Origin of the sequence: Streptococcus sanguinis (assembly GCF_900475275.1) — a bacterium.
GTDB classification, from domain to species: domain Bacteria; phylum Bacillota; class Bacilli; order Lactobacillales; family Streptococcaceae; genus Streptococcus; species Streptococcus sanguinis_N.
The window spans coordinates 1902005-2132690 of the sequence record NZ_LS483364.1 but is presented as its reverse complement, the minus strand read 5'-3'; the positions used below and the strand labels follow the sequence as shown (position 1 = coordinate 2132690).

Below are 230686 nucleotides of genomic sequence, written 5' to 3'. Positions count from 1 at the left end.
AGGGAATGCAGTTTGACCGTGGCTACTTGTCTCAGTATATGGTAACTGACAATGAAAAAATGGTAGCCGAACTGGACAATCCTTACATCTTGATTACTGACAAGAAAATTTCTAACATTCAGGAGATTCTGCCATTATTGGAAAACATCTTGAAAACCAATCGTCCGCTCTTGATTGTTGCAGATGATGTGGACGGTGAAGCTCTGCCAACACTTGTTCTTAACAAGATTCGCGGGACCTTTAATGTCGTAGCTGTTAAGGCACCAGGCTTTGGTGATCGTCGTAAGGCTATGTTGGAAGACATCGCTATTTTGACAGGCGGTACAGTGATTACAGATGATCTTGGCCTAGAGCTCAAAGACGCTACGATTGAAGCACTTGGACAAGCTTCTAAAGTCACTGTTGATAAAGACAGCACTGTGATTGTAGAAGGTTCTGGTAATCCTGAAGCCATTGCTAACCGTGTGGCAGTCATTAAATCACAGATTGAAAGCAGCACTTCTGAGTTTGACCGTGAAAAACTGCAAGAACGTCTGGCTAAATTGTCCGGTGGTGTAGCTGTGATTAAGGTCGGAGCTGCAACCGAAACAGAACTTAAAGAAATGAAACTCCGCATAGAAGATGCCCTTAACGCAACCCGTGCAGCGGTAGAAGAAGGAATCGTCTCAGGTGGTGGTACGGCCTATATCAACGTACTGGACGCTGTTGCAGGTCTTGAGTTGGCAGGGGATGAAGGGACTGGACGTAACATTGTTCTTCGCGCCTTGGAAGAGCCTGTTCGTCAAATCGCTCTGAATGCAGGCTTTGAAGGTTCAATCGTCATTGACCGTCTGAAAAACTCTGAAGTTGGTACAGGCTTTAATGCCGCGACTGGCGAATGGGTTAACATGATTGAGGCTGGCATCATTGACCCAGTTAAGGTGACTCGTTCAGCCTTGCAAAATGCCGCTTCTGTTGCCAGTCTTATCTTGACAACCGAAGCAGTTGTGGCTAATCAACCAGAACCAGCAAGCCCAGCTCCAGCTATGGATCCAGGCATGATGGGCGGTATGATGTAGGAAATAACGGGATTATATATTTCTATAAATTAGGTATAATCTTTGTCTTATATTAATCAATTAGAAAACTGAGCAGATTTGTTCAGTTTTTTATTGTGACTAGTTATGTAGCAAGCCTTAATAATTATGCTTATTTTTAAAAACAAATTTATATATATATGAATATTTATGATCATATAATTCATATTTGTTCATTTATTATGTGGCTAAATATTACATTTTTGTTTCAAGAAAATACAAGAAGATGACGGAGGAAACGGTTTTCAATTCTTATATGACAAGGTTTTGGGAGAAATAAACTGGTTTACACATTGTCGACAAAAGCTGAACTGGTAAAGGTAAATAGTTGACTTATAGTCAATCGTATGCTAGTCTAATATATGTAGTATATTGGAAATGTAAAGGAATTTTAATATTTTTACATGTTCGATAAAAAGGAAAAAAGGAAAAAAACGGAGGGATTATTTATGAAAAGAATATCTCAGACTATTGCGCGCTTTTTCTCAGTAGCCTTTGTGCTCCTCTTTAGCCTGTTCTCTAGCAGTCAATCTGCCAGAGCTAACACGGTAGACGATGTTATCACGTCAGTAAATGTTTACAATCAAAAGGGTGAAGAACTGACTGACGACCTTTCCCCTTGGGAAAAATTCCAAATTGACGCAAACTTTGCCTTTAATTATGGCAAGGTTCAGCCAGGAGATACTACGACCATTGGACTTCCTGCTGAATTTGCCTTGGAGGGAGCTGATTTTGAAGTCAAAGATGATGACGGCAATCTCGTAGCGACAGCTGTGGTTGATGCAAGCTCTAAACAGCTTACACTGACCTATACAGACTATGTCCTGACTCGCTCTCATATTGAAGGGAAAGTCCATCTCTTAGCTCGCGTTGATCATACAGTAGCCAGAGATAAAGGCTCTATTCCTCTGAAACTTATCGTTGGCAAGAAGATTGTTGAGTATGGGAAAATTGACTACAAAGGTCTTCCTGGCCAAGCAACTCCTTATACTTTCATAAAATATGGCTGGAATAATGCGGATAATATCAAGAGCATTACTTACAGCCTGAATATCAACCAACAAAATCAAGAATTGGATAATGTTGTTATTTCAGATACTCTGGGCTTTAATACCGGAGAAATTGATCTCAACAGCTTCCAAATTCTTAAAGGCTCATGGGTTGTTGACCCGGCTGATAACTCTTACCGACTAAGCCAGCAACGCGAGGATGTGACAGCAAATTATACGATTAATCTTGCTGCTGACAAGCGTTCCTTTACCATTAACATGGGGCATATTGGTGCCAATGAAGGCTTCTATGTTCGCTATCGTGTCAACTTCCCTACAGTTCCGACTGATGGAACAGTCTTCCCGAACGAAGCAATCATGCGAGCAGATAATATCGAAGAGCAAAAATCTTCAGTTGCTGTCCGCTACCAACGTGCAAACGGCTATGCACATGGGGATGTCTACGGTGTGCAGGTGACTAAAAAAGACGAAGCTGGTAAAGCCCTAGCAGGTGCTGAATTCACATTATACGATGAAGATGGTGTGACAATTGTTCAAAAAGCAACCAGTGATGCTAACGGGATTGCTTCTTTCAGCAACTTGATTAAGGAGCATTATCTGATTAAGGAAACCAAGGCACCAGAAGGTTACCAACTGTCAGATGAAGAGATTCAGGTTAATGCCGCTCAGCTCAAAAATTATGGTTCTGGTATTATTTACAAAGACTTTACCAACCGTAAGGCATTGATTACCGCTTCAGGTACCAAGACTTGGAATGATGACAACGATAAAGATGGCAAACGTCCAGACAAGATTACCGTTCGTCTCTATGCAAATGGCACTGAAGTTGCTCATAAAGAAGTTGGTCCGAATGATAAGGGTGAGTGGAAGTATGAGTTCACTGACTTGCCAGCGACTGGTGAAGATGGAAAAGATATTGTCTACTCAGTTACTGAAGACCGTGTTTATGGTTATACAGCTACTGTTGATGGTATGAACATTACCAATACACCAGTTCCAGGAGTTCCGCAACCGCCGAAACCTAGCTCGGACAATAGCTCTAAGAGCAGCAGTAGTAGTTCTAGCTCTAGCTCTAGCTCAAGTAGCAGTAGCACGACTTCTAGCTCAAGCAGCACTACAGGAAGCACTGTTGTGATTATCGAATCAGACAATGGTACTGGCGGAGAAAATGCCTCTAATGTTGGAACCAAGAAAGTTCTCCCTAAAGCGGGTGAGAATGCTAGCTGGATCATGATTGCTGCTGGGGTAGCTCTAGTAGGCTTGGTAGGCTTCATTGTCTTCCGTGCGAAGAAGAAATAAATTTCATCTCTGTTCCCTTAAGGGACAGAGATTTTTTACTCCAACTCCGAATTAGCAGTGGTCGCTTTTTAGAAAGCAGAATTAAGAATGTTTTTTACAATCAGTCACTATCTTGTATCCTTTTGTTAATCAAGACTGTGATGTTCCGTAATATAGTTGTTTTAAAATAAAAAGCAACTAAGATGTTTCCTAGAACAAATTAGTTGCTCAGAACTACGGGGAAGACCGCTTTGATGTGCAAGCGTGAGGTACATCAAAACTTGATATATATAATCTTTCTTAATTCCTAAAACAAAAAAATTATAAGACATCCTTAGGAATATGCTCGGTGTGTAACCATCTTTATCAGGTTTTCGTCAAACATATTTTGCTTCAGTCTTCTCTCGTAGTTTTTTCTATGCGATGCCCCTCCTTTCTTGTGTCTAAAGGAAGGGGATTTTTTGTTGAAAATCTACTTTGAATTTAAGGAGATGATTGAGCTGAAAAAAAGCGGGATTAAATAAGCAAAAAAGCCTTTTAAATCAAGGCTTTTTCTCTATATTTCTATGCCCCCTGCAGTCGCTCAGACGTTAAAATAAGTAGAAATAAGTAACAAAAACGCTGATAAATCAAGGTTTTACCATTTACTGAGTAGGAAGGGATTTTAAATTTTTGAACAAATTTTGAACAAGCATACTGCAAAGTCCGAATTGGTCATTAAGGAATAATAAGTTGGGAGCTTGCATTTATTCTTTAAAATGATACAATAGAAATGGAAAAAGGAGTTGCGTCAACAACTCCCTACAGACCCGTTTAAGACGGTGGCTGGTGAAAACAACTAAGAAATAGTCGTCGACCTAACCAAAGTGAGGACGGCTATTTCTTTTTGTTGTTCATGAGCATTACAATGAGAGTGGCAAAGCCGATCATCAAAGATAATGCTTCATAAACTGTCAAAAGTCTTGCTCCTCCTTTCCACTAGATTTGAGCACAGTATGGACGTTCTTGTGTCCATCGCACCACCTCCAGTCATAAAGTAAGAGCCACCGTCTTTACTTGTCTGTGAATCTATTATAATATCTATTTTTGGATTGTAAAACAGTTCATGTATAAAAACTCCGCCATTATGGGCGGAGTTTTACGCTATTAACGGTGTATCGCATAGAACGGAGAATTTCCCTTATAATCACTAATATCGTTGCCGTTATTCTCAACTATATATTGGTTTTTTAACTCTTTTCTAATTAAAAGTTGGGTATTTTCAAGTTGATACCAAGCAACTCCCTTAGCTATTTCGTCTTCCAATGTTTCTTGTTGAAATTTTTCAGGAACAGAAAATTGACTATCAAATGTATCATTTGAAAACTTGCCTGAGCTATGAATATCGGTTTTTAGAGCGACATCTGAGTGAGGCAGTAATAGTATAATTTGCTTCGCTTTATCGTATAATTTTGAAGAAGTTGCTGTAAAAACTACCCTACCATCATGGGTAAGAGCATGTTCATAATGTGCTTTTAGAACTTGTTCAGCGGAGATGTTGATCCCCCCGTCTGCATCTTGCGGAATCAATCGATAAACTACAATTTTCTCATCGCTCATTTATTCTTCCTCTTCCTCTTTCTTTTTCAGTCCCATCATGCCGACCCCTGCGAGGGCTAGACAGATCATAGGAAGCATGGCGTTTTCTGCTGTTCCTGTAGATGGGAGTTGGCTTTCAGCTGACTTGTAAACGGATAAGCCTCGGTAGACAACAGGTGTAGAGAGTTTCTTAGGTGCTGATTGAGGAAAAATCCCCTTATACTCAACTACCTTACCAGACTCGTCACGTACCTCAACGGCAGTACCCCCACGGCGCTCAATCTCAGCCTTCTGACGAGCCAAGGTTTCCTTACGAACAACCTCGTCGTACTCAGCCTTAACCTTGTTGTAACGAGCTGTAGCTTTAGCAGAGGTGGCTTTTAGTGGTTTAAGGTCAGCTAGCTGTTGAGCTAGGGTTTCTTTCAACTCCGCAAGCTTAGCAGAATACCCCTTGATAGCCGTCTGCAACTTAGGAAGCTCTACAGCCTTCTCTACTAAGAGTTTAGCCAAACGGTCAGCCTCAGCCACCTTTATAAGCTAGAGAACAAGCGTCTCAATGCTCGCTTAGATACTATCGATAAATTGATAGAGGCGCTAGATGCCAGCCCTGCCGCATTTTTTAATTTCCCACCCTCGGATTCCAGAAATCCTGAGCTTTATGAGTTGATGGAAGAAATCGAAGAATTACCAGCGGCGCAAAAGGAATTGTTCATAAAAGGCGTGAGGATACTGCTGCAATCCCTAAAATAGAAAAGACAAGCTAAAATAAAATAGCTTGTCTTTTTGTTTTATAGATTTATACCAAATTGTTGGGAAATCTTATGCGCCTCTTCGTCGATTGTTTCCCATTTTTCTGCTTCATGAATAAGTCTAAATTGTTCCAATCTATCTGCTACGTTGCAAAAAATTTCTAATGCTTCTTCTGACTGGAATATTGTTTCTAGTAGCGGTAAATAAGTCATAATGTTTTTCAGCATATCTTGATTGGAAAGCAGTCTAAAGAAATCAATATTTTCATCTTCAGATAGTTTATTAGCTTCCTGTGATAAATAGATTAGGAGTAATTCATTTCTTGTGAGGCGGCGCTTATCTCCTTTTCTTAGCTTTGTTAACGCTACTTCTAAGAAATCCACTTCAATCTCTCTAACATTATCTAATAACGCTCGTTTTTCTAAATTTTCAATTAAGTCTGTAACTTCTTTCAATGTGTGAGGATTTTCAGCAGTAATTTCTTCAGAAAGTGTCCTAGCCAATTCCTCTAGCTGCTTGTTCTGGAATATCGCCTCGTAGGTATCATTTGAAACCTTTTTTCCCATCAATAGATTATCTATAGTATCTACACCTATATACGATAGTCCACTTAAAATTTTTTTACGATTATCCCAAGTATCCTTTTCATACTGGGTCTGGTAGTCTTCTAGTCGTCCCACCATATTGGCAGTAATCATTGCTAAAAACGTCTTATCAGAAATATCTAATTTCATACAAGTTGCCTCCTGTTTTTGCTAATCATCTTACTAGATTTCTTTGAAGAAATCAATACTCTAAAAAATATTTAGGGTAAAACAAAATAAGGCAAAAGAACCCCATAAACACGCCTTGTCACAGAATAGGGTGATTAAGTTCTTGCTAAAAGCTACAATAGAAGCATGAGGTTGAGCTCAATAAATGTCCTCATACCCCTCTATCAATGACACGATAGAGAGAAGTCCTAGAAAGGAGGTAAGAGCCGTGAAAGTTGCTGAACTAATCTTGAGAGGCGTCCTATTACTAGGAGCAAGCACCTTGAAGAACTATGACAACAATAGTATCGAGGGAGTTGCCTTAGACATCGGTTACCGTTCCGACGGTAAATTTCAGTTAGTACGTGTGAAGGTGCTTGGTGCAAGTGTTGAGGATTACCTATCATCGATTGATGAGCAAGTGGAATTGACCCTGACCAATGTCACAATCACTTCATACATGAGCGGAAATCGTGCCGCCTTGTCTGTAAAAGCAGGCGCTGCAGTCATCACCGCTTAATGGTTCTACAGAGGGGAGTCTCTTCGATCCCCCCTCTGTACTTTTTAACAAAAAGGAGAATAAAATGGTTAAAAAATTTTTACAGCTTTCCTTAAAAGCAAAAGTAATTCTTAGTGCCTTGGGTATTACTGGGCTTGTATTACTGGCAATTATCGCCAACTACTTATTCCCATTTGTAGCTGTAGCGGTAATACTTGCCGCAATAGCTGCTGAAGGGGACTTCTCAAAGCTATTTCCTCGTGCTCAACCTTTCATCTATGATGGAGGAGCACTCGGAGCTTGCTTTAGCAGTTTAGTTCGCGAGCTCGGACAGCACACAACTTTACCAGACCTCAACTATTGGGGATATCGCCAAATTACAATTACGAGAGATAAGCGTGCAGTTGCTATTGAACTTTATGCTCTCATAGAATCTAACGACAACCCTATTCGTAAAGAGTATATGGAGAGATTGGTCGCACTGCATTTAAACGAACAGTTGTCTCGTAACGGGTTGAGTATCTTTCCAAGTGGGTATACTTTTAAGGTGCATTCCGTAACTGAAATGCCTGACGCATTAGGTGTAGAGTTCCTTGTCATTCGGGTTATCTTTGGATTTGATAATGAGAGCGTGCTTTCATTGGAAAATCAGCTACAATTTCAGCCTGTCACACTTCCTGTTGAGAAGGAGGCTGTTGACGATGATTTCTAGGAAAAGACGGCACTCCGACGGGATTGAGGCATTTCTCAGCAAAAAGGCTTTGGATTTGGGGATTCATTCCCCTGTCCCTTTGCCGTTGATTTCTCCACCACACTTGGCTTGCTTCGGTACGTCTGGGTCGGGAAAGACTTATGCAAGTAAGTTGTTGTTGGCTAAAATTTCAAAGCATTTTAACACATGCTGCGTCATCTCTGACTATAAAAGCGACATTGACTTTGAATTTTTGAAAGATGAAGACTTTTGTTTTCGATACCGAGAGGTAGGGAGATGGTTTGATTTAGGTATGCAGCTACTTTCTAATAGGCAATTAGGAGTTGATCAGTTGCGTATCCCGATTGTGCTCTTTCAGGACGAAATGGCTGCTTACTTTACTAGCTTAACCAAAAAAGAGCGTGATGAACGGATTCATCAACTTTCTCAGTTACTAATGCTAGGACGCTCATTTAATATTTTTGTTTGGATATCTCAGCAAAGACCTGATACAGAATATTTTGGTAAATCTCGGGACAATATTGGTAGCAAGATTGTACTTGGGAAAATAAGCAAAGAAGTCTTAAATATGGTCTTTCCTGATGATAAGGAAGAGGTTACAGTCCAAAATCCACGAGGTATAGGATATGTGACCATCGACGGGCGAGGCACAGAGCAGATTGTCTGTCCTAAGTATAACGTAGCTAAAGCTGAACAAGCTATATTACAGGCTGTCCGACGAACGGCAAAGTACTACTCTTTGCAGGCGCTGCTTGGCGAGGAAGACGGAGCGGGCGAAGCCTAGCGAACGTCGAACCTCGACCAAGTAGCCTAGATGGGGGTACTGTAAAGACCCCCGTTCCACTCCCTGTTATATTTTAAATTTTACATATTCCACTTTAGGGAAAAACTTATTCTACAGTTAAAATACTGTTAAATCAAGTTTTTCTGACAACATTTAATTTAGGGTGCTTTTCCCTTGCTACTGTAGGAGAATAGAAGCATAAGAAGCCCGCCGCATTAACTTCTTTTAGGCGGATAGAAAGGATTAAAACATGGCATGTAAAAACGAAATTGAAACTTATCTTGATAATAACAGCGAACACAACCCAGTCATTATGACAAGTGTAGATGAGGTAACGTTTGTTATCAAACCTACAGAAGATACTGTAGGAGAGTACCCAGATAATTGGTATCAAATTGCGTTATCACTCGCTGAAGCGGTAGCGGAAAAACTATCTTTACCCGTTTTATTTGGAGATTATCTCCCACTGGAAAGACCACCGGCAGGATATACAGACGGTTTTACCTTTCAGCGCTTTCCTTATTACTTTGCGATTGCGTGGCATAAAATCAACTTTACTATGGGGATTGTCATAAAATTTTCTGCTTCAGCCTTGTCTCACTATAAAGCTACCTATCAAGATCACTATAGTGAGGCTGTTGATGTTCATAATATTGCACAGCTGCTGGACGATGATTATTATGAGTTACGCCTTTCGCGCATTGACCTCGCTGTTGATTACTTTAACTACTCGATGTCTGTGAATGATCTTTACCAAGGTCTGAAAGATAAACGGTACATTATTACTAATCATAAGGCGCATAAGAATCTGTCAAAGGTTAGCGCTCAAGAAGTAAATGGTCAAGCGCAAACCATTTATATCGGTAGTAAGAAAAAGAACGTTAATGCTTTATTGCGTATTTACAACAAATATCAGGAGCAATTAGATAACCACCAAGCCCGCTATAAGCACTTGACCAGATATTGTGATTCTTGGCTTCGTATGGAAGTTTCTTATAAAGGGACATATAGCAATCAGATTCTTGCTTTATTGTTGACGATTGATACTCCTCAAGATTTAAGTAAGCTCATTGCCAATAAGATGATTGATAAGTATTGTTTTTACGATACCGATACTGGAGCTGATCTTCCATTTACCAGTGATCTACTCAGAGGTCTCGGTAGATTCCCAGCTCTAGATTCTCTAAACTCTCGCAACAATGACCTTGTAGCAACTATTTCTTACTTAATGAAAGGGAGCGGACTCTTCCCTCTCCTTAAGAAAATAGAAGAGATTTGGGGGACTCAGGCTCGAAATCATTTCATTATTAGGCTAGTCCAAGAATATGAAATCAATTACACGCCCAATCCAGATGTTCGGTTGTGGTTAACGAAATTTGGCAGCGAACTATCCAAGCTCAATTTCAAAGACTTCCTTGAAGACGCTTTCCAAATTTTTTATCAAAAAAACAACATCACTCCGAAAGATTCCGCCAAGAAGCAAGAGAGCGATGTTGCAGATGGAGATAAGCGGTAGCCTATCCTGCTGCCTATTATCTCATAACGAGAAAGGAAAATCCAGTTATGATGGAAGAAATTAAAGTTGATATTTCAGATATTACTATTAAACTCCCCGATACCTACTGTATCGTCTCCCAGCATGAGTATGATGAGCTTATCAAACAAAGTAGTAAAGGTCGCTATTTAAGTCTTTCAGATGTTTTAGAGCTGCTTTCAGTATCTCGACCTTGGTTACTTGAAAATGTCCTCTATAAACCTGCTATACGCTCTAAGATTGATATTGAGCAGAATCCAAATGGTGGATTTGTCAAATATCCGTCCAATCAAGGGGAGCGCTACCTCTTCTTAGCTAGTAAGACAAAAGATTTCTTTGAGAAAAATTTTTATGAAATTATGGTACAATAATCTTGGTAAAACCTTGATTATCGCTTTTAGAAAGAGGTAATCAATTATGTCAATTTCCTGTTCACAACGTGGAAAAAATAAAACTTGGTCATACCGTGTCTTTGACACCAAAGGGAAGTTACTTGCAACCGCAAGTGGCTTTTCTACTAAAAAAGAAGCTGAACTTGAGGCTATGCAAATAGAGCTAAAGGCTTCTAATCATCTAACCGTTAATTCATCTGCTTCACTCTATGAGCTGTGGCAAGAATGGCTTGATGTTAGTGTTCGTCCTTTAGATAAGAGTGAAGCGACCTTATCCAAACACCAGAGGCGCGGGGATTTGCTATTACAGATGTTTGGGGATTTACCTGCCACTCAGATAAAGTTCAGCCAGTATCAGCGTGAACTCAATAAATACGCTGAACGAGTGACCAAAGACACCGTAAGAAGACTGAATGCTGAAGTGCGGAAAGTTATCCAATTTGCCCAACGGGATCATTTGGATATAACGGACTTTACAGAGGGGGCTATTATCACTGGTAAGCGTGCTAGTAAAGCAGCACATGAAAAGTATATCAGTAATATAGCTGATTATTACAAACTTCTGTCTGAATTGAAAGGACGCATGGACTATCAGAGATCCGTGACACCGTACTTGCTCTTTATAGAGGCAAAAACAGGCTTGCGCTTTGGTGAAGCCGTTGGTCTGACTTGGGATTGCATTGACTGGGAAGACAAGACTATTCATACCTACAGACGTTATGACAGTGTCACTTATCAATGGAAACCACCCAAAACAGAAACCTCTGTCCGCCATGTTCCGATTGATGATGAAACTATTACTGTATTGAAAAAACTTCAGTATGAGCAAGCTAGGACGCTATTTCACCATGGAATAAAGAATGAGAAAAACTTTCTGTTCTATGATGTGGTTTATGGTGTTCCAACCAATACAGGTGTAAATAAGTATTTGCGGTTGGTGTTAAAGAAGCAGCAAATAAAGCCGTACAATCTGACGGCTACAGGTCTTCGCCACACTTACGCAAGTATTCTATTAGCTAAAGGTGTTGACATTTGGGTAGTAGCTACTGTTCTGGGACATAAGGACATCAAGCAGGTAACCGAAACTTATGGACACCTACTTAAAGAAAAGAAAGATAAGGAATACAACCTGATTAGAAGTCTTCTACAAGTATCATAGTATTCTTTGAACAAATTTTGAACAAAAATGAAAAAAGCCCTATAAATAAGGCTTTTTCGGCACTAAAAAATGCCCCCTGCAGGGATCGAACCTGCGACCCACGGATTAAGAGTCCGCTGCTCTGCCAGCTGAGCTAAGGAGGCAATAGAAAAAGCTGTATTGGTGCCGGACCTTCACGATTTGTATTGAACCCGCGCAATTAAGCAGGTGGGCAACTCGCTCTAACTGAAGCTGCTTCCGCGTGACACGGCTTGCATGCTGTTAGAAGTCTTTTGTTTCCCTAATAATACAAAAAATAGTCGGTCAACACTTAAGTGTGAAGTCGTACACCACAGCGTTTCTATAATTATAATACCATAAATTTTGAAAAATTCAAGAGAAAAATGTGATTTTTTGCAAACGATGTCATCATTTTTTTAAGTCGTCAATCTTATCCTTAGTCATCCCAAGGGCTCGCTCGTATTTGCCATTCTCATTAGGCGTGAAGTAATTGGCATCTTTTATCTTGTCGGGCAGATAGTCCTGCTTGACCCAATTGCCAGGATAGGAGTGAGGGTAGAGATAGTCCTGTGCGTTGCCCAGTTCCTTGCTGCCAGTATAGTGGCCGTCTCGTAAGTGGCGGGGAATAGGCAGGTTTCCATTCTTTCTTAGGTCTGATAGGGCCTTGTCCATGGCCAGATAGGCTGAGTTGGACTTGGGCGATAGAGCTAGATCGATGACAATATTGGCAATAAGGATGCGGGCTTCAGGAAAACCGATCCGTTGCGCCGCTTCCAGAGCTGTAACGGTATGGACTTGGGCGTCTGGATTTGCCAGGCCGATATCCTCGTAAGCGATAACGGTCAAGCGTCTAGCTAGGCTAGGGAGATCTCCTGCCTCAACGAGGCGAGCTGCGTAGTGGAGGCTGGCATTGACATCAGAGCCACGGATGGACTTCTGTAGGGCAGAGAGGACATCGTAATGGCCGTCCCCGTCCTTATCCATGGTGATATAGCTCTTTTGCAGGCTGTTTTCCATGACATCAAGTGTGATATGGCGGATGCCCTTGTCATCTTCTGGGGTAGAGAGTACGGCTAAATCCAGTGAATTATAAGCAGAGCGCAGGTCTCCGTTGGTAGAGATGGCAATGAAATCCAGAGCTTCTTTGTCTAGCTCCACTGGAAAATCAAATCCTCGCTCCTTATCCGTCAAGGCTAGCTGAATGGCTGTCCGGATGTCGTCGTTGCTGAGGGGCTCTAGCTCAAATATCTGAACCCGACTTCGGATAGCAGGAGTGACAGAAAAGAAAGGATTTTCTGTCGTCGCTCCAATCATGATGACTAGACCGCTTTCTAATAGCGGTAGAAGAAAGTCTTGCTTGGTCTTGTCCAAACGGTGAATCTCGTCAAGTAGGAGCACCAGTCCGCCGGAAAATTTAGCTTCCTCGGCGATTTCTTGCAGGCGCTTCTTGCTATCTACGGTGGCATTAAAGGTCCGGAAAGCATATTTAGTTGTGCCGGCGATAGCCGAGGCGATAGAGGTTTTGCCAATGCCGGGTGGCCCGTAGAGAATCATCGAGGACAGGCGGTTGGCTTCAACCATGCGACGGATGATTTTCCCGGATCCGACCAGATGTTGCTGGCCGATAATCTGATCAATATCGGTCGGCCGCAAGCGCAGGGCGAGGTTTTCTGGCATAAGATTTCCTTTCTGCAGGTGTTTTTCTTGGCTTTTTGTGTTACTATTGTAGATAGTAATATTTTATCACAATGAAAAGAGGAAATCATGGCTAAGTACGGTTTTTTGGAGATATTGGACGAGGAAATGGGGAAGAGCTTTCCTTTTGACTATGAGATAAACTGGGACAAGAAGAATCACGCAGTCGAGCTTGCCTTTCTCCTTGAGGTTCAAAATCCAGGCGGTATTGAGACGGTTGATGCTGAGGGCAATGTCTCGGCTGAGGATATTTACTTTGAGGAAGCCGTACTTTTCTACAATCCGACCAAGTCTCGTTTTGAGGCAGAGAACTATCTGGCTGCCCTGCCCTATGAGCCGAAGAAGGGGCTGTCACTGGAGTTTCTGGCTTATTTCGTGGATTTCCTAACCCAAACGGCTGAGTCTGGTCTCGATGCACTCATGGACTTCTTAGCAGATCCAGAGGCGGCAGAGTTTGAGATGGCTTGGAATGCTGAGGCTTTTGAAAATGGCAGAGCTGAGTTGACTGAGACGAACTTTTATCCCTATCCGAGGTATTAGGAGGTGCTGATGACAGATGAAGAAGGACTAGATTTGCTGCACAAACAGATGGAGTTTTCTGGCTGCAAGATTGCCTTGCTCCGTGATGATAAGCTACTGACTATCTTACGAGATGATATTTCAACCATTCCTTGGCCCAATATGTGGGAGCTGCCGGGCGGTGGCCGCGAGGGCGAGGAGACACCTTTTGAATGCGTCCAAAGAGAGGTTTTTGAAGAACTTGGTTTGAAGCTTGAAGAAACGGCTATTGTCTGGGCCAAGGAATATCAAGGAATGCTTGATCCAGACGAAACTTCTATTTTTATGGTGGGAACCATCACTCAGGAAGATTTTGCCAGTATCGTCTTTGGTGATGAGGGCCAGGCTTATCAGATGATGGATGTGAGCCAGTTTTTAGCAGCTGCCAAGGTTATTCCGCAGCTGCAGAGCAGGTTGAGAGATTATTTGGAGGTGCAAGCATGATTCATATTGAGCGGGCGGGAGCTGAGGATTTAGAGACCATTATTGCCATTCAGCGAGCGAGTTTTAAGGCCGTTTATGAGAAATATCAGGATCAATACGACCCCTATCTGGAGGAGCGAGAGCGGATTCGCTGGAAGCTGGTTGAGCGACCCAATAGTTTTTATTATTTTGTCAAAGACGACGAGAAGATTCTGGGCTTTATTCGATTGAATACAAATGACGAACAGACAGCAGGCTGGATTGGGACAGTAGCGATTTTGCCAGAGCACCAGAATAAAGGATATGGTTCTGAGGGGCTTGGTCTGATTGAGGAGGCATTCTCCACCATTACGCAATGGGATTTGTGTACGGTTTTCCAGGATAAAGGTATGGTCGCTTTTTATGAGAAAAATGGATACCGTCAGACCCATACGGAGCCCGAAAAAGAGGGCATGGATATGGTCTATATGACGAAGACAATGAATTAAACAAAGAAAGGATTGTTCAGTTAAATTTCTAAACTGAACCCGCCCTAAACACAGTGGCAAAAAGATAAGGTTATCTTAGACATAAGACTTGTCAGAGAATTTCCTATTTTGGCTTTGTGTTTTACGGGCTTGGTATTTTAATGATGGACACTTGGCAGGAATTAACGATTGAAGTGAAGCGTGAGGCGGAGGAAGCAGCCTCTAATATTCTGATTGAGCTGGGCAGTCAGGGTGTGGCTATCGATGATAGCGCAGATTATCTGGGGCAGGTTGACCAGTACGGTGAGCTTTTTCCAGAAGTTGAGCAGAGCGATCGGGTCCGGATTACTGGTTATTATCCGGATTCGGTGGATATAGAGGCCATTGCGGCCCAGGCCAATGAGCGTCTGGCTGAGCTGGATGGCTTTGGATTGGAGACGGGAGATATTCAGCTGACTCGGCAGGAACTGGCTGAGGAAGACTGGGCGGACAACTGGAAGAAATACTTTGAGCCGGCTCGTATCACGCATGACTTGACCATTGTGCCGTCATGGACGGACTATGAGGCGACAGCTAGTGAGAAGATTATCAAGCTGGATCCTGGTATGGCCTTTGGTACAGGCACTCATCCGACGACCAAGATGAGCCTTTTTGCGCTGGAGCAGGTCTTGCGGGGCGGAGAAACGGTGCTGGATGTAGGCACAGGCAGTGGCGTCCTCTCCATTTCCAGCTCTCTCTTAGGCGCTAAGGACATCTACGCTTATGACTTAGACGAGGTGGCGGTGCGCGTGGCACAGGAAAATATTGAGCTCAATCCAGGTATGGAGAACATTCATGTGGCGCCAGGTGATCTTCTCCGAGGTGTAGAAATCGAAGCAGATGTTATCGTTGCCAATATCCTAGCTGATATTCTCATCCATTTGACTGAGGATGCTTATCGTCTGGTCAAAGATGAGGGTTATCTGATTATGAGTGGGATTATTTCTGAAAAATGGGAAATGGTGCGCGAGTCAGCAGAAGCAGCAGGATTTTTCCTAGAAACGCATATGATTCAGGGCGAATGGAATGCCTGTGTCTTCAAGAAAACGCAGGACATTTCAGGCGTGATAGGTGGTTAGATGCAGCAGTATTTTATAAAAGGAAACCCTCAGTCTCCTTTGGTGGTCACGGATAAGGACACAGCCAAACACATGTTTTCGGTCATGCGACTCAAAGAGGGCGACCAAATCACGCTGGTTTTTGATGACGGTGTGAAATGGCTGGCTCAGGTATTGGATCCCAGTCAGCAGAGCTTGGAAATCTTGGAGGAGCTGGCAGACAATACCGAGCTGCCGATCCAAGTGACCATTGCTTCAGGCTTTCCAAAGGGTGATAAGTTAGAGTTTATCACTCAGAAGGCAACAGAGCTGGGGGCGTTTGCTATTTGGGCTTTCCCAGCGGACTGGTCGGTGGCCAAGTGGGATGGCAAAAAACTGGCTAAAAAGAGTGAAAAGCTAGAGAAAATTGCTCAGGGAGCAGCTGAGCAGAGCAAGCGCAATCTGATTCCTGAGATTCGGCTCTTTGATAAAAAGGCAGATTTTCTAGCGGCCTTAGCAGATTTTGATCGCATCATTGTGGCCTATGAAGAATCGGCCAAAGAGGGAGAATCTGCAGCTCTAGTCCGAGCTCTGTCGGGCTTGGCAACTGGAGCAAAAGTTCTCTTTATCTTCGGACCAGAGGGAGGTCTATCGCCAGATGAAATAGATGCCTTTGGCCAAGCAGGGGCTATCTCCGCTGGTCTAGGTCCACGTATCCTGCGGGCTGAAACCGCTCCGCTTTATACCTTGACTGCAATCAGTGTTTTGCTGGAATTGAGCAATGACAGTCTTTAAAAAGTAAAATCAGCAGCTATTTTGGCTGCTGATTTTTTAATCATTATTGTCTTTTCCGTTTTTTGAAGGTGAAGATTCCTGCAAGTCCGGTCATGGCAAGTCCCAAGAGTCCAAGTGAGGATGTTTTTTCTCCGGTTGCTGGGAGGCTTTCTGCTCCTGCCTGTCTGTGAGACGTTTGCTTGTTTGTGCTAGGGTCAACAGCAGTCAAGACAGGGAAGTCTACTTTACTATGCTGCAGGTTGGCTGCTTCGACTGCGATAGTTGGACGGCTTGGCTGCTCGATAGGCACCGCTTCTGTTTTCGGCGCGACGTAGACGAATTTGTATTCGCCGAATCCTTCTTGGGCAGATGCCGCTAGATAGACGATGTCTCCGTCAGTACCAATCAAGTTCTTGGCCTTATCAGCTGTCAGGAAGCGCAGGTCCAGTCCCTTGATGGTATCAGCGAAATGCCAGTTCTGATCTGCACTTGGATTGATATTTTTGACAGCCAAGATATAGTTAATGATAGCTTGGCGGTTTTCCAGATTGAGCAGACGGTTGAGGCTGGCTTCTCGAACACCAGGGAAGTTGCCGTTAGACCGGTAGTTGTTGGTCACGACGATAAATTCCTGATTGGGGTCAATCTCTTTGCCTTGGTATTTCAGGTTACGGACCCGGCTGGCATTTGGGTTGGCCAGTTTGCCTTCGCGGTCGTATTTGTTAGGCTGGGTAATATCAAACTCATAGGTAACACCGTCAATAACATCAAAGTTATAAGTCCGGTAGTCAGTATTGACCAGATTTTGCGGTTGGCTATTATTTGGGTCAATGGTGTTGAATTGGCCAGCTGACATTTCCAACCATTCTTTGAGCTGGGCACCGTTGACCTTGAGGATAGCAGTTACATTGTCGTAGAGATAGAGGTCTGCTACGTTCTTGATGGCAATAGGACCAGCTGGAATGTCTGTGTAAGCCGTTGCATCCCCACGAGTTCCTGCCTTGAAAGGCGCTGCTGCAGACAGAATAGGAAGGTTAGCTTCAGGCGTGCCAGCCAGCTCTTGCTTAGCATACCAAAGCTGGGCATTGTTGACGATTTGCACAGATGAATCGTCTTTGACCAGAGCGAAGTAGCTGGTAATCGGTGCAGTCGTGGTGCCGACTTGCTGGCGGACATAGTTGATAGTTCCTTGGTGGGATTCTTTGGCAATGTCAACGACGCGCTGATCTGCTACATTAGACTTGGTATCTACCTTGCGGATGGAGCCTTTGCTGTCAGTGACTTTCCATTTGCCGTCGGTATAGTTGAGCTTGAGGTCGATGACGCCCAGATGGTCGCCGTATTTACCAGCCATGGTTACTGGAGTGCCATTGATTTTACCGTTGACACCGTCTACGCCAGGATATTTTTCGTAGAAACCAGTTCCGTTTCCGCTTGGAAATTCTGCGTGGGAGTGGCCCGTTACGACAGCATCCACACCTGGCAGGCTGGCGATTTGATAACCTTCATTTTCCTCGCCTTTTTCATACTTGTCGTCTCCGATACCAGAGTGAGAAAGTACCAAAGTGATGTCTGCACCGGCCTTGCGCATCTCAGGAATAATATCTCGAATAGCTTCAACAGAATCGCGAACGACCACTTTTCCTTCTAGGTTTGCCTTATCCCAGTTGAGAATCTGCGGCGGTACAATTCCGGTCACACCAATCTTGACAGTCGTCAAGCGGCCCTGAGTATCCGTAAAGGTCTTTTCGATGATTTTGTAAGGCTGATAGATGAATTTACCAGTCGCTGGATCCAGCACATTGGCATTGACAAGAGGCATGCCTGCTGTCTCAATCACACGGTTCAGATAGTCCAAACCGTAGTTGAACTCATGGTTCCCTAGCGTACCAGCTTCAAAGCCCAGAGCTTGCAGAGCAGCGTACATAGGATGCTGCTCGCCCTTCTCCACAGGATCCACAATGGCCTTATAGGTTCCAAGCGGCGTTCCTTGAATGGTATCGCCATTGTCGACCAAGAGGACGTTTGGATTTTCTTTCTTGGCCTTCTCGATCAGAACGGCTGTTTTAGCCAGTCCCAAGGTCTCTACTGGCTTGTCCTGATAGTAGTCGTAGTTGACCAAGTTGGTATGGAGGTCGGTCGTTGCCAAGATACGAATATCGACAGTCTGTCCCTCCACGGGTTTAGTATCCTCAGTAGCTGCGACATTGCGAGCCATAGCTATCAGAGCATCAGCGTTCCCACTGGCATTTTCTGGAGAAATAGCAGAGCTAGGCTCCGTGCTCTCTGGTGTCGCAGTAGCTTCAGTAGGACTTGCAGCAGTCGTTGGTTTTGCTTCCGCTGCGTTGCTTTCTACTGGAGCAGGATTAGTAGTGACTGCTGGAGTATTCTCATCAGCTTGAACAGCATTTACAGCTGCTGCAAGAGCCGCTGCGCTCAAAAGTACAACCGTTTTTTGAAGGGATGATTTAGACATAATATCTCCTTTGTTAAAATGAATTTCAGACTTTTATTATACTATATTAAAACGCTATCATCAAGTTTTTAGAAAACTATATAAGTAATAAGAAGTGTTCAAAAATAGAATATAGCCTTTATTTATATAAGCACATAATAAAAATCTATTGTAAAATACTTGACAATCATTAACAAAAAAGTTAAAATCGTTAACATAAGATGTTCTATTAAGAACAATTAAATTATAAATAAGGAGTCCAATTATGGCAGAAATTTCATTATCCCCAGAACAGCTCACCTCACAAGCTGCAGTTTATTCTAATGCTCGCGATCAAATCGAAGCAGCTATTCAGACAGTAAATACTGCTAACGGTGAAATGCAAGCTCACTGGAAAGGTAGTGCCTTCCAATCTTATCTTGAACAATATCAACAATTGCATGGTGATGTGGTTAAATTCCAAGAATTGTTGAGCTCTATCAATCAACAATTGGTTAGTTATGCTAATACTGTATCAGAACGTGATACAGCGGATGCAAATAGCTTTGGTTTCAAAGGATAAAAAAACTCTGGAATGGAGGGATGGGATTGCTTCCTATCTCTCTTTATTTTAGTCAGAATTTAGAAATAGGAGAATGGAAATGTCAGATGCATCTTATTACCAAGGATTAGCTAATCAAGAATCTCAAAATCATGATGATGCAATTTCTCAAAAAGCTGCCGTAGATGCAAAGATTTCTCGCTTAGAAACTGCCAAATCGGACTTATCCACTCAGATAAATAATTTTCAGACAGGTATTATAGATGCCTTAACGAAAATAAAAGGGGAAGATGAATCCAGTTTTAAAGGGGATCGGAAGAATAAATATGCAGAGAAGTACGATTCTGCTAATACTGCTGCTACAACTAATAAAACGAGTCACGACACAAATTTGAGTAGTATAGATGCTAAGATTGGGGAGCTTCAAGCAGAGTCGGCCAGCTTACAGACAGCAGCAGATACGGCCTATAATAACATGCTTAATTATCAGTCTTTGGCAAATTCAGCTAGTTCAGAATAGAGGATGGAAAGATAAATGGCAAATACAGGAACGGATTATGGTGTTTGGACCGGACTGACCAATTCAGTTAGTACAAGCATCTCTGGCATTTCAGATATGGCAGAGTTAACTTTTTCAGCAACAACAATGACTCCTTTTACATCTTTTAATGACGAGATTAAGTCATTTAATACAGCGATTAGCAGTCTCAAGACTTTCACGACAACGGATGTAACTCGTATGAATCAAGCAGCTGAAAATAAAGTGACTGATGACCAAAATCAAGCAAATGCTAAATAGGTAAGTTAGCAGAAAGGAACGAGATAGATGAATGAGATAAGTGACCTTTATCAAAATTCCTTACTTCAATTAGGAATTGATGAGGGTGAGAGAGCCATTTTGGAGCAAGTGGGTCAATCCTTAATTAGTCAAGGAGATGCATTTCGTAGGCTTCAGTTAGCAATTGTCAAGAAAGAGTCCTTTTATAGCTACAGTAGCTTGCTTGGCACATCTGTTACGATGGAGTTTGATTGGGAAAGAGAAAAAGCAACTCTGGCTTATTTAGGCTCGGAGCTCGTTTTGTCTATGAAAGACTTTAGAATTTGGTTATCTTGCACTGATTTACTGTTGGCTCCAATCCTCCCCTTGGGCAGTTTGGTAGAGTTAGATCGTGAGTTGCTTCCAGAGGAATTGGTATCCGAGATGGAGAAAGCTAAAGTTCCCCTTATGGCGATGGTTACGGGGCGTAGGTTAATCTCTGAACCAGATGATCGGGAATACATAGATTATCTAGCTAGCATCTATCCCTATGGTATGAGGCCAGATATTGAACCTTTGTTTATCCCAAGCTATTTGATTTCTCAGGTTATCCAAGAAGGTTACAGTGATAATTTGGATCAATCTTATGTAGATCAGCAGTATCGTAGGGATTATTTTCGACAGAGGATTTTTTCCATGACACATAGTATTGAAGGAGAAGATAGATGAAAATAGATATGACAGAGGTTCATAACCAGAAGACGGCATTGTCTAACTCACAAACCTCGATTACAACTCAGCTTGAGACAGCTAAGACCTCTTTTGTGAATTTGGTAAGTTCGGAAAGCCTCAAAGGAGATGTCAAGGAAGCTATTGATGCCAAGATTAGTAATCATCAGGTTCCCTTATTGACGAATTTTTCTAATGCTTTAGCGGTGCTCTCTGCTCAATATGATAAGACTATTGACCAGTTTAAATCAACAGTTTCAGAGACAGCGGCAGATGCAATTATTGATACGGATTATTTACAAGGGCTTTTAGATGGCTTTTCGAGTATAGAGACCAATATTAGTACGGTAAATCAAGCAACGGCAAATATTTATAGTTCCATCTCTGATATTCTCAGTCTGACGAATCCAGATGCCAGCGCAATTACCACTCCTTTGTCAGAAGGAAAGACCATTTTGACTGATACTAAAACCAATATGGCCAGCTTCAATGGTTGGAAGCGGGGAGATGAATATAGTAAGGTACTGCAGTCGCAAACTCAAACTTTAGCAAGTCTTTCTACTATGGCGGGTCTTTCATTTACTGATGCAGAAGCCAAGGCGTTCTATACTAGCCAAGATTTCTTAAAGGCAGTTAAGAAAATTTCCTCCAAAGCAAATGGCTCAACACCAGTAGAACTGTTAGGATTGGTTTCTAAGACGATTAATAAAGATTTGGGGAAATGGAAGAGGTGGAATGAATATGACCGCTTTGTAGCCTTTATGGGTAGGGATGAAGTGAAGCGCATTACACAAATTCTAGGGCTTACTCCTGCAAGATTAACTAAGGCACTCCTTAAGTCGGATGGTATTTGGGAGATTTTAGACGCGCTAGAAAAGAAAGGTCCTAAAGCCTATAAGTTTGTCTCAAAGATTCTGGATGGAATGGCAAAGTACGAGTCGTTGGGTAAATTTGGTGGCAAATTGGGAAAAGCGATGGGTACAGGATATGATTGGTTGCAAAAGGCAGCTAGTCCTTTAAAATCATTTGCTAAATGGGGCTTGCAGAAAGTTTCTAACTTCAAATCTTTAGAAGAAGCAATTAAAACTGGTAGAAATTTTGTTGGTGATGCTAAGTTTTTGGGCAAAGGTATAAAGTTTATAGGGAAATTAGGAACTGTTGCAACATTCGCAGATCTGGGCTTCACTGCTATTTCTAGTGGTATTAATGAGTATTCTAAATCGGGTGATTTGGGTAAAGCAGTTGGCCGAGGTGCTCTTGATGCTGTTGCCAGTGTTGGTCCGTTGGAGGGTGCTACTATTGGAGGTGCGATAGGTGGTCCCGTTGGAGCAGGGGTCGGATTCCTTGCTGGAGCAGCTATTCAAGGAATTAAGTGGCTTGAACCTAAATTCTTTGATGACCCAGTAAAAGGAACCAAAAATATTGTTAACAAGGTTGGAAATGGAATCAAAGGAGTTGCGAATGCAGTTTCCAACGGAATAGGTGGAATAGGTAAGGCACTAGGATTTGGGTGAAAAGTATGAAGAAAAGATCTATTTTTAACGCAAGTTTTGAAGAAAGTCTTAATCTAGAAGATGATGGATTCCGAAAGTTACAACAGGATCAACATGATAAAATTGGTAAATATTTTAAGAAAGGCCAGGCATCGCTTTGGTTTCGAATTCGAAGTTTTATTTTAGGTCTAATTTTTCCTGTTGGATTTAACTTTATGTTGCTTGTTGTATCTATGGAATTTCATGATAGTGAGACTTTGACTCTTCCGATAGCGGAGCACGTGTCGTTGACGGTAAATGTTTTTTTGATTTTTCTTATACTTTGGCTACTATTCGTAGTGATTGGGAAATTTATTAAACGAACTTATCTTTTGCCTTATCGCTATCAGTTTCATGCTTTTACATTTATGCTTTGGTTTTTATTAGAAATAGATCTGATAGTTATTGACATTCTATTAGCAAATTTGGCATTTTGGGAAATTATTGTTATATATGGAGTAATAATGATCTTCACTTACATGATGTTTAGTATGGAGTTAACAGGATTAAGAAAGCTTATGTATGATGAGGATAGACAAGTGACTTTTCGTGATAAGATTGCTAAAATGATTTCTATTTACGGCATGGGGATTTTAGGGATTGGTATTGTTATAAAATATATTTTCGGAAGCTTTACTGTAGATATTTCAAATTCCATGAAAGCATTTGGTTTTTTACTTCTATGGGTCTTTGCTAATATTATGGTGATTGCAATAATTGTTTTTATAGGTTTACCATATTTTCTCCAAGCCTATTACAAATGGAAATACCCAGAAGAATATCGTCAGTGGGAAGGTAAGACTGTAGAGGAATGGTATGGGAAAAAATATTTAAAAAAACATAAGGAGTTATTAGAAAATGAGTAAATCAAAAGAATTATTACCGTTAGGTAGTATTGTTTATTTGGAAGAAGGAACCCAGAAATTAGTTATTGTTGGTCGTGGAGTTATTTTTGATGATCCTGATACTGGAAAACAAGTATTTACGGATTATATGGGAGTTCTTTATCCCCAAGGCTTACAACCAGATTCAACAATTTTTTTCCAGCATGAAAATATAGATAAAATAATTTTTGAGGGATATAGAGATGAGGAAGAATCTCGCTTTTTGGAAATTTATCATGGCTGGGAATCAGAATTGACTATTCCAAGAAAGGAAATTGTCAAATAAAAAGGTAGTGTAGGTGGGTATTCTATCGCATAGAATCAGTTTTATGATTCTTAATAGAACTAGAAAATCGCTTCATTGTATTGAAGCGATTTTCTAGTTCTCGGCTATTGAAACTGTGGTATAATGGAAAGAGAATGATTCCCGATAGTGTCTGGACCATTATAATGGATATATTAAAGAGGTTCATAACCAGAAGACAGCATTGTCTAACTCACAAACCTCGATTACAACTCAGCTTGAGACAGCTAAGACCTCTTTTGTGAATTTGGTAAGTTCGGAAAGTCTCAAAGGAGATGTTAAGGGAGCAATTGATTCCAAGATTAGCAATCATCAGGTTCCCTTATTGACGAATTTTTCTAATGCTTTAGCCGTTCTTTCTGCTCAATACGATAAGACCATCGAACAATTTAAATCAACAGTTTCAGAGACAGCAGCAGATGCGATTATTGATACGGATTATTTGCAGGGACTTTTGGATGGCTTTTCGAGCATAGAAACCAATATTAGTACGGTGAATCAAGCAACGGCAAATATTTATAGCTCCATCTCTGATATTATCAGTCTGACGAATCCAGATGCCAGCGCAATTACCACTCCTTTGTCAGAAGGAAAGACCATTTTGACTGATACTAAAACCAATATGGCCAGCTTCAACGGTTGGAAGCGGGGAGATGAGTATAGCAAGCTGTTACAAGTTCAGGCGACTGCTCTGAAGGGACTGGAAGGAGCAGGTAAGAGTTCCTTTACTTCAAAAGAAGCACAGGCATTTTATAAAGGCACTGCCTTTATGGATGGAGTTGAGGAAGTTACCAATTCTGTTTTAAATTCGACACCTATAAAGGTGTTAGACTATATTGTAGAAGAACTAAAATCTATTGCGCAATCTTTAGGAATAGAAGGCTTTAAAGCAGCTTCAACTAAGGCTGGAGCAATGGTAAATTCCTTAATTAGGAAATCGGTAGGTCGTAAATTGCTTCAATACGGTGTTAGAGGAGCTAATTTTGTTATGATTAATTCTGGCACTCGTACTGGGACTCAAGCTCTTGCACGAGCAGCTAAATCTCTTGCAAAAGGGGAGAAGATTGCTGGTTGGGCTACTAAATTTGGTAAATTCATCGGAGGCCATGTAGATGATGTGCGTGTTGTAAAAGATTCTCTAGGGAAACTTAATAAAGCATTTCTTAAAGAAGATGTATTAAGAAATATGAAATCTGCTGTTTCTCAAAAAGGCTTCGGAGCAGTAAAGCAAGTAGGCGCTATTGGCACAGTATTAGCGTTGAAAGATGGTTGGGATACATTCCAACAGAATAGGGGCAAATATGGGGATGCTCATGCACTAGCTGATGGAGTCGCCCATGCAGCAGGTAGCTTTAGTGGCGCGGTAGTCGGAGCTCAAGTCGGAGCAGTTATTGGCTCTGCTATTCCAATCCCTGTAGTAGGAACGGTAATAGGAACAGTAGCAGGGACGATTATCGGAGATGCAGTTGGAAAAGGGATCAATCATGTATGGGATAAGTTTTCACACGGAGAGTGGAAGCTACCCAAGCTGTGGTAACGGGAATCCGATAAATATTAGAAAGAGGCTAGAATGTTTTTTATAAGACGTCGTATGTTTTTTAATCAATATGGCGATAAAGCTATTTATTTTGATTGTAAGACCCACGAACTTTTAGAGGCACCGAAGAGTAAACTATTAGATACAGAGAAATCAAGCAGGATGAATCGGCATATACCTCTTTTAGTTGTCCTGTTTTTGTCTAGTGGAGGAGGAATAATTTCTTTCTTTAGATTATTCTTGCATGGAACATATACCATAACAACTTTTTGGAGTGTTATTCTTATATGGATAGCAGAGTTTGCTTTCATTACTATCCTTGTAGAACGTGCCTTGTATCGAAATGTCAATAGAGCAGAAGTTACCTCTCAAACAATTAGTTTGGTTATTATGGAGACATTGGACGAAGAACAAAAGGTGGAGAAGGATTTGAGCAAGAAAGAGAATAGAAATGGTACGCGCTTGATAAAAGGATTGATTTTTCTAGTCCCCTTGGTTGGATTCTTCTATGCCTATGATTTTATTTTTAATTATAAAGACTTGTTAGGTAATCCTATTGGAGGAGAGATATTTAAAATTGTTGCAACTGGACTTTTGCTAGGTGTTTCTTTTGTATTATATAATCAAAATAATCTTACCAAGAGTTTTGATATATTGGATTTATTCTATGGTGGAAAACTGAGTGTAGTATGTAAAGCTGACGATAATCCTGATGTATATTTAGAAATGAGTGTCGGACCGGATGGAGCTATCGTGACAAAAGAATTACATAAGTAAAGAAGAAAGTTTTGAGCTGCTTTAAGATATCTTAAAATATGGAGATTAATTTTTGTTTTAAAGTCAAGGGATGCAATAGTGATTTTTTGATTTCTAAGAATATTGTTGAACTTTATTGCGCTAAGCAATGTAGAAAAATTGGAAAAACAAGGAGAATAAAATGACAGATAAAATTTTACCTTTGGGTTCAGTTGTAACCCTCAAAAATGGTGATGGTAGTGAAGTGATGATTGTTTCACGAGCTAGTGTAATCGAAGTGGAAGATGGTCAAGGAGGGACTAAGAGTGTCTATTTTGACTACGGTTCAGTAGTTATTCCGAACGGGATGCAGACACCAGACAATTTGTTCTTTTTCAATAGAGAAAATGTCAAAGAAGTTTTATTTGAGGGATATAGAAACGAAGATGAGAAGGCTTTTGAAGAGCATTACGATACTTGGATGAAGTCAGCAGAAGTTCCAAAAGGTTCTATTTAAATAATGATATGAGAAGAATCGCTATATTAGAGCGATTTTTTTCTTGAGATTACTTCGTTTGTGATATAATCGCAGTCGAAATGTCCTTTCTGATGAAAAGATTATGGGAAAGATATTTAGAGATGTTTTGAGTAGCGCAAGTTAGAAAAAAATATCGTTAAATAAAGGTAATAGATAATACTCTGAGCAATAATATTTGAATATTAATCGGTGATAAATCAGAAGTACCTTAGGGAAGTAAGAACTACTGCAATTAAATCGGGACGGTATATTTAGATTTAGAATTATATATCATAGCATCTAAAATAATTTAGGTGTTATTTTTTGTCACAACAGCATAATCTGCTTGTGAATAACTGTTTGAAAGTTTGAATATTAATACAATTCGTGATAAAATAAGACTAATCTTTGAATGAGACTAGTCAATATAAAATTTATTACAGATTTTTATGATAGGTAAATGTTGTTTAGGAATATTTATAACGTACTTATGGATGCTGAATATTTTTCTTAGTCTTTTAAGCTAGAAAGCAGAGATGAAATGTTGAAAAAATCAAGTCGAGTTTTAGTGATATTTTTATTGTTATTGTTTACTGGAAGTACTGTTTATGCTAAGGACGGCGAATTAGATTTAAAAACAGATTCGATAACACAAAAAAAGCAGCGTTCCCAAGGTAATGAAATTGAGCATATTTATGCACCTAATTTATTTATGGATAGAATAGAGCAAGAAGCGACGAAATCTAAAACTGATGCTCAGGAAATGCTTAAGACTGCAAACCAAGCTAATTTCAGTAAGAAAGAAGTTCGGAGTGGTGATGGACTCGACCTCCAAGTTTATCGACATGCTCTTTTTCAGAACTATCAGGTTTCTGACAGTATTATTGTAGACACAGAGGAATCAGGGGCCACAATGATATGGTCAATTCTTGGTGCAGTATTATTTATTGTAGCAATGATTTTAATTGGAATTTATTTAGGAAGGATTTTTCATGGGGGAAAAATATTTAAACGCAACAATTAGATATGAAGATAAGGAAATAGATATTCGGTTTTCTAAACTATTATCTTTACAGGGAGTAAAGATGTTAATGTGTTCAAACAATCTAGATAAAACATTATCTATTCATCAAAATAATTGGCATTTAGAGGTTCGAGGAAAACTTCTAAGAATAGAACAGCATAGAGCTTTAAAGGAATATCCATTAGGGGATGGAGATGTATTGGAGGTAATTATAAATGAGTGATAAAATTGAAATTAAATACAGTAAGGAAAAGGTCAAGGTTATTCTGCCAGCCAGCCATTTTTCTCGTCAAAAGTTATCTACAATTGAAAATTATGTGGATGCTGCCGTGACATTAGAAGATAATGGTTTTTTATCACTAATTTATGATAAGCCAAAATATTCTTATAGTCTTAAAGATCTTATTGCGGAAGAGATGACAGAAGTAAAGCGTTTGGAGTTGGCTCAGAAAATGGAGTCTTTGACATTCTCTGAGCATAATTTTAAGGTTTCTTATATCCATCCGAAAAATATATTTCTACAAGGAAGTGTTGTTAAGATTCTACATTTTGGTTTAGAAGGAATTATGAGTCCTATACCTTATACTTCAGAAACGTTTCTAATGAGCTACAAGGCTTTGGTTGTCTCTATTCTGCGACCAAAACTTGATTTTGAATTACTAATAGATGGTATAGCTGCAATAAGAGATTCATTGGTACAGGATATAGCTGCATGTAAGACATATGAAGAAGTAATAAAATATGTTAATGAAGCTTACGACAAAGCTTATCAGGAAGAAAAGAAAAAAAAGATAGTGGTTTCAAAACGGAGTTGGCGTATTTTTTCTATTGGAATGGGAATTTTTAGCGTTACAACTGTTGCTTTAGGAGCTTTTGCAGCATATTTTTATTTTTGGTCTATCCCTGTTCAGCGTGCGACAGTGGATGCACAGAGCCATTTTATTTCTAAGCATTATGACGATGTTGCCGACGATTTACAAAAATTTCAAGTAAATCGCTTAGGTAAAGAAGCAAAATATGTTTTAGCGTCTTCTTATGTTCATTTAGATAACTTGTCTGAGGAGCAGAAATCAAGCGTTTTAAACACAATCACTCCATCCAGCGAGGAAAATCTTTTAGATTATTGGATTTATCTTGGAAGGGGAGACTATAAAAAATCTCTAGATTTAGCTCAGAATATTGGGGATGATCAGTTGACCCTGCACGCTTATACTAATTTATATGAACAAACCCGTGAAGATAAGAATATGAAGGGTGCTAATAAACAAAAAAAATTAAGTGAATATCGCAAGGAAATAGAGGAGCTTTCTAAAAAACTAGGTGTAAAAGTAGGTGAAGAAAAAGATGAGTAGGGAAGACAAAAAATTTTTTCACAATACAGAAAAAGAACTGATTTCTAATAAAATTTCTGAGCAAATCAAAGTGGTTATATTTGGCAATCGACTTTCTTTACTCACTTTTATGGAAGGCGACAGTGCTGAAGTGCAAGGACTTTTTTTCAACGTGACTGATAGTAAGGTCTACTCTAATGGAAAAGAATTAACCAGAGGAAAAAATACTATTGAAAATAAGACTGTTTTTGTCCTTGAAGAAGAGAGTGACATTTCTGTTAGTTACATTTCTCCTCCAAATCAAGATTTTATTATTTCAAAAGAAAAAGAAGCAGATCTCCTTATTCACTCGAAAGCTTATGTTTTGTTTTCCAATGGTAAAGTTTATCTCTATCCAAATGGCAGTGTCTTCTATTTGAACGAGCAATTGATTTCTTCTGATATTATTTCTGAATTTAAAAAAGGAGATAGTATTTTTGTAGAGAACTATTTTATAGAGTTTTTAGAAAATCAATGGCAAATTTCATCGTTCTTTGAGAAAGCAAATTTCAATAGTCAAAGTGTCCTGTTGGAAGAGAAAAAGTCAATTTATCAATCTAATTTCCCAGTTTATCGTCGTAGTCCTCGAGTACTCCCCACGATATACGATAAACGTCAGAGAATAGAAAAACCTAAAAATCCCCCAACAAAACCTAAAAATGCTATTTGGCGAGCAATTGTTCCGCCTTTAGGTATGGTTGCTCTTTCTGGCTTGGTAGTTGTTCTAATGGGACGAAATGCCATTATGATGTTGAGTATGGGGGGCATGAGTGTTCTTACAGCTGCATTTTCAATTACGAGTTATTTTACTGATAAAAAAGAGTATAAACAAAAGAAGATAACAAGGGTAGAAGATTACGAGGCGTATTTATTAAAACAATTATCCACTCTACATAAGCATTATGCAGAGGAAAAGAATATTCTATTTTATCAGCAACCGAATATCAATACGTTAATTGATATGATTATGCGTTATGATGAACGTCTCTATGAACGCTTACCTTTTAATGAGGATTTTATGACTGTCTCGCTTGGCTTGGGAGATATTGATAGTCAGCTTCAAATTGATTATCAAACAGACTTTTTAACCAAAGACAAGCTAACAATTTTTTCTCAAGATTTGTTAAAGACTTATGAGAAACAAAAAGATGTTCCTGTTACAACAACACTTGCTCAGAATATTGTTGGGCTGGTTGCTCAACATGACATAGGTCAGTTGTTTATCCAGCAACTTTTATTGCAAGTTGCAGCTTTTCATTCTTATCACGATGTAATATTTGTTAATTTGACTTCGCAGGAAGATTATGATCAAATTTGGAAGAAATGGCGGTTTTTACCTCATTTTCTGTTACCAATGATTAATGTTCGTGGTTTTGTACATGATGATCGTACGAAAGATGCTGTACTTACAAGTCTTTATCAAGTATTACAGTCTCGCATTCAAGACAAGGAACAGAAGGAAAGAACCTTTTTACCTCAGATTGTGATAGTCATTTCAGATGATCGCTTGTTGTCTGGTCATGCTATCAACGAAAGTCTTTCACGAGCAGATTTGGCTTCTTTTGGAGTAACTGTTATTTGGGTAAAAGAAAGTCGTCGTCAATTACCTGAAACGGTAACCACGCTTATTGATTTAAAGAATGGAGATACAGCTACTTTAATCAATAATAGAGGAATATATGTAAACCAAGTTTTTACTCCGTATCCGTTGATAGATGATTATGAAGGTGCTGTTCGTAGTTTAAGTAATCTAGTTCATGAGGAAACTCAAAAAAATGCACTTCCTGATGCAATTACATTCTTAGAATTGTATAATGTGGAACAGGTTGGAGACTTGAATATTTCTAGCCGATGGGCTCGAGGAGATACATCGAAGAGCCTTGCTGTTCCACTTGGGGTTCGAGGGAAAGATGATATTGTCTACTTGAACTTACATGAGCGCGCTCATGGTCCCCACGGTCTTGTTGCCGGGACAACAGGATCGGGTAAGTCGGAGATATTACAATCTTACATTTTATCGCTAGCATTAAACTTTAGTCCAGAAGATATTGGTTTTCTCCCAATAGACTTTAAAGGTGGAGGGATGGCAAATTTATTTAAAGATTTGCCACATTTGATGGGCGTTATCACAAACTTAGATGGAGCAGGAATCCAACGCGCGTTAGCTTCCATTAGAGCAGAGTTGCAAAAGCGTCAACGCCTATTTGGTAGATTTGGGGTCAATCATATTAATGGATATACAAAATTATACAAGGAAGGTCGCTCTGGAATAGAGGGAGATTTCCCTACTGAGCCGCTTCCACATCTATTTTTGATCTCGGATGAGTTTGCTGAGTTGAAGCAAAATGAACCTGAGTTTATGACAGAACTTGTAACAACAGCGCGTATTGGACGTTCCCTAGGGATTCATTTGATTCTAGCTACTCAAAAGCCTTCAGGAGTTGTTAATGATCAAATTTGGTCTAATTCTCGATTTAAGTTGGCACTCAAAGTGGCGGAAAAAGCGGATTCAAATGAGATTATAAAAACACCAGATGCTGCAAGTATTACTCAGCCAGGTCGTGCCTATTTACAAGTTGGGAATAATGAAATATATGAACTCTTTCAATCAGCATGGAGTGGAGCACGATATGCACCAACAGTGAAAGCTCGTAGTGAAGAAGTTGACAATCGGCTTTGGATAATCAATGAGCTGGGGCAGTATGAACTCGCTACTACAGATTTGTCTTACTTGGAAGAGACGGTCAGCACAGATGCTAATACTGATGAGACTGAACTAGATGCTGTTGTGGAATATATTGCTCAACACGCAAAGAATGTAGACCTTTGTATACCAGCTAAGCCATGGTTACCTCCGCTTGATGAAGATATTACGTCACCGGTTTTAACTACGAAATGGACAGAGAAGAAACTTCACAAAGCTCCTTTTGCTCTAATGGATATTCCTTCAGAGCAGGATCAGCGGATGCTAGAGTTTGATTTAGAAGAGTTTAGTCACAGTATCATTTATGCTTCCCCAGGGTTTGGGAAATCTCAAGCACTTCAGACGCTAGTTATGAATTTTGCTCGGCTTAATAGACCAGATCAAATGCAATTTAACCTGTTTGATTTTGGAACGAATGGACTGTTTCCTCTGAAAGGTTTACCGCATGTGGCAGATATTGCTACTCTAGATGATGCCGAAAAGCTATTGAAGCTCCTTAAGAGTTTACAAAAAGAAATACAAAAACGCCGTGATTTATTGGCGGAATATGGAGTTACTTCTATTGAACAGTATGAGCAGAAGACAGGTCAGTATTTACCATTCATTTTAAATATTGTTGACTCTTATGATACTGTACGTGATCATCCACTCGAAAGTTCTGTTGAATCCGCTTTTCATCAGGTGTTACGTGAGGGCGCAAGCTTAGGTATCTATTTGATAGCAACAGTTCTTCGGAACACTACTATGAAGTTAAGTATGCGAAGTAATTTTGCTACACAGTTTGTTTTGTATTTGGTCGACAAGGATTCTAAAAAAGATCTTATTGGTTTTGATGCTCTAGCTGATCAAGTAATTCCTGGTCGTGGTCAGATTAGATTTGAAGAACCTATTCGTTTTCAAGTATACCTTGCAACAGAAGGAAGTTCCAATCTTGAAAGACTGCAGAGTTTAGAAAACGCTATTGAGGTAATGGATAAGTTATGGGATGGCCCTAGACCAGAAGCTGTTCCAATGCTGGCTAATGAAATTACTTTTGAGCAATTTGAAAATGATGTAGCTGTCCAAGAGGAACGGCAAAAATACAATATTCCAATTGGATATGATAAGGAAACAACGTTGGTTCGCTCTATCGAACCAATGAACTATGAATTTATTCTTCTCATGGATGATACTCCTTCTCAAACATATAGTATTGAGCGTACGATATTATCTGCTTTTTCAGAGTTTTCTGGGAAAGTTGATCGCGTAGTGGTTGATACTGATGGACGTTTTGTTGGTATGAATGAACACTTTGATACTAGAATTGAGGAGGCGAATATTAGCCAATTCCTTGGTGAACTATTAGGCATTATTCAGTCTGGTAAGCGTAGAGAGCAACCAATGTTTGTTTATCTTCCAGATATAAACTTAGCTGGTGATAAGATTGTACTGATGGATAAAGATGTAAATACTTTGTTCACAAAATCTTCGTCGGTCAACATTCATTTGATTTTCCATGGTTATCAAAGTGGCATAGTTAGCAAATTCACACCGTTCTTCAAACGGCTTCGCCAAAATGTTCCAATGGGAACGTTTGGTACCATCTTTAACGAACAGAAAGTTGTGCCTGGTCGTACTCAATACAATGAACCATTGGTTGAACTTAATGAAACACAGTTCTTCGTTGGTAGAAGTGTTCATCGTTTGAGAATTCCGCAAGAAAAATAGGTACATAAAGCTTCCATAATAATTTCTGAATATGCTATAATAGAAGAAATCCTACTATTTGTAATAATTATAATGATTGTAGGATGTATATTATCATGAATAAATTATAAATATTTTGATGATAATGTTAAAATCAATTTAGGAGAAAAATCCATAATGGGTATAAAAAAAGGAAAAAATCACTTGCTTAGGAAAGTCTTGGCTATTTTATGTATAGTAATTACTGCAGGACTTCTTATCTATATGGGACAGTCAGATAGCCTTTCTTTTGTTCTAGGGACTAAAGAGAAGACGCATCTTCGTATTGGGATTGTAAATCAAGACGAAGGCGAACAGTTAAATAGCGCTCAATATAATTTTGGAGATGATTTTACAAAATTACTAGCGAAAGATGAGAGAAAAAAGGCAAGTTGGAAAGTCATGTCTAGGGATCAGGCGGAGAGTCAGTACAAAGACAATTCCCTTGAAGCTATCATTTACATTCCTAAAGATTTTTCACACAATATATTGCAGTTATCTAGTTTTAATCCTGAAAAGGCTAAAATTACATATAAAGTAAAAGATTCTGTAAAAAAAGAACAGTCGCTTGAGATGGCTCAGCAGGTTGGAGATTATGTTAATAGCTTGAATCAGAAAACAATTCGCCTGTACTTTACAAGTGTCATTAATAACCTTGATGATGCAAAACTTCAGATGAATACAATCGTTGGTGATGAGTCGGATATCTACGATTCTTTGTCTACTTCAATTGTTCAACCCGCTGATAGGAGTATCAAATCAATAGATTCGATCCCTTCAATTGCAGAGAGTGTTCAGTCCTCTAATAGATCATTTGAGCAAGCAACATCAAATTTCAAAACTTCAACTTCTGATTTATTAAAAAGAAATGCTGAATCTTTAATGGGTCAAACAGATCCAATTTTAAAGTATAAGCAAGTTCAATCACAAGTTGCTAACCATAATGCTCAGGTGGCAGGAAACTCCGTTAAGAATCAATATGATAAAGATAACAAATTATATCTTGACCTTTATAAAAATTCAATAAGTTATTTACATCTTTTTGGGAATACAGAAGCACCTACTGAGCCAAATGAACCAGATTCTTATTTGCTTCGTTTAGCTAAGCACATAGAAAGTTATAATGATAAAATAAATCATTCTCAAGAGCAGATTGAGCAATCTCAAAAGGAACTGGAGTCTATTAAAAACTCACTTGAGGGTTCTCGTGACCAAATTTCTCAGAATTATTTTAACGGGGTGCAGGTTGATACAAGTTCTTTGGGAGAAGATAAAGATGCGATTTTAAAAGCTGTTAGTGATGGTGTGGATAAAGATAATGTGAGGCAGGCGCTGGCCAAACAGGTTGTTAATACTTTATCAGATTCAGATGAGTTGCCTGGAGATTATACTAATTATGTAAATAGTACAATTGCTTCTATTAGTGTTAATTCTGGGGATTACGCGACCTTATTTAATAAACTAAAAGAGTTTGGGGCTTTAACAGATGACCAAATTGCTTCTTATTATGCAAAATTAAACTTGTTAGCTAGCTATGCTAGTGTTAAAGGTGCTACTACTGGCTCAATGCCAGGCTATACTTTTATAACGGTAGCCAATGATTCTTTGCCGTCAACAGATGCAAAAACAGTTACAATGGAGCATGTTTACCCTGAGATGACTTCTGAAGGAAATGGGGGTAATAAATATACTGCAACTACTATCCGTGTGACGAATATACAGGTTCAAGGGGCTCAGGGAGCTACGGTAGTTCCAAGTGTTGATAGTATTTCTGAACCTACTAGTCTCCAACTGCAAATTCAGCTTTCTCCTAATTATGGTCTCAATACGGTTGCATTTGAGCTTGAGATTGGTAGTGAGAGAATACCTTTACAATACAGTTTCTTTTATGATAACAATAAGGGAAATGATGCATTAATTAAGACAGATTTGTCTAATATTTTTGAACAACTATCTAGAATTGATACCGCGGCAGCTACGATTAAGAACCTATATGGAAGCCCATCTTCGTCCTACGATATTGATATTGCTAATCCAGCAAGTAACTCAGTTGCAAAGATGTATGGGAATATTTCGCCATCGTCTGTAGCGGATAAACTACAACCAGAAGATGTGGACCAATATCGACAGTCAGGGATTGAATTATATGTTAAGTTAAGTGCAGAGATAAATCGACTTCAGAAAAATACTGCTTCTCTTCCACAACTGACAAAAGAAGAATTACCGAATGATTATTTTGCTGCAATTGTTGGAGAACTATCTGATTGGCATCAACAAGCTGTTGACGATCTAAATAAACAATATGAAGAGTGGAAGAAAAATAGTCCAGAACTTCTGGAAGTTTCTCCAACAAGTTCTAGTGATAGTTTATCTAATAATAGACTTTATACAACTGATGATAGTAGTAATGGCCTGCTAGATATTGTTACAAAGCTTGCATCTAGTACTCGAAATACATCTGATACAATCGCCTCTAATGGAAATGCAATCGGATCTATGGATACGCAATTTAACACTTTAGCAGAGCAAGCTAAAAGGGTCCAAGGAGAAGTGAAGGAAGTTCACCAACAAACAGAGTCGCTTATTAAGAATCAGGCCAAAAATATTGAAGATAGTACTGATTTTAATAAGAACTTTCAAGGAGTATTATCGAATGCTCGTTCAAACGGAACGGATAACCAAGCTGTTTTGAATTTCTTATCCAATCCTGTTGTAACTGAAAAAACAAGCCAATCTGGTGTTTTATCAAATACTCCAATATGGGTTTACTTACTCGTAATCTTACTTTTAACCAACATTGCTACGGGTCTGACAATTAGAGAGTATGCTCATAGAAAGAAAGAGAAGACGGTTGAAAAAGAAGAAGAGGAACAATTTGAATAGGTAGAATCTTAGCAATAGAAATGCTACTGGAAGTTGTAGAAAGCAATGATGAAACCAGTTTTAATATTGTGTATATCATCTATACTTAGCTTCGTTTATTCTAATAGATCTTAAATTATTGGATAAGGCTGTGATAGAAATGTCACAGCCTTATTTTGAATAGATAAGTAAAAGTATAGAAACCTAATCTCAAGATTAAAGCGACAACATAAAAAATGAGAATTGAGGCTCAAATAGCTGTTTTTAATGATTTCTCAAACAATTTTAATAAATTTTTAAACAGACTGCTGCTTGAAATATTAACTAGGTGGACTAAATAAATATTTCTTATAGATTTTATAAAGAATGCTGTTTACCTTTCAAATTTTGAGATCAACTTCCCTTTTTGCTTCAAGAATTGAAGAGGTGCTATTCAGCTATTATCCATTTCAAAATTTTAGGGTGGAGTAGTTTTGGGCTCTATGTTTCTTTGCTTGGGTTTTGCTCAACAATTAGTATAAAATATAGCTGTTTTTTTAGTTTTAGGAGGCTAACTTCAGTTTAGATCTTACTACCTATTATTGATTCCACTTTTTTGTACTAAAACAAACACAGAACCGTCTTCTAGGTTTTCATATTGGGCTAAAAGTGATAAAATAGTAGGCAGGAATTGGAGAGACGAGATGCCAAAAGAAGTGAATTTGACGGGCGATCAGGTATTGGCCCTTACTAGAAAATATCTGGCTGCGGAGGATGTGGTCTTTATACAGAAAGCTTTGATCTATGCGATTGACTGTCACAGTGGGCAGTTTCGGAGGTCAGGTGAGCCTTATATTGTGCATCCTATTCAGGTGGCAGGGATTTTGGCCACGCTCAAGCTAGATGCGGTAACGGTCGCCTGCGGCTTCCTGCATGATGTGGTCGAGGATACCCGTGCGACGCTGGATGATTTGGAAAGAGAGTTTGGGACGGATGTACGCGTGATCGTAGATGGGGTTACCAAGCTGGGTAAGGTCAAGTACAAATCCCACGAGGAGCAGCTGGCAGAAAATCACCGTAAGATGCTGATGGCCATGTCGGAGGATATCCGGGTTATTTTGGTCAAGCTGGCAGACCGTCTCCACAATATGCGGACGCTCAAGCATCTGCGCAAGGATAAGCAGGAGCGGATTTCCCGAGAAACAATGGAAATCTACGCCCCCTTGGCTCACCGCCTGGGGATTTCCAGTGTCAAGTGGGAGCTGGAAGATTTGTCCTTCCGTTATCTCAATGAAGTGGAATTTTACAAAATTTCCCACATGATGAAGGAGAAGCGTCGGGAGCGTGAAGAACTGGTAGAAGAGGTGGTTCAGAAGATTGAGACCTATGCTGGCGAGCGCAATCTGCACGGCAAGATTTATGGCCGGCCCAAGCATATCTACTCGATCTATCGCAAGATGCAGGACAAGAAGAAGCGTTTTGATGAGATTTATGATCTGATCGCCATTCGCTGTATCTTGGATACTCAAAGTGATGTTTATGCTATGCTGGGCTACATTCATGAGCTTTGGCGGCCGATGCCGGGGCGGTTCAAGGATTATATTGCTAACCGCAAGGCCAATGGCTACCAGTCTATCCATACGACCGTTTATGGACCCAAAGGTCCGATTGAGTTTCAGATTCGGACCAAGGAAATGCATGAGGTCGCTGAGTATGGGGTTGCAGCCCACTGGGCTTACAAGAAAGGTGTCAAGGGTCAGGTAGACAGCAAAGAATCAGCCATCGGGATGAACTGGATCAAGGAGCTGATGGAGCTGCAAGACCAGTCTAACAATGCCAAGGATTTCGTTGACTCGGTCAAGGAGAGCTATCTAGCTGAGGAAATCTACGTCTTCACACCGGATGGAGCAGTGCGTTCTCTGCCTAAGGACTCGGGTCCCATTGACTTTGCCTATGAGATCCATACTAAGGTCGGTGAGAAAGCCACAGGAGCCAAGGTCAATGGCCGCATGGTTCCTCTGACAACCAAGCTCAGGACAGGTGATCAGGTGGAAATCATCACCAACGCTAACTCCTTCGGACCGAGCCGCGACTGGCTCAATATTGTCAAGACCAGCAAGGCCAGAAATAAAATCCGTCAGTTCTTTAAAAATCAAGACAAGGAGCTGTCTATCTCCAAAGGGCGGGAGCTCTTGCAGGCTCAATTCCAGGAGCATGGCTATGTAGCTAATAAGTACATGGACAAGAAGCACATGGAAGAAGTGCTGCAGAAGACAAGTTATAAGACTGAAGAGGCGCTTTTTGCGGCGATTGGCTTCGGTGAGATTGGTGCCATTAGTATTTTCAACCGTTTGACAGAAAAAGAGCGTCGTGAGGAAGAGCGGGCCAAGGCCAGAGCAGAAGCGGAGGAATTGGTCAAGGGCGGCGAAGTCAAGGTCGAAAACAAAAAAGACACTCTCAAGGTTAAGCACGAAGGTGGTGTAGTCATTCAGGGGGCGTCTGGTCTCCTCATCCGGATTGCCAAGTGCTGTAATCCTGTACCGGGTGATGATATTGTCGGCTATATTACCAAAGGGCGCGGTGTAGCCATTCACCGGCAGGACTGCATGAATCTCAAGGCCCAGGAAAATTACGAGCAGCGGCTGATTGATGTGGAATGGGAAGACAACAATACGACCAAAGAGTACACGGCTCACATTGATATTTACGGTCTCAACCGGTCTGGCCTCCTCAACGATGTGTTGCAGGTTCTGTCTAATACCACCAAAAACATTTCAACAGTTAATGCTCAACCGACCAAGGATATGAAATTTGCTAATATCCACGTTTCTTTTGGTATTGCTAATCTGTCCATGCTGACGACGGTGGTGGATAAGATCAAGAGCGTGCCAGAAGTCTACTCGGTCAAGCGGACCAATGGTTGATCCATTTCGGAAATCATTATCGAGCTGTAAGTTACCCTTGGTGACTTGCTTAAATCAAAGGAAAAGATATGAAAATAGTGATTCAGCGCGTGAAACGTGCTCAGGTCAGCATTGACCAGCAGCTGCGCAGCAGTATTGGACAAGGTCTCCTGCTCCTAGTAGGCGTAGGGCCTGACGATAGTCAAGAGGATATGGATTATGCAGTCAGGAAGATTGTCAATATGCGGATTTTTTCCGATGCTGAGGGCAAGATGAACTTGTCTATCAAGGACATTGGCGGAGAAGTTTTGTCGATTTCTCAATTCACTCTGCATGCAGATACCAAAAAGGGTAATCGGCCAGCCTTTGTCAAGGCTGCTCCGCCAGAGATGGCTAGTAATTTTTATGATGCCTTTAATCTTGCCTTGCAGCAGGAGGTGCCAACTCGGACGGGGATTTTTGGGGCAGACATGCAGGTAGAACTAGTTAATGATGGTCCAGTAACCATTATCTTGGATACGAAGAATCGCTGAGAAGAAGTATGAAAAGGAGTTTGAACACTAGTGTTCAAACTCCTAATTTTTTTGCTTCTGTAGCAATGAATGTATAATTTCCTACAACATTTCTAAAAACCATCAATCATTTCTTGAGGAATGATTTCTTTGATGGTCGTCACTAGCTGATTGATAAGCTTTATGGCTTCAGCGGGCTCAGTGTAGAGTTTTTGAAAATAGGTCTGTATATGTTCTTCGAAATGCTGAGGTAATAGTAGGCAGTTGGTTTTTGCAAACTCCAGCATTCTCTTTTCTCCAGGGTGAGTCTGTTCGTTTAGGGCGAAGAGCAAGTCAAAATAGGAAGCAAAAAATTCACTGCTGCGGTGATTGATGCTGAGCAGATCCTGACGCTTGAGCGCTTTTTCTATTTGTTTGGAGAAAGCTGGCATGGCTTGATCGAGTAAGAGGAGCTGCTTCTTGATAATATTCTTTTTCAGCTCAGCTGGATAAGGTCGTCTGTACTTGTTCTGAAGTGCCTCATAGCGACCATTTCGGTCGTAGATGATTTTACTGTGAAGCAGATTGTGCCACATACAGGTGGTATAGGCATTCTGGGCTTGGTGGTCTAGGACTACAGTCTGGAGGTCTTTATCAAAGCTATCCAGTGTACGGTAAATGAGCTCAATTTCGATCTTGCTCTTTAGCACACAGTCATCCTCTAGTTCCCAAAACTGATTGCCGATTTCCATGTAAGAGCAGTACTTGCTGAGGATATCGCGTCGAGTCAGGGGAGCAATGGAATCTGTCAAGTAGATATAAACATCATAGTCTGAGTCTTTGTCAAAATGCTGTCCAGCACGAGAGCCACCGAGAACAATAGCTTCCACTTGATCTAGCTGGGCAAATTCTTTAAAAAGTTGTTGTGGCATAATTTATCCTCGCTGATTTTTGACATCATTGTAGCAAAATGTAAGCGGGTTGGCAAGAAGGAAAAAACAGCTTTTGGCATGGTACTGAGTTTGAAAAATTGAGACTCCGAGGGGGATGAAGTGGATAAGCAGGAGCTGGGAGTATTTGACTAAAAAGAAAATTATCTAGGATAGATAGGCTGAAAATTTGACTTTGTGTTATAAAGTTTTAGGTTTTTTCCTTCCTTGAACTCATCGCCTTATTTTTATCTGCAACTTTTCTTAGATTTTGAGATAGGCCTTTAAAGAGTTTTTTGACATCATTTAGTCCAAAAATGAGAAGCATAGTAAGCAAGTGGAAGTGGCAATAATCTTTGATTGTTTATGTTTATGATTTCTTTCATTCTTTAGAAATATTTTAGAATTACTTTATAAATTCTTGAAGTTTGTCTTGTATAATCATATTAAAGAAAAGAAAGGAGTCTCTTATCATGGAAAATCTAGTTCAACAGATGCTGAATGCTCTGATTCAAATTGCTTTGTTTGCTTTTCTTCCTTTTGTTTGGTGGTTGATAAGTGCTAGAAGAAAAAGTCCATTTTTAGAATGGCTTGGCTTAAAACCACTAAAAGATGCTGGCAGCCGAAAGATCTGGCTGTGGATTTTGTTGGGTTCGCTATCTTTCTTGCTTCTTTCATTTTTGCTAGTATATCCTGCTGTAAAAAATCTGGATACAGCGACTTCGAATTTCTCAGGCCTAGGCTTCCAAGCCTTGCCAGCTGTTCTGATTTATGGTATTTTTCAAACTTCTCTGTCGGAAGAACTGCTATTCAGAGGTTTTCTTTTAAAGAGATTGGCTAGTCGCTTATCCTTTGTGGTAGCCAACACCATACAAGCTGCTCTTTTTGGTCTGCTCCATGGCTTAATGTCTATAACAGTGCTCTCTTGGCAGCAAACCCTGCTCATCATTTTGTGTACGGGTGGCATCGCGGCTTATATGGGCTTTGTCAATGAAAAGAAATCCGATGGCTCCATTTTAGCTAGCTGGATTATACATGCTTTAGTAAATGTGATTACGGGTAGTTTATTTGCTTTTATGCTGATTTGATAAATCGATAATTTCACTTCAAATCAAAAAGTTCCGATTTTCCTTGAGAATCGGAACTTTAGATTTAATGACAGGTGAGTAAAGGTTTAGGTGTAAGTCAAACGAAGCTGCTTTTACTGATTTGCATGGCTGGCCAGTTTCATTTGCTCAAAAACATAAAGGAAAAAGTCTTTCGAAACTTCGAAATGTCCGTATCTTATCTGAGAAGCATATTGGCGCCACTGAGGATGTTGTCGGACTTGCTCAATGGGGCAGTCTTTGACAGGCTGGTAGTAGCTGACATCTCGCCGAAATGGGACAAAGCCTTCAAACATCTCTACTTGGTAGGCAGTGTCATCTAGAATCTTGCCAACTGCTGTAAAGGCCTGCAGCTTTTCCTGACCATTCAGCTGATACTTGGGGCTGTAGTACAGAAGATAGTCCCCCTTTTTCATTCGGTTCAGCGGTGCTTTCTTACCATGGCAGACTTGGCAAAATCCACCTTCTACACCTCTTAGTACATGTTCTTTTGATACGACACCAATCCAAAATCTAGTCATTTTCTGCCTCCAGTTTGATTAAGAGTTGGTTTAATGTTTCTGTATTATTTTCTAATTTTCCAAAGAACGCCTGATCAATGCCCTCTACTAGAGGGAGGGCTTGGTTGACCTTTTGCAGCCCCGTATCCGTTAGAAGTATGATGTTGGCACGGCTGTCCTTGGGATGGACTTCCCGCATTATCAATTCTTTCTTGACCAAGAGGCGGATGATTTGGGATACGGTCATAACATCCATGTCAGAAAATTGTGCAATATGGGTCTGACTCACCCATTCTTGCTGACGCAGGAGTGCAGCAAGAGTGGTCAGAACGACAAACTGAGGATGGGTCAAATCAATCGTTCTCAGTTTGTTTTTTATCAGCCCATGCCACTTGTGGTAGGCACGGATAAAGAGCAGACCGGTTGATTTTTTGTATTCATCTTTGTAGATGGAGTTAAACTGCGATTTTTCCATTAGCTTTCCCTCTGGATTTTTATAAGTATACTTATTATATTCTGACATCTTATTTTTGTCAATAAAAACCCAGTTTAGACTAAAAAGTCCGAACTGGGTTCTGTTTATAGTTTTTCCACATAAATCTGCTGGGCAATCATAGGATTGATTTGGATTTCTTGGGTTTCTGTCTTGAGGAGATAAGCCTGAGCGAAAGAATCGTATTGGATGAAGGTGATGGTTTGGCCGATTTGCAGGTTATATTTTTCCAAGTATTTGAGCAAGTCAAAGTCGTCGTGTACGCGTTTGATGATATAGTCACCAGGGGCAGAAGCCTCTTCCAGAGTCAGTTGGTTTTCTTCGTCCAGAAGCTCTCCCTTGGCTGGGATGGTGCCTCCGTGAGGACAGGTCTTGGGGTACTGGAGCATGGCATCCAGACGCTCAACGAAACGCTCAGAAACAGTGTGCTCTAGGACTTCGGCTTCCTCATGGATTTCATCAGTCGAGTAGCCGAGATGGTTGACCAGAAAGACTTCAATCAGTCGGTGCTTACGGTAGAGGTCAGAAACTAGCCTTAGCCCCAAATCAGTCAGCAGGTAGCCGGCTTTTTTATCCTTGACCAGAAGTTCTTCCGCCAGCATTTTTTTCATCATTTCCGTCACAGCTGGAGGTGAAACCTGCATGAGCTGGGCGATTTCTTTATTGGTGATTTTTTTGTGGCGGCTGCCAATCTCATAGATACACTTGAGATAGTCTTCTTTATTTGGGGTCATCTTGCATCCTCGCTGAACTTTCTATCATTAGTATAACAAAAATCGCTGCAAGAATACAGTGTCTAAGCCTTTCTTTGATGTTTAGATTTTCTTCATTGTGATGGTCGCTGGGGCGGCAGGAAGTATGGTCCTTACAGCATGGATGCGACAGGATGTGTGACGACAACGCTAGCCATGGTTATTTCTGGGATTACTGGGACAGAAGTGCTTCCGACAACTGTTGCGGATTACCTATACAATAATACCAATGAATTTAATAAAGATGGATTTGGCACCAGCAGCCGTGGTATTGTCCGAGCTGCCCAGCACTGGGATCTGACGACTAAGACCCTGTTTACAGCTTCTGCAGTCAAAGAAGCGCTTTCGCAGGGGCATCATGTCCTAGGTGCCGTTGGTACTAGCATCTTTGCCCATTATCCAGTAACTCATGAGCTGGTTCTTAAAGGCTATGACAATGGAAAAACCTATGTCCGTGACCCTTATAATGCAGCTAATAATGGCTGGTATCCAGTAGACTATCTCTTTGGAGTCAAGAGTGTAGATCCGACGGATAATACTGAGGGCTCTCCCTTCATTGCCATCAAAGGATAAGAAATTCGTGAATAAGAAGACCGCTCGTTGCTTGACGGGCGGTTTTCTGCTTTCTATGACTAGTATGTTTATAATCGGTTAAGACTTTATCATTGGCAAGGTCAGTAAGCGTAAAATTCATTATACAATTATAGCTAGAGACACAGTTTTTTTGGAAGCGATGGAGATGAGATTCTATTTTTGGACATATTTGCGATAAATGTTCTCAAAAAAACATGTAAATAGTTTGACAAACAAAGCTTTTCTCATTATACTATTAACATATCAGGAGGAAAACCATGAAAAAAATCCAAAAACATGTCATTCTAGGTGCAGCAGTTCTTGCTAGTACTGGCTTTGCTCACACTGTAGCTGCAGATACAACTCCAGTGGATGCAAAGGCCCCTGCAAACCAAGATAAGGCTCTATCTGCAAGTCCAGAAGCTCTTAAACAGCAGACTGAGCAGGTTAATCAAGCGAAAGCATCTGTTGACCAAGCCAAAGAACAGGTTGCGACTGCTGAGACTAAGGTTGAAACAGCCAAGAAAGATAATGCTGATACAAGTGTACAAAAAATTGCGGAAGCTCAGGCAGCTGTGACAGCAGCTGAGAAAAAAGTTGCCCCAGCGGAAAACGCAGCCAAGCAAGCCCAAGCAGATCTTGATACAGCTAAAACTGCGGAAAACACACAGGCAGCTGTAGCTCAAGATGCTCAAGCTCAAGCAGCTAAGGCAAAAACTGAAACCCAAGCTGCTCAGGATGCTGTGAATGCAGCCCAAAAAGCTGTGGATAGTAAACTGGTGAGTGAAAAGGTAACGAAGGCAAAGGATGAGCTTGACAAGGCACAAAAGAACCTGGATTCTTACCAAGACCAGTTGAAGACAGCTGAAGCTGAAGATGCGAAACGACAAGCGTCGATTGATCAAGCCCAGGCAGATATCAAAGCAGCCCAAGCAGAAATCAAGGAAAAAGAAGCGAAACTTTCGTCTCAAGATCAGGTTCACAATACTTTTACCCTATCGCAAGCTTATATAAATGCAATTAAAAGTAACAATATCAACGGTACAGCAAAGTTAACATCTGAGGCACAAGAAACACTTGCTAAAGAAGCAGCTACCCTAAAATCGAGCAACAATTATATTGGTAGTCCAAAAGATGCGCAACGAATGGTTAACATCAATGCTATTCCAAATGATGTTCTGATGGAATTGAACTATTATGCACAAGATTTGATTAATCAAATCCGTAAGCAAGCAGGAACAGCACCAGTAACATTAACACAAAATAGTATTGACTATGCAGCAGCTCTAAGCCAAGCAGCCCGTGAACAAAAATATAAATACCAATCAAAAGAACCTATAACTTCACAAGTAGATGTTCCAAGAAGTGTGGTTGCTAAATTTGGACTGGATCAGTTTGGTCATAGAGTATCAGGAACTAACGAGCTCGGCCCTTATCCTATTCTTGCTAGCCAAGAGAATGTCTCTGTTGACTATTTAAAAAAGGCAATTTACGATGATATCAAATTCCAACTGTTTGATTTAGGAGATAGCAGTGCGTATAGGGAGAGAGGGACTATCTATGCCCAAAAGGTAGTGGGGCATCTTGATAATCAGAAGAAAGGTGCATATGTTGCTGTTAACTTTAGCAACAACGGCATTATTAACCGAATTAACTTCCTTCTTTTCCCAAATAATGACGGTGATATTAAAGATCCTTCCAAAATAACACCAGCCTTAATCAATCCAAATGCCAATAATCAAGAGGCAGATGCTGCTCGTAAAGACTTGGCGGTTTCGCAAGCTAAGTTGGATGCTGCTCAACGGACGTTGACAAATGCTCAGAATAAGCAGGAGACAGCACCATTACTGCGTGAGGTTGTGAAAACTGCTAAGGACAAGTTAGCCAAGGCGGAAAGTACTTACCAAGCTGAACTCGAAAATAGCAAGAAGTCGGCTTCTGAAGAAACCAAGGCTAAACTGGCAGTTTTAGCTAAAGCTCAAGCAGACTTGAAAGAAAAAGAAGCAGCCCAAACAACTGCGCAAAAAACAGCTGAGGAAGCTAATGCCAAACTTGAGGCTTTGAAAGCAGCTACAGCGACCGCTCAAGAAAAGGCAACTGCTGCGGCTACAGCTCTGGAAGAGGCTCAACGCGCTGTTCAAGCTGCTAAAGACTATGTTACTCGCTTGCAAAACGCCCCTGCTCTTCTAAAAGAAGCAGAAGCGTCTCTCAATGATGCTAAAGCAAACTTGGCAAGTAAGGAAGAAACCTATAGAGTCGAAAATGCCAAACTTGAAGCTTTGAAAGCAGCTCTTGCAGCCCTTGAGACAGACGACCCAACCAACCTCGTTTCTAAGAATGAGCGAAAGGTTCTGAAAGTCACTACAACAGGAGTGAAGAACGGAAAGAAACCAGTTCAGACCTATCAGGCTCCAGCAGCTCTTCCAAAAACAGGATCTGCTGAATCTTCTCTAGCGCTTGCAGGATTGGGATTGCTCTCTATGCTGGGACTGGCTTTTGCAAAACGTCGTAAAGCTTAAGAGCATTTATTGATAAAATCGAATTCTAGATGAATTGTAGCAAAATCAAAGTTGGAACAGCTCATTTAAACAAAACTCATACTGAGAGAGGACCAGTTTGGTCTTCTCTTTATTTATTGAGTAATTTGTTAAGAACATCTTTATTGTTAGCACTCCAAGGGTTCATATTTTGTTCTTTGCTATCATGTGAGTTTGTGATAAAATCTAATTGTTCTATGTAGATTAGATTTTTTATTATAATCCCTACAGTTTTGAACTATTAGAGCTAACAGAAAGGAGGGAAGCCATGTATCCGAAAGAAGGGAAAGAACATCTCTTTCAGCAATTGCAATCAATCGGCTGGTCTCAGGTAGCACTGGAACAAGTTTTTGCAGAGATTAGTGTGCAAGGGAAAACAGTGCCAGAAGAAGGATATTACCTGCAGGAGGCTCAGCTTTTTGGCAGTCCCTTTTTTCAAGATCTTTGGCTGGCTGAGGATGCTCAGAACAGCAGGTTAGGAGCTCAGGAGCTGCTGGTTCTGGCTATGAATCTTGTTAATATGCCTGAGGAGCTGAGTGGAGATAAGGCAGAGACGGATCTTTTACTGGCTCGGATTGCTCCAAACCTAACACCTCATGATGGCTTTTGGAAAATTTTCTCAAGGACCTTGCGCCAGGCTTTTCCAGCAGATGATTTCAGCCAAAGGGATGGCAATCAAAAGCTTAAAAGACAGCTACATCAGTTTCGCTATGTCATTTCCTGCCAGCAGGCCCAGTGGGTCAGAGATCACTACCGTCAGACTGGTATGACAGATGCAGAAGCCTTGGCCTCCTATCTAAAGGATTGGTCTGCGCTGCCTTATAGCTTTCAAGAATCCTCTCGCTTGCACAATAAAGCCCATATTGATAAGAGGTCAGAGCAAGCTATCTATCCGGATGGTCAAGCAAGTCAGGCTAATATAAAAATCCTGATTGATTTTCATACAGAGTTTATTTTGGATCAGACAGGTCGTTTTCTCAATATTATCGATCCAGAGAGGGCTAGCCAAAATGGTATTGTGAATGGCGCCAGCTTTAACTATGGTGAGCATAACCGGCCGGGCAATCAGGCTTCTCATACTCGCTATGATGTCAAAACGCCTGCAGTTTGGGATCCTCGCTTTCGCAGGCTTGGCATTGAAAATGGTGGCCGCAAGTTCAAATCACCTCAGAATAATCGTGGTCCGCTGGGCTATCGTTCGGCTAAGAGCCCTTATGCTCGAAAGGGGCGGAGTGCTTATAAACAGGTAAAGGCAGAGATTGCTCGGTTCAAGAAATTACTGAATCGACCATCCTTTCTCTTGCGTTCTTGGGCTTGGTTCCGTCAGTTTTGGCAGAAGTTTTTTGTACAAAAAAATACGGACTAGCAAATCCGTATTTTTATCTCTTACAAGCTCTTAACTGCGGCGATAGCTGCTTCGAAGTCAGGCTCGGTATTGATATTGTCGACATATTCAGCGTAGGTCACAGTGTTATTTTCATCCAGAACTAGAACTGCGCGAGCCAAAAGGTGCCATTCATTGATGAGGACAGCATAGTCACGGCCGAAAGAATGGTCGAAGTAGTCAGAGAGCATGACAGCATTCTCAATGCCTTCAGCAGCACACCACTTGCCTTGAGCAAAAGGCAAATCAACTGAAACCGTGATAACAACGGTATTGTCCAAGTCAGAGAGTTCTTGGTTAAAACGACGAGTCTGAGTCGAGCAGACACCAGTATCGATAGATGGGATGATGCTCAGGACTTTCTTTTTGCCAGCAAAATCAGCCAGAGTTTTCTTTGAAAGGTCAGTTGCTGTCAGGCTAAAATCGTGTGCGGTGTCGCCGACTTGCAGTTGCTTTCCAGTAAAGGTTACAGGATTTCCGAGAAAAGTTGTCATAAGGAGTCTCCATTCATATTTGATAGCTTCATTGTACAGCGAATAGTGATTTTTTTCGAATAATTTGACTGGAAATTTGAAATTGACTCCATGTGAAGCTCCTTCTCCAAAAATAAAGAGGTTAGGATTTTGTCTTCCTAACCTTTTATCATTATTTGGCCAAGCCTTCAGAAATTTTATCTAGATTGTATTTCATCATGCTGTAGTAGCTGTCGCCTTCTTCACCTTCGTCAGCGATTGAGTCGGTAAAGATTTTGGCATAGATTGGGATGTTGGTGTCCTTAGAAACGGTCTTCATCGGACGGTCGTCCACACTTGATTCGACAAAGAGAGATGGCACTTTGGTCTTGCGTAGTTTTTCAACTAAGCTTTTGATTTGGTCTGGAGTTCCTTCTTCTTCGGTGTTGATTTCCCAGATGTAGGCTGATGGCACATTGTAGGCCTTAGAGAAGTACTTGAAGCAGCCTTCGCTGGTCACAATCATTTTCTTTTCTTCTGGGATGTTGTTGAATTTCTCCTTGGCCTCCTTATCCAAAGCGGTTAGCTTTTCCACATAGGCTTTGAGATTTTTCTCGTAAGTGGCCTTATTGTCAGGGTCTTTTTCAATCAAACGTTTGGCAATGTTTTGCGCATAGATAATGCCGTTTTCCAAATTGAGCCAAGCATGAGGGTCTTCCTTACCCTTTTCACTTTGCCCTTCAAGGTAAATGACGTCAATGCCATCGCTGACAGCATAGTAGTCCTTGTTTTCTTCCTTATTGGCATTTTTGACCAACTTAGTAAACCAAGCATTGCCGCCGGTTTCTAGGTTGATACCATTGTAGAAGATGAGATCCGCTTGAGAAGTCTTTTTGACATCTTCAGGCAGGGGCTCGTATTCGTGGGGGTCTTTGCCGACTGGTACAATGCTGTGCAGGTCAATCTTATCGCCAGCTATATTTTTGGTAATATCAGCGATAATTGAGTTTGTCGCAACAACCTTGAGCTTGGACGAGTCACTGGACGCCTTCTTCTGACCGGAGCAGGCAAAGAGAGTGCAGACTGCTAGCAAAAGCAGGGATAAAAAACCTAATTTTTTCATGGGACTCCTCCATTAAATTTTATTTTAGTTTAGGTCGGTTTTTAAGTTTTAAATAGCGTTGCTTAGGGGCAATAAAGAAAGAGATGAGAAAGATGAGGGCCGAGGTCAGGACAATGCTGGATCCTGCAGCGACATTAAAGCTATAGCCGATAAAGAGTCCCAGTACAGAAGCTAGAGCGCCCAGCCCTGAGGACAGCAGAATCATAGTTTTCAGACTGTTGGCATAGAGGTAGGCCGTTGCTGCTGGCGTTATCAAGAGAGCGACAATCAGAATGGTTCCCACGCTCTGCATGGCTGTCACAGAGACCAAGGTCAAGAGAATCATCAGCAGATAGTGATAGAAGCTGACTGGCATGCCCATGGCCTGAGCCAGCAGTGGGTCAAAGGAAGTAATCAATAGCTGCTTGAAAAAGAGGGTGATGATTAAGAGCACAGCTATTCCGACTCCAATACTAATCCACATATCAATATCCTGCACGGCCAAGATATTCCCGAAGAGAATATGAAAGAGATCAGTGGAGCTATTGGCAACGCCGATCAGGATTACACCCAGAGCTAGGAAGGAAGAAAAGGTAATCCCAATGGCCGTATCGCTTTTGATAATGGAATTGCCCTTGATGTAGGTGATAATAATCGAGGCCAAAAGTCCGAAGGTGATGGCTCCGATAAAGAAATTGATCCCTAAAATGTAGGACAGGGCCACACCGGGCAGAACCGCATGAGAGATAGCGTCTCCCATAAGCGACATGCCGCGCAGAATGATAAAGCAGCCGACAGCTCCAGCAACAATCCCAATGACGATGGCTGTGATGAGGGCGTTTTGCAGAAAGTGAAAGTCCCGCAACCCTTGGAAAAATTCTAAAATCATCCTAGGCACCTCCATTCATAAAGATCTGGGAGCCGTAAGTCTTTTTCATATTGTCCTTGGTAAAGCTGGTCTCGGTAGGACCAAAGGCAATCAGCTTACGATTGAGCAGGATAATTTGGTCGAAATAATCAACAACCTTGCTCAGGTCATGATGGACAATCAGGATGATCTTGCCTGCGGCTTTGAGACTGCGCAGCGTAGACATGATAATCTCTTCGCTGACAGAGTCAATCCCGACGAAGGGCTCGTCCAAAAAGATACAATCCGCCTCTTGAACCAAGCAGCGAGCAATCAAGACTCGCTGGAATTGGCCGCCGGACAGCTGGCTAATCTGACGCTCTGCCAAGTTCTCTAAACCGACAATTTTCAATGCCTCAGCCACCTTGTTCCAATGGGAACTCTTTAGCCCCTGAAAAAGCTTGAGCTGAGGGTAAAGCCCCAAAGAGACACACTCTTTGACTTTGATAGGAAAATGATAATCAATATTGATCTTTTGCTCCACATAGGCAACCCGTTGGAGAGAGTTCTGCAGTGGCTTTTGCTCCAGCAGAGTCTGGCCTTGGTGGTCAATAATCCCTAGCATACCCTTGAGCAGGGTGGATTTTCCGGCTCCGTTAGGACCAATAATCCCGGTAATGGTTGGCTCCTTAATGGTTAATGAAAGGGGCTCAAGAGCCAGCGTATCCTGATAGCTGACAGTCAAATCTTTAATCGTAATCATCTCATACACCTCTATGATCTTAATATACATTAAAACAAAAATTAAGTCAAGTTAATTTTTAGTAAATTTTTAAAATTAATATAAGAAATGTTTGAAAAAACAAGTGGATTTTGATAAGGTTATATCAAAAGCATGAAAGTGAGAAGAAGATGACACGACTACAAGATGATTTCTATGATGCGGTTAATGGCGAGTGGGCTAAGACGGCGGCTATTCCTGATGATAAGCCAGTGACGGGCGGCTTCATGGATCTGGCTGATGAGATTGAAGATCTTATGCTTGCCACGACAGACAAATGGCTGGCTGGCGATGGAGTGCCAGAAGATGCTATTTTGCAGAACTTTGTTGCTTACCATCGCCTAGCAGCGGATTATGACAAAAGGGAAGCGGCAGGGATTGAGCCTGCGCGTGCTTACATTGATGAAATTCGCAATCTAGCGTCTTTTGAAGACTATGCTTCTAAGATTGCTGATTTTGAGCTGGCTGGCAAGCCGACTTATTTCCCCTTTGGTGTGGCACCTGACTTTATGGACGCCCGTATCAATGTCCTCTGGGCAGACGGACCGGGAACAATTTTGCCAGATACGACCTACTATGCGGAGGAGCATCCGCAGAAGGCGGATCTTCTTGCAAAATGGCGCAAGGCTCAGGAAGATTTGCTGGCCAAATTTGATTTTGCTGAGGAGGAAATTAAGGATCTTTTGGATAAAGTCTTGGAGTTGGATGCTGTTTTTGCCCAGTATGTTCTCTCTAATGAGGAGAGTTCTGAGTATGCTAAGCTCTACCATCCTTATAAGTGGGACGATTTCAAAGCCTTGGTACCAGAGTTGCCTTTGGCGGATATTTTTACCAAGTTAATCGGTCAAGAACCCGACCAAGTTATTGTTCCTGAGGAACGCTTCTGGAAAGCAGCTAAGGATATCTATACAGCCGCTAACTGGGACAAACTCCATGCTCTGCTGATTCTCTCTGCGGTCCGCAATACAACCCCTTATCTAACGGATGATATCCGTGTCTTGGCAGGAGCTTATCATCGTGCTCTATCAGGGACTCCTCAGGCTCAGGACAAGAAAAAAGCAGCCTTTTACCTGGCCCAAGGTCCCTTTAATCAAGCTGTCGGTCTTTGGTATGCTGGTCAAAAGTTCTCACCAGAAGCCAAGGCTGATGTGGAGCAGAAAGTGGCGACGATGATTGAAGTTTACAAAAACCGCCTGGCCCAGAATGACTGGCTGACACCAGAAACTCGGGACAAAGCTATTGTCAAACTCAATGCCATCAAGCCTTATATTGGCTATCCTGATGAGCTTCCTGAGCGTTACTCTCGAAAGGTTGTAGATGAAAAGCTGACTCTCTTTGAAAATGCTCAGAAGTTAAGCCAGATTGATATTGCTTATAGCTGGAGCAAGTGGAATCAACCAGTGGACTACAAGGAATGGGGTATGCCAGCCCACATGGTCAATGCCTACTATAATCCGCAGAAAAACCTGATTGTCTTTCCAGCGGCTATCCTGCAGGCGCCTTTCTATGACTTGCACCAGTCCTCATCAGCCAATTACGGTGGTATCGGAGCGGTCATTGCCCATGAGATTTCTCATGCTTTCGATACCAATGGAGCTTCCTTTGATGAAAATGGCAGTCTTAATAATTGGTGGACGGAGCATGACTACCAAGCCTTTACCGAACGGACTAAAAAGGTCATTGACCAGTTCGAAGGACAGGATTCCTATGGTGCTAAGGTCAATGGCAAGCTGACCGTTTCAGAAAACGTGGCTGATCTGGGCGGCATTGCAGCAGCCCTAAAAGCAGCCAAGAAAGAAGCTGATTTCTCTGCAGAGGAATTCTTTACCAACTTTGCCCGCATCTGGCGGATGAAGGGTCGGGAGGAATATATGAAACTCTTGGCGAGCGTCGATGTCCATGCTCCAGCCAAGCTTCGGACCAATGTTCAGCTGCCAAACTTTGACGACTTCTTTACAACCTTTGATGTGAAAGAGGGAGATGGCATGTGGCGGAGCCCAGAAGAGCGGGTGGTCATCTGGTGATGCAGAGATAAGAATACTTATCAAATCTTGCTCAAATCAAAAATAATCGAGTGCATTTCAATAGTCTGCTTTTGGTTTTGAAAGCAGGCTATTTTGTCAAAGAAATTATAAAGCGTTTACATTTTTATAGTCTTGTGCTATACTGTAGTTGATAACAAAAAACAAACAAAATATCCAAATAGAATAGATTTCAAAGTGTTTATTAATGAATAATAAAGAAAAGAGATGTTCTTATGGTAAAACGATTCATTAGTTCAAATGCTTCAGAAATTTTAAGTATGACTGCGCCGGAGCTGAAACAGAGTATCAAGGCCAGTGAGGGCCGCGTTATCCTGTCTGAAAACGTGGCTTTTAAAGAATCTTATATCGGTGATGTGACCAATGCAGAGATTGCTCGGTCTTTTGGTGCTGACTTGATTTTGCTGAATGGGATTGATATCTTCCAGCCTTTTGTAGCTGGTCTGGACGCCAAAGAAGATTTTATTGAGGAACTACACCGCTTAGTGGGCCGTCCTATCGGTATCAATCTAGAGCCGGTGGACAGTCAGGCCCAGATGGCAGGAGAACGCCTGGTTATCAATGAGGGGCGTCAGGCTAGTCTAGCGACCATTCAGCGAGCAGAAGAGTTGGGCGTTGACTTTATCTGCCTGACGGGTAATCCGGGGACTGGTGTCACCAATCAAGCCATTATTGACACCATTCGAGTGGTCAAGGAGAATTTTTCAGGCCTGCTGATTGCGGGTAAAATGCATGCTTCAGGTGTGGATGAGCCGGTAGCAGACTTAGAAGCAATCGCTCAATTTATCGAAGCTGGTGTTGATATTGTCCTAGCACCAGCAGTCGGCAGTGTGCCAGGCTTTGATGAGCAGGACTTGAAGCAGATTGTCCGACTGGCCCATCAAAAAGGTGCTCTGGTTATGAGTGCGATCGGTACCAGTCAGGAGAGTGCTGATGAGGATATTGTCAAGCAAATGGCTATCCGCAACAAAATCTGCGGTGTAGATATCCAGCATATCGGAGATTCAGGCTACGGCTGTCTGGCTCCGGTTGAAAATATCTTTGCCATGAGTAAGGCTCTCAGAGGGCAGCGCCACACCATTTCCATGATTTCACGTTCGATTAATAGATAGTAAAATGAGACAGACTTTTAGGGGGCTAGCGCCTAGAAAGCCTGTCTCTTTTTTTGTAAAAAAAAGACCGAGATTGATGTCTCGGCCTTTATAGGTTTCCTTTTTTATCTAAAAATTCATGATAGACACAGAGGCTGACTGCAGAGCGGGCAATGCTGTATTTAGAGTAGGGGATAATGACAATCTCTGCTTGTTTTTGCTTTGGAAAGAGAGGCACTTCCTGCTCTAACTGAGCCAGGACCTGCTCGGCAATCACCGGATAGGAAAAGAGCTGGCCGTCTAGATAAATCCTTTCGCTATCAATAAGCTGGCAGAGGTTGGAAATGGAAATGGCCAGGTAGCGACAGGCAGTATGAATCAACTCAATGCTGCCTAAGTCTCCTAAGCGATAGGCAGTCATCAAACTTGTCAAATCAATGTCATTAGCATCCTCTACAAGGGTCTTTAAGAGCGAGGTCTGGGAAGCCCGATACAGGATAGCTGCTTTATCAATCAGAGCACTCTCGCTGGCATAAACCTGCAGGCAGCCGTGCTTGCCGCAAGGACAGCGCTCGCCTTCAGGATTGATGACGGTATGCCCCACCTCCCCGATAAGATAATTTTCCTGACTGTAAATACTGCCCTTGTACATGTAGGAGCAATGAATACCTCTAGCGACATGATAGACGATAAAATTACTGTCTATAGGATGATAGCTAAAGAGGCGTTCAGCCATTGTCAAACAGTGGGACTTATTGGCAAAGTAGACAGGAAGGTCAAAGGCTTCTTGAATAGTCTGCAGGTTAATCTGTCCCCAGTGGGGATTTTTAGAAATGATAAAATCACTTTCAGAGAGATTCACATGTCCCGGTAGTCCGAGGGCAATCGCTGAGATGGAGTATTGGCTATTCTTTTTCAGAAAATCTTGAATCAGCCGGATAATTTCCTGGTCAGACGGACCGCCTGTCACCTCGACCTGATAAATCCGAATGCTGCTTTCTACAATCTCACCGGTATTGTCAGCGATGACTATGGCCAGCTGCTTTTCAGAAATCTCAAAGCCTAGATAGTAGCGGCTACGAGGCGCAATATCCAGCAGGGTTTTCTTGCGGCCTACGCTCTCATCATTGAGCTCACCCAGCTCCAGTACCAAGCCTTCCTTGATCAGTTCATTGATGATACTGCCGGTCGTGGCTGGTGTGATTTGAGTTTCTTTTGAAATATCAATCCGAGAAATCGGTCGTTTGGCATAGAGCTGATCCAGGACAGTTGCTCTTAGCTCGTTTTGTTTTCTAGTTCGTGTCATCTTGTTTCCTCTGCTGCTATACTATCAAAAAAAGCTATAAATCTCAAATGTAAGCGTTGACATAGTACAAAAAAATAGTTATAATGTTTATAGAATATTAATAACATAGTGAAAAATATTCTGTTTTCGGATTTTTGTTTATATATTGAAAATAAATAGCAAGCGTCGTTGCAGGCTAGGTCAGATTCATAAAGGAGGATGCTGATGGAAACAAAACAAATTATGTTAGTCTGTGCGGCTGGGATGAGCACCAGTCTCATGGTCAATAAAATGCAGAAAGCTGCAGAGGAGCGCGGCTTGGCTGCGACGATATTTGCGGTGCCAGTGTCAGAAGCAGAAGACTATCTAAGCGAGAAAAAGGTTGATGTCCTGTTGCTGGGACCTCAGGTCCGCTATCTGTTGGAGGATTTACAGGAAAAATTAGCTTCAAAAGGCATTCCGGTCGATGTCATTCCTATGACGGACTACGGCATGATGAAGGGGGATAAGGTCCTGGATCTGGCAGAGTCGCTCATGAAGTAGGTACTCCTATGGAAAATAAAGATTCCTTAGAGGTCGCTATGACCCTCATTATGTATGGCGGAGAGGCCAAGTCTTGTGCTATTGAAGCCATTGCAGCAGCTAAAAAGCAGGACTTTGACCGAGCTCAGGAGAGGCTGAGTCAGGCTCAGAAGGCCCTGCTGCAAGCCCATCACGCTCAAGCTGAAATGCTGACCAAGGAGGCACAAGGAGAAAAGACAGAACTTAGTTTATTTATGGTACATGGGCAGGATCATCTCATGACCAGTATCGCCTTTGTTGATTTGGCAAAGGAGATTGTTGATTTGCATAAAAAATTTGATGAATAGGAGAAATGCAGATGAGTAGTTTGGTTGATAAATGGCAAGCGCGTCTCATGCCTATTGCCAATAAAATCGGCAACCAAAAATTTCTGGTTGCCCTGCGGGATTCCTTTATTGGGACCATGCCTGTGATTATGACGGGCTCTTTCGCCCTCATGGTCAACGCCTTTCTATCTGATTTGCCAGGACAGTTCGGCTGGACCTGGATTTCCTCTACCTTCCAGTGGCTGATTGATATTAACTGGCTGGTATTTAAGGGCAGTATTCCTATCGTTACCCTTTTGTTCCTCTTTACCTTTGGGGTCAATATCGCTAAGATTTACAATACTGATAAGGTGTCTGCTGGTCTGGTAGCTGTTGCTTCCTATATTATTACCATTGGTGGATCAGTTACTAAAACCTTTGAGTTGGCTGGCAAAACACCAGGGCTGAGCAAGGCGATTTCAAAACTTCCGGAGCTAAAACTTGACGGCAGTAATCTGTCTGTGACGATTAACAGTGTCATTCCAGGTGACCAAATCAGTGCGCGTGGTTACTTTACTGCTATTCTGATTGGTTTTGTATCTGTCATCATCTTCTGTAAGGTCATGAATCGTAACTGGACTATCAAACTTCCAGATTCTGTTCCGCCAGCTATCATGAAGCCCTTCCTGTCTATCATTCCGGCTGCGATTGCCATGTATGTCGTGGGGATTGCAACCTACCTCTTTAATCTGGTGACAGGCGAGCTGTTGATTGACTGGATTTACAAGATTCTTCAGGCACCGCTTCTCAGCTTGTCTCAAAGTTTCTGGGCTGTGCTGCTCATTGTCTTTCTCAATAAGATTTTCTGGTTCTTCGGACTGCACGGCGGTAATGTGCTGGCGCCAGTTATGGCTAGTCTATTTGGTGTGACCATGCTGGCCAATCTGGAAGCTTATCAGGCTGGGCATGCGATTCCTTACATGTGGACGGATAATTCTTTCGGTGCTTTTGTCTGGTTTGATGCGATTGGCGTTGCCATTGCCATTCTCTGGCAATCTCGGAACAAGCACTATCGTGAAGTGGCCAAGTTGGGAATTTTCCCAATGGTCTTCAACATCGGTGAGCCGGTCATGTACGGTCTGCCAATCGTTTTGAATCCAATTATGTTTATTCCATACGTCCTGACGCCAATGGTCATGGTAACAGTAGCCTACTTTGCAACCTCTATGGGCTTGGTTGCGCCGGTTACTCAAAACGTCACCTGGGTCATGCCACCGATTCTCTACGGTTTCTTTGCGACAGCCTTCGACTGGCGGGCAATTATTCTTTCGCTGGTTAATATCGCTATTTCAACCGCTATATATCTGCCCTTTGTCAAGATGGCAGATAAACAGGAGGAGCTTGGATAGATGGCAAAATTTGAAATTAAAGAAGAATTTTACTTGGATGGCAAGCCTTTTAAGATTTTATCGGGAGCTATTCAGTATTTCCGGCTTCATCCAGACCAGTGGCGAGATACCCTTTACAATCTCAAAGCTCTAGGCTTTAATACGGTAGAAACCTATATTCCTTGGGCATTGCATGAGCCTCAGGAAGGACAGTTTCAGGCAGAGGGCATGCTGGATTTTGAAGCATACTTCAAGTTGGTTGAGGAGATGGGGCTTTATCTCATTGTCCGGCCGACGCCTTACATCTGTGCAGAGTTTGACTTTGGCGGCCTGCCGGCTTGGCTCTTGAGATATCCTTCGATGCGCCTGCGGGTCAATCATCCGCTTTTTCTGGAAAAGGTCAGTCATTTTTATGACTGGCTCTTTCCCAAGCTTCTGCCCTATCAGAGTGATCAAGGCGGCCCTATCCTCATGATGCAGGTGGAAAATGAATACGGTTCTTACGCCGAGGACAAGGCCTACATGCGCAGCATTGCGCAGATGATGAAGGTTCGTGGCGTTACGGTTCCCCTCTTTACTTCTGATGGGACATGGATAGAGGCTTTGGAATCTGGAACCTTGATTGAGGATGATATTTTTGTGACGGGGAATTTTGGCTCTCAGCCCAAGGAAAATACAGACAATCTACGAGCTTTCATGGAGCGCTATGGCAAGAAATGGCCTCTTATGTGTACTGAGTTTTGGGACGGCTGGTTCAGCCGCTGGAGCGAGGAAATCGTTCGGCGAGAGGCAGAAGATTTGGCCCAGGATGTCAAAGAAATGCTGCAGTTGGGCAGTATGAACCTCTTTCTACTGAGAGGGGGGACCAATTTTGGTTTTATCAGCGGCTGTTCGGCCCGCAAGACCAAGGATTTGCCGCAGATTACCTCCTATGATTTTGACGCTCCTATTACTGAGTGGGGACAGCCGACCGAGAAATACTACGCTGTTCAGCGGGTGACCCACGAGGTCTTTCCCGAGCTTGAGCAGATGGAGCCGATTAGCCGACAAGCCAAGGCCTATGGCAGTTTTCCACTGCTTGGTACTGCAAATCTGCTGGATGTGGCAGCGGATATCACAGAGGAAATTCTGCTGGATTATCCGCAGCCTATGGAGCAGATTGGGCAGAATCATGGCTATATTCTCTACCGTTCTGATATCAAAAATCAATACCATGAGGAAAGGCTCAAGGCATTGGAGACTCATGACCGCTGCCATTTCTATGTCAATCAGGAGCACCTAGCTACCCAGTATCGGGAAGAAATCGGTGATGAGATGCTCTTCTCAGCTGATACCGAGCGGATTCAGATTGATGTTATGGTGGAAAATATGGGGCGGGTTAACTATGGTTACAAGCTGGGTGCACCCAGTCAATCCAAGGGAGTCAAGGGTGGTATCATGATTAACCACCAGTTCCGCAAGGGCTGGAAGCATTATGCGCTCAAGTTTGACCAGGAAATGCTGGCCAAGCTAGACTGCTACTCAGCTCCACCTGAAAGTGTCAAAGCACCGACCTTCTATCGCTTTGAAGCAGAGTTGGATGATATCGCTGACACCTTCATTGACTGCTCTAAGTATGGGAAGGGCTGTATTTCGGTCAACGGCTTCAACCTAGGCCGCTACTGGAATGAAGGGCCGATTCACTATCTCTATGTGCCGTCTGGCCTGCTTAAGGAAAAGAATGAATTTATCGTCTTTGAAACTGAAAATGTCAAGATTGAAGAGTTGACTTTGCTTGACCATCCAGTCTATAAGAAATGAGGTGTTGCGATGAAATATATGACAGTCGGAAATGAACTGGAAGGAGCCAGTCAGCTGATTTTGGGTTGCATGCGACTGGCAGAACATGATCCTAAAGAGGTCGTTTCCGTTCTTGAAACAGCATTAGAAGTGGGAATTAATTTCTTTGACCACTCAGATGTCTATGCTGGCGGCCAGTCTGAAGCTAAGTTTGCGCAGGCTCTTAGCTCAGCTAAGATTCCCCGGGACCGAGTTCTCATCCAGTCCAAGTGCGGACTGCGGGATGTTCATACCAACTACCATTTTGACTTTTCTAAGGATTATATCATCAGCTCGGTTGAAGGCAGCTTGAAGCGTTTGCAGACAGACTATCTGGATGTGCTCCTCCTGCACCGGCCAGATGCTCTTGTGGAACCGGAAGATGTGGCTGAAGCTTTTTCACAGCTGCACCAAGCTGGGAAGGTCCGCTATTTCGGAGTCAGCAATCAAAATCCTTATCAGATTGAGCTGCTGCAGAAGAGTGTGGAGCAGCCCTTAATTGCCAACCAACTACAGTTTGGTCCAGCCCATACTCCGATGCTGGACGCTGGGCTCAATGCCAATATGCTCAATCCTTTAGCAATCGTTCGGGATGGTAGTGTACTGGACTATTGTCGATTGCATCATATCACGATTCAGCCTTGGTCACCATTTCAGGTTGACTTGAACCAGGGACTTTTTATGGAGCATCCTAAATATACTCAGCTTACAGAAACTCTGCATGCCTTTGCGTCAGACTATCAAGTTTCTTTTGAAGCCTTAGTTCTCGCCTGGATTTTGCGTCATCCAGCACAAATGCAGCCGATTGTTGGCTCCATGAATCCACAGCGAATTCGCTCAATGGTGGCTGCTTTTGATATTGAGCTCTCTCGAGCTGACTGGTATAAGATTTATAAGAGCGCGGGAAATCCTCTGCCCTAAGCTTGTTTTTGCAGGGAGATTATTTGTTATTCAGAATCAATGAAGGCTAAGATCAGCGAATCGGTCTGCATATTTCATTGATTAGGCTCGACTCTGTACCTTATGAAAGGAGAATGATATGAATAATAAGTTTTCTTGGCAAGTCCTAGCAAAATCTGCTTCTGCTGCCAAGTATGGAAGTGGCTTGCTGCTATGTGTTTCCCTCTTGTCCTTAGCAGCTTTGACAGCTGTATCAAGAGTTGAAGCAGAAGATGTTGCGCCTGCCCCTGCCGCAGTGGCTGAAAGGCCGGCTTCTCCAGCACCGCAAGCAAGTCCTGAGGCTGAAAATCCAGCTGTGGCTGAACCCCAAGCAGCTCCTGCAAATCAGGTCGAATCGGCTACAGCCGCTAGCGAGTTGCCAGCCAATCAGGTCATGTCCGATGAGCAGAAGCAGCGCGCCATTGCTCAGATGGGAGCCAATCAAGGGGATGTCTGGGTTTGGTCGGAGGAAAATGTCGTTGAAGAAAATGGGGAGCGTCAAAAGCGCGGTCCTAATGGTGGCCCCGGCCAATTTAATGGCGGAGCCGTCGTGTTAGGCGGCCGTCCGACTTATGACCCAGCGGCTGATTGGTACTACCTAGCTTATAAAGGCGAAGGGATGACCGACGAAGAAGCACAGGCTGTCTTTGACAAGGAACGTGGCAAATGGATGAATGAATTTGATCCTTGGGGCGTTGTGATGGAAATGACGGACAATAAGGCCAGCAATGCATGGGCGGATATTCGTAACATGCAGGCTTTTGTGCTCCGGAAGGATTCCAATGTCTGGGAGAAAATTGTGGATCACCCTCAAGGAGTTCAATGGGTTTCTCAATTCAAGGGGAATATGTCCAGCAACGTAGGAGATGCCCGGCAGGAAGCCTTGGCTGGCGGGGGTACAGCTATTGAGGTATTACCTAAGCAGGATCGAGTTGCCCACTGGGGCTCTGATCAAGCCCGTGATATTCCAAGTCCTCAAACTATTCGGGCTGTTTTAGTTTCTGTAGAAGCTCGTATTTCTGAAAAATCTGACCCGGATGCCAAGCTTGGTATTCAAGTTGGCGGTGACTGGAAGTTTGCTGAAGAAGTGAGTAAGCCGCTCTGGTATCCAGGAGCTGGTCTGGCTGGTATTCAGCGACTGACCAAGGATTGGGCGCGTTACTATTTTGTCAGTCTCACTGGTATTCAAGATGCAGTCGAAGAAAGGGCCATTTCACAGGATGTATTTATGAAGAGTATCGTGCCGCTGGCCGATATGGAGCAAGCCACCCAAAATCAAGCTCAGCAGCCAACCCCTGCAAAGCCTAATCCAAAGGGTAGCCAAGCAGAAAATCTTACCTACAAAGCAAGCGGCCAGACGGATCCTCAAGAAGCGTCCCAAGAGTCAACTCTTCAACAAGCTTCTTCCAAACAACTGCCTAAGACCGGCAGCCAAAGCAGTCTATTGACCAATCTGCTTGGACTCGGGCTCTTAGGGCTGGGAGCTGGCTTCCTTGGCCTGAAGAAAAAATCTTAGTTTTGCAAGCTAGAGGGAAAATAATCTACAAAAAAGCAACAGCAGATTCTAGCTGTTGCTTTGTGTTTGGTTTAGGTTTTGCACGACAGGCTGTCCAAAATTAGGTGCTTGCGCAACCTGATCGGCAAGCGGACTGCAGACAGGCTCTTGGTATTTTTGAGTAAAGCGGCATCTTGGGAAGTTGGAGCAGCCCCAAAATTGCTGACCGGCCTTAGAACCTTTGGCTGCTGTACGGAGCACCAATCCATGCTGGCAGCGAGGACAGATCTTTTCTGCTTCTCTACGCTGCTTATTCTGAGCAATGTGGTTAATATGGCGCTCTTTGACGACCTGCTTTCGCTTGGTCAAAGGTAGCAGCATACGATAGAGGTCGTCAATCTGCTCAGACGACAGGTAGACTGGACTTTGGCAGGCCTGCCGGTCAATTGCTCCTATCACTTGCCAGGTCTGAATAACCTTATGTCTGTCACTGTTCAGATGGATTTCCTTAAGCTGACAGTCATTGCCAAAGACGATATAGGAATATAGATTTGGCGTGTATTGGTTGAGATAGTAGCTGAGCCATTTGAGATGGACTTTATTTTGAATAATGGGATTGAAAAAAGAATTCTTGTAGGATTTTCCTCGGCCTCTGGAAAGAACCTGAGTCCAGTATTGCTGATTTTCTGAGCCGAAAATCCAGCCCTTGTAGTTTTTGGACTCAAAAATGTAAATCCCAGATGGATGAATCAGCAAGGCATCAATCTCAGTGGTAGTGCCATCTTCTTTGAAGATATAGAGATTGTACAAGATCTTTTTATAGCCATAGAGCTGGTTCAAGACCTGACCAAGCTGGTATTCTCCCTGTTTTCCCTTGTTATATTTGAGTTCCCAAGGGGCAGTCTGGGTTTGCTGGAAATAGTCAGGTTCTTGACTTTGGCTGGACGGCCAATCCGAGTCCCTATCTTCCCTGTCTTCGAGCAGCTTATAACTGATAAAAAAGACGATGCCAAAGACAGCCACAAATGCAACGAAAAAGAATCCAAACATTTCCTAATCTCCCTTAAAATCCCTAATTCGAGTATAGCACAAAATAAAGGACGGAAGATTTTTATAAGTGTAAAAACACAGCGATTGAACAATAGATTAAAATATGTCTAAAAAACGGAAACTACCCTTTAAAAACTTATTTTCCAAAAACACCTCACAAACCTAAAAAATCATGTATAATAAAAAGACAGGAAAAGAATAGGAGTTATCATGTCTCAGGAATTAATCAGTGTTATCATCCCTGTTTACAATGTTGAGCAGTATTTAGCAGAATGTGTGAACAGCGTCTGTCGTCAGACCTATCAAAATCTGGAAATTATTCTAGTCAATGATGGTTCAACAGATGCTTCTGGTCAGATTTGCCAAGAGCTGGCTGACCAGGATGCGAGGATTCGTCTTATTCATCAGGACAATCAAGGCTTGTCCGGTGCCCGCAACACAGGGATTGAGCACTCTAGTGCAGACTATTTGATTTTTGTGGATTCGGATGACTGGCTGCCTGAGCAGCATGTTGCCCGCCTCTATGAAAAGCTGAAAGAGTACGATGCGGACATTGCCATTGGTCACCACTGTAGCTTTCGTGCAGAGGATTCAGCCTTCCTCTACTATTCGACAGAGCATTTTGAAACCCTCTATACGCGAGAAGAGATAATCGAGGAGTACCCTAGACGGCGCATGCTAGACGGTGTCTTTCTTTGTGCCTGGGCCAAGCTCTATAAACGTAAGCTCTTTGATACAGTGCGCTATCCAGTCGGCCGAGTGGCCGAAGATGCTTTTACGACTTATAAGCTGTACCTTCAGTCAGAAAAGATTATCTACCTCAATGAACCGCTCTATTACTATCGCTTGCGTCCAAATAGCATCTCCATGACTTGGAATGAGCAGTGGTTCCGAGACTTGATTATAGGTTTTGAGGAGCAGCTAGCCATTTTGGGGAAGCTGGGCTATGACCTGAGCTTCTACTACAAATACTACACTTTCCTGCTCCAGTATTGTCGCGATAGCGCTGCAGCCGTCGGTATGCAGTCCAGTTTGGTCTATCAGGAAATTGAAAGCAAACTCAAACTATTTGGAGAATAAATAAAACAAGCCACCTTTCAACCGCAGGGCTGAGAGCGTGGCTTGTTTTTTTAGTGTTTGAAAAATTAAAGACTAAAAGTAGCAATTAATGTCATGCTTCAAAAAGACATCTTGGTATTCAAATAAGTCTTCGGGGTGCAAGGCCTTGACATCTTCCATGGCATACTTTCGGCCTAGTAATTTGTATTTATTTTCGCCAAATTGATGGAAAGGCAGCAGCTGGACTTGATCGATGGATAGTTCATTAAACAAAGTCGCAAACCGCTCTGCATCTTCTAAAGAGTCATTAAAATCTGGAATGACAGGAATGCGCAGAACAATCGTCTTTTGATGAGTGAAGGCGTAGTGGATATTCTGAACAATTAATTCGTTTTTTACTCCAGTCACCTTGCGGTGGTTGACAGAGTTATAATGTTTCAGGTCTGTATAGATAAAATCAACGTACTGGATGAGATCCACGAATTTTTCATGTTCTACAAAGGCAGTTGTTTCAATAGCGGTATGAATCCCTTTTTCCTTAGCGGCTTTGAGAATGGTCTTGGCAAATTCAAACTGGGCGAAAATCTCTCCGCCAGATAAGGTTAGGCCGCCGCCAGATTCTTCATAAAAATCTCTGTCTTTTAGGACTTCGTTGATAATCTCCTCGACACTTCTTTCCTCCCCCATAGTGATGCTTTTTTTGGTAGTAGCATCCAGCATAGGCTCGGGTCTGAATTGCTGTGATTCTGGATTGGAGCACCAAGGGCAGCGTAGAGGACAGCCCTTGAGGAAAACCGTTGTACGAATCCCTGGTCCATCATGAATACTGAAATGTTGGATGTTGAAAATAATTCCTTTTGTTGTTTCCATACTCAGGCCTCCTTTGGATACAATCATTATAACTTATTTTAGAAAGAAAAACAATTACGAATGAAAGTTATTTTTATTTTATTTTTAAGACGTCTTTTGTTACAATAATAGCAGAGGTGATAGAATGGAACGTTTAGATGAAATTGTTAAATTAGTATCTGAATTTGAACGAATTGATGTCAATACTTTATCTGACCGCTTAAAAGTGTCCAAAGTAACGATTCGCAAAGACTTGGATAAGCTAGAAACCAAAGGTCTGCTACGCAGAGAGCATGGCTATGCTGTTTTAAATAGCGGCGATGATCTGAATGTCAGGCTTTCCTTTCATTATGATACCAAGCGCCGAATTGCCCAGGAAGCAGCAAAAATCGTTCAGGATAATGAAACCATTATGATTGAATCTGGATCGACCTGTGCCTTGCTAGCTGAGGAAATCTGCCGAACGAAGAAGAATGTCAAGATTATTACCAATTCTTATTTTATTGCGGATTATATAAAACAAACTGATTCTTGTAAAATTATCTTACTGGGCGGAGAATTTCAGAAAGATTCTCAAGTGACAGTAGGGCCTCTTCTCAAGGAAATGATCCGCTTTTTCCACGTAGAACATGCTTTTGTCGGAACAGATGGCTATGATGAAAATCTAGGCTTTACCGGCAAGGATCTGATGCGAAGTGAGGTTGTACAGTATATGTCAGAGGCATCTGACCGGATGATTGTCTTGACGGACTCAAGCAAGTTCACCAGAAAAGGGACGGTTAAGAGATTTGGCTTTAAGCAGATTGCCCAAGTGGTGACTGACAAGGCGATTCCTAAAGAGGCTGTTGAGCGCTTGAAAGCTGCCGATATCAAACTGACTCTGATCTAGCAGAGAAGGAGATAAGATGAAAAATGAAAGAAAAAAACTATTGGCAAAAATTGCTTATCTCTACTACATAGAAGAAAGAAGCCAGTCTGACATTGCGGCTGAGACAGGGATTTATCGCACCACTATCAGCCGAATGCTGGCAGAAGCTAAAAAAGAAGGCATTGTGAAGATTGAGATCGAAGATTTCGATACCCGCTTGTTCCATTTGGAAAACTATGTAAAAGAAAAATACGGGCTCAAGGGAATCGAAATTGTCAGTAACTTAGTGGATGAATCTCCAGCAGACCTGGAAGAGAGGTTGGCTCAAGCTGCTGCAGGTATGCTACGCAGCCTGATTAAAGACAATGATAAAGTGGGATTTTCTTGGGGAAAGAGCTTGAGCCTTTTAGTAGAGCACTCTAGCAGCAAGCATTTGACAAATGTCCATTTCTTTCCTTTGGCAGGTGGACCGAGTCATATCCATGCACGCTACCATGTGAATACCCTCATCTATAGCATGGCTGGAAAATACCATGGAGACTGCCGTTTTATGAATTCTACGATTATTCAGGAGAATGAGCAACTGACAAATGGAATATTGGCTTCTAAATATTTTGAAGATCTGAAAAGCAGCTGGCAGGAGCTGGATGTGGCTGTGGTTGGTATTGGAGGGCAGGTTGACACGAGAAATCGTCAATGGCTGGACATGCTGACCTCGGAGGATTTTCTTTCTCTAGAGAGTCAGGATGCTGTCGGAGAAATCTGCTGTCGCTTCTTTAATAAAAAAGGGGAGATGGTCTACCAGCATTTGCAAAATCGAACGATTGCCATCTCTTTGGAAAATTTGAAAAAGGTGCCGCTTAGTTTGGCTTTTGCCTATGGCAGTCAAAAATCTGCTGCTATCTTAGCGGTGTTGCGAGCTGGCTATGTCAATCATTTGGTTACGGATGAAGCGACGATTCTAAAAATGCTTGACTTGGACGGAGATAGGAGTTTCTTCACTTCTTAATGTCAGTGGAATCTCATGTGCAAGAGATTTCCAAGACGTAATTTAGGATCCCATTTTTAATAGTGGATTAGCAGCTATGTATGGAGGTGGATTGTTGAATTGAAAAAGCCGATGAAACAAAAATTGGTTAGTTTAGCCACAGGAGAGCTAGTCGCTGTACTAGTATTTTGGCTGAATTTTTTCCTGCTCAAAAGATGGATTCTTACTACTGGAGCTTTGATTTCTATTTCTTTCTCCTTGTTTTTACTGAGTTTTATTCTGATACAGGGCTCTGTTTTTTGGTGGCTTTTGATAAAAAGTATTTCCAATCCAAGATTTGCTGAAAGATATACAGGCAAGATTTACAGGGTACTAAAGATTTTAGACCTTATTTTACTGGGTGTGGGAACCCTGATAATCATTTTTAATTCCAGTGATTTTTCCACCTTCATAATCTCTGTAGCAATTTGGTTTTTTGCTGTCATCGAGTGGATTAATTATTTTAAATGGCAATTATCCTACAGTCTGAATCCTGCTGTTTTATTGAAATACATCCTCCAGAGGAAATTGCGGAAAAGTAAAATAGCAAAGGAAATTGAGAAGGCCGTATAAAAAGATAAGTTTCGGTTTCTTAAAATAGCATATATGAGGAAGTAGAAGCAAATAGCTGCTGCTTCTTTTTTGTGCCGAATCTGCTTATCGTTCTTATCTAATAGAGTGCCTTTGAATCGCAGATGAATACAGCTGTACAGAACTGTCCTTTATGGGGGGAGTTTTTATCCTGCACAAATGTGCAAAATAATTTAAATAAGCTAATTTGTTCTATAATATATTGACGGACTGAGATAAAGGTGATACATTCTAGTTACAAACAAAAATAAATCACTTTCAAACAAAAGAACAAGTTTTTGTTAATCATAAAGATAGGAGCGATTGTAACATATGGAAATGATTGTAGCAGATCAAATTATCATGGGTCTTATCTTAGACGCTGGTGATGCCAAGCAGCATATTTATCAAGCTTTATCACTAGCTAAAGATGGTAAGTTTTCAGAATGCGATGAGCAGATTGAGCTTGCAGATAAGGCGCTGTTAGAGGCCCATAACTTGCAGACCAAGTTCCTAGCTCAGGAAGCTGGAGGAACGAAAACAGAGATTACAGCACTGTTTGTTCATTCTCAAGATCATTTGATGACTAGCATTACAGAGATTAACCTCATCAAAGAAATCATCGACTTGAGAAGAGAATTACAAGGGGAAAAATAAATCATCAGGAGGATGAAAAGATGGTTAAGATTGGTTTGTTTTGCGCGGCAGGTTTTTCAACAGGAATGTTGGTCAACAATATGAAAATAGCTGCAACTGAAAAAGGGCTGGAAGCTGAGATTGAAGCCTACTCTCAGGCTAAGTTGGCTGATTATGCAGCGGATCTGGATGTCGCTTTATTGGGCCCGCAGGTAGCTTATACACTAGACAAATCTACAGCTATTTGCGACAGTTGCCATACTCCGATTGCAGTTATTCCGATGGCTGATTACGGTATGCTAGATGGCGAAAAAGTGTTAAACCTCGCTTTGAGTTTGTTGGATAAACATTAAAATCAAGGAGCTTCGTTATGTCTAAAGTGGATACTCAAAAAATCATTGCGCCGATTATGAAGTTTGTCAATATGCGCGGGATTATCGCCTTAAAAGACGGTATGTTGGCAATTTTGCCCCTTACAGTTGTGGGAAGTCTATTCTTGATTGTAGGGCAATTGCCGTTTGAAGGTCTAAATCAAGCCATTGCTGGTGTGTTTGGAGCAGACTGGACAGAACCGTTTATGCAGGTTTATTCAGGTACCTTTGCCATTATGGGGCTGATTTCCTGTTTTTCAATTGGTTATTCTTATGCCAAGAACAGCGGTGTAGAGCCTCTGCCGGCAGGGGTGTTGTCTCTTTCTTCTTTCTTTATCCTTTTGAAATCCTCCTACATACCAGAAAAGGGTGAGGCGATTGCAGATGCGATTGCCAAGGTCTGGTTTGGCGGACAAGGAATCATTGGGGCCATTCTCATTGGTCTGGCAGTTGGCAGTATCTATACGATTTTCATTCAAAAGCATATTGTCATCAAAATGCCAGAGCAGGTTCCTCAAGCGATTGCCAAGCAGTTTGAAGCCATGATTCCTGCTTTCGTTATTTTCTTGCTGTCAATGCTTGTTTATATTATTGCCAAAATAGCGACTGGTGGGGGTACCTTTATTGAGATGATTTACGATGTCATTCAGGTGCCTCTGCAAGGTCTGACTGGCTCTCTGTATGGAGCTATCGGTATTGCTTTCTTCATTTCTTTTCTGTGGTGGTTTGGTGTTCATGGGCAATCCGTTGTCAATGGCGTCGTAACAGCCTTACTATTGTCTAACCTGGATGCAAATAAGGCTTTACTTGCTGCAGATAAGCTGTCTGTCAGCCAAGGCGCTCATATTGTGACCCAGCAATTTTTGGATAGCTTCCTTATCTTGTCGGGCTCCGGTATCACTTTTGGAGTGGTCGTAGCCATGCTCTTTGTTGCCAAGTCCAAGCAGTACAAAGCACTGGGGAAAGTTGCTGCCTTCCCTGCAATCTTTAATGTCAATGAGCCAGTTGTCTTTGGCTTTCCGATTGTGATGAATCCGGTCATGTTCCTGCCCTTTGTTTTGGTTCCGGTTCTGGCTGCTTTTATTGTCTACATGGCGATTGCAGTCGGCTTTATGCAACCATTCTCAGGTGTGACTTTGCCTTGGAGTACACCGGCTATCATTTCTGGATTTATGGTCGCTGGCTGGCAAGGGGCAGTCATTCAAATTGTCATCTTAGCCATGTCCGCCTTTGTCTATTTCCCATTTGTGAAGTTTCAGGATAAGATTGCCTACAATAACGAGTTGAAAAATGAAGAATAATCTGATTTTGATGGATAAAAACACAAAAGTTTCTTGGCTCAGATGGCACAAATGTGCAAAAAATCTTTAATTCAGTAATCGCCTATAAATGATTGAATTCTAGGATTTTGCATGTTACAATAGTTACGAAAGAAATAAATTAAATTTCATAAGAAAGGTCGTGACCAAATGATCCAAGTAAAAGAAGTAGAAAAAACAACAATAAAAACAGACTATTTTGGCAGCTTAACAGAACGTATGAATAAATATCGGGAAGATGTTTTAAATAAAAAGCCCTATATTGATGCAGAGCGTGCTGTCTTAGCTACCAAGGCTTATGATAAGCATAAGGAAAAACCAAATGTGTTGAAACGTGCTTACATGCTCAAAGAGATTTTGGAAAATATGACGCTTTATATCGAAGATGAAACGATGATTGTCGGTAATCAGGCTTCATCTAATAAAGATGCGCCTATCTTCCCAGAGTATACTTTAGAGTTTGTACTCAATGAACTAGAGCTTTTTGAGAAGCGGGACGGAGACGTCTTTTACATCACAGAGGAAACCAAAGAGCAGCTCCGCAGCATCGCTCCTTTCTGGGAAAACAATAACCTCCGTGCTCGAGCAGGGGCCCTACTTCCAGAAGAAGTTCAGGTTTATATGGAAACTGGCTTCTTTGGCATGGAAGGAAAGATGAACTCTGGGGACGCCCATTTGGCGGTCAACTATCAAAAACTCTTGGCCTATGGGCTGAAAGGTTTTGAAGAGAAAGCGCGTGCAGCTAAGGAAGCCTTGGATTTGACCGATCCGGCTAGTATTGACAAATACCACTTCTATGATTCCATTTTCATCGTTGTGGATGCTGTGAAAGCTTATGCGGAGCGTTTTGTTGCTTTGGCCAATCAGCTGGCTGAAAAAGCAGAGCCTAAGCGCCGTCAGGAGCTCTTAGAAATCGCTAGAATTTGTTCTAAAGTGCCGTATGAGCCAGCATCAACCTTTGCTGAAGCTGTTCAGTCTGTTTGGTTTATCCAGTGTATCCTTCAGATCGAGTCCAACGGACATTCGCTCTCTTATGGCCGCTTTGACCAGTACATGTATCCTTATGTCAAGGCAGATTTGGAAGCTGGACGTGAGACAGAAGCTAGCATTGTAGAACGCTTAACCAATCTCTGGATTAAGACGATTACCATTAATAAAGTGCGCAGTCAGGCCCACACATTCTCATCTGCAGGCAGTCCCCTTTATCAAAATGTGACAATCGGGGGCCAAACGAGAGATAAGAGAGATGCAGTCAACCCACTTTCCTACCTTGTCTTGAAATCTGTAGCTCAAACTCATCTTCCTCAGCCGAATCTGACCGTTCGTTATCATGCAGGCTTAGATGCTCGCTTTATGAATGAGTGTATCGAAGTCATGAAGCTTGGCTTCGGTATGCCGGCCTTCAATAATGATGAAATCATCATTCCGTCCTTTATTGCTAAAGGCGTTTTGGAAGAAGATGCATACGATTACAGTGCTATCGGCTGTGTGGAAACTGCTGTGCCTGGTAAATGGGGCTACCGTTGTACAGGCATGAGCTACATGAACTTCCCTAAGGTACTCCTGATTACTATGAACGATGGAATTGATCCAGCATCTGGCAAGCGCTTTGCACCAAGCTTCGGTCATTTTAAAGATATGAAGAGCTTTGCTGAGCTGCAAACGGCTTGGGACAAGACCTTGCGCCATTTGACCCGCATGAGTGTCATCGTGGAAAATTCTATTGACCTGTCTCTTGAAAGAGAAGTGCCGGATATCCTCTGCTCAGCTTTGACAGATGACTGTATCGGACGCGGTAAGCATTTGAAAGAGGGCGGAGCTGTCTATGACTATATTTCCGGTCTTCAAGTCGGTATTGCCAATCTATCAGACTCATTGGCGGCTATCAAAAAGCTGGTCTTTGAGGAAGGCAGGCTGACTCCAGCTGAACTCTGGCATGCACTTGAAACGGACTATGCAGGTGAGCGTGGTAAAGAAATTCAAGAAATGCTGATTCATGATGCACCGAAATATGGTAATGATGATGATTACGCAGATAAGCTAGTGACAGATGCTTATGATATTTATGTGGATGAAATCGCTAAATATCCAAATACCCGTTATGGCCGTGGTCCAATTGGCGGTATCCGCTACTCTGGAACATCTTCTATTTCAGCCAATGTAGGTCAAGGTCGCGGTACCTTGGCGACACCAGATGGCCGCAATGCCGGAACACCGCTCGCTGAAGGCTGCTCTCCATCCCACAATATGGACAAGAACGGCCCGACCTCTGTATTAAAATCTGTTTCCAAATTACCGACAGACGAAATCGTAGGTGGCGTTCTGCTCAATCAAAAAGTCAATCCTCAGACCCTGTCTAAGGAAGAAGATAAAGTGAAACTTATTGCCTTGCTTCGTACATTCTTTAACCGTCTGCATGGCTATCATATCCAATACAATGTCGTTTCTCGGGAAACCTTGATTGATGCTCAGAAGCATCCTGATAAACACCGCGATTTGATTGTTCGTGTTGCAGGCTACTCTGCTTTCTTCAATGTGCTTTCCAAGGCGACACAAGATGATATTATCGGACGTACGGAGCACACATTGTAAAAGAGGTCCAATTTATGGAATTCATGCTTGATACCTTAAATTTAGAGGAGATAAAAAAATGGTCGGAAGTCCTCCCCTTGGCGGGAGTGACTTCTAATCCGACCATCGCAAAAAAAGAAGGAAAAATAGACTTCTTCGAACGGATTCGCGCTGTTCGGGAAATCATAGGAGAAGGTCCATCTATCCATGTGCAGGTTGTTGCCAAGGATTATGAGGGAATCTTGAAAGATGCTGCTGAAATTCGAAAAAAATGCGGCGATGCTGTCTACATTAAAGTTCCGGTTACACCGGCTGGGCTGGCAGCTATCAAAACTCTTAAAGCAGAAGGTTACAAGATTACAGCAACAGCCATTTATACAACCTTTCAAGGTCTATTAGCTATTGAAGCGGGGGCTGACTATCTTGCTCCTTACTATAACCGCATGGAAAATCTCAATATTGATTCAGATGCTGTCATCAGCCAGCTTGCTCAGGCGATTGAGCGGGATCATTCCGCCAGCAAAATATTGGCAGCTTCCTTTAAAAATGTTGGCCAAATCAATCGTGCTTTTGCTGATGGGGCCCAAGCCATTACAGCAGGACCAGATATCTTTGCAGCAGCCTTTGCCATGCCGTCTATCGCTAAGGCAGTGGATGACTTTGCTGCAGACTGGTCAGCAATTCACAATCAGGAATACATTTAAAAGGCATATTTAAAGCTCTATTTATGAATAAATGAAAGAGGTGTTCTATGAGAATTTTTGCAAGCCCGTCTCGTTATATTCAGGGAGAAGATGCTCTGTTTGAAAATGCAAAACAGATTCTTCAGTTAGGCAGCCATCCAGTCTTGCTTTGTGATGATGTGGTTTACCAGATTGTTGGGGAAAAATTCAATGACTACCTTACCCGTTATGGTTTTCATGTGCTGCATGTCGCTTTTAATGGAGAAGCTTCTGACGCTGAAATTGATCGGGTCGTTGCTCTGGCTGAAAAAGACGGAGCAGACTTAGTTATTGGCCTAGGTGGTGGAAAAACCATTGACAGTGCGAAGGCGATTGCAGACATACTAGGACGTCCTGTGGTTATTGCGCCAACCATTGCCTCTACAGATGCCCCAACGTCAGCACTTTCTGTTATCTATACAGAAGACGGCGCCTTTGAAAAGTATATTTTCTATAGTAAAAATCCTGAACTCGTCTTGGTGGATACGAAAGTGATTGCTGGAGCGCCAAAACGACTTCTGGCTTCTGGGATTGCAGATGGTTTAGCGACTTGGGTAGAGGCGCGTGCTGTCCAGCAAAAAAATGGCACTACCATGCTGGGACAAAGACAGAGTCTAGCTGGTGTAGCAATTGCGAAGAAGTGTGAAGAAACACTGTTTGCAGATGGCCTGCAAGCTATTGCAGCCTGTGAAGCGAAAGTCGTGACTCCAGCTCTGGAAAATATCATTGAAGCCAATACCCTTCTCAGCGGCGTCGGCTTTGAGAGCGGAGGTTTAGCAGCAGCTCATGCTATCCACAACGGCTTTACAGCTCTCACAGGAGATATTCATCACCTGACCCATGGCGAAAAAGTTGCCTATGGAACCTTGACCCAGCTCTTCTTAGAAAACCGACCTAAAGAAGAATTGGAAAAATATATTCGCTTCTATCAAAAAATTGGTATGCCGACAACTCTGAAAGAAATGCATTTAGAAAATACCAGCTATGAAGATTTGCTCAAAGTTGGTCAGCAAGCGACGATTGAGGGTGAAACCATTCATCAGATGCCATTTGAGATTTCAGCTTCTGATATTGCAGGTGCTATCCTAGCAGTCGACCAATATGTCAGGGATTTGGATAAATAAAAGTAAAATACAAAACAAGCTACCTTTCAACTGTAGGACTGACAGGGTGGCTTGTTTTTTGGTGGGATTACCAGATGTAAGGAAAAACTCGGTATCTAACCTTTTGGCAATAAGCTTCGTAATTTTTCCCAAAGTGATTGCTTAAAGCTTTTTCTTCTACTCTAAGTCGAATGCTATATCCTACCACGAGTAAAATAAGACTGATAATGATTGTAAGAGGATTTAGTGATGTAATCGATAGACCAAGGATAGACAAGATACTGCCAGTATAGGCAGGATTTCTTACAATAGAATAAGGGCCATGGTCTACTAATTGTTGACTATCGGTTGTTTGAACGGCCAGTGTGAAGTTTTTTCCGAGATAATTGACTGCATAGACCCGCAATGCGAACCCTGCTAGGGAGATGAGGATTCCAAGATAGATAGTGAGGCTGGGTAAGTGGGAGACAAAGTCGAGAAATTGTCCGTTTATCAAAAATAAGCAGCAGATAACACTGCCAATAATGATGTAGCGGCTCCCTTTATCTGCAGAGTCGTTTACATTGTTTGACTTAGTTTTATTTTTAATCCACATTTCTGTGCTAATAAAAATAACAAAGAAAACATAAGTGAAAATAGTTTGTAAATTCATGATTATTCCTCCGGTCAGAATTATACAACTTTTAATTTTAGAGGTCAATCAGAGACTAACGCTTTAGAGATGAGTTATAGTTTTTGTCAGTGAAAACTGGATTCCGTCTTTCAAAATCCCTTGAAAATGGTATAATAGAAACAGTACAAAAAATGGAGAAAAGAATGGCTTATTATAATCACAAAGAAATCGAGCCCAAGTGGCAGAAATACTGGGCAGAGCATCATACATTTAAGACCGGTACGGATAAGGACAAGCCTAACTTTTATGCGCTGGATATGTTTCCTTACCCATCAGGAGCGGGGCTCCATGTAGGGCATCCGGAGGGCTACACGGCGACAGATATCCTCAGCCGCTACAAGCGGGCTCGGGGCTATAATGTCCTTCATCCTATGGGCTGGGATGCCTTTGGCCTGCCGGCTGAGCAATACGCCATGGATACAGGGAATGACCCAGCTGATTTTACAGCGGAAAACATTGCCAACTTCAAGCGTCAAATCAATGCTCTAGGATTTTCGTATGACTGGGACCGAGAAATCAATACAACTGACCCTAATTACTACAAGTGGACCCAGTGGATTTTCACCAAGCTTTACGAAAAAGGCCTGGCTTATGAAGCTGAAGTGCCAGTAAACTGGGTAGAAGAGCTGGGAACGGCTATCGCTAATGAGGAAGTTCTGCCAGACGGTACATCTGAGCGCGGTGGCTATCCAGTTGTCCGCAAACCCATGCGTCAGTGGATGCTGAAAATCACAGCCTATGCAGAACGTCTGCTCAATGACTTGGAGGAATTGGACTGGCCAGAATCTATCAAGGATATGCAGCGCAACTGGATTGGCAAGTCAACTGGTGCCAATGTAACCTTCAAGATTAAGGACACAGATAAGGACTTCACCGTCTTTACGACTCGTCCGGACACCCTTTTTGGTGCGACCTATGCTGTTTTGGCTCCAGAGCATGCTCTCGTTGATGCCATTACAAGTGCAGAACAAGCCCAAGCAGTAGCAGACTACAAACACGCAGCCAGCCTCAAATCCGACCTGGCTCGGACTGATTTGGCTAAGGAGAAGACTGGTGTCTGGACAGGAGCTTATGCTATCAATCCTGTCAACGGCAAGGAAATCCCAATCTGGATTGCTGACTATGTGCTTGCTAGCTACGGAACAGGAGCCATCATGGCTGTTCCAGCGCATGACGAGCGCGACTGGGAGTTTGCTAAGCAGTTTGACTTGGAGATTATTCCGGTTCTAGAGGGTGGGAATGTTGCTGACGCTGCTTATACAGAAGACGGTCCGCATATTAACTCTGGCTTCCTAGATGGCTTAGACAAGGCTGCCGCTATCGAAAAGATGGTTGCTTGGCTGGAAGCAGAAGGTGTCGGAAATGAAAAAGTCACCTATCGTCTGCGCGACTGGCTCTTTAGCCGTCAGCGTTACTGGGGTGAGCCGATTCCAATCATTCATTGGGAAGACGGGACTTCAACAGCTGTCCCTGAAAATGAATTGCCACTTGTCTTGCCTGTAACCAAGGATATACGCCCTTCTGGTACCGGTGAAAGCCCTCTGGCCAATCTGACTGACTGGCTGGAAGTGACTCGGGAGGATGGTGTCAAAGGACGCCGCGAAACCAACACCATGCCTCAATGGGCTGGTTCTAGCTGGTATTACCTGCGTTACATTGACCCGCACAACAATGAGAAATTAGCAGATGAAGAGCTGCTCCAGGCTTGGCTGCCAGTTGATATTTATATCGGTGGTGCAGAGCATGCCGTGCTCCATCTTCTCTACGCTCGCTTCTGGCACAAGTTCCTCTATGATATCGGAGTAGTGCCAACTAAAGAGCCTTTCCAAAAACTCTTTAACCAAGGGATGATTCTGGGGACTAGCTACCGTGATAGTCGAGGTGCCCTAGTGGCGACAGACAAGGTGGAAAAACGCGATGGTTCTTTCTTCAATATCGAAACTGGAGAAGAACTGGAGCAAGCGCCTGCTAAGATGTCTAAGTCTCTGAAGAATGTAGTCAACCCAGACGATGTAGTGGAGCAATATGGTGCCGATACACTGCGTGTCTATGAAATGTTCATGGGGCCGCTGGATGCGTCTATCGCTTGGAGCGAGGAAGGGTTAGAAGGCAGCCGCAAGTTCCTGGATCGGGTTTATCGTCTCCTTAACTCTAAGGAATTGGTCACTGAAAATAGCGGAGCATTGGACAAGGTCTACAATGAAACAGTCAAGTCTGTCACAGAGCAGATTGAGGAGCTCAAGTTTAACACAGCCATTGCCCAGCTCATGATCTTTGTCAATGCAGCCAACAAGGAAGAAAAGCTCTATGTCGAATATGCCAAAGGCTTTATTCAATTGCTGGCGCCTTTTGCACCGCATTTGGCTGAAGAACTCTGGCAGGCAGTCGCTCAAACTGGTGAGAGCATTTCCTATGTAACTTGGCCAACTTATGACGAAAGCAAACTGGTCGAAGCAGAGGTCGAAATCGTTGTTCAAATCAAGGGTAAAGTTCGTGCTAAGCTAGTCGTAACTAAGGACTTGAGCCGTGAGGAACTGCAGGAAATCGCTCTGTCAGATGAAAAAATCAAGTCTGAAATCGCCGACAAAGAAGTTGTAAAAGTCATTAGCGTACCAAATAAACTTGTTAATATCGTTGTGAAATAATTAGTTTGTTTATTGCATTTGCAGGAGATTTCAATCAAGTCTGCATCAGACAATAAAATGCTATTGTTATCAAATACAAAGAAGACCTTGAGTAAATTTGTACTGACCCCAAAAAGTTAGACAATTTATTTACCCAAAGGATTTAGTTCTGTATTGTACAGGGCTAGGTCCTTTTAGTTTGACTTTGATTCGTTTGTTATTGTAGTAATCAATGTAGTCTACAATAGCTTGTTTCAATTAATCAAGTGACTGAAACGTCTTCTCATATTTCAAAGATTTTAATTTCTCAAATTACTAATAAAATGCCATATAACAAAAATATACATAATAGGCATTAAAGATTCGAATCATAAAAAAAATAGGATTCCTTCTAGTTTGTAGGAATCCCAATTTTATCAGTATTTTTACTATATTTTTTCTACAAAAAACACTAGCTAGTCACTGTATTTATGGAACTACATTGGCACAAAGAATGGAGGCTGTGATTAATTCAGTAGTTTTTCGAAGAATTGGATGACCTCCGGTTTAAGATTGCTTTCTCTTGGTTCAACTAGTGAAATATAAAAGCTGATCAGTTCGTCTTTGGCCATAGGAATCGCGATCAGTTCATCTTCACTGTCTGTTAGTGCAAGATCGGCTAGCAAACTAATTCCTACTTCTTTACGAAGGAGTTGTTTTAGAAGCTGAATATCATCTGTCTGAAAAAAAGGAGTAGCTTCATGGTGATAGCGCTCATTCAATTGTTCAAAAGCCTTTAAATGAACAAAGTGTTCATCTGGAATGATAAAATCTTCATTGATAACATCTGAGAAATGCAATAGCTTTTTAGTAGCGAGTGGATGATTGCGATGAAGGATATAGAAGAGATTTCGTTTGCCCATTTCTTGCACCTGGAAACGATGATCTCTAATAGGCTCCAAACTCCCCAAAAAACTAGCATCTAGTTCCCCTTTGGAAAGCATTTCTAAAAGTTCAACAGATCCTTCTTGGACAGGATGGATACTTTGAAGGGCCGCAACATTATTGATAAAGGCAGGTTGTTTTCGGACAAGATAGTCAATGATAATTGGCGGAAAACCGATAGTATTAAACTGAGAAAGACTCCGTAGAATCTCTTTTTTTGCTCCTTGAATTTCAGGCAAGACCTTTTGAATATGTCGCAACAGGATCTCTCCTTGAAGCGTTAATTTGAAGGTGCGAGGAGAAGGATCATGTGCGATTAATGGGCAGTGAAATTCCTTTTCTAGTCGTTTAATCGCATAAGAAACGGATGGTTGACTGATCCCGTGCTTTTGGGCAACTCCGGTATAGGATTGCAGTTGACTAAGATCGTAAAAATAATAAAAGTCCTTAAAATTCATCAGGCTCTCCCTTTTAATGTACAGACATGGATAAGTAAATCTTATCCGTGATAGCGAATTTGACTATATAATTTTTTGTTTGTTACAATTTGAGGTGAGTCAGAGGACCATTAAAGGCTATCTAATATATCTTCGAAAATCGTTAGGATCTTTTCCCTTTTTACAACTGGAAGTTGCTTAATTTTCATATTTACTCTCTTAAGTGAAAGGCTGTCGTTAGGGTCTAAAGAAGCTTCGAGTGAATCAAAATTGAAGAATTCTTCTGGAGTCAACTCAAGGGCAGCAATCACTTTTTCAAGACTGTGAATGGTCAGATTCACGTTTTGATTTTCCAATTGATTGATATACTTTAATCCAAGATCAGCTCGTTCCGATAGCTCCTCTTGACTCATGTTTTGTTTTTTTCGCAAATATTTGACCTTTTGCGCTATATACCGTTGTAAATAATGTTTTGTTTTCATGTAACCAGAATACAAGTTTTAAATGACAAAAATAACACCCTGAACAAAACAAAGTATCCTATAACGAACATATCTTGGATTTATTATCGATGGCTTTCATAGAGCTGGCTCATCCTACGGAGTAGAAAACATTCCTTCAAGAAGTAGATTTTTTGATGAGCATAATCGTCTAAAAACGTGAAAAAATCTCGCTTTTTAAAAAGATGACCCTGACGATTTGGAAGTAATGGATAATGAAAATATTTTGTTATTTATTGAAATCACATTATTTTAGGTTGGATCGTCTGTTTTCTTATTGATATTGTATCATATACAGAACAAAGTGTCATTTAATGCCTGAAAGTGTTATAATAGAATAAACAAAATAAGGAGGTCACATGATGACTGCACATGATATTTTAAACAACCCTTTTCTGAACAAGGGAACTGCCTTTACCTTGGAAGAACGTCAGAAACTAGGCCTTATTGGCCTCCTACCACCTTACGTCCAAACTATTGAGGAACAAGCGGCGCAGACCTATGCGCAAATGCAAAGAAAGGTCAACGATTTGGAAAAACGGTTGTTCTTAATGGAAATTTTTAACACCAACCGTACCCTTTTCTATTACCTGTTTGCCCAACATTTGGAAGAATTTAATCCGATTGTCTATGACCCAACCATTGCTGATACCATTGAAGGCTATAGCGACCTCTTTGTAGACCCACAATATGCCGCATATCTTGACATCAATCACCCTGAAAATATTGAAGCGACTTTGAAAAATGCAGCGGGAGACCGTGAGATTCGTCTCATTGTCGTAACGGATGCAGAAGGTATTCTTGGTATTGGAGACTGGGGTACAAATGGTGTCGATATTTCTGTTGGGAAATTGATGGTTTATACTGGCGCAGCAGGAATTGATCCTTCAATGGTCCTTCCTTTAGTCATTGACGCTGGTACCAACCGTGAAGAATTGCGTAACAACCCTAATTATTTGGGAAATCGTCACGAACGTGTGCGTGGTGATCGTTATTATGATTTTATCGATCAATTTGTCCAAACTTCAGAACGTCTTTTCCCTAAACTCTACCTTCACTGGGAAGATTTCGGTCGCTTAAATGCTGCCAACATCCTTGAAAAATACCGGAAGCAAATTCCAACCTTTAATGATGATATCCAAGGAACTGGTATCGTAACCCTTGGAGGTATCTTTGGTTCATTGGATATTACAGGTGAAAAATTAACGGATCAAGTTTACCTCTGCTATGGTGGTGGGACTGCTGGTGCAGGGATTGCCTCTCGTGTGCTTCGCGAAATGGTTAGTGAAGGTCTTCCTGAAGAAGAAGCCTATAAACGCTTCTTTATGGTGGATAAACAAGGTCTTCTCTTTGATGATATGGATGACTTAACTCCGGAACAAAAACCATTTGCTAAGAAACGTTCTGATTTTGCCAATGCGGATAAGTTGACGGACCTTCTTGAAGTAGTGAAGACTGTTAAGCCGACGATTCTTGTGGGAACTTCGACTCAGCCAAATACCTTCACCAAAGAAATTGTAGAAGCTATGTGTGAAAATACAGAACGCCCAATGATCTTCCCATTGTCCAATCCTACAAAGCTCGCAGAAGCAAGTGCCAAAGATTTGATCGAGTGGTCAGATGGAAAAGCGTTTGTTGCAACAGGAATTCCAGCTGGTACAGTTTCCTATAAAGGTGTGGACTACGTGATTGGTCAAGCTAACAATGCTTTGATTTATCCAGGTCTTGGACTTGGTATGTTAGCCTCTGAAGCGAGTCTTTTGACGGATGAAATGATTGGAGCTGCCGCACATTCATTGAGTGGTATTGTCAATCCAGGTCAACCAGGAGCGCCTGTCTTACCACCATTCAAGTATGTTGCTGATGTTTCCATCAAAGTAGCAGAAGCAGTTGCTAAAAAAGCGCAAGAACAAGGTCTAGCGCGTGCCCAAGAAACTGATATGGCGAAAGCGGTCTGTGATTTGAAATGGTATCCAACTTACCAATAATTTAAAATAGACAACACTCGGATGAAGTGTACGAGAGCTAGCTTCTATCTGGCCTCGTACACTTTTTTTAATAATGAAAGAAAGGATTCTTATGGAGATTTTATTAACTTCTATTGAGAGTATTATTCCAATCATTGTGATTATCGTACTTGGATATATCTTACAAGTCCGTGGTTGGTTTCAGGAGAGTTTTGGAAATGACTTATCTAAACTCATTATGAATGTGGCCATGCCGGTTGCAATTTTTACCTCTGTTCTTAAATATTTAACTTTGGATAAGCTGATTAGTTTATCTGGCGGTTTATTCTATACGTTTATCGCCTTCATTCTGGGTTACCTAGCGGCCTTTGTCGCAGTGAAACTTTTTAGAGTGCGCCCAGGTCGTCGAGGAACCATGATTAATACCTTTGTCAATGCCAACACCATTTTCATTGGTTTGCCTTTAAATATCGCTCTATTTGGCAATCAAGCCCTACCGTACTTCTTGGTGTATTATATTACGAATACAGTCTCTACTTGGACATTAGGTGTTTATCTGATGACTTCTGATAGCAAAGAAGGGGCTTCAAAACAGGCTCAAAAATTTAATTGGAAGAAGCTCTTCCCTGCGCCTTTATTAGGTTTTCTCGTAGCCCTCGCCTTTTTAGTGCTCCGTCTTCCTGTTCCAAGTTTTGCGGAAAGTACCTTGACCTATATTGGTAGTTTAACAACGCCATTATCACTTGTCTATATTGGTATCGTTCTAGCGAAGGCAGGACTTAAGACGATTCGCTTTGATAAGGATACCATTATCACACTGGTTGGTCGTTTTATCCTTGCACCGGTCATCATGCTCCTGGTTCTGAAGTTCTTCTCTCCAAATATGGTAGCACCAGAATTTAGAACCTTTATGATTCAATCAGCAACACCTGCTTTAGCGGTTCTTCCTATCCTTGCCAATCAAGGAAAAGGCGATGTTGAGTTTTCAACGAATGTGGTCACTCTTAGTACGGTTTTATTTGTGATTGTGATTCCGATTTTACAGACACTATTAGGATAAAAGGAGTAGAGTTTGCAAATGTTTTTAAATTGGGTTAAAAAATGGCAAACACTTATCAAACTCGTTTTATTTCTATCTATTGCTAGTCTAGTTATTGTAGAGATAACTAGACATTTTAAGACGATTTCGTTTGATAATGTTGAAGAAATACTAGGGGCGTCTCTCCAATAAAAGTGATCTGTTTAGCATATTTTGATTTGATGGCTTTTGCTCCTATGATATTCTAGGATAGATTTCTAAACAAAGAACCTAATCAGAAAAAAATTATCTTACTTACTAGAAACAAGTTGAACCATAAATTGCTTGAATAAAAGTAATGGCTTTCCCGTTATTGGTCGATTTGATTCGCATAGGTACAGGAGAAAATATCATTCCAGTACATGTGGGCGCTCCTTATACTTATGAAGAAGCGAGTCTTACGGTGTTTGGCTGTCACGTGGAAATAATGGAAGGCAATGAACTGGTCTTTAAAATGGCGGACTTGGAGAAACCCTTCTTGACTGCCAATAATGTCATGTTGGACTATCTAGAACCTCAACTCAAAGAGCGCTTGGCAAAAGCCGTGACCAGTGAAAGTTTTACCGGTATCGTTCAGCAAAAAACTCTACCAGGCCATCCCAAGTGGTGCCTTTAGTATCGAAGATATCGCAGCGACTCTCGGCATTAGCAGCCGAACCTTGCAACGAAACCTGACGGCAGAAGGGACCAAGTTTAACCAGGAATTGCAAAGTGTGCAGAAGATTCTAGCCTTTGGTTACTTCGAAAATCCTGACATGACAACGGATGATGTAGCCTATTTGCTGGGCTATTCAGAAGTATCTTCCTTCTCACGAGCCTTTAAAAAGTGGACAGGAAAGACGATATCGGAGTATCGAGAAGAGATTCAGAAGCAATCCTAAAATCAGAGATATTTTTTATAAGCATCAGATAGTAGAAATCTGGTGCCTTTCTTCTCTTAAATAGTAGAACTTTTCTCATTTTTCGATTTTCTCTTGTATTAGTTTTGAGTTTTATTTATAATCATTATAAATAAAAAGAAAGAGAAAATTAAAATAGTGGAAGAACATAAAATTGATACGAACTTTAGTGGGCGGCTGAATATATTGCGGGCAGGGGTTTTAGGAGCCAATGATGGTATTATTTCCATAGCAGGTGTGGTTATTGGGGTAGCTAGTGCGACGGACGATGTCTGGATTATCTTTCTGTCTGGTTTGGCGGCAGTCTTTGCGGGCGCCTTTTCTATGGCTGGCGGAGAGTATGTATCAGTTTCTACTCAAAAGGATACAGAGGAAGCTGCTGTTGCCAGAGAGCGGGAGCTTTTAGAGAAAAATCCAGATATCGCTAGGCAGTCTCTCTATGCTGCTTATGTTCAAAATGGTGAGTGTGAGACTTCTGCCCAGCTCATGACCAATCGGGCTTTTCTCCAGGAGCCGTTGGAGGCTTTGGTACAGGAAAAATATGGCATTGAGATTGAGGAGTTCACTAATCCTTGGCATGCGGCTATCTCTAGCTTTTTAGCTTTTGCTGTTGGTGCACTTTTTCCTATGATTACCATTATCCTGCTTCCTGCCAGCGTCCGTATCTGGGCAACCGTTCTAATCGTGGCCTTGGCCCTTTTGGGAACAGGTTACACCAGCGCTAGATTGGGCAAGGCACCGCTCAAAAATGCTATGATTCGCAACCTCGTGATCGGACTTTTAACCATGGCGGTCACCTATGCAGTAGGACAAGTATTTGCAATTTAACAATGGAAAGCATTGAAGTCATTAGTTTTACTGGCTTTTTGAGTTGTCAAACTTAGAGAAAAATACAGCTTTCACTATTGTCTGAATGAGTTCAGAGTCCTTTCCCCATTCTCTAATTCCAAAGTTCGAGAGAAAGAAGTGCTATGCGCTTCTTTTTTGTGAAAATTTTCTTTATATCAAGAAAACTTTTGGAAAATATGATATAATAGTTGCGTATAAAATATGAAAAGGAGTTTTTGTAACATGGCAAAACTTACTGTTAAAGACGTTGATTTGAAAGGTAAAAAAGTCCTCGTTCGTGTAGACTTTAACGTACCATTGAAAGACGGAGTGATTACGAATGACAACCGTATCACTGCTGCTCTTCCAACTATTAAATACATCATCGAGCAAGGCGGTCGCGCAATTCTCTTCTCTCACCTTGGACGTGTCAAAGAAGAAGCAGATAAAGAAGGTAAATCTCTTGCGCCAGTAGCTGCAGACTTGGCTGCTAAATTGGGTCAAGACGTTGTTTTCCCAGGTGTCACTCGTGGTGCTGAATTGGAAGCAGCTATCAATGCTCTTGAAGATGGACAAGTTCTTTTGGTTGAAAACACTCGTTTTGAAGATGTGGACGGCAAGAAAGAATCTAAAAACGATCCAGAACTTGGTAAATACTGGGCATCTCTTGGAGATGGTATCTTTGTAAATGATGCATTTGGTACAGCTCACCGTGCACACGCATCTAACGTCGGTATCTCAGGCAACGTTGAAAAAGCAGTTGCTGGCTTCCTTCTTGAAAACGAAATTGCCTACATCCAAGAAGCAGTTGAAACTCCAGAACGTCCATTCGTAGCAATCCTTGGTGGTTCAAAAGTATCTGACAAGATCGGTGTTATCGAAAACTTGCTTGAAAAAGCTGATAAAGTCCTTATCGGTGGTGGTATGACTTACACATTCTACAAAGCACAGGGTATCGAAATCGGTAACTCACTTGTAGAAGAAGACAAATTGGATGTTGCCAAAGCTCTTCTTGAAAAAGCAAACGGCAAATTGGTTCTGCCAGTTGACTCAAAAGAAGCAAATGCTTTTGCGGATTATACTGAAGTGAAAGATACTGAAGGTGAAGCAGTGGATCCAGGCTTCCTTGGTTTGGACATCGGTCCTAAATCTATCGCTAAATTTGATGAAGCCTTGACTGGTGCAAAAACTGTTGTCTGGAATGGCCCTATGGGTGTATTTGAAAACCCAGACTTCCAAGCTGGTACAATCGGTGTTATGGACGCTATCGTGAAACAACCTGGCGTAAAATCAATCATCGGTGGTGGTGACTCAGCTGCTGCAGCTATCAACCTTGGCCGTGCAGACAAGTTCTCATGGATTTCTACTGGTGGTGGTGCATCAATGGAACTCCTTGAAGGTAAAGTATTACCAGGACTTGCAGCACTGACTGAAAAATAAGCAGTAAGTTTAGAATCTTTGATCTTGTAGAGAACAAGTACAAAACTGTAATAAGGAAAGACTAGCAAGAGCTGGTCTTTTCTTGTATTCTCATTGTTCATTTGAAGGAAGAGAGAGCAAAGAAGAACAAAATGGACAATTTATAGATATGTGTCTATCTTTGTTTCGGGGTAAATAAAAGGAGCAAAAAATGCTTGCAAAACGAGGCAAAACTTGTTAGGATTAAGATACATATATATTCTGATGCTTAAAGAGAGTTAAATTAAAATGGAGCTTCTGACAGGAGGTTCCCATTACTTTTTGATTTTCTGAAGGCATGGGAAAACTGCTGACTGTAGAAGTTAGCAGAGGGAGGAGAAAAATGAAGAAAAAAGAAGTTTTTGGTTTTCGGAAAAATAAGGCTGTTAAAACTTTATGCGGTGCTGTTCTGGGTGCGGCTTTTTTAACGTCAACGATGCAAGCAAGAGCAGATGAAGTAGTAACTGAGACCAATAGTCCTGTCAATACTGAAATGGTGGGCACTGGAAATGCAGCGACCAATCTGCCTCAAGCTCAAGGACCAGCCAGTCAGGCATCTAAAGAGAGTCAGGCGCGAGCAGGTCAGGCAGATGGCGGTGTGACAGTGACTGTTTCAACAGCTGATTTAGATGAAAGCGCTAAAAAAGCTCAAGAAGCTGGGCTGACAGTTGTTAAAGACCCAGCTGTTGATAAAGGAGCAGTCCAGACTGCTCAAGAAATAGCAGACAAAAAAGCGGAGATTGCAGCAGATTATCAGGCTCAAGTAACCGAGATTGATGCCAAGGTCAAGGAGTACAAAGAAAAAGTATCAGTCTACGAGGCGGAAGTGGCTCGGGTTACAGCAGAAAACAAAGCTACAGCGGAGCAATACGCTAAAGATTTGGCTGCTCATCAAGCAGAAGTAGCTCGGATCACAGCAGAAAATGCTCAGCTGAAGGCAGCTTATGAAGCTGCCCTTAGTAAATATAAAACAGATTTAGCAATGGTTCAAAAGACCAATGCTGATAATGCGGCAGCTTACCAAGTGGCTAAAGCAGCCTATGATGCAGAATTGGCCCGTATCCAAAAGGAAAATCAAGATAAAAAAGCTCAATATGAAGCAGATTTAGCAGCTTATGAAGCTAAAAAGGCTCAAATTGAAGCAGAAAATGCAGCAGCTCAAAAAGAATATGAGCAAAAGCTGGCTAAGAATGCCACTATAGCAGCTGAAAATGAAGAAATAAAGAAGCGTAATGCCCAAGCCCAAGCAAACTATCAAGCTCAGCTAGCCCAGTATAATGCAGATTTGGCTGTTTATAACACAAAATTAGCCAAGTATCAGCAAGATAAGGCTAAATACGATGCTGAGCAGGCCAAGATTAAGGCTGGTCTGGCTATCGCAGAAACAAAGAAGACTGAAGATGGTCATTTGAGCCGGCCAATTGCGCAAAGTCTGGTTTTCAAATCAGAACCTAATGCTAATTTGTCATTGACTACAACAGGTGAGTTTGTCAGCTATGCTGGCATGGAAGCCGCTGTGAAGAATACTGCAGAGTTTTCTAAGAAACTCTTCCAGCTGGATAACTTCAAAGTAACAGATATTCAAAATGCTAACTATCAGACCAACCAGCAGGAAAGCTTTGGTACAGTTGGCAAGTATGCGGGCTATAGTTCTAACGTAACAAGTGGTAAAGGACCGACTGAATGGTCTTCTGTTTTGTTGAGCCGCGGTCAGTCTGCAACAGCAACCTATACAAATCTTCAGGGAACTTATTATCGAGGGAAAAAGGTTTCTAAAATCGTCTATACTTATACTCTTGATCCAAGTTCCCGATTCCGCAATGATAAGGCTTGGTTAGGTATTTTTAAAGATCCGACCATGGGAGTTTTTGCTTCTGCTTATACAGGAAAACTTGAAGATGCGACCTCTCTCTTTGTGAAGACGGAATTTGTCTTTTATGATGATAAAGGCCAACCTATTAATTTTGATCAGGCTTTGATGTCCGTGGCTTCCCTCAACCGTGAAGCTAATTCTATCGAAATGGCCAAAGATTATACCGGAACTTTCAACAAGATTTCGGGTTCATCTATTGGTGAAAAGAACGGCCAAATCTATGCGACCGAGTCTGAAAACTTCCGAGAAGGAGAGGGCGGTTCTCGTTTTACAATGTATACACGCCGCGGTGTGCCTGGCTGGGACACTACAGATGCTCCTAACTCATGGTATGGAGCAGGAGCGGTAGAAATTTCTGGTACAACCAACAGCATGACGATTGGAACGATTTCCTCTTCTGAAGTGCTAGGCCAGCCAGCAGCAACTGATCCACGTAGGACTGATAAGTTAGCTCCTAAGAAACCAAATATTTGGTTTGCGATTAATGGTGATGTCCGAGCGAATGATCTGCCAATTATTACAGTAGAAGAACCGGAAGTGCCAGTAGCTCCTACGGCTCCTGTAGTGCCAAGTGAAGAAGCGCTTAAGCCTTTGGATCCAGCTCCAACTGCACCAACACCGAAGGATCTTCCAACACCTCCGGTAGCACCGACTTATGATAAGGAGCCGGAAGCGCCAACTCGTACACCAGAAACACCGGAGCCTAATAAGCCGGTAGAACCAACTTATAGCTCGCTACCAACCTCACCAGCAGAGCCTGTTTATCAAAAAGAGCCAGCAGCGCCCGTAGCTCCGACTGTGCACTATCATTATCATCTCTTGCAATCTCAGCCGCAGATTCATAAAGAGATTCAAAATGACCAAGGCGCCAATATTGATAAGATTCTAGTGGCTAAGCAGTCCGTCGTTCAGTTTGCTCTAAAGACAGAAGCTCTTCCAGCCGGACGCAGTGAGACGACATCTTTTGTCATTGTTGATCCATTACCAAGTGGTTATGAAGTTGACTTAGAAGCAACAAAAGCTGCTAGCGCAGGTTTTGACGTCAGATATGATGAGGCTAGCCACACAGTGACATTTAAGGCAACTACTGCAACCTTAGCTGCTTATAACGCTGATAGGACCAAGGAAGTTGCTACGCTCTTTCCAACGGTAGTCGGCCGAGTGCTCAATGATGGCGCAACTTATACTAATAATTTCACCCTGACCGTCAATGATGCCTATGGTATCCGTTCAAACGTTGTTCGCGTGACCACGCCAGGCAAGCCTAATGATTCAGACAATCCTAGCAATAATTACATCAAGCCAACCAAGGTCAATAAAAACAAGGCAGGATTGGTGATTGATGGCAAGGAAGTCTTAGCTGGGTCGACCAATTACTACGAGCTGACTTGGGATTTGGATCAGTATAAGGGTGACAAGTCATCTAAGAGCACGATTCAAAAAGGTTTCTACTATGTAGATGACTATCCGGAAGAAGCACTTGAACTTCGTCCGGAATTAGTCAAGCTAGTAGATGCAGATGGCAAGGCTGTGGCAGGTGTGACAGTGACCCACTACGAGAGCCTTGAAAAAGCCCCTGCAGCAGTTCGAGAGCTCCTTCAAAAGGCGAATGTCACTGTTAAAGGTTCTTTCCAACTCTTTGCAGCAGACGATGCCCAAGCCTTTTATGACCAATATGTCGTAACAGGTAAGTCTTTGACGATAACAAGTCCTATGGCAGTCAAAGAAGGAATGGGCCGCACAGGTGGTAAATTCGAAAACCGGGCTTATCAAATTGACTTTGGAAATGGTTATGCGACAGACGTAGTCGTCAATAATGTTCCTAAAATCAGTCCTGAAAAAGATATTACCCTAAGCCTTGATCCAGCAAGTGCAGAAAACTTGGATGGCAAGGAACTGACTTTGGGACGGCATTTTAACTATCGTCTCATCGGAAGCTTGATCCCTGCTAACCACTCTGAAGATTTGACAGACTATAGCTTTGTGGATGATTATGACCAACAAGGAGATGAGTACACGGGTGTTTACAAAACCTTTGCCAAAGTGGACATCACGCTCAAAGATGGTAAGGTGATAAAGGCTGGTACAGATTTGACTGAGTATACAGCTGCGAATCTTGATCTTGAGAAAGGCTTGATTTCTATTCGTTTCAAGGAAGAATTCTTAGAGACCATTTCTCTGGATTCAGCTTTTCAGGCTGAAACCTATCTACAGATGAAGCGGATTGCTGCGGGTACTTTTGAAAATACCTACATCAATACTGTCAATCGTGTGGTCTATGCTTCAAATACAGTTACAACAGTCACTCCTAAGGCACAGCATCTTCTTGTTTCGGATATAAACGATCCAAGAAGAGCTAATCCAACTTCAGTGGCTAAAAAGATTCCTGTTTCTCTTCTTCCAGAAACGGGAGCCAAAGATACAGTCTATCTGCCATATCTAGGTTTAGCAGCCATTATTGGTGCTTTAGGTCTAGGAAAATTGAAAGGTAAAGAAGACTGATAATAGATGAGGCTAGGGAATCCCTAGCCTTTTATCTTTAAGAATACTGCAAAATCTCATGTAGCAAAAGTCTAAATCATTTGTAACATGACAAAAACATAACTCTAAAAAAACTGACATGTAAATATTGTATGATTTTTTTATCATCAAATTTTACGGAGAAATACATTTATGAAAAAAACATTTGCTAAAGCGACTCTTGGTTTAACTTCCACAGCTTTTTTGGCGACAATCGGCGCTCAAGCTGTTCATGCAGATTCTTATGTTGTCCAGCAAGGGGACTCTTTTTTTGCCATTGCTAGTGCCAATGGAATGAATCCTTACGAACTTGCTGCCAATAATGGAAAATCAATTTTTGATACAATTAATCCAGGGGATGTGTTGCAAGTAAATGGCACTGCTTTGGCTCAGACATACAATCCTTACAGCGCTCCAGTTTATGAAGCGACAAGTGATGCTGCTTTGGTATCCGATACAGAAGATGTTGTCTTAAATACACCAACTGACTATGGCAATTCTTACCCAATTGGTCAATGTACATGGGGTGTGAAAGAAATGGCGCCTTGGGCAAGTAACTGGTGGGGCAACGCTAATACTTGGGCAATCAATGCTGGTGCTCAGGGTTATGCAACAGGAAATGTTCCAGTACCAGGCGCTATTGCAGTTTGGGATGGTGGCGAATACGGACATGTTGCTTATGTGACAGATGTGCAAAGCGATAGCTCAATTCAAGTTCTAGAAGCGAACTACAATCACCAAAAGCAAATTAACAACTATCGTGGCTACTTTAATCCGAATGAATTTATGGGTGGCGTTACCTACATTTATCCAAACTAAAGATAATAAAAACGCGGCTGGGACAGATAATGTCTCAGCTTTTAAATAGTCGATAGCTCTTGATGCGGTAGCTGATAGGGCTTTTTCTTTGTGTGGGAAAAGTCCTGAGCAGAAAGAGTTTTTTTGAGACGAAATATGTTAAAATGAAGAGAGGGAGGATTTCCTGGAAGGAGACTAATGAGTTATTTCAATAAGTACAAGTTTGATAAATCGAAATTTCGTCTGGGCATGCGTACCTTTAAAACCGGTCTGGCTGTTTTCATCATTCTACTGCTCTTTGGCCTTTTTGGTTGGAAAGGGCTGCAAATCGGTGCTTTGACGGCAGTCTTTAGTCTTCGTGAGGATTTTGATAAGAGTGTCCACTTCGGGACATCGCGAATCTTAGGAAACAGCATCGGTGGTTTTTACGCTCTGCTATTTTTCATTGCCAATAGTGTCTTTAAGGAGCAGTATTGGGTCACCCTCCTTTTGGTACCAGTCTGTACTATGCTGACAATCATGACCAATGTCGCTATGAACAACAAGGCGGGAGTCATTGGCGGAGTATCTGCTATGCTGATTATTACCCTGTCTATTCGGCCGGAAGATACCATCTTGTATGTCTTTGCCAGAATCTTTGAAACCTTTATGGGAGTCTTTGTTGCAATTCTGGTAAATTCTGATATAGATCGGCTGCGAACCATCTTTGAAAAGAAAAAATAAAATCCGTGTAAGAAAATCTGACATTATTTCTTGACATAAGATTTATTTCGTCCTATAATAGTGCGTAGAGAGGAATTTGAATGAAGGAAAAAGAGTTTCGCCGAAACATGGCAGTCTTTCCCATCGGCAGTGTTATGAAACTGACGGACCTATCTGCTCGTCAGATCCGTTATTATGAAGACCAGAATCTGATTACCCCTGCTCGAAATGAGGGCAATCGTCGGATGTATTCTTTGAATGATATGGACCGTCTTTTAGAAATTAAGGATTATATTTCGGAAGGTTATAATATCGCTGCAATTAAGAGGAAATATGCTGAGCGTGAAGCCAAGTCCCACAAGACCATTAGTGAAAAAGATGTCCGCCGTGCTTTGCATCATGACATCTTGCAGCAAGGCCGTTTTGCTTCTTCTCTGCCAACCTTTGGTCAGATGCGTCGACCATAGCTATTTTGTTTGAATTACAAGGAGAAATTTAATGTCTATTACAGCAGCTGATATCCGTCGCGAAGTAAAAGAGAAAAATGTTACCTTTATTCGTCTTATGTTCTCTGATATTTTAGGGACTATGAAGAATGTGGAAATTCCTGCCACGGATGAACAGCTTGACAAGGTCTTATCCAATAAAGCCATGTTTGATGGTTCTTCCATCGAAGGTTTTGTCCGTATCAATGAATCAGATATGTATCTTTATCCTGATTTGGATACTTGGACAGTCTTTCCCTGGGGAGATGAAAACGGCAGTGTAGCGGGTTTGATTTGCGATGTTTATACGACAGATCATGTACCGTTTCTAGGGGATCCTCGCAGCAACCTCAAGCGCGCCCTCAAGCATATGGAAGAGCTAGGATTCAAGTCCTTTAATCTCGGACCAGAGCCAGAGTTCTTCCTCTTTAAGCTGGATGAAAATGGTGATCCGACGCTGGAAGTCAATGACAAGGGTGGCTATTTTGACTTGGCGCCGACAGACTTGGCAGACAATACCCGTCGGGAAATCGTCAATGTCCTGACCAAGATGGGCTTTGAAGTAGAAGCTAGCCACCATGAGGTCGCAGTCGGCCAGCACGAGATTGACTTTAAGTATGACGAAGTGCTTCGTGCTTGTGATAAAATTCAGATTTTTAAGCTGGTTGTGAAAACTATTGCTCGTAAGCACGGCCTTTATGCGACCTTTATGGCTAAGCCGAAGTTTGGCATTGCGGGATCTGGTATGCACTGTAACATGTCCCTCTTTGATCAAGATGGCAATAATGCCTTCTTCGATCCAGAAGATCCAAAAGGTATGCAGCTGTCAGAAACAGCCTACCATTTCTTGGGTGGTTTGATTAACCATGCTTATAACTATACAGCTATCATGAATCCAACGGTTAACTCATACAAACGTCTGGTTCCTGGCTATGAAGCGCCAGTTTATATCGCTTGGGCAGGACGCAATCGCTCGCCATTGGTGCGTGTGCCAGCTTCTCGTGGTATGGGTACTCGCTTGGAGTTGCGCTCCGTTGACCCGATGGCCAATCCATATATTGCTATGGCTGTTCTCTTGGAAGTTGGACTGCACGGTGTTGAAAATAAAATCGAAGCTCCAGCCCCAATCGAAGAGAATATCTACATCATGACTCCTGAGGAGCGTAAGGAAGCAGGAATTACAGACCTGCCATCAACTCTTCACAATGCCTTGAAGGCCTTAACAGAGGATGAAGTCGTTAAAGCAGCACTTGGCGAGCATATCTATACGAGCTTTTTAGAAGCCAAGCGCATCGAGTGGGCTAGCTATGCAACCTTTGTCTCCCAATGGGAAGTAGATAATTATCTAGATTTATACTAAACTTAGAGCAGGAGGATTGGCATATCCCCTGCTTTTTCGTGGAGGAGAAAGATGGAAAAATTTCATGATTTTATAAAGCGGGTTTTTGATGAGCAATATGAGGCTTGTTTTGGTTCAGGTATGCTTGAAAAACTTGAACCTCAAGATTATTATCTAAGGCGGGAGGAAGATGGCCAGTTAATTGCCTTGCTCCATGCCCAACAGGTGTTGGCAAACATTCATATCAAGGCTTTGGTGGTGGATAAAGAACATCAGAAAAAAGGTTTGGGAGCCAGTCTGCTGGCAGAATTAGAAGAAAAGGCTGCAGAAGTTGGAGCTACTAGTATAACCTTGTCCACTAAATCTTATCAGGCCAAGGATTTTTACATCAAGCAAGGCTATGAAATCTACGCCAGTCTATCAGATGTCCCGCAAAAGGGCATTACCAAATATCATTTTATCAAGCGATTAAATGAAGCCATTCTCAAATAGACGGAAGCCAATTTGGCTTCTGTTTTTTAAATATTTATTTGCATACATTCAGTATGTATGTTAAAATAAAGTTTAAGAAAAGGAGAACAAATGATTACCAGTTTATACCCCGTTTTAATGAGCGAAGATGTCCATCAAGCGGCACAATTTTTCATTGAGCATTTCCAATTTCAGGAAACCTTCCGTTCAGATTGGTATATTAGTTTAAAGAATATCGAGAGTGATTTTGAGCTTGCTTTTATTGATAGTAAGCATGGGACAGTGCCACAAGCCTACCAGTCTGAGACGAGTGGTCTAATCATCAATATCGAAGTTGACAATGTGGATTGTCTTTATGAAGAATTGCGTCAGCAAGGAGAAAAGGAGTTCCTTCTTCCCATTAAGAGTGAAGATTTTGGTCAGCGCCATTTCATTGTGAAAGCGCCGGGTTCTGTTTTGGTTGATGTGATTCAAGTAATTCCACCTAGCGCTGAGTTTGCGGCAAATTATTTGGAGAGTGAAGATGAATAAAAAACAGCAGGCTTCTCTAGAGACAAGCAAGAAAATATTAGCTATCGCCCGGAAACATTTTTCTTTAAAGGGTTATGCAGAAACTTCCTTGGAAGAAATTGTAGATGAGTTGGGAATGACAAGAGGCGCACTTTATCACCATTTCGGGAATAAGAAAACTTTATTTACCGCCGTACTAGCACAAATTCAATCCGAACTGGGATCTTATGTAGAAAAAAACGCCCTGGAAGCACACGATTCTTGGGAGCAGTTGGTGGAAGGCTGTGTTGCTTTTGTTCGTTTTGCGACCTTGACTAAAAATAAACGTATTCTCCTGCTTGATGGTCCCAATGTCATTGAGTGGAAAGAGTGGCGTCGTCAGGACGAGGCTAATTCTTTCTTTCATTCGAGTAAGCAATTAGACATTTTATCTAAAGAAGGAAGACTTATCTCTATTGATTTGGATATGGCAGCTCATATGATTTCAGGCGCCTTGAATGAGTTGTCTCTTTTTCTAGCTGAGAAAGAGGGAGAAGCAGAAGTCAGAGAAGCAGTGAGAAGTCTGTTAAGGGGATTTAAAAATCATGGCGAAAAAGGTTAAAGATTATTATGATTTGATTTATGCGGGGGATTTGAGTAGTCGCTTGCAAGAAGTCACAGATAAATTTGATGCTCAGCATTTTATGTCTCTAGTTGAAAGCGACTTAGAGGCTTTGGAATTTACTCAGCGTCAAGAGTTGCTGGCAAAGAGTATCAAAGAATGCTTGCCGCTTTCTTATGCTGATTCTCTGAAGGTTTTTGAGCAGATACTTGGTCCGGAGTTAGAGGGCGGCCTGGGGATGTTCTCAGAGGGGTATTGGTTGTGGCCGATTGGCAAATACGTAGAACTTTACGGAAGTCAGGAATTCGAGCTGAGTGCAGCCTTCAGTAAGGAATTAACCAAGCGATTTACTGGAGAATTTTCCATGCGCCCCTTACTGGCTAATTATCCTAAAGCTACGATGGATTTACTGCTAGAGTGGAGCCGAGATGAGAATATGCGAGTCCGCAGGTTAGCCAGCGAGTGTATGCGTATCCGATTGCCCTGGGCTAAGAAGCAGACTGTGGTTTTAGATTATTTTGATGAATTTACCGCTATTTTAAGGAATCTAAAGGATGATAGGGATAAATCAATCCAAAAAAGTGTCGCTAATAATCTGAATGATTTATATAAAGAAGCTCCTGAAAAGTTTGAGTGTATCATTCAAGCTTGGCAAAAGGAAGAACTGAGTCCGAGCTGCGCTTGGATTATCAAGCATGCTTCTCGAACAAAAAATAAAGCAGAAAATAAGCCTTGCTAAATCTAGCAAAGCTTATTTTTTAGTTGTCTTCGTCTGGTGTAAGCACCATCGGAATAATAATAGGTTCACGCTCGGTACTTTCGTAGAGGAAAGGACGCAAGGCGTTGACGATAGCGCCGCTGACAGATTGAACGCTGGCATCTTTATTCTTGAGTGCAATGCGAATAGCATTGAAGAGGATGCGCTGGCTTTGGCGAATGAGGTCACCTGATTCGCGCATGTAGATAAAGCCGCGGCTGAGAATATCTGGACCGGCTAAAATCATCTTGGACTCAAAGTCAACCGTCGCAACAGCCAGAACCACACCGTCCTCTGACAGGTCTTTACGGTCGCGCAGGACTGCAGCTCCGATTTCACCAATGCGGTTCCCATCAACATAAATATCCTGAGCGTTGAAGCTGCCGGCAATACGAGCTGAGTCAGCTGTCAGAGCCAGCACATCACCATTGCTCATGATGAAGATATTGTCTTTTGGTACTCCAGTATCAACGGCTAGACCTGCATGGACTTTCTGCATACGGTATTCACCATGGACTGGCATGAAATATTTAGGCTTGATCAAGCGAAGCATGAGTTTCTGCTCTTGCTGGCCACCGTGTCCAGAGGTGTGGATGTTGTTAATCTTACCGTGAATCACTTCTACACCAGCCTCGGAAATGATGTTAATCAACTTGTTAACGCTGGTCGTATTTCCAGGGATAGGACTGGATGAGAAGATGACTGTATCTCCAGGTTGCAGCTGAACCTGACGGTGAGTACCATTGGCAATCCGAGACAGGGCTGCCATCGGCTCACCCTGACTTCCGGTACACATAATCAGCACTTCGCCAGCTGGATAGTCCTTGAGTTCATTTGGCTCGATGAAGGTATCTTTAGGAACCTTGATATAGCCCAGCTCAATCCCGTTGACAATAGCCTTTTCCATGGATCTGCCAAAGACCGCAATCTTACGACCGGTCTTGACAGCAGCATCTGCTGCCTGCTGGAGTCGGAAGATGTTTGAAGCAAAGGAGGCGAAAATAATCCGTCCGTGGATGCCTTCGATAATCTTCATGATAGACTGTCCGACCACTTTTTCGGAATTGGTAAAGGTCGGAACTTCAGCATTGGTCGAATCAGATAGGAGACAGAGAACGCCTTCCTCACCCAGAGCAGCCATACGGTGCAAGTCTGCCGGCTCACCGACTGGAGTAAAGTCAAACTTGAAGTCACCGGTACAGACAATCTTACCCTGCGGCGTATGAATGACAATTCCCAAGGGTTCTGGAATAGAGTGGGTTGTCCGGAAGAAAGTAGCTTTCAGATGCTTGAACTGCAGTTCTGTGTTTTGATTGATTTCATAAAGCTTAGCATCGCGCAACAGTCCATGCTCTTCTAGCTTGCCGCGAATGAGGGCCAGAGCTAGAGGACCCGCATAGATAGGAACATTGGCTTGCTTGAGCAGGAAAGGGATACCGCCGATATGGTCCTCGTGCCCGTGGGTGATGAGGACAGCTTTTACGCGGTCAATATTTTCCACGATATAAGAGTAGTCAGGAATGACATAGTCAATTCCTAGCAGGTCGTCTTCTGGGAACTTGATGCCGGCATCCACGATGATGATTTCATTTTGGTATTCAATCCCGTAGGTGTTTTTACCGATTTCGCCTAACCCACCAATCGCAAAAACGCCAACTTCTTTGGGTTTTAAGGTATATGCCATGGGTTAGAACTCCGTCAATTCAAAAGTGCCTGACTCTTTTTCGTATTCGAGGTGTTTGTCAGACAAGAGCTCGATAAATTCAATATTGTAAGGGGTATTTTCTTCGATGAGCTTACGAGCCTGAATACGGCCTTCCAATTCATTAGCTGCTTCAATCTCTAAATAAAGGGCACGTGTCTTTTCACGGCGCGGGCTGCGCTCTTTTGTTTCCTGATAAAAAACTTTGTAAATCATAAGATTCCTTTCTGTGATAAGGTCTAAAAAATAAAAGAAGGCAGGCGTTAGCGCATTTCTTCACATGATAAATTAAAAATGATAAATGGAAAGTGAGCGATTGCTGTGACTTCTGATAGGGCTTACTCAAATGAAGAGGCTAAAATGCTGTTTTAGCCTTGTATCTTATGGAAAAGTAAGAGTAATGAAATTGACCTGATGTTTAATTATTATTGTAATTATACCATAGAATGAGCTTAGGAAGCAAGTCGGGACGGTGAATTTCAGAGACGGTTTTTCAGCCAAAGCGGCTTGACAAAAAGAAAAATCAAGCGATGAACATTTGGTCACTTGATTTTGAGGGCTGCTTATTTGGCGAAATAGCCGTGCTTGCGGTACCAATCTACCACGTCAGCTAAGCTTTCTTCGAGAGGGCGATGCTGTCCGCCTAGCTCGCTCTCGGTTTTGGCAAAGCTAAAATTACTTTTGAGATATTCTTCGGCCATGAGATGAGCGAGCTCATTGGTAACCAAAATTGGTTTTTTGGTGAGCCGGTGGTAGAGCTCACTTGCTTGGGCATAGATTTTGACGAAAAGAGGGGAGATCTTGCGCTTGGGGGCGGGAACGCCAGTGATTTTTTCCAGTATTTGGTACAATTCTGTCATGGTCACTTGCCGTCCAACTGCCAGATAGCGCTCCTTTGAGCGTCCGTATTTCATGGCGCGGAGATGAATATCTGCTACATCTCTAGCATCCACCATATTATAGCTAGCCTTTAAGATACCTGGAAGTTTTTGCTCTACAAAATTGATAATCAGCTGCCCACTGGAGGTCGGACCAAGGTCTCTAGGACCCAACATTACACTCGGCAAGATAAAGCAACCGAAAACATCTGAATGCTTGTCCAAGAAATCACGAACGGCCTCTTCACTCAAAATCTTGCTGCGATAGTAATCAAAAGGAGTATCTTTTGAGCGAGACATGCTTTCATCGATTAGCTGATTGGCCTCACCTTCCAGTACGACACAGGAGGAAGTATGGACAAATTGGCGGATACCAGCCTCGTAAGCAGCTTCTAGGAGGTTATTTGTGCCTATAATATTAGTGTCGTAGAGCTCCTGCCAGTGCTTGCCGCCTTTATAATTATCGCGGAAAAAAGCAGCGGTATGAAAGAGGCTGTCGCAGCCTGCTAGATAGTCACGATAGCTTTCGGGCTCTAAAATATCCCCCTTGACAATCTGGATAGGCAGGTCGGCAAATTGTTTGCGCGCTTTTTCCTCGGAGCGAACGAGAGCGGTCACTTGAATGTTTTCTTTTAGCAGAGCACGCACGAGATTATTTCCTAAAAGACCGGTCGCACCAGTCACAAAAGCGTGGGTCATTGTTCTAGCTGGTTTTTGATTTGTAGGGTTTGGGGTCATCCGTTTTTCCTCCTTTTGCAAATAGATGATATATCATCTATTTAAGATTTTATATTTTTTAACTAAAATTGTCAACAATTTACCTAATCTAGTGTAAAATAGTATAGAAGTGATTTTTGAAAGGAGAGCAGCGTGGTAGCAGAAGGAATTCGATTTGGCTATTTGTTTAGAAGTGCAGAGAGCTTAGCGACGAGAGAATATGGGAAGTTGCTAGAGCCTTTGGGAATTACGCCCAATCAAAGCGAGGTCTTGCTCGTTTTGGGCGAACATGCTCCGCTGTCTCTCAAGGGCTTGGGGGAATCCCTGATTTGTGAGGAAAAAAGCCCTAGTCGCTTGGTGCAGGCTTTGATTAAAAAAGGCTTGGTCAAGAAGGAAATTTCTAGCAAGGACAAGCGCAGTTCTCGCTTGAGCTTGACTGCTGCTGGAGCGGATTTGCTGCCCAAGATTGCTGAGCAAGAAGCGATTTTTGGAAAACACTTGGCGCAGCAAGTGCCTAATTTGGAGGCTTTTAGCCAGATTTTAGAGGAATTTTTGGTAGATAGTTTCTACGAAGACAAATTAAAACGCCGCTCACTTTGGCGGCAAGAGGAAAAATAGAGGATAAGCATGAAGATTGCAGCTTTTGATACGTCAAGTAAGGCGCTGACGCTCGCGATTTTAGAGGACGAGACCTTGCTGGCGCAGATGACTTTAAATATAAAGAAAAACCACAGCATTACCCTGATGCCGGCTATTGATTTTCTGATGAATAGTCTGGACATGAAGCCGACGGATTTGGATCGTATCGTAGTTGCTCAGGGTCCGGGCAGCTACACAGGTCTGCGAATGGCGGTGGCGACAGCCAAGACTCTGGCTCATACCCTCAAGATTGAGCTGGTCGGTGTGTCTAGTTTGCTGGCTTTAGTCCCAGAGCAGGTGGAAGGTTTGGTCATTCCTGTCATGGATGCCCGCCGCAATAATGTCTATGCTGGCTTTTATCAGTCTGGTCAGTCTGTACGGCCGGAGGCTCATCTGCCATTGGCAGAGGTTTTGGAAATAGCTGGCGTTGCTGATCAGCCAGTCACCTTTGTCGGAGAGACTGCAGTGTTTGCGGAGCAAATTGAAGCTGCTCTTCCTGGGGTATCGGTTCAGCCGACTTTACCAGATGCGGCAGCTATTGGTCGTCTCGGTTTAGACCTGCCAGCCCAGTCTATTCATGACTTTGTTCCTAACTATCTCAAGCGGGTAGAAGCCGAGGAAAATTGGCTCAAGACCCACCAGGAATCCAGTAATTCTTACATTCAGCGCCTATGATTAAGTTGAGAAAATGGAGCGACAGCTCGGATGTGGACGTGGCAGTTCTAGCAGAAGAGCTGGAACAGCTCTTACTTGCAGTCTATGCGGTCAGCCCTTGGACTGTGGGTCAATTGGAAGAGGTCCTGCTCTCGAATGTGAATAGATGTGCGCTAGCAGAAGATGGGAGTCAGCTTGTCGGCTTTTTAGTCTGGCAGGATACAGACTTTGAAGCAGAAGTTCTGCAGATTGCTGTATTGCCTAACTATCAGGGACAGAAAATCGCGACAGCCTTGTTTGACTTTTTGCCAGCAGACAAAGAAATTTTCCTCGAAGTGAGGGAGTCCAACAAGCCAGCTCTGCTATTTTACAAAAAAGAAAAATTTGAAAAAATCGTTCGGCGGAAGGCCTACTACCATGCTCCGGTGGAAGATGCGATTGTCATGAAAAGAGAGAAGCATGAAAGATAGATATATTTTAGCTTTTGAGACGTCTTGTGACGAGACTAGTGTGGCGGTTCTAAAGAATGAAACCGAGCTTTTGAGCAATGTCATTGCCAGTCAGATTGAGAGCCACAAGCGTTTTGGCGGAGTGGTACCGGAAGTGGCCAGCCGTCATCATGTAGAGGTCATTACGGTTTGCATTGAGGAGGCCTTGGCAGAAGCAGGGATTAGCGAGGAGCAGGTCACAGCAGTGGCCGTTACCTATGGTCCTGGTCTAGTCGGGGCGCTTCTGGTCGGCTTGGCAGCGGCCAAGTCCTTTGCTTGGGCTCATGATATTCCCTTGATTCCGGTCAATCATATGGCTGGACACCTGATGGCAGCCGAGAGCGTGGAGCCCTTGGAATTTCCCTTGCTGGCTCTCTTGGTCAGTGGCGGCCATACTGAGCTGGTCTATGTCAGTCAGGCTGGTGACTATAAGATTGTGGGGGAAACTCGCGATGATGCGGTCGGTGAAGCCTATGACAAAGTCGGTCGCGTTATGGGCCTGACCTATCCAGCAGGTCGGGAGATTGATCAGCTGGCTCATCAAGGACAGGATATTTATGATTTTCCGCGAGCAATGATCAAGGAAGACAATCTGGAATTTTCTTTTTCCGGTCTCAAGTCAGCCTTTATCAATCTGCACCACAATGCCCAACAAAAAGGAGAGTACTTGTCTAATCAAGACTTGTCAGAAAGCTTTCAGGCAGCGGTCATGGATATTCTCATGGCCAAGACTAAAAAAGCGCTGGAAAAATATCCAGTCCAGACTCTGGTCATAGCGGGCGGTGTTGCGGCCAATCAAGGCCTGAGAGAACGTTTGGCAGCTGAGATTCAGGATGTTAAGGTGATCATTCCGCCTCTGCGGCTCTGCGGTGACAATGCTGGTATGATTGCCTATGCCAGTGTCAGTGAGTGGAATAAGAAGAATTTTGCCAGTTTGGACCTCAATGCTAAGCCAAGTCTGGCTTTTGAAACGATGGAGTAAAGGAGAAGAATGCGCGGGCAGACATTTAAACAGGGGGCACAGGCGGCAGTGCCAACGGCTCTGGGCTATATTGGGATTGGCCTAGCCTGTGGCATCATGGCGGCACCCTATATGAATCCCTTGGAGATGGGGCTGATGAGTATTTTGGTTTATGCCGGCAGTGCCCAGTTTGCCATGATTGGTTTATTTACCCAGCAGGCGCCGGTCTTAGCCATTGCACTGACTGTTTTTCTCATCAATATTCGGCATCTTCTGCTCTGTCTGCATGCATCAACTCTTTTTCGTAAGTCTAGCTTGATGCAGAACATTGTCATTGGGTCTTTTTTAACAGATGAATCTTATGGAGTCTTGATGGGGGAGCAGGTGCATACAAAAGAGATTGCTGCCAGCTGGATGATGGGTAACAATTTCATGGGTTATACTGCTTGGATCTTGGGATCTGTTTTGGGAACAGCCCTTGGTGCCCTTCTGCCCAATCCTGAGAGCTTTGGCCTGGACTTTGCCCTAGTCGCCATGTTTATTGGCATTTTCTCTTCTCAGTTTACAATCATGCTGCGACGAGTCAAGATAAAGAAGCTCTTTTTGGTCTTAGGTGTGGTGGGTCTTGCCTACTTAGTCCTAACTATGCTGCTTCAAAATTCGCTGGCGGTGCTTTTTGCAACCTTGCTAGGCTGTACAGTGGGGGTGATTTTGGATGATAAGTAAATATATTTTGCTGGTTATTCTTTTGTCAGCTCTAGTCACTTGGATTCCACGGGTTTTGCCCTTTATCCTAGTCAAGTACAAGGGGCTTCCGCCTATGGTAGAGCGTTTCCTCAAATATTTGCCAGTTTCCATTATCTTTGCCCTTATCCTGTCTAGTGTCACCAATGCTAAAACAGGTCAGCTGCCGAGTTTTAAATGGCTGGATTTAATGGCTGTTTTTCCGACTAGCTATGTGGCTTTTAAGTATAAGAACTTAATTGCAACTGTTGTATTTGGTGTAGTCTTGGTGGCCTTGCTGCGCTATCTGGCTGGATTTCTTGGGCTGTAAAGAGATACAAGACAGATTGAATCGGTCTGTTTTTTTGTTAAATTCTAAGAATTATCTGAAAATATAATATTTTATGCTATAATGGAAGCAATAAAAATCATGGAGGTTCGGAAATGGCAGAAGCAGGTCATAAATTTTTAGCAAAATTAGGAAAGAAACGCCTTCGTCCCGGTGGCAAGCTGGCAACGGACTGGCTGATTGAGCAGGGGCATTTTTCCAGCGATAAGAAAGTTCTAGAGGTTGCCTGTAATATGGGGACCACAACAATCGAGCTAGCTAAAAAATATGGCTGCCAAATTACTGCAGTTGATTTGGATAAGGCTGCGCTGGCTCAGGCTAAGCTTAATGGAGACAAGGCTGGTGTGAGTGAACTCGTCACATTTGAGCAGGCTAATGCTATGAAGCTGCCTTATGATGACAATTCTTTTGATATTGTTATCAATGAAGCCATGCTGACCATGCAGACGGATAAGGGGAAGGCCAAATGTATGGATGAGTACTACCGGGTGCTGAAGCCAGGTGGAGTGCTCCTCACCCACGACGTCATGCTCAAGCAAAAAGATGAGAATGTCCGGGAAGAGCTATCTCGTGCGATTAATGTCAATGTGGGGCCTCTAACCGAGGGATCTTGGATTCAGCTGGCACGTTCTCATGCTTTTGACCGTGTGGACACCTTTGTCGGTGAAATGACCTTGATGAGCCTTCGAGGGATGATATATGACGAAGGACTAGGCGGCACTCTGAAAATTTGCTTCAATGCCCTTAAAAAAGAAAACTACAGTCAATTTATGAAGATGTTTAAGATGTTCCAAAAGAATCAGGAAAAACTGGGCTTTATTGCTATGGTTTCTCGCAAATAAATACTAGCCGCTTTGGAAACTCTAAGGCGGTTAAAAAAATTTCTAAAAAAGCTTGACCCTGACCTTAGGTCAGGGCTTATACTATAGTGGTAAGGAGGTCTATCATGTACCATATCAAAGAAGCTGCGCAGCTTTCGGGAGTCTCTGTCAAAACCCTGCATCATTACGACAAAATCGGACTTTTAGTCCCTGACAAATTAGAAAATGGCTATCGGATATACAGCCAAGCTGATTTAGAGAGGCTGCAGGTCATCCTTTACTATAAGTATCTGGGGTTTTCTTTGGAGAAAATAGCAGAGCTGCTGAGTCAGGATGAACAGACTTTATTGCCGCATCTGGTTAGGCAATTAGAGTATTTGAAGCAGGAAAGAGACCGCTTGGATACCTTGATTTCCACCTTGCAAAAAACCATCCAAGATGAAAAGGGAGAAAGAAAGATGACAATGAAAGAAAAATTCGCAGGTTTTACCTACGAAGACAATCAAAAATACCATCAAGAAGCTGTCAAAGAATACGGGCAAGAAGTCATGGCAGAAGCATTGACTCGTCAAAATGGACGGGAAGAAGAATCTGCCGCAGCCTTCAATCAAGTTTTTCAAAGTCTGGCAGAGAATATGCAACAAGGCTTGCCAGTTGAAGCAGCGGAAAATCAAGAGCAGGCTACACGTCTCTTACAAGCCATTCGCACTTTTGGCTTTGACTGCTCACTGCAAGTCTTTGCCCACATCGGTCAGGGCTATGTCCACAATCCAGAATTCAAGAAGAATATCGATCAATTCGGACTAGGAACTGCCCAGTACACAGCAGATGTGATTGCGGCTTATGTTCGGACAAATGCAGAATAAAAAGTGGTCGAGAGTGTACCTCGACCACTTTTTTTAATTACTTTTAAATATTTTCCCAATCACTCATAATGCAAGCTTCCTGCTACCCAGCCGGTGCAGAGGGCAGATGTGATGTTGAAGCCGCCTGTGTGGGCATTGATGTCTAGGACCTCTCCAGCAAAGTGGAGGCCGGGAACAAGCTTGCTTTCCAGAGTTTTGGGATTAATTTCTTTGAGGCTGACGCCGCCTTTGGTTACAAAGGACTTGGCCAGGGACATTTTGCCAGTGACAGGGATGGGCAATTCTTTGATTTGTTTGATGAGAGCCTCTTTTTCACTGAGATTGAGTTGTTTGACTTTCTCGGGAAAGGGTTGGGCAAAAAAGTCTGCCATTCGCTCGGGCAGGAGAATTTTCAGGCAGTTCTTCAGCGATTTTTCCCGATGTTCTTCTAAAAATTCTGCCAAATCCTGCTGACTCATCTGTGGCAGAAGATCCAGATAGATGGTTTCGCCACCCTTGACAAAGCTAGACAAGCGCAGGGCTGCCGGACCTGATAGGCCAAAGTGGGTAAAGAGCAGGTCGTGGGTAATGACATGCTTTCCGTAGCTCAGGGTCACATCGTCCAGCGAAATCCCCTGAAGCGCTTTGTGAGGAAAGTCAGTCATAAGAGGACTTTCAGCAGCCTCTAGGTCGGTTACTGTATGCTTGAAGTGTCGGGCAATATCGTGGCCAAATCCTGTCGAGCCAGTTGAAGGGTAGGACTTGCCGCCAGTCGTCACAATCAATTTCTGGCAGGTCCAAGTCTGGTCGCTGGCTCTGACAGTAAAAAGGCTATCGGATTTTTTGACGGAGACAATTTCGGTATTGGTGATGACAGTACCACCCAGCTCTGCAATTTTCTTTTCCAAAGCTTCGATAATGGTGCGGGACTTGTCTGTCGCTGGGAAAACTCGGCCGTGGTCTTCGACCTTGAGTTTGACGCCGTTCTCAGTAAAAAAGTTGATAATGTCATGGTTGTCAAACTGGGAAAAGACGCTGTAAAGAAAGCGACCGTTACCGGGAATGCCAGCCATGAGGTCATCCAGGTTTCCGTTATTGGTCACATTGCAGCGGCCGCCGCCTGTACCAGCTAGTTTCTTTCCCAATCGTTTATTTTTCTCAAGGAGCAAGGTCTTCTGTCCGTAGAAAGAACTGGAAATGGCAGCCATCATGCCAGCCGGTCCTCCTCCGATGATGATTGTGTCGAAATACTTCATTGGTCTTTTCCTTTCGTGGAAAGTGGTTTTTATCTGTTGGTTGGAAGTCTGGTATATCCTTACGGATGCCTTTTTGCTATCTTGCAGTTCCTCTTGGAAGGCTGTAGCTGAACATCTCTAGGTTTCTAAATTCATTATATTTTTTTATTTCTCTTACTAGACTAATCTGTCTCATTGTATCATAAAAAAGGGCTAAAAAGATAGGAGTCAGGCTCAAAAAATATTGTGAAATTTGACAGTTAAGGCTTGATATGATAAGATTTAGGTATCTACAAACTAGAAAAAGTTTTTGAGGAAATTATGGCAATTGAAAAGACAGTCAGCGAGTTAGCCGAGATTCTTGGAGTTAGCCGCCAGGCGATTAACAATCGTGTCAAGGCACTGCCGCCAGAAGATACGGAAAAGAATGAAAAAGGAGTCACGGTGGTGACCCGCAGCGGCTTGATTAAGCTGGAAGAGATTTATAAGAAAACTATTTTTGAAGATGAACCTGTTAGCGAAGATGTGAAGCAACGCGAGCTGATGGAAATCTTGGTGGATGAAAAAAATGCTGAGATTGTGCGTCTCTATGAGCAGCTTAAGGCCAAGGACAGCCAACTGGCTAAGAAAGATGAGCAGCTGCGCATAAAGGATGTTCAGATTGCTGAAAAGGACAAGCAGCTGGACCAACAGCAGCAGCTGACAGCTAAGGCTATGAATGAGCGTGAAACCTTGCTGTTGGAGTTGGATGAAGCCAAGGAAAAGGTGCAGGAGCAAGAAAGAAAGGGCTTCTGGGCACGTCTATTTGGAAAATAAAAATAAGGTTGGGACATCTGTCTCAACCTTGTTTTAAATAAGAATCGCTTTTTAGCAAGTTTTGTATTATTCACAACATAAAGGAAGAAAATGAAATCACAAAGACTGGGACTTTTACGTCTCTATCGTAATCTTGATAAAATTCTGTTGCTCTTTTTCACAGTCTTTATGCTCATGGAGCTGGCCTGGGTGCCTTTCAACTCCTTTGCAGCAGAAGCTCTGCTCAAGCAGACAGGCTACCTCTTCTTATCTTATACAAATGCCCTGAAGGTTCTGACTTCAAATGTCTGGGTTGGCTTAGCCTTTCTAGCGCTTTTTGCGGTCAATCTCTTTATCGCTTATTTTCAGATTGGACTGATATTTATGGGGCTCCGCAATCTTCTGGACGAGGAAGAACGCAGCGCCTTTCAGTTTATTAAGAAAAGTTTCAAAGACAGCGGTTCGCTGATTCGCTATGCCCGGCCCAGTAAGGTCCTCTTCATTGCACTGTATATGGGCTTTATCTTTCCCTTTCTGCGGCAAATTCTCAAAATCTACTACTTGAATAAAATTCTGATTCCAGAATTTATCGTGACCTATCTCAAGACGGCCTTATGGATGAAATTATCAATCTATGCTTTAGGTTTTCTGCTTTTTTTGATAGCTGTCCGCCTGATGTTTGCCCTGCCCAAGCTCTTTTTTGAGCATTTCCGCCTACGAGATGCGATTAGGTATAGTTTGGAGAAGACCAAGGGGCACTTGATTCGCTATACTTGGCAGCTCTTTTGGATACTGGCCAAGAGCTTTCTCTTCTTTCTTTTATGCAGCATTCCGATTTTGATGTTGCAGCAGTATGCGGATGGCCAGTCCAATCAGATAGCCTTGATAGCAGCGGTTGTCAATTACTGCCTCATCAAGCTTGCTTATTACTTCATGGTAGCCTACTTTCTGATTAAGTTTGTGGCTTTTCTGACAGACAGCAAGCTGTCTGAGTACCGCTACAGGAAAGGCCTGCCTCTCATGCGCTGGTTTATCCTTTTGGTCACTAGCTCTGTCTTTGCCCTTGAAGGATTTGTCTATCTCAATCTGCCCTTGGAAAATGTCCCTCTGACCATCTCACACCGTGGAGTTTCGCAGGGAAATGGTGTCCAGAATACGGTTGAGTCGCTTGAGAAGACAGTTCTGCTCAAGCCGGATTATATCGAAATGGATGTACAGGAGACCAAGGATGGCCAGTTTGTCATGATGCACGATGCCAATCTAAAAGCCTTGGCCGGCGTTGATGCTAAACCGCAAGAGCTGACTCTGCAAGAGCTGACGGCTTTAGATATTTCAGAAAATGGACACACTGCCAAAATTTCAAGCTTTGATGCTTATCTCAAACGAGCCAATCAAATGGGCCAGCGACTCTTGATAGAAATCAAGACCAGCAGCTTGGATTCAGACGATATGATGGACCGTTTCCTGAGCCAATACGGAGCCAATATCAAGGTTTATGGCCACCAGATTCAGTCCTTGGACTACCAGGTTATTGACAAGACAGTCCAGTATGATGAGAGCATACCGACCTTCTTTATCCTGCCCTACAATACTATTTTCCCACGAACACAGGCTTCCGGCTATACGATGGAGTACTCAACCCTCGATGAAAACTTTGTCGATAAGCTATGGACGACGGATAAGAAGCTTTATGACTGGACCATCAACGATGCAGACAGCATTGGCAAATCCTTCCGTCTGGGTGTTGACGGCATGATTACCGATGATTTAGAGCTGGTGCAAAGCTCTATCAAGGAACTGCAGAACAATCCTGACTATGCCCTGCTTTTGATGAGTAAGGCAGCGGATTTGCTTAATTTTGTGTAGTGGACTGATGAGGGAACAACTATAAATCAAAAAAGACTGAGATTCTTCAGTCTTTTTTGCTGGTTCGAGTATTGCTTGACTTATGTTTAGTCAAGTTGGAAGGTTATTTATCTTGCTTAAAATGGCAATTTGCCTGCGAAAGCGCCCATTTTCTTCTGAGTAGCATCATCAATCTGAGCCAGCGCGTGATTCAGGGCCTGCGCAGTCATCTCTGACAGAGTTTCCAAATCTTCAGGATCCACAACGGCTGGATTGAAGTCAATGCTGACTACCTTTTTATCGCCTGTCAGTTTAGCGACGACTAAATCTTGGGCTGATTTGCCGGTGAATTCTGTTGCAGCTAGTTCTGCCTGTCCTTTTTCCATTTGTTTTTGAAGCTTTTGTGCTTGCTTCATCATGCTTTGCATGTTCATCATAAGATTTTCTTTCCTTTCTCTCACAAGGGCTAAGCCCTTGGTAATCTTCACTCTTCAAATTATATCATTTTTTGGAAAAGTGGCAAGAAGAAGATTTCTAAGAGGTTTGACAAAAATTTAGCCTTTATAGTAGAATGGTCATGAATCTATATACCAAGGAGAAGACAACTTGAAAAACAAGAAGATAAAAGCTTTGCTGTTAGTAGTGCTCTCATCCCTCTTCATCCTAATTGGCTGCAGTGGCAGTCCCAAAATTCAGGGAAAATGGAATGTACAGGATGCTAGCGGTGAACAAAAGACCATTGAAATAAAAGACAAGACCATTATTGTCAACGAAGAAGAGTATGAGTATACTCAAAATGCAGTTGGTTTTAAGAATGGAGTGAGTTATTACGGCCTGACTCGGAAAGATAATGGCGGAACATTTTCTATCGTCTTTCCTGAGAAAGATAAAAATATTGCTATTATGCTAATTCCTGACTCAGATGATGACTATCTCACAGGCAGTATGCTCTTTGCTATGAACCGCAAGGAAAAGCCGGATTATAAAAAATATGCAGAGGAATATCTCAATCTACGATAAAAGAAAAGGCGCTGAATTTCAGCGCCTTTTTCTTTTATTAATGTGATGTCATGGTTGGCAAATCCAGACTAGATTGCTTCAAATCTACAGTCAGCTTATAGTCGGTCTTATCACGAACGGTATGTTCAAAGTCTGTAGTGTAGAGGACGAGGCGCAGTTGGTCTCCTTTTTTCATCTTATAGATAGTTGGTTGCAGTTCAAAGGAAAATTCCAGCCATTGGTCAGGAGTGACTTCTTCGACTGTCAGTAGATTGGTTCGATTTTGCAGATTGAGAAAACCTTTGGTGATGACGCGATGAGGCGTTTCAGTATGGGGGAGTTCAACCAGATTGTCCAGCATATAGTAGCGGCCGTTGTCCATGACTCTAGGCTCAATAGGCGTAGGAATCGGTGTGAGGCGTTTAGCTGGTCCGAAGTCCAGCAATTGAGCAGAAAGTAGTCCCTTATCGGTGCTGGATTTGAGGCGAAGATTGAGCTGGCTCGCTCCGTTGAGAAAGAGGTCCTTTTCCAAGGTCCAGTCCAGAGTAATCTGGTTGACCTTACCTTCAAAAAGCTCAGTCTTGAAGCTTTGGTAATTTTTTGCAAAACGATTATAGTCTTCTTCTGGGTATTGATTTTTGATAGATTGGCAGTTTTGGCCTAGTTGGAGCTGAAGTTTCTGCTCTTGTCCGCCGAAGTCTTCCAAGGTCAGCCAGTTTTGAGCTTGGCTGTTTTCCTGCCAAATGACTGCTGGCAGTTCGAAGTCTGATTCATATCCCAGCAGTTTATTGCTCAGCAGAGCATTGATAGACTCACGGAAGTCGATGGACTGCCAGTTGTTCATGTAAACATGGGCACCGTTATGGAAGAAAAGATGCTTTTTGATGTGAGCTGGCAGAGCTCGGAACATATTATAGACATGGAAGGGCTTGACATTCCAGTCTTGAGATCCATGGGTGAAGACGACTTCGGCCTTGACCTTATCTGCATGGAGTAGGTAGTTGCGGTCATGCCAAAATTGATTGTAATCTCCGGTTTGCCGGTCTAGGTCCTTACGCTGTTGCTCTAGGCTTTGCTGATAAGCATCATTATGACGCAGGTAGTCACCAGCCCTCAGGTTGCGGGAGTAAGTTAATTCGGTCAAGGATTCAAAATCCTCTCCTGGGTAACCTCCGGGACTAGTGACGAGACCGTTTTCGCGGTAGTAGTTGTACCAAGAAGAAATTCCAGCTTCAGCGATGATGACTTCCAGTCCATCTACTCCAGTTGTAGCCAGCCCGTTGGACATGGTGCCTAGATAGGAGATACCGGTCGTAGCCACTTTTCCGTTGGACCAAGTGGCCTTGATTTCCCGCTGGCGTGTGTGGTCGGTGAAGGCTCTGCAGCGGCCATTGAGCCAATCAATAACATTCTTATAGGCTTCGATCTGCTGATAGTCACCGCTGGTCATCAGGCCTTCAGAGTCTTTGGTTCCTACGCCAGACACATAGAGATTGGCAAAGCCGCGGGGCAGCAAGTAATCATTGAGCGTGTAGGTGCCGATATGACCCAATTTTTCCTCGGCTTCAGAGACTTCTTGGGCAGGAGACAGCGAATCCAGCTGGAGCAATTTGAGCTCAGGATCTTGTACTGTGATTTGATGAGGCTCTTTTTTTACTAAGTCCACATTCATGTCGTGGAGAGCCTTGTCGCTGGCAGGATCATTGGTTCCTTGATGATAAGGAGAAGCGGTCATGACAGCAGGGATTTTTCCTTGATAGCGGGGCCGGATAATGCTGACTTTGATGAGATCCGGACGACCGTCTTGATCAGTATCCACGCGTGATTCCACGTAAACCACCTCTCGGATAGCATCATGGCTGGAAAAGGTTGCCAGGCTCTTGCCGTTGAAGTAGTGGTGGGTATTGTCCTCAGGAATCAATCCCTCACTGATTAGTTTATCAACTAAGAGGTTACCATTTTTTGTCCGAGTGTTGAGCAGCTGGTAGAGATTTTCCAACAAGTCTCCAAATGTAATGGGAAAGCCCGTTTCTTTGCGAAAGGCCTCAACATCTGTAAAATCAATAAAGGGCGAGAACTCAAGTAGCTGAAAGGCTACAGTGTAAAAGACAGACGCCGTCAGTTCTCTGTCAGACTGGAAAAAGCTCAACAGGTCTGTTTGGCTGTCAGCAGCCCAGGATTTCAAGGGATAATCTGTATTTTTATAAGTGAAAAAGCTGGTGCGGAGAAAATCTTCAAGATTTTCCTTATCAGAGCGATTGCTGTCATAAAAAAAGCCTAATTCAGCTAATTCTATCAACATATTTTCCCGTTTCGTTTTTGCATAACTATACTGATTAAAACGCATATTCTTCCCTCTTTTTCTTATTTTTATAAAAAATGACCTTTACATTATCCATTATACTTGATAAAATAGACTTTGTCTAAAAAATATTTAAGGAGTATCACTAAATGGATTTCGAATGGGTCGTTAAATACGCCACAGAATTTTTAGGAACAGCTATCCTCATTGTCTTGGGGAACGGAGCTGTTGCCAACGTTGAATTAAAAGGAACTAAGGGACATCAGAGCGGTTGGTTAGTCATCGCTGTCGGTTACGGTATGGGGGTTATGATTCCAGCTTTGATGTTTGGTAATGTGTCCGGTAACCATATCAACCCTGCCTTTACTTTGGGACTTGCTGTCAGTGGTTATTTCCCTTGGGCACAGGTTGCACCATACATTGCAGCCCAGCTTTTAGGAGCTATTTTCGGACAGGCCTTGGTCGTTGCGACTCATCGCCCTTACTATTTGGGAACAGAAAATCCTAATAATATTTTGGGTACTTTCTCTACCATCTCTAGTCTAGACCATGGCACGCCTGAATCACGTAAAGCAGCCTTGTTCAATGGTTTTATCAATGAATTTGTTGGTTCTTTTGTTCTTTTCTTTGCTGCTATGGGCTTGACCAAGAACTTCTTTGGAGCAGAATTGTTGAGCAAAGCTGAAGCAACTATCAATTCGCAAGCTGCTCAGATGGCAGCACAAGGGACTTCAGTTCCTAAAGAACAGATTGCTGCTGCAATATCTCAGGCTAAAGATCAAGTTGCACCATTCCAAGTTGGTAGCCTTTCAGTCGCTCACTTGGCACTTGGTTTCTTGGTAATGGCTTTGGTAACCTCTCTGGGAGGCCCTACTGGACCTGGGCTGAACCCAGCTCGTGACCTCGGACCTCGTATCCTCCACTTCATCCTGCCAGAATCTGTTTTGGGTAAACACAAGGGTGATTCAAAATGGTGGTATTCTTGGGTTCCAGTTGTGGCACCGATTCTTGCAGGTATCACAGCAGTCCTCTTGTTTAAAACAATCTACGGATAAGCACATAAGATCAGAGTTGGGGGATTTCCCCAGCTCTTTTTTCGAACGATAGAGAAGGTAAAGATGGAGATGCAAGTATCAAAATATCATAAGATCAGTGGCCGCAGAACCTTACTCTTTGGCTTTTTAGCCCTTGTTTTTGGCCTGATTATCATTGTCAATGGCTTCAGATTTACCAAGCTGGCCTTCGATTTTATTTCGTTTTATCTGACGGTTGTTGGCTTGGTAAATATTGTTCTTCATGTTTTTACGCGCAAGAAAGAAGGGGCTGTCTGGCATAGTCTGCTTCAGATTGCAGTCGCTATGGGTATCAGCTGGCTCAACCGAATCAGTGATGTGCCTGTCAATATTGTGATTATCAGTTTGGGTAGCTACCAGCTCTTGACTGCCGGTATTTACGGAGTGACCTATCTCCTTTATCGGCAAAATCATGTCAAGGGCGGCTTGCGCTATCTATTTGATACCGTTCTCTATGGTGGAATTGGGCTGACCAGTATTCTTTCGCCTGCGACTGACGGACACTTGCAGTTTTTGATTTTGGGAATCTATTTGATGATGCTGGGAATGTCCAATATCCGGGATGGCCTCTTTTTTGATAATGACCGTGAAAAACATCGGCTGCGTAGGCAAATTCGTATTAACCTACCTATTATTTTTGCAGCCTTTATTCCGGTAGAAAATCTGGAACACTTTAATCGACTGATTCAGGGAGATGTAGCTTCTGATCGTAAAAATGTTTATAGTCTTGTTAAGAATAGAGAGAAAAAGGCGGACTTGGAGGTCTTGGTCCATACTTCAAAGACAAGTTTATTAGGGGGCATTGGTCATGTAGATATTTGTTATCAGGGACAAGTGATTTCTTATGGCAGCTATGATGTTTTTTCTGAGCGATGCAAGGGCATGATTGGAGACGGTGTTCTCTTCAAGGTTCCTAAAGACGTCTATATTGAGCTTTGCAAAAAAGAAAGCAAGAAAACACTCTTTGGTTATTCTCTGGCTTTGACAGATAAGGAGAAGGAGGCGGTTGAGAAGCGCCTGGCTGAAATTGATCAGCTATTAGTAGAATGGGAGCCGCCAGCAGAACTGAAAAATGGCCAGCCAACATACTCCTACAAGTTGAAGCATGGACTAGGAGCGCAGCTATATAAGTTTAAAACCAGTCGTTTCAAGACGTATTTTGTCCTGTCGACCAACTGTTGCCTGCTAGCAGATTCGATTATTGGGCAGGCTGGGACAGATATTCTGGATATTCGTGGTATTATCGCACCTGGTACCTACCAGTCCTATCTGCAGTACGAGTTTGAGTCCGCTAGGGGTTTGGTCATTGCTCAGACCATTTACCAATAAATCCAAGGCCTTCTTGTTTTAAAAATTGTTTATTTGCGCATAATTTCTTGTCAAAAAGATGAAAATCCATTACAATAAAATGGTTTGGAGGAATTATGAGCGCGAATCATATTATTAGAATTATCCCTGTATTAAAAATCAATAATCGTCATTTAAATCAAGAATTTTTCGTAAATCAGCTGGGCATGAAGGCCCTTTTAGAGGAGGCTGCTTTTCTGTCCTTGGGTGATCAGACTAAGACTGAGAAACTGCAACTGGAAGAATCGCCCAGTATGCGGTCGCGGCGAGTCAAAGGCCCTAAAAAATTAGCCAGAATCGTTGTCAAGGTTGCAGATGCTAAAGAAATCGAGTCTCTATTGGCCCAAAAGCCTGCTTGGACTAAGCTGTATCAAGGAGAGAAAGGCTATGCTTTTGAAGCTCTGTCACCAGAGGGTGACCTAGTTCTCCTGCATGCAGAAGAGAATAGAACAAATCTTCAAGAAGTGGCGGAGGCGCCTGAATTTGAAAAGCAAGAGGACTTCATCGGTCTTAGTCAATTTAAGATAGAGACGGTAGAAATTCGTGTGCCTGATGCCAATGCAGCCCAAGAATTTTACAGCAAGATTGAAAATGCGCTGGATTTCCTGACCTTTACAGAAGCAGAGGGACAAGACTTGCAGGCAGATAATGCACTAACTTGGGACTTGACTATGCTCAAAGCTCAAGTCAATCGTTTAGAAACCGTTGCCCTGCGTCCTGTCTTTGAAGGGCACGAAATCTTTGTACCCAAGTCAGATAAGTTCCTGCTGAGTCAGGATTCTAGCAAGATTGAATTGTGGTTTGAAGCATGACTCTAGAAAAAATTATCAATAAAATCAAAGAACAGCTGAAAGATGGTATCTATCCCGGTGCTAGTCTGGCCTTGTACCAAGCTGGCCGGTGGCAGGAATTCTACTTTGGTCTAGCTGATCCGCAAGAAGGAAAGGCCACTCAAGTGGGTTTGGTCTATGACTTGGCTAGCGTCAGCAAGGTGGTCGGAGTTGGTACTCTGGCAGCCTTTTTGTATGAGCAGGGCAAGCTGGAACTGGATTTGCCCTTACAGCATTATTATCCGGCCTTTCATCAAGAAGATGTGACCTTGCGTCAGCTCTTGACCCACACATCAGGACTAGATCCCTTTATTCCTAATCGTGATCAGCTGACAGCTCCCGAGTTGAAAGAAGCACTCAATCATTTGACAGTGCTTGAAGATAAGACCTTTCGCTATACGGATGTGAATTTTCTGCTCTTGGGCTTTATGTTGGAAGAGATCTACGGTCAGGCCTTGGATCAGATTTTTCAAAGTCAGATTTTCCAGCCTTGGGGTTTGACTGAGACAGGTTTTGGGCCAGTTCCAGGAGCTGTGCCGACCGTTTGCGGTGTCAAGGATGGTCAGGTTCATGATCCCAAGGCGCGTGTACTGGGTGTCCATGCTGGCAGCGCTGGCTTATTTTCAACTATCAAGGATTTGGAAATATTTCTGGAACATTATCTGCAGGATGACTTTGCGGCCAATCTGACCCAGAATTTTTCCAAGGAGCCTGGCAAAAGACGTAGTCTAGCCTGGAATCTAGAGGGCTGCTGGCTGGAACACACTGGCTACACGGGAACCTTTATTATGTATAATCGCAAGGAGCAAAAGGCGGCTATTTTCCTGTCCAACCGGACCTATGAAAAAGACGAGCGGGCTCAATGGATCTTAGATCGTAACCAGCTGATGGACCTGATAAGAAGAGAACTTTAAAAGACTCCGGCTGCAAGCCCCGGAGTTTTATCGTGTCTGCTTATATAAATATCGGTCTCTAGCCCCAGTGATTTTCTCTTAATAAAAATCGCTTTTTTTGCCAAAGTATATTAAAATAAGATAGAGAGAATCTACAGACAAGAGAAGAATATGACAAAAGAAATCGGTGTCGGCAAGGCACATAGTAAAATTATTTTAATGGGAGAGCATTCGGTGGTCTACGGCTATCCGGCCATTTCCCTGCCTCTTAATCGTATTGAAGTGACCTGTCAGGTCTTTCCGTCTGAGCGGGCCTGGACCCTCTACGCCGAGGATACGCTATCTATGGCTGTTTTTGCCTGTCTAGAACATCTAGGTCGGCAGGGAGCTAAGATTCGCTGTCAAGTAGAGTCCATGGTTCCTGAGAAGAGGGGAATGGGATCTTCAGCCGCGGTTAGTATTGCAGCTATTCGAGCGGTCTTCGACTACTTTGAGGAAGAACTGGATGACCAGACACTGGAGATTCTAGCCAATCGGGCAGAGATGATTGCCCATATGAATCCCAGCGGTCTTGATGCCAAGACCTGCCTTAGCGATGTAGCTATCAAATTCATCCGCAATTTTGGTTTCAGCGAGATTGAGCTGGATTTGGATGCCTTTTTAGTGATTGCAGATACGGGTATTCACGGTCATACCCGCGAAGCTATCCGTGCTGTAGAAAGTCAGGGTCAAAAGGCTCTGCCCTTGCTTCAGGAATTGGGGAATTTAACGAAAATTCTTGAGAAAGCCATTTCTATCAAGGACCTGATGACAATGGGACAAGCTATGACCAAGGCTCATGAGAAACTAGCCAAGCTAGGAGTGTCTTGCCAGAAAGCAGATGAGCTGGTAGCGGCAGCTCTTGAAAACGGAGCTTTGGGAGCTAAGATGAGCGGCGGCGGTCTGGGTGGCTGTGTCATTGCTCTTGTAGGAGAAAAAAGTCAGGCGGAGGCCTTAGCCGCCTTATTGAGAGAGAAAGGGGCCATTAACACATGGATCGAAAGCCTGTAAGTGTCAAATCCTATGCCAATATTGCAATTGTCAAATATTGGGGGAAGAAAGATGCAGAAAAGATGATTCCGTCTACCAGCAGTATCTCGCTGACACTGGAAAATATGTATACTGAGACCCAGCTGAGTCCTTTGCCGGGCACAGCAACTGGAGATGAGTTTTATATTGACGGTCAGCTGCAAAGTCCGGCAGAACATGCCAAAATCAGTAAGATTATTGACCGCTTCCGCTCTCCAGAAGATGGTTTTGTCCGCGTTGATACCAGCAATAATATGCCAACAGCAGCGGGTCTGTCTTCCAGCTCCAGCGGTCTATCTGCCCTAGTCAAGGCCTGCAATGCTTATTTTCAGACGGGCTATCAGACGCAAGAGCTGGCCCAGCTGGCTAAGTTTGCTTCTGGGTCATCAGCTCGGTCTTTCTTTGGTCCGCTAGCGGCCTGGGATAAGGACAGTGGGGCCATTTATCCAGTCAAGACGGATTTGAAGCTAGCCATGATTATGTTGGTTCTGCACGATGAGAAAAAGCCCATTTCCAGCCGTGACGGTATGGAGCTCTGTGCTAAAACTTCCACCATTTTCCCAGATTGGATTGCCCAGTCTGCCTTGGATTATAAAGCTATGTTAAGCTATTTGCAGGACAATGATTTTGCTAAGGTAGGTCAGCTGACGGAAGAAAATGCTCTCCGGATGCATGCTACGACAGAAAAAGCTTATCCGCCGTTTTCTTATCTGACAGAGGAGTCTTACCAGGCTATGGATGCTGTCAGAAAGCTGCGGGAGCAGGGCGAACGTTGCTACTTTACCATGGACGCAGGACCAAATGTCAAGGTGCTCTGCTTGGAGGAAGACCTAGACCATCTGGTTGCTATATTTGAGAAGGACTACCGGCTTATCGTCTCCAAAACAAAGGACTTGTCAGATGAAGACTAGTGCAAGAGTTCAAACCTGCGGCAAGCTCTATCTGGCGGGTGAATATGCAGTGCTGACGGCCGGTCAGCCGGCCATTATCAAGGCCATTCCTATCTATATGACGGGAGAAATCCAGGCAGCGCCTGACTATCGCTTGACATCAGATATGTTCGAACACAGTGCTAACCTAGAGACAGACCCTGATTATGCCTTGATTCAGGGGACGATAGCAGTTATGAACACTTATTTGCTAGCCTTAGGCTACCAACTTCAGCCTTTTTCTCTGAATATTAGTGGCAAGATGGAGAGAGAAGGCAAGAAGTTTGGGATTGGCTCCAGTGGTAGTGTTGTTATTCTGACCATCAAGGCTATGGCAGTACTTTATGAGCTGGACTTAGAGCCAGAGCTACTCTTTAAGCTGGCTTCTTACGTTCTCCTCAAGCGCGGAGACAATGGCTCCATGGGAGATCTAGCCTGCATTGTCTATGAAGACCTGATTTACTACCGATCTTTTGATAGAGAGCTGGTCCGTAAGCGCCTGGACAAAGTTGATTTGCCACAGCTGTTAGCAGAGGATTGGAGTTTTGAAATTCGTAGTATTAAGCCTTGCTTAGCCATGGATTTTCTAGTTGGCTGGACCAAGCAGCCAGCGATTTCTAAGGACTTGGTCAATCAGGTCAAGTCAGCTATTTCAGAGTCCTTTTTGACAGGCAGTAGGACACAGGTTGATGCTTTGGGGAGAGCTTTATTAGCAGGAGAGAAGTTCGCTATTCAGTCTAGTCTGGAAAAGGCTAGCCAGCTCTTAGAAAGGCTCAGCCCAGTTATCTACACAGACAGGCTGAAAGTCCTAAAAGAAGCGGCAGAGGGACTGAACTGTGTGGCTAAGAGCAGTGGTGCCGGCGGTGGCGACTGCGGGATTGCTCTCAGCTTTGATGCCGCATCTAGCAAGCAACTGATTCAAGCCTGGCAAGAAGCTGGCATTGAGCTATTATACAGAGAAAGGATGGGCCATGATGAGCCAGAATCGTAAGGACGACCATATCAAATACGCCTTAGAGCAGCGTCCGGGTTACAACAGTTTTGATGAAATGGAGCTGATTCACCGTTCTCTGCCCAAGTACGATTTGGCAGAGATTGACCTATCTACTCACTTTGCTGGCCGTGACTGGGCGTTTCCCTTTTACATCAATGCCATGACTGGCGGCAGCCACAAAGGCGGTCAAATCAATGAGAAACTGGCTCAAGTAGCTGAAAGTTGTGGCCTTCTTTTTGTAACTGGCTCTTACAGCGCAGCCTTGAAGAATCCTTCTGATCCTTCCTATCGGGTGGCGGATGGTAGGCCTAATTTATTGCTGGCTACCAATATCGGATTGGACAAGCCTTATCAAGCCGCCCAGCAGGCGATAGCTGATTTGCAGCCTCTCTTTTTGCAGGTTCATGTCAATCTCATGCAGGAATTGCTGATGCCAGAGGGCGAGCGGGAGTTTCGTTCTTGGCGCCAGCACTTGACGGATTATAGTCAGCGACTGGATCTTCCCCTAATTCTTAAAGAAGTTGGCTTTGGCATGGATCGCTCTACTGTCGAAGAAGCGCGCTCCTTGGGCATTCAGACTTTTGATATTTCTGGCCGGGGCGGCACTAGCTTTGCCTATATTGAAAATCAGCGGGGTGGCAATCGTGATTACCTTAATGATTGGGGGCAATCTACTCTGCAGAGCCTGCTAGCTCTTCAACCACTTCGCGACGAGGTCGATCTCTTGGCTAGTGGAGGTGTCCGTCATCCTTTGGATATGATCAAATCCCTTGTTTTAGGAGCCAAGGCGGTTGGTCTCTCTCGTACCATGCTAGACTTGGTGGAAAATCACTCAGTAGAAGAGGTTATTGATATTGTAGAAGGCTGGAAATCGGATCTGCGCCTCATCATGTGCGCCCTGTCGTGCCGAAATTTGCAAGAATTAAAGAGTGTACCCTATCTACTCTACGGTCGGCTAAAAGAAGCTCATGAACAGATTCAATAAATAGCATAAAGTCATACAAAAAAGGCCATCAATGGCCTTTTTACTTGTCCTGTTTTCGTAAGTCAGCTAGGATTTCTTGAGCAGTAGCGAGGTTGAAAGTCTTCTTGGCTGTTAAGCGATTGGCTACAGCAGCGATTTCTTCGCCTTGGGCTCCAGCTTGCAATGCTAAAGATTTGGCTTGCAATTTCATATGACCGGCTTGGATGCCAGTGCTGACTAGGGCTTTGAGGGCGGCGAAGTTTTGTGCCAATCCGACTGAAACGATGAGGGAAGCCAATTCCTTGGCCTGAGGCTGCCCCAGCAAGTCAAAGCTGGCTGCCACTGCGGGATTGAGGCCAATGGAACCTCCTTTAGTTGCAATGGGCATGGGCAGGGTCATCTGACCATGAAGCTGGCGTTTGTCTGGGTCTGCCGTCCAAGTAGAGAGGCCACGGTAGCTTCCTTCTCGGCTGGCATAGGCATGGGCACCGGCTTCTACAGCCCTCCAGTCATTTCCAGTAGCCAGTACCAAAGCATCAATACCATTAAAGATACCTTTATTGTGGGTAGCTGCCCGGTAAGGGTCAACCTGGGCTAATTTGCTGGCCATCTGCATTTTATCCGCAAGAAGTTCCGCCTCGGCCGTATCCCGGCTGAGAAAGCGATAGCCGATGACACAGCGGGCTGTTACGAGACTATCTGTTGCATAGTTTGACAGGATAGCCATCAGACTCTTACCGCCAGTCAGATCTTTCAGAGGAAGGGTGAGGGCCTCCAGCATGGTGTTGAGCATATTGGCTCCCATAGCTTCCTGCGTATCCACAGATAGATAGAAAATGAGGAAGTCTTCCTTTGGCTCCAGCCAGAGATCTCTAGCTCCGCCCCCACGGGCAACGATCGATGGATAGGCTTGGTTGGCCTGCTCCAGCAACTCTTTCTTTTTCCTGAGAACATCTTTAATGGCTTGGTCAATCTTTTCAACCTGATAAAGGGCAATCTGTCCAATCATCTGGCGTTTGTGAACCTCGGTCTCAAATCCGCCTGAACGTTTGATAATCTTAGCCGCAAAGCTAGCCGCTGCTACAACAGATGGCTCTTCTGTCACAAATGGAACTTGATAGGTCTTACCATCCACCAGAAAGTCTGGCACCAGAGAGTAGGGCAGGGCCAGAGTGGCCAGTACATTTTCACTCATCTGGTTGGCTGTTTCCAGAGGCAAAGTCTGCTGACTGTCTAGCAGCTGCCAATGTTCATCTTGTAAAAGTCCCTTTTCTTTCAACATCTGCAGCCGTTCAGCAGGAGTTTTTTTGGAAAATCCAGTCCAGTTTACTTTCATGATGATTTCTCAACTTTGATGTACTTACGCTGGTGCTCTGCAATTTCTGCCAGAGCAAAGCTTTGGTCTTCATAGCCAGAGAAGCTGGCATTGCCCTCCGCATCAAGCTCAGCTTCTTCAAAAAAGATGCGCTCATAATCCGGGATGGAAAGAGCCTGACGCTGGTCTAATTCCTCTAGACGTGTCTGGGATAGATGCTTTTCATAGCCTTCTACCAAATTGGCACTGAAGATTTCAGAGACAGCCCCGCTGCCATAGCCGAAAAGAGCAATCCGATCGCCAGCCTTGAGGTTGTCAGAGTTTTCTAAAAGAGACAGGAGGCCTAGGAAGAGGGAGCCTGTATAAATATTTCCAACTTTTTGGCTGTAGAGAATAGAGGCTTCAAAGTTCTTTCTGAGCTGGTCTTGCTGCTCTTGGGGCAGGCTTTTATCCATGATTTTATTGAGGCCTTTAAGGGCCAATTTTGGATAAGGCAGGTGGAAGCAGTAGGCCGCAAAATCTTTGAGAGCCAGCTTGTGGCGTTTTTGGTACTCCGTCCAAGTTGTTTTTAAGCTATCCAGATACTGCTGGGTTGAATAGAGCCCGTTGACATAAGGCGTTGTCGAGTAATTTGGGCGCCAAAAATCCATGACATCGCGTGTCTGAGCTACATTATCATCATTGAAAGCAAGAATACGGGGATTGCTGCTAATCAGCATAGAAATAGCTCCCGCTCCCTGAGTTGGCTCGCCAGGTGTGTTAATGCCATACTTGGCAATGTCGCTAGCTAGCACCAAAACTTTGCTGTCTGGATGTTTTTCGATATGGAGCTTGGCATAGTCCAGTGCAGCAGTAGCTCCATAGCAGGCTTCCTTGATTTCAAAGCTGCGGGCAAAAGGCTGGATGCCCAAAAGGCCGTGGACAAAAACGGCTGCCGCCTTGCTCTGGTCGATCCCTGACTCAGTAGCCACGATGACCATATCAATCTTTTCTTTGTCCTCTATTGTCAGGATGGGTTCTGCTGCCGCCGCTCCCAAGGTAACAATATCCTCAGTCAGAGGAACAATGCTTAGTTCCTTGAGCAAGAGCCCCTTGCTAAGCTTGTCTGGGTCAGTCCCACGGGCTGCCGCTAAATCATTTAATTTTAAGACATAATTACTGGTCGCAAAACCGATTTTGTCGATTCCGATTGTCATTATAAGACCTCTTTAAATCCTTTTATTCTAGTATATTCCGAAAACTATTTTACCATACTTAGGAATAAAACTCTTACAAAAACATCTAATCTCAGCTAAATCAGGCTTAAGATGTATTTTCCAAAAGAAAAACAGCAGATAGTTCTACTGTTTATTTACTGTGAGTTTGCTTTGGCGCTTTTTTAAATAGTGATAGAGCTTGAGTACGACAGTGCCGCTGGCCATGCCAATTGAGATGACCAAGGCCAGAATGACTACCAGAGTGGCGTGAATCATAGCCTGGCTGTAGTCACCAGTGACAAAGAAGGCAGTCGTCCGATAGGAAATGTAGCCTGGGACCAGAGGCGCTAGAATAGCCAAAATAAAAACAACAGCGGGCGTTTTATAGATGATGCTGAGAATTTGGCTGACGCAGGAACCGACTATAGCAGCCACAAAGGTTGCTATGATGACGTTGGTCGGTCCTTTGAGCAGGAGATAGAGTAGCCAAATAGCCATGCCCAGCACTCCGCCAGGAATCAGCATACTACGCTGGACGTTTAGAACGATTAAAAAAGTAATGATAGCCAGCAGGCTAGCAACTGCTTGCAGTAAGAAAGTCAAGATTGTCATAGGCTTATTTCATAATAAGGAGGGCAACAGAGGTACCTGCACCGAGAGCAAGGGTAATGAGGAGCGATTCAAAGAGCTTGCTCATCCCAGAGTTGATATGGTTGGTCATGATGTCACGCACAGAGTTGGTCAGAGCAATGCCGGGCACAAAAGGCATGACAGAACCTGCAATAATCAAATCATCTGTGGAGTTAAAACCGGAATAGCGCGTCCATACATGAGCCAGTAGTCCGAAGACGAAGGCTCCAGCAAAAGCTGTCACAAAAGGAATGCGGATATATTTGTCAACATACAAAGAGAAAGCAAAGCCAAAGAAGGTGGCAATAGCAGCCCCCAAAGCATCGTAGAAGTTTCCGCCAAACATGATGGAGAAGAAGGGAGCACTGAGCGTTGCGGCAGCAATCAGTTGCTTGTTGTTATAGGGCAGCTCCTTAACTTTGAGGCAATTCAGCTCATCAAAAGCCTCTTGAAGGCTGATTTCTCCTGTTACCAACTGACGGGAGACCTGATTGACGTCGCAGACCTTCTCGATATTGTAGTTGGTCTTGAGATTGCGCTTCATCCGTGAGACATTTGTATTTTCAATCGAAAAGAAAATAGCTACTGGCATTGCTAAGGCATTGCAGTCGATAATCCCTTGCGAATGAGCGATACGAATCATGGTGTCTTCCACCCGATAAGTCTCGGATCCGCTCTGCAGCAGCAGTGTCCCAGCCAGCATGATGACATCTACCGCCAGATTGAAATCTTTGGCTTCTTCCCTGATACCTTTCTCTGTCATTTCCCCAGTCCTTTTCCTAGTATAGCAATAGAACCATTATACCATAAAGCCTCTAAAAAATATCATCAAGTTGGCAGTCACTCGAAGTCTGAAATACAAAAAAGAAGATTGGAGATTTCCAATCTTCTTTCAAATGGTTTGTAAGTCTTTAGTTGTTTATTAGCTCAAAGCATCGTCCATAGAGAGTACTTCGTGGAAGACACGTTGAGTCAATTCAGTCTTTTGCTCTGGAGTCAAGTACTTAGTATTTACACAGTAACCTGAGATACGAACGATAACATCTTCGCCAGACATAATCTTGTCGTAAACATCCTTCAAGTCCATAACGTTCAAGTTAACGTGCTGACCACCGTTTTCGAAGTAGCCATCCAGGATAGTAACCAAGTTGTCTACTTGTTCGTCGTGAGTCTTACCAAGCGCACGAGGTGATACTTGAGTTGTCAATGAGATACCGTCAGCTGCGTAACTGAAGTCCAAGCTAGCAAGTGAGTTCAAGTTTTGCAACCAGCCACCTTTTGCCTTGTTAGATGGGTTGGCACCTGGTGAGAAGAATTCCAATTTAGACAAGTTTACGCTACCATCTTCGTTGAGGTAAACTCCTTTGTGGACTGGTGAGTTACCAGTTTGTTTAGAGTAAGCAACGTTAGATGTGATAGTCAAGAGTGATACTGTTGCTTCAGCGTTCTTGTAAAGTTTGTGGCTGCGCAGACGAGTTGTGTAAGCTTCAACCAACCATTCAGCCAGTTCATTTGAGCGAGGGTCATCTTCACCCCAACGTGGGTATTCTCCGATTGTTTCATAGTCGTAGATATAGCCGTTTTCGTCGCGGATTGGTTTAACAGTTGCGTACTTGATAGCAGACAAGGTATCAACAGTGTTGGCAAATCCACAGATACCGAATCCCATGTTAGCGCGTTGGTAAGTTGGCAAGAAGGCCATTTGAACAGCTTCGTAGTTGTACTTGTCAGTCATGTAGTGGATGATGTTCAAGGCATCTACGTAAGTGTCAGTCAACCAGTCAAGTGATTTTTCAAAGTTCGCTTTAACTGATTCGAATTCAAGAACTTCGTCACGGATAGGCTCGATGTCAAATACCTTGTAGTCTTTATGAACATCGTCGTAACCGCCATTGAGACCTGTCAGAAGGGCTTTCAGCACGTTTACACGGGCACCAAAGTATTGGATGTTGTGGCGTTGTTCTTCGTTTTCAGGGTCAAGTGGAGACACACAGCAAGAGATACAGCTCATTTCACCGTAGCCGTCTTTAGCCATTGTTGTTACACCTTCGTATTGGATAGAAGAGTGCTTGTGGCTCATGTGCATACAGTAGCGACGGAATGAGTATGGAAGTTTATCAGTCCAGAGAACGGTTAAGTTTGGCTCTGGAGAGTTACCAATGTTGTCAAGTGTGTTAAGGAAACGGTAGTCCATCTTTGTAACACGGTGACGGCCGTCGTTACCCATACCTGCCATAGAAGTAGTGATGAAGGTTGGGTCACCAGAGTAAAGTTGGTCATAAGCTTTCGTACGAGCAAACTTCACTGTACGAAGTTTCATAACGAAATCATCAACAAATTCTTGGATTTCTGATTCAGTGTAAGTACCACGAGCCAAGTCACGTTCAGCATAGATGTCAAGAACGATAGGCACACGTCCTAGAGAAGTAGCAGCACCGTTGATGACACGGCAGACAGCCATGAAGGCGATGTTAGTCCATTGGATAGCTTCTTTAACGTCGAAAGCAGGACGGCGAACATCTACTCCGTAAAGGTCACCAAGTTTTACAACTTCACCAAGTGCTTGGTATTGCAGGTTGATTTCTTCGCGCAGACGGATTGTTTCTTCGTCAATATCAGTCAAACCATTCCAGTCGCGAACTTTTTCAGCCATGAGGTAGTCAGCTCCATAAAGAGCAAGACGTGCGTAAACCCCGATGATACGTCCACGTGAGTAAGCATCTGGAAGACCAGTTACAGTGTGGGCGTGACGAGCACGGCGGATGTTAGAAGTGTAAGCACGGAAGATACCGTCATTTACTGTAGTAACATATTTAGTAAAGATTTCATGAACAGCAGGATCTGGTTCGTATCCATTTTCTTTCAAAGTAGTTTCAGCCATGCGGATACCGCCTTTTGGCATGAAGTTCAATTTGAAGAGTTCGTCGTTTTGGATACCGTAAATCAGTTCGTTGTCCTTGTCAATGTAACCAGCGTCAATATCAGCGATAGATGCTGGACGAGTGTCCATTGGGAAACGAGTTTCTTCGTAGTGAGCTTTTGTTTCTTCTACGATTTTCTTGATGTGGAGTGAGCGCTCAGTAGGACCTGCCAAGAAGCTTTCATCTCCATCATAAGGTGTGTAGTTAGCTTGAACGAAGCGAGAAACACTTGCTTTCTCTTTCCAGTCTTCACCTTTGAAGCCTTCCCAAGCTTTGTCAAAAATATCTTGAGCTTCAACAACTGTTTTTACAACCATTTGATTTTCCTCTTTATTCTAGCAACATAAACTGTTACATTTATAAGTAAAGTATATCATACGGTAATCGGTTTCACAAACCATTTTCGGCAGAAAGAAAGACTTTCTTTTATAATACAGAAAGTAAAAAGTCTCGGATGTGTACTATAGATTTGAAAAACATAACTCTTTTCAAATATTTTGGAAAAATGGGTAAAAAAGTTATAATAAAAGTAATTAAAATGTCATACAAAAATTGCTGACGAAGAATCTTACGTTTAAAATACTTTTTGTCAGAACGAAAAACTGTTTCAGATTTATTTGAGCAAAAAGGGCCGACTTTGTGAAAGCCTGTAAGCTGAGATTGATGGCAGGAGAAAGGAGGAGGGCATGCTGATTTTTCCACTGATTAACGATACATCTCGGAAGATTATCCACATTGATATGGATGCTTTTTTCGCTTCGGTGGAAGAGCGGGATAACCCTAAGCTAAAGGGGCATCCGGTCATCATCGGCAGCGACCCACGCTTGACTGGCGGTCGTGGTGTCGTCTCTACCTGCAATTATGAGGCCAGAAAGTTCGGAGTTCATTCGGCTATGAGCTCCAAGGAAGCCTATGAGCGTTGCCCTCAAGGAATTTTTATCTCGGGGAATTACGAAAAATATCAGGCGGTCGGCTTGCAGATCCGAGAAATTTTCAAACGCTATACGGACTTGATTGAGCCAATGAGCATCGACGAGGCTTATCTGGATGTAACGGAAAACAAGCTTGGGATTAAATCCGCAGTCAAAATAGCCAAGCTGATTCAGTACGATATCTGGAATGAACTCCATCTGACAGCTTCGGCAGGCGTTTCTTATAATAAGTTTCTGGCCAAGATTGCCAGTGATTATGAGAAGCCTCATGGTCTGACTGTTATTCTACCCGAAGAGGCTGAGGTCTTTCTGGCGTCAATGGATATTGCCAAGTTTCATGGAGTTGGTAAGAAAAGCGTTGAAAAACTGCATGAAATGGGAGTTTATACTGGTGGAGATCTGCTCAAGATACCAGAAATGACCTTGATTGATAAGTTTGGTCGCTTTGGTTTCGATCTCTACCGGAAAGCGCGTGGCATCAGTAATAGTCCAGTCAAGTCCAATCGTATCCGTAAGTCGATTGGGAAGGAGCGAACCTATGCCAAACTGCTCTATAGTGAGGAGGACATCAAGAAAGAGCTGACCTTGTTGGCTCAGAAGGTAGAAAATAGCCTGACTAAGCATGATAAGAAAGGACGAACCATCGTTCTGAAAATTCGTTATGCCGATTTCTCCACCTTGACTAAAAGGAAAAGTTTGAATCTAGCCACTCGAGACAAGGAGCAAATCGAGCGAACTGCGCATGAGATATACGATAGCTTGGAAGAACAACCACGAGGTATTCGTCTGCTAGGACTGACAGTGACGGGGTTTGAATAAAGATAAAGGCTTGGTTCATTACCGGGCTTTTTTAGATATAGTTTTTAGTATGAGAGAGTTGCTTGTGACGAGTTTCTAAGTTGTCTGATAATTTTCATTGACTAAAAATAATCTTTTTTGAAAAAATACTGGACAAAGTTTTCTGTGTCTGTTATACTGAGTTTATAAAATAAAAAACCGTCTGGTCGGTTTTTAAAAAGAAAGGAGCAGAAATGAAGAAATCTGTAGTAGAAAAAACAAGCGAGCACATCCTTAAGTTTAATCAGGAGCTGGATCGGCAGCGGGAAGGTCAGAAAGAGTTTTTGCAGCAGCAGGCAGAAAAACGTAAGGTGCAGCTGGAAAAGATAACACAGGGTGAGAATCTCATACGCTATTCTAAGTGGGGAGTCAAAGCTGGATATGCTGTCCTTGCTGGTGGCTTGCTGACTTCTGTCTTTAGCCCTTGGCGAGGACTGGGTATTATGGCAGTAGGGGGTCTGAGCCTTGCCTCCAATCTCTGGCAAATTCGGCGATTGAAAAATCAAGAAAGGAGCAAGTAGCAGAGAAATGGCCTGTCTTAAGCATCAGAGTCAGGACAACTTAGAAACTAAAAGCAGCAGGCAGTAGCTAAACGGTGCTGACATAGCTTTTAGCATTATTTAGTCTATCTTTGCTTTTTATTTTAAGCAAGGACTAAAAGACTACGTTTTCTATTTGGCGCAGGTCTTTATTTTTTATAACAAAACAAACCGAATGGTCGGATTTTAAAAATCTGCGTTTCAAAACAGGCAATCATCTGAAAGACTGAAAGTAAAGGATGCCTTTGTCCAGTTTTCGGATGACTTTTCACTATTCTACATTTGATAAGGAGTTATCGTATGAACACACAAACACATGTAGAGCCAGAGACAAGGCATATCCTGCCCTTTCTGGCCTGGACTTTTGGCATTAGCTGGTCTGCCTGGCTGATTCTGTATATTTTAACCGCCCTGAAGCTGACCAGCGGAGCCCAGCCTTTGGGCTTTGCTCTCAATTTCATCGGGGGCTTCGGACCGACCTTGGGAACTTTTATCAGCCTCAAAATTTCTCATCCTAAGAAGATGCTGGACTTTATCTTCTCCCATGCCAAAGGCTGGTGGATTTACATGCTGGTCTTCTGTCTGGTTCGGGTTTTGACCCTTTTTATCGCTAATCCAGCCTTGCCGCCCCTGAATGCCATTCTGATGTTTCCCCTGGGCTGGACCTTTGTCACCTTTGCTGGAGGCGGCAATGAAGAGATTGGCTGGCGGGGCCTCCTGCAGCCGGCTCTGGAGAAAAAATTCTCCTTCCCTCTGGCAACTGTCATCACGGCTCTGGTCTGGGTGGCCTGGCATCTGCCCCTCTGGCTGATTCCGGGAACGAGTCAAGGTCAGGTTTCTTTGCTCTTCTATCTCTCCTTTGGTATCTTGCTCTGTTTCTGTCTGGCGGTTCTCTACAAGCAGACGGCCTCTGTCTTTGCCTGCATGGTCTTTCACGGCTGCATTAACTTTGCTCAGGCGACGATTGTCGGCAGTGCTACAAATGGCGGAAGGTATCTCAGCTTCCAGGCTGCTAATCTGATCATGACCGCTCTGCTGGTCGGCTGGTGGTATTGGAAGGGCAACCGGAAAGGAGTTCAGAAAGATGCAGGCTAAAAATCTTGGCAATCGCTCTTCTTCCAAAGAAAAAGGAGTAATCATATGAAAACACAAACACATGTAGAGCCAGAGACAAGGCATATCCTGCCCTTTCTGGCCTGGACTTTTGGCATCAGCTGGTCTGCTTGGCTGGCTTCGGCTTTCCTGAGGATTCCCGTTATTTCCCAGGTTCTAACCATCGCTGGTGTTTTTGGCCCGGCCATTGGAGCCAAACTGGTTTTAGGAAAATCGTTCAAGGAGCTCTTGGTTTCTATCGGATCGGCCCGAAAAAGGACTTGGGTCCATCTCTTGATTTTGACAATTCTTTATACCCTTTCCATAGTCTTTTGGAGCCCGTTTCTGGCTGGCGGCTCTTTACAAGGTCAGTCAGTCCATCCTTTACTGTGTTCTTTTCCACGGGGCCATCAATACCATTGGTGAAGGCATTTTCCTGGGGAAGGGGACGGAAAATCCGCTCTTTTTCCTAGGCTATATCTTGATGGCGGCTTACAGTATCTATCTTTGGTATCAAAGGGATCAGCAAGACAAGGATTAAAGATATTTTTATGGTTTTGTATTTCCCCGGCTTTTTTGGTAGAATAAAGCTATATTAGAAACAAAGGGGAACAGAATGGCGCAACGAAAAGACAAATCCCAGGCCATGAGAGAAAAAATTTTAAATACAGCGACCCAGCTCTTTATCCAAAAGGGGCCCGAAAAGACCAGTATGCAGGACATCGCCCAGACGGCAGGCATTTCCAAGGGGGCTATCTACCATCATTTCAAGTCAAAAGATGAGATTGTCCTGGCGGTGATGAGTAGCCGGCAGGAGCTGATGGAAGAAGAGATGAAGCAGTGGCTCAAGGCTACGGAAAATCTGACTGGCAGAGAGCAGCTGCAAACCATCCTCAAGTCCAATCTGGAAAGTCAGACAGCCCGGGCCATAGATGGCATCATTTTGGGTGAGTATGAGAAGGACGCGGGCTTTATTTTGACCATGATGCGGGACAATCTGCGGATAGGCGCCTCTGTGGTCAGTGACATTATCAAAAAAGGCATGGCAGATGGCTCCCTTCAGACCGAGTATCCGGACCAGGCTGCAGAAGTTTTTCTGCTGCTGGTGAATTTTTGGATGCATGGGACCGTTTTTGAAAGCGATCCTGAAAAACTGCCAGAACGCTTCCATTTTCTGCAGTTTATGATGACCTCGATCGGCATGGATATCTTTGATGATGAGCTCATGCAGCTCTTTAGCCAGAGAAATAAGGCATAAAAAAAGGCTGGGACAGAACTAAAAAATTTAATTCTGTCCCAGCCTTTTTATTTATGTGCTGAATATACTGTGGATATCTTCCTCGGTCAGGCCGATTAGGGGGTCGATTTTCAGAGAAAAGTTTTGAAAAGCAGGCTGAGCGTCTCCTCTTTATGCTGGAATCCATTGGCATTGATATTCTTAGTGACGAGCTGATGGAGCAGACTTTGACATACTTAAAACGAAGCTAAGCGATGATTGGCACACCGAATTTTCCAACTTCAATTGTAGAAAGTTAATATAAAGAGGACAGCAAACTGTCCTCTTTATAATTCAATACTTGGAAATTTGTCATGGATTTGATTTTTTAAACGAGTTAAAGCAAGATCTGTTTTAGAAACGTTTTGATGTCTTAGAGGCAGTTTCTCTTCGTTGCCATCAGAAAGGACAATCCGAATCTCATTTTTTCTGATGATTGGAAAGATAGAAATCATCAATGAATAGCTATGATGATAAATTGTTAGCGCATCATGTATGTCACATGTTTTAAAGCTAGATTTGTAACTGACCAGATGATTCTTGTAAAAGAAGATACGAATATCTGGGTCAACATAACCACCATTGTTTTCAATCTGATCCAGCGTTTCATTCAACTCGGGATAGAGTTTGAAAAAATCATTCAATCTTTTATGGTTTAAGTAATAACGGATGAACCCGATCAAAATGCAGAATATAGCAATATAGGTGAAGAAAGTGAAGGAAGTTGTTCCACCTTTTTGGAATTCTTTGTCATCAGAGAGAGTGATGTAGTATTTCAGTTGTTGGTTATTTTCATCATTAAATAGATACGAGTTCATGATTTTAGCGTAATCAGGAATATCTGAAGCTGAGTGTACTGAGGCAATCAACCATTTTGGCTCTCCTCCTAAAGTATTCGCTTTTTCTAGTTCATCTACGAAGCGGCTAGTTGAAGAATCATTGCGCAGGCCAATATCGCTTTCCCTACCATTTTTATCTATATAAGATACTTTGTAGAAATAGGTTGAGTCATGCTCTTCTTTTAACTCAGCAACCGGTCCATCAATATGAGTAATTTGTATTGCTTGGCTGTAGGAGGTATCAGAGATTTTTGCAGAAAGAATTTTTCCTTCTTTTCGCAAGGTTTCCACACTGATATCCTTAATTCTTGTTGATGAACGGGTACCCAATAAAATGAGACAGCATCCTACAAGCACCCATTTTATTAGAGAGGCATATTTATTGTATTTCATTAATATCTCCTTTGAAGAAAGTTAATTGTTGTTTTGTCTGGTCGTATAGCCACATTTTAGCATTATACACAGAGCAAAGAAGGGAGTCAAGGCTTACTTAAAGATTCCCTTTATATCTTCTTCTCTTATCCCAATCATAGGGTCGATTTTCAGGAAATTTTTTTCGGTCAGAATATAGTTTTCCACAGCTTTTTCCACAATATCTACAGGACTGTGGGCAAGTTCTGGAGGGGACTGAAGGTCGCCAAAACGCTCTCTCAGATAGGTTTTGCGGGCGGTACCGGTGTTTTTGACGGCATAGTCAAAGGCTACTTTTTCCCCAAGTAAGATCAACTTGCTCTTGGCGCGGGTGATAGCAGTGTAGATGAGGTTGCGCTGCAGCATCCGGTGACTGCTCTTGGTGATGGGCAAGATGACCACGGGAAATTCACTGCCCTGAGACTTGTGGATGCTCATGGCGTAGGCTAGGCGGATCTTATACCATTCGCTGCGCGGGTAGATGATTTCATTGCCGTCAAAGTTGATGGTCAGCTCGTCCTGCTTGGAGTCGGTGTACTTAGCAGGCAGCAGATCGCTGATATAGCCTAAGTCACCGTTGAAGACATTGCTTTCAGCATCATTGACCAAGTGGATAACCCTATCTCCTTGGCGATACTGACAGTCGGGAGCTTCAAAGGTCAATTCATCTTTCTCTACAGGATTGATGAGATTTTGCATAAGATTGTTAATCTGGTCAATGCCGGCTGGCCCCCGATACATAGGAGCCAATACCTGAACATCTTGAGCTGGGATACCGCTGCGAATGGCTGCGCTAGCGATTTTCTCAATCATAGGCGGGATATGCTCATTTCTAGCTTCAAAATATGAGCGGTCCGCTTTTTTCTCTGTAAAATCTGCTGGTAAAATACCCTTCTGAATCTGGCTAGCCAGTGTAACGATTGTAGACTCTTCGCTCTGCCGATAGATGGTTTCCAGCTTGGTCTGTGGAATAGTCGGTATCTGCAGCAAATCTGCCAGAACCTGACCCGGACTGACAGAGGGCAGCTGGTCAGCATCTCCGACAATCAAGAGTTTGGTCTGAGAGGAGATATTGCTGAGGAGTTGATTAGCCAACCAAGTATCCACCATGGAAAATTCATCCACAATGATAAAATCAGCATCCAGATAATCATCCAAATGACTGGTATCATCATCTCCGGTCATCCCCAAATGCCGGTGGATAGTAGCGCTAGGAAGACCAGTCAATTCGTTCATGCGCCGAGCAGCACGTCCGGTGGGAGCTGCAAGCAGAATAGGTAATTCATTAACTTTTCGCAGATCCAAGCCGCGAAGCTGGGCGTAGACTGCGATGATGCAGTTGATAACGGTAGTTTTTCCAGTACCCGGTCCGCCGGTTAGGATAAAGACCTTCTGATTGATAGCCTGACAGATAGCTTCTTTTTGGATACTGTCATAGGAGATACCAGAGCTTTCTTCCACTTGCTGGATAGCCGCAGTAATGTTATCTGCGTCAAAGCAGTCTTGCTCTCCTTTTTCCAGCAGACGGAGCAGATTACTTTTTATTCCTTCTTCAGCAAAAAATAGGCTGTTTTCAAAAATCTTGGTCTCTATATTTTGGACTTTATCTTCCTCGATCAGATGAGCCAGCTCATCAGCGACTAGACTAGGGTCCAGCTCCACTTGGCGTGAGCTTTCTAAGAGCTCGATGGTATGCTCAAGTAAATCACGAGCTTCAACATAGGTATCTCCCCGCTTCATAGACTGGGTCAGCAAGGTGTGGACAAGGCCAGCCCGAAAACGCTCGGGGGCATCACTTTGGATACCCAGCTCTTCTGCCAAGTGGTCAGCGATTTTAAATCCAATCCCCTGAATATCCTCTACCAGCTGATAAGGATATTTTTCGACAATATCCAGCGTTTCTTCCTTGTAGGTATCCTGGATTTGAAAAGCCAGCTTATTGGGAATGCCGTAGGCTGCCAGCTTGGCTAGTACCATCTCCGTTCCGTAGTTGAGTCTGAGCTTGGCAACGAAGGCCTCGCGGTTCTTAGCTGCTAAGCCGTTTATCTGGGTCAGCTTTTCCGGCTCTGCTAAAATCTTGTCAATGGTGTCCTCGGTATCTTCTCCGTAGAGTTGGACGATTTTTTGAGCAGTCTTGACTCCGATGCCCTTGAAATGATCGCTGGAGAAGTATTTTACTAGGCCTTTGCTGCTGGGTTTGGCTCGCTCATAGCGGGAGATTTTCAGCTGCTGGCCATATTTGGGGTGCTGGACGAGACTGCCCCAGAAGGTGTAGTCTTCGCCTTCCATGACATCTGCCATGGAGCCGGTGACAATGATTTCAAAATCTTCAAAATCCTCGGCATCTGTATCCTCAATATCTAAGAGCAGGATGCGGAAAAAGTTGCTGGGATTTTCAAAAATAATGCGTTCAATCGTTCCTGAAAAATAAAATTCCATAGTTTATAGGTTCTTCTTTTAAAACGAACCCAGCTGAAGTTCAGCTGAGTTCGGTATGCTTAATAGGTCTTAAAAGGCAGCAGCGGCCAGAAGCGGAACTTGGCTTCGCCGTGGATTTGTTCTTTTTGGAAGGTGCCGACTTGGCGGCTATCCTTGGAAACAATTCGGTCGTCACCCAGAAGCAGGTATTCATCATCCAGAAGCTTGATGGTGAAGACAGGGCTGCCTTCACTATCAACAGTGAAAGCTTGAGCCTGAGCAGCGAGTTTTCTGAAAAACACACCATTGTCATCATAATCATCCCCAGTATAAGTGGATTGAAGCTTGTCTTCTTTGAATTTTTTGATGTAGTCCGTCAGGTAAGGCTCGTCTGTTTTTTTGCCGTTGATGTAAAGAGTATCATTTTCATACTGAATAGTATCACCCGGCATACCGATAACCCGCTTGACAATCTCCTTGGTCGTTCCATCTTTATCTGTTTCAGTGGCAACAACGATATCAAATCGGTCAATAGACTGATATTTAAGCACAAGCAGGTATTCCCCATTAGCCAGCGTAGGGTCCATAGAGTGGCCATCTACCTTTACAGGGGACCAGAGATAGAGCCGTGATAGGATAATGACAGAGATAAAGATGATAAAGAGTCCCCATTCTTTGAGAATGACAACGGCAGTATTTGATTTTTTCATAGGTTACCTTTCTAGAATTTTTTGAGCTTTTTCAGTATTTTTAAAGTGGAGTTTAGCAGAATGCTGCAGACCGGCCATTCCATAGGTTTGAAGAATCTGGCTGGCAACTTGGTCGCTCTTGCTTCCGGCTCCGCTAGGCAGGGTATAGCCTAACTCTTGACTGAGATTTTCTAGATTCTCCAGAAAGAGGTCGCGAGCGATAATAGAGCTGACTGCAACAGCTAGGAACTTTCCTTCAGCCTTTTCAATCAGACTTACCGGATTTGGAAAGTGATTTTTTTCCTGCTTTAGGTATTTATTGTAGTTTTGCTGGCTGGTAAAGGCATCGATGACGATTTTTTCGGGATTGATGCCTTTCTGCAGCAGTAGGTAGATAGCTTGATTGTGCAGAGCTACCTTGACAGAGACGGCATTGTAGCCAGAAGCGATGACTTCATTGTACTTCTCTGGCGATAAGAGCAGAGCTTGATGGGCAATCTTTTCTTTCAAGACCGTCGCCAGTTGGCGAATCTTTCTATCGTTCAAGGTTTTAGAATCACCAACGCCCAGTTTTCTCAGAAAGTCGTGCTGGTCTGGAGTAACGAAAGAAGCTACGACGGCTAGACCTCCAAAGTAGGAGCCGTTTCCGACCTCATCTGTCCCAATGAGGGCAAAATTCTGAGAAGCAGGACTAGAACTGGTCTTAGTCACTTGATGGCCAAAAAAGCCAGCGTAGTGAACAGCTTTTGCCCCTTGAAAGAGAACTTTTCCAGAGCTGAAGACACTGACCGTCGCCTGATCCAGCCGGAAGAAATATTGAATATGTGGGTTCTTGTTAGGAGCCAGCTGGCTCTGATATTTCTCAACAAAAGCCTGAATTTCTTGCTGTTTTGGACTGAGGGTGATAGTTTCCATACCCCCTATTGTACCATAAAAAGGAAAAGTCTAAAGTCATAAGATTGAAAATCCTACAAAAATTTTGCAGGAGTGTATCGCTATTTGCTATGTCAAAAATGATGAAAAAGAAAGTCCCAGTCTAGTTCCAAGTGTTTTAATAACTGACAAAGGGCTTCTTTTTTGATATAATACAATGAGGTGATTTTATGGCAAATTTGAATCGATATAAATTTACATTTGGAAACAAGACCTTAACTCTAACAACAGAACACGATAATCTCTTTATGGAAGAAGTGGAACGGGTAGCAAAGGAAAAATACAAGGCTATCAAAGAGCAGATGCCTGCGGCAGATGATGAAGTCCTGGCGATTTTGCTGGCGGTCAATAGCCTGTCTACCCAGCTCAGCCGCGAGATTGAGTTTGACGACAAGGAAAAAGAACTAGAAGACTTTCGTCACAAAATGCTCAGTGATTTGAGAGAAAAGTCGGGTAAATAGAGGAGAAATAATGTTTTCTATTATTATTTTACTAATATTGGCCTGGAGCTTTTATATTGGCTACTCGCGTGGTATTGTTCTGCAGGGCTATTATGCTGCTGCAACCATGGTTTCTATGCTGGTGGCTGGAGCTTTTTATAAGAGCTTGGCTAAGTTTATCAGCCTTTGGGTGCCTTATGCCAGTGCGACTCAGGGCTCTTCGACCTATTTTTTCCCTAGCTCCCAGCTCTTTCAGTTGGATCAGGTTTTTTATGCTGGTTTGGCCTATCTCATTATTTTTACGGCTGTCTACATCCTTGGGCGCTTTTTTGGGATTTTTGCGAATCTGATTCCCTACCCCAATAAGCTGGATACCAAATGGTACAATGTGACCAGCGGAGCCATCGCTGTTTGCATCTCTATTTTTGTTTTGGGAATGTGTCTGACTATTTTAGCGACGGTGCCGATGGAGATGGTTCAGGAGCGGCTCAACAGCAGCTTTATGATTCGCTTTATTGTCAAGTATACCCCTATCACATCCAATATCCTCAAAGATCTCTGGGTGAATCAAGTTATCGGATAAAAGACGACTCAGTTGGCCTGCTAGCTGGGTTCTTTTTTACTAGAAAAGAAAATTATGAACACAAAAATTTTAGAAACCTTAGAATTTAACAAGATTAAAGAACTTTTTGCTCCCTATCTTTTGACTGAACAGGGGCAGCTGGAGCTGGGTCTGCTTTTGCCTACCAGCAAGAAGGAGACGGTGGCCTCAGCTTTTCTGGAAATGACAGATATGCAGCAGATTTTTGTGCAGCATCCCCACTTTAGTCTGGCTGCGACTCAGGATATCACTGCCTTGACCAAGCGTTTGGAGCTGGAAAGCGACTTGAATATTGAGGAGTTTTTGGCTCTCAAGCGCGTCTTGGCTGTGACTCAGGAGCTCAAGTCTTTTTATGATGACTTGGAAAATGTGCACTTGGAAAAGCTGGATCGTCTGTTTGAGAACCTAGTTATTTTCCCTAAGCTGCAAGGAAGTCTGCAGGCTGTGAATGATGGCGGCTTTATCGAAAGCTTTGCCAGCGAAAGTTTGAGCCGCATCCGTCGGAAAATTCAAGAAAATGAAAACCAGGTGCGGGAAATTCTGCAAGAGATTCTCAAAAACAAGGGAGAGATGCTGGCGGATCAGGTAGTAGCCAGCCGGAATGGCCGCAATGTGCTGCCCGTGAAAAATACCTACCGCAACCGCATTTCTGGTGTGGTTCACGATATTTCTGCCAGCGGCAATACCGTCTATATCGAGCCTAGAGCAGTTGTCAATCTCAACGAAGAAATTGCCAGCAGTCGGGCGGACGAGCGTTATGAAATTCAGCGGATTTTGCAGGAATTATCAGACCTCTTCCGTCCCCATGCAGCTGAAATTGCCAACAATGCTTGGATTATCGGACATCTGGATCTGGTGCGTGCTAAGGTCCGCTTCATGCAGGAGACGGGAGCGGTGGTGCCAGACCTGTCGGAGGAGCAGGATATCCAACTGCTCAGTGTCCGCCATCCCCTGATTGAAAATGCAGTGGCTAATGATTTGCATTTCGGGCCAGACTTGACAGAGATTGTCATTACTGGGCCTAATACGGGTGGTAAGACCATCATGATGAAGACCTTGGGCTTAGCTCAGATCATGGCTCAGTCAGGTCTGCCGATTCTGGCGGACAAGGGGAGCCGCGTCGGGATTTTCAGTCAGATTTTTGCAGACATTGGTGATGAGCAGTCCATTGAGCAGAGCCTGTCGACTTTCTCTAGCCACATGACCAATATCGTCTCTATTTTAGAGCAGGTTGATAGCGAGAGCTTGGTTCTTCTGGATGAGCTGGGAGCTGGGACTGACCCGCAGGAGGGTGCAGCTCTGGCGATTGCTATCTTGGAAGATTTGCGGCTAAGGCAGATTAAAACTATGGCGACAACCCACTATCCTGAGCTCAAAGCCTATGGGATTGAGACGGACTGGGTAGAGAATGCCAGCATGGAATTTGATACAGATAGTTTGCGGCCGACCTATCGCTTTATGCAGGGAGTACCTGGCCGCTCCAATGCCTTTGAAATCGCTCGGCGTTTGGGCTTGTCGGAAGTTATCGTTGGCCATGCCCAAGAGCAGACTGACACGGACAGTGATGTCAATCGAATCATTGAGCGCCTGGAGGAGCAGACGCTGGAAAGTCGCAAGCGTTTAGATAATATCAGTGAGGTGGAGCAGGAAAATCTCAAATTTAACCGAGCCCTCAAAAAACTTTACAATGAATTTAACCGAGAAAAGGAAACCGAGCTCAATAAGGCGCGATTGGAAGCTCAGGAAATCGTTGATTTGGCTTTGTCAGAGAGTGAGAGCATTCTCAAAAATCTCCATGATAAGTCCAGTCTCAAACCGCATGAGATTATTGAAGCCAAGGCTCAGCTTAAAAAGTTGGCACCAGAAACGGTTGATTTATCGAAGAATAAGGTGCTCAAGCAGGCCAAGAAAAATCGGGCACCCAAGGTGGGAGATGATATCCTAGTCACCAGCTATGGTCAGCGGGGAACCTTGGTCAAGCAGCTCAAGGACGGCCGCTGGGAAGCTCAGGTCGGTCTTATCAAGATGACTCTAGAAGAGCAGGAGTTTAACTTACTCAAGGCTGAAAAAGAGCAGCAGCCTAAGCGCAAGCAGGTCAATGTGGTCAAGCGGGCCAATACTGCTGGACCGAAAGCTAGACTGGATCTGCGAGGTAAACGCTACGAAGAGGCCATGGAAGATTTGGATGCCTTTATCGATCAGGCTCTCCTCAATAATATGGCTCAGGTGGATATTATTCACGGTATCGGGACCGGCGTCATCCGTGAAGGAGTGACAAAATACCTCCGCCGCAACAAGCACGTCAAGTCCTTCGGCTATGCTCCGCAAAATGCTGGGGGGAGCGGCGCAACGATTGTAATCTTTAAGTAAGAGGACGGAAATGAAAATACAAACCTATGACTCGACTTATGAGAAAAGTTGGGTTTATACAAAAGCTTTGAGTTATCTCTTTTCGCCTTTCTTTGATGATATGAGCCGTCGCAAGGATGAGTTTACTGAAGAGCCTTACCAAGATTCAGTTGAACTTATAGCAGTGGAAGATGATCAGGTTGTGGGGCTTCTAGATATTGGGATTTACACCGAAGAAGCAAGTCATTCTTATCCATATTATCCAGGAAAAAAGATAGCTTACTTCGCTAATCTGGCTGTCCATCCTGATTTTCAGAATCAAGGGATAGCCAGTCAACTCTTTCAAACTGCTTGGGAGCGGCTGCATGAAAAGAAAGTTGAGGCCTTGATCATCTTTACCAGAGACGGAGAACAAGCAAATCATCTCTATCAGAAGTGGGGCGGCAAGCTGATTTGTCAAGATTATTTAGTTGTCGGGCGACCCAAAGGTCAAATACCGTTTTCTTTCAGCGTTGATACTAAGCAGCAGACAATCTGTCTGACAGATAAGTCAGGAAATTCCTTAGGCTATTATCAAAGAGAAGGACATTATATTGTCTCAAGGAAAGAAGATTTGGAGCATTTTGAGATTGATGAACTTTACAAAGAACATACCTATGTCTTGAAAATCGAATAGGGTATTGGAAGTTTCAGAGAGAGATAACAGCGGGTCCTTTTATGAGGGCCTGCTTTTTGCTATAATGTAAGCAGCATAAAGAGTATCGGAGGGAAAATAATGAGATTAAAACATGCATCAGATTCCTGCACGACTATTTTGGTGGGGAAGAAGGCCAGTTACGACGGTTCAACCATTGTGGCTCGTACGGAGGATTCACAAAATGGGGTCTTTACACCCAAGAAATTTATCGTAGTGGAGCCACAAGACCAGCCCCGTCATTATCAGTCAGTTTTGACATCCTTTGAGATGGAGTTGCCGGACAATCCAGTCCGCTATACGGCAGTGCCAGATGCAGTTCCCAAAGATGGGATTTGGGGAGCTGCTGGAATTAACAGCTACAATGTTGCTGTCAGCGCAACGGAAACGATTACGACCAACAGCCGCGTACTGGGGGCTGACCCTTTGGTAGAGTCAGGTATCAGCGAGGAAGATATCCTTACGCTGGTCTTGCCCTATATCAAAACAGCTCGAGAAGGGGTTCTACGCTTAGGGAAAATCCTAGAGGAGTACGGTACTTATGAATCCAATGGGATTGCTATTTCGGATGTCAACGAAATCTGGTGGCTGGAAACCATTGGCGGTCACCATTGGATGGCGCGACGCGTACCGGATGATGCCTATGTGACCAATCCAAATCAGCTGGGCAGTGATTATTTTGAATTTGACAATCCTGAGCATTTCCTCTGTCATCCAAATCTTAAAAACTTTATCGAGGAAAACCATCTCAATCTGAATTTATCAGATGAGGGCTTCAATCCGCGTTATGCTTTTGGCAGTCAGAAGGATAAGGACCGCCATTACAATACACCGCGTGCTTGGGATATCCAGCGTTTTCTCAATCCAAAAGTGGAGCAAGATCCAAGGAGCTTCTTCATCCCATGGTGCCGCAAGCCATACCGCAAGATTACGATCGAAGATGTCAAGTATGTCCTGAGCAGTCACTATCAGGATTCACCTTATGATCCTTACGGAGCAGAGGGGGACCACCACAGCAGACGGGCCTTTCGGACTATTGGGATCAATCGGACCAGTCAGACAGCCATCTTGCAGCTGCGTCCTAATCAACCGCAGGAAACGACTGGTATCCAATGGCTATCCTACGGCTCCATGCCTTACAATACAGCCGTTCCTTTCTTTACTCAAGTCTCGACAACGCCAGACTACTTTGCCAATACGACGGACAAGGTTTCTACGGATTCTTTCTACTGGGCCAATCGCTTGATTGCTGGGCTGGCTGATGCTCATTTTAGCAGTCATGTCGGAGACTTGGATGATTATCAGGAAAAGTCCATGGCTTGGGGCCATGAAATGATTGGTCGGGTAGATAGAGCTCTGGCCAAAGGCGAGGCTGTGGACTTTGAAGCTGAAAATCAAGCCATGAGCGACAAGGTGCAAGAAGCGACAGACCAGCTCTTGGAGAAAGTACTCTTGGATGCCAGCAATCTCATGACCAACCATTTCTCACTGAGTGACTAAGGTCCTATCCGTAGCAAATATTTTTCTTTCTCTTGCTTTTGGTGTAAAATGTTATCAAAAGTAAGCTATTCAAAGGAGAAGATTTATGGTAGCAGCAGTTACAGATGCAACATTCGCAGAAGAAACAAAAGACGGACTGGTTCTGATTGACTTTTGGGCAACTTGGTGCGGACCATGCCGTATGCAGGCGCCTATTTTGGAGCAGTTGGCAGGAGAAGTTCATGAGGACGAACTGAAAATCCTTAAAATGGATGTGGATGAAAATCCAAATACTGCCCGTGAATTTGGTATTATGTCCATTCCGACCCTTCTGTTCAAGAAAGACGGTCAAGTCGTTAAGCAAGTCGCAGGTGTTCACACCAAAGACCAGCTCAAGGCTATTATTGCCGAATTAAGCTAAGTAAGAAGCCTCTGGGCTTCTTTTTTGCATCAAAAAACGTTTACATACTCAAAAATTTTCACAAAATATTGACAAAAGGCGAATGTTCTTTTAGAATAATAGAAAATTAATAATCAACACCGAACGAAGTTTTTCAGAAAGAGGCGGGGGCCTCTGACTGTGAAATGGACGGAACTCTGGAGAGACCATGAATGGCACCGAAGGGGCAAGGCGGTTTAGAACCGCTCAAACTCTCAGGTAAAAGGACAGAGCGAAGAGGCAGGGATTTCCCTACTCCAGCACATCCAGAGTACATGTTTTGCATGTGCTCTTTCTTTTTTTCGGTGTGAAAAGGAGCTTATATCATGTTGGAAATATTGAATCGTCTAGATTCTTTTGTTTGGGGTCCGCCCCTGCTCATTTTGCTGGTTGGTACCGGTATCTATCTCAGTTTACGTCTAGGTTTGCTGCAGATTTTTCGTCTTCCGCGTGCCTTTCGGCTAATCTTTGTATCAGACGAGGAGCATCAGGGCGATGTCTCTAGCTTTGCGGCTCTCTGTACAGCTCTAGCTGCGACTGTGGGAACGGGAAATATCATCGGAGTGGCAACTGCCATTAAAACCGGTGGACCAGGCGCCCTCTTCTGGATGTGGGTGGCTGCTTTCTTTGGAATGGCGACGAAGTATGCCGAGGGCCTCTTAGCTATCAAGTACCGCCGCAAGGATGCTCATGGTGCTATGGCGGGCGGTCCCATGCACTATATCTTACTAGGGATGGGCGATAAGTGGCGCCCGCTGGCTATCTTTTTTGCGATAGCTGGTATCTTGGTGGCTCTCTTGGGGATTGGGACCTTTACGCAGGTCAATTCCATCACAGAGGCCATGCAGAATACCATTCAGCTGCCTCCAGCTGTGACAGCTTCTATCTTGGCTATTTTGGTGGCTCTGGTTATTTTCAGCGGCATCCAGTCTATTGCCCGAGTATCGACCAAGGTTGTGCCCTTTATGGCAGCGATTTATATTTTGGGAACTGTGACTGTCTTAGCGGTTAATCTCTATCGTCTGCTGCCGACTCTCCAGCTGGTCTTTAGCTCAGCATTTAGCCAGACGGCTGCTGTCGGTGGCTTTGCCGGTGCGACCATCCAGATGGCAATTCAAAATGGGGTCGCGCGTGGAGTTTTCTCCAATGAATCTGGTTTGGGATCGGCGCCCATTGCAGCGGCGGCAGCTCGGACCAAGGAACCGGTAGAACAGGGCTTGATTTCTATGACTGGAACCTTTATCGACACCCTGATTATCTGTAGCCTGACAGGATTGACGATTTTAATCACAGGAGTCTGGGATGGCAATCTCAATGGTGTGTCTCTTACCCAAGCAGCCTTTGCGAGTGTTTTTGCTAATTTTGGTCCGGTCCTGCTTTCAGTCTTTCTAGTTCTGTTTGCCTTTACGACTATCTTGGGCTGGAACTACTATGGTGAGCGCTGTTTTGAATTTCTCTTTGGGGTGCGCTATATCCGCGTTTATCGCCTGCTATTTGTTCTTATGATTGTTCTCGGTGGCTTTGTGGGTCTAGAGGCGGTCTGGATTCTTGCAGATATTGTCAATGCTCTCATGGCCTTGCCAAACTTAATCGCTCTTCTGGTGCTTTCTCCTATTGTCATCAGTGAAACGAAGAAATATTTTGACAAGCGTCGAAAGAACTAACTTTCGCACATAAAAAACCTCTAGTTTTCCGTAATGATGGAAGTCTAGAGGTTTTTTGTCGAATTAATAGCGTTTTTCTTTTGGCCAGTTGCTCATCTCGGCCACAGCTGTAAAGAGAGCGTCAGTAGAAGAGTTGAGAGCTGTCTCGCAGGAGTCCTGAATGACACCGATAACGAAGCCGACGCTGACTACCTGCATGGCCAAATCATTGGAAATACCAAAGAGGCTGCAGGCGACTGGAATGAGCAGAAGAGAACCGCCAGCTACACCGGAAGCCCCGCAGGCAGAAATTGCCGCTACGATACTGAGAACTAGAGCCGTGCCAAAATCAACTCTGATGCCCAGCGTATTGACAGCAGCCAAGGTCAGGGTATTGATAGTAATAGCAGCCCCTGCCATATTGATAGTGGCCCCCAGAGGAATAGAGACTGAGTAGGTCTCTGGGTTGAGCCCCAGATCCCGACAGAGTTTCATATTGACGGGGATGTTTGCCGCTGAGCTGCGCGTGAAAAAGGCAGTCACACCACTGACTCGCAAACAGCGCCAGACCAAGGGATAAGGATTTTTCCGCAGCATGATGAAGCTAATCAAAGGATTGATAATCAGAGCGACAATCAGCATGCTGGCTATCAAGACCAGCAGTAGGATACCATAGCTTTTTAGAGCTTGGAAGCCTTTCCCGGAAATGGTCGTGTAGACCAGGCCTAAAATGCCGAGAGGGGCTAGATTGATAATCCACTCGACAATCTTAGAAGTGATATCTGCCAAGGTCTGCAGCAGTTCCTTGCTGTGGTGGCTAGCTTCTCGCATGGCAATTCCAAAGATGACAGCCCAGGACAGTATACCAATGTAGTTAGCGGTGATGAGGGCGTTGACGGGATTGTCCACCAGCTGAAGCAGAAGATTGCTGAGGACTTGTCCGATTCCGTCTGGCGGAGAAACCTTTTGGGAGGACGAAGCCAACTCTATACTAATGGGAAAGAAAAAGTTGACCAGAACCGCTACCAAGGCCGCCGCAAAGGTTCCCAGAAGATAGAGCAAGATGACTGTCTTCATATTGCTCTTTTGCCCTTTCTGCTGTTGAGACAGGGCGTTTGCCACCAGAGCGAAGACTAGGAGCGGAGCGATGGCCTTGAGGCCGCCAACGAAGATTTGGCTCAGAAGTCCAATGGCCTGTGCTTGGGGGAAGATGACAGCCAGCAGGACACCAATGCCAATACCAATGGAAATCCGCTTGATTAGATTGGTTTTATTCCAAATAGTGATGAAGCGATGGACCATGTAAGTTCCTTTCTTGTCTTAGATACTTATTTTATTATACGATAGAAAGGGAGTGAAAGCAATGCTAGGTCATGCTAACCATTCTATGTCCATGCAGATTGGTCTTTGTGGTATAATGGTAGTAATCTTTTTGGAGGTAGCCTATGTCTAAGACCGGAAATGTCTTTTCCCGTTATATCCAGCAGTTTGACTGGAGCAAGATTGCAGATGACCTTTTTTCCAAGCTGGTCTCTTTACTTCTGCTTTTTATCTTATTTTACATCGTTAAGAAAATCCTGCATTTGTCAGTGACCAAGATCATTGCTCCCTCTCTCAAGCTATCCAAGCAGGATGTAGCCAGACAGAAAACCATTACTCGGCTGATTGAGAATCTGCTTAATTATGTCTTGTATTTCCTCTTGATTTACTGGGTTTTATCTATCTTGGGACTGCCAGTTTCCAGCCTTTTGGCTGGTGCAGGGATTGCCGGCGTGGCTATCGGGATGGGTGCTCAGGGCTTCTTATCGGATCTAGTCAATGGTTTCTTTATTCTTCTCGAGCGCCAGTTAGATGTTGGTGACAATGTACGCCTGACTAACGGCCCTATCAACATCGCTGGAACAGTAATCAGTGTCGGGATTCGGACGACGCAGGTACGGGACGCGGACGGAACGCTTCATTTTGTGCCAAACCGCAATATCATGGTCGTCAGCAATCTTTCCCGTGGAGATATGCGGGTTCTGATTGACATTCCGCTTTATGCCCAGACGGATTTGGACGAGATTTACCGCATCATTTCCAAGGTCAATGAAGAAGCTGTTCCAGAACATCCAGAGATTCTTAAAGAGCCGAATATCTTGGGGCCGCAGATGGCTTCAAATGGGCAGTTCAACTTCCGTATTAGCATGATAGTGCAGGGAGGCATGCAGATTTCTATTTACCATATCTTCTACCGTCTTTACCATGAGGCGCTTTTGCGAGAAGGGATTGAGCTTCCGACGCTTGGACCTCTTTCAAAAGGCAAGTAATTATTGATTAGAAAGGTCCATATGAATCAGCGAATTCAGCAGGAGATTGTCAGTGAGGACAATCTTGTTTACCGTTTAAAACGTCCTCTCCACAAGCAGGGGCTCTTTTGGGCGGCTCTGGTGTCTGGTATTATCATCTTTCTTCTGGCCTTGCTCAGCATTCTCCTCGTCATCACTACGATTGGCCTTATGGAGGAAAATGACCATCTCAAATCTCTCACAGGCTACCATAACTCGCCTTTAGAGTCCTATAACAGCCATGCTTTTGAAAAAACAGTTGAATTTTCCAGTGGACTTAAGGTGACAGTTCATTCGGCAGTGGAAGACAGCAAGAAAGTCATGAGCGATGAGTCGACAGGTGTAGCTGTCGTTGCGACAATCACGGTTGAAAATACTTCTAAAAAGCCCATTCTGGTTAGTCCTTATGACTTTGGACTCTATGACAAGAAGGAGAATGTCTACATTTTGGATGGTTCAACTTTTGACAATACACAAATCGGCACCAATCTGGCGCCGGGCAAGTCTATCCGCTTTGATTTAGTATTTGACGGGGAAGGCGGCGATGAGGATACCTATACTGTGACCTACGAAAATGCTAAGTGGCAAAAGGAGAAAAACAAGACAAAGCAAGAGAAAAAGAAGGAGCAATAGGGAAAATTATCCTATTACCCTAATGCCTTTGCTACTTTCCGTACTAGATTTGAAAATGGAGGCAGCAAATTGAATAGATAAAAGAAGATTTGAGGCGAAAGTTTCAAATCTTTTTCTTGACTCTGACCTTAGAGGAGGGTGTATACTGGTGAAAATTAGAAAAGGAGATTACCATTCAAGTCAATATCATTCGTTCTGATAAAGTTTATCAAGAGATGCTCGAGCTACCTTTAGAAAAGAGAGAAGGCTGTTTTCGAGCTAAGATTTTAGCACCTTTTGCAACAAAATATCAAACTCAACACATTCCTCTGAAAGCGAAGTATCCCGGAGGATTTGATGCTCTTTTCCTGCTTGGCTTTATGAATCAGCTACCCGGCACTCTGTCAGAAAAGGATAGACCGGCTATCGATGCTCTGAGTTCTGATCAGCTCTGGCAAAATTGTCAAGATACCATCAAGAGGAGTATCGGTCTTTTTGAGCAGGCTGGCTATGATTTAGAGGTTGAGGATTACTATTTTACTATTTTGTTAGGCAATCCAGAAAAGCCCATGCTACAGCTCAATAAGGGTTACAGCGGAGATGGAGGAATTCCAGGCTACCTCATGCTTAGTCTGCTGCCAAATGACTATACTTTACCACGTGTACAGGCAGCTCTGGCCCACGAGTGCAACCATAATGTCCGCTTCCAATTTATCAAATGGAACCAGCAGACGACACTAGCAGACTGGGTAGTTAGTGAAGGATTGGCAGAGTCTTTTGCTGCTGAGCTCTATGGCAAAGATCTCATTGGGCCTTGGGTTACTTCAACCAGTCCAGAGCAGTTAGAAGAGATTAAGCCTATCATCTCCAGTCAGCTTCAGCTAACGGGGATGGCGGAAATGGCTCCTTATCTCTACGGTGATGAAATCGCTGAGATTCAAGGTCAAATACCAGTCGGTATGCCTTATGCTGCGGGCTATGCTTATGGCTATCATCTGATACAAGCCTATCTAAAAAAGACGGGTAAGAATATTATTGAAGCGACAGTGACGCCTACAGAAGAGATTTTAGAAGCAACTAAAGACTTTTGGAAATGACACATTTTTGCTTGAAAATCTACCAGAACCTGATATAATGTAGGTGATTTCTGGAGGTATCAGTATGCATTATAAAAGAGTTGAATTGAAAGTCACAAATCAAGGTATCCATGAGCGCAAGATTTTTCAAGGTGTTAAAATTTTCAGCCGCAGTAAGCTGTCCAAAGATCAGAAAAGCATTCTGACGCAGAAGCTTTACCTGACTCCGAAGCAAAACATTGTTTACTATCAACGGACAGATGTCAACTATGACCAGAACTGGCATCATAAGAAGAATTATTATGAACTAGCTTATGGCCAGTTGGACAGAGAGACTGTTTTTAAGGTTTGCCAAGATTTTGACGAACTAAGTTCTTTCCTGGAGAATGAACTGTTAGAGAAGCTAAAAGAAAAGCAGGCAGCAGGAAAATTTTTTGAAAAATTAGATATATAAAAATCCGACTGCTTTTATAAGCAGTCGGATTTCTTAGAATTTTAGTTTGATAGTGCTTATACCACACCCACACCTTGGGCAATCATAGCTTTGGCTACGTTTTCGAAGGCAGCGATATTAGCACCAGCCAGGTAGTCTTTGCCAAGTCAGTCAGCTTCTGCAGTAGTTTTAGCTGTGTTGAGGATGTTGGTCATGATGTTCTTGAGACAGCCAGAGTATACTGACATCTATTCATCTGATAAGAGGGATTTTATCATCCAGATATTCATAGCTGGGTGTCCGGCAGCGTTAGAAAGTGGTTGTTGCAGTGATGTAAAACCATAGTGCTGATAGATGGCCACGGCCGTAGCCAGTTCAGTAGTGGTTTCTAGATAAAGCTGTTCATAACCTGCTAGGCGGGCTTCTTGGAAAATCTGCTTTATCAGCCGACTGGAATAACCTTTGCCACGACAGTTTTTAGTGACATACAGTTTTTGTAATTCAGCAATCTTATCAGACACAGGTGCAAAGCCACCACAGCCAACGAGATGGCCTTCATCTTCCAGAATAAAGTAAGCCGCCCTCTCTTGATGTTGATAATAGTCGGCCAAATGATCTAGATGAGAATCAAAGTAGACAGTTCCTGGTTTATCAAGCCCGAATTCTTCTAGGCTGGCTCGAATGAGCTGCGCTACAGCTGGATTGTCTCTCACTTCCATTGGCCGCAAGTTCATGATTTGTCCTCCGATAGGATGTATCGATTAGTTAAACAATACCTTGCGCAATCATAGCATTGGCTACGTTTTCGAAGGCAGCAATGTTAGCACCAGCCAGATAGTCTTTGCCAAGTCCGTAAGTTTCAGCGGTAGTCTTAGCTGTGTTGAAGATATTTGTCATAATGTCTTTGAGGCGGCCGTCAACTTCTTCGCGAGTCCATGACAGACGAAGGCTGTTTTGGCTCATTTCCAGAGCAGATACAGCTACACCACCAGCATTGGCAGCTTTAGCAGGTCCGTAGAAGATACCATTCTCTTTGTAGACTGCGATAGCATCCAGGTCACTTGGCATGTTGGCACCTTCAGATACACAGATAACGCCTTGAGCAACCAAACGTTTAGCTGCGTCACCATTGATTTCATTTTGTGTCGCACATGGCAGAGCGATGTCATAGTTCCCAGCGTAAGTCCAGACAGAACCTTCATGGTAAGTAGCAGTTGCTTTTTCAGCAGCATATTCTGTCAAGCGAGCGCGGCGTTTTTCTTTGACATCAACCAAAAGATCAAAGTCAATACCGTTTTCATCGATCACATAACCGTTTGAGTCAGATACAGAGATAACAGTTGCTCCCAGCTCAGTTGCTTTTTGAAGAGCGTATTGGGCTACGTTACCAGAACCGGAAATTACCACCTTCTTGCCAGCAAAGCTTTGGCCGTTAGCCTTGAGCATTTCTTCTGTGTAGTAAACCAAACCGTAGCCAGTTGCTTCTGGGCGAATCAAGCTACCACCAAATCCAAGGGGTTTACCAGTTAAGACACCAGCATCGAATTGGTTAAGGCGTTTGTATTGGCCATAGAGGTAGCCGATTTCACGTCCGCCGACACCGATATCACCAGCTGGAACGTCAAGAGATGGACCGATGTGTTTTTGCAATTCTGTCATAAAGCTTTGGCAGAAGCGCATCACTTCAGCATCAGTCTTACCTTTTGGATCAAAGTCAGATCCGCCTTTACCACCGCCGATTGGCAGGCCAGTCAAGACGTTTTTAAAGATTTGCTCAAATCCGAGGAATTTCAAGATCCCTTGGTTTACAGTTGGGTGGAAACGAAGTCCGCCTTTATAAGGGCCAACTGCTGAGTTGAATTGTACGCGGTAACCGCGGTTGACTTGTACGTTACCTTCGCGGTCTACCCAGGGAACGCGGAAGCTGATTACACGCTCAGGCTCAGTAATACGCGCTAGGATGTTTTCTTCGATGTATTCTGGATGTTTTTCAAAAACAGGCTCCAGAGTATTGAGAAACTCTTCAACAGCTTGGAGGAATTCTGCCTCGTGTCCGTTGCGGGCTTTTACGGTCTCGAAAGTGCTTTGGATATATTCTTTAGCAGTTGTCATCTGTCATTCTCCTTTAAATAAAATAGTAAACCATCCTGTCAAAAGCTGCTTGCAGCTTGTGTGACGAGGATGTGTTTAAATTTTTAAAACAGACATCTTTTAGATGTCATATTTTATTACATGGAACATTATAGCAGACTTTTTTTCTCTTGTAAAGAAAAAAGTTGAATTTTCTAAAAATTTCCACAATTTGTTTTCTGAAATATTCCAGAAAATAGCTGAGCGAACTGGATGTTTTCCGAACGTTAGTCAGGAATTGCCGGTTTAAAAAATGAAAAAGTGGAGTTTGGTGATATAATAGAGGAAATGAGCTAAAGGCACTCGCCTTCAGAAGAAAAAGGAGCGTTTTACTATGGTTTCGACATCTACACAGATTGCTGGTTTTGCATTTGACAACTGCCTGATGAATGCAGCTGGGGTTGCCTGCATGACAAAAGAGGAACTGGCGGAAGTCAAAGGTTCTGCTGCGGGAACGTTTGTGACTAAGACGGCGACACTGGAATTTCGTCAGGGGAATCCAGAGCCTCGCTATCAGGATGTCCCACTGGGCTCTATCAACTCCATGGGCCTGCCTAATAATGGTTTAGATTATTATCTTGACTACTTGCTGGAGCTGCAAGAAAGCGAACCAAATCGCACTTTCTTCCTCTCTTTGGTCGGTATGTCGCCAGAAGAAACCCATACCATTCTTAAGAAAGTGCAGGTAAGTGACTTTAAAGGTATTACTGAGCTCAATCTTTCCTGTCCCAATGTCCCTGGCAAACCGCAGATTGCCTATGACTTTGAAACGACGGAAAAAATCTTGTCAGAAGTTTTTGCTTATTTCACCAAGCCCCTAGGCATCAAACTGCCTCCTTATTTTGACATCGTGCATTTTGACCAGGCCGCTGCGATTTTTAACAAATATCCGATCAAGTTTGTCAATTGTGTAAACTCTATCGGAAATGGCCTTTATATAGAAGATGAGTCAGTGGTTATTCGTCCGAAAAATGGTTTTGGAGGTATCGGAGGTCAGTACATCAAGCCGACAGCTTTGGCCAATGTCCATGCTTTTTACCAACGCCTTAAACCAGAAATCCAAATCATTGGAACTGGTGGTGTCCTGACGGGGCGCGATGCCTTTGAGCATATCCTCTGTGGTGCCAGTATGGTGCAAGTAGGAACAACTCTTCATAAAGAAGGAGTGGCAGCCTTCGAGCGCATTACCACAGAACTCAAGACTATTATGGAAGAAAAAGGCTATGAAAGCTTAGAAGATTTTCGAGGAAAATTGAAGTATATTGAGGAGTAATCTTCTATACAAGAGTTGTAGTGATTTGAAATGAAGAACATGGCTGGGTTGATTGTCATTAAGACCCAGCTTTTCATATCAATTTGAAGAAAGTTCCAATCAAATTGCTATAATTTCAACTTCTTTTATGAGAAAATAGACGCAAAGAAATGAGGTGTTTTTATGGCAGAAATTTATTTAGCAGGCGGATGCTTCTGGGGCTTGGAAGAGTACTTTTCTCGCATTGAGGGTGTGGCGGAAACGACAGTGGGCTACGCCAATGGGCAGGTGGAATCAACTAACTACCAGCTGATTCATCAGACGGATCATGCAGAGACAGTTCATCTAGTCTATGACGAAAAGCGGGTCAGCCTACGGGAAATCCTGCTCTATTTTTTCCGAGTCATTGATCCTCTGTCGGTCAATAAGCAGGGAAATGATGTAGGACGTCAGTATCGGACGGGCGTTTACTATACCAATCAAGCCGATAAGGCGGTCATTGAGCAGGTCTTTGCTGAGCAGGAAAAGCAGTTGGGACAAAAGATTGCTGTTGAGCTAGAACCTTTGCGCCACTATGTCCTAGCTGAGGACTATCATCAGGATTATCTCAAGAAAAATCCTGGTGGCTACTGTCATATCAATGTCAATGATGCCTATCAGCCCTTGGTCGATCCAGGACAGTACGAGAAGCCTACGGATGTAGAACTAAAAGAGCAGTTGACGGAAGAGCAGTATCAGGTGACCCAGCATAGTGCGACAGAGCGTCCTTTCCATAACGCCTACAATGCCACTTTTGAAGAAGGGATTTATGTTGATGTGACGACTGGTGAGCCCCTCTTTTTTGCCGGAGATAAGTTTGAGTCTGGCTGCGGCTGGCCTAGCTTTAGCCGGCCCATTGCCAGAGAAGTTCTGAGACACTATGAAGACAAGAGCCATGGCATGGAGCGTATCGAAGTGCGCAGCCGTTCTGGAAACGCCCATCTTGGGCATGTCTTCACTGACGGTCCAGAAGCAGCAGGCGGCTTGCGCTACTGTATCAACTCAGCAGCTCTGCGATTTATTCCAAAAGAGAAAATGGAAGCAGAAGGATATGGTTATCTGCTTACCTTCATGCAGTAAAAGGGCGTAAAATCAACTCAAATGCTTCAATCGGTCATATAAATTTTTTATCACGGCGATAAATTATTTATATAAGCCAAGTTCTCTTTAACATGGTAAAATGAGAAGTAATCTTATAAAATAGAAGATTTAGAATTTTGTCCATTAAAGGAGAATAAATGATGAATTTGAAAAAAATCTTTTCAATCGGCTTAGTCGGCCTTGCAGCCTTGGGTTTGGCAGCTTGCGGAGGTTCTTCTAGTAAGGAGAGCAAATCAGCAGACGGACCTGTAACCATCAAGGTTGGGGTAATGAGCCTGAGTGATACAGAAGAAGCGCGCTGGAACAAGGTTCAAGAGATTCTTGACAAAGAAAATGCAGGCGTTAAATTAGAGTATACACAGTTTACCGACTACTCTCAGCCTAACCAAGCTCTGCTTGACGGTGATGTGGATATCAACGCTTTCCAACATTACAACTTCCTTGAAAACTGGAATAAAGAGAAGGGAGCAGACCTTGTGTCTGTTGCGGATACTTATATCGCACCTATTCGTCTCTACTCTGGTACAAAGGACGGCAAAAATAAATACACAGATGTGAAAGACATCCCAGAAAATGGTACGATTGCCGTTCCAAATGATGCGACAAATGAGAGTCGTGCTCTTTATCTTCTCGAATCAGCTGGTTTGATCAAGCTTGATGTTAAAGGTAAGGAACTTGCGACTGTTGCCAGCATCAAAGAAAACAAGAAGAATCTGACAATTTCTGAGTTGGATGCTTCTCAAACACCAGCTTCTCTGACTTCAGCAGATGCTGCAGTTGTCAATAATACTTTCGTCCGCGAAGCAGGTATTGACTACAAGAAGGCCCTCTTCAAAGAAGAAGCCAATGAAAACTCAAAACAATGGTATAACCTGATTGCAGCGAAACCAGATTGGAAGAAATCAGACAAGGCTGACGCAATTGAAAAAATTATCAAGGCTTACCACACTGATGAAGTGAAAAAAGTTATCGAAGAATCATCAGATGGCATGGATCAACCAGTTTGGTAATTTTTTACCGGCAGAAGGTCATTGTATTGAATAAATGAAATGATTAAGAAGGGCGGAGATTAGCTTCTCCAGCCCTTTGTCTGCTATTAGGGTCATTTAGTTTGAACAGTATCTAGCTTTGAGCTAGGTTGGTACAGATTGCAACTTATGATTTTACATTTCCCTAGTCGAGCTACAGACGGAAATCAAACTAAAAGGCTACAGAGGATACATCACATATTGGACAAATCAAGGAGTGAATCGGAAATTATGGGCAAAGAAATTATCAAATTGGATCACATTGATGTCGTTTTTAATCAAAAAAAGCAAAACATTAAGGCCGTAGAAGATGTGACCATTCATATTAATCAGGGAGATATTTATGGAATTGTAGGTTATTCTGGTGCCGGAAAATCTACTCTGGTTCGTGTCATTAACTTGCTGCAGGTGCCGTCTGCCGGTAAGATTACGGTGGATGATACGGTTTTCTATGATCATCATCAGGTTCAGCTTACTGCGGCTCAGCTACGTCAAAAGCGTAAGGATATCGGGATGATTTTCCAGCATTTTAACCTCATGGCTCAGATGACAGCCAAGGAAAATGTTGCTTTTGCGCTTAAGCATTCACCTTTATCAGCTGCTGAAAAAGAGAAGAAAGTTCACACTCTTTTGGACTTGGTAGGCTTAGCAGATCGGGCGGACAATTATCCTGCCCAGCTGTCTGGCGGTCAGAAGCAGCGGGTGGCCATTGCACGGGCCTTAGCCAATGATCCCAAAATCCTAATCTCGGACGAGTCCACATCCGCTCTGGATCCTAAGACCACCAAGCAGATTCTGGCTCTATTGCAGGATTTGAATCAAAAATTGGGTTTGACTATTGTCCTCATTACCCACGAAATGCAGATTGTCAAGGACATTGCCAACCGGGTAGCAGTCATGCAGAATGGTCGGCTGATTGAGGAAGGTTCAGTTCTGGATATTTTCTCTAATCCCAAGAATGAGCTGACCCAAGACTTCATTACGACTGCAACGGGTATCAACGAGGCCATGATCAAAATCAATCAGCAAAAGATTGTGCAAAACCTGCCGGAAAATTCCATTCTGGCCCACCTGAAATACTCAGGTGTGGTGACGGACACAGCCATTATAAACGATATTTACAAGCAGTATCACATATCTGCCAATATTCTTCACGCCAATATTGAGATTTTAGACCATGTACCAGTCGGAGAAATGGTCGTTATCTTATCTGGAGAGACCAAGCAACTGGCGGCGGTGCAGGAAAGTCTGCGCGAAGCAGGAGTAGAGCTGCATGTTTTGAAAGAAGGGAGTAACTAATGCTACAGCTGATTCAACAATTTATGCCCAATGTTTATAGAATGGGCTGGTCTGGGCAGGCTGGCTGGGGAACAGCTATTTACCTGACTCTGTATATGACTATCATTCCTTTCTTTATTGGAGGGATTCTAGGCTTTATCGCTGGTCTCTTGCTCGTCTTGACAGGGCCGAGAGGTATTTTGGAAAATAGACTTGTCTTTTTCGTCTTGGACAAGGTTACCTCAATCTTCCGAGCGATTCCTTTCATCATTCTCCTAGCCCTTATCAATCCCTTTACTCGGATTATTGTGGGAACTGGGATTGGACCGACTGCTGCCTTGGTGCCTCTTTCACTGGCTGTTTTTCCTTTCTTTGCCCGTCAGGTTCAGGTGGTCTTATCCGAACTGGATCGAGGAGTGATTGAAGCGGCGCAGGCTAGTGGAGCAACTTTCTGGGACATTGTCGGTGTTTACCTGCGGGAAGGTCTGCCGGACTTGATTCGAGTGACGACTGTTACGCTCATCTCTCTGGTTGGGGAGACCGCTATGGCAGGGGCGATTGGTGCTGGCGGACTGGGAAATGTTGCCCTGACTTATGGTTATCAGCGTTTCAACCATGATGTGACCATTCTTGCGACTATTCTTATTTTGCTGCTTATCTTCTTTATTCAGTTTGTTGGGGATTTCCTGACACGGAAGATTAGTCATAGATAATGATTGACAACTAGGGCCTCAGCTGGGGCTCTTTTTTATGCCATAATTGTATTAAAAGACTTGCACAATTAGATTAGGCTTGTTATAATAGCTAAAATCTCTTGAAGCCAAGTGTTGGGAAAGTGAGGATATGGCGGATGAAAGCTTATACAAATGTCAATCTGGTGACCTGTGACAGCCAATTTCATGTTTACCGGGAAGGGCTATTGGTGGTTGAGGATGACCGCATTGCCTACTGTGGTCCCTATGATCAAGCCTGGCTAGGGAAATGCAGTGAAACAGTGGATTATGAAGGGGCTTGGATCATGCCAGGACTGGTCAACTGCCATACTCACTCGGCCATGACTTTGCTGCGCGGGATTCGTGATGACAGCAATCTGCATGAGTGGTTGGAGGACTATATCTGGCCAGCAGAAAGCCAGTTCACAGCGGATCTAACGACCGAGGCTGTCCAGCTGGCTCTGGCTGAAATGCTGCTGTCAGGGACAACGACTTTTAACGACATGTATAATCCTCAGGGAGTGGAGATTGACCGGATTTATCAGGCTGTGCATCAGTCTGGTATGCGATGCTATTTCTCACCAACACTCTTTAGCTCAGAGTCGGAAACAGCAGAAGAGACTCTGGCACGTACTCGGGCCATTATTGAGAAAATCCTCTCCTATGACGATGAAGATTTTCAGGTTATGGTGGCGCCTCATTCGCCTTATGCCTGTGACGAAGAGTTGCTCAAGGGCAGTCTTGAGCTAGCGCGTGAGCTGGATTTGAAGCTTCATATCCATGTGGCTGAGACACAGGATGAAAATAAAATCATCCTGAAGCGCTATGGTAAACGGTCACTGGCTTTCTTGAAGGGTTTGGGTTACTTGGAGCAGTCAGCCATTTTTGCTCACGGAGTTGAACTAAATCCGTCAGAGATTGCAGATTTGACGGCTTCTCCAGTCAGCATCGCCCACAATCCTATCAGTAACCTCAAGCTGGCTTCTGGTGTAGCTCCAGTGACAGACTTACTAGCCGCTGGGGTGACCGTTGGCTTAGCGACGGACTCTGTCGCTTCCAATAATAATCTGGACATGTTTGAAGAAGGTCGGACAGCTGCTCTCCTTCAGAAGATGCGGGCAGGCGATGCGACCCAGTTTACGATTGAGCAGGCCTTGAAAGCTTTGACCATTGAAGGAGCCAAAGCTCTGGGCTTAGAGAAGAAAATCGGCAGTCTGGAAGCGGGCAAGCAAGCCGATTTCATTGTCATTCAGCCTAAGGGACGACTTCATCTCTATCCTTTGGAAAATATGCTATCGCACCTAGTATATGCAGTCAAAGGCAGCGATGTTCAGGATGTCTACATTGCAGGGCAGCAGGTTGTCCGAAACGGCCAAGTGCTGACTGTTGATCTAGGGAGTTTTGTGTAAGTGTAAAAGCTTAAAATGGAAGTGAGGAACAAGCCTTGCTTCCATTTGTTTTTATAAAATTCGACAAATTATTCGGAAAACGCTTGCATTTTCTCTGACTTCTGATATAATGGACTTATGGATTGTTACTGGTCAAGCAGGCAAAACCTAAGCAAATACAAGATATAAAGCAGTTTCTTGCTTTCTATTTGGTGTGTGTTTAGGTTTTTTTCGTGCCCTATTTTCCGGGAATAGGAAGAAACTGCCAACCTAAAAAATACAAGGAGGATCCATTATGGCTAAAGACTATACAGAATTAGCTCAGGATATTATTGCCCATGTAGGTGGCAAGGACAACATCACCAAACTGGTACACTGCGTGACACGCTTGCGCTTTTCTCTGAAGGATGAATCAAAAGCAGATACAGACTATCTGATGAAGCGCGACGGAGTTGTAACGGTTGTCAAGGCCGGTGGTCAATATCAAGTTGTTATTGGTAATCATGTGCCAGATGTTTATGAAACGGTGCTCAAGGTTGCTGGAATTGCTGGTGAAGGCAGTGTTGATGCAGATGATGATGCTGTAGAAGGAAATCTGTTTGACCGCTTCATTGCTCTCGTATCTGGCCTCTTCCAGCCGATGCTCGGTACCTTGTCTGCAGCAGGTATGATCAAAGGTGTGGTAGCTATTATGGCAGCCTTAGGCGTTGCCAAAACAGATGGTGCTTATGTTGTTCTCAATGCAGCAGGAGATGGTCTTTTCCAATTCCTTCCTTTGATTTTGGCTATTACAGCTGCTAAACGTTTCAAGATGAATCAGTTCACGGCTTTGGCTATCGGCTTTGCTTTGGTTTATCCAAATATCGCAGCTAGCTTTACGGCGGAAAAACCGCTTTATACACTATTTGCTGGTACACCAATCGAGTCTCCGATTTTCTCGACTTTCTTCGGTCTTCCTATTATCTTCCCTGCATCTAGCTACCTATCAACAGTCCTTCCAGTGATTACAGCTGTTTGGGTTGGGGCCAAGATTGAAAAAGGCTTTAAAAAGATCATTCCCGATGTTGTCAAAGTCTTTATCGTACCATTCTTTACCCTTTTAATTACAGTGCCACTGGCCTTTCTGGTTATCGGTCCAGTTATGAGCTGGGCTTCTGATTTGGTTGGTGCTCTCTTTACAGGTATCTATGACTTTAGTCCGGTGCTGTATGGTATCGTCCTAGGGGCTGCTTGGCAGGTTCTGGTCATGTTTGGTCTTCACTGGGGCTTGGTACCGCTAGCAATCTTGGAGCTCCAAAAGGGTCCGGGGGTCATACTTGTTGCCACTATTGCGATCTGTTTTGCTCAGGCAGGTGCCCTGATCAATATCATGATGCGCACCAAAGAAGATAAAGTTCGTCAGCTTTCGATTCCGGCCTTTATATCAGCTCTTTTTGGTGTGACGGAGCCGGCTATTTACGGTATCACCCTCCCTATGCGTTCACCGTTTATCATAACCTGTATTTCTGGGGCACTGACTGGTGCTTATCTGGCTTTCTTTGATGTCAAAATGCAGGTTATGGGTGGTTTGGGACTCTTTGCCATTCCATCCTTTATCGAAGCTGGCAATAGCATGACTTTGATTCACTTCCTCATTGCCATTGTGGCAAACTTTGTGCTAGGTTTTGGCCTGACTCAGCTAGTCAAGATTCCAAATCTTTTCGGTGGCCCGTCAGAAAAAGATGCTGCCGAGTCTTTAGATTCTGAAAAAGAAAAAGTCTCAGCGGGAATTACAGAGCAAGTCGTAACCAGTCCATTAGCTGGCGAGATAATCGCTCTTGAGGACACTCCGGACGCAGTCTTTGCCAGCGGAGCTATGGGCAAAGGAGTTGCCATTGAGCCTAGTGTGGGTGAAGTAGTAGCGCCTGCTGATGGGGTCATTCGCCTGCTCTTCCCTACCAACCATGCTATTGGTTTGGCTACGGATGATGGAGCAGAATTGCTGATTCACGTCGGTATGGATACAGTAGCCCTTGACGGAAAAGGCTTTACAGCCCATGTTGTCCAAGGCTCTAAAGTCAAGAAAGGCCAGCTTTTGCTTAGCTTTGATATCGATACTATCAAGGAGGCTGGTTATCCAGTGACAACTCCAATCATTGTTACTAACACAGCTAATTATAAGCAGATTGAAGTCCTTGCAAAAGGAGAAATTCAGCTCGGTGATCGGCTCTTAGATTTGAAAAAATAGAAAATGAAGCTGGAGAATGGAAGAGATTGCCACAATTTGAAGATTGTAGCATGCTTCTCCCAGCTCCTGCTTTTTGCTTTCCGTTCCTTTTCTTTTGGCAGTAAAAATAGTACAATATAGTAAATGTTGATGCACTATTATCAAGCAAGAAAAGCGGAGAGATGTGATGGATAAAAAATTTCTTTGGGAGAAGATTCAGACTTTTTTTCAGGAACTTTGGAAGAAGATATCTGATTTTGCTGCGGAGCATAGTCTGCTGGCAGATGCTTACCATGCTTGGCGGGACTGGTTTAAGGGACTTCCATTTCCTCGTCCCAAAATCTTTCAAAAACAGCTTAGCAATCGCCAGTTTGTCGGAGTGCTTTTGACCGTAGTAGGGCTGTCAGCCAGCTTAATCCTCCTGTCAGAACATTTGCAGGATTTTACCTTTCTGTCTCCTAGTAAGAAAGAGCAGCAGTCAGATTCCTCTCAGAATCAGACGGTTCGCATCATGGCAACTGGGGATTTGCTTTATCACGATGGCCTTTATCTGAGCGCTCAGAAAGAAGACGGCACTTATGATTTTTCTGAGAATTTCCAATATGCTAAGGAATGGCTTCAGCAGGGAGATTTGGTCTTAGGGGACTTTGAAGGCACGATTCGGCCGGACTATCCCTTGAATGGCTATCCGCTTTTTAATGCTCCAGAAGCCGTAGTTCCAGCAATCAAGGATGCTGGCTATCAGGTGATGGACCTGGCTCATAATCACATTTTAGACTCTGGCTTGGAGGGAGTTTTCACTACAGCTCAGGCTTTTGAAAAAGAGGGAATCACTCCCATTGGTGTTTATCCGCATGAAAGCCGCAGTCGGGCACCGCTCTTGATAAAGGAAGTCAAAGGCATTAAGATTGCACTGCTGGCTTACTCCTATGGTTACAATGGTATGGAGGGGCTGCTCAGTCAGGAAGACTATGATAATCGTCTGTCCGATCTGGATGAAGAAAAGATGCGGGCCGAGATTGAGCGGGCAGAAAAGGAAGCAGATATTACAATCGTCATGCCTCAGATGGGGATAGAGTACCAGCTGGAGCCGACAGAGGAGCAGATGACACTCTACCATAAAATGGTTGACTGGGGAGCAGATATCGTCTTTGGAGGGCATCCGCATGTGGTTGAGCCGGCAGAGATTTTAGAGAAAGATGGTCAGAAGAAGCTGATCATGTATTCCATGGGGAATTTCATTTCCAATCAGCGCATCGAAACCATGGAGGAAATTGAAAATGCTCATTGGACCGAACGCGGAGTGCTGATGGATGTTACCATTGAAAAGACATCAAAGGGCACACAGATAAAAAGTGCCCAGGCTCATCCGAGCTGGGTCAGTCGAGTGGAAAAAGGTACTATTTCGGCAGACGGTCTACCTTTATACACTTATCAGACCTGGATTTTGGATGACTTTATCGAAGGTGGCAAGTATCGAGACAAACTGGATCAAGAAACCAGAGCACGGATTGATACCGCCTATCAGGAAATGAATTCTCATGTTGGACTGAATTGGCCGGGGCAATAAATTGCTTGATATGATTGTTAGCCAGATTGGATTTGCCAATCTGGTTTTTGCTGTTTTAAAAATGAGGACTTTGTTATAATTAAAAAGGTTTATAGAGCTGTTAATGAATGAAACTGACCGCTTTTGAGCTCATCTATCATTTTGATTTATTTTATTAGAAAGAAAATGAAATGCAATTTGGTTTGTGGCTACTTTTGTATGTTATACCCATGTTTATCTTGTTTTTGTTGCTAGTGTGCTCTCTGGTCTTGCTGGTTTTCTGCCTGTTTTTGCGGAGAAATTTCTTCAAAGAAAAGCAGGGGCGCAATTTGCTGCTAGCTATCTTTTGGCTGGGGCTCTTCAATCTTCTGCTGAACTTGCTAGTATAGAAATGATGAGTTCGTAAGGAGAACAGTCCAAATGAAATGATAGGGACTAGCTTTATCCTTGTTTGTTGAAACTAAATATTGATTGAGAATTAAAGAAAGACGAAATATGCATTTTTTTGAACAACTTTTCCTTTTAATAGACTTTTTAATTCACTTTTTACCACTCTTGTTTATCTTTGTTGTTTTTATCGTTTCATGGATAGTTTATATCTGTATAAAGAAACCTTTCTACAAAAGCATTTATGGGAAATTGATTAGTCTACTCTTTTTGGGAACCTTGATTTGGAATCTGGTTTATTTTGTCGAAGAAGATCATGGCGGCTCCTATCAATTAGTCAAATTAAAGCCAGGCGAAGCTGTTTATGTAAAGATTAAAAAGCCTTATCTTGACCTAATAAAGGGTTCAGGAGTCAGTGTTTTAAAATTTAAAGATAAAACAGATGGGAAAATTAGAATTTATGATTCTTATTTGAGAGAGCAGATAGATGAAAATGAGTATATCTACGATGCAGAAAAAAAGTCTGTTCACTACTATAATGAAAAGGATGGGGGGATAACAATCCCAAACGAACAGGCTTTATCCGATTTAGGTGTTGAGTTTAACGAAAACTATAGCATTGATGTCAACTTTACCCAAAATAGAACGTTTGTTTTTAGTGTAAGCGACAGTGATCAAGATATCACTGTCCAAAACGAATCAGATAAACCCATATCTTTTTATGTCAAAGCCTATCACAGAGTCTATGGCTCAGAAGGCAGGGACCGAGATCTAGAATAATATCTTACAAAACATGTTGCTGCTTCTATACTTCTTATAATATTAGCATTACAAAAAACGAATACCTCCTAGCATATTTTGTCAGCAGGCATTCGTTTTTTTATTTTCCATTTTAGAGCTTCATTTCTTCCGATACTGGCTTGGTGTCATTTGGTAGTATTTTTTGAACTGGCGGTTGAAGTTGGATAGGTTATTAAATCCTGCTTGGCTGGAGATTTCCAGTACAGAGAGATTGGAGTGCTGCAGGAGTTCGGCTGCTTTGCGCAAGCGAAATTGGATTAGGTACTCAATGCAGGAAACGCCCAGATGCTTCTTGAAGAAGTTCATGAAATGGGTGGAGCTGTAGCCACAGATGCCAGCCAGTTGGTCAATATTCAGGTCTTCTTGGTAGTGGGCATTGATGTAGTCGATAATGGAGCGAATCTTTTCTTCCTTGCGATAGCCTTCGGGTGACAGGTCTTTGGAAATGACATAGCCATTCTCAAAGAGCAGGTAGAAGAGCTGGTTGAGCTGGGCTTTGAGCTGAAATTCGTAGTGAGATTTGCGGAAATAGCCTGTTTCCATAGCTGCTAAGAGGCACTGGCGAATCTCGGCATAGGCTGTATCCGTAGGCTTGATAACATGAGTCAAGTCCAACTGGCCATTGTAGAGGGGCTGCAGATAGTTGATGCTGGCTTGATCCATGGCAGAATAGCCCATCAGATCCAGATGGAAATTAATAGCGTCCATATAATGGCGCTCGTCGTTGATGGGGTGGATGGAGTGCAGGGCATTGGGGCGAATCAGGATAATATCACCTTTTTCGCTGTTAAAGTAGTCGTCGTCAATATGAAATTGTGCTTTTCCTTCGTGGACATAAATCATTTCAACATCGGTATGCCAGTGGAAAAGAATATCTGGATGACCATTTTCAGTGATGGTGCGGGTCAGAGAATAAGGGGTTCCTTGGTTTTTAAAAACGGTATTTTTATGTAGTTGGCCTAAATCAATCATGAGGACACTCTTTCATAGAATAGTACAATTTATTAAGATAATTGTGTTAGAAAATATGTTTGACAACTATTATAATATAAATATAAAAAAAACGAAAGCGAGAAAATGCAAATGGGTAAATTTCCGCAGAATTTCCTCTGGGGCGGTGCAACTGCAGCCAACCAGTATGAAGGCGCCTATAATCTGGATGGAAAAGGCCTGTCTGTTCAGGATGTGACTCCAAAAGGCGGTGTGCCAGCTACGCCAGGTGATTGCAATCCTTTGATTACCGAGGAGCCGACACCAGATAATCTCAAGCTGAAAGGAATTGATTTCTACCATCGCTATAAGGAGGACGTTGCCCTCTTTGCGGAGATGGGCTTCAAGGTCTACCGAACTTCCATTGCCTGGTCTCGGATTTTTCCAAATGGAGACGAGCTGGAGCCCAATGAAGCTGGTCTGCAATTCTACGACAATCTCTTTGACGAGCTGGCCAAATATGGCATTGAGCCGCTGATTACCCTGTCTCACTATGAAACGCCCCTGCATTTAGCGCGTCAGTACAATGGCTGGGCCAACCGTGATTTGATTGGCTTCTACGAGCGCTATGTTCGCACGGTTTTTACCCGCTATAAGGACAAGGTCAAGTATTGGCTGACCTTTAATGAAATCAACTCTGTTCTCCATGCGCCCTTTATGAGCGGTGGCATTGCCACGCCAGCTGAAGAGTTATCCAAGCAGGACCTCTATCAAGCAGTCCATCATGAGCTGGTGGCTTCTGCCTTGGCAACGAAGATTGGTCATGAGATCAATCCTGATTTTAAGATTGGTTGTATGGTTCTGGCTATGCCAGCCTATCCTATGACGCCTAAGCCAGAAGATGTGCTGGCAGCTCGGGAATTTGAAAATCAAAACTATCTCTTCTCTGATATCCATGCGCGTGGGAAATACCCTGCCTATATCAATCGTTTCTTCAAGGAGAATGGGATTGAGATTGAGTTTGCGCCGGGCGACAAAGAGCTTTTGGCTGAAAATACTGTAGACTTTATTTCCTTCTCCTACTACATGAGTGTGGTTGCGGCTCATGATCCGGAAAATTATTCTTCCGGCCAAGGCAATCTTCTAGGTGGCATCCTAAATCCTCATCTGGCTAGCTCAGAATGGGGCTGGCAGATTGACCCAGTCGGCTTGCGCTTGGTGCTAAATAGCTTTTATGACCGCTATCAGCTGCCTCTCTTCATCGTGGAAAATGGTCTCGGTGCCAAGGATGTCTTGGTGGATGGATCAACTGGCCCAACGGTTGAAGATGACTACCGCATTGATTATCTCAAACAGCATTTGCAACAGGTAGGAGAAGCGCTGGAAGATGGCGTAGAATTGCTAGGTTACACAACTTGGGGCTGTATTGACCTGGTTTCAGCCAGCACGGCAGAACTTAGCAAACGTTATGGCTTTATCTACGTTGACCGCAACGATGACGGTAGCGGAACTCTAGCCCGCTACAAGAAAAAATCTTTTGATTGGTACAAAGAAGTCATTGCGACGAATGGAGACAGTCTCTATCAGGATTGAATGACTTAAACAAAATAGAATGGCTCCTTATAAAATAAACCAAGTTCTATCTGGCTTGGTTTTTTCTATGTTTTAAGGAGGTAATTGGCTGAAGCCTCTTGATTTTAAAAGCAAGAGGAGAAAATGCAGTAGTTTGAGGGAAGCTGTCTCTATAAAAAAATTAAGAGTTTATTCGCAAAATTGCAGATATTTGAATCCGTTTACAAAAAACAAAGACACCTCAAATAAAATATGGTATAATATATTAAGAATATTTACTTCAGGAGGGGAAATCATGAGTAGGAAAATCCGTTTCATTTCTCTGCTTACTCTGTTGATTTGTTTTCTGATGGGCTGCAGTCTTTTTCAAAAGAACGGTGGAGGTCCGGGAGAGCAAGGTAGCCAATTTTCGGAAAGTGTTCGTAAGCTGAGAGAAAAATACAGCAAAAATACTCCTTATGATGTCCAAGAAAAGGTCATTCAGATCAAGGAAAATGAGCCTATTACATTTCCGACAGAGGTACAAAAGCCTAACGATTTTGAGACACTGCCACATGAAGGACAGACCGAGTTGATTTCTTCCTTTGAAATTTATGGGGACAGCAACTTACGAGCTATTTTAGGGGGTGACTTTAAGATGAATGATAAGCGGCAGATAGTGATTGAGCCAGCTTATCATTTCTCTGCGACTAGAGTGGAGGCAAATGGAGAGCATACGGAATATGGTCTAGCCAAGCAAGGTGAGAGCTGGGGTGTTTTTGATACGCTCTATTTGCTGCAACGGGATGATGAGCGCACAGGTAAAAAACTTAAAAAGCCAAAACTTTGGATCGTTAAGATAGATAAGAAAGGGCGTGACAAGCTAGCTCTGAAAACTAAGAGCAGCCTGCTCGGAGATGGTCGCTTGCAGCTGGAATGGACGGAAGTACCGGGAGCGGACTCTTATTCCATTATAAAAAGAGAGTATGTGACCATGCCTGGCAGTGATACGAAGACAGGCCTTTATAACTATAAAGAGGTCGATCGGGTCACTTCGACAGTGTATCGGACAGATTTACCTACCCACTATGATAGCCGCAACGGCGGCCGTTCTGGTGATGATCCAATTCTTGCCAGACAACGGTTGCTGCAGGCTTACGACCAGGATTACAGTAAGAAAACGGTTGAGAAAAAGCCTTATGAACTCCTTGTTGTTCCCCTTAAAGACAAAGAAGCTTTAGGAACTATCAGCAATCCTATCTCATCTGATAGCTTTGCGAAACTGATGCCGAATCAAATCGATTTTCGGACTTTTTCTGACCAGGTTTCTGCCCTGCGGCAGAAAGGAAATATTCCTGAAGAAGCACCGCTGCAGATGATGGATGGCCAGATTCAGAACTTTCCAATCGTCTATGAAAAAATTGAAAAAGAAGGCCGGGATGTCAGATGTCTGGTCTCTATCAAGGGCATGCCTACTGTCAAAACGGACTTTTTCATTGAACAGGCCAGTGTTGAAGAAGTGCAGCCTGTTGTAGATAGACATAATGAAAAGGTCAATAAAGAGGAAAGCAAGTCGGGTGTTTCAGAGAAATATATCAGCGTAGAGCAGGCTGACTTGGATCTCAAGGGTAAAACAGTCGTTCATGATGTTAGTGATATTGAGGAAAGAGTGGCAGCCAGAAGTGCAGCGCAGGAATATTTTGCCAAGGCTCTTCTGTCAGATGCTGAATATGTTGATTACAGTGAGTTTCCAGAGCTGAGTGAAGGAGATGTCAGTGAATTGCTTCACGATGTTTTAGAGCAGAATCCAGTCATTCAGCAGGGAGTGGTTCCTGCCATTGATGCTAAGCAACATGTGGTAAGTTTTAAATACGATGCTGATGAAACTGCCAAATATAAGAAGGCCCGAAAAAAAGTCAAAGAGATTGTCAAAGACATCATCAAAGACCAGATGAGCGACCGAGAAAAGATTGAGGCAATTAATCAGTATATGATTGAGCATATTAGCTATGATAAGGCTGCTTACCAAGGCTTTTTGAATTACAAAACATCTATTGAGAATAAAGAATCAGAAGAGGCTATTTCAAAAGCGTTTAAAGATATGCAAGACGGTATTCGCAAGTATGAATCTAGTTTTGATATTACTGGTCCGCTATTTGAGGGTAAGGGAGTCTGTCAGGCTTATGCTGTAACCTTCCAGGCCCTCGCTCAGGAAGCTGGTCTCGAAACCATGTATGTGAGTGGAAATACAGATGATTTTGACCCGCATGCTTGGAACTTCGCAAAAGTAGATGGTCAGTGGCTGGCTTTAGATGTTACCTGGAATGACTCTGATGGAGATAGCGCTAAAAAAGAAAATGAATACTTGCTATTGGCCATGGATAATCCACTCTACGCACAGAGCCACTATGCCTTTGACAGATACGAAGATGCTATTAAAGAATGATGATCCAAATAGAAGCAATCTTTAAAAGATGCCTAAGCCTTGTAAGGCAAGGAAGAAGCCAATCAAAACCCCTGGGATAACAGTATCTCAGGGGTTTTCTATGCTTTTATTTCTTCCAGCTTTCGACTTCTTTCTGGTGGTTTTTGATCCACTCTTTGGCTGCAGCTTCTGGTGAGCTGCCTTCGTTAATCTTAAGCATGACTTCTTCCATATCCTTTTGAGTCCAGTTGAAGTTATCCAGGACCTTATTGACTTCTGGTAAGTCCTTGTCTAGATTTTTCCGAGTCATAGTGTGGATAGCTTCCTTACCACCCATGGTTCCTTTAGGATCCTTGAGGTACTTGAGGTCATATTTGGAGAACATCCAGTGAGGTGACCAGCCGGTTACGATGATATCTTCTTTATTCTTAATAGCCTGATCCAGAGCAGTGGTCATGGCTCCTGTTGAGGAAGAAGAAAGATTCCAGCCATTGAGATTGCTGTATTCTTGCATAGTCTTCTCAGTCGCGGTCATGATACCAGCGCCGGGCTCAATACCTGTGATAGTTTTCTTGGCTTGGTCTGACAGGTCTTCGATAGAGTCAGCATCCATATAGCTTGGTACGACTAGCCCTGTCTTAACGCCCTCAAGGTTTGGCCCCAAGTCCACTAGCTTGTCCTTGTACTCCTCATAGAGAGCAGCATGGGTGGTCGGCAACCAGGCGGAAACCATGGCATCGGCTTCGCCATTAGCAACGGACTTCCACATAACGGCATTGTCCAGCGGTGTGATGGTGACATCGTAGCCCATTTCCTTGAGAGCTTCCGCTATGACATTGGTTGAGGCAACTTCGGAGTCCCATTCAACATAGGCAAGGTTGACCTTTTCTTTTTTGCTTTGCTGAAGCTTGGTTACTTGATTTCCGACAAAGGCTGTCAGGATGACAGCAGCCAGAGCAGACCAGAGCATAATCTTGTTGCGTTTTTCCTTGGCAGTGACCGGTGATTTTTTAGCCAGAGGCTGGTTGAGCTTCTGGGTCAGGCGGTCAATGATAATGGCCAAGATAACCAGAGATACCCCATTGACAAATCCAGAACCGATGTCGGCATGCTGCAGGGCAGAGAGAACGCCGCGGCCCAGTCCTGGCGCCCCAATCATAGAGGCGGTAACGACCATTGAAAGAGCCAGCATGATGGTCTGATTAACCCCAGCTAGGATGGTATTTTTAGCCAGGGGCAGCTCGACTTTGAAGAGTTTCTGCTTGCCAGTGCCCCCGAAGGAGTCTGACGCTTCAATCAGCTCGGTCGGAATCTGACGAATGGCTAGATTAGTAAAGCGGACAGTCGGTGGCAGGGCAAAGATGACAGAGGCAAAGACCCCAGGCACCATACCGATACCAAAGAAGGCTACGGCCGGTATCAGGTAGACAAAGGCTGGCATGGTCTGCATAAAGTCCAGCAAGGGCTTGATAATTGCTTCGACACGATTGCTCTTAGCCATCCAAATCCCCAGTGGAATACCGATGATAATGGAAATGGCACTGGAGACGATGACCAAGGTCACAGTGTTCATGAGATTTTCCCAGAGGCCTTGGTTGTAAACAAAGAGCAGGCCTAGGAAGGTGAGCAGGGGCAGTCCCAGCTTACGCTTGGAAATCAAATAGGTAAAGATAGTAATGACTGCGATAAAGAGCAGGGGCGGAATGAAAAGCAGGGTGTCTGTCATCCCATTCATGATGGCATTTCCGATAGCCTGAAGGACCGAGAAAAGCCCGGAGAAGGTATCTGTTACCCAGTTAGTAAAGGACTCAACCCATTGAGAAACGGGGATTGGCTGTTGTAAAATATTCAAAATGCGAACCTCCCTTATTCTTCAGATTCAGTAGTATTGGCCAAGGCTTCAATGACTCGACCTTTGATAATAACGCCGACTAACTTGTCCTTATCATCTACAACGGCCAGAGGCGCTGGTGAATCGTAAATCAGCGGGAAAATATCAGTAATCAGGGTTTCCTGAGTGACCTTGCGGACGTTCTTATCAATCACTTCAGCCAGTGCTTGATGTTGCTTACGGGCATCGCGGGCAGCTTCGGCAGTCAGACTGCCCTTGAGATGCCGCTTCCTATCCACAGCCAGCAGCATACTGACCTCTTCTTTTTTCATCCGATTAAGAGCCACGGTTGGTCCGTCAATGTCAATGTTAGTAGTCAGTGGCGTTGTCATGATATTCTGGGCAGTCAAGACCTTGGAGCGGTCCACATCTTCAACGAACTCTCGAACGAAGTCGTTGGCTGGATTGGTCAGGATTTCCTCACCGGTGCCAATCTGCATAATCTGACCGTCAGCCATGATGGCAATGCGGTCACCAATACGCAGGGCTTCATTGAGATCGTGGGTGATAAAAATAATGGTACGCTCATGCTCTGCCTGCAGATCTAGTAACTCATCCTGCATTTCTCGGCGGATGAGGGGGTCTAAAGCTGAGAAGGCTTCGTCCATGAGCAGAATATCAGGATTGTTGGCCAAAGCTCGAGCCAGACCGACCCGCTGCTGCATCCCACCGGAGAGCTGATCGGGGTATTGGTCCTTGAAGGACAGGAGACCGGCATTGTCCAGAGCTTGTTCAGCTAGGTGCGTGCGCTCCTCCTTATCAACACCTCGGACTTCCAGACCGAACTCAGTATTTTCCAGAATGGTCCGATGCGGGAAGAGTCCAAAGTTTTGGAAGACCATATTGAGCTTATGGCGGCGAACGTCACGCAGCTCTTCTTCGTTCATCTTAGCCACATCCTGACCGTCGATGTAAATGTCGCCTGATGTCGGGTCAATCAATCGGTTGAGCAGGCGGATAAGGGTAGACTTCCCACTACCGGACAGTCCCATGATGACAAAAATTTCTCCCGTCTGGACCTCAAAGTTTACATCGTAAACTCCGACAGTAGCACCGGTTTTTTCTAAAATTTCCGTTTTGCTTTTGGCTTGCTGCACCATTTCCAGTGCCTGCTTTTGCCTTTTGCCGAAAATTTTAGTCAAATGTTTTACTTCTAGTTTATTCAACGTATTTCTCCTTTTGCAGAAGTGACTACATGTTTGTTTTATAAAGTTGTCACTTAAAAGACCATCACAGTATAACATCGTGTGGTCACTTTGTCAAACCCAAAAGACTGTCAGACCGGCCTTTTTCGGCTATTATAAAATAGGGAGAGTGATTTTCTGGAATATTTCTGAAAGTCACAAAAACCTTGTCAGACCGCTGATTCGCCTGTCTATTCTGTTTTTTTGATAAAGAAAAAACAAGCGCTGTTTCACTTGTTTGTTTCAATTTCATTAAAAAATAAATTATGCATCAAACCGACCGATAATTCGTTGCCAACAAAGTAGATGGTATTGCCGGCTTCCAGCTTGGTATAAGGACCAGGCGAGATTAGGAGTTGGTCTCCCTGCTGGACTGCGACAATGGTAGCGCCAGTCGAGTGCCAGATATTGAGCTCATTGATAGATTTTCCTAGGTTGATGGCGTCTGCTGAGAGCTGGAGCTCGTAGGGATTAAAAGGGAAGCGCTGCTGGACATCTTTGGTCCGACTGAGAAGCTGATTGAGCAGCTGGGAAAAGTTGGCAAATTCTTCCTCTTGGCGTTGGATGCTCTGGTGGAGCTTGCTTTTGAGGTCCTGCAGAGAGTTGACATCTTTATAGGTCTCAAGAAACTGCTGAGCTTTTTCCTTGGAGGAGATGAAAGCTCCACTACCGTGACGGACTTCCATGATTTCCAGATCTACCAGCACATTGATAGCCTTGCGGGCTGTCTCAGGGGAGACATTGAAGTTACTAGCTAGGGTAGAGCGGGCATAGATTTTGCTGCCGATGGGATATTTGCCATCAACAATTCGCTCGGCAATGGCGACGGCAATCTGCTGGTAGCGTGGGAATGCGACTTCTTTTTTGCTCATGAGGACCTCCAATTTTACGACAGGAATATAGCTATGATTATAATATAAAACTGGAAGATTGAAAAGTGTCCTTCGTAAAATCGACTGTCTTATTCGCCTCTTCTCGCCTTTCTTTTTACTTTTTTAAGTAGTATAATATGTCTAAAAGTTAGAGGTCTTCTGGAAAAGGAACAGTAAAAACCAGATGATAAAGATAGAAATGGATAAAAAGATGACTGTAAAGATGATAGCGACAGACATGGATGGAACCTTGCTGGATGGACAGGGACAGCTGGATTTGCCTCGTCTGACTACTATTTTAGATGAGCTGGAGAAGAGAGACATTCGCTTTGTGGTGGCTACTGGCAATGAAATTCCACGGATGCGACTGCTATTGGGAGATTTGGTAGAACGCATGACCTTGGTAGTCGCCAACGGAGCGAGGATTTTTGAAAAGAACCAGCTAAGCATGAGCAGTTTCTGGGAACCTGGATTGATTAGGGATGCGCTGGCTTACTTTGCTGGGCGTGAAAGGGAGCTTCAGCTGGTTGTGACCTCTGAAAGAGGCGGCTTTGTCCAAGAGGGGACAGAGTTTCCCTTGATTGAAAAAGTCATGACCAAGGAAATGGCCCAGCTTTTCCATAAGCGGATGAACTTTGTGCCAAGCCTTCAGGATTATCCCCTTGACAAGGTCTTGAAAATGAGTATGATGGTAGAAGAGGCTGCAGCAGCAGAGCATGCTCGTCTGATTAATCAGCATTTTGCAGGCCGATTGAGCGCGGTTGCTAGTGGTTATGGAGCCATTGACATTCTCCAAGATGGGATGCACAAGGCTTGGGGCTTGCAGCAGCTGATGGCTAAGTGGCAGATTCAAAGCTCGGAAATCATGGCTTTTGGGGATAGTGAAAATGATATAGAAATGCTTGAATTAGCTGGTATTTCTTACGCTATGGAAAATGGCGATGAGCGAGTCAAAAAGGTAGCAGATTACCTAGCGCCGGCCAATACAGAAGCCGGTGTTCTACAAGTGATTGAGCAATACTTAGAAGAGGAAAAGGGATAATGGCAGTACAATTATTAGAAGAATGGCTTCTCAATGAGCAGGCAAAATTGCAGCAAAACTACAGAGAGCTCAATCAACTCTCCGTCAAGGAGCCAGACATCATCTTTATCGGAGACTCCATTGTGGAATACTATCCTCTCTATGAACTCCTGCAGACGGATAAAAGGCTGCTCAACCGCGGCATTCGGGGCTATAAGACTGATTTGCTTTTAGAAAACCTAGATGCCCATCTCTTTGGTCAGGCTTTGGATAAGGTCTTTATCCTGATAGGTACCAACGATATTGGCAAGGAGATGCCTCAGACAGAAACGCTGGCCAATTTAGAAGCCATTATTCAGGAGATTTCTCGTGATTATCCTCTGGCTCAGATCCAGTTGCTGTCTGTCCTTCCCGTCAATGAAACTCCAGCCTACAAGAGCACGGTCTATGTCCGCAGCAATGAAAAGATTCAGGCCCTTAATCAAGCCTATCGCCAGCTGGCTAGCGCCTACATGAATGTCCAGTTTATTGATCTCTACGATGCTTTTCTGGACGAGGGAGGCCAGCTGCGCCCAGACTACACAAGGGACGGCCTCCATCTGACCATTGCTGGCTATGCAGCCCTGTCCAAGGCTTTGCAGGAGACGTTATAGAGATAAAAATAGGGAGCGAAAAAAGCCCAACCAGACAAATCTTCAAAGGAAGATTTTTTTTAAAAACTTTTGGTTGACAAATGTAAATCTTAGAGGTAAAATAGGATTATAAGATTTACAAATGTAGATTTAGAAAGGAGAGGTCATGCAAATTTCCAATGCGGAATGGCGCATCATGAAGATTATCTGGATGGAAGGCAAGCAGACCAGCACGGATTTGATCGCCGTCTTGTCCGAGCGCTTTGACTGGTCGAAGTCGACGGTCAAGACTCTCTTGACCCGCTTGGTGGAGAAAGGATGTTTGACTAGAGAAAAATCAGGCAAAGCCTTTGTTTACTCGGCTTTGTTGAAGCAGGACCAGAGTTTAGACTTGGTCGTTGAGGATGTGAAAGACAAGGTTTGCTCCAAAAGGATTGTCCAGGTGCTTGAAAACTTGATTCAGGCGAGTGACTTTACGCTTGCAGATCTTAATCAGCTGCAGCAGGTCCTGGAAGAAAAGAAAGCAGAGGCTGTCGAAACAGTCCCTTGCAATTGTATGTAATAGAAAGAAGGAAATTCCATGTTTGGATTGTTGATTAGTATTGTTTGTTTACTTGTGGTTGCTTTTATTGCTTGGTGGTTCTTTGCAGAGCATGAAAAGGTAAGCGACCACGCTCGTCAGAAATCAGGTTATCAAGAAATTGAAGTCGAAGTCATGGGGGGCTATTCGCCTGAAACCATTGTCCTGAAAAAGAATGTTCCAGCCCGGATCATCTTTAATCGCAAGGATCCATCTTCATGTCTGGCTCAAGTGATCTTTCCAGATTTTGGCGTTCATGAAGATTTGCCTTTAGGTGAAAAACATGTCATTGAAATTACGCCAGAAAAAGCGGGCGAATATGGGTATTCATGTGGAATGAACATGATGCATGGTCACATGATTGTGGAATAAAGGAGTAGGTATGGTAGAAAAACAAAAAGCAGTTGTGGAAAACGGAGTGCAAAAGATCCGTATTACAGCAGAAAAAGGCTATAGTCCAAAGGAATTTCAACTTCAAAAAGGGATCCCTGCTGAAATCACCTTCCATCGGGTCAATCCTTCCGGCTGTTACAAGGAAATTTTGTTTGAAGATCAGGGGATTTTAGAGCCTTTGGAAGTCGGTGTGGATAAGGTGATATCCTTTACTCCGACAGAAACAGGGGACTTCGAGTTTTCATGTGGAATGAAGATGCAAAAGGGTTCCTACACGGTTGTGGAAAAACGCCGTCGTGTCTTAAGTTTACGGGGTCGCTTTTGGATTACTAGTATCTTTACTCTTCCCTTATTGATCTTGATGATCGGGATGATGGCAGGATTTGTATCCCATCCAGTCAGTCGCTGGGGGACTTTTCTAGCGACAACGCCGATCATGTTGGTAGCAGGAGTTCCTTTTATCAAGAGTGCCTGGGCCTCATTTAAGAAGCACCATTCCAATATGGATACCTTGGTAGCTCTTGGAACCCTGGTAGCCTATGTCTATAGTGTATTTGCCCTTTTTACTGGTCAGCCAGTATACTTTGAGGCTGCGGGTTTTATCATCTTCTTTGTCCTCTTAGGGCAAATCTTTGAAGAACGGATGCGTAACAATGCCTCCGAGGCTGTGGAAAAGTTGTTGGATTTGCAGGCAAAAACGGCTCAAGTTCTCCGTGATGGGAACTATGTCGAGGTGGCGGCAGAAGATATCCAAATTGATGACTTGATTCGGGTCCGTCCTGGGGAAAAGATCGCGGTTGATGGGACGATTGTAGAAGGAAGTACGACCATTGATGAGTCGATGGTGACAGGTGAAAGCTTGCCTGTGGAAAAATCAGTTGGTGATGCAGTTATCGGCTCCACTATCAACAGCAATGGGACCATTCTCTTTAAGGCTGAAAAAGTCGGTAGTGAGACCCTCTTATCTCAAATTGTGGACTTTGTCAAAATGGCCCAATCCAGTCGTGCTCCTATTCAAGATTTGACGGATAAGATTTCAGGTATCTTTGTTCCAGTGGTGACGATTTTGGCCATTGCGACTTTCTGGGTTTGGTCCGTGCTTTTGGGCGCGTCGCTTCAAGAGGCCATGCTCTATGCAGTCTCTGTCCTCATTATTGCCTGTCCTTGTGCCCTTGGTTTAGCAACCCCAACAGCCCTGATGGTCGGAACCGGCCGTAGTGCCAAGATGGGCGTTCTGATTAAAAATGGAACAGTTCTTCAAGAAGTGCAAAAGATTCAAACCGTTGTGTTTGATAAGACAGGGACTATTACCATTGGCCAACCACTTGTAACCGATGTTGTAGGAGATGAAGCGCGTGTCTTGACACTGGCTGCTAGTCTTGAAACTTTTTCAGAACATCCACTAGCCCAAGCGGTGTTATCCCAAGCAGAAGAAAAAGGTTTGGTGTTATCCCCTGTGGAAAACTTCCAAGCGATTGAAGGAAAAGGGGTCCAAGGTCAGATCGACCAGCAGTTGGTGACCTTGGGAAATGGCAAACTTCATGACGGGACAGCGATGGATCCGGAGCTTGAAAAACGGATGGTAGAGTTGCAAGAGCAGGCCAAAACAGTGATCAGTTTGTCTGTGGATGGGCAAGTGATTGGCTTGATTGCCATTCAAGATGCTCCGAAGGCCAGCTCAAAAGAAGCGATCAAAAAGCTCAAAGAACGGGGCTTGAAAACGGTCATGTTAACGGGGGATAATGAACGGGTGGCCCAAGCTATTGCTAAGCAAGTGGGAATTGACACCGTCATTGCTGATGTCCTTCCTCAAGAAAAAGCTAGCGCCATCCAAAAACTGCAAGAAGCTAGCAAGGTCGCCTTTGTTGGAGATGGGATCAATGATGCTCCAGCTCTCTCGATCGCGGATGTGGGGATCGCTATGGGATCTGGAACGGATATTGCGATCGAGTCCGGTGGCATCGTGCTCACGCAAAATGATTTACTTGGCGTTGTGCGCGCCTTTGACATGAGTCAAAAGACCTTCCGCAGGATCTTACTCAATCTCTTCTGGGCCTCTATCTACAATATCCTTGGGATTCCAATTGCTGCTGGAGTCTTTGCAGGACTGGGATTGACCCTCAATCCAGAACTAGCAGGTCTTGCCATGGCCTTAAGTTCTGTGTCTGTTTTGACTAGCTCGCTGCTTCTCAATGTTGCGAAAATTGATTAAATGAAATAAAAAGAGAGTGGGGCAGAAATCGGTAATTCGTTAGAATTCGATTTCGTCGTCTCACCTCCGCACAGTTGAGTAGGGCTGTAAAAGCTAATGAAATCAATGTAGTAGAGCCCACTCAACCACTGCGTCTTGCTCAACAATCCAAAAACAATTAAGAGGCTAGGACTTTTGTCCCAGTCTCTTTTTGTTCGATTTCCTACAGCTACAAGTCTTAGAGGTGCATGCAAATTATAATAAAATATCCTATTCTAATATAGTTTGTGAAATTTTCTCAAAAAAAGAGCATTGTGTTATGTAATAGTTCTATATCATCTATGAGCATATTCTTATACAAGAGCGAAAAAACATGATAAATTGGTAGAGTAAAGTTTCTTGAAGCGTTTTCATTCACAAATGGAAATATTTTCAACAACTGAAAATTTATTTTATTGAAGGGGAGTTATTATGACTCAAGGAAAAATTACTGCATCTGCAGCAATGCTCAACGTATTGAAGACATGGGGCGTAGACACCATCTACGGTATCCCATCAGGAACACTCAGCTCACTCATGGATGCTTTGGCTGAAGACAAAGATATCCGCTTCTTGCAAGTTCGCCACGAAGAAACAGGTGCTCTTGCAGCGGTGATGCAAGCTAAATTCGGCGGCTCAATCGGGGTTGCAGTTGGTTCAGGTGGTCCAGGTGCGACTCACTTGATTAACGGTGTTTACGATGCAGCTATGGACAACACTCCATTCCTTGCTATCCTTGGATCACGTCCAGTTAACGAACTCAACATGGATGCCTTCCAAGAGCTTAACCAAAACCCAATGTACAACGGTATCGCTGTATACAACAAACGTGTAGCTTACGCTGAGCAATTGCCAAAAGTGATTGACGAAGCTTGCCGTGCTGCTGTTTCTAAAAAAGGTCCAGCTGTTGTTGAAATCCCAGTAAACTTCGGTTTCCAAGAAATCGACGAAAACTCATACTATGGATCAGGTTCATATGAGCGTTCATTCATCGCTCCTGCCTTGAACGAAACTGAAATCGACAAAGCGGTTGAAATCTTGAACAAGGCTGAGCGCCCGGTTATCTATGCTGGATTTGGTGGTGTTAAAGCTGGTGAAGTGATCACTGAATTGTCACGTAAAATCAAAGCCCCAATCATCACAACTGGTAAAAACTTTGAAGCCTTTGAATGGAACTACGAAGGTTTGACAGGTTCTGCTTACCGTGTTGGTTGGAAACCAGCCAACGAAGTGGTCTTTGAAGCAGACACCGTTCTTTTCCTTGGTTCAAACTTCCCATTTGCTGAAGTTTACGAAGCATTCAAGAACACTGAAAAATTCATCCAAGTAGATATCGACCCTTACAAACTTGGTAAACGCCATGCCCTTGACGCTTCTATCCTTGGTGATGCAGGTCAAGCGGCGAAAGCAATCCTTGACAAAGTAAACCCAGTTGAGTCTACTCCATGGTGGCGTGCAAATGTGAAGAACAACCAAAACTGGCGTGATTACATGAACAAACTCGAAGGTAAAACTGAGGGTGAATTGCAATTGTACCAAGTTTACAATGCCATTAACAAACATGCTGATCAGGACGCTATCTACTCAATCGACGTAGGTAACACTACTCAAACGTCGACTCGTCACCTTCACATGACACCTAAGAACATGTGGCGTACATCTCCACTTTTTGCGACAATGGGTATTGCCCTTCCTGGTGGTATCGCTGCTAAGAAAGACAATCCAGATCGCCAAGTATGGAACATCATGGGTGATGGTGCATTCAACATGTGCTATCCAGACGTGATCACAAACGTTCAATACGACCTTCCAGTTATCAACCTTGTCTTCTCAAATGCTGAGTACGGCTTCATCAAGAACAAATACGAAGATACAAACAAACACTTGTTTGGTGTTGACTTCACAAACGCTGACTATGCTAAAATCGCAGAAGCTCAAGGTGCAGTTGGATTTACAGTAGACCGTATCGAAGACATCGATGCAGTTGTTGCTGAAGCTGTGAAGCTCAACAAAGAAGGCAAGACAGTTGTTATCGATGCCCGCATCACTCAACACCGTCCACTTCCAGTAGAAGTACTTGAACTCGATCCAAAAATTCACTCAGAAGAGGCTATTAAAGCCTTTAAGGAAAAATACGAAGCAGAAGAACTCGTACCATTCCGTCTCTTCTTGGAAGAAGAAGGGTTGCAATCACGCGCAATTAAATAATTCCTCTCGCCGAAAATCAAATGTAAATTTTGTAGACTTTGTTCTATGATTTTCTGAGAGCAGAACTTGAAAAGATCGGAGCAATCCGGTCTTTTGTGGAGGATAACAAATGAATTTAAATCAATTAGATATTATCGTTTCAGATGTTCCCCAAGTCTGTGCTGACTTGGAGCGTATTTTGGATAAAAAGGCAGACTATGTTGACGACAGTTTTGCTCAGTTCACGATTGGCAGTCATTGTCTCATGTTGTCCCAAAATCATTTGATTCCTTTGGAAAATTTCCAGTCAGGAATCATTCTTCATGTCGAGGTTGAGGATGTAGAGCAGAACTACCAACGGTTGAAAGAGCTTGGTGCCGAGATTTTACACGGCCCAGTTGTAACTGATTGGGGCACGGAATCTCTGCTAGTTAAAGGTCCTGCTGGTCTAGTAATTGATTTTTATCGAATGAAATAGGTCTGTTAAAATAGAAAAAACGCATAAAATCAACTGATTACAAAAGTGTTGATTTTATGCGTTTTTATGTGAACTGTTCTTATATTTCGGATAGAAATTGAGTTTTTCCAACTTCTTGCTCTATATCAGCAGGTTTATTTAACTTCCCCGCCTTCAACAACTAGGTCGTCAGCCTTAGCAGCTTCGCCGTATGTTGGATGGAGAGTTTCTTCATAGGCCTTGTGGAAGAAGTTTTCTTTGCCGAGTTTATTGATTTCGTCGTTGATATAGTTGAGTAGCTCGGTATTGCCTTTCTGCACAGCTGGGGCAATGGTATCTGGATCACCTAGCGAAGTGATGCCGACTTCAAAGCCTTTGTTTTCCAGCGCCCAGGCTAGGACTTCAGTATTGTCTGTAGAAAAGGCGTCGCCGCGGCCGTCCAGCAGGGCTTGGTAAGCATCGCTGTACTGATCATACTTTTGCAGCTTGATATTTGGATAGTTCTTTTCAAAGTAGGTTTCAGCTGTGGTTCCCTTGGTGATGATCAGGGTCTTGCCTTCCAACTGCTCAGGCTTGGTGATAACTGAGCCCTTTGGTGATACGACTCCGAGAGATACTTTCATATAGGGCAGGGCGAAGTCAACTTGTTTTTTCCGCTCGTCTGTGACAGTGAAGTTGGCTAGGGTAATATCGACCTTGTTGGAGATTAAGTATTCGGCCCGGTTGGCAGCATCTACAGGCACATACTCTGGCTTAACCCCTAAATCTTTGGCTAGTTGGTCGCCCAGATAAATGTCATAGCCTTGATATTTGCCGTTGTTATCTACATAGCCGAACGGTTTCTTGTCGCTGAAAACCGCAATGCGGAGCTTACCACTCTTTTTAATTTCCTCTAGGCTGCGGGCCTTGACCGTTTTGCTGGAAGCTGCGTCTTTGTTACCAGCATCTTTCTTGCTGGAACTGCCGCAAGCGACAAGGAAGAAAGCCAGAGTAAGGGTTGTTAAAGCAAAGATTGTTTTAGATAATTTCATAGGAGACTCCTTTATAAGATATGGGAATGGGAAGAAAACACAGAGCTACCAAAGAGCAGCCACATCAGTGGTGGGGTAGGCATAACTGTCAGCCTAGATGGCTGAAGTCAAAGACATTGAGAAATTCCTGGGCTCGCTGGGTTTTGGGTTGGGTGAAGAACTGCTGGGCGGTATTTTCCTCGAGGATACCACCTTGGTCCATGAAGATGATCCGATCGGCAATGGCACGGGCGAACTGCATTTCGTGGGTCACAATCAACATGGTCCGGCCTTCCTCAGCCAGGTCATTAATGAGCTCTAGCACTTCGCGGACCATCTCGGGATCCAGCGAAGCAGTCACCTCATCAAAAAGGATGATTTCTGGGTGCATGAGGAGCGAACGGACGATTGCTACCCGTTGCTTTTGGCCGCCAGACAGTTGGCGAGCAAAGCTGTGCTTTTTATCAGCCAGGCCGACCCGCTCTAGCAGGCTTTCAGCTTCCTTGATGACCTCGTCCTTCTTGCGCCCTTGAGCTTTTATGGGACCAAGAATTAGATTTTGCAGGACATCCAGATGGGGGAAGAGCTCATAGCTTTGAAAGACCATGCCAATCTTCTGACGAACGAGATGGAAGTCCTTTTTTTGACTGAGGATGGATTGGCCGTCTAGCAAAATATCGCCAGACTGGATGCTTTCAAGGCCGTTGATGCAGCGAAGCAGGGTCGACTTGCCGCAGCCAGATGATCCTAGGATGACCACGACCTCTCCTTTTTGGACAGAGAGAGACAGGCCTTTAAGGATGGCATTACTGCCGAAAGACTTGCGAATGTCCCGTAATTCTAAAATGATTTCCGACATGATGTCCGTTACTCCTTCCAGATGGTTTCCAAATAAGAGGATAGTTTAGAAATGGGAAAGCAGACTGCGAAGTAAAGCAGCAGAATGCAGCCATAAATCCAAAAAGCAGCAGAAGGGATAGACAGACGATTGCTGTCAATGATCTGCTGGCCGACCTTGACGACCTCGATGACTCCGATAAGGACGATGAGTGAGGTTGTCTTAATCATCCGCGTGATTAGATTAATCGCCTGCGGCAAAAGCCGTCGCAGTACCTGTGGGATGATAATGTAGACATAGAGCTGGCGCTGCGACAGTCCCAGTGCCTGACCGCTCTCAAACTGATGCTTGGGCAGGGAAGTGATGGCCCCCCGTACCAAGTCACCCATCTCCGCCGTTCCCCAAAGAGAGAAGACTATAATGGCTGAAAGCTCACCAGAGATATTGATGTCGAAATTTCTGGCTAAGCCAAAGTAAACCAGAAAGAGCAGAACCAGCTGGGGCATGACGCGGATAAACTCTAGATAGGCTCTGGACAGAAAGCGCACGACTTTTGACTGCGAGGTCATGATGATGCCAAAAATAGTCCCTAAGATAAGGGAGATGATGACCGAGAGGATGGAAATACCAATGGTAACGCCCAACCCCTGTAAGATACGTAAGAAATTATTCCCCTGAAAGAGAACTTGAATGCCCGAATCCTGCACGCCGCAGCCTCCTTTCTATCCAGCTAAAGCCAAGTGAAATTGGCAGCAAAATAATCAGATAAGCGATGACCAACATGAGCAGAGCCGTATCTGTCTCGTAGTAAAGGCCAATCAAGTCCTTAGCTACAAACATTAGGTCTGCCAAGGCAACAGCTGAAAATACTGAGGTTTCCTTGATTAAAAAGATGACATTGGCACTAAAGGAAGGCAGGGCAATAGCTGCAGCCTGAGGCAGGATGACATAGTAGAAGACTTGTACTGGTCGCAGGCCGATAGAGAGTCCGACCTCCCTCTGCGTTTGGCTGACTGCTTCAAGGCCGCTTCGGAAAGACTCAGCCATATAGGAACCACCCAGAAAGATTAGCCCAATCGTCGCACAAGCCTCAGAGGACAGAACGAGTCCAACACGAGGCAGGCCGAAGTAGAGAAAGAAAAGCTGCAGCAACAGCGGCGTATTGCGGGAAAACTCGATATAGGCGGTTGCTAGCGACTTCAAAATTGGAATCTTGTAAAAGCGAATCAGACTGACTAAGAATCCGACAGCAATTGATCCCAAAATTCCCCAAAAGGCTATGAACATGGTTAAAAGAAAGGCCTCTTGATAGAGGGGATAGTAATCACTGACGACGTCCCAGTTCACGGCTCTCACTCCTTAAACACTTGATGTTCCTAGTTTAGCATAGATAACAGACCTTTAGTAATATGTATTTTTTATCGCACTGATAAGGAAAATCTATCACTGGTCTGAAGAGAAATGCTAGGTTGGGGGTTTGTTATTTCAGCTGTGAAATCAATCGGTCATAGAATAATATTATTATTCGACATTATGTTATAAGTTTTTTAGATTTTACTTTGTTATACTATAAAGTATAGAAAATCTTTTATCTTACTAAGGAGGCAAAAAGATGACCAAAAAACTGACTTTTCCAGATGGTTTCTTGTGGGGCGGAGCGACAGCTGCCAACCAGTGCGAGGGCGCTTATGATGCGGATGGTCGCGGGCTGGCCAATGTAGATGTGGTGCCGATTGGTGAGGATCGTCTGGCCATCATCACGGGTAAGAAAAAGATGTTTGACTTTGAGGAAGGCTATTTCTACCCAGCCAAGGAAGCTATTGACATGTACCATCGCTTTAAGGAGGACATTGCCCTCTTTGGTGAGATGGGCTTTAAGACCTATCGTCTGTCCATTGCTTGGAGCCGGATTTTCCCTAAGGGGGATGAGCTGGAGCCCAATGAAGCTGGCCTGAAATTTTACGAAGACCTCTTTAAGGAATGCCACAAGTACGGTATTGAGCCCTTGGTGACCATTACTCACTTTGACTGTCCCATGCACTTGATTGAGCAATATGGCGGTTGGCGGAGCCGTCGCATGTTGGAATTTTACGAGCGTCTCTGCCGCACTCTCTTTACCCGCTACAAGGGATTGGTCAAGTACTGGCTGACCTTCAATGAAATTAATATGATTCTGCATGCACCATTTATGGGGGCGGGGCTCTGCTTTGAAGAAGGCGAAAATGAGGAGCAGGTCAAATATCAAGCAGCCCATCATGAGCTGGTCGCGTCAGCTATTGCCACCAAGCTGGCTCATGAGATTGACCCGGAAAACAAGGTCGGCTGTATGCTAGCGGCGGGTCCATACTATCCCAATACAGCTCATCCAGCTGACTATTGGGCGGCCATGCAGGAAGATAGAGAAAACTATTTCTTCATTGACGTGCAGGCGCGTGGCGAATATCCTAATTATGCCAAGAAAGCTTGGGAGCGCGAGGGCATCACTGTCGAAATGACAGAAGAAGACCTGCAGTTGCTCAAGGAGCATACGGTGGACTTCATTTCCTTCTCTTACTACTCTAGCCGGGTAGCTTCGGGCGACCCTAAGGTCAATGAGCTGACCGAGGGTAATATCTTTGCTTCTCTCAAGAACCCTTATTTGGAAGCTTCTGAGTGGGGCTGGCAGATTGATCCTCTGGGCTTGCGCATTACACTAAATACCATCTGGGATCGTTATCAAAAGCCTATGTTTATCGTGGAAAATGGTCTGGGCGCAGTGGACACTCCGGATGAAAATGGCTATGTGGCTGATGACTACCGGATTGACTACTTGGCGGCCCATGTCAAGGCCATGCGGGAAGCCATCAATGAGGACGGCGTGGTGCTTTGGGGCTACACGACCTGGGGCTGTATCGACCTGGTATCAGCCGGCACTGGCGAGATGAAGAAGCGCTATGGCTTTATCTACGTGGACCGGGACAATGAAGGTAATGGAACACTCAAGCGCTCCAAGAAAAAATCCTTTGACTGGTACAAGGAAGTCATCGCGACTAACGGAGCATCTGTGAAATAGGAAAAAGGCTGAGATATGAATGTCTCAGCCTTTTTCAAGTATGTATGTTTTATAGGAATTTTAGTCTAACTGAATTTTAAATTCTTTTCAAGATTCATTATTTCAAGAATTCCTTTATTTGCTGGGCGATTTCCTTTGGCTTTTCGTCATGGATATAGTGGGAGCCTTCTAATGTTACAAGTTTGGCTTGGGCATTCTGCGCGACAAACTCTTCCTCTAGCTTGGGAGCTTCTCCGCCTTTCTGGACAGCCGCAAAGATAAGAGTCGGAATCTGCGGCACGGGTTCTTTGTTAATCGTTTCAACATTTTTCTTCCGATTCTTGACTTCGTTCATGACCGCCTGGGTGATTGATCGCTGGTGGAACAAGGCTTTAAAGACAGCTTTTTCCTGATCATTGAGAGCCCCAGACTTTATGGCTGGGCTACTATTTTCATCAAAGAAAATCGGCAGGCGAGCCAAGCCTAGCATTCTCCCCAGCTGGATAGTCTGATAAGAACCATAAAATTTCTGCTGGTCGGCCACCTCTGTATGAGGCATGGTCATATCCAGCCCGATAATAGCTTCTACTTCTTCTGGGTAATGATTGGCCCAGTGAATCGTTTCTAAACCGGCAATCGAATGCGGAACCAAAACATAAGGACCGGATATCTTAGCAGCTTTGAGGGCCTTACGTGTCTGCTCCACTTGTCTATCCAATGAGCGTTCATCGTTTCCATCATCGCTGTAACCATAGCCTAGACGTTCTACCACGACGATGCGATAATCCTCCTCTAGCTTGGAATAAAGAGCCTTGAAATCCAGCACCGGAGCATTGGTGCCCAGTCCCGCTAGGAAAACCAAAGTCTTCTTGCCCTTGCCGGCAGTGTAGACATTAAGCTTCTTACCCTCTACCTCGACTAGCTGACCAATCGGCTTCTCAATGAGTTTGCTTTCCTGAGCTATTTGAAAGCGGTGATAGAGAAAGATAGCCAATAAGGCCAGAGCTAAGAGTCCTACCAGCCAAGTGATTGTTTTAAGGACAAATATAAAGATTCTTTTCAACATAGGGATTCCTTTCTGTTCATCATATTTTAGACTCGCATACTTTTATTGATAATCTTTACTTCAAGCGGTCATATCGTGATTTACACTAAAAGCGAATAGAAGTTTAATCAGGTAAAGTGATAAAAGAGCTGTCATACTGATTGGCAATTTACTGTAACTAATAAGAAGAATGCAACCCCACCATAGAAGTACCAGTTAATGCTTGAACCCTGCAATCTTTCAGTAGTTCTCTAACAATTATTAGATATGTCTGATTGAGTCGCAAGGCCAAACTTAAAATAGCAGAATAAAACTAGGTCACTTTTTGATTTTCGGTGAGTATTAGTCGATTAGTTATGCCTTTGACTTCTCATAGAATTTTTGAAGAAGATTATGAAATAGGGAAGGGAATTCAGTTTTTTTCTCTTGCAATATATTTTTCATAATAACGATTGCTATCAAAAGGATAAGGGGTCTCTTTTGATTTGAACAGTTGCTCAGGGATAAGAACGACACTGCTTACAAGAACTGTTCCACTGATAATGGCTAAAATGATTATTGGCAAACCGGGGAGATTTTTAGGATACTGGTTCAGAACATAGTAGAGAGCATGAAGCGTAAAGACAACCGCTGTCGCAAAACCTGGGTTATAAATGGTTCTTTTTCCTACTGTACGAAAACGTCGGTACATACTGAACCCAAAAATCAGGTGGCCAATCATTTCAAAAAAGCAAAAGATAAGATTCCAGATGACAATGATCTGATTGACACCGTAGAAAAGACAGACAATACCAATTAATTCAGCTAACATAATAGTCAGCATATCAGAAAATTGATTCATAGGATAGCGATCGGGCTGTTGAGAGCGCCGAAGCATGTTGTAGTTATAATGAAAACCGCCAGGAAATCTCCATTCTTCTAGACAGTGCAAAGGGAGCATGACATAGATTATAGCGACAAATCTGCTTCCAGCATCTAGTGTAGTCCAATGTGTGATAAGATATAAGAGAATACCGATTCCCATAGCAAAGAGAATGGGAATCCAGATTTTTAACCAAGCAGAAATCAGTTTGAACATAAGAATACCTCATTTATCAAAGCACCCACCACTGGTAAAGAGACCAGTAAAGGATGTTAGCGACCACTGCCAAAGCAGATAGACTGGTCATTGCCGTCAGGAAGAGGCGACCTTTGCTGAACTTTTCTCTGGATTTTCTGAAGAGCGGCAGCAGAGCAGCAGTGGTTAGCAGGAGTCCCAAGGCAGCAAAGAGCATGTAGCGCCAGGGAGCTAGAGAATCTAGGTCATCTGACATCAAAGGTATCATAATCATTAGTAGGTTTAGGAGAACAGCCAGAATACCAAGAGAAGTCAGTAGATTCCAGACCTTCCAAGTGCGGTCTGAGTGCTCAACCGTTTTTCGGGAAATCAAGCGATAAGCTCCTAATAAAAGGCTGATGATGAGCGTTCCAAAACTGTAGACAATTCCAAGGATGCCTAATCCTAAGATGATATAGTCCTTATAGAAGTCAAAAGCAGAGATTTTCTCATAGTCTACCACAGCGACGGGAATTGTAATCTTTCCCTTGCTCTTATAGATGGTCCAAAAATTGGTACTCAAGATTCGGTTCTGAGCAGGATTGTCAATCTTCTCTATTGAGGGCATCATGAGTCTAAGAAAGGATAAGGGACCATGGAGATAGGTGCGCGGAGAACGGTAGTAGCCTGGTGTAAACTGCTTTTGGGTATCTTCGTCAGCTGTTTTACGTTTTCCGAAAACCAGTTCAGGCATTTGGTAGTTGTAATTCTCTTCCATGCTTTGATTGGTCATGACTATGTAGCCGATGCCACTTTCCAAGTCTAGCATAAGCCGGGAGCTGAAACCATCAGTATTGCCGCCGTGGCCAATGATGCTGACTCCGTATTCATTAATCCAGAAACCGTGGGCATTGCGGGCGATGTCTGTACCTGGATAGGTCGAAGTGGGATTGTAGAGAGTATTCCAAGTTTCTGGACGGTCAAAGAGAGTCTTGCGCCCCAGCAGAGCCTGAGCAAATTTCTGTAAATCCTCCAAGGTACCGGCTGCTTGGCCAATTGAGTAGAGACCATATTCATAAAAAGCTGTCCCTAGTGAATTTCCCTTTGTATCATAGGCCTTAGATTCTTGCCGTTTTTTCTGAACATAGGGATTATCAGATAAGTCCGGTAGGAGAGCTGTCTTGTCCATACCAAGCGGCTGGAAGATATGCTCGTGGGTATAGTCAGCAAAGGTCTGGCCGGAAATCCGCTCGACAATCAGAGAAGCGAGCCCAGCACCATAGTTGGAATAAGAGGTTACTGTTCCAGGTTCAAAGGACTGGACAGGCTGGAGCATGCGTAGATTTTCCTCTATATTTTTATCACCTTTTGTGTAAGACAGAGATTCATCAAATCCTGTCTGATGATTCATGAGATCCAGCATCGTGATAGCTTTGTCGAAGTGCAGATTTTTAAGAAAATTCTCTGGCAGGTAGGTCTTGATATCTTCCTCTAGGTCAATCTTTCCTTGTTCCCAGAGTTGCATGACAGCTATCCAGACGGTTAGCTTGGTCACAGAGCCCCAATCAAAGACGCTGCTGTTGTCAGCTTTGATGCCTTTTTCTTTATCCATATAACCGAAGTTGCCTTGGTAAATGGTGCTATCCTTGTCAAAGACTGCTGTTTCCATAGCGGCAGTCGTCTTTTCATGCTCCTTGACATAGTCTTCGATTTTCTGGCCGATCTGGTTCCGTTCGATACCAGATGGGAGTTTCTGTTCTTCAGCCAGTGCGGTAATTGGTCGAAAGAGTCCTATAGTCAACAGAGTTAAAAGGATTAGGGGAAATGTTTTTTTCATAGCTGGCTCCTTTCATGTTAGAATACCCACCACTGATAGAGGGACCAATAGAGGATATTAGCGGCCACTGCTAAAGCAGATAGGCTGGTCACGGCTGTTAGGAAGCGGCGTCCTTTACTGAGCTTTTCTCTGAACTTTCTGAAGAGAGGTAACAGAGCGGATACGGTTAGCAGGCGTCCCAAGGCAGCAAAGAGCATGTAGCGCCACTGAGCGATTTCGCTGAAATCTCCCGAAGTTGCTGACATGAATAGCAGAAAGAGATTGATTGGGACAGCCAAAATACCAACAGCTGTTAGAAGGTTCCAGACCTTCCAAGTGCGGTCTGGCTGGTCTTGTTTCTTGCGAAAGATAAGCCGATAGACTCCTAGAAGAGGGCTGATGAGGAGCAGGCCGAGGGCGTAGATGATACCAAGTCCGGCCAAGCCTAGAACAACATAGTCTTTAAAGAAATCAAAGTCAGAGACTTTCTCATAGTCTGCAACAGCTACTGCGATATGGGTCTTGCCTTGGCTCTGATAAATGGTCCAGAAGTTGTTTGGCAATCGCTGATCGTCAGATGGTTCCTGCAAGTAGTCTGCGGAGGCTGGAATCATTTTAAAGATAGCTAGAGGGCCTTGATTAAAGTTGCGCAGAGTGCGATAATAGCCAGGACTGAATTGCTCTTGGGTTTCCTTGCTGGCTGTTTTACGTGGCCCAAAGACGAGCTCTGGCATTTGGAAATTATAATTTTGCTCTGTACCTTGATTGGTCATGACGACATAGCCGATACCGTGCTCCAAGTCCAATATTATCCGTGAAGTAGAGCCAGCTGTATTTCCGCCGTGGCCCAACACAGTAGTACCGTATTCGTTGGCCCAGAAACCGTGAGCATTGCGGATGATATCCGTGTCAGGGTAGGTGGAACTGACAGTATAGAGGGTGTTCCAAGTCTCTGGGCGCTCAAAGAGCGTTTTGCGAGCCAGCAGGGCTTGGGCGAACTTCTCCAAGTCTTTAAAGGTGCCAGTAGCCGCTCCGGTAGGATAGATGCTAGTGATGAAATGGTCCTTGCTCAGCAAGTTTCCTTTAGTGTCGTAACCCTTGGTTTCTTGACGCTTTTTCTGAACGTAGGAATTGTCTGATAGGTCCGGCAAAATAGCCGTTTTATCCATGCCCAGTGGTTGGAAAATATGCTCATGGGCATAGTTGGCAAAGGTCTGACCGGAGATCCGCTCGACAATCAGAGCAGCTAAGCCGGCACCGTAATTTGAATAAGCTGTGACTGTACCGGGTTCAAAAGACTGGATAGGTTGTTGTTCTTTAAGGATTTCTTCGATACTTTTGTCACTTCGCATGTAGAAGGTAGTCTCGTCAAATCCTGCCTGATGATTCATGAGATCCAGCATGGTGATAGGTTTGTCATAGCGGAGATTTTTGAGGAAGCCCTCTGGCAGATAGGTGCGAATGTCTTCTTCTAGGCTAATCTTACCTTGCTCCCAGAGCTGCATAACAGAGAGCCAGACGGTCAGCTTGGTTACAGAGCCCCATTCAAAGACGCTATCATCATCGGCCTTGATGTCTTTTTCCTTATCCATGTATCCAAAGTTGCCTTGATAAATGGTACCGTCCTTGTCAAAGACTGCCGTTGCCATGCCGGCTGTTGTTTTTTCATGTTCCTTGACATAGTCTTGGATTTTTTGGCCGATCTGGTCCCGTTCTATACCAGATGGTAGCTTTTGAGCCACCTCAGCCAGCGCAGTAGCTGGCTGGAAGAGCCCCAGAGTTATAATCGTTAGAAGCGTTAGAATAAATGATTTCTTCATGCGAGTCTCCTTTTTTCCTTAGCCCTCAAGGGCGAAAGTAATACTTCTAAAAACGATTTTGCAAAAAATTTTAAACATTCTGAGTCTCCTTTTTATAGCACATACATTTCTTATTTCTTTCTATTTTAAAGTTCAATTCTCAAATATCCTTCAAGTAATTCTAAAATATTTCTAAAGTTTTTCGAATAGTCCATCTTTTATTGACTTAGCCTCTTATCCTTGCTACACTAGTGATAGGAAATTTCTGGAGGCGAGTGTTTATGGCTCATATTTTACTCATCGAAGACAACAGTGATATTCATGAAATTCTAAAAGATCTTTTTCAGAAGGAACACACGGTTTATTCCGCCTATTCGGGGACAGAGGGCATTTCGCTGTTTGAGCGGGAGGAGATTGATTTGGTCCTTCTGGACATCATGCTGCCGGGTAAGAATGGCGATGAAGTGTTGAAGGAAATTCGCAGCAGCAATGCTACGGTGCCAGTGGTTATGCTGACGGCTCTTGGGGAGAAAGCGCTGGTTAGCCAGTACCTGCTGAATGGTGCTAATGATTATATCGTCAAACCCTTCAATCTGGATGAAGTTTTTGCCCGTATCACCGTGCAGCTGCGCAGCCAGCAGGCTTTGACTGGCGATGAAGAAGGCCAGTCCTTTAAAAATATCCGTCTGCTCAAGGCTACCTTTGAGGCGGTCTGCGGTGAGAAAAGCGTCCGTTTGAGCAAGAAAGAATATCATATCCTCCAGCTCTTGCTCCGTCATCCCAAGAAGATCTACACTAAGGAAGAGCTCTTTGAGCAGGTCTGGGAAGAGAGCTATCTGCCTGGGGATAATACCCTGAATACTCACCTCAGCAATCTACGTAAGAAACTGGCTCAGTTGGATCCAACAGAGGAATACATAGAGACTGTTTGGGGACTAGGTGTCCGGCTCAAGGAGGACTGATATGTTGGTGTTAGTCATTTTATTTGCCCTTATCAGTCTGTTTCTGGCCATTGGTTTAATACGCTATCATTTGGCGGTCAAGGATGTGGCTCAGCAGATTCGTCGGAAGCGGCAGACAGGGAGCCAGAATCGTCTGGCTCCTGCTGCTCATGCCCCCAGTATTTTGGAGCTGACAGAGGAAGCAGAGCTACTCTTTGGGGAGCTAGACAAGACGACCTTTGTAGTCCAGCAGGAAAAAAAGACGCTGGATATGGCTATCAGTAATATCGCCCATGATATCCGCACCCCTCTGACCATTGCCAGTGGCTATACGCAGCAGCTGCTGAAGGATGATAGTCAGGAAAGTCAGCAGCTAATCAAAATTGCAGATAGTCTGGGAATGGTGTCCAAACGGCTGGAAGCCTTGATGGAGTACCGCCGGCTGATGGAGGGAGCTATACGGGCCAATGTCCAGCCGACAGATATATCCCAGCTAGTAACCCAGCAGCTTTTTACTTATTATGATGCTTTTCAGAAAGCCCAGATTGACCTGCAGGTAGAGTTAGCTGAAGGTCTCGAGCTAGAGACAGACCCAGAAATTTTAGAGCGCATTGTCCAAAATATGATAAGCAATGTCCTCAAGCACGGCCGTAAGGCCGCCAGCATTTCTCTGAAAAAAGAGGGCGAGCATTGTATCTTTACCGTCAAAAATATCGTCCAGCAGCCTATCCAATATCTGGATAAGCTGACTAATCGCTTTTACTCAGAAAATCTATCCAGCAGTGAGGAGTCTTCAGGGCTAGGGCTCTACATCACTCAGCAGTTAGTCGAAATCCTAGGCGGGGACTTGACAATGAAAGCCGAGGACGACTGGTTTGAACTGGTTGTGACTTTGTAGAGGATAGTGTATGATAAGGGAAAATGTTTTTTTAAAGGAGTAAAATGCAACCGAATTATCGTATTACAGAGAAGATATTAAACCTAGTTCAGAGAATTTCTGAACTGACGACTCAACTTTCGATTGAAAAACGTAAGCTGTATTTGCGTAAGGAAAACCGAATCCGATCTATTCAATCATCACTTGCTATTGAGAATAATAGCTTATCACTAGAACAGGTAACGGACATCATTGAAGGCAGGCGTGTACTTGGTCCGTTAAAAGATATTCATGAGGTGCAAAATGCCTATGAAGCCTATGAGCGAGTGTTCAGGCTCAACCCTTATAGTCTAGATGATTTTCTCCTGGCACATGGCTTGCTGACTAAGGATTTAGTCAAGCGGTCGGGACAGTTTCGGCTAGGGGATGTTGGAGTCTATGATGGCGAGGGGAGAGTAGTTCATGTTGGGGCTAGACCACAGTTTGTCCCCAATTTGGTCAAGGATTTATTCAAATGGGCAGAGCAAAGCGAGGTCTCGGCCATTGTCAAGTCCTGTATCGTTCACTTTGAGTTAGAGATTATTCACCCTTTTGAAGATGGTAATGGGCGAATGGGACGTCTATGGCAGAGTCTGATTCTCAGTCAATGGAATCCAATTTTTGAATGGCTACCAGTAGAATCAGTTATTTATGCTCATCAGCAGGGTTATTATGATGCCTTGACCATCAGCAATGATACCAATGACTCTACAGTATTTACCGAGTTTATGTTGCAGGCCATACTAGAAACACTAGAAGAATACCAAGAAAAAGCAGATGAAGATGCAGACAGGATACTTCACAAGACATTAAAGCCAAGAGAGTTAGAAATTTATCAGCTGATAAAAGCTTACTTGGAGGAACATTCACAAATAGCTAATGCAAAAGTACAAGAGATTACAGGATTAAGCGAGGCTACAACCCGTAGATATTTGAATATATTTGTAGAATTCGGTCTTCTGAAAACAAGTGGAACAACGCGGGATCGGGTCTATCAGTTAGCTTAAAAATCCGCTCAAAATCCGCTCAAATCCGCTCAAAATCCGCTCATAAACCTCAGTTAATTTTCGAATTGGCTGAGGTTTATTTTTAGATTAAGTCGAAGAAAGGCATGATAAAGATGCCTTTTTGTTTTGTGATTTTAAAAGCAAGTCATATCAACGAGGTCATTTTTCCGGCCAAAGTGAAAAATCAGCCAACTACTCTAAACCCTTGATATAACTGACTTGCAACTGACAGTTGACAATGATTCCAAGTTCAATCACCCAAAAAGCAACTAGATTTTTTCTTTATTCCAAGTCCAGTCGCTAGAAAGGCAACTGGCTTTTTTGTTAATCTGAAAGCAGAAGCCAAGTTTTTGATTTCGGAATGAACGAGTCGCTGTCTTTGAAGATTTGGATTAAAAACTTGAGTTTAATTATATTATAAGGAGGTATTCTCATGAATACAGAAACAACTATCAAACCACAACCAAAACTAATTTTGCCGTTCCTAGCTTGGAACTTCGGCTGGACATGGGGATTCTGGCTGCTGGACATTATCCTCAAAAACCTTTGGCCAGACAGCCCACCTACAGCCTATCTTGCTCTTGAAGCTATTCTAAATGGTATTGCTATGTTTGGGCCTATGCTGGCCAGCCTGATCGTACTGAAAAAGAAAGGCTTCAAGGCCATTTGCTCCTATCTCTTTTCAGGCAAGAAAGAGACCTGGCTCTACTTGCTAATCTATGGTGGCGGTCTGACCACCTTCTATGCCCTAGCTTCTGGCGGCAAGCTGGTAGACGGCGCTTTAGTAAGATTTCCTTGGTTTTTTATCTATTGTATTGTCCTATCGGGCGGGATTGAAGAATTCGGCTGGCGTGGCTTCCTACAGCCGGCCTTAGAGAAAAAGTTTTCTTTCTTTGTCTCTACCTTGATGACCGGTATTATTTGGGCCATCTGGCATATTCCTCTCTGGTTTTACGATCGCTTTTATGATCGAAGCCATGATCTTTTCTCAGTTTTTATCATTTTCAGTATCCTTCTCTCTTTCTGGCTTGCTGCACTTTATAAGAAGACCCAGTCTGTTCTTGCTTGTAACATCTTTCATGCGCTCTCCAACACCCTTATCCCGACTTTTGTTGGCATAGCTCAAGCTAACAATCAATTGGATTTCTCTCAAGTCAATCCCTTCTTTTACTTTGGAGGTGTGATTCTCCTGACACTTTATAGTATCTATCTCTGGTATCGGACGGATAGGGAGGAAAAAGCACTTCCATCTAAAGAAGAAATCTAGCATTGTATGAAGAGATGACAATCAGACTTTGTAGTCTATCCGCCTTGTGCTATAATAAGTTTCAATGAAAGAAAGTATAAAAAATAAGAAAGAATAGGTAAAACAATCCATGAATCTATCAGACAGAATCCAGTACCTGCGGAAAGCGCGGGGCATTTCTCAGGAGGGGCTAGCCGACCAACTCGGTGTGTCTAGACAGGCCGTTTCCAAGTGGGAGAGTGAGCAGAGTATGCCTGATTTGGATAAGATCATTTCCATGAGTGACTATTTTGAGGTGACCACAGACTATCTGCTCAAGGGAATTGAGCCTGTAGTACAGAAAGAGGAAGAGCAGTCAATCAAGCACAGGAGAATAGCCAGCAATATTTGCTATCAGCTCTCTCTTGGCTTTATCGGTCTGGGCATCATCCTCTCCATTATCCTAGCTGATTTTCTCAAGATCAGTATCTTGCTAACGCCGGTGCTGATCGTTCAGGGAGTAGGGCTGCTGGTGTGGGGAATGGGCCGCAATCTATCCGAGGTAAGACCTTCTTTTCAGGTTAAGCTAGCCTTGATTTTATTCTTGCTCTTTGTTCCCCTCGGATTTCTATCTAATGTTCTTTTTCCTCTGGGCAAGATCTTTCCATATCCGACCAGTCTGGCAGCCAGTCTTACCTTTGTCACTTTCTACCTTATCCTAGGAGTCTGCATCAGTCTGTTCTTGAAAAAGCAAGATTGGAAGCAGTGAAAGAAAGCCGATAAAGAGGGCTAGACCAGAAAGGGTGAAATCCGCTCATAATCCAATCAAAATCCGCTCAAAAAAACTCAGCTAATTTAGTGATTAGCTGAGTTTTTATTTTACAAATCTCTCTTTTTCAGTGTAGCCAGTCCTGCTATTGTAAAGACCGTGATCAGACTGAGAGCAAAGATAGCTGTTTTGATGATGACACCTGGTATTGAAGCGTCTCCGTAGACGAACTCCATCTTGATAGCCTTGAACCATTCATTATTGGCATCAACCATTTGACTAGGGAGGCCGAGTAAGATGTAGGTCATGATATAGGTGATAAAGACGACACTATAGTTTCGAGTCAAGTAGAGGACAAAGCTGGTAATGCAGTACCAAGCATAGGTACAGATGACCTGCATGACAAAGAGTATTGCGAATTGTCCCCAGAAATTAGCTGGCAGGGTTCCCATATTACCACCGGTTCGGACAAATTCGATGACAATACCAAAAATGTAGAGTAGTATGAACTGCATAGGAAGTAAGCTAGCGATAGTCAGTGATTTAGAGAAGTAATACTGGGTCCGAGTCTTGCCTGTAGTCAGGTTATTGTGATAAAGTTTGTCATTGAGATCAACACCGAGAAGCAAGCTAGTCATGACATTGCAGGCAATAAAGAGCATGCCGCTGTTGTAGGAGACGACATCTATGGCAAAAAAGATACCGTTGTCGGAACTGACAACTTTGGAAGTGAAAATGCCGAGGAGAATTCCAAAGATGCAGAAAGCCTGCACTCCCCAGAATCCTACGGAGCGGAAGAGACGGTAGTAATCCGCCTTGATACTATTAAACATGAGTGTTTCCTCCTTGTTGGTTGATTAAGTCTGTAAAGTATTTTTCTAAGTCTTTGTGGGCGTAGTAGATTTCCCCGATTGGGATGTCGGCTAGGACTAGTTCCTTGGCAATCTTGCGAATTTCTTGTACTTGGCCGGAAATATGCAGCTCATCTTCCTTGTTGGTTGGTCTGAGCTGGTAGCCTAGCTTGTCTTGCACTAAATGAGCAGCTTGCTTGATATTATCCGTTTTGAGGATGATATAGTCGCCGCTTTCTCGGTCAAATTCTTCCTTAGACAGCTCCTTGATGAAATGCCCTTGATTGATAAAGCCAAAGCGAGTTGCGACTAGATAAAGCTCGGACAGGATATGGCTGGAAATGATGATGGTGATGCCTAATTCTTGATTGAGGCGCTTGACCATTTCTCTAAATTCCTGAATCCCAACGGGGTCTAAACCATTGATGGGCTCGTCCAGAATGAGCAAGTCGGGACGCCCCAAAATGGCAATGGCAATGCCCAACCGCTGTTTCATCCCTAGAGAGAAATTGCGGAATTTTTTCTTTCCAGTATCGGTCAGGCCGACATATTGCAGGGTTTCTTTGATGACTTTGTCAGCATTTGGAATGCCCCGGTCGGTACAGTAGTAGCGCAGATTTTCATAGGCCGACATGTGGGCATGAGCTACAGGGGTCTCGATAACAGATCCAGTATGGCTGAGGGCCTTGGTCCATTCTTGTTGGTTCTGAGAGCCCAGGACAGACACGGACCCTCCGCTAGGATAGATGACTTGAGTGATGATTTTGATCAGTGTGGTCTTACCAGCACCGTTTTTTCCGATGAGACCGTAGATCTCTCCTTTCTTGATGGAAAGACTGACGTCTTTCAGAGCATATTGATCACCGTATTTTTTAGTGAGTCCTTTCACTTCTAAAACATTTTGCATGATGTTTCTCCTTTAATTACTTTGTTTATACTTTTAGTATACAAACTAATTATCAAATATTTCTCAAGAAATTCTAAAATATTTCTAAAGAAATTTAAAATTGAAAAGATTAAAATGAGCCAGTTTTTGACTAGCTCATTCTCTACTATAAATCCTTTTTGTGGAAAGTATAAAGACTTGCTGCAGTAAAGACTGTTCCTAAAAATAAGGCGATTAGAACAATTCTTAAGGTTACACCGTTGCTTTGAAGCGTCTCAAAATCAAAGCTCATGGTGAAATGCTGCAACCATAATGATTTGGGATAAAATTGAGCCAGAGCTCCGGTTAAGGATGCGCAGAAAAGGTAACCTCCCAGAGCAGCAATCATAGATTTACTCAGATAAAGAATAAAGGAAATAACGGCTGTCCAAGCAATAACAGTCAGGCACTGCACAAAGAATAGAAGAATAAACTGAAGCAGGAAGGTGGCGGATAAATCACCAATACCGTTTAGGATGGCTGCTAGGATAAAGTTGATGCTATAATAGAGAGCCAACTGCAGGAACGTTACGCAGACCATGACTAGGGCTTTAGAGACGAAGAAACTGGTACGGGAAACGCCGCTGGTTAAAGTATTCTTGTAAAGCTGCTTGTTCAGATCTGTCCCGATGACGACCATAGAGAGGATAATGATGATAAATGTATTATTACCGATAGCGTTGGACACCGCTTGTATAAGCTGGACGGCATTTAATTTGCCAAAGACTGCGCTCAAGGTCGTCAGTAGAAAGATGAATTCGGTAATCCAAACAGCCTTGGAACGAAAGAAGCGGTAAAAATCTGCTTGAAAAGTATGTAACATGGTTTTTTCTCCTTACTGGACTAAATCTGTAAAGTATTTTTCTAAATCTTTGTGAGCTGCATAGATACCATTGACATGAATGTTGGATAGGACCAACTCCCTGTTGATGTCATTTAGTTCCTGCTCTTGGGCGACAATGTGCAGTTCGTCAGATTTATCAGCGTCCTTGAGCTGATAGTGGAGCTTGCCTTGGATGAGATTGGCAGCCTGTTCTTTATCGCTAGTCTTGAGGACGATATAATCTTCGCTGGCTCGGTCAAAATCGTCTTTGGTGAATTCTGCGACAAGCCGTCCTTGGTCAATCACTCCAAACTTGGTGGCTACCAGATAAAGCTCGGACAAGATGTGGCTGGAAATGATAAAAGTGATTCCCAATTCTTGATTGAGTCGCTGAATCATCAGTCGAAATTCCTTGATGCCAAGAGGATCTAGGCCGTTGATGGGCTCGTCTAAAATCATGAGTTCAGGCTTACTGATAAGTGCAATAGCGATTCCTAGACGCTGCTTCATTCCTAGCGAAAAGTTGCGGAATTTCTTTTTACCAGTATTGCTCAATCCGACATAGGCCAAGGTTTCCTTGATGAGTTGGTCGGGTTGGGCAATCTGGTGGACCTTGCAGTAGTAGTTGAGGTTTTGATAAGCAGTCATTTGATTGTAAGCAACTGGTGTTTCGATGACGGTTCCTATCTTGCGCAGGGTTTCATTCCATTCCTTAGAGTTCTGCGAACCAAAGACAGACACGGTTCCGCTGTTAGCATGAATGAGCCGGCTAATGGTCTTGAGAAGAGTGGTTTTGCCAGCCCCATTCTTGCCGATTAAACCGTAAATTTCGCCCTTCTGGATTGAAAGACTCACATGGTCAAGGGCATATTGCTGGCCATATTGTTTGGTAACTTGCTTTACTTCTAAAACAGTTTGCATGGTATATTCTCGCTTTCTTAGGTTTGATTTTAGTATACAAGCTAGATTTCAAATATTTCTCAAGAAATTCTAAAATATTTCTAAAGAAATGCAGAACCAATCCAAAAGCAATAAAAAAGCAGCCAAAGGGCTGACTGCTTAAATTTATAAGTCCCTGTGCTGGAAGGCTTGGTAACCACCTAAGAGAGAACCAGCTAGAATAAGGAATAAGAATAGTTCAGAATTTATCTGAGGGAAAACGATGACGAGGCTAGACTGAAGCATAATCAGGGCGAAAAAGACGAGATAGCTGGCTAGGGTGGAGCGGGTCAGGTAGAGGAGACAGGTAACTACAGAACTGCAGGTCATAATAAAGAGAAAGGAGCGAAAGAAAGACAAGGAAAATCTCCAGAAAAAGTTCTTTGGCATAGTTCCAAGTCCGTGGAAGAGGCTTCCAAAGATAAAGACTACAGCAAAGGCTGTTACTAGTTGAAAGATGATAATTGTGACAAGAACAGCTATTTTGGATAAGTAAAATTCTTTCCGAGAAACCCCGCTGGTTAATATATTGTTGTATAATTTTCTAGTCAGGTCACGACCTAACAGAAAGATAACGAGCACAAGGACAGTAATCATGACAAAGGGCAGGAAATCTTTAGCAAGCTCCCCGAGAGCTTCAAATCCTGTCCAACCTTGGATGACTATTTCTTCTGGATCAGAAGATGTAGAGATATAAAAATTAAAGTTTCTTTCACCAAGAGAGCTGATGAAAATGAGAAAAAAGAGCAGCCCTTCTATTAGCCAAAAAGGTTTGGAGCGGACAAGCTGGTATAGCTCCGCCTGAATGCTATGTAACATGAAATCTCCTCTGAATGATTAAGATTGTTCCTACTTTTTATAAATTTTTCTTTTTGAAAACCATCAGCCCGCCACCCATAAAGAGCAAGGTGACCGTTACCACTGTCAGGATAGCTTTGATAACAGCTCCGCTATCTGCTGCCATATCTGTGTTAAAACGCATGGTCAGATAGAGCAGCCATTCATTGTCAGGGTAAAAGATGAGGGGAATAGTCAGTAAGGTACCGCCAAGGAAATAGGTCAGAAAGCTAGATACAATCGAGTGGCTGGCATAGAGTATAAAAGAAATGATGGCAATCCATGCAACCGTGCTGAGAAATTGAATGAAGAGAGCAGCTCCCAACTGAGGCAAAAAAGAGCTGGGGGCACTTCCAATTCCGTTGGACAGACTAGCAGTCACAAAGGAGATAGATAAAATCAGCAGGAAGTGAAAGGCTGCGATGCTAACACAAACAAAGAACTTAGAAAAATAATAGCTGAGCTTAGAGATGCCGTAGCTCAGGCAGTTTTTATACAGTTTCCGAGACAGATCTACTCCAAGGACCATACTGAGACCAATGATGGTGAAAAAGAGTAGACTGTCTGTATTGCCTGCAAAATAGTCCAGAGCTTGAAGGCCGGTTAGTTTTCCTAGAGATTGACTAGCAGCCGCATTGCTGGAGATATTTGCTCCAAAATGAATATTTGCATGGAAGAAGGTTGTTGAGATAATCGCACAGAATAATAAAAACTCAGTAATCCAAAAGCCTTTTGAGCGCATGAGCCGGTATAAATCGGCTCGAATGAAATCCATCATGATAAGCCTCCCTTTTTCATTTGACCAAGTCTGTAAAGAAGTTTTCTAGGTTTTGTCGTGCATAGTAAATCTCCTGCACCGGTATATCTGCGACCGCAAGTTCCTTGACAATCTTGCTAATCTCATGCGAATGGGTAAAGATATGAATCTCGTCAGAGGCATTGACCACCTTGATACGATGCATGAGCTGGTCGTGAATCAGCCGGCTGGCTTCTTCCAACTGCGACGTTTTAAGCACGATATAGTCTTCGCTCTGTTCTTCAAACTCCGCCTTGGAAATCTCGCGAATCAGTCGTCCTTCCTCGATAATGCCGAACCGGTTACCCACCAAGTAGAGTTCAGACAGGATATGGCTGGAGATGATAAAGGTCATGCCCAACTCTTCGTTTAGTCGCTGCACCAGCTGGCGGAATTCCTTGATGCCGACCGGATCCAGGCCATTGATAGGCTCGTCTAGTATCATCAGGTCAGGTCTGGTAAGAAGCGCGATAGCCAGACCCAGCCGTTGTTTCATCCCGAGTGAGAAGTCGCGGAATTTTTTCTTGCCGGTATCCGTCAAGTCCACGTATTCCAAGGTTTCACGGATGACTTTGTCCGCATGGGGAATATGGCGGAGCTTGCAGTAGTAGCTGAGATTTTCATAGGCTGTCAGGTGGTTGTGAGCAACCGGAGTTTCGATAACTGATCCGACCCGTTTGAGGCTCTGCGTCCATTCTTGATAGTTCTGAGAGCCAAAGAGGGAGACATTGCCACTGCTTGCTTCCAAGAGTTGGGTGATGACCTTGATCAGAGTGGTCTTTCCGGCCCCGTTCTTGCCAATCAAACCGTAAATATCTCCTTTTTTTATCGTCAGACTCACATCGGTCAGAGCGTACTGCCGGCCGAATTTCTTGCTGACTTGCTGTAAAACCAAAACATTTTCCATGATCAAGTCTCCTTTTCATGATGTTAGGAGAGAAAACTCCTCTTCTTATTAATTAGTATAGCGCCAAACCTTCAAATATTTATAAAGAATTTCTCAAATATTTCTAAAGTTTTTGGTTTGTCTTGTAAAAGGGTCAGAACTCATGTAGGAACTTCTCTATTATTTGAGCAAATGTTTCTGGCATTTGGATATTTAGAGTATGGCCGCCATTTTCTATAATGCAAAGCTGAGAATCTTTCAGCAGCTTGTTAAGCTCATAGGCATCTTTTAGATTGGGTTTGTCTTTGCTGCCGTAAACAAGCAGGCTGGGAAGCTTGATTTTCTTTACTTTATCAGTGAGATTTACCTTACGTAGCTCGGTCAAAATCCGTATCATCTGGCTTTTATCGGCTCCTTGCTTGGTGAAGATGCTTTTAGGCATCAGTTTAAAGACGAGAATCTGCAGTCTGTAGAGAAAATTATCTGCTAAATTGTATTGAGTTCCGGATAAAATCAAGCCCTTTAGATGAGGAAGGGCTTGGTCAGCCAGGTCCAGCGCCAGCAGGCCACCGAGTGATAAACCGACTAAGATGAAAGGTTGATTTTGGGCCTGAAGGTGCTGCAGGGTTGCTTGTCGAATGTCTTGGTAGCTTTCATTGCCCCTTGGAAAAAGAGCCAGCGACTCCGTTGGGATATCAGCAAGGGCTTCTTGAACTTCTTTCCAAGAATACTCATCTTGCCCCAGTCCGTGCAGAAAGATAACTTTAATATCAGAGCTCTCCTTTATTAATCTCCAGCTCGTACAGTCCTCTGACTGCATTGCAGGCGTAGATTTTCTCTGCTTGAGCCAGATCAGCTAGCGTTAAAACTTTCTCAGTAGCCTGTCCCTTATCCAGTAACTGCAGGCGGTAGATACCCTTGAGCAAGCCTAGTTCAGCTGGCGGGGTGTAGAGTTTGCCGTCTAGCTCCAGCAGCAGATTGCCGATAGAAGTTTCCAACAGCTGGCCTTGAGCATTGTAGTAAATCTGTTCTTGCTGCTCCAAGGTCAGATGTGGCCGATGGCTGGTTTTGAAATAGGTAAAAGGCTGGGCTAGATTGGCTGTTTGCTCGACCAGTTTTGCCTTTCTGAAAGTCTCTGTTAATGGTAGTAGAGGAGTCGTTTCTAGTTCAATCCTGCCGTCTTTTTTTAGAGCTATACGTAGCCTATAATCTTTTTCTTTGTCTAGCTGAGTGCAGGTTTCTTCTAGCTCTTGCTTCAGTTTGTCTTGGTCAAAAGGATAGGCGAAGTAGCCGGCTGCTTCTGTCAGTCTTTGCAGGTGTTGGTCTTGCAAGGTCAGCTGTCCGTCCGTTACTTTTCCAGTAGAAATCAGGTCGAATCGCGGATTTTTCCGATAGAGGACGGCAGATTTTTGCTGGGTTTCGGTGTATTCGGATTTCCATGTGCTGTCCCAAGTGATGCCGCCGCCAACGCCATAGATGGCTTTCCTTCCCTCTAGCTGAATAGTGCGGATGGCGACGTTGAAAATCCGTCTCTGGTCTGGTAGGCAGATGCCGACTGTACCGCAGTAGACCCCGCGGGCAGCTTTTTCTGTCGCCTTGATGATAGCCATGGTCGAAATCTTAGGCGCGCCTGTGATGGATCCGCAAGGAAAGAGCGCCTTGAAAATCTCTGCCAGCCCGACTCTCTCCTGCAGCTGGCTTTTGATAGTAGAGGTCATCTGCCAGACCGTAGAGTATTGCTCGACACTGCAGAGACGCTCAACTCGCTCACTGCCCGTCTGAGAAATGCGGTTCATGTCATTACGCAGCAGATCGACAATCATCATATTTTCTGCTCGGTTTTTGGCATCCTGGGCCAGCCATGCAGCCTGCTCTCTATCCTGCTCTAAGGTCAGTCCCCGATTAGTGGTCCCTTTCATCGGACGAGTGATCAGTTGGCCTCGGTGCTCCTCGAAAAAGAGCTCAGGGCTTATGGACAAGATGGCGGTCTCGTCATGCTCTACATAAGCATTGTAGGCCGCATTTTGCTCAACGACCAGCCTGTTGTAAATAGCCAAGCTATCCTCAGGATTGAGCTCCGCGCACAGCTGCACCGTGTAGTTAACCTGATAAGTGTCGCCCTGGCGGATATGATTATGGATAGTCTCGATAGCCTTCTGGTACTCTTGCTCAGAAGTCAGCTCCTGCCAAACTGCTGGCATTTCCACTTCCTCATAGGTCAAGGGAATGGAAGCCTCCTCAGCCTTATCGTGGATAGTAAAGTAGAGGAGGTATTCTTTCTGGAGCGGAGCCGAATGAACTTGGAACTTTTCCTCGAAGGCTGGAGCTGCTTCATAGCTGACATAGCCGACAGCATAGTATCCTTTCTCCTGCCAGCCCTCAATCTCTGTCAAAAGTTCCTCCACTTGATCAAGACGGCGAGTCTTTAGCTCCTTGATGGGATTCGTAAAAATCAGGCGTTGACCCAACTGCTTAAAATCAATAATCGTTTTCTTGTGCATAAAGTTATTTTATCATAAGATAATTTGAATGAAAACGGATTTATCGGATGAAACAGTCATTCTTTTATAATGGTTGACAGATTAGAAAGTAGCTAGGTATACTATGTTTAAAAAAGAAAGAATGAGATTGCTATGAAATCAAATAAATTGTTATTAGTAAATGGAATTACTGGAATTTTAGGAGGCCTCATCATCCTTTACGCTTCTTCTCAGAGATGGCACTGGGAAATAGTTGCTTTAATTCCCAAGATGGTCGAAAAGTCTGACTGGGGCGTCCTGATCATACTGATCAGCTTGCTGTTTCTTTGCCTTTCCCTAGCTGGAATGGCTCATTATAGTGAAGAGCCAAGAGTCAATAAGATGAGCCATAAGCTTCTCTTTTTCGCCTTTCTTGCAGGAATCATTCCATTTTTGGGGAACTTGGCTGGCGTTCTAGCTATCATATCGGGGATTTTTTATCTTCAAGATGTACCCAAATTCAAGAGCGATGACAAAGCTGACTAACCCATGCTTCCTCCTGCTCGAAAGCCCTCGAAAATTATGATAAAATAAGGAAATGACAAAACCTTAAAAGGAAGCCTTATGAAAAAAATAAATGAATCTTATAAACTAATCGTCTTTGCGGCGCTTGCTCTGGCTCTGGTTCTCTATATCGGGAACATCTGGTCTGGTCTGCAGAGTCTGACTTCGGTTTTTTCACCCATTATATTGGGTGGAGTCCTAGCCTTCATCTTTAATGTCCCGATGAAAAAGCTGGAAGACCTCTTGGACAAATGCCGAGTCCCTCAGAAGTTGCAGCGCGGTTTGGCCTTAGTTTTAGAGGTGCTGATTTTAGTTCTCATTATGACAGGAATTGTTTCTATCGTCGTGCCAACTCTGACCACAGCGGTCAATCAGCTGAGCGCAACAATCGGTAAGGTAGCGCCTCAGGTAGCCAAGTGGCTGCAGCAGTCTGGCTTGCTTTCCTCTAGCCAGCTGAAAGATTTGACCAAGCAGCTGCAAAACAGCGACATTGTCAACCGAGCCATCTCTCTTCTGGGCAGTCTGACAGGCAATATCTCTGCCATCTTTGGCAACTTCTTCTCTGTCATCATGTCTATCTTTCTTATGTTTGCTTTCTTGAGCAGCAAGGAGCATTTGCAGACAATCACTAGCCGTCTCTTGCAAGTCCTGCTTCCTGGGAAGGCTGTGAAACGCCTATCCTATGTCGGTTCTGTCATTGTTGAGACCTATGATAAGTTTCTGATGGGGCAGATGATAGAGGCCGTCATTGTTGGGATTTTAGTCTTTATAGCCTACTCTCTGACAGGCCTGCCTTATGCTGCCCTGACTGGGGTTTTAGCTGGAGTGCTCTCTTTCATTCCCTACATTGGGCCATTCTCAGCCTGTGCTTTGGGAGCTATCTTTATCTTTACCGACAGCCCTTGGAAAGCCCTCCTTTCAATTGCAGTCTTTCAGGGAGTGCAGCTGATTGAGGGCAATGTCATCTATCCGCGCGTGGTCGGCCAATCCGTTGGTCTCCCAACTCTCTTTACCCTAGCCGCCGCCCTGATTGGGGGGAACCTCTTTGGCTTGGTCGGCATGATTTTCTTCACGCCTATCTTTGCAGTTATCTACCGCTTGGTTAGAGAGTTTGTTGTGGAGAAGGAGGAGAGAAATGAGAATGGAGAAGTTGCCTAATTACTTAGACGATAAATTTGCAAAAATAGGAGCTTAATTATGAAATGGACTAAAACACAAACAGTTATTACCTTGGGAGTAGTATTACTATCATCTTTACTGGCTTGGACTCTCTATCTCTACTGCAATAAACAATATTACGGACAATTTCATAAGTATACGGGTAAAGCAAAGATTGATGATTATGAAATGATTGCGGATGGTGCGGGCGCTATTGTCCATTGGGTTTCAACAACCCCAGAAGAAGACAAAAAGATGGCTGAGTTCGGTAGTTATGCTTCTTACAAAATTGACCAAAACAGTTCTCGCTATATTCTGCGGCAGAATGTTAAACTGAAAGAGCTCCCCTTTCGTTTGATGGAAAGACCATCTGACGGTGCCTATTGGACTCTTAGTGTCTATCATATCAATGACAAAAAACTTAAAGAAGAAAAGGAGATAGATCTCTACAAAGTTGTAGAGAATTACAATTCTAATTATTTACCAGCAGAACTAGGAGGAATTTACACTTGGCAAGGTCAAGACTATTTATGGATAGAAATACGAGATTTAGAGAATCCTCAGGAAACAAGGCCGCTTTTCCTCAATTTAAAGAATCGAAAAATGGAAGAAAATGAGATCTTAGCTCAAGACTACGTGAGAAAACCTTTCATAAAGAAAGCGACTAATTGGGACCAAAAATCAAGTGGGATTTATACCACTACTCCTGGTGGAGAAGTTTGGGTAGATAAATCCGTTTTAGGCCAGACTCAATTTGATAGTAGTTCGAAGGCTTACAAGCTTCTAGAAAAAAAAGGAACAACAGTGTATTTATTACACTCGCAGAACAGTGCAGAAGGTTTTAGTAGGGAGGCAGCTGTCTACAGTCTACTTATGCCGGATACTGTGAATGTATATGAAGCTGTGACCATTCCTCAAGAGGTGTCTGTCGACAGTCAGGAGCATATCGTCAACTCTAAAGAAGAGTTTGACAGATACTATGATATTGAAAAGGCTAAAAAGCTGTATCATGAAACAGAGTAAGTAATACAAGATATTATAGAAACCAACGAGATTTTATTCTCGCTGGTTTTTCTTTTTCCAGGGTCATAATTTCTACCTATAGCAAACAATAATTTTAGTCAATAGTATTGCTAGAATGGGGATTTTGGATTGGTTGATGAGGTTGGTTATAGTTTTAGGCTATATCAAACTCTGGGAAATTCCAATTATACAGAGGGGAGATTTTCTGATAAGATAAAATCAAGAAAAATTTTGGAGGACGTTTATGTCAACGACTATCATTGGTTTCCCACGTTTGGGCGAATTCCGCGAATTGAAATTTACAACTGAAAAATACTTTAGACATGAAATCTCAGCAGAAGAGCTTCTGGCTGCGGCCAAAGAGCTACGAGCTAAGCACTGGAATATTGTTAAGGAAAAAGGAATTTCAGAGATTCCGTCAAATGATTTTTCTCACTATGACAATGTACTGGATGCGGCCTTTCTCTTTAACGTGGTACCGTCATCTGTGCAAGGCTTGGAGTTGACTGACTTGGAGCAGTATTTTGCCTTGGCTCGTGGTTATCAGGGCGAAAAAGGAGATGTCCGCGCTCTTCCGATGAAGAAATGGTTCAACACCAACTACCACTATATTGTTCCTAAATTTGAAAAAGAAACCCAAGTCAAGCTTGCAGGTCATAAGATTTTTGATGAATTTGCAGAAGCTAAAGAGTTGGGCTTGGTAACCCGTCCAGTTGTGGTTGGTCCATTCACTCTCCTGCAAGTATCTGACTTTGAAGACGGTGTGGCTCCGGCTGACTTTGTAGATGCACTAGCTGCAGCTTATCAAGAAGTTTTTGCAAAATTAGCAGAGCTGGGCGCAGAGCGTATCCAGCTGGATGAGCCAAGTCTGGTCAAGGATCTGTCAGCAGAAGAAAAAGCTCTCTTCTTGGACCTTTATAAGAAGCTTCTGGCAGACAAGAAAGGTCTTGAAGTCTTGGTTCAAACCTACTTTGGTGATGTTCGTGACATCTATACAGACCTTGTAGACTTGCCAGTAGATGCGATTGGTTTGGACTTTGTCGAAGGCAAGAAAACACTTGAACTTGTCAAAGGTGGTTTCCCAGCTGACAAGACTCTTTATGCGGGTATCGTCAACGGTAAAAACATCTGGCGCAACAACTACGAAAAGAGCTTGGCAGTGCTTGAGCAAATCCCGGCTGAAAATATTGTGTTGACAAGCTCATGTTCACTGCTCCATGTGCCATTTACAACGGCTAACGAAGAATTTGAACCAGCAATCTTGAACCACTTTGCCTTTGCGGTGGAAAAATTGGATGAAATCCGTGACTTGGATGCTATCCGCAATGGCGGCGGTGCAGAAGCACTTGCTGCCAACAAAGAACTCTTTGCGACTGAACGTGTTGGTGAAAATGCCGAACTTCGTGCGCGTATCGCTGGCTTGACAGATGCTGACTACACTCGTTTGCCAGCCTTTGCAGAGCGTGAGGAAATTCAGCACAAGACACTCAATCTGCCACCGTTACCAACTACGACAATTGGCTCCTTCCCTCAAACCAAGGAAGTCCGTGCCAAACGATTGGCCTTCCGCAAGGGCGAATTGTCAGCAGAAGACTATGACAAGTTCTTGGCTGAGCAAATCGATGACTGGATCAAGTGGCAAGAAGAAGTCGGCTTTGACGTGCTGGTGCACGGTGAGTTCGAGCGTAATGACATGGTTGAGTACTTCGGTCAAAACCTGTCAGGTTACCTCTTCTCTAAGAACGGTTGGGTACAATCATACGGTATGCGTGGGGTGAAACCACCAATCATCTGGGGTGATGTTACTCGTCTCAACCCAATCACTGTCAAATGGTCTAGCTATGCGCAAAGCCGTACTGACAAACCTGTTAAGGGTATGCTGACTGGACCTGTTACCATCCTCAACTGGTCATTCCCGCGTGAAGACATCTCTATCAAGGATTCAACTCTTCAAATCGCTCTTGCTATCAAAGATGAAGTACTTGACCTTGAAGCTGCTGGTGTGAAGATTATTCAAATTGACGAGGCTGCTCTTCGTGAGAAATTGCCACTCCGTCGCAGCGACTGGTACGAAGACTACCTTGACTGGGCAATTCCAGCCTTCCGCTTGGTACACTCTACAGTAGCGCCAGATACACAAATCCACACTCACATGTGTTACTCAGAATTTACCGATATCATCCCAGCTATTGACAACATGGATGCGGACGTGATTTCCTTTGAAGCTAGTCGCTCTAACTTGGAAATACTGGATGAGCTTAAGGCTAAGAACTTCCAGACAGAAGTGGGGCCTGGAGTTTACGATATCCACTCACCGCGCGTGCCAAATGAAGGAGAAATTGACCATACGATTGAGGCTATCTTGGCTAAGGTGCCAAGCAGCAAGGTCTGGATCAACCCTGACTGTGGTCTTAAAACTCGTGGTATCCCAGAAACCAAGGCTAGCTTGGTGCGCTTAGTAGAAGCAGCCAAAGCAGCTAGACAACACCTGAAATAATCCTCCTCGAACCTCAAAAATTGATCTTGATGGAGGAACATACTAAAATTGAAGCAGAGCTGACAATCCTGCAGAAGTTGTTCTTCTAGGATTGTCCTCAGCTATCACTACCATCATTGAAAGGAACTTTTTGTTATATGGTTCGTCGTCATACACCTAGTCTCTCATTTGAAGTATTTCCTCCCAATCCGGCAGTAGGCAATGATAAGATTTTTCAGGCGTTGAGAGAGATGCAAGATCTGGCCCCTCACTTTATTAGTGTGACAGCCAGCAATAATAAGTTTGACATTGAGGAGACGACGGTTCGTTTGACTGAGTTCATCGCCAACGACCTCAAGATTCCGACGATTGCTCACTTACCCGCGGTTTATCTGACCAAGGACATGGTGTCCAACATTTTGCAGTCTCTAGATCGGGTTGGTGTCCATCAGATTTTAGCTTTGCGAGGGGATATTTTTCCAGATGTAGCCCCTAAGGATGATTTTACCTATGCGACTGACTTGATCGAATACATCAAGACAGAAGCACCGCATTTTGACATCATCGGAGCCTGCTATCCGGAGGGCCATCCAGATTCGCCAAATCAGATTTCGGATATTCAAAATCTGAAGAAAAAGGTGGATGCTGGCTGTTCTAGCCTGGTGACCCAGCTTTTCTTTGACAATGAGCGCTTTTATGATTTTCAGGACAAGTGTATTTTAGCGGGTATTGAAGTGCCTATCCATGCTGGGATTATGCCGATTCTCAATCGCAATCAGGCTCTGCGCCTGCTCAAGACCTGCGAGAATATCAAGCTTCCGAGAAAATTCCGGGCTATTCTGGATAAGTACGAACATGACCCAGAGTCTCTGAGAGCAGCAGGTTTGGCTTATGCTGTGGATCAAATTGTTGACTTGGTGACTCAGGATGTGGCGGGCATACACCTTTATACTATGAATAACGCTGCAACAGCCTACCATATCTATAAGGCTACCCATGCTCTCTTTAATCATAACCCATCCGTTCAATCTTTTTAAGATGAATGAAGAAACCACTAATCAGATTCAGTTGCTGTTTAGTGGTTTTTTTTTTATAATAAGGATAAAAAAATTATCCAAATCTAAGGAGGAGCTGATGGAGCATTCGCTGACCTTGGTTAAGTCTATGCAGTTTGGGCAAGAAGATTGTTTTTTTGCCTTCTGCGGTTATTCAAAAACGGAAGCCCATCATAGCTTTGGGCCGGCTGTTCGGGATGTTCATGTCATTCATATCGTACTGGAGGGGCGGGGGACTTACTCAGTTGGCAATCAACGCTATGATTTGCAGGAAGGGCAGGGCTTTGTGGTGCCGCCGGGTCAGTCGGTCTTTTATCAGGCTGATGGAGAAGAACCTTGGTCTTATGTCTGGATGGGACTGGGGGGGCGCCTCTTGCCTCCTTATCTGCAGGCTCTGGGCTTACAGTCGGGCCAGTGGTCTTTTGAACTGACTTCTTTGCAGGAATTTAAGGCCTTGGTCTTTGAAAGTCTGGCCTATGAGGGCAGCGGAATAACAGCTGAACTAGCTCTGCAAAGGCAAGTTTATCGCTTCTTAGAACTCTTGTCCCAACGTCTTAAGCAGACATCCTTAATCACGGAAAGCCGTCGGGTCAATCCTTATGTCCAGCAGGTTTTGGAACTGCTGAGCAGTCATCTGCCAGAAAATTTATCTGTGCAGGCGTTGGCGCAGAAATTGGCTCTGCACCCTTCCTACCTATCTCGGCTTTTCAAGGATGAAGTAGGCAAGGGGATTAAGGAGTACAGCAATGACTTGCGACTCAATATGGCCGCTGATCTACTGACGAGCAGTCAGCTTTCGGTGGAAGAGATTGCCAGTAAGACAGGTTTTGCCGGAATACAGAGCTTTTCAAAAGCCTTCAAGAAGGCGCGTGGCCAGTCGCCTTTGAATTTTCGCAAGGCTAGCTCTCATCTGGGGCAGGAGCTGTAAAAAGTCACATTTGGATAAATAATACTAGAAAGAAAGGCTTACCAAAAGGGGTGGCCTTTTTTATAATGAAAGGAGAAGTATGATTAGAGACAGCGAAAGGAGAAGGTCATGAATAAGGCGAATATTTTGTTTAAGGAAGAATGCCGGCAATTTCATCTGACTAATGGCGAGATTTCTTATATCTTTCGGGTTTATGAGGATGGTAAACTCTTGCAGCTTTACTACGGAGTGGTGGTACCAGAGCGGGATTATTCTTATTTGGTGGAGCTGCAGCATCGGCCCATGACGACCTATCGGAAAGAAGGAGATTTACGCTATTCTTTGGAGCATGTGCGGCAGGAATTTCCAGAATACGGCACGACAGATTTTCGTCATCCCGCTATCTGTCTGCGGCAGGAAAATGGCTTGCGTATTACTGATTTTGTCTATGTCAGTCATCAGATAGTAGATGGTAAGCCTGCTTTAGAGGGGCTGCCCGCTACTTATACAGAGACTCAAACGGAGGCTAAGACTCTTATTCTAACCCTACGAGATGAGGTGACAGAAGTAGAAGTTCAGCTGTTTTATACGATTTTTGCTGATTGGCCGGTTATCACTCGCTCCAGCAAAGTGATTAATCAAGGCAGGGAAACTTGCTACTTGGAATCCCTAGCTAGTCTGTCGCTTGATCTGCCAGATGCTGATTATGACTGGCTGCAGTTATCAGGGGCATGGGCCCGGGAACGCCATATCAAGGAGCGCCCGCTTCAGCAGGGGATTCAGTCTATTGAGTCAACCCGCGGCATTTCCAGTCCCCACCACAATCCTTTTGTGGCTCTTAAGCGACCGGAAACGACTGAATTTTCAGGTCCAGTACTAGGAACGGCCTTGGTGTATTCAGGTAATTTTCTCATTCAGGCTGAGGTGGATACCTATGATGTGACCCGGTTGCAGCTAGCCATCAATCCTTTTGGTTTTGAGTGGAAGCTGGCTGCAGGCCAGTCCTTTACCAGTCCAGAAGCTCTGCTAGTATATTCTGAGCGGGGCCTCAACGGCATGAGTCAAGTCTTTCATCAGCTATTTCGTCGACGCCTAGCTAGGGGCTACTGGCGCGAGCGAGCGCGTCCTGTTCTCATCAATAACTGGGAAGCTACCTATTTTGACTTTAGTGAGAATCAGCTGCTGGAGCTTGCTGAAAAGGCTCAAGATGTAGGAGTGGAGCTCTTTGTGCTAGATGACGGATGGTTTGGCCAGCGGACTAACGATCGCGCTGGGCTGGGGGATTGGTTTGTCAATCCAGAAAGGCTGCCGAAGGGGCTGGGCTCGCTAGCAGAGCGTATTCACGGTTTGGGCATGCAGTTTGGTCTTTGGTTTGAGCCGGAAATGGTCAATAAGGACAGCCAACTCTACCGAACTCATCCTGACTGGCTGCTGGCAGTGCCAGATAGACAGCCCCACCATGGTCGGAACCAGTTTGTTTTGGACTATTCTCGGCCGGAAGTAGTGGATGAGATTTTTGAGCGTCTATCAGCGGTTATCGAGGAAGCGCAGCTGGATTATATCAAATGGGATATGAATCGCCCTCTGACGGATGTCTTCTCAGCTGCCTGGCCAGCCGATCAGCAAGGAGAGATTTTTCACCGCTATGTCTTGGGTGTTTATGACTTGTATGAGCGTTTAATCAGTCGGTATCCGAGACTGTTATTTGAGTCCTGCTCTTCAGGTGGAGGCCGCTTTGATCCAGGTATGCTCTATTATGCTCCTCAGGCTTGGACTAGTGATGATTCGGATGCTATCGAGCGCTTGAAAATCCAGTACGGGACTAGCCTTCTCTATCCGCTTTCGTCTATGGGGGCTCATGTCTCCATCGTGCCCAATCACCAGACCAACCGTCTGACTCCGTTGAAGACGCGGGGCAATGTCGCCTTTTTCGGTTCCTTTGGCTATGAGCTGGATCTTAATCAGCTAAGCCCAGAGGAATTGGCTGAAGTCAGGGAACAGATAGCTTTTTACAAGCGCCATCGAGATCTGATTCATAATGGAACTTTTTATCGACTGCGGTCGCCATTTAAGGGAGATGGACAGACAGCTTGGATGGTTGTCAGTCAGGATCAGAACACTGCACTTTTAGGCACTTTCAAGGCCCTCAATCAAGTCAATCGCTCTCATCAGCGTTTGCAACTGAAAGGACTGGCTGCGGATAAGGTCTATCGGCTAGAGGGGCGTGCCTATACGGGGGCTGAGCTTATGCGAGTTGGGCTGGTCACCACGGACGCTTCCAGCGGTCAGCTTCTGGAGGATTCTGAGCAAAAGCCGAGCTATGACTTTGATTCTAAACTCTGGCTATTTGAAGCAGAAGATGAGTAGATAAGATGGGGAATAAAAAGAGCAGAAGGAACAAGCTGATTAAAAGCTGTCCTTCTTGCTTTTTCCTCTGAGAAAAAAAGGATAGTACCATTATCTCTGATAATTCTATAGGAAAAGGCTTTCAAAAAGGTATATAATAGGGTGAAGCTTTTATAAAATAAAGCTGGGTCATAATGGGAGAATTTGTAATAATTGAAGAAAGCATTCAGCAAATGCGAGGAAGAGGAAGTTTTATGACGAGAAAAATCATCTTTCTGGATGTGGATGGGACCCTCATCGACTATGATAATCATATACCGGAGTCTGCTGTGGTTGCCATTCGACGGGCGCGGGAAAAGGGACATCTGGTCTATGTCTGCACAGGTCGCAGCAAGGCTGAGATGCCGCCGGAAATTTGGGATATTGGCTTTGATGGCATGATTGGTGGCAACGGTTCTTATGTGGAGCATAAGGGTCAGGTTATTCTGCACCAGCTGATTCCGCGAGATGTCGCTAAAAGGCTAGTTGACTGGCTTCAAGAGCGGGGGCTAGAGTTTTACCTAGAGAGTAATAACGGCCTCTTTGCAAGCAGGGGCTTCCGTGAAGCGGCACGACCAGTGCTTCGGACCTATGTACTTGGAAAAGGTGCCAAGCCAGAAGAAGTAGTAAATATGGAGGCCGAAGAAGCTCTTCACGGCTTGGTCTATGGAGGAGAGCTCTATCGGGACGACCTGAACAAAGTCAGCTTTATTCTCAGAAGCTACCAAGACCATCTGGACTCTAAGGTAGCTTTTCCTGAGCTCAAGGCGGGTACTTGGGGAGGCAAGGGTGAGCATGCTCTCTTTGGTGATTTAGGAGTCAAAGATATTACCAAGGCGCATGCCATTGAGGTTCTCCTGAAGCATCTTCATGCTGACAGAGCAGATACTCTGGCTTTTGGCGATGCCAAGGTTGATATTCCTATGCTGAACTATTGTCAGGTCGGGGTTGCTATGGGAAATGGCGGAGCGGAAATCAAGGCCATGGCCGATATGGTGACAGATTCGGTCAGTCAGGACGGTCTCTACAAGGCCTTTGAAAAGTTAGAACTCATCTAAAGGAGATATGAATGATGGCAAAAACTCTTTATCTGATGCGGCATGGCCAAACGCTTTTCAACCTACGCCATAAGGTGCAGGGCTGGTGTGATGCTCCTCTGACCGATTTTGGCATCTATCAGGCCAAGGTGGCAGGGCAATATTTTAAGGATGCAGGAATTACTTTTGACGATGCTTATAGCTCTACTCAAGAGCGAGCCTGTGATACCTTGGAATTGGTAACAGACGGTAAGATTCCCTATAAACGTGTCAAGGGACTCAAGGAGTGGAACTTCGGCACCTTTGAAGGGGAAAGCGAAGACCTCAATCCACCCCTGCCTTATGGAGATTTCTTTGTTACCTATGGGGGTGAATCACAAGATCAAGTGCAGGAGCGTATGGCAACGACCATTCTTCAGCTCATGCAGGAGACGGATGGTCAGTCTGTGCTCATGGTCTCCCATGGCGGAGCTATGGCCAATTTTGCCAGAGCTTGGCAGAAAAACTGGCGTCTGGATGATTTGGGTCACATGACCAACTGTGGTATCTTGAAGTTTACTTTTGAAGATGACCAATTTTACCTAGAAGAGGCCATTGGCCACGATTTTAGCGATTGGGAGGGAAAATGAAAGATTTATATTTAATGCGGCACGGCCAGACTTTTTTCAACCAAGAAGGCTTGGTGCAGGGAGCTTGCGATTCTCCTTTGACAGAACTGGGGCAGGAACAGGCCCGGCAGGCAGGAGCTTATTTGAAAGAGCGGTGCATTCGTTTTGGTCAGCTCTACTCGTCCACCCAGGAGCGAGCTTCTGATACCTTGGAACTTGTCTCCGGCCGGTCCGACTATACTCGCCTTAAGGGCATTAAAGAATGGAACTTTGGTCTCTTTGAAGCCCAGCCTGAACGCCTGCAGCCGAAATTTCGACCAGGAGCCACCTCATTTGAAGACCTATTCGTCCCTTACGGTGGAGAAGGTGTGGACCAAGTCGGTGAGCGTGTGCTAATCACTCTGACTGAGGTTATGGAGAAGGCAGGAGCAGAGCCAGTCTTAGCTGTTAGCCACGGCGGTGCCATGTGGGCCTTCTATCTCAAGATTGCAGCCCAAGCTCTGGATCCTAAGGTGCGCTTTGGCAACTGCGCCATCTGCCATTACCAATATGAGCAGGGACACTTTAAGCTGGCAGAAGTCATTGATCCGCTGACGGGTAGTGTGTATGAGTGTGAATGAAGAAGCAGAGTATTCATCATAATGAGAGTTCAGAAAGATTATCACTACATTAAAAACCTCAGGTTTTCTGAGGTTTTTTGGTTTATACTTGACTGTAGGTTTCACGACGACTTAGTCTTGTATCTTCTTTTTTGCTGGATATTGGCTGTGCCTGGATTTCTTTATTCCATTCACTTCGAGTAAAGACCATGGAGAGTAGTGCCAGAGCCGCAAAGGCTGCTCCTACGTACCAGTAGGGCATATCCAGCGTCGTGGATCGGCCAGATAGATTGACGATGCCACGAAAGAGCATGCCGGCTGTCATAATGGCTACAGCTGAGTTCCAGAGATTGAGGCTGAGCCGAGAGAGATTAGGGATGACCTTCATAAAGAGCAGGAGGAGAATGCCGCCTGCTAGAGGAATGGCAAAGAGGTAGTGCATGTGGCTAGATGTTTCGCCGAAGCTGAAAGATTCATAGATTCTGCTGAAAGCAAAGAAGAAAATAGTTAATAGTGTGTAGATAAGGGCTGTTTTTCTAAAACGTTTTTTGCTGGGATTAGTAACCGATGTAGACAATATCACTCACCGACCTTTCTGAGATAGTATTTCCGTTGGTTGTAGGTTTGTTAATGACCTGACCGTTAAAGTAAAGTGTAGAGGACCCCCCGCCGTCGAGGTTGTATGCGGTCTTAACACCATAAGATTTCATGATTTCTGCCATCTGGTAGAGGGAAAGCCCCTCGCTTTCTGAGGTGCGTCCGTCTGAAACGATGATGATGTAGTGGTTTTCATCAATGATACCGATAGCTGTCCGAGGATTGGAAGACATGGACTGGCCGACTTCGGAGTTGGTATCAACGACAATCTCACCATTTTCTACAAGAGATGGGCCGAAGGCCAAGAGATTGACCACGCCGTCTTTGACCAGTTGATCAGCAGAGACTTGGTCTTCATAGATAATCTTGAAGGAGCCGTCTTTGTAAATAGCCAAATCACCATTGCTGGAGTCTTCTCGGACGGTATCGCGGTAGACGACGCCATTGCGGATGACATAGCCAGTTGTGTTGGCTCCATAGTAGTCGCCATTGACAGCTAGGATGGCATTGTTGTTGGCGGCCGTTTCTGAGGTCTTGGCGGTGACATTGTTTCCGTAAGTGTTTTGGGCAAAGGCCGTTTTTAGGTATTCTGATGAGCTAACGGTCACATCAGCGATGTAGACTTGGGTGTTGCTGACGGTCTTTTTAGTTAGCGTAACCGAGATGTTGTCGTCTGAATAGCTGGTATCCGTCACAGTCGCTGTTTCGGCAGCCTTGCTGGCAGCCTTGGCATTGGACGACGAACTCGTACTTGAAACCGTGGAAATGGTCTCTGCGATGACAAAGGTTTTCAGCATGGAGTAGCTGAAGGAAGCTGTCAGAAGCAGCCCGAAAATGGAGGCGTAGGCATAGCGTTTCTTTAAAAATTTCATGATGCGGTGTGTGTCCTTTCCTTAAAAATAAATCTCTTTTGGACCATCCAGGAGACGGTGAAGAGTAAGATGCCGACGATGATTTTGACAATCAGAAGATTGAGACCAAAGACAGCATAGAAGAGGCGAATCAGCAGTGTGTCTAGGATAAAGAGCACTACAGCTAGGCTGAAATAGCCAGTTCCTGTCTTGAGTATACTATCGTCGTTCTTAAAGACCAGCTTTTTATTAGTCGAATAGTTAAAGATTGAGCTGGTCACACGAGCAATCTCATTTGCGAGAAGAATTCTCAGGCTGGTCGGCACAGCAGCTAAAAACAAGAGAGCCAGTGCGTAGACAATGTAGTCCACGACGAAGCTGCTGAGAGAAGTCAGGGCAAATTTGAATATATTTTTATAAATCATGAGCCCATCCCGAATCGGCCGGAAGTGCGAGCCTTGATTGTCATTGATATAGACCGTCTCAATAGGCACTTCCAAAATGGGATATTCCTTGCTGGCTTCTAAGAGCATGTTCATTTCATACTCATAGCGCTGCCCCTCTACCTTTAGCATAAATGGAATCATGTTGGTCGTAAAGGCTCGCAAGCCTGTCTGAGTATCGGAGACACCCACGCCAGTCTGAAGCTTGAAGAGAGCCCGAGTCAGACTATTACCGAAGCGGCTGCGTAGGGGCACCTTGCCAGTAAAGGCGCGTGCTCCCAGAATCAGCTGATTGGGATTTTCAGAAGCCTTGGTCGCTACACGGAAAATATCCCAGGCCTTGTGCTGGCCATCCGCATCTGCTGTTACAACCGTTCCATAGTTCTTCAGTGTCTGGATAAAGGTAAAAGCAGTTTTCAGCGCTTGCCCTTTGCCTTGATTGACCTGATGACGGAGCACGGTCGCGTATTGCTCTGCCTGCTCAAAGACTATCTGGCATTTGGAAGAGCTGCCGTCATCGATAACAATGATATGAAAATCACTTTTATGGTGAATTTTTTTTATCAGCTTAATAAGATTATAATCAGGCTCATAGGCCGGAATCACTAGATAATCCATATCCATACCTCTTTCTTAGATGATTTGTAGAAAGTATACAGACTGCGGCTTAAAAATTCCTAATATAAGTTAGTTTTAAGAAAATGTTAACATTTCTTTAAGGAAAGAGCAGAGAAAGAAGAGGATGGAAGATGTTGGTGGGGAGAGGATTAGAGGTGTTTTTTGTGAAATGGATGATAGAGTATAGCAAAGTGGTTATGTAGATATCTCTAAAAATAGGTCATAACTATTTTCGCAATTGCTTGGTATGTCTTAAATGTAGAATGTTAAGAAAATATATTCCTGAATACCCCAAAAAAACGACCCTAACGGTCGTTTTTTTGCATTATTCCACTTCCAATTCTTCTTGATCAATTTTATGGGCTGTTCGGTAGGCTTGGTAAAAGATAAAGACAGCTAGAGCCGTCATAGCCGGTACGATGATTGGGATATCTGTTTCGATAGCAGTCAGCGGTGAGTTCCAGAAGAAGTGGAGAACGAAGGCTGCTAGGAAGTAGAAGAGCCCCACTCGGAAATAATTTTTCTGAGTTTTGGCATAGCGTAGCATGAGAGCTAGACCGAGAGTGGTTAGGGCGGTGTAGAGCCAGTGAGAGGCGACGCCACCAGTGATGCGGCCTAGAATACCAGAGATAGTGAAGGAGAAGCCTTCGGGCAGGTCAGAGAGGATATAAGAGAAGTCCTCACTAATCTGAAAGCCCATGCCAGCCGTAATACCCAGCATCAAGAAAGATTTGAGCTTTTTGACTGGGACTAGATAGACAGCGAAGGCAACTGCCAACAGCTTGAGGGGTTCTTCAACCAGCGGAGCTGCGATGGCATTTTCTAGGTCGCTGAGCAAGGTGTTTGGGAAGCTGGTGCTGACCCATTCGTGGATATAGGTGTTGGCCAAGCCAGAGGTCCAGCCAGAAATGAAAAGGCCACCTAGCAGAGCTACCCCAAGGCTAAGTCCAGGAGTCTGCCATTTTTTACCCAGTTGGCGAATCAAGAGCAGGGCAGGAATGATATAGAGTAAGGCCAAGAGGGCTGATAGTCCGACAATCCCATAGGAAGCGCCTGACATACTGCCAGTTGTATAGGCTTGTGTCTCGTATTCTAAGCCAATCGCGCTCAGAAGGAGAAAAATGAAAAGAACAATATTTTTCTTCATAAGTAACTTTCTAAAATTTTATTTTCATCCTAGTATAACAAAAAAATCCTAAATAAAACCAATTTAAAAACTGGAAATTAAGGGCTAGTATAATACTTTACTTGCCAAACTGTCTCTTTTTGTTTATATTAGTTCTATAAGGTTTCTTGGAGGCGTTTGCATGACGAAAAATCAGTTGAGGTTGAAATTGCTGGGAAGTCCGAGTGTCTTTCTCAATCAGGAGGAAGTCTTTTTTCCTTTTGCCAAAATCAATGCTCTGCTTTACTATCTTTACATCAATGGAGCAGTCAATCGGGAGGAGATTGCAGGAATCCTCTGGGAAAACAAGGATAATCAGACCGCCAAAAAGAATTTGCGCAATACCATTTATCAAGCTAACAAGTTACTAGGTGGGGAATGGATTGTCGCTCCCAACCGGACTGTGCTGTCGCTTAATCCCGAGTGTATGATTGAAAGTGATGTAGAACGCTTCACGGATCATCCTGCGGAGCATCTGTCGCTCTATCAGGGGGATTTTCTGCAGGGCTTCTATCTCAAGGACAGTGAGGCCTTTGATTACTGGGTGTCTAAGATGCGGACGCGATATGAGCAGCTTTATATCCAAGCCTGCTACCAACAGCTGGAAACAGAAAAAGACCAGCTGGATTTGGAAGAGGCTGAGCGGAATTTGCGCCGCTTGATCAGCATTGATGAGTTTGATGAGAAGAACTACCATCTGCTCATGAAGCTCTATCAGGATAATGATCGGCCTGGTAAGGTGATTGAGACTTATTATAAATTGGTCAATATTTTGGATAAGGAACTGGGCATTAGTCCTACGGAACCTATCCAGCAACTATATCATGAGGTGCTTGCCAAGGACCGGAGCGAGCGCAAGACTAAGCAGTTTCTGCGCAATACGGACCACTTTTTCGGGCGGGTTGATGAAATCAAGCGCTTGGAATCTTACTTTTCTAAGGTGATAGAGACTCAGGAGGCGCGTGCTCTTGTCCTAGTCGGTGGTACTGGTATCGGAAAGCGGACAGTGACTCGTCAAGTACTGGCCAATCAGACCAAGTATTTCCAGATTGTCATGGCTGAGTGCTTTAAGGAAGAGATGAAGGCAGAGCTGCAGCCTTGGCGTGGCTTGCTGGACGGCCTGGGCGACTTGGTTATTCAGCACCAGATTCTTTCTATCAGCCAGTGGCAGGTCATTTTGGAGAGTTATTTTCCTATTTTGACAGGCGGCACTTCTGGTCGTCAGTTGGATGCGGACAAGCTGGCTCAGTTTGTGGTGGATATTCTGCAGAAGATTTCTAAGAAAAAAGCTTTGATAATCTTAATTGAGGACTGTCACTGGATGGATGAGGCCAGCGTTGCTGTCTTGGAGCAAGTTATGAATCATTTGACCGGCTATCCTGTGGCCTTTGTGCTGACCAAGCATCTGAGCACCCCTTCTTATTTGGAACATTTTTTCAATCACCTGCTGGTTCGCAATAAGCTAGGCTTTATTGAGCTGCAGCCGCTGAATTTTAAGGATAGTGCAGCTTACTTGCAAGCCCAGACAGGTCAGTTAGCCATACCTGAAGAAGGCTTTGAGGATATTTATCGGGTCAGTCAAGGCATCCCTTTCTTCCTATCGGAATACGCTGAGCAGCTCCTGCGAGGCGAGAAGTTTCATCCGCTGACCCCGGCCATCAAGGCTAAGCTGTCTCTGAAGCTGGATTACCTGAGCAGTCAAGAGGAGGAGTTGGTGGACTGTCTGGCTTGCTTTAGGGGTCCTGCATCGGTTTCGCTCTTAGCCAGGCTATTAGGCCTGCCGATGGAAGAAGTGGTCGAAATCACTGAGGAGTTTGGACAGAAGGAGCTCTTGATAGAAGAGGAGCAGGGCGAGGAATTGGTAGTGTGGTTCAGCCAGGAGCTTCTGAGAATCTACGCCTATGAGCGTTTATCGCTTGCCAAGAAGCGAATGCTGCATCACCAGATTGCCCAAGGTATGGAAGACCAGCTGGGAGACTCTCTCTATCATGCCCAGCTGCTCAATGAAATCGCCTATCACTACAAGCTGTCCAAGCAGCCGATTAAGTCTCTGGAGTACGAGCTGCATTATCTCGAGGCTACTCTGAAGTTTCATCACGAGCTCTTTCCGATTTACTCGCGGGAGTTTGGCTTTATTGAAAAGACGGATGATAGCAATCAGTCAGCGGTTTTAGACCAGTTTGACCGTATCCGTCGGGAGATAGAGGGCTTAGAGAGAAAACACCAGAATCACAAGGATTTTCAGCTATTGGTTCTCCGCTTTCTCTATCTAGAAGGGCGCTATGCTATCCGGACAGGGGATTACCAGCAGGGGATGGACAATATCCAGCAGGTGATTGCTTCGGCCAAGGAGCTGCAGCAGATGGATTTTCTCCTAGAAGGCTATCGGCAGATGATTTACTACTGTATCCAGACGGAGAATATCCCTGAGATGCGCTACTATACGGAGCTGGCTCTGGATGCTTCGGTCCAGGCCAACAATCACGAGGCCATTGCTATCAACCTCCGACTCAAGGGGCTCTATCATCTCATGATTGGAGATGAGGAGCAGTCGCTTCACCATCTCTACCAGTCTATTGATTGTTTCAGCTTGACGGCTTCGCTGCGTTCCAAGTACTCGATTCAGATTGCAGCGGCTCTAGACTACTTGGCGGAGATTGAGCAGATTCGCGGGAATTTCACGGCATCTCTGGCTCATCAAAAAGAGGCCATTAAGCTGACGGAAAATAAAACAGCAGAGCCTTCGATTTTTGCTTTCTACATCGGCTTGGGTATGACTTACTATCAGCTGAAAGATTATGAACAGGCGGAGCGGATTTTCCTCAAGGCGAAAACAGCTCTGAAGTCCCTTAGCTTTCCTTGGAAAGAGACCCAGTTAGAAGTTTATTTGGCCTTGATTGGCTGTGAGAAGAGAGATTATCAACCGGTGCTTGATCTTCTGCGGAAAAAGGATGGACTCATCAGTCGCTACGGAAATCCACGGGACAAGGGGCTGATTTACTATCTGATGGCTATGATTAAGTATCGCCTGCTGACTGGCAGCTTGCAGGAAGCAGACTTTGAAGACTTGCTGAATCAGGACTTTGAGACCTACTATGAAACGGCCAAAAGCCAGCTCAATCCCTACCGGGATCGTCATCAGCTAAAAGAATTAGAAAACTTACGCCTGAGTTTATCTCAGGCATTAAACACAAAATAAGAGAGGATGAACATAGAGTTCATCCTCTTTTGATGTTTGTAATGAAGTTTTTAGATGCCCATCAGTCATGTGCTTGTGCCCAGACTTGGGTCAGGTAAAAGACAAAGCTGGCTGCCAGATTGGCCGTATGGTTGTCTATATCGTGAGGCGGAGAGACTTCGACGATGTCAAAGCCGATCAGTTTGCCTGAGGCAGCAATGTGCTGGAAGACCAGAACCGCTAGATTGGGATCCACACCGAGCGACTGAATGGCACTGACACCAGGAGCGGCACCAGCTGCAAAGCAGTCAATATCAATGGTCAAATAGACCTGCTCCTTGTCGGCCAAAAAGGTATCGACCACCTTACAGACTTCCTTGTAACCCATTTGGTAAATATCCATACCAGTCAGAAATTGGATAGCCTTGGATTTTGCCACAAAGTCAAAGAGAAAGAGATTGTTATTATGCTCCTGAATCCCTAGGATAAGGTAGTTAAAGGCCTGCTTCTGAGCTAGAGTGTCATCGAACATCTGGCGAAAACCGGTACCGGAGTTAGGACCAGTCTGGTCATAGGGACGCAAATCAAAGTGGGCATCCATATTGATAACGGCCAAGTCTTGGTCAGGTGCTAGTGAAGACTTGAGGCCCAGATAGTGGCCGTAGGCGGTTTCGTGGCCGCCACCTAGGACAATGGGCCGGAGATTGAGCTCTCGCAGGCGTTTGACTGCTCGAGCCAAGCTTTGTTGCAGCTGCTCCAGAGAGCGGTTAGGCCCGTCAATATCGCCAACATCAAAGACGCGGACGTTTCTGCCAAGATGCCAAGGAAGCTTGGCCAGCTGAGTTCGGATAGCTTGTGGTCCTTCGACAGCCCCCACTCGGCCGTGGTTGATATAGACCCCTTTATCACTCTTGAAGCCAATCAAGGCAAAGTTGACGCCGTCAAAGGGTTTTAAGTTAGGGTCATTTAAGTCCAAAAACTCAATAACCATACCCCATTTGGCAGCATATAAATCATCATCCAGTCTCTTATGATAATAGCTGTTATCTAGCTGATAGTAATCTTCTAACATGATTTTGTCCTTTTCCATAACGATACTTGCGACTTTATTATAAGAGTTTCCGCTAAGCCTGTCAATGGCTTTTGGCGGGAAAAGAAGCCCAGCTGAACGAGAGCGGGCTTCTTAGGTTAGCTTTTTTACAGAGTCATCAGCTTTAGAACTGAATGCTCAAGTCTACAGCCTTTTCAACGGCTGCTAGGAATTCTTCGTTTTCAATCAGCTCAGAAGCTTTGTTGAGCTCTTCATAGATTTCGATGTCCTTGTCAAACTCGATAAAGCGGACATGCTGACGGAAGAGGTCGTAGGCTGGCTTGGTTCCTTTACCAAGTTCATGGTTTTCTGGTTTCAGATCCAGAGCTTGGCAGGCTGCCATGATTTCTGTTGCCACGATGCGGCGAGAATTCTTGAGAATTTCAGCTGCCTTACGTGCTGCAGTAGTTCCCATGCTGACAAAGTCTTCTTGGTTTTCACAAGATGGGATAGAGTCTACGCTGGCTGGATGAGACAAGACCTTGTTCTCAGAAGCAAGCGAAGCACAAGCGTACTGGGTAATCATAAAGCCAGAGTTGAGTCCTGGGTGTTTGACCAAGAATGATGGAAGCTTGCTCAGTTGGCTGTTGACCAGACGTTCTACACGACGCTCGGATACATTTCCGATTTCAGAAATAGCGATGCCGAGGAAGTCGAATGGCTGTGCCATTGGTTCGCCGTGAAAGTTACCACCTGAGATAACATGGCCTTCCTTGGTGATGATAGGGTTGTCTGTGACGGAGTTGATCTCAACCTCAACCTTGGTCTTGACATAAGCGATAGAGTCCTTGCTGGCACCATGAATTTGCGGAATACAACGCAGGGTGTATGGGTCTTGGACCCGTTGTTGAGTGGCTACGGTTGTGTTGCCACTGCCTTCCAGAAGGTTGCGGATATTGCGGGCTGTAGCCAGCTGTCCGCTTTGAGGTCGAATGGTATGTAAGTCTTCTTCGAAAGGACTGGTAATACCATTGTGGACTTCCATGGAAAGAGCGCCAGCGACATCTGACAGCTTAAGTAGCTGGATGGCATCGTAGGTAGCCAGAGCTCCGATACCTGTCAGGACAGTCGTTCCGTTAATCAGCGCCAGCCCTTCCTTGGCTGCTAGATCGATTTTTTCGATGCCGGCCTTGTCCAAAGCTTCTTGCCCAGAGAGCAATTCACCTTGATAGTAAGCGCGACCTAGTCCTAACATAGGCAGAACCATGTGTGCCAGTGGTGCTAAGTCACCAGAGGCACCGAGAGAGCCCTTTTCTGGAATGTAAGGGACAACGCCTTTATTGAGCAATTCCAGGAGCTTTTCGACAGTAGAGAGACGAATACCAGAATAACCTTTGACCAAGGAATTAATCCGGATTAGCATAATCGCACGGACTGCATCTTCAGGCAGGGGATCGCCGTAGCCTGAAGAGTGTGTACGGATTAGGTTTTCTTGCAGTTGAGTCGTATCTTCTGGTGAGATGCTGACATTGCAGAGAGAGCCAAAGCCAGTTGTAACACCGTATACGACCCGCTTTTCGCGGACGATATCATCCACGATTTTGCGGGAAGCTTCTACAGCTTTCTTAGCTTCTTGGTCGATTTCGCAAGTGGCTCCATGACGAGCTACTGCGATGACGTCTTCTAAAGTAAGGTGTTCGCCATCCAAATTGATTACATGTGTCATAAGATTCATTCTCCTTCTTGTTCAAGAACTTTATTTTTACAAATCAGTACTATATAGATAAAGTATACTGCACTGGCGATAAGGACACCGATGAGGCCGTAGACATAGTTCATTGGGTTTTCACCCCAAATCATGACGAGACTGACTAGAACCGCCAAAATTGGAATTACTGGACCAAATGGAACGCGGAAGACCACTTTCTTATCTGGATATTTCTTTCTTAATACTAGTACAGCTAGAGCAGTTGGGATGTATTGGAAGAAGCGGAAGACCACACTGAGAGCTGCTAATTCTTCAAATTTACCAGAGAAGAGCAGGACGATAGCCAGAATTCCTGAAATAATAATGGCAACTATAGGGGCATTTTTAGAGTTGGTTTCTGCAATTTTCTTAGGAAGCAGACCTTCATTTGCGATAGCTGCACCATAACGTGGAACCATGATAGATTCCCCGATGTTAAGTCCAGCAATAGAAATCAGCGCTCCGATAGAAACAATCCATGCTCCAACAGGGCCAATCATTTCGACAAAGGCGTCTTGTACAGAAGCATCTGTTTGCAGGATACGGCTGCCTAACATGGCGATAGTTCCTGCGATAATCAGCATATAGAGAACAGAGACAATACTGATAGAGCCCAAAATAGCTCGAGGTACATTCTTTTCCGGATTGCGCATTTCACCAGCAACGATAGACATGGTTTCAAATCCGATAAATCCGTAGAAGATATAAATGGCTGTACTAGAGATAGCTTTCATGATATCTACGCCAGGTTCTAGCTGAAGAAACGGAGTGAAGTTTCCTTTGTCAATTCCTCCTTTGATGAAGAAAATCGCACATAGACTGAAAGCGACAATTGGGATGAGCTTTGCTACGGTTGCGGTCAAGGTGAACATTTTGGAAGTCTTAAGACCTGATATATTCATTAGACTGAGCAAAATAATCAGGCTCACACTGAGCAGAAGTTCATAGGGGGCAAAGGATTTAAAAGTAATGACAAAAAGTCTCGCAAATCCTGCTGCCATAGCAGACCAAGCGATGATGGTAACTGCCCAGCCTAGGAAGCCAACATTAAATCCGACAAAGTCTCCAAAGGCTGCTTTGGAATATTGGAAGGCTCCGCCATTTTTATTAAAATAACCAGCAGTTTCTGCCAAGCAGACGGCTAGGAGAATAACGAGAAGGGCAGTTCCAAGCATGACAGCTAGAGAGGCAGGACCAAGTCCTTTATAAATCTTTTGCGGTAGGAGGAAAATCCCTGATCCGATAACGGCATTGATACCGTAGAGAGTTGCACCGGAAAAGCTGAATTTCGCTTTTTCCTGTTCTTGTTCTTGTGCAGTGAGTTTAGTTGCATCCATAATAATGTTTCTCCTTTAGAGATATGGGATCCTTTCCAAGTAAAGATAGAATGGTGACAAGGCATCATGGTATCTTTACTTAGTAGGGATGTGGGTCAAACCAGCCCATATAGCAAGGGGCGTTCCCTTTGGCTGGTTACTCGAAAACATTATATGCAGCTCAGTTTCCTGAGTCTCTTTTTCCACTATCAGAAGCTGCTCTGCCTCTAGGTTAAGCACTGGCAGGTTTGTTCCCGTCACCGTCAGGTCCTCTAAGGCATAGATAAATTGAATTTCTTCATCTCGGCTAAGCTCTTGCCCATTTGAGATGGCAATCATCTGTCCCTGATAATGGTCGCTGTAGATTAAATTAAAGTCGGTACAAGTCCCCCGACTTGTGATAGAATCACTCCCTTCAAAGACATAGGGAGTAAAGGGAGCTAGAACCGTTTCCTCCTGCCGGCTGGCATTGTGGAGATGAAGTGTGTGGTCCAGGCTCATGAGAATGCGGTGAAAGCCGCTGAGGTCAGAAAACTGACTTTCAGCTAACTCCACAGTCGCTGTCGAGAGCCGATAGTCAAATTCCCGCTTGCCATAGTGGCCAGTTTGCGGGGAAAGATAAAGCTGTTTTGTCTTTCCCCCCGACCAATCGGAAACTTGAAAATCGTTTGCTCTTAAAAGGCTTATATTTGTCATTTTTGGTATTTATTAGAACAAACCGCTGATATTGCCGTCTTTGTCAACATCAATCTTTTCGCTGGCTGGTACCTTAGGCAATCCTGGCATGGTCATGATCGCACCAGTCAGAGCAACGATGAAGCCTGCACCAGCAGAAACTTTGAGCTGGCTAATAGTCACAACAAAGTCTTTAGGTGCGCCCAGTTTCTTAGCATCGTCTGAGAAGGAGTACTGAGTCTTTGCCATACAGATAGGATAGTTGGAGAAGCCCAACTCTTCCAGTTGTTTGAGCTCGCGTTTAGCAGCAGGAGTCAGGCGAACGCCCTTGCCTCCATAGACCTTAGTAACAATTTTGTTCAATTTGGTCTCAATGGAGTCCTCTTCATTATATACAAATTGGAAGTGATTGTCTCCTTCGGCCAGTTCAACGACTTTTTCAGCCAACTCTTTACCGCCGGCTCCGCCATTTGCCCAAACGTCGGAAATCACTACGTCAACGCCGCGTTTTTGGCAGGCGTCATAAACTGCTTGCAATTCTGCTTCGGTATCTAGCGGGAATTTATTGATGGCAACAACTGCTGGCAGGCCATAAACATCTTGAATGTTTTCCAGATGTTTTTCCAAGTTTGGCAGACCATCTATAACGGCTTGGACATTTTCTTCAGCTAGGTCGCTTTTAGCCACGCCACCATGCATCTTGAGAGCGCGGATGGTAGCAACTAGAACTACAGCCGATGGACGAAGTCCAGATGTACGACACTTGATATCGATGAATTTTTCAGCACCGAGGTCAGCACCGAAACCAGCTTCTGTGACTGCATAGTCGGCATATTTGAGAGCCAGCTTGGTAGCTAGGACACTGTTACAGCCATGGGCAATGTTGGCAAAAGGTCCACCGTGAATCAAGGCTGGCGTATGTTCCAGAGTTTGAACCAAGTTTGGATGGATGGCGTCTTTGAGCACTGCGGCCATAGCGCCACCAGCTTTCAAGTCCTTAGCAGTTATTGGCTTACCTTCAAAGCTGTAGCCAATGATGATCTTTTCTAAACGGTTCTTGAGGTCAGTGATATTTTCTGACAGACAGAGAATAGCCATAACCTCAGAAGCAACTGTAATGTCAAAACCATCTTCACGCGGAACACCATTGACTTTGCCTTGCAAGCCGTCTACGATGTGGCGCAGTTGCCGGTCATTCATATCCACTGCCCGCTTCCAAGTGATGCGGCGAGAGTCGATGCCTAAGGCATTGCCATGGTGAATGTGGTTATCAATGAGGGCCGCTAGCAGGTTGTTGGCAACGCCGATGGCATGAAAGTCACCAGTGAAGTGGAGGTTGATGTCCTCCATGGGTACCACCTGAGCGTGACCACCGCCAGCAGCTCCGCCCTTGATACCAAAGACAGGTCCGAGTGAAGGCTCCCGCAGAGCGATAACAGCTTTTTTACCGATAGCAGATAGAGCATCGACCAATCCGACAGAAGTCGTGGTCTTGCCTTCTCCGGCTGGTGTCGGAGAAATAGCTGTCACGAGAATCAGTTTGCCGTCTGGCTTGTCTTTTAAGGCTTCCAGTTGGCTGGCACTGATTTTTGCCTTGTAATTTCCATAAAGAGACAAAGCGTCTTCAGCAATTCCAAGCTTTTTTGCAACCTCTTTGATGGGCTTCATTTGAACCGAATTCGCAATTTCAATATCTGATAAAACCATATTGTTACCTCTTGAGAAAAGAAAGTCCATTCATGGGAAAGAGCGAACTTCTCTTCCGTTTATCTATTAGACAACTTTCAAAATTTCTTGATAAATTTCATCTGCTAGGGCGCAGCCTTTTTGCAGGAGGTCTTCACCCTTGTTGCGGTAGTCTGCGACAAATGCTTCATCCTTGACACCTGACAGGTTGATGAGGACATTGAGCCAAGCTCCTTGCAGGCCAGCCTTAAGGTTGAGAGCTGCGACTCCCAGGTCGCTGGCAGCATTGGTATTGGACTTGCCAACAGCCTTTTGAGTTGTTTGCAGGGCAGTCAAGATGTCTTCCATCATGCCATAAGGTGACTTGGTCGCTTCCTTGAGGGCTTGCTGCATAGCTTCCCGACGGGCAGCCTTGTCTTCCTCTGTTTCCTTAGGCATATCAAAGACGGCTGAGACTAGATTGAAGGCTTCAGTGTCCTTGTCAATAGCTGCGAGCAAGCTTTCTTGCAGGCGGGCGCTTTCTGCATGCACTTGAGCAATTTCTGCTTCAAATTCTGCGTATTTTTTCTTGCCAAGAGTCAATTCACAGACCATCTTAGTCAGGGAAATACCGTTGGCTGCGGAAAGAGCAGCGGCAGAGCCGCCTCCTGGTGCAGGAGCATCTGAGCCTAGGACTTGGGCAAATTCTGTCAAGCTTAAATCTACTAATTTCATAGGTTTCTGTCCTCCTAGCCCAGCAAATGGTTTTCCAGAACTTGCTTGCCATAGTCAAAGTCTTCGATTTGCAGATAGTATTCTGCAGCGTCAATCAAAGCCTTGGCTGGTGCCAAACCGATGACTTCTGAGCCGAGGATTCCAACTCCGTAGCGCTTGGCTTCAAAGCGAACAGTTTCAAAAACACGATAGAGTGGGAATTTTTCCAGATTGACCATGTTGATAGAAACCTGAGCAATGTTGCGGTCTTCCAGCATAACGCCAATCGCTTTACAGTATTTGTAGCCACCGCTTGATCCACGGATGATTTTGGCAATATTGTTGGCAATTTCCAGATTGTCTGTATCCAAGTTGATATTGTAGGCGATGAGTGGCATTCTGGCACCAACAGCAGTAACACCAGCAGTTGGGTGAATCTTTCTTTCACCATAGTCAGGAGCCCAGTCAGGTTCCAAGAGTTTTTCAGGCATGCCTTCAAATTGTCCTTTACGAACCTTAGCCAAGTTCTTACGCTCTGGACGAGTCGCTGCATCTTCATAGAGGAAGATAGGGATACCGAGTTCACGGTTGATCCGCTCAGATACGGTCTTCGCAATTTCGACGCATTCCTCACTTGTGATGTCCTTGATAGGTACAAAAGGCAGGACATCAGTTGCGCCCATACGAGGGTGTTCACCCTGGTGCTTGGTCAAGTCAATATTTTCAGAAGCGTATTTGACCAAACGGAAGGCAACTTCCTGAATGTTTTGGTCATCACCGACCAAGGTAAAGACGCTGCGGTTGTGGCTGGCATCAGAAGAGTGGTCCAAAAGTGTTACGCCTGGCACACTCTTAGCTACTTCCACTAGACCGTCAATAACCGCTTGATTGCGGCCTTCAGAAAAGTTAGGAATACATTCAACAATTTTTGCCATAAGATATTACCTCGTGTTATATGTTATTAAAATTACAAAGTGAATAAAGTGGAACTTCCAGCTGAGCTAGGTGTGAGGCCCAGCTCAGGTCGGAAGTCGGGGGACAAGTTTTTCCTATTCGAACAATTTCTTAACAGATTCTTTGACCAAATCTTCGTCAGTTAAGTACGGAATGGTGATGTGGTCTGTTCCTTGGTGGAGACGATTGTACTCGATAGCTGTCTCAATAGCATGCTCATTACGTGCCCAGTTACGACGTGCAACTCCGCCGATGGTATCCCAAGCGATAGCAGATTTGATGATTTCATCAATGCGTTCGCTGCCGTCCAGTACCAAGCCAAAGCCACCGTTGATTGCTTTACCGATACCAGTTCCGCCACCGTTGTGGAGAGCTACCAGACTCATACCGCGAGCTGCATTACCGGCATAACATTGCACAGCCATGTCGCAGGTAACATTAGAACCGTCCTTGATATTAGAAGTTTCACGGAATGGAGAGTCAGTACCAGATACGTCGTGGTGGTCACGGCCGATCATGACAGGACCAATCTTGCCTTCGCGTACTAATTCATTGAACTTGAGGGCGATATTGACACGGCCCATACAGTCTTGGTAGAGAATGCGAGCCTGAGTTCCAACAACCAACTGGTTCTTTTCTGCATCGCGGATCCAGTTGTAGTTATCACGGTCTTGGTAGCGGCGGTTAGGGTCGATTACTTCCATAGCTGCATGGTCAGTAGCGACTAGGTCTTCGTGCTTGCCGCTCAGACATACCCAACGGAAAGGACCATAACCATAGTCAAAGAGCATTGGGCCCATGATATCTTCTACATAAGATGGCCAGATGAAGCCGTCTTTGTCATCAAAGCCATTCTTAGAAATTTCCTTGATGCCAGAGTCATAGACTGCCTTCATAAAGGCATTACCGTAGTCAAAGAAGTAGGTACCGTTGCTAGTCAGGGTCTTGATAGCCTTGAAGTGACGTTCCAAGGTTTCGTCAACCAAATTAGCAAAGGTTTCCTTGTCTTCAGCTAGGAGGCGAGTCCGTTCTTCAAAGCTGATACCAGCCGGACAGTAGCCACCGTCGTAGACATTGTGACAAGAAGTTTGATCAGATAGTAGATCTACATGGATATTGTTCTCGTTGACGTATTCCAAGAGGTCTACGATGTTACCATGATAGGCAATGGAAGTTGATTCACCAGCTTCCAGAGCTTTCTGAGCTAGCTCGATTGCTTCTTTCGGACTTTCAGCCAATTGGCTAATCCAGCCTTGGGAGTGGCGAGTTTCAATCCGAGATTGGTCTACTTCAGCTACGATTGCCACAGCTTTAGCAATTTCGGCCGCTTTCCCTTGAGCTCCACTCATGCCGCCCAGACCAGAAGAGATGAAGAGTTTGCCAGTCAGGTCGCCATCATCAGCTACACCCAGTTTCAAGCGCCCAGCATTGAGGAGGGTGTTGAAAGTACCATGGACGATACCTTGAGGGCCGATGTACATCCAGCCGCCAGCTGTCATTTGACCATAGTTGGTCACGCCCATTTCTTCCGCAATTTCCCAGTCCTTCATATTGTCATATTCACCGACCAAGAGGCCGTTGGTGATGATAACACGAGGTGCTTCTGGTTTGGACTTGAAGAGTCCGAGTGGGTGGCCAGATTCTACGACCAAGGTTTGATGGTCGGTCATGATTTCCAAGTATTTCTTGATCAGGTTGTACTGCATCCAGTTAGCGCAGACAGATCCAGTTTCTCCGTAGGTAACCAATTCATAAGGATAAAGAGCGATTTCAAAGCTCAGGTTATTGTCAATCATAACCTGCATAGCTTTGGCCGCAGTACAGTTCCCTTTATACTCGTCAATTGGTTTACCATAGATGCGTTCTTTTGGACGCCAGCGGTAGCCATAAATCCGTCCGCGAGTTTTCAACTCTTCTAAGAATTCTGGAATTACTTCCTCATGGAATCTCTTTGGAATATAGCGAAGGGCATTTTTAAGAGCAATTTCGGTTTGAGCTTGAGTCAAACGGAAGCCCCGGTCAGGTGCTCGGCGGATGCCTTCTTGGAAAACTGTTTTTTCAGGCAGTACATCGTCTAAT

Annotated in this window: 207 protein-coding genes, 1 tRNA gene, 4 pseudogenes and 1 riboswitch (2 of these 213 cut by a window edge); of the genes and pseudogenes, 138 read left to right on the top strand and 74 right to left on the bottom strand. The window is 43.8% G+C overall.

The annotated features are described in order from the left end of the window. Both groL and DQM55_RS10565 read left to right on the top strand, forming a co-directional pair. Positions 1-1058 carry the 3' portion of a chaperonin GroEL gene (gene groL / locus DQM55_RS10570; RefSeq protein WP_002914472.1) on the top strand. The gene continues 565 nt to the left of window position 1, outside the view, so 1058 of the gene's 1623 nt are visible here — the last part of the coding sequence; its start codon lies beyond the left edge, outside the window; it ends in the stop codon at positions 1056-1058. 467 nt (positions 1059-1525) lie between these two features. Next, complete coding sequence (locus DQM55_RS10565; protein WP_111676699.1) at positions 1526-3385, top strand: Cna B-type domain-containing protein; 1860 nt, start codon at positions 1526-1528, stop codon at positions 3383-3385. An 855-nt stretch (positions 3386-4240) separates the two neighbouring features. Here the strand turns inward: DQM55_RS10565 and DQM55_RS11845 are convergent. The 4 genes from DQM55_RS11845 to DQM55_RS10550 form a co-directional block, all read right to left on the bottom strand. Continuing rightward, the gene (locus DQM55_RS11845) at positions 4241-4321 is read right to left on the bottom strand and encodes a putative holin-like toxin (RefSeq protein WP_376739449.1); all 81 of its coding nucleotides are present in this window, start codon (positions 4319-4321) and stop codon (positions 4241-4243) included. Between the two features lie 189 nt (positions 4322-4510). Continuing rightward, entirely contained in the window at positions 4511-4963 is a 453-nt protein-coding gene (locus DQM55_RS10560) for a hypothetical protein (protein WP_111676697.1), read from the bottom strand. Then, the gene (locus tag DQM55_RS10555) at positions 4964-5452 is read right to left on the bottom strand and encodes an LPXTG cell wall anchor domain-containing protein (protein WP_172454769.1); all 489 of its coding nucleotides are present in this window, start codon (positions 5450-5452) and stop codon (positions 4964-4966) included. Positions 5453-5730: 278 nt separating this feature from the next. Further along, entirely contained in the window at positions 5731-6426 is a 696-nt protein-coding gene (locus DQM55_RS10550) for a hypothetical protein (RefSeq protein WP_111676693.1), read from the bottom strand. 184 nt (positions 6427-6610) lie between these two features. On the opposite strand from DQM55_RS10550, the gene DQM55_RS10545 reads away from it, so the two are divergent. From DQM55_RS10545 to DQM55_RS10520, 6 genes are all read left to right on the top strand, one after another. Beyond that, on the top strand, positions 6611-6964 hold the full coding sequence (locus tag DQM55_RS10545; RefSeq protein WP_145980190.1) for a hypothetical protein: 354 nt from the start codon (positions 6611-6613) through the stop codon (positions 6962-6964). 64 nt (positions 6965-7028) lie between these two features. Continuing rightward, positions 7029-7655, top strand: a complete 627-nt coding sequence (locus tag DQM55_RS10540) for a hypothetical protein (RefSeq protein WP_111676689.1) — start codon at positions 7029-7031, stop codon at positions 7653-7655. Further along, complete coding sequence (locus DQM55_RS10535) at positions 7645-8439, top strand: type IV secretory system conjugative DNA transfer family protein (protein WP_111676687.1); 795 nt, start codon at positions 7645-7647, stop codon at positions 8437-8439. The genes DQM55_RS10540 and DQM55_RS10535 overlap by 11 nt, the downstream gene beginning before the upstream one ends. A gap of 250 nt (positions 8440-8689) precedes the next feature. Beyond that, entirely contained in the window at positions 8690-9955 is a 1266-nt protein-coding gene (locus tag DQM55_RS10530) for a replication initiation factor domain-containing protein (RefSeq protein WP_111676685.1), read from the top strand. Positions 9956-10005: 50 nt separating this feature from the next. Continuing rightward, positions 10006-10344 carry a DUF771 domain-containing protein gene (locus DQM55_RS10525; RefSeq protein ID WP_111676965.1) on the top strand — a complete coding sequence of 113 codons (339 nt, stop codon included), beginning with the start codon at positions 10006-10008 and terminating at the stop codon, positions 10342-10344. A gap of 46 nt (positions 10345-10390) precedes the next feature. After that, positions 10391-11524 (top strand): site-specific integrase, encoded by a 1134-nt coding sequence (locus DQM55_RS10520; RefSeq protein ID WP_111676683.1) that lies wholly within the window; start codon positions 10391-10393, stop codon positions 11522-11524. Positions 11525-11594: 70 nt separating this feature from the next. Here the strand turns inward: DQM55_RS10520 and DQM55_RS10515 are convergent. Both DQM55_RS10515 and DQM55_RS10510 read right to left on the bottom strand, forming a co-directional pair. Beyond that, positions 11595-11667, bottom strand: a tRNA-Lys gene (locus DQM55_RS10515). Positions 11668-11932: 265 nt separating this feature from the next. Continuing rightward, positions 11933-13201 (bottom strand): replication-associated recombination protein A, encoded by a 1269-nt coding sequence (locus tag DQM55_RS10510; RefSeq protein ID WP_111676681.1) that lies wholly within the window; start codon positions 13199-13201, stop codon positions 11933-11935. A gap of 87 nt (positions 13202-13288) precedes the next feature. Between DQM55_RS10510 and DQM55_RS10505 the strand changes: the two genes are divergently transcribed. The 5 genes from DQM55_RS10505 to DQM55_RS11775 all read left to right on the top strand — a co-directional run bounded on the left by DQM55_RS10505 (position 13289) and on the right by DQM55_RS11775 (position 16538). Beyond that, positions 13289-13759 carry a DUF3013 family protein gene (locus DQM55_RS10505; protein ID WP_004188996.1) on the top strand — a complete coding sequence of 157 codons (471 nt, stop codon included), beginning with the start codon at positions 13289-13291 and terminating at the stop codon, positions 13757-13759. Positions 13760-13768: 9 nt separating this feature from the next. Then, positions 13769-14221: an NUDIX hydrolase gene (locus DQM55_RS10500; protein WP_004188994.1), complete on the top strand. Its 453-nt coding sequence runs from the start codon at positions 13769-13771 to the stop codon at positions 14219-14221. Beyond that, positions 14218-14688, top strand: coding sequence for a GNAT family N-acetyltransferase (locus DQM55_RS10495; RefSeq protein ID WP_004188991.1), 471 nt, complete (start codon positions 14218-14220; stop codon positions 14686-14688). Before DQM55_RS10500 ends, DQM55_RS10495 begins: the two co-directional genes overlap by 4 nt. A 143-nt stretch (positions 14689-14831) precedes the next feature. Continuing rightward, positions 14832-15785: a 50S ribosomal protein L11 methyltransferase gene (prmA, locus tag DQM55_RS11780; RefSeq protein WP_331813036.1), complete on the top strand. Its 954-nt coding sequence runs from the start codon at positions 14832-14834 to the stop codon at positions 15783-15785. Then, positions 15786-16538 (top strand): 16S rRNA (uracil(1498)-N(3))-methyltransferase, encoded by a 753-nt coding sequence (locus DQM55_RS11775; protein WP_111676677.1) that lies wholly within the window; start codon positions 15786-15788, stop codon positions 16536-16538. Between the two features lie 43 nt (positions 16539-16581). On the opposite strand, the gene DQM55_RS10480 is transcribed toward DQM55_RS11775, so the two are convergent. Beyond that, positions 16582-18993, bottom strand: a complete 2412-nt coding sequence (locus tag DQM55_RS10480; protein WP_111676675.1) for a bifunctional 2',3'-cyclic-nucleotide 2'-phosphodiesterase/3'-nucleotidase — start codon at positions 18991-18993, stop codon at positions 16582-16584. Between the two features lie 244 nt (positions 18994-19237). On the opposite strand from DQM55_RS10480, the gene DQM55_RS10475 reads away from it, so the two are divergent. From DQM55_RS10475 to dtd, 17 genes are all read left to right on the top strand, one after another. Next, a complete protein-coding gene (locus DQM55_RS10475; RefSeq protein WP_111676673.1) occupies positions 19238-19534 on the top strand; it encodes a WXG100 family type VII secretion target in 297 nt (98 codons plus the stop codon). A 79-nt stretch (positions 19535-19613) separates the two neighbouring features. Further along, the gene (locus DQM55_RS10470) at positions 19614-20033 is read left to right on the top strand and encodes a DUF5082 family protein (protein WP_111676671.1); all 420 of its coding nucleotides are present in this window, start codon (positions 19614-19616) and stop codon (positions 20031-20033) included. Positions 20034-20048: 15 nt separating this feature from the next. Further along, entirely contained in the window at positions 20049-20312 is a 264-nt protein-coding gene (locus DQM55_RS10465) for a hypothetical protein (RefSeq protein WP_002916165.1), read from the top strand. 27 nt (positions 20313-20339) lie between these two features. Beyond that, positions 20340-20999 carry a DUF4176 domain-containing protein gene (locus DQM55_RS10460; RefSeq protein WP_111676669.1) on the top strand — a complete coding sequence of 220 codons (660 nt, stop codon included), beginning with the start codon at positions 20340-20342 and terminating at the stop codon, positions 20997-20999. Next, complete coding sequence (locus DQM55_RS10455; RefSeq protein ID WP_111676667.1) at positions 20996-22513, top strand: T7SS effector LXG polymorphic toxin; 1518 nt, start codon at positions 20996-20998, stop codon at positions 22511-22513. Before DQM55_RS10460 ends, DQM55_RS10455 begins: the two co-directional genes overlap by 4 nt. Positions 22514-22518: 5 nt before the next feature. Then, positions 22519-23397 (top strand): hypothetical protein, encoded by an 879-nt coding sequence (locus DQM55_RS10450; RefSeq protein ID WP_111676665.1) that lies wholly within the window; start codon positions 22519-22521, stop codon positions 23395-23397. Continuing rightward, a complete protein-coding gene (locus tag DQM55_RS10445; protein ID WP_111676663.1) occupies positions 23390-23701 on the top strand; it encodes a DUF4176 domain-containing protein in 312 nt (103 codons plus the stop codon). Before DQM55_RS10450 ends, DQM55_RS10445 begins: the two co-directional genes overlap by 8 nt. A gap of 202 nt (positions 23702-23903) precedes the next feature. Continuing rightward, positions 23904-25256, top strand: a complete 1353-nt coding sequence (locus DQM55_RS10440) for a T7SS effector LXG polymorphic toxin (protein ID WP_231909441.1) — start codon at positions 23904-23906, stop codon at positions 25254-25256. Positions 25257-25310: 54 nt separating this feature from the next. Then, entirely contained in the window at positions 25311-26033 is a 723-nt protein-coding gene (locus DQM55_RS10435) for a hypothetical protein (RefSeq protein ID WP_111676964.1), read from the top strand. A gap of 160 nt (positions 26034-26193) precedes the next feature. Beyond that, the gene (locus DQM55_RS10430; protein ID WP_032909781.1) at positions 26194-26508 is read left to right on the top strand and encodes a DUF4176 domain-containing protein; all 315 of its coding nucleotides are present in this window, start codon (positions 26194-26196) and stop codon (positions 26506-26508) included. A 541-nt stretch (positions 26509-27049) separates the two neighbouring features. Further along, positions 27050-27532 carry a type VII secretion EssA family protein gene (locus DQM55_RS10425; protein WP_002916155.1) on the top strand — a complete coding sequence of 161 codons (483 nt, stop codon included), beginning with the start codon at positions 27050-27052 and terminating at the stop codon, positions 27530-27532. Continuing rightward, positions 27501-27755 (top strand): hypothetical protein, encoded by a 255-nt coding sequence (locus tag DQM55_RS10420; protein ID WP_002916152.1) that lies wholly within the window; start codon positions 27501-27503, stop codon positions 27753-27755. Before DQM55_RS10425 ends, DQM55_RS10420 begins: the two co-directional genes overlap by 32 nt. After that, positions 27748-28884: a type VII secretion protein EssB gene (gene essB, locus DQM55_RS10415; protein ID WP_002916150.1), complete on the top strand. Its 1137-nt coding sequence runs from the start codon at positions 27748-27750 to the stop codon at positions 28882-28884. The genes DQM55_RS10420 and essB overlap by 8 nt, the downstream gene beginning before the upstream one ends. Beyond that, positions 28877-33313 carry a type VII secretion protein EssC gene (gene essC / locus DQM55_RS10410; protein ID WP_111676659.1) on the top strand — a complete coding sequence of 1479 codons (4437 nt, stop codon included), beginning with the start codon at positions 28877-28879 and terminating at the stop codon, positions 33311-33313. The genes essB and essC overlap by 8 nt, the downstream gene beginning before the upstream one ends. Before the next feature lie 156 nt (positions 33314-33469). Next, a complete protein-coding gene (esaA, locus tag DQM55_RS10405; protein ID WP_111676657.1) occupies positions 33470-36214 on the top strand; it encodes a type VII secretion protein EsaA in 2745 nt (914 codons plus the stop codon). A gap of 662 nt (positions 36215-36876) precedes the next feature. Next, positions 36877-39096 carry a RelA/SpoT family protein gene (locus DQM55_RS10400; RefSeq protein ID WP_111676655.1) on the top strand — a complete coding sequence of 740 codons (2220 nt, stop codon included), beginning with the start codon at positions 36877-36879 and terminating at the stop codon, positions 39094-39096. A gap of 68 nt (positions 39097-39164) precedes the next feature. Then, positions 39165-39608: a D-aminoacyl-tRNA deacylase gene (dtd, locus tag DQM55_RS10395; RefSeq protein WP_111676653.1), complete on the top strand. Its 444-nt coding sequence runs from the start codon at positions 39165-39167 to the stop codon at positions 39606-39608. Positions 39609-39700: 92 nt separating this feature from the next. Here dtd and DQM55_RS10390 read toward each other — a convergent pair whose 3' ends face one another. Next, on the bottom strand, positions 39701-40498 hold the full coding sequence (locus DQM55_RS10390; RefSeq protein WP_111676651.1) for a DUF4037 domain-containing protein: 798 nt from the start codon (positions 40496-40498) through the stop codon (positions 39701-39703). Positions 40499-40968: 470 nt separating this feature from the next. Here DQM55_RS10390 and DQM55_RS10380 point away from each other — a divergent pair, with 470 nt between their 5' ends. Further along, positions 40969-41583, top strand: coding sequence for a CPBP family intramembrane glutamic endopeptidase (locus DQM55_RS10380; protein WP_002911124.1), 615 nt, complete (start codon positions 40969-40971; stop codon positions 41581-41583). 113 nt (positions 41584-41696) lie between these two features. On the opposite strand, the gene DQM55_RS10375 is transcribed toward DQM55_RS10380, so the two are convergent. The 3 genes from DQM55_RS10375 to DQM55_RS10365 form a co-directional block, all read right to left on the bottom strand. Continuing rightward, positions 41697-42122: an EVE domain-containing protein gene (locus tag DQM55_RS10375; RefSeq protein ID WP_111676649.1), complete on the bottom strand. Its 426-nt coding sequence runs from the start codon at positions 42120-42122 to the stop codon at positions 41697-41699. Continuing rightward, entirely contained in the window at positions 42115-42576 is a 462-nt protein-coding gene (locus DQM55_RS10370; RefSeq protein WP_111676963.1) for a MarR family winged helix-turn-helix transcriptional regulator, read from the bottom strand. Before DQM55_RS10370 ends, DQM55_RS10375 begins: the two co-directional genes overlap by 8 nt. A 104-nt stretch (positions 42577-42680) precedes the next feature. Then, positions 42681-43328: a metal-dependent transcriptional regulator gene (locus DQM55_RS10365; protein WP_002896686.1), complete on the bottom strand. Its 648-nt coding sequence runs from the start codon at positions 43326-43328 to the stop codon at positions 42681-42683. A gap of 138 nt (positions 43329-43466) precedes the next feature. Here DQM55_RS10365 and DQM55_RS10360 point away from each other — a divergent pair, with 138 nt between their 5' ends. From DQM55_RS10360 to DQM55_RS10350, 3 genes are all read left to right on the top strand, one after another. Continuing rightward, entirely contained in the window at positions 43467-43919 is a 453-nt protein-coding gene (locus DQM55_RS10360; protein WP_111676647.1) for a C39 family peptidase, read from the top strand. Positions 43920-44197: 278 nt separating this feature from the next. Beyond that, a complete protein-coding gene (locus tag DQM55_RS10355) occupies positions 44198-46438 on the top strand; it encodes an SEC10/PgrA surface exclusion domain-containing protein (protein ID WP_111676645.1) in 2241 nt (746 codons plus the stop codon). A 286-nt stretch (positions 46439-46724) separates the two neighbouring features. Then, a complete protein-coding gene (locus tag DQM55_RS10350; protein ID WP_002907383.1) occupies positions 46725-47822 on the top strand; it encodes a DUF3114 domain-containing protein in 1098 nt (365 codons plus the stop codon). Between the two features lie 20 nt (positions 47823-47842). Here the strand turns inward: DQM55_RS10350 and tpx are convergent, their stop codons facing one another. From tpx to DQM55_RS10330, 4 genes are all read right to left on the bottom strand, one after another. After that, on the bottom strand, positions 47843-48334 hold the full coding sequence (gene tpx / locus DQM55_RS10345; RefSeq protein ID WP_002896683.1) for a thiol peroxidase: 492 nt from the start codon (positions 48332-48334) through the stop codon (positions 47843-47845). Between the two features lie 151 nt (positions 48335-48485). Beyond that, entirely contained in the window at positions 48486-49415 is a 930-nt protein-coding gene (gene ssaB / locus DQM55_RS10340) for a metal ABC transporter substrate-binding lipoprotein/adhesin SsaB (protein WP_111676643.1), read from the bottom strand. Positions 49416-49434: 19 nt separating this feature from the next. Further along, positions 49435-50283 carry a metal ABC transporter permease gene (locus DQM55_RS10335; protein ID WP_032909779.1) on the bottom strand — a complete coding sequence of 283 codons (849 nt, stop codon included), beginning with the start codon at positions 50281-50283 and terminating at the stop codon, positions 49435-49437. A gap of 1 nt (position 50284) precedes the next feature. Next, positions 50285-51004, bottom strand: a complete 720-nt coding sequence (locus DQM55_RS10330) for a metal ABC transporter ATP-binding protein (protein ID WP_331813024.1) — start codon at positions 51002-51004, stop codon at positions 50285-50287. Positions 51005-51153: 149 nt separating this feature from the next. On the opposite strand from DQM55_RS10330, the gene DQM55_RS10325 reads away from it, so the two are divergent. Continuing rightward, positions 51154-53046, top strand: coding sequence for a M13 family metallopeptidase (locus tag DQM55_RS10325; RefSeq protein ID WP_111676639.1), 1893 nt, complete (start codon positions 51154-51156; stop codon positions 53044-53046). A gap of 233 nt (positions 53047-53279) precedes the next feature. After that, positions 53280-54176, top strand: a complete 897-nt coding sequence (locus DQM55_RS10320) for a DUF7916 family protein (protein WP_002898523.1) — start codon at positions 53280-53282, stop codon at positions 54174-54176. An 88-nt stretch (positions 54177-54264) separates the two neighbouring features. Here the strand turns inward: DQM55_RS10320 and DQM55_RS10315 are convergent, their stop codons facing one another. Further along, entirely contained in the window at positions 54265-55461 is a 1197-nt protein-coding gene (locus DQM55_RS10315; protein ID WP_061592294.1) for an ROK family protein, read from the bottom strand. Between the two features lie 204 nt (positions 55462-55665). Between DQM55_RS10315 and DQM55_RS10310 the strand changes: the two genes are divergently transcribed. The 6 genes from DQM55_RS10310 (at position 55666) to DQM55_RS10285 (ending at position 61928) form a co-directional block, all read left to right on the top strand. Beyond that, a complete protein-coding gene (locus tag DQM55_RS10310; RefSeq protein WP_004188921.1) occupies positions 55666-55983 on the top strand; it encodes a PTS sugar transporter subunit IIB in 318 nt (105 codons plus the stop codon). A gap of 8 nt (positions 55984-55991) precedes the next feature. Beyond that, the gene (locus DQM55_RS10305; protein ID WP_002914454.1) at positions 55992-56309 is read left to right on the top strand and encodes a PTS lactose/cellobiose transporter subunit IIA; all 318 of its coding nucleotides are present in this window, start codon (positions 55992-55994) and stop codon (positions 56307-56309) included. Positions 56310-56314: 5 nt separating this feature from the next. Next, positions 56315-57676 carry a PTS sugar transporter subunit IIC gene (locus tag DQM55_RS10300; protein WP_002896670.1) on the top strand — a complete coding sequence of 454 codons (1362 nt, stop codon included), beginning with the start codon at positions 56315-56317 and terminating at the stop codon, positions 57674-57676. Next, on the top strand, positions 57677-59455 hold the full coding sequence (locus DQM55_RS10295) for a glycoside hydrolase family 35 protein (RefSeq protein ID WP_111676638.1): 1779 nt from the start codon (positions 57677-57679) through the stop codon (positions 59453-59455). Between the two features lie 9 nt (positions 59456-59464). Further along, entirely contained in the window at positions 59465-60394 is a 930-nt protein-coding gene (locus tag DQM55_RS10290; protein WP_111676636.1) for an aldo/keto reductase, read from the top strand. A gap of 118 nt (positions 60395-60512) precedes the next feature. Next, a complete protein-coding gene (locus tag DQM55_RS10285; protein ID WP_111676634.1) occupies positions 60513-61928 on the top strand; it encodes an LPXTG cell wall anchor domain-containing protein in 1416 nt (471 codons plus the stop codon). 48 nt (positions 61929-61976) lie between these two features. Here the strand turns inward: DQM55_RS10285 and DQM55_RS10280 are convergent, their stop codons facing one another. Continuing rightward, positions 61977-62957: a nuclease-related domain-containing protein gene (locus DQM55_RS10280; RefSeq protein ID WP_111676632.1), complete on the bottom strand. Its 981-nt coding sequence runs from the start codon at positions 62955-62957 to the stop codon at positions 61977-61979. A 210-nt stretch (positions 62958-63167) separates the two neighbouring features. Here DQM55_RS10280 and DQM55_RS10275 point away from each other — a divergent pair, with 210 nt between their 5' ends. Then, positions 63168-64037 carry a glycosyltransferase family 2 protein gene (locus DQM55_RS10275; protein ID WP_111676630.1) on the top strand — a complete coding sequence of 290 codons (870 nt, stop codon included), beginning with the start codon at positions 63168-63170 and terminating at the stop codon, positions 64035-64037. A 72-nt stretch (positions 64038-64109) separates the two neighbouring features. Here the strand turns inward: DQM55_RS10275 and DQM55_RS10270 are convergent, their stop codons facing one another. Then, complete coding sequence (locus DQM55_RS10270; RefSeq protein ID WP_172454768.1) at positions 64110-64886, bottom strand: glycyl-radical enzyme activating protein; 777 nt, start codon at positions 64884-64886, stop codon at positions 64110-64112. A 124-nt stretch (positions 64887-65010) separates the two neighbouring features. Between DQM55_RS10270 and DQM55_RS10265 the strand changes: the two genes are divergently transcribed. The 9 genes from DQM55_RS10265 to DQM55_RS10225 all read left to right on the top strand — a co-directional run bounded on the left by DQM55_RS10265 (position 65011) and on the right by DQM55_RS10225 (position 74073). Next, entirely contained in the window at positions 65011-65754 is a 744-nt protein-coding gene (locus DQM55_RS10265) for a DeoR/GlpR family DNA-binding transcription regulator (protein ID WP_002907363.1), read from the top strand. A 16-nt stretch (positions 65755-65770) separates the two neighbouring features. Then, complete coding sequence (locus DQM55_RS10260; protein WP_111676626.1) at positions 65771-66742, top strand: sugar-binding transcriptional regulator; 972 nt, start codon at positions 65771-65773, stop codon at positions 66740-66742. Positions 66743-66841: 99 nt separating this feature from the next. Next, positions 66842-67333, top strand: coding sequence for a hypothetical protein (locus tag DQM55_RS10255; protein ID WP_172454767.1), 492 nt, complete (start codon positions 66842-66844; stop codon positions 67331-67333). A 330-nt stretch (positions 67334-67663) separates the two neighbouring features. Beyond that, on the top strand, positions 67664-67987 hold the full coding sequence (locus DQM55_RS10250; RefSeq protein WP_002896659.1) for a PTS lactose/cellobiose transporter subunit IIA: 324 nt from the start codon (positions 67664-67666) through the stop codon (positions 67985-67987). Between the two features lie 20 nt (positions 67988-68007). After that, complete coding sequence (locus DQM55_RS10245) at positions 68008-68319, top strand: PTS sugar transporter subunit IIB (RefSeq protein WP_111676622.1); 312 nt, start codon at positions 68008-68010, stop codon at positions 68317-68319. 17 nt (positions 68320-68336) lie between these two features. Beyond that, on the top strand, positions 68337-69638 hold the full coding sequence (locus DQM55_RS10240; RefSeq protein ID WP_111676620.1) for a PTS sugar transporter subunit IIC: 1302 nt from the start codon (positions 68337-68339) through the stop codon (positions 69636-69638). 168 nt (positions 69639-69806) lie between these two features. After that, positions 69807-72248, top strand: a complete 2442-nt coding sequence (locus tag DQM55_RS10235; RefSeq protein ID WP_111676618.1) for a glycyl radical protein — start codon at positions 69807-69809, stop codon at positions 72246-72248. Between the two features lie 14 nt (positions 72249-72262). After that, a complete protein-coding gene (locus DQM55_RS10230) occupies positions 72263-72931 on the top strand; it encodes a fructose-6-phosphate aldolase (RefSeq protein ID WP_111676616.1) in 669 nt (222 codons plus the stop codon). A 47-nt stretch (positions 72932-72978) separates the two neighbouring features. Further along, a complete protein-coding gene (locus DQM55_RS10225; protein ID WP_111676614.1) occupies positions 72979-74073 on the top strand; it encodes a glycerol dehydrogenase in 1095 nt (364 codons plus the stop codon). 67 nt (positions 74074-74140) lie between these two features. On the opposite strand, the gene DQM55_RS10220 is transcribed toward DQM55_RS10225, so the two are convergent. Then, positions 74141-74704 carry a methyltransferase family protein gene (locus tag DQM55_RS10220; protein WP_111676612.1) on the bottom strand — a complete coding sequence of 188 codons (564 nt, stop codon included), beginning with the start codon at positions 74702-74704 and terminating at the stop codon, positions 74141-74143. Between the two features lie 164 nt (positions 74705-74868). Here DQM55_RS10220 and leuS point away from each other — a divergent pair, with 164 nt between their 5' ends. Continuing rightward, positions 74869-77370, top strand: a complete 2502-nt coding sequence (gene leuS / locus DQM55_RS10215) for a leucine--tRNA ligase (protein WP_111676610.1) — start codon at positions 74869-74871, stop codon at positions 77368-77370. Between the two features lie 129 nt (positions 77371-77499). Here leuS and DQM55_RS10210 read toward each other — a convergent pair. From DQM55_RS10210 to DQM55_RS10200, 3 genes and pseudogenes are all read right to left on the bottom strand, one after another. Next, a pseudogene (locus DQM55_RS10210) lies at positions 77500-77637 on the bottom strand (IS3 family transposase); the annotation flags it as partial. 218 nt (positions 77638-77855) lie between these two features. Beyond that, positions 77856-78731, bottom strand: coding sequence for a LysR family transcriptional regulator (locus DQM55_RS10205; RefSeq protein WP_002903668.1), 876 nt, complete (start codon positions 78729-78731; stop codon positions 77856-77858). Between the two features lie 110 nt (positions 78732-78841). Then, complete coding sequence (locus tag DQM55_RS10200) at positions 78842-79192, bottom strand: helix-turn-helix domain-containing protein (RefSeq protein WP_002903669.1); 351 nt, start codon at positions 79190-79192, stop codon at positions 78842-78844. Between the two features lie 380 nt (positions 79193-79572). Between DQM55_RS10200 and DQM55_RS10195 the strand changes: the two genes are divergently transcribed. The 14 genes and pseudogenes from DQM55_RS10195 (at position 79573) to DQM55_RS10130 (ending at position 95478) form a co-directional block, all read left to right on the top strand. Further along, positions 79573-81198 carry a malolactic enzyme gene (locus tag DQM55_RS10195; protein ID WP_111676962.1) on the top strand — a complete coding sequence of 542 codons (1626 nt, stop codon included), beginning with the start codon at positions 79573-79575 and terminating at the stop codon, positions 81196-81198. 91 nt (positions 81199-81289) lie between these two features. Next, the gene (locus DQM55_RS10190; protein ID WP_032913014.1) at positions 81290-82237 is read left to right on the top strand and encodes an AEC family transporter; all 948 of its coding nucleotides are present in this window, start codon (positions 81290-81292) and stop codon (positions 82235-82237) included. 328 nt (positions 82238-82565) lie between these two features. After that, a pseudogene (locus DQM55_RS10185) lies at positions 82566-83136 on the top strand (helix-turn-helix domain-containing protein); the annotation flags it as partial. Between the two features lie 156 nt (positions 83137-83292). Continuing rightward, on the top strand, positions 83293-83982 hold the full coding sequence (locus tag DQM55_RS10180; protein ID WP_111676608.1) for a VIT1/CCC1 transporter family protein: 690 nt from the start codon (positions 83293-83295) through the stop codon (positions 83980-83982). Between the two features lie 243 nt (positions 83983-84225). Further along, positions 84226-85422 carry a phosphoglycerate kinase gene (locus DQM55_RS10175; RefSeq protein WP_002896645.1) on the top strand — a complete coding sequence of 399 codons (1197 nt, stop codon included), beginning with the start codon at positions 84226-84228 and terminating at the stop codon, positions 85420-85422. A 316-nt stretch (positions 85423-85738) separates the two neighbouring features. Then, positions 85739-89815, top strand: a complete 4077-nt coding sequence (locus tag DQM55_RS10170) for an antigen I/II family LPXTG-anchored adhesin (protein WP_269459921.1) — start codon at positions 85739-85741, stop codon at positions 89813-89815. Between the two features lie 171 nt (positions 89816-89986). Next, a complete protein-coding gene (locus tag DQM55_RS10165) occupies positions 89987-90652 on the top strand; it encodes a COG3942 and LysM peptidoglycan-binding domain-containing protein (protein WP_111676604.1) in 666 nt (221 codons plus the stop codon). A gap of 177 nt (positions 90653-90829) precedes the next feature. Beyond that, entirely contained in the window at positions 90830-91354 is a 525-nt protein-coding gene (locus tag DQM55_RS10160; RefSeq protein ID WP_002896642.1) for an FUSC family protein, read from the top strand. A gap of 80 nt (positions 91355-91434) precedes the next feature. Continuing rightward, positions 91435-91800 carry a MerR family transcriptional regulator gene (locus tag DQM55_RS10155; protein ID WP_002898467.1) on the top strand — a complete coding sequence of 122 codons (366 nt, stop codon included), beginning with the start codon at positions 91435-91437 and terminating at the stop codon, positions 91798-91800. 31 nt (positions 91801-91831) lie between these two features. Then, positions 91832-93178, top strand: coding sequence for a type I glutamate--ammonia ligase (glnA, locus tag DQM55_RS10150; RefSeq protein ID WP_002896640.1), 1347 nt, complete (start codon positions 91832-91834; stop codon positions 93176-93178). Between the two features lie 51 nt (positions 93179-93229). Beyond that, positions 93230-93649, top strand: coding sequence for a GNAT family N-acetyltransferase (locus DQM55_RS10145; protein WP_111676602.1), 420 nt, complete (start codon positions 93230-93232; stop codon positions 93647-93649). 90 nt (positions 93650-93739) lie between these two features. Then, the gene (locus tag DQM55_RS10140) at positions 93740-94159 is read left to right on the top strand and encodes a VOC family protein (RefSeq protein ID WP_111676600.1); all 420 of its coding nucleotides are present in this window, start codon (positions 93740-93742) and stop codon (positions 94157-94159) included. Continuing rightward, complete coding sequence (locus DQM55_RS10135; protein ID WP_111676598.1) at positions 94152-94739, top strand: TetR/AcrR family transcriptional regulator; 588 nt, start codon at positions 94152-94154, stop codon at positions 94737-94739. The genes DQM55_RS10140 and DQM55_RS10135 overlap by 8 nt, the downstream gene beginning before the upstream one ends. Continuing rightward, on the top strand, positions 94723-95478 hold the full coding sequence (locus DQM55_RS10130) for a DNA alkylation repair protein (protein WP_111676597.1): 756 nt from the start codon (positions 94723-94725) through the stop codon (positions 95476-95478). The genes DQM55_RS10135 and DQM55_RS10130 overlap by 17 nt, the downstream gene beginning before the upstream one ends. Positions 95479-95497: 19 nt before the next feature. Here DQM55_RS10130 and rnjA read toward each other — a convergent pair whose 3' ends face one another. The 3 genes from rnjA to DQM55_RS10115 all read right to left on the bottom strand — a co-directional run bounded on the left by rnjA (position 95498) and on the right by DQM55_RS10115 (position 98814). Further along, the gene (gene rnjA, locus DQM55_RS10125) at positions 95498-97180 is read right to left on the bottom strand and encodes a ribonuclease J1 (protein ID WP_002898451.1); all 1683 of its coding nucleotides are present in this window, start codon (positions 97178-97180) and stop codon (positions 95498-95500) included. A 3-nt stretch (positions 97181-97183) separates the two neighbouring features. Further along, positions 97184-97414, bottom strand: a complete 231-nt coding sequence (locus tag DQM55_RS10120) for a DNA-dependent RNA polymerase subunit epsilon (protein WP_011836427.1) — start codon at positions 97412-97414, stop codon at positions 97184-97186. Between the two features lie 347 nt (positions 97415-97761). Continuing rightward, the gene (locus DQM55_RS10115) at positions 97762-98814 is read right to left on the bottom strand and encodes an SDR family oxidoreductase (protein WP_002903702.1); all 1053 of its coding nucleotides are present in this window, start codon (positions 98812-98814) and stop codon (positions 97762-97764) included. 132 nt (positions 98815-98946) lie between these two features. On the opposite strand from DQM55_RS10115, the gene DQM55_RS10110 reads away from it, so the two are divergent. The 8 genes from DQM55_RS10110 (at position 98947) to DQM55_RS10075 (ending at position 104294) form a co-directional block, all read left to right on the top strand. Next, the gene (locus DQM55_RS10110) at positions 98947-99411 is read left to right on the top strand and encodes a MarR family winged helix-turn-helix transcriptional regulator (RefSeq protein ID WP_000225125.1); all 465 of its coding nucleotides are present in this window, start codon (positions 98947-98949) and stop codon (positions 99409-99411) included. A gap of 9 nt (positions 99412-99420) precedes the next feature. Next, the gene (gene tsaB / locus DQM55_RS10105) at positions 99421-100107 is read left to right on the top strand and encodes a tRNA (adenosine(37)-N6)-threonylcarbamoyltransferase complex dimerization subunit type 1 TsaB (RefSeq protein WP_111676595.1); all 687 of its coding nucleotides are present in this window, start codon (positions 99421-99423) and stop codon (positions 100105-100107) included. Next, a complete protein-coding gene (gene rimI, locus DQM55_RS10100) occupies positions 100104-100556 on the top strand; it encodes a ribosomal protein S18-alanine N-acetyltransferase (protein WP_111676593.1) in 453 nt (150 codons plus the stop codon). The genes tsaB and rimI overlap by 4 nt, the downstream gene beginning before the upstream one ends. Further along, on the top strand, positions 100546-101556 hold the full coding sequence (gene tsaD / locus DQM55_RS10095) for a tRNA (adenosine(37)-N6)-threonylcarbamoyltransferase complex transferase subunit TsaD (protein ID WP_111676591.1): 1011 nt from the start codon (positions 100546-100548) through the stop codon (positions 101554-101556). Before rimI ends, tsaD begins: the two co-directional genes overlap by 11 nt. Before the next feature lie 9 nt (positions 101557-101565). After that, positions 101566-102261: an AzlC family ABC transporter permease gene (locus DQM55_RS10090; RefSeq protein ID WP_111676589.1), complete on the top strand. Its 696-nt coding sequence runs from the start codon at positions 101566-101568 to the stop codon at positions 102259-102261. After that, on the top strand, positions 102251-102589 hold the full coding sequence (locus DQM55_RS10085; protein ID WP_111676587.1) for an AzlD domain-containing protein: 339 nt from the start codon (positions 102251-102253) through the stop codon (positions 102587-102589). The genes DQM55_RS10090 and DQM55_RS10085 overlap by 11 nt, the downstream gene beginning before the upstream one ends. 113 nt (positions 102590-102702) lie before the next feature. After that, positions 102703-103449 carry a class I SAM-dependent methyltransferase gene (locus DQM55_RS10080; RefSeq protein ID WP_111676585.1) on the top strand — a complete coding sequence of 249 codons (747 nt, stop codon included), beginning with the start codon at positions 102703-102705 and terminating at the stop codon, positions 103447-103449. A 104-nt stretch (positions 103450-103553) separates the two neighbouring features. Next, positions 103554-104294, top strand: a complete 741-nt coding sequence (locus DQM55_RS10075) for a MerR family transcriptional regulator (protein WP_111676583.1) — start codon at positions 103554-103556, stop codon at positions 104292-104294. A 59-nt stretch (positions 104295-104353) separates the two neighbouring features. Here the strand turns inward: DQM55_RS10075 and DQM55_RS10070 are convergent, their stop codons facing one another. Continuing rightward, positions 104354-105529 carry a BaiN/RdsA family NAD(P)/FAD-dependent oxidoreductase gene (locus tag DQM55_RS10070; protein WP_111676581.1) on the bottom strand — a complete coding sequence of 392 codons (1176 nt, stop codon included), beginning with the start codon at positions 105527-105529 and terminating at the stop codon, positions 104354-104356. Positions 105530-105829: 300 nt separating this feature from the next. Between DQM55_RS10070 and DQM55_RS10065 the strand changes: the two genes are divergently transcribed. Both DQM55_RS10065 and DQM55_RS10060 read left to right on the top strand, forming a co-directional pair. After that, complete coding sequence (locus DQM55_RS10065; protein WP_111676580.1) at positions 105830-106324, top strand: DUF536 domain-containing protein; 495 nt, start codon at positions 105830-105832, stop codon at positions 106322-106324. 90 nt (positions 106325-106414) lie between these two features. Further along, positions 106415-108169, top strand: coding sequence for a glycerophosphoryl diester phosphodiesterase membrane domain-containing protein (locus tag DQM55_RS10060; RefSeq protein WP_111676578.1), 1755 nt, complete (start codon positions 106415-106417; stop codon positions 108167-108169). Between the two features lie 116 nt (positions 108170-108285). Here the strand turns inward: DQM55_RS10060 and DQM55_RS10055 are convergent, their stop codons facing one another. Continuing rightward, positions 108286-108585, bottom strand: a complete 300-nt coding sequence (locus tag DQM55_RS10055) for a YbaB/EbfC family nucleoid-associated protein (RefSeq protein WP_002919734.1) — start codon at positions 108583-108585, stop codon at positions 108286-108288. A gap of 169 nt (positions 108586-108754) precedes the next feature. Between DQM55_RS10055 and DQM55_RS10050 the strand changes: the two genes are divergently transcribed. Next, positions 108755-109168, top strand: coding sequence for a hypothetical protein (locus tag DQM55_RS10050; protein ID WP_002898411.1), 414 nt, complete (start codon positions 108755-108757; stop codon positions 109166-109168). 37 nt (positions 109169-109205) lie between these two features. Here the strand turns inward: DQM55_RS10050 and DQM55_RS10045 are convergent, their stop codons facing one another. After that, positions 109206-111494 carry a Xaa-Pro dipeptidyl-peptidase gene (locus DQM55_RS10045; RefSeq protein WP_111676576.1) on the bottom strand — a complete coding sequence of 763 codons (2289 nt, stop codon included), beginning with the start codon at positions 111492-111494 and terminating at the stop codon, positions 109206-109208. 104 nt (positions 111495-111598) lie between these two features. On the opposite strand from DQM55_RS10045, the gene gla reads away from it, so the two are divergent. From gla to fni, 8 genes are all read left to right on the top strand, one after another. After that, positions 111599-112504 carry an aquaglyceroporin Gla gene (gene gla, locus DQM55_RS10040; RefSeq protein ID WP_002910706.1) on the top strand — a complete coding sequence of 302 codons (906 nt, stop codon included), beginning with the start codon at positions 111599-111601 and terminating at the stop codon, positions 112502-112504. Positions 112505-112567: 63 nt separating this feature from the next. Beyond that, a complete protein-coding gene (locus DQM55_RS10035; RefSeq protein ID WP_111676574.1) occupies positions 112568-113851 on the top strand; it encodes a DUF308 domain-containing protein in 1284 nt (427 codons plus the stop codon). A 95-nt stretch (positions 113852-113946) separates the two neighbouring features. Next, positions 113947-114681, top strand: coding sequence for a CppA N-terminal domain-containing protein (locus tag DQM55_RS10030; protein ID WP_111676572.1), 735 nt, complete (start codon positions 113947-113949; stop codon positions 114679-114681). Continuing rightward, positions 114678-115613 carry a serine hydrolase domain-containing protein gene (locus tag DQM55_RS10025; RefSeq protein WP_111676571.1) on the top strand — a complete coding sequence of 312 codons (936 nt, stop codon included), beginning with the start codon at positions 114678-114680 and terminating at the stop codon, positions 115611-115613. The genes DQM55_RS10030 and DQM55_RS10025 overlap by 4 nt, the downstream gene beginning before the upstream one ends. A 150-nt stretch (positions 115614-115763) precedes the next feature. Further along, complete coding sequence (gene mvk / locus DQM55_RS10020) at positions 115764-116642, top strand: mevalonate kinase (RefSeq protein WP_111676569.1); 879 nt, start codon at positions 115764-115766, stop codon at positions 116640-116642. Next, entirely contained in the window at positions 116624-117571 is a 948-nt protein-coding gene (gene mvaD, locus DQM55_RS10015) for a diphosphomevalonate decarboxylase (RefSeq protein WP_111676567.1), read from the top strand. Before mvk ends, mvaD begins: the two co-directional genes overlap by 19 nt. Further along, a complete protein-coding gene (locus DQM55_RS10010; RefSeq protein WP_111676565.1) occupies positions 117561-118580 on the top strand; it encodes a phosphomevalonate kinase in 1020 nt (339 codons plus the stop codon). The genes mvaD and DQM55_RS10010 overlap by 11 nt, the downstream gene beginning before the upstream one ends. After that, positions 118561-119568 carry a type 2 isopentenyl-diphosphate Delta-isomerase gene (gene fni / locus DQM55_RS10005; protein WP_111676563.1) on the top strand — a complete coding sequence of 336 codons (1008 nt, stop codon included), beginning with the start codon at positions 118561-118563 and terminating at the stop codon, positions 119566-119568. Before DQM55_RS10010 ends, fni begins: the two co-directional genes overlap by 20 nt. A 40-nt stretch (positions 119569-119608) precedes the next feature. Here fni and DQM55_RS10000 read toward each other — a convergent pair whose 3' ends face one another. The 5 genes from DQM55_RS10000 to pflB form a co-directional block, all read right to left on the bottom strand. Next, the gene (locus tag DQM55_RS10000; RefSeq protein WP_111676561.1) at positions 119609-120883 is read right to left on the bottom strand and encodes a hydroxymethylglutaryl-CoA reductase, degradative; all 1275 of its coding nucleotides are present in this window, start codon (positions 120881-120883) and stop codon (positions 119609-119611) included. Next, a complete protein-coding gene (locus DQM55_RS09995; RefSeq protein WP_111676559.1) occupies positions 120880-122058 on the bottom strand; it encodes a hydroxymethylglutaryl-CoA synthase in 1179 nt (392 codons plus the stop codon). Before DQM55_RS09995 ends, DQM55_RS10000 begins: the two co-directional genes overlap by 4 nt. A gap of 144 nt (positions 122059-122202) precedes the next feature. Beyond that, positions 122203-122670, bottom strand: coding sequence for a threonine/serine exporter family protein (locus DQM55_RS09990; protein ID WP_111676557.1), 468 nt, complete (start codon positions 122668-122670; stop codon positions 122203-122205). A 4-nt stretch (positions 122671-122674) separates the two neighbouring features. Next, positions 122675-123451 carry a threonine/serine exporter family protein gene (locus tag DQM55_RS09985; protein WP_002907316.1) on the bottom strand — a complete coding sequence of 259 codons (777 nt, stop codon included), beginning with the start codon at positions 123449-123451 and terminating at the stop codon, positions 122675-122677. A gap of 159 nt (positions 123452-123610) precedes the next feature. Then, the gene (pflB, locus tag DQM55_RS09980) at positions 123611-125926 is read right to left on the bottom strand and encodes a formate C-acetyltransferase (RefSeq protein WP_002896602.1); all 2316 of its coding nucleotides are present in this window, start codon (positions 125924-125926) and stop codon (positions 123611-123613) included. 369 nt (positions 125927-126295) lie between these two features. Here pflB and dinB point away from each other — a divergent pair, with 369 nt between their 5' ends. From dinB to DQM55_RS09950, 5 genes and pseudogenes are all read left to right on the top strand, one after another. Then, positions 126296-127360 (top strand): DNA polymerase IV, encoded by a 1065-nt coding sequence (gene dinB / locus DQM55_RS09975; RefSeq protein WP_111676555.1) that lies wholly within the window; start codon positions 126296-126298, stop codon positions 127358-127360. Positions 127361-127572: 212 nt separating this feature from the next. Further along, positions 127573-127899, top strand: a complete 327-nt coding sequence (locus DQM55_RS09970; RefSeq protein WP_111676553.1) for a hypothetical protein — start codon at positions 127573-127575, stop codon at positions 127897-127899. A 318-nt stretch (positions 127900-128217) separates the two neighbouring features. After that, positions 128218-129012, top strand: coding sequence for a CPBP family intramembrane glutamic endopeptidase (locus tag DQM55_RS09960; protein ID WP_111676551.1), 795 nt, complete (start codon positions 128218-128220; stop codon positions 129010-129012). A gap of 45 nt (positions 129013-129057) precedes the next feature. After that, positions 129058-129550 (top strand): annotated as a pseudogene (locus DQM55_RS09955) (hypothetical protein). 75 nt (positions 129551-129625) lie between these two features. After that, positions 129626-130267, top strand: a complete 642-nt coding sequence (locus tag DQM55_RS09950; protein WP_111676549.1) for a TetR/AcrR family transcriptional regulator — start codon at positions 129626-129628, stop codon at positions 130265-130267. Positions 130268-130572: 305 nt separating this feature from the next. Here DQM55_RS09950 and DQM55_RS09945 read toward each other — a convergent pair whose 3' ends face one another. The 4 genes from DQM55_RS09945 to rnhC all read right to left on the bottom strand — a co-directional run bounded on the left by DQM55_RS09945 (position 130573) and on the right by rnhC (position 135557). Next, the gene (locus tag DQM55_RS09945) at positions 130573-131517 is read right to left on the bottom strand and encodes a hypothetical protein (RefSeq protein WP_111676547.1); all 945 of its coding nucleotides are present in this window, start codon (positions 131515-131517) and stop codon (positions 130573-130575) included. A 93-nt stretch (positions 131518-131610) separates the two neighbouring features. Next, a complete protein-coding gene (gene recD2 / locus DQM55_RS09940; RefSeq protein ID WP_111676545.1) occupies positions 131611-133974 on the bottom strand; it encodes an SF1B family DNA helicase RecD2 in 2364 nt (787 codons plus the stop codon). Between the two features lie 59 nt (positions 133975-134033). After that, positions 134034-134663 carry a signal peptidase I gene (gene lepB, locus DQM55_RS09935; protein WP_002923173.1) on the bottom strand — a complete coding sequence of 210 codons (630 nt, stop codon included), beginning with the start codon at positions 134661-134663 and terminating at the stop codon, positions 134034-134036. A gap of 3 nt (positions 134664-134666) precedes the next feature. Continuing rightward, entirely contained in the window at positions 134667-135557 is an 891-nt protein-coding gene (gene rnhC / locus DQM55_RS09930) for a ribonuclease HIII (RefSeq protein ID WP_111676543.1), read from the bottom strand. Between the two features lie 188 nt (positions 135558-135745). On the opposite strand from rnhC, the gene DQM55_RS09925 reads away from it, so the two are divergent. The 7 genes from DQM55_RS09925 (at position 135746) to DQM55_RS09895 (ending at position 143241) form a co-directional block, all read left to right on the top strand. Beyond that, positions 135746-136036, top strand: coding sequence for a hypothetical protein (locus tag DQM55_RS09925; protein ID WP_002896593.1), 291 nt, complete (start codon positions 135746-135748; stop codon positions 136034-136036). A gap of 10 nt (positions 136037-136046) precedes the next feature. Further along, positions 136047-136598, top strand: coding sequence for a CvpA family protein (locus tag DQM55_RS09920; RefSeq protein ID WP_002903748.1), 552 nt, complete (start codon positions 136047-136049; stop codon positions 136596-136598). A gap of 54 nt (positions 136599-136652) precedes the next feature. Further along, entirely contained in the window at positions 136653-138986 is a 2334-nt protein-coding gene (locus DQM55_RS09915; protein ID WP_111676541.1) for an endonuclease MutS2, read from the top strand. A gap of 10 nt (positions 138987-138996) precedes the next feature. Beyond that, the gene (locus DQM55_RS09910) at positions 138997-139641 is read left to right on the top strand and encodes a GNAT family N-acetyltransferase (protein WP_111676539.1); all 645 of its coding nucleotides are present in this window, start codon (positions 138997-138999) and stop codon (positions 139639-139641) included. 99 nt (positions 139642-139740) lie between these two features. Continuing rightward, complete coding sequence (locus tag DQM55_RS09905; protein WP_111676537.1) at positions 139741-141159, top strand: C69 family dipeptidase; 1419 nt, start codon at positions 139741-139743, stop codon at positions 141157-141159. Between the two features lie 85 nt (positions 141160-141244). Continuing rightward, complete coding sequence (gene trxA, locus DQM55_RS09900) at positions 141245-141559, top strand: thioredoxin (RefSeq protein WP_002898369.1); 315 nt, start codon at positions 141245-141247, stop codon at positions 141557-141559. A gap of 166 nt (positions 141560-141725) precedes the next feature. Beyond that, positions 141726-141818: riboswitch (glycine riboswitch) on the top strand. An 85-nt stretch (positions 141819-141903) separates the two neighbouring features. After that, on the top strand, positions 141904-143241 hold the full coding sequence (locus DQM55_RS09895) for an alanine/glycine:cation symporter family protein (RefSeq protein ID WP_111676535.1): 1338 nt from the start codon (positions 141904-141906) through the stop codon (positions 143239-143241). 63 nt (positions 143242-143304) lie between these two features. Here the strand turns inward: DQM55_RS09895 and sstT are convergent, their stop codons facing one another. Next, the gene (gene sstT / locus DQM55_RS09890; protein WP_111676534.1) at positions 143305-144522 is read right to left on the bottom strand and encodes a serine/threonine transporter SstT; all 1218 of its coding nucleotides are present in this window, start codon (positions 144520-144522) and stop codon (positions 143305-143307) included. Positions 144523-144665: 143 nt separating this feature from the next. Between sstT and DQM55_RS09885 the strand changes: the two genes are divergently transcribed. The 4 genes from DQM55_RS09885 (at position 144666) to DQM55_RS09870 (ending at position 147689) form a co-directional block, all read left to right on the top strand. Further along, the gene (locus DQM55_RS09885; RefSeq protein ID WP_111676531.1) at positions 144666-145529 is read left to right on the top strand and encodes a mechanosensitive ion channel family protein; all 864 of its coding nucleotides are present in this window, start codon (positions 144666-144668) and stop codon (positions 145527-145529) included. A 21-nt stretch (positions 145530-145550) separates the two neighbouring features. Continuing rightward, positions 145551-146180, top strand: a complete 630-nt coding sequence (locus DQM55_RS09880; protein ID WP_111676529.1) for a DUF4352 domain-containing protein — start codon at positions 145551-145553, stop codon at positions 146178-146180. Positions 146181-146353: 173 nt separating this feature from the next. Next, a complete protein-coding gene (locus tag DQM55_RS09875) occupies positions 146354-147256 on the top strand; it encodes a DUF2268 domain-containing putative Zn-dependent protease (protein ID WP_111676527.1) in 903 nt (300 codons plus the stop codon). A 64-nt stretch (positions 147257-147320) separates the two neighbouring features. After that, the gene (locus DQM55_RS09870; protein WP_111676526.1) at positions 147321-147689 is read left to right on the top strand and encodes an EXLDI protein; all 369 of its coding nucleotides are present in this window, start codon (positions 147321-147323) and stop codon (positions 147687-147689) included. Between the two features lie 56 nt (positions 147690-147745). Here the strand turns inward: DQM55_RS09870 and DQM55_RS09865 are convergent. The 3 genes and pseudogenes from DQM55_RS09865 to gdhA form a co-directional block, all read right to left on the bottom strand. Then, a pseudogene (locus tag DQM55_RS09865) lies at positions 147746-147901 on the bottom strand (NADP oxidoreductase); the annotation flags it as partial. A gap of 15 nt (positions 147902-147916) precedes the next feature. Then, a complete protein-coding gene (locus tag DQM55_RS09860) occupies positions 147917-148402 on the bottom strand; it encodes a GNAT family N-acetyltransferase (protein ID WP_032912107.1) in 486 nt (161 codons plus the stop codon). Between the two features lie 31 nt (positions 148403-148433). Continuing rightward, positions 148434-149780: an NADP-specific glutamate dehydrogenase gene (gdhA, locus tag DQM55_RS09855; protein ID WP_002910669.1), complete on the bottom strand. Its 1347-nt coding sequence runs from the start codon at positions 149778-149780 to the stop codon at positions 148434-148436. 352 nt (positions 149781-150132) lie between these two features. Between gdhA and DQM55_RS09850 the strand changes: the two genes are divergently transcribed. From DQM55_RS09850 to DQM55_RS09805, 10 genes are all read left to right on the top strand, one after another. Further along, complete coding sequence (locus DQM55_RS09850) at positions 150133-151071, top strand: dihydroorotate oxidase (protein WP_111676524.1); 939 nt, start codon at positions 150133-150135, stop codon at positions 151069-151071. A 162-nt stretch (positions 151072-151233) separates the two neighbouring features. Beyond that, positions 151234-152169 (top strand): peptide-methionine (R)-S-oxide reductase MsrB, encoded by a 936-nt coding sequence (gene msrB, locus DQM55_RS09845; protein WP_111676522.1) that lies wholly within the window; start codon positions 151234-151236, stop codon positions 152167-152169. A 158-nt stretch (positions 152170-152327) separates the two neighbouring features. Continuing rightward, positions 152328-153200, top strand: coding sequence for a MetQ/NlpA family ABC transporter substrate-binding protein (locus DQM55_RS09840; RefSeq protein ID WP_111676520.1), 873 nt, complete (start codon positions 152328-152330; stop codon positions 153198-153200). Between the two features lie 249 nt (positions 153201-153449). Further along, entirely contained in the window at positions 153450-154517 is a 1068-nt protein-coding gene (locus DQM55_RS09835) for a methionine ABC transporter ATP-binding protein (RefSeq protein ID WP_061589388.1), read from the top strand. Then, complete coding sequence (locus DQM55_RS09830) at positions 154517-155209, top strand: methionine ABC transporter permease (RefSeq protein ID WP_002898357.1); 693 nt, start codon at positions 154517-154519, stop codon at positions 155207-155209. The genes DQM55_RS09835 and DQM55_RS09830 overlap by 1 nt, the downstream gene beginning before the upstream one ends. A 137-nt stretch (positions 155210-155346) precedes the next feature. Beyond that, a complete protein-coding gene (locus DQM55_RS09825; RefSeq protein WP_111676518.1) occupies positions 155347-156618 on the top strand; it encodes a TRZ/ATZ family protein in 1272 nt (423 codons plus the stop codon). Between the two features lie 274 nt (positions 156619-156892). Next, the gene (locus DQM55_RS09820) at positions 156893-158824 is read left to right on the top strand and encodes a beta-glucoside-specific PTS transporter subunit IIABC (RefSeq protein WP_111676516.1); all 1932 of its coding nucleotides are present in this window, start codon (positions 156893-156895) and stop codon (positions 158822-158824) included. 166 nt (positions 158825-158990) lie between these two features. Then, positions 158991-160373, top strand: coding sequence for a CapA family protein (locus DQM55_RS09815; RefSeq protein WP_111676514.1), 1383 nt, complete (start codon positions 158991-158993; stop codon positions 160371-160373). 184 nt (positions 160374-160557) lie between these two features. Continuing rightward, a complete protein-coding gene (locus DQM55_RS11900; RefSeq protein WP_111676512.1) occupies positions 160558-160758 on the top strand; it encodes a RhtB family transporter in 201 nt (66 codons plus the stop codon). Between the two features lie 89 nt (positions 160759-160847). Further along, positions 160848-161519 (top strand): hypothetical protein, encoded by a 672-nt coding sequence (locus DQM55_RS09805; RefSeq protein ID WP_111676510.1) that lies wholly within the window; start codon positions 160848-160850, stop codon positions 161517-161519. A 120-nt stretch (positions 161520-161639) separates the two neighbouring features. Here the strand turns inward: DQM55_RS09805 and DQM55_RS09800 are convergent, their stop codons facing one another. Further along, the gene (locus DQM55_RS09800; protein ID WP_002896563.1) at positions 161640-162512 is read right to left on the bottom strand and encodes an AraC family transcriptional regulator; all 873 of its coding nucleotides are present in this window, start codon (positions 162510-162512) and stop codon (positions 161640-161642) included. A 105-nt stretch (positions 162513-162617) separates the two neighbouring features. Here DQM55_RS09800 and DQM55_RS09795 point away from each other — a divergent pair, with 105 nt between their 5' ends. Both DQM55_RS09795 and DQM55_RS09790 read left to right on the top strand, forming a co-directional pair. Beyond that, positions 162618-164063, top strand: coding sequence for a glycoside hydrolase family 1 protein (locus DQM55_RS09795; protein ID WP_269459920.1), 1446 nt, complete (start codon positions 162618-162620; stop codon positions 164061-164063). A 274-nt stretch (positions 164064-164337) separates the two neighbouring features. Beyond that, positions 164338-166467 (top strand): transglutaminase domain-containing protein, encoded by a 2130-nt coding sequence (locus tag DQM55_RS09790; protein WP_111676506.1) that lies wholly within the window; start codon positions 164338-164340, stop codon positions 166465-166467. 106 nt (positions 166468-166573) lie between these two features. Here DQM55_RS09790 and DQM55_RS09785 read toward each other — a convergent pair whose 3' ends face one another. From DQM55_RS09785 to DQM55_RS09770, 3 genes are all read right to left on the bottom strand, one after another. Continuing rightward, positions 166574-168298 carry an ABC transporter permease/substrate binding protein gene (locus DQM55_RS09785; RefSeq protein ID WP_111676504.1) on the bottom strand — a complete coding sequence of 575 codons (1725 nt, stop codon included), beginning with the start codon at positions 168296-168298 and terminating at the stop codon, positions 166574-166576. Positions 168299-168312: 14 nt separating this feature from the next. Then, entirely contained in the window at positions 168313-169503 is a 1191-nt protein-coding gene (locus DQM55_RS09780) for a quaternary amine ABC transporter ATP-binding protein (RefSeq protein ID WP_111676502.1), read from the bottom strand. 248 nt (positions 169504-169751) lie between these two features. Then, a complete protein-coding gene (locus DQM55_RS09770) occupies positions 169752-170393 on the bottom strand; it encodes a GntR family transcriptional regulator (RefSeq protein WP_002896558.1) in 642 nt (213 codons plus the stop codon). Between the two features lie 184 nt (positions 170394-170577). Between DQM55_RS09770 and DQM55_RS09765 the strand changes: the two genes are divergently transcribed. The 7 genes from DQM55_RS09765 to DQM55_RS09730 all read left to right on the top strand — a co-directional run bounded on the left by DQM55_RS09765 (position 170578) and on the right by DQM55_RS09730 (position 177914). Further along, entirely contained in the window at positions 170578-171435 is an 858-nt protein-coding gene (locus tag DQM55_RS09765) for a Cof-type HAD-IIB family hydrolase (RefSeq protein WP_172454766.1), read from the top strand. Then, on the top strand, positions 171435-172067 hold the full coding sequence (locus tag DQM55_RS09760) for an SGNH/GDSL hydrolase family protein (protein WP_002910641.1): 633 nt from the start codon (positions 171435-171437) through the stop codon (positions 172065-172067). Before DQM55_RS09765 ends, DQM55_RS09760 begins: the two co-directional genes overlap by 1 nt. Positions 172068-172212: 145 nt before the next feature. Beyond that, positions 172213-172608, top strand: coding sequence for a CopY/TcrY family copper transport repressor (locus DQM55_RS09755; protein ID WP_002901456.1), 396 nt, complete (start codon positions 172213-172215; stop codon positions 172606-172608). Positions 172609-172626: 18 nt separating this feature from the next. Next, entirely contained in the window at positions 172627-172998 is a 372-nt protein-coding gene (locus DQM55_RS09750) for a cupredoxin domain-containing protein (RefSeq protein ID WP_002898343.1), read from the top strand. A 10-nt stretch (positions 172999-173008) separates the two neighbouring features. Next, complete coding sequence (locus tag DQM55_RS09745; RefSeq protein WP_032907162.1) at positions 173009-175231, top strand: heavy metal translocating P-type ATPase; 2223 nt, start codon at positions 173009-173011, stop codon at positions 175229-175231. Between the two features lie 450 nt (positions 175232-175681). Next, entirely contained in the window at positions 175682-177457 is a 1776-nt protein-coding gene (gene spxB, locus DQM55_RS09735; protein ID WP_111676498.1) for a pyruvate oxidase, read from the top strand. A 109-nt stretch (positions 177458-177566) separates the two neighbouring features. Beyond that, positions 177567-177914: a VOC family protein gene (locus tag DQM55_RS09730; RefSeq protein ID WP_111676496.1), complete on the top strand. Its 348-nt coding sequence runs from the start codon at positions 177567-177569 to the stop codon at positions 177912-177914. A gap of 134 nt (positions 177915-178048) precedes the next feature. Here the strand turns inward: DQM55_RS09730 and DQM55_RS09725 are convergent, their stop codons facing one another. The 4 genes from DQM55_RS09725 to DQM55_RS09710 form a co-directional block, all read right to left on the bottom strand. Next, positions 178049-178924: a cysteine ABC transporter substrate-binding protein gene (locus DQM55_RS09725; protein WP_111676494.1), complete on the bottom strand. Its 876-nt coding sequence runs from the start codon at positions 178922-178924 to the stop codon at positions 178049-178051. A gap of 88 nt (positions 178925-179012) precedes the next feature. Then, positions 179013-179762, bottom strand: a complete 750-nt coding sequence (locus tag DQM55_RS09720) for an amino acid ABC transporter ATP-binding protein (RefSeq protein ID WP_111676492.1) — start codon at positions 179760-179762, stop codon at positions 179013-179015. An 8-nt stretch (positions 179763-179770) separates the two neighbouring features. Beyond that, complete coding sequence (locus DQM55_RS09715) at positions 179771-180448, bottom strand: amino acid ABC transporter permease (RefSeq protein WP_002911195.1); 678 nt, start codon at positions 180446-180448, stop codon at positions 179771-179773. After that, the gene (locus tag DQM55_RS09710; protein ID WP_049539304.1) at positions 180408-181088 is read right to left on the bottom strand and encodes an amino acid ABC transporter permease; all 681 of its coding nucleotides are present in this window, start codon (positions 181086-181088) and stop codon (positions 180408-180410) included. Before DQM55_RS09710 ends, DQM55_RS09715 begins: the two co-directional genes overlap by 41 nt. 265 nt (positions 181089-181353) lie before the next feature. Between DQM55_RS09710 and DQM55_RS09705 the strand changes: the two genes are divergently transcribed. Then, positions 181354-182793: a 6-phospho-beta-glucosidase gene (locus tag DQM55_RS09705; protein ID WP_111676490.1), complete on the top strand. Its 1440-nt coding sequence runs from the start codon at positions 181354-181356 to the stop codon at positions 182791-182793. Between the two features lie 97 nt (positions 182794-182890). Here DQM55_RS09705 and DQM55_RS09700 read toward each other — a convergent pair whose 3' ends face one another. From DQM55_RS09700 to DQM55_RS09685, 4 genes are all read right to left on the bottom strand, one after another. Beyond that, positions 182891-183838 (bottom strand): alpha/beta fold hydrolase, encoded by a 948-nt coding sequence (locus tag DQM55_RS09700; RefSeq protein ID WP_111676488.1) that lies wholly within the window; start codon positions 183836-183838, stop codon positions 182891-182893. 391 nt (positions 183839-184229) lie between these two features. Further along, a complete protein-coding gene (locus DQM55_RS09695; protein WP_111676486.1) occupies positions 184230-184895 on the bottom strand; it encodes an HXXEE domain-containing protein in 666 nt (221 codons plus the stop codon). Between the two features lie 16 nt (positions 184896-184911). Then, positions 184912-186690 (bottom strand): serine hydrolase domain-containing protein, encoded by a 1779-nt coding sequence (locus tag DQM55_RS09690; RefSeq protein WP_111676484.1) that lies wholly within the window; start codon positions 186688-186690, stop codon positions 184912-184914. Positions 186691-186707: 17 nt separating this feature from the next. Next, positions 186708-188489 carry a serine hydrolase domain-containing protein gene (locus DQM55_RS09685; RefSeq protein WP_111676482.1) on the bottom strand — a complete coding sequence of 594 codons (1782 nt, stop codon included), beginning with the start codon at positions 188487-188489 and terminating at the stop codon, positions 186708-186710. Positions 188490-188749: 260 nt separating this feature from the next. On the opposite strand from DQM55_RS09685, the gene DQM55_RS09680 reads away from it, so the two are divergent. The 5 genes from DQM55_RS09680 (at position 188750) to DQM55_RS09660 (ending at position 193326) form a co-directional block, all read left to right on the top strand. Beyond that, on the top strand, positions 188750-189430 hold the full coding sequence (locus tag DQM55_RS09680; protein WP_111676480.1) for a response regulator transcription factor: 681 nt from the start codon (positions 188750-188752) through the stop codon (positions 189428-189430). A 1-nt stretch (position 189431) separates the two neighbouring features. Next, a complete protein-coding gene (locus DQM55_RS09675; RefSeq protein ID WP_111676478.1) occupies positions 189432-190307 on the top strand; it encodes a sensor histidine kinase in 876 nt (291 codons plus the stop codon). Between the two features lie 44 nt (positions 190308-190351). Further along, a complete protein-coding gene (locus DQM55_RS09670; RefSeq protein ID WP_111676476.1) occupies positions 190352-191332 on the top strand; it encodes a Fic family protein in 981 nt (326 codons plus the stop codon). Positions 191333-191765: 433 nt separating this feature from the next. After that, positions 191766-192599 carry a CPBP family intramembrane glutamic endopeptidase gene (locus DQM55_RS09665; protein WP_111676474.1) on the top strand — a complete coding sequence of 278 codons (834 nt, stop codon included), beginning with the start codon at positions 191766-191768 and terminating at the stop codon, positions 192597-192599. A 109-nt stretch (positions 192600-192708) separates the two neighbouring features. Continuing rightward, entirely contained in the window at positions 192709-193326 is a 618-nt protein-coding gene (locus DQM55_RS09660; protein ID WP_111676472.1) for a helix-turn-helix domain-containing protein, read from the top strand. A gap of 110 nt (positions 193327-193436) precedes the next feature. On the opposite strand, the gene DQM55_RS09655 is transcribed toward DQM55_RS09660, so the two are convergent. The 9 genes from DQM55_RS09655 to pabB form a co-directional block, all read right to left on the bottom strand. Beyond that, positions 193437-194159: a lantibiotic ABC transporter permease gene (locus tag DQM55_RS09655; protein WP_002926711.1), complete on the bottom strand. Its 723-nt coding sequence runs from the start codon at positions 194157-194159 to the stop codon at positions 193437-193439. Next, a complete protein-coding gene (locus DQM55_RS09650) occupies positions 194152-195084 on the bottom strand; it encodes an ABC transporter ATP-binding protein (RefSeq protein ID WP_002926710.1) in 933 nt (310 codons plus the stop codon). The genes DQM55_RS09655 and DQM55_RS09650 overlap by 8 nt, the downstream gene beginning before the upstream one ends. Positions 195085-195229: 145 nt before the next feature. After that, positions 195230-195925 carry an ABC transporter permease gene (locus tag DQM55_RS09645; RefSeq protein ID WP_002926709.1) on the bottom strand — a complete coding sequence of 232 codons (696 nt, stop codon included), beginning with the start codon at positions 195923-195925 and terminating at the stop codon, positions 195230-195232. Positions 195926-195937: 12 nt separating this feature from the next. After that, positions 195938-196846 carry an ABC transporter ATP-binding protein gene (locus tag DQM55_RS09640; RefSeq protein WP_002926708.1) on the bottom strand — a complete coding sequence of 303 codons (909 nt, stop codon included), beginning with the start codon at positions 196844-196846 and terminating at the stop codon, positions 195938-195940. 144 nt (positions 196847-196990) lie between these two features. Next, on the bottom strand, positions 196991-197683 hold the full coding sequence (locus DQM55_RS09635) for an ABC transporter permease (RefSeq protein ID WP_002926707.1): 693 nt from the start codon (positions 197681-197683) through the stop codon (positions 196991-196993). Positions 197684-197720: 37 nt separating this feature from the next. Then, positions 197721-198479, bottom strand: coding sequence for an ABC transporter permease (locus DQM55_RS09630; protein ID WP_002926706.1), 759 nt, complete (start codon positions 198477-198479; stop codon positions 197721-197723). 16 nt (positions 198480-198495) lie between these two features. Further along, positions 198496-199404 carry an ABC transporter ATP-binding protein gene (locus DQM55_RS09625; protein ID WP_111676470.1) on the bottom strand — a complete coding sequence of 303 codons (909 nt, stop codon included), beginning with the start codon at positions 199402-199404 and terminating at the stop codon, positions 198496-198498. 133 nt (positions 199405-199537) lie between these two features. Further along, a complete protein-coding gene (locus DQM55_RS09620) occupies positions 199538-200152 on the bottom strand; it encodes an alpha/beta fold hydrolase (protein WP_111676960.1) in 615 nt (204 codons plus the stop codon). 1 nt (position 200153) lies between these two features. Beyond that, complete coding sequence (pabB, locus tag DQM55_RS09615; protein ID WP_111676468.1) at positions 200154-201884, bottom strand: aminodeoxychorismate synthase component I; 1731 nt, start codon at positions 201882-201884, stop codon at positions 200154-200156. 132 nt (positions 201885-202016) lie between these two features. Between pabB and DQM55_RS09610 the strand changes: the two genes are divergently transcribed. From DQM55_RS09610 to DQM55_RS09565, 10 genes are all read left to right on the top strand, one after another. After that, positions 202017-202388: an insulin activator factor gene (locus tag DQM55_RS09610; protein ID WP_111676466.1), complete on the top strand. Its 372-nt coding sequence runs from the start codon at positions 202017-202019 to the stop codon at positions 202386-202388. A 78-nt stretch (positions 202389-202466) separates the two neighbouring features. Then, positions 202467-203564: an AI-2E family transporter gene (locus DQM55_RS09605; protein WP_111676464.1), complete on the top strand. Its 1098-nt coding sequence runs from the start codon at positions 202467-202469 to the stop codon at positions 203562-203564. Positions 203565-203603: 39 nt separating this feature from the next. Continuing rightward, entirely contained in the window at positions 203604-204587 is a 984-nt protein-coding gene (locus DQM55_RS09600) for a hypothetical protein (protein WP_111676462.1), read from the top strand. A gap of 244 nt (positions 204588-204831) precedes the next feature. Continuing rightward, entirely contained in the window at positions 204832-207084 is a 2253-nt protein-coding gene (metE, locus tag DQM55_RS09595) for a 5-methyltetrahydropteroyltriglutamate--homocysteine S-methyltransferase (protein WP_111676460.1), read from the top strand. Between the two features lie 137 nt (positions 207085-207221). Continuing rightward, positions 207222-208100: a methylenetetrahydrofolate reductase [NAD(P)H] gene (gene metF, locus DQM55_RS09590; RefSeq protein WP_002896521.1), complete on the top strand. Its 879-nt coding sequence runs from the start codon at positions 207222-207224 to the stop codon at positions 208098-208100. A 1-nt stretch (position 208101) separates the two neighbouring features. After that, complete coding sequence (locus DQM55_RS09585; RefSeq protein ID WP_172454789.1) at positions 208102-209046, top strand: AraC family transcriptional regulator; 945 nt, start codon at positions 208102-208104, stop codon at positions 209044-209046. Positions 209047-209154: 108 nt separating this feature from the next. Further along, positions 209155-211392, top strand: a complete 2238-nt coding sequence (locus DQM55_RS09580) for an alpha-galactosidase (RefSeq protein ID WP_111676456.1) — start codon at positions 209155-209157, stop codon at positions 211390-211392. A gap of 173 nt (positions 211393-211565) precedes the next feature. Next, positions 211566-212468: an HAD family hydrolase gene (locus DQM55_RS09575; protein WP_111676454.1), complete on the top strand. Its 903-nt coding sequence runs from the start codon at positions 211566-211568 to the stop codon at positions 212466-212468. Between the two features lie 11 nt (positions 212469-212479). Next, positions 212480-213076 carry a histidine phosphatase family protein gene (locus tag DQM55_RS09570; protein ID WP_111676452.1) on the top strand — a complete coding sequence of 199 codons (597 nt, stop codon included), beginning with the start codon at positions 212480-212482 and terminating at the stop codon, positions 213074-213076. Continuing rightward, positions 213073-213675, top strand: coding sequence for a histidine phosphatase family protein (locus DQM55_RS09565; RefSeq protein ID WP_002929265.1), 603 nt, complete (start codon positions 213073-213075; stop codon positions 213673-213675). The genes DQM55_RS09570 and DQM55_RS09565 overlap by 4 nt, the downstream gene beginning before the upstream one ends. 82 nt (positions 213676-213757) lie before the next feature. Here DQM55_RS09565 and DQM55_RS09560 read toward each other — a convergent pair whose 3' ends face one another. The 4 genes from DQM55_RS09560 to DQM55_RS09545 form a co-directional block, all read right to left on the bottom strand. Then, positions 213758-214231 (bottom strand): hypothetical protein, encoded by a 474-nt coding sequence (locus tag DQM55_RS09560; RefSeq protein ID WP_172454765.1) that lies wholly within the window; start codon positions 214229-214231, stop codon positions 213758-213760. Beyond that, positions 214212-215123, bottom strand: a complete 912-nt coding sequence (locus tag DQM55_RS09555) for a phosphodiester glycosidase family protein (RefSeq protein WP_111676448.1) — start codon at positions 215121-215123, stop codon at positions 214212-214214. The genes DQM55_RS09560 and DQM55_RS09555 overlap by 20 nt, the downstream gene beginning before the upstream one ends. Next, positions 215120-216169: a bifunctional glycosyltransferase family 2/GtrA family protein gene (locus DQM55_RS09550; protein ID WP_111676447.1), complete on the bottom strand. Its 1050-nt coding sequence runs from the start codon at positions 216167-216169 to the stop codon at positions 215120-215122. Before DQM55_RS09550 ends, DQM55_RS09555 begins: the two co-directional genes overlap by 4 nt. A 319-nt stretch (positions 216170-216488) precedes the next feature. Beyond that, complete coding sequence (locus DQM55_RS09545; RefSeq protein WP_111676445.1) at positions 216489-217310, bottom strand: PrsW family intramembrane metalloprotease; 822 nt, start codon at positions 217308-217310, stop codon at positions 216489-216491. Positions 217311-217470: 160 nt separating this feature from the next. On the opposite strand from DQM55_RS09545, the gene DQM55_RS09540 reads away from it, so the two are divergent. Continuing rightward, a complete protein-coding gene (locus tag DQM55_RS09540; RefSeq protein ID WP_111676443.1) occupies positions 217471-220527 on the top strand; it encodes an AAA family ATPase in 3057 nt (1018 codons plus the stop codon). 61 nt (positions 220528-220588) lie between these two features. Here DQM55_RS09540 and hutG read toward each other — a convergent pair whose 3' ends face one another. From hutG to DQM55_RS09500, 8 genes are all read right to left on the bottom strand, one after another. Continuing rightward, a complete protein-coding gene (gene hutG, locus DQM55_RS09535; protein WP_111676959.1) occupies positions 220589-221578 on the bottom strand; it encodes a formimidoylglutamase in 990 nt (329 codons plus the stop codon). 142 nt (positions 221579-221720) lie between these two features. After that, positions 221721-223262: a histidine ammonia-lyase gene (gene hutH / locus DQM55_RS09530; RefSeq protein ID WP_172454764.1), complete on the bottom strand. Its 1542-nt coding sequence runs from the start codon at positions 223260-223262 to the stop codon at positions 221721-221723. 5 nt (positions 223263-223267) lie between these two features. Further along, positions 223268-224620 carry an APC family permease gene (locus DQM55_RS09525; protein ID WP_002898305.1) on the bottom strand — a complete coding sequence of 451 codons (1353 nt, stop codon included), beginning with the start codon at positions 224618-224620 and terminating at the stop codon, positions 223268-223270. 75 nt (positions 224621-224695) lie between these two features. Continuing rightward, positions 224696-225295, bottom strand: a complete 600-nt coding sequence (locus DQM55_RS09520; protein ID WP_002918098.1) for a HutD/Ves family protein — start codon at positions 225293-225295, stop codon at positions 224696-224698. Between the two features lie 12 nt (positions 225296-225307). Beyond that, complete coding sequence (locus DQM55_RS09515; protein WP_032909194.1) at positions 225308-226981, bottom strand: formate--tetrahydrofolate ligase; 1674 nt, start codon at positions 226979-226981, stop codon at positions 225308-225310. A 66-nt stretch (positions 226982-227047) separates the two neighbouring features. Beyond that, positions 227048-227674: a cyclodeaminase/cyclohydrolase family protein gene (locus DQM55_RS09510; protein ID WP_002918096.1), complete on the bottom strand. Its 627-nt coding sequence runs from the start codon at positions 227672-227674 to the stop codon at positions 227048-227050. A 14-nt stretch (positions 227675-227688) separates the two neighbouring features. Then, a complete protein-coding gene (gene ftcD / locus DQM55_RS09505; protein ID WP_002903832.1) occupies positions 227689-228588 on the bottom strand; it encodes a glutamate formimidoyltransferase in 900 nt (299 codons plus the stop codon). 114 nt (positions 228589-228702) lie between these two features. Continuing rightward, positions 228703-230686: the 3' portion of a urocanate hydratase gene (locus DQM55_RS09500; protein WP_111676438.1), read on the bottom strand. It continues 47 nt past the right edge of the window; the window shows 1984 of its 2031 coding nt (coding positions 48-2031); its start codon lies beyond the right edge, outside the window; it ends in the stop codon at positions 228703-228705.

Bases quoted from the DNA above. Each gene is read 5' to 3' on its own strand.
- DQM55_RS10475 (WP_111676673.1), top strand. From the start codon at position 19,238: ATGGCAGAAATTTCATTATCCCCAGAACAGCTCACCTCACAAGCTGCA.
- tsaB (WP_111676595.1), top strand. From the start codon at position 99,421: ATGAAGATTGCAGCTTTTGATACGTCAAGTAAGGCGCTGACGCTCGCG.
- DQM55_RS10120 (WP_011836427.1), bottom strand. From the start codon at position 97,414: ATGATTTACAAAGTTTTTTATCAGGAAACAAAAGAGCGCAGCCCGCGC.
- DQM55_RS10520 (WP_111676683.1), top strand. From the start codon at position 10,391: ATGTCAATTTCCTGTTCACAACGTGGAAAAAATAAAACTTGGTCATAC.
- DQM55_RS10460 (WP_111676669.1), top strand. From the start codon at position 20,340: ATGAATGAGATAAGTGACCTTTATCAAAATTCCTTACTTCAATTAGGA.
- DQM55_RS10545 (WP_145980190.1), top strand. From the start codon at position 6,611: ATGTCCTCATACCCCTCTATCAATGACACGATAGAGAGAAGTCCTAGA.
- essC (WP_111676659.1), top strand. From the start codon at position 28,877: ATGAGTAGGGAAGACAAAAAATTTTTTCACAATACAGAAAAAGAACTG.
- DQM55_RS09700 (WP_111676488.1), bottom strand. From the start codon at position 183,838: ATGTTGAAAAGAATCTTTATATTTGTCCTTAAAACAATCACTTGGCTG.
- DQM55_RS09945 (WP_111676547.1), bottom strand. From the start codon at position 131,517: ATGAAATACAATAAATATGCCTCTCTAATAAAATGGGTGCTTGTAGGA.
- DQM55_RS09635 (WP_002926707.1), bottom strand. From the start codon at position 197,683: ATGTTACATAGCATTCAGGCGGAGCTATACCAGCTTGTCCGCTCCAAA.
- DQM55_RS10310 (WP_004188921.1), top strand. From the start codon at position 55,666: ATGGAAACAAAACAAATTATGTTAGTCTGTGCGGCTGGGATGAGCACC.
- DQM55_RS10430 (WP_032909781.1), top strand. From the start codon at position 26,194: ATGACAGATAAAATTTTACCTTTGGGTTCAGTTGTAACCCTCAAAAAT.
- DQM55_RS10275 (WP_111676630.1), top strand. From the start codon at position 63,168: ATGTCTCAGGAATTAATCAGTGTTATCATCCCTGTTTACAATGTTGAG.
- DQM55_RS10320 (WP_002898523.1), top strand. From the start codon at position 53,280: ATGGTAAAACGATTCATTAGTTCAAATGCTTCAGAAATTTTAAGTATG.
- prmA (WP_331813036.1), top strand. From the start codon at position 14,832: ATGGACACTTGGCAGGAATTAACGATTGAAGTGAAGCGTGAGGCGGAG.
- rnjA (WP_002898451.1), bottom strand. From the start codon at position 97,180: ATGGCATATACCTTAAAACCCAAAGAAGTTGGCGTTTTTGCGATTGGT.
- DQM55_RS09550 (WP_111676447.1), bottom strand. From the start codon at position 216,169: ATGGATATGGATTATCTAGTGATTCCGGCCTATGAGCCTGATTATAAT.
- DQM55_RS10525 (WP_111676965.1), top strand. From the start codon at position 10,006: ATGGAAGAAATTAAAGTTGATATTTCAGATATTACTATTAAACTCCCC.
- DQM55_RS09920 (WP_002903748.1), top strand. From the start codon at position 136,047: ATGTTTTCTATTATTATTTTACTAATATTGGCCTGGAGCTTTTATATT.
- DQM55_RS10280 (WP_111676632.1), bottom strand. From the start codon at position 62,957: ATGTTTGGATTCTTTTTCGTTGCATTTGTGGCTGTCTTTGGCATCGTC.
- DQM55_RS10130 (WP_111676597.1), top strand. From the start codon at position 94,723: ATGGCGAAAAAGGTTAAAGATTATTATGATTTGATTTATGCGGGGGAT.
- recD2 (WP_111676545.1), bottom strand. From the start codon at position 133,974: ATGGAATTTTATTTTTCAGGAACGATTGAACGCATTATTTTTGAAAAT.
- DQM55_RS09645 (WP_002926709.1), bottom strand. From the start codon at position 195,925: ATGTTACATACTTTTCAAGCAGATTTTTACCGCTTCTTTCGTTCCAAG.
- DQM55_RS10500 (WP_004188994.1), top strand. From the start codon at position 13,769: ATGACAGATGAAGAAGGACTAGATTTGCTGCACAAACAGATGGAGTTT.
- DQM55_RS09510 (WP_002918096.1), bottom strand. From the start codon at position 227,674: ATGAAATTAGTAGATTTAAGCTTGACAGAATTTGCCCAAGTCCTAGGC.
- DQM55_RS10135 (WP_111676598.1), top strand. From the start codon at position 94,152: ATGAATAAAAAACAGCAGGCTTCTCTAGAGACAAGCAAGAAAATATTA.
- trxA (WP_002898369.1), top strand. From the start codon at position 141,245: ATGGTAGCAGCAGTTACAGATGCAACATTCGCAGAAGAAACAAAAGAC.
- DQM55_RS10290 (WP_111676636.1), top strand. From the start codon at position 59,465: ATGAAATATATGACAGTCGGAAATGAACTGGAAGGAGCCAGTCAGCTG.
- DQM55_RS10065 (WP_111676580.1), top strand. From the start codon at position 105,830: ATGGCAATTGAAAAGACAGTCAGCGAGTTAGCCGAGATTCTTGGAGTT.
- DQM55_RS09970 (WP_111676553.1), top strand. From the start codon at position 127,573: ATGAAGAAATCTGTAGTAGAAAAAACAAGCGAGCACATCCTTAAGTTT.
- DQM55_RS09585 (WP_172454789.1), top strand. From the start codon at position 208,102: ATGAATGAAGAAACCACTAATCAGATTCAGTTGCTGTTTAGTGGTTTT.
- spxB (WP_111676498.1), top strand. From the start codon at position 175,682: ATGACTCAAGGAAAAATTACTGCATCTGCAGCAATGCTCAACGTATTG.
- gdhA (WP_002910669.1), bottom strand. From the start codon at position 149,780: ATGACAACTGCTAAAGAATATATCCAAAGCACTTTCGAGACCGTAAAA.
- DQM55_RS10030 (WP_111676572.1), top strand. From the start codon at position 113,947: ATGAGCGCGAATCATATTATTAGAATTATCCCTGTATTAAAAATCAAT.
- DQM55_RS10450 (WP_111676665.1), top strand. From the start codon at position 22,519: ATGAAGAAAAGATCTATTTTTAACGCAAGTTTTGAAGAAAGTCTTAAT.
- pabB (WP_111676468.1), bottom strand. From the start codon at position 201,884: ATGCACAAGAAAACGATTATTGATTTTAAGCAGTTGGGTCAACGCCTG.
- DQM55_RS10250 (WP_002896659.1), top strand. From the start codon at position 67,664: ATGGAAATGATTGTAGCAGATCAAATTATCATGGGTCTTATCTTAGAC.
- DQM55_RS10160 (WP_002896642.1), top strand. From the start codon at position 90,830: ATGAGTTATTTCAATAAGTACAAGTTTGATAAATCGAAATTTCGTCTG.
- DQM55_RS10205 (WP_002903668.1), bottom strand. From the start codon at position 78,731: ATGAATTTTAAGGACTTTTATTATTTTTACGATCTTAGTCAACTGCAA.
- DQM55_RS10390 (WP_111676651.1), bottom strand. From the start codon at position 40,498: ATGCCACAACAACTTTTTAAAGAATTTGCCCAGCTAGATCAAGTGGAA.
- DQM55_RS09575 (WP_111676454.1), top strand. From the start codon at position 211,566: ATGGGAGAATTTGTAATAATTGAAGAAAGCATTCAGCAAATGCGAGGA.
- ssaB (WP_111676643.1), bottom strand. From the start codon at position 49,415: ATGAAAAAATTAGGTTTTTTATCCCTGCTTTTGCTAGCAGTCTGCACT.
- DQM55_RS10350 (WP_002907383.1), top strand. From the start codon at position 46,725: ATGTATCCGAAAGAAGGGAAAGAACATCTCTTTCAGCAATTGCAATCA.
- DQM55_RS09525 (WP_002898305.1), bottom strand. From the start codon at position 224,620: ATGGATGCAACTAAACTCACTGCACAAGAACAAGAACAGGAAAAAGCG.
- tsaD (WP_111676591.1), top strand. From the start codon at position 100,546: ATGAAAGATAGATATATTTTAGCTTTTGAGACGTCTTGTGACGAGACT.
- gla (WP_002910706.1), top strand. From the start codon at position 111,599: ATGGATTTCGAATGGGTCGTTAAATACGCCACAGAATTTTTAGGAACA.
- DQM55_RS10315 (WP_061592294.1), bottom strand. From the start codon at position 55,461: ATGACACGAACTAGAAAACAAAACGAGCTAAGAGCAACTGTCCTGGAT.
- DQM55_RS10565 (WP_111676699.1), top strand. From the start codon at position 1,526: ATGAAAAGAATATCTCAGACTATTGCGCGCTTTTTCTCAGTAGCCTTT.
- DQM55_RS10170 (WP_269459921.1), top strand. From the start codon at position 85,739: ATGGGAAAACTGCTGACTGTAGAAGTTAGCAGAGGGAGGAGAAAAATG.
- DQM55_RS10365 (WP_002896686.1), bottom strand. From the start codon at position 43,328: ATGACCCCAAATAAAGAAGACTATCTCAAGTGTATCTATGAGATTGGC.
- DQM55_RS09885 (WP_111676531.1), top strand. From the start codon at position 144,666: ATGTCTAAGACCGGAAATGTCTTTTCCCGTTATATCCAGCAGTTTGAC.
- DQM55_RS10190 (WP_032913014.1), top strand. From the start codon at position 81,290: ATGGAGATTTTATTAACTTCTATTGAGAGTATTATTCCAATCATTGTG.
- DQM55_RS10085 (WP_111676587.1), top strand. From the start codon at position 102,251: ATGATAAGTAAATATATTTTGCTGGTTATTCTTTTGTCAGCTCTAGTC.
- DQM55_RS09705 (WP_111676490.1), top strand. From the start codon at position 181,354: ATGACCAAAAAACTGACTTTTCCAGATGGTTTCTTGTGGGGCGGAGCG.
- DQM55_RS09960 (WP_111676551.1), top strand. From the start codon at position 128,218: ATGAACACACAAACACATGTAGAGCCAGAGACAAGGCATATCCTGCCC.
- leuS (WP_111676610.1), top strand. From the start codon at position 74,869: ATGGCTTATTATAATCACAAAGAAATCGAGCCCAAGTGGCAGAAATAC.
- DQM55_RS09880 (WP_111676529.1), top strand. From the start codon at position 145,551: ATGAATCAGCGAATTCAGCAGGAGATTGTCAGTGAGGACAATCTTGTT.
- DQM55_RS10495 (WP_004188991.1), top strand. From the start codon at position 14,218: ATGATTCATATTGAGCGGGCGGGAGCTGAGGATTTAGAGACCATTATT.
- DQM55_RS10035 (WP_111676574.1), top strand. From the start codon at position 112,568: ATGGAGATGCAAGTATCAAAATATCATAAGATCAGTGGCCGCAGAACC.
- DQM55_RS09830 (WP_002898357.1), top strand. From the start codon at position 154,517: ATGCTACAGCTGATTCAACAATTTATGCCCAATGTTTATAGAATGGGC.
- DQM55_RS09765 (WP_172454766.1), top strand. From the start codon at position 170,578: ATGATAAAGATAGAAATGGATAAAAAGATGACTGTAAAGATGATAGCG.
- DQM55_RS09580 (WP_111676456.1), top strand. From the start codon at position 209,155: ATGAATAAGGCGAATATTTTGTTTAAGGAAGAATGCCGGCAATTTCAT.
- DQM55_RS09625 (WP_111676470.1), bottom strand. From the start codon at position 199,404: ATGGAAAATGTTTTGGTTTTACAGCAAGTCAGCAAGAAATTCGGCCGG.
- DQM55_RS09695 (WP_111676486.1), bottom strand. From the start codon at position 184,895: ATGTTCAAACTGATTTCTGCTTGGTTAAAAATCTGGATTCCCATTCTC.
- DQM55_RS10145 (WP_111676602.1), top strand. From the start codon at position 93,230: ATGGAAAAATTTCATGATTTTATAAAGCGGGTTTTTGATGAGCAATAT.
- DQM55_RS10295 (WP_111676638.1), top strand. From the start codon at position 57,677: ATGGCAAAATTTGAAATTAAAGAAGAATTTTACTTGGATGGCAAGCCT.
- DQM55_RS09640 (WP_002926708.1), bottom strand. From the start codon at position 196,846: ATGCAAACTGTTTTAGAAGTAAAGCAAGTTACCAAACAATATGGCCAG.
- DQM55_RS10115 (WP_002903702.1), bottom strand. From the start codon at position 98,814: ATGACCCCAAACCCTACAAATCAAAAACCAGCTAGAACAATGACCCAC.
- hutG (WP_111676959.1), bottom strand. From the start codon at position 221,578: ATGTTAGAAGATTACTATCAGCTAGATAACAGCTATTATCATAAGAGA.
- DQM55_RS09605 (WP_111676464.1), top strand. From the start codon at position 202,467: ATGAAAAAAATAAATGAATCTTATAAACTAATCGTCTTTGCGGCGCTT.
- DQM55_RS10165 (WP_111676604.1), top strand. From the start codon at position 89,987: ATGAAAAAAACATTTGCTAAAGCGACTCTTGGTTTAACTTCCACAGCT.
- DQM55_RS10285 (WP_111676634.1), top strand. From the start codon at position 60,513: ATGAATAATAAGTTTTCTTGGCAAGTCCTAGCAAAATCTGCTTCTGCT.
- DQM55_RS10305 (WP_002914454.1), top strand. From the start codon at position 55,992: ATGGAAAATAAAGATTCCTTAGAGGTCGCTATGACCCTCATTATGTAT.
- DQM55_RS10425 (WP_002916155.1), top strand. From the start codon at position 27,050: ATGTTGAAAAAATCAAGTCGAGTTTTAGTGATATTTTTATTGTTATTG.
- DQM55_RS09760 (WP_002910641.1), top strand. From the start codon at position 171,435: ATGGCAGTACAATTATTAGAAGAATGGCTTCTCAATGAGCAGGCAAAA.
- DQM55_RS09895 (WP_111676535.1), top strand. From the start codon at position 141,904: ATGTTGGAAATATTGAATCGTCTAGATTCTTTTGTTTGGGGTCCGCCC.
- DQM55_RS09910 (WP_111676539.1), top strand. From the start codon at position 138,997: ATGAAAATACAAACCTATGACTCGACTTATGAGAAAAGTTGGGTTTAT.
- DQM55_RS10240 (WP_111676620.1), top strand. From the start codon at position 68,337: ATGTCTAAAGTGGATACTCAAAAAATCATTGCGCCGATTATGAAGTTT.
- DQM55_RS10435 (WP_111676964.1), top strand. From the start codon at position 25,311: ATGTTTTTTAATCAATATGGCGATAAAGCTATTTATTTTGATTGTAAG.
- DQM55_RS11775 (WP_111676677.1), top strand. From the start codon at position 15,786: ATGCAGCAGTATTTTATAAAAGGAAACCCTCAGTCTCCTTTGGTGGTC.
- DQM55_RS09745 (WP_032907162.1), top strand. From the start codon at position 173,009: ATGGTAGAAAAACAAAAAGCAGTTGTGGAAAACGGAGTGCAAAAGATC.
- DQM55_RS09680 (WP_111676480.1), top strand. From the start codon at position 188,750: ATGGCTCATATTTTACTCATCGAAGACAACAGTGATATTCATGAAATT.
- DQM55_RS10455 (WP_111676667.1), top strand. From the start codon at position 20,996: ATGAAAATAGATATGACAGAGGTTCATAACCAGAAGACGGCATTGTCT.
- DQM55_RS09610 (WP_111676466.1), top strand. From the start codon at position 202,017: ATGAAATCAAATAAATTGTTATTAGTAAATGGAATTACTGGAATTTTA.
- DQM55_RS09515 (WP_032909194.1), bottom strand. From the start codon at position 226,981: ATGGTTTTATCAGATATTGAAATTGCGAATTCGGTTCAAATGAAGCCC.
- lepB (WP_002923173.1), bottom strand. From the start codon at position 134,663: ATGAAAAAATCAAATACTGCCGTTGTCATTCTCAAAGAATGGGGACTC.
- DQM55_RS10175 (WP_002896645.1), top strand. From the start codon at position 84,226: ATGGCAAAACTTACTGTTAAAGACGTTGATTTGAAAGGTAAAAAAGTC.
- DQM55_RS10355 (WP_111676645.1), top strand. From the start codon at position 44,198: ATGAAAAAAATCCAAAAACATGTCATTCTAGGTGCAGCAGTTCTTGCT.
- DQM55_RS09835 (WP_061589388.1), top strand. From the start codon at position 153,450: ATGGGCAAAGAAATTATCAAATTGGATCACATTGATGTCGTTTTTAAT.
- DQM55_RS10560 (WP_111676697.1), bottom strand. From the start codon at position 4,963: ATGAGCGATGAGAAAATTGTAGTTTATCGATTGATTCCGCAAGATGCA.
- DQM55_RS10505 (WP_004188996.1), top strand. From the start codon at position 13,289: ATGGCTAAGTACGGTTTTTTGGAGATATTGGACGAGGAAATGGGGAAG.
- pflB (WP_002896602.1), bottom strand. From the start codon at position 125,926: ATGGTTGTAAAAACAGTTGTTGAAGCTCAAGATATTTTTGACAAAGCT.
- DQM55_RS10540 (WP_111676689.1), top strand. From the start codon at position 7,029: ATGGTTAAAAAATTTTTACAGCTTTCCTTAAAAGCAAAAGTAATTCTT.
- DQM55_RS10070 (WP_111676581.1), bottom strand. From the start codon at position 105,529: ATGAAGTATTTCGACACAATCATCATCGGAGGAGGACCGGCTGGCATG.
- DQM55_RS09650 (WP_002926710.1), bottom strand. From the start codon at position 195,084: ATGCAAAATGTTTTAGAAGTGAAAGGACTCACTAAAAAATACGGTGAT.
- DQM55_RS09675 (WP_111676478.1), top strand. From the start codon at position 189,432: ATGTTGGTGTTAGTCATTTTATTTGCCCTTATCAGTCTGTTTCTGGCC.
- sstT (WP_111676534.1), bottom strand. From the start codon at position 144,522: ATGGTCCATCGCTTCATCACTATTTGGAATAAAACCAATCTAATCAAG.
- fni (WP_111676563.1), top strand. From the start codon at position 118,561: ATGATGAGCCAGAATCGTAAGGACGACCATATCAAATACGCCTTAGAG.
- DQM55_RS10380 (WP_002911124.1), top strand. From the start codon at position 40,969: ATGGAAAATCTAGTTCAACAGATGCTGAATGCTCTGATTCAAATTGCT.
- DQM55_RS10330 (WP_331813024.1), bottom strand. From the start codon at position 51,004: ATGATTACGATTAAAGATTTGACTGTCAGCTATCAGGATACGCTGGCT.
- DQM55_RS10335 (WP_032909779.1), bottom strand. From the start codon at position 50,283: ATGATTTTAGAATTTTTCCAAGGGTTGCGGGACTTTCACTTTCTGCAA.
- DQM55_RS09655 (WP_002926711.1), bottom strand. From the start codon at position 194,159: ATGTTTAATAGTATCAAGGCGGATTACTACCGTCTCTTCCGCTCCGTA.
- DQM55_RS10270 (WP_172454768.1), bottom strand. From the start codon at position 64,886: ATGGAAACAACAAAAGGAATTATTTTCAACATCCAACATTTCAGTATT.
- DQM55_RS10325 (WP_111676639.1), top strand. From the start codon at position 51,154: ATGACACGACTACAAGATGATTTCTATGATGCGGTTAATGGCGAGTGG.
- DQM55_RS09840 (WP_111676520.1), top strand. From the start codon at position 152,328: ATGATGAATTTGAAAAAAATCTTTTCAATCGGCTTAGTCGGCCTTGCA.
- DQM55_RS09545 (WP_111676445.1), bottom strand. From the start codon at position 217,310: ATGAAGAAAAATATTGTTCTTTTCATTTTTCTCCTTCTGAGCGCGATT.
- DQM55_RS09790 (WP_111676506.1), top strand. From the start codon at position 164,338: ATGAGTAGGAAAATCCGTTTCATTTCTCTGCTTACTCTGTTGATTTGT.
- DQM55_RS10075 (WP_111676583.1), top strand. From the start codon at position 103,554: ATGTACCATATCAAAGAAGCTGCGCAGCTTTCGGGAGTCTCTGTCAAA.
- tpx (WP_002896683.1), bottom strand. From the start codon at position 48,334: ATGACAACTTTTCTCGGAAATCCTGTAACCTTTACTGGAAAGCAACTG.
- DQM55_RS10370 (WP_111676963.1), bottom strand. From the start codon at position 42,576: ATGGAAAAATCGCAGTTTAACTCCATCTACAAAGATGAATACAAAAAA.
- DQM55_RS09665 (WP_111676474.1), top strand. From the start codon at position 191,766: ATGAATACAGAAACAACTATCAAACCACAACCAAAACTAATTTTGCCG.
- DQM55_RS10260 (WP_111676626.1), top strand. From the start codon at position 65,771: ATGAAAAATGAAAGAAAAAAACTATTGGCAAAAATTGCTTATCTCTAC.
- DQM55_RS09825 (WP_111676518.1), top strand. From the start codon at position 155,347: ATGAAAGCTTATACAAATGTCAATCTGGTGACCTGTGACAGCCAATTT.
- DQM55_RS09570 (WP_111676452.1), top strand. From the start codon at position 212,480: ATGATGGCAAAAACTCTTTATCTGATGCGGCATGGCCAAACGCTTTTC.
- DQM55_RS10510 (WP_111676681.1), bottom strand. From the start codon at position 13,201: ATGCCAGAAAACCTCGCCCTGCGCTTGCGGCCGACCGATATTGATCAG.
- DQM55_RS09670 (WP_111676476.1), top strand. From the start codon at position 190,352: ATGCAACCGAATTATCGTATTACAGAGAAGATATTAAACCTAGTTCAG.
- DQM55_RS10470 (WP_111676671.1), top strand. From the start codon at position 19,614: ATGTCAGATGCATCTTATTACCAAGGATTAGCTAATCAAGAATCTCAA.
- DQM55_RS09770 (WP_002896558.1), bottom strand. From the start codon at position 170,393: ATGAGCAAAAAAGAAGTCGCATTCCCACGCTACCAGCAGATTGCCGTC.
- DQM55_RS09870 (WP_111676526.1), top strand. From the start codon at position 147,321: ATGCATTATAAAAGAGTTGAATTGAAAGTCACAAATCAAGGTATCCAT.
- DQM55_RS09860 (WP_032912107.1), bottom strand. From the start codon at position 148,402: ATGAACTTGCGGCCAATGGAAGTGAGAGACAATCCAGCTGTAGCGCAG.
- DQM55_RS10230 (WP_111676616.1), top strand. From the start codon at position 72,263: ATGGAATTCATGCTTGATACCTTAAATTTAGAGGAGATAAAAAAATGG.
- DQM55_RS09720 (WP_111676492.1), bottom strand. From the start codon at position 179,762: ATGTCGGAAATCATTTTAGAATTACGGGACATTCGCAAGTCTTTCGGC.
- DQM55_RS09985 (WP_002907316.1), bottom strand. From the start codon at position 123,451: ATGACAGAGAAAGGTATCAGGGAAGAAGCCAAAGATTTCAATCTGGCG.
- metF (WP_002896521.1), top strand. From the start codon at position 207,222: ATGGTTCGTCGTCATACACCTAGTCTCTCATTTGAAGTATTTCCTCCC.
- glnA (WP_002896640.1), top strand. From the start codon at position 91,832: ATGTCTATTACAGCAGCTGATATCCGTCGCGAAGTAAAAGAGAAAAAT.
- DQM55_RS09685 (WP_111676482.1), bottom strand. From the start codon at position 188,489: ATGAAGAAATCATTTATTCTAACGCTTCTAACGATTATAACTCTGGGG.
- DQM55_RS09915 (WP_111676541.1), top strand. From the start codon at position 136,653: ATGAACACAAAAATTTTAGAAACCTTAGAATTTAACAAGATTAAAGAA.
- esaA (WP_111676657.1), top strand. From the start codon at position 33,470: ATGGGTATAAAAAAAGGAAAAAATCACTTGCTTAGGAAAGTCTTGGCT.
- DQM55_RS10375 (WP_111676649.1), bottom strand. From the start codon at position 42,122: ATGACTAGATTTTGGATTGGTGTCGTATCAAAAGAACATGTACTAAGA.
- DQM55_RS10480 (WP_111676675.1), bottom strand. From the start codon at position 18,993: ATGTCTAAATCATCCCTTCAAAAAACGGTTGTACTTTTGAGCGCAGCG.
- DQM55_RS09725 (WP_111676494.1), bottom strand. From the start codon at position 178,924: ATGAAATTATCTAAAACAATCTTTGCTTTAACAACCCTTACTCTGGCT.
- DQM55_RS09905 (WP_111676537.1), top strand. From the start codon at position 139,741: ATGAGATTAAAACATGCATCAGATTCCTGCACGACTATTTTGGTGGGG.
- DQM55_RS10465 (WP_002916165.1), top strand. From the start codon at position 20,049: ATGGCAAATACAGGAACGGATTATGGTGTTTGGACCGGACTGACCAAT.
- DQM55_RS10200 (WP_002903669.1), bottom strand. From the start codon at position 79,192: ATGAAAACAAAACATTATTTACAACGGTATATAGCGCAAAAGGTCAAA.
- DQM55_RS10225 (WP_111676614.1), top strand. From the start codon at position 72,979: ATGAGAATTTTTGCAAGCCCGTCTCGTTATATTCAGGGAGAAGATGCT.
- mvaD (WP_111676567.1), top strand. From the start codon at position 116,624: ATGGATCGAAAGCCTGTAAGTGTCAAATCCTATGCCAATATTGCAATT.
- DQM55_RS09660 (WP_111676472.1), top strand. From the start codon at position 192,709: ATGAATCTATCAGACAGAATCCAGTACCTGCGGAAAGCGCGGGGCATT.
- DQM55_RS09990 (WP_111676557.1), bottom strand. From the start codon at position 122,670: ATGACAATCTTGACTTTCTTACTGCAAGCAGTTGCTAGCCTGCTGGCT.
- DQM55_RS10445 (WP_111676663.1), top strand. From the start codon at position 23,390: ATGAGTAAATCAAAAGAATTATTACCGTTAGGTAGTATTGTTTATTTG.
- rimI (WP_111676593.1), top strand. From the start codon at position 100,104: ATGATTAAGTTGAGAAAATGGAGCGACAGCTCGGATGTGGACGTGGCA.
- DQM55_RS09795 (WP_269459920.1), top strand. From the start codon at position 162,618: ATGCAAATGGGTAAATTTCCGCAGAATTTCCTCTGGGGCGGTGCAACT.
- DQM55_RS10535 (WP_111676687.1), top strand. From the start codon at position 7,645: ATGATTTCTAGGAAAAGACGGCACTCCGACGGGATTGAGGCATTTCTC.
- DQM55_RS10090 (WP_111676589.1), top strand. From the start codon at position 101,566: ATGCGCGGGCAGACATTTAAACAGGGGGCACAGGCGGCAGTGCCAACG.
- metE (WP_111676460.1), top strand. From the start codon at position 204,832: ATGTCAACGACTATCATTGGTTTCCCACGTTTGGGCGAATTCCGCGAA.
- msrB (WP_111676522.1), top strand. From the start codon at position 151,234: ATGGCAGAAATTTATTTAGCAGGCGGATGCTTCTGGGGCTTGGAAGAG.
- DQM55_RS10000 (WP_111676561.1), bottom strand. From the start codon at position 120,883: ATGAAAGTAAACTGGACTGGATTTTCCAAAAAAACTCCTGCTGAACGG.
- DQM55_RS10245 (WP_111676622.1), top strand. From the start codon at position 68,008: ATGGTTAAGATTGGTTTGTTTTGCGCGGCAGGTTTTTCAACAGGAATG.
- rnhC (WP_111676543.1), bottom strand. From the start codon at position 135,557: ATGGAAACTATCACCCTCAGTCCAAAACAGCAAGAAATTCAGGCTTTT.
- DQM55_RS10025 (WP_111676571.1), top strand. From the start codon at position 114,678: ATGACTCTAGAAAAAATTATCAATAAAATCAAAGAACAGCTGAAAGAT.
- DQM55_RS09995 (WP_111676559.1), bottom strand. From the start codon at position 122,058: ATGACAATCGGAATCGACAAAATCGGTTTTGCGACCAGTAATTATGTC.
- dinB (WP_111676555.1), top strand. From the start codon at position 126,296: ATGCTGATTTTTCCACTGATTAACGATACATCTCGGAAGATTATCCAC.
- DQM55_RS10530 (WP_111676685.1), top strand. From the start codon at position 8,690: ATGGCATGTAAAAACGAAATTGAAACTTATCTTGATAATAACAGCGAA.
- DQM55_RS09520 (WP_002918098.1), bottom strand. From the start codon at position 225,295: ATGACAAATATAAGCCTTTTAAGAGCAAACGATTTTCAAGTTTCCGAT.
- DQM55_RS09630 (WP_002926706.1), bottom strand. From the start codon at position 198,479: ATGATGGATTTCATTCGAGCCGATTTATACCGGCTCATGCGCTCAAAA.
- DQM55_RS10300 (WP_002896670.1), top strand. From the start codon at position 56,315: ATGCAGATGAGTAGTTTGGTTGATAAATGGCAAGCGCGTCTCATGCCT.
- DQM55_RS09820 (WP_111676516.1), top strand. From the start codon at position 156,893: ATGGCTAAAGACTATACAGAATTAGCTCAGGATATTATTGCCCATGTA.
- DQM55_RS09950 (WP_111676549.1), top strand. From the start codon at position 129,626: ATGGCGCAACGAAAAGACAAATCCCAGGCCATGAGAGAAAAAATTTTA.
- DQM55_RS09600 (WP_111676462.1), top strand. From the start codon at position 203,604: ATGAAATGGACTAAAACACAAACAGTTATTACCTTGGGAGTAGTATTA.
- DQM55_RS09815 (WP_111676514.1), top strand. From the start codon at position 158,991: ATGGATAAAAAATTTCTTTGGGAGAAGATTCAGACTTTTTTTCAGGAA.
- DQM55_RS10220 (WP_111676612.1), bottom strand. From the start codon at position 74,704: ATGAATTTACAAACTATTTTCACTTATGTTTTCTTTGTTATTTTTATT.
- DQM55_RS09730 (WP_111676496.1), top strand. From the start codon at position 177,567: ATGAATTTAAATCAATTAGATATTATCGTTTCAGATGTTCCCCAAGTC.
- DQM55_RS10420 (WP_002916152.1), top strand. From the start codon at position 27,501: ATGGGGGAAAAATATTTAAACGCAACAATTAGATATGAAGATAAGGAA.
- DQM55_RS10045 (WP_111676576.1), bottom strand. From the start codon at position 111,494: ATGCGTTTTAATCAGTATAGTTATGCAAAAACGAAACGGGAAAATATG.
- DQM55_RS10155 (WP_002898467.1), top strand. From the start codon at position 91,435: ATGAAGGAAAAAGAGTTTCGCCGAAACATGGCAGTCTTTCCCATCGGC.
- DQM55_RS10195 (WP_111676962.1), top strand. From the start codon at position 79,573: ATGACTGCACATGATATTTTAAACAACCCTTTTCTGAACAAGGGAACT.
- DQM55_RS10055 (WP_002919734.1), bottom strand. From the start codon at position 108,585: ATGATGAACATGCAAAGCATGATGAAGCAAGCACAAAAGCTTCAAAAA.
- DQM55_RS10140 (WP_111676600.1), top strand. From the start codon at position 93,740: ATGATTACCAGTTTATACCCCGTTTTAATGAGCGAAGATGTCCATCAA.
- DQM55_RS09750 (WP_002898343.1), top strand. From the start codon at position 172,627: ATGTTTGGATTGTTGATTAGTATTGTTTGTTTACTTGTGGTTGCTTTT.
- DQM55_RS10265 (WP_002907363.1), top strand. From the start codon at position 65,011: ATGGAACGTTTAGATGAAATTGTTAAATTAGTATCTGAATTTGAACGA.
- mvk (WP_111676569.1), top strand. From the start codon at position 115,764: ATGACAAAAGAAATCGGTGTCGGCAAGGCACATAGTAAAATTATTTTA.
- DQM55_RS10080 (WP_111676585.1), top strand. From the start codon at position 102,703: ATGGCAGAAGCAGGTCATAAATTTTTAGCAAAATTAGGAAAGAAACGC.
- DQM55_RS09540 (WP_111676443.1), top strand. From the start codon at position 217,471: ATGACGAAAAATCAGTTGAGGTTGAAATTGCTGGGAAGTCCGAGTGTC.
- dtd (WP_111676653.1), top strand. From the start codon at position 39,165: ATGAAAATAGTGATTCAGCGCGTGAAACGTGCTCAGGTCAGCATTGAC.
- DQM55_RS10010 (WP_111676565.1), top strand. From the start codon at position 117,561: ATGAAGACTAGTGCAAGAGTTCAAACCTGCGGCAAGCTCTATCTGGCG.
- hutH (WP_172454764.1), bottom strand. From the start codon at position 223,262: ATGACACATGTAATCAATTTGGATGGCGAACACCTTACTTTAGAAGAC.
- DQM55_RS09805 (WP_111676510.1), top strand. From the start codon at position 160,848: ATGCATTTTTTTGAACAACTTTTCCTTTTAATAGACTTTTTAATTCAC.
- DQM55_RS10400 (WP_111676655.1), top strand. From the start codon at position 36,877: ATGCCAAAAGAAGTGAATTTGACGGGCGATCAGGTATTGGCCCTTACT.
- essB (WP_002916150.1), top strand. From the start codon at position 27,748: ATGAGTGATAAAATTGAAATTAAATACAGTAAGGAAAAGGTCAAGGTT.
- DQM55_RS09800 (WP_002896563.1), bottom strand. From the start codon at position 162,512: ATGATTGATTTAGGCCAACTACATAAAAATACCGTTTTTAAAAACCAA.
- DQM55_RS09925 (WP_002896593.1), top strand. From the start codon at position 135,746: ATGGCAAATTTGAATCGATATAAATTTACATTTGGAAACAAGACCTTA.
- DQM55_RS10235 (WP_111676618.1), top strand. From the start codon at position 69,807: ATGATCCAAGTAAAAGAAGTAGAAAAAACAACAATAAAAACAGACTAT.
- DQM55_RS10060 (WP_111676578.1), top strand. From the start codon at position 106,415: ATGAAATCACAAAGACTGGGACTTTTACGTCTCTATCGTAATCTTGAT.
- DQM55_RS10550 (WP_111676693.1), bottom strand. From the start codon at position 6,426: ATGAAATTAGATATTTCTGATAAGACGTTTTTAGCAATGATTACTGCC.
- DQM55_RS09850 (WP_111676524.1), top strand. From the start codon at position 150,133: ATGGTTTCGACATCTACACAGATTGCTGGTTTTGCATTTGACAACTGC.
- DQM55_RS09755 (WP_002901456.1), top strand. From the start codon at position 172,213: ATGCAAATTTCCAATGCGGAATGGCGCATCATGAAGATTATCTGGATG.
- DQM55_RS10360 (WP_111676647.1), top strand. From the start codon at position 43,467: ATGGATGCGACAGGATGTGTGACGACAACGCTAGCCATGGTTATTTCT.
- DQM55_RS09565 (WP_002929265.1), top strand. From the start codon at position 213,073: ATGAAAGATTTATATTTAATGCGGCACGGCCAGACTTTTTTCAACCAA.
- DQM55_RS09555 (WP_111676448.1), bottom strand. From the start codon at position 215,123: ATGAAATTTTTAAAGAAACGCTATGCCTACGCCTCCATTTTCGGGCTG.
- ftcD (WP_002903832.1), bottom strand. From the start codon at position 228,588: ATGGCAAAAATTGTTGAATGTATTCCTAACTTTTCTGAAGGCCGCAAT.
- DQM55_RS09690 (WP_111676484.1), bottom strand. From the start codon at position 186,690: ATGAAAAAAACATTTCCCCTAATCCTTTTAACTCTGTTGACTATAGGA.